Origin of the sequence: Proteus sp. FME41, from assembly GCF_014897315.1 — a bacterium.
Taxonomy (GTDB): domain Bacteria; phylum Pseudomonadota; class Gammaproteobacteria; order Enterobacterales; family Enterobacteriaceae; genus Proteus.
In genome coordinates, this window is the sequence record NZ_JABUYL010000009.1 from 1 (window position 1) to 174,340 (window position 174,340).

Annotated in this window: 141 protein-coding genes, 1 tRNA gene, 1 pseudogene and 2 riboswitches; of the genes and pseudogenes, 73 read left to right on the forward strand and 70 right to left on the reverse strand. The window is 38.5% G+C overall.

All coding sequences use genetic code 11. From position 1 onward, the window contains the following. Nucleotides 1-541: 541 nt before the first annotated feature. The 8 genes from INT04_RS09750 (at nucleotide 542) to deoD (ending at nucleotide 9,290) form a co-directional block, all read left to right on the forward strand. Entirely contained in the window at nucleotides 542-886 is a 345-nt protein-coding gene (locus INT04_RS09750; protein WP_193015951.1) for a BON domain-containing protein, read from the forward strand. A 127-nt stretch (nucleotides 887-1,013) separates the two neighbouring features. Beyond that, entirely contained in the window at nucleotides 1,014-2,075 is a 1,062-nt protein-coding gene (locus INT04_RS09755; RefSeq protein ID WP_193015952.1) for a patatin family protein, read from the forward strand. Beyond that, the gene (locus tag INT04_RS09760; protein WP_193015953.1) at nucleotides 2,072-2,860 is read left to right on the forward strand and encodes a TatD family hydrolase; all 789 of its coding nucleotides are present in this window, start codon (nucleotides 2,072-2,074) and stop codon (nucleotides 2,858-2,860) included. The genes INT04_RS09755 and INT04_RS09760 overlap by 4 nt, the downstream gene beginning before the upstream one ends. A 347-nt stretch (nucleotides 2,861-3,207) precedes the next feature. Beyond that, entirely contained in the window at nucleotides 3,208-4,509 is a 1,302-nt protein-coding gene (locus INT04_RS09765; protein WP_193015954.1) for a NupC/NupG family nucleoside CNT transporter, read from the forward strand. Nucleotides 4,510-5,030: 521 nt separating this feature from the next. Beyond that, on the forward strand, nucleotides 5,031-5,810 hold the full coding sequence (gene deoC, locus INT04_RS09770) for a deoxyribose-phosphate aldolase (RefSeq protein ID WP_193015955.1): 780 nt from the start codon (nucleotides 5,031-5,033) through the stop codon (nucleotides 5,808-5,810). A 70-nt stretch (nucleotides 5,811-5,880) separates the two neighbouring features. Beyond that, nucleotides 5,881-7,203 (forward strand): thymidine phosphorylase, encoded by a 1,323-nt coding sequence (gene deoA / locus INT04_RS09775; protein WP_193015956.1) that lies wholly within the window; start codon nucleotides 5,881-5,883, stop codon nucleotides 7,201-7,203. 66 nt (nucleotides 7,204-7,269) lie between these two features. Next, nucleotides 7,270-8,496 carry a phosphopentomutase gene (gene deoB, locus INT04_RS09780; protein WP_193016080.1) on the forward strand — a complete coding sequence of 409 codons (1,227 nt, stop codon included), beginning with the start codon at nucleotides 7,270-7,272 and terminating at the stop codon, nucleotides 8,494-8,496. Nucleotides 8,497-8,573: 77 nt separating this feature from the next. Next, nucleotides 8,574-9,290 (forward strand): purine-nucleoside phosphorylase, encoded by a 717-nt coding sequence (gene deoD / locus INT04_RS09785; RefSeq protein ID WP_193015957.1) that lies wholly within the window; start codon nucleotides 8,574-8,576, stop codon nucleotides 9,288-9,290. Between the two features lie 82 nt (nucleotides 9,291-9,372). Here the strand turns inward: deoD and INT04_RS09790 are convergent, their stop codons facing one another. Further along, on the reverse strand, nucleotides 9,373-9,822 hold the full coding sequence (locus tag INT04_RS09790) for a hypothetical protein (RefSeq protein WP_193015958.1): 450 nt from the start codon (nucleotides 9,820-9,822) through the stop codon (nucleotides 9,373-9,375). A gap of 692 nt (nucleotides 9,823-10,514) precedes the next feature. Between INT04_RS09790 and INT04_RS09795 the strand changes: the two genes are divergently transcribed. Further along, the gene (locus INT04_RS09795) at nucleotides 10,515-12,251 is read left to right on the forward strand and encodes a pyridoxal phosphate-dependent decarboxylase family protein (protein WP_193015959.1); all 1,737 of its coding nucleotides are present in this window, start codon (nucleotides 10,515-10,517) and stop codon (nucleotides 12,249-12,251) included. 97 nt (nucleotides 12,252-12,348) lie between these two features. Here the strand turns inward: INT04_RS09795 and INT04_RS09800 are convergent, their stop codons facing one another. The 4 genes from INT04_RS09800 to INT04_RS09815 all read right to left on the reverse strand — a co-directional run bounded on the left by INT04_RS09800 (nucleotide 12,349) and on the right by INT04_RS09815 (nucleotide 16,498). Then, entirely contained in the window at nucleotides 12,349-12,615 is a 267-nt protein-coding gene (locus INT04_RS09800) for a DksA/TraR family C4-type zinc finger protein (RefSeq protein ID WP_193015960.1), read from the reverse strand. A gap of 164 nt (nucleotides 12,616-12,779) precedes the next feature. Further along, nucleotides 12,780-13,940, reverse strand: coding sequence for an MFS transporter (locus INT04_RS09805; RefSeq protein ID WP_193015961.1), 1,161 nt, complete (start codon nucleotides 13,938-13,940; stop codon nucleotides 12,780-12,782). Nucleotides 13,941-13,969: 29 nt separating this feature from the next. Further along, a complete protein-coding gene (locus tag INT04_RS09810; protein ID WP_193015962.1) occupies nucleotides 13,970-15,271 on the reverse strand; it encodes a hypothetical protein in 1,302 nt (433 codons plus the stop codon). 39 nt (nucleotides 15,272-15,310) lie between these two features. Next, nucleotides 15,311-16,498 carry an ROK family transcriptional regulator gene (locus INT04_RS09815; protein WP_319022965.1) on the reverse strand — a complete coding sequence of 396 codons (1,188 nt, stop codon included), beginning with the start codon at nucleotides 16,496-16,498 and terminating at the stop codon, nucleotides 15,311-15,313. Nucleotides 16,499-16,770: 272 nt separating this feature from the next. Here INT04_RS09815 and INT04_RS09820 point away from each other — a divergent pair, with 272 nt between their 5' ends. Further along, nucleotides 16,771-17,172 carry a hypothetical protein gene (locus INT04_RS09820; protein ID WP_193015963.1) on the forward strand — a complete coding sequence of 134 codons (402 nt, stop codon included), beginning with the start codon at nucleotides 16,771-16,773 and terminating at the stop codon, nucleotides 17,170-17,172. A 105-nt stretch (nucleotides 17,173-17,277) separates the two neighbouring features. On the opposite strand, the gene pyk is transcribed toward INT04_RS09820, so the two are convergent. Together pyk and INT04_RS09830 are read right to left on the reverse strand one after the other, a co-directional pair. Then, nucleotides 17,278-18,729: a pyruvate kinase gene (pyk, locus tag INT04_RS09825; protein ID WP_193015964.1), complete on the reverse strand. Its 1,452-nt coding sequence runs from the start codon at nucleotides 18,727-18,729 to the stop codon at nucleotides 17,278-17,280. Between the two features lie 66 nt (nucleotides 18,730-18,795). After that, entirely contained in the window at nucleotides 18,796-20,130 is a 1,335-nt protein-coding gene (locus tag INT04_RS09830) for an MFS transporter (protein ID WP_193015965.1), read from the reverse strand. A 312-nt stretch (nucleotides 20,131-20,442) separates the two neighbouring features. On the opposite strand from INT04_RS09830, the gene INT04_RS09835 reads away from it, so the two are divergent. The 3 genes from INT04_RS09835 to INT04_RS09845 are packed head-to-tail and all read left to right on the forward strand — an operon-like array spanning nucleotide 20,443 to nucleotide 25,421. Further along, complete coding sequence (locus INT04_RS09835) at nucleotides 20,443-21,732, forward strand: ABC transporter substrate-binding protein (protein ID WP_193015966.1); 1,290 nt, start codon at nucleotides 20,443-20,445, stop codon at nucleotides 21,730-21,732. A gap of 58 nt (nucleotides 21,733-21,790) precedes the next feature. Beyond that, the gene (locus INT04_RS09840) at nucleotides 21,791-24,166 is read left to right on the forward strand and encodes an ATP-binding protein (RefSeq protein ID WP_193015967.1); all 2,376 of its coding nucleotides are present in this window, start codon (nucleotides 21,791-21,793) and stop codon (nucleotides 24,164-24,166) included. After that, a complete protein-coding gene (locus INT04_RS09845) occupies nucleotides 24,144-25,421 on the forward strand; it encodes a sigma-54-dependent transcriptional regulator (RefSeq protein WP_193015968.1) in 1,278 nt (425 codons plus the stop codon). The genes INT04_RS09840 and INT04_RS09845 overlap by 23 nt, the downstream gene beginning before the upstream one ends. A gap of 77 nt (nucleotides 25,422-25,498) precedes the next feature. Here the strand turns inward: INT04_RS09845 and INT04_RS09850 are convergent, their stop codons facing one another. The 6 genes from INT04_RS09850 to ecpA (INT04_RS09875) form a co-directional block, all read right to left on the reverse strand. Next, on the reverse strand, nucleotides 25,499-26,080 hold the full coding sequence (locus tag INT04_RS09850) for a common pilus major fimbrillin subunit EcpA (RefSeq protein ID WP_193015969.1): 582 nt from the start codon (nucleotides 26,078-26,080) through the stop codon (nucleotides 25,499-25,501). Between the two features lie 467 nt (nucleotides 26,081-26,547). Then, complete coding sequence (locus INT04_RS09855; RefSeq protein WP_193015970.1) at nucleotides 26,548-27,234, reverse strand: fimbrial protein; 687 nt, start codon at nucleotides 27,232-27,234, stop codon at nucleotides 26,548-26,550. 141 nt (nucleotides 27,235-27,375) lie between these two features. Then, nucleotides 27,376-28,986 carry a fimbrial protein gene (locus INT04_RS09860; RefSeq protein WP_193015971.1) on the reverse strand — a complete coding sequence of 537 codons (1,611 nt, stop codon included), beginning with the start codon at nucleotides 28,984-28,986 and terminating at the stop codon, nucleotides 27,376-27,378. 11 nt (nucleotides 28,987-28,997) lie between these two features. Beyond that, a complete protein-coding gene (locus INT04_RS09865) occupies nucleotides 28,998-31,508 on the reverse strand; it encodes a CS1-pili formation C-terminal domain-containing protein (protein WP_193015972.1) in 2,511 nt (836 codons plus the stop codon). Nucleotides 31,509-31,525: 17 nt separating this feature from the next. Further along, the gene (locus INT04_RS09870) at nucleotides 31,526-32,212 is read right to left on the reverse strand and encodes a hypothetical protein (protein WP_193015973.1); all 687 of its coding nucleotides are present in this window, start codon (nucleotides 32,210-32,212) and stop codon (nucleotides 31,526-31,528) included. 77 nt (nucleotides 32,213-32,289) lie between these two features. Continuing rightward, the gene (ecpA, locus tag INT04_RS09875; RefSeq protein WP_193015974.1) at nucleotides 32,290-32,886 is read right to left on the reverse strand and encodes a common pilus major fimbrillin subunit EcpA; all 597 of its coding nucleotides are present in this window, start codon (nucleotides 32,884-32,886) and stop codon (nucleotides 32,290-32,292) included. Nucleotides 32,887-34,671: 1,785 nt separating this feature from the next. On the opposite strand from ecpA (INT04_RS09875), the gene INT04_RS09880 reads away from it, so the two are divergent. From INT04_RS09880 to INT04_RS09910, 7 genes are all read left to right on the forward strand, one after another. Beyond that, the gene (locus INT04_RS09880) at nucleotides 34,672-35,238 is read left to right on the forward strand and encodes a fimbrial protein (protein WP_193015975.1); all 567 of its coding nucleotides are present in this window, start codon (nucleotides 34,672-34,674) and stop codon (nucleotides 35,236-35,238) included. Nucleotides 35,239-35,330: 92 nt separating this feature from the next. Further along, nucleotides 35,331-37,826, forward strand: coding sequence for a fimbria/pilus outer membrane usher protein (locus INT04_RS09885; protein ID WP_193015976.1), 2,496 nt, complete (start codon nucleotides 35,331-35,333; stop codon nucleotides 37,824-37,826). Between the two features lie 26 nt (nucleotides 37,827-37,852). Next, nucleotides 37,853-38,599 carry a molecular chaperone gene (locus INT04_RS09890; RefSeq protein WP_193015977.1) on the forward strand — a complete coding sequence of 249 codons (747 nt, stop codon included), beginning with the start codon at nucleotides 37,853-37,855 and terminating at the stop codon, nucleotides 38,597-38,599. A 4-nt stretch (nucleotides 38,600-38,603) separates the two neighbouring features. Then, a complete protein-coding gene (locus INT04_RS09895; protein WP_193015978.1) occupies nucleotides 38,604-39,089 on the forward strand; it encodes a fimbrial protein in 486 nt (161 codons plus the stop codon). Between the two features lie 16 nt (nucleotides 39,090-39,105). Continuing rightward, nucleotides 39,106-39,597, forward strand: coding sequence for a fimbrial protein (locus INT04_RS09900; protein ID WP_193015979.1), 492 nt, complete (start codon nucleotides 39,106-39,108; stop codon nucleotides 39,595-39,597). Next, on the forward strand, nucleotides 39,597-40,133 hold the full coding sequence (locus INT04_RS09905) for a fimbrial protein (protein WP_088494593.1): 537 nt from the start codon (nucleotides 39,597-39,599) through the stop codon (nucleotides 40,131-40,133). Before INT04_RS09900 ends, INT04_RS09905 begins: the two co-directional genes overlap by 1 nt. A gap of 6 nt (nucleotides 40,134-40,139) precedes the next feature. Then, a complete protein-coding gene (locus tag INT04_RS09910; RefSeq protein ID WP_193015980.1) occupies nucleotides 40,140-40,991 on the forward strand; it encodes a hypothetical protein in 852 nt (283 codons plus the stop codon). Between the two features lie 104 nt (nucleotides 40,992-41,095). On the opposite strand, the gene dhaM is transcribed toward INT04_RS09910, so the two are convergent. From dhaM to INT04_RS09930, 4 genes are all read right to left on the reverse strand, one after another. Next, nucleotides 41,096-42,544: a dihydroxyacetone kinase phosphoryl donor subunit DhaM gene (dhaM, locus tag INT04_RS09915; RefSeq protein WP_193015981.1), complete on the reverse strand. Its 1,449-nt coding sequence runs from the start codon at nucleotides 42,542-42,544 to the stop codon at nucleotides 41,096-41,098. A 28-nt stretch (nucleotides 42,545-42,572) separates the two neighbouring features. Further along, nucleotides 42,573-43,205, reverse strand: a complete 633-nt coding sequence (gene dhaL, locus INT04_RS09920) for a dihydroxyacetone kinase subunit DhaL (RefSeq protein ID WP_193015982.1) — start codon at nucleotides 43,203-43,205, stop codon at nucleotides 42,573-42,575. A 30-nt stretch (nucleotides 43,206-43,235) separates the two neighbouring features. Beyond that, nucleotides 43,236-44,300, reverse strand: coding sequence for a dihydroxyacetone kinase subunit DhaK (gene dhaK / locus INT04_RS09925; protein WP_193015983.1), 1,065 nt, complete (start codon nucleotides 44,298-44,300; stop codon nucleotides 43,236-43,238). Between the two features lie 272 nt (nucleotides 44,301-44,572). Continuing rightward, nucleotides 44,573-44,833 carry an ogr/Delta-like zinc finger family protein gene (locus INT04_RS09930; protein WP_193016082.1) on the reverse strand — a complete coding sequence of 87 codons (261 nt, stop codon included), beginning with the start codon at nucleotides 44,831-44,833 and terminating at the stop codon, nucleotides 44,573-44,575. A 529-nt stretch (nucleotides 44,834-45,362) separates the two neighbouring features. On the opposite strand from INT04_RS09930, the gene INT04_RS09935 reads away from it, so the two are divergent. Then, on the forward strand, nucleotides 45,363-45,560 hold the full coding sequence (locus INT04_RS09935; RefSeq protein ID WP_193015984.1) for a hypothetical protein: 198 nt from the start codon (nucleotides 45,363-45,365) through the stop codon (nucleotides 45,558-45,560). Nucleotides 45,561-45,586: 26 nt separating this feature from the next. Here INT04_RS09935 and INT04_RS09940 read toward each other — a convergent pair whose 3' ends face one another. The 4 genes from INT04_RS09940 to ecpA (INT04_RS09955) all read right to left on the reverse strand — a co-directional run bounded on the left by INT04_RS09940 (nucleotide 45,587) and on the right by ecpA (INT04_RS09955) (nucleotide 51,065). Next, entirely contained in the window at nucleotides 45,587-47,158 is a 1,572-nt protein-coding gene (locus tag INT04_RS09940) for a fimbrial protein (protein ID WP_193015985.1), read from the reverse strand. Between the two features lie 13 nt (nucleotides 47,159-47,171). After that, nucleotides 47,172-49,682, reverse strand: a complete 2,511-nt coding sequence (locus tag INT04_RS09945) for a CS1-pili formation C-terminal domain-containing protein (RefSeq protein WP_193015986.1) — start codon at nucleotides 49,680-49,682, stop codon at nucleotides 47,172-47,174. 24 nt (nucleotides 49,683-49,706) lie between these two features. Continuing rightward, a complete protein-coding gene (locus INT04_RS09950) occupies nucleotides 49,707-50,393 on the reverse strand; it encodes a hypothetical protein (RefSeq protein WP_193015987.1) in 687 nt (228 codons plus the stop codon). Nucleotides 50,394-50,465: 72 nt separating this feature from the next. After that, the gene (ecpA, locus tag INT04_RS09955; RefSeq protein WP_193015988.1) at nucleotides 50,466-51,065 is read right to left on the reverse strand and encodes a common pilus major fimbrillin subunit EcpA; all 600 of its coding nucleotides are present in this window, start codon (nucleotides 51,063-51,065) and stop codon (nucleotides 50,466-50,468) included. 1,629 nt (nucleotides 51,066-52,694) lie between these two features. Here ecpA (INT04_RS09955) and INT04_RS09960 point away from each other — a divergent pair. The 6 genes from INT04_RS09960 to INT04_RS09985 all read left to right on the forward strand — a co-directional run bounded on the left by INT04_RS09960 (nucleotide 52,695) and on the right by INT04_RS09985 (nucleotide 58,731). Next, on the forward strand, nucleotides 52,695-53,630 hold the full coding sequence (locus INT04_RS09960; protein ID WP_193015989.1) for an ABC transporter permease: 936 nt from the start codon (nucleotides 52,695-52,697) through the stop codon (nucleotides 53,628-53,630). Between the two features lie 5 nt (nucleotides 53,631-53,635). After that, entirely contained in the window at nucleotides 53,636-54,496 is an 861-nt protein-coding gene (locus INT04_RS09965; protein ID WP_193015990.1) for an ABC transporter permease, read from the forward strand. A gap of 1 nt (nucleotide 54,497) precedes the next feature. After that, the gene (locus tag INT04_RS09970; protein WP_193015991.1) at nucleotides 54,498-55,292 is read left to right on the forward strand and encodes an ABC transporter ATP-binding protein; all 795 of its coding nucleotides are present in this window, start codon (nucleotides 54,498-54,500) and stop codon (nucleotides 55,290-55,292) included. A 1-nt stretch (nucleotide 55,293) separates the two neighbouring features. After that, complete coding sequence (locus INT04_RS09975) at nucleotides 55,294-56,226, forward strand: ABC transporter ATP-binding protein (protein WP_193015992.1); 933 nt, start codon at nucleotides 55,294-55,296, stop codon at nucleotides 56,224-56,226. A 27-nt stretch (nucleotides 56,227-56,253) separates the two neighbouring features. Then, nucleotides 56,254-57,876 carry an ABC transporter substrate-binding protein gene (locus INT04_RS09980; RefSeq protein ID WP_193015993.1) on the forward strand — a complete coding sequence of 541 codons (1,623 nt, stop codon included), beginning with the start codon at nucleotides 56,254-56,256 and terminating at the stop codon, nucleotides 57,874-57,876. An 87-nt stretch (nucleotides 57,877-57,963) separates the two neighbouring features. Further along, the gene (locus INT04_RS09985) at nucleotides 57,964-58,731 is read left to right on the forward strand and encodes a class I SAM-dependent methyltransferase (protein ID WP_193015994.1); all 768 of its coding nucleotides are present in this window, start codon (nucleotides 57,964-57,966) and stop codon (nucleotides 58,729-58,731) included. A 76-nt stretch (nucleotides 58,732-58,807) separates the two neighbouring features. Here INT04_RS09985 and tet(H-J) read toward each other — a convergent pair whose 3' ends face one another. Next, complete coding sequence (gene tet(H-J) / locus INT04_RS09990; RefSeq protein WP_193015995.1) at nucleotides 58,808-60,010, reverse strand: Tet(H)/Tet(J) family tetracycline efflux MFS transporter; 1,203 nt, start codon at nucleotides 60,008-60,010, stop codon at nucleotides 58,808-58,810. A gap of 90 nt (nucleotides 60,011-60,100) precedes the next feature. On the opposite strand from tet(H-J), the gene tetR reads away from it, so the two are divergent. Next, nucleotides 60,101-60,721 (forward strand): tetracycline resistance transcriptional repressor TetR, encoded by a 621-nt coding sequence (tetR, locus tag INT04_RS09995; protein WP_193015996.1) that lies wholly within the window; start codon nucleotides 60,101-60,103, stop codon nucleotides 60,719-60,721. Nucleotides 60,722-60,726: 5 nt separating this feature from the next. Here tetR and INT04_RS10000 read toward each other — a convergent pair whose 3' ends face one another. Together INT04_RS10000 and INT04_RS10005 are read right to left on the reverse strand one after the other, a co-directional pair. Next, on the reverse strand, nucleotides 60,727-61,671 hold the full coding sequence (locus INT04_RS10000) for a sugar kinase (RefSeq protein ID WP_193015997.1): 945 nt from the start codon (nucleotides 61,669-61,671) through the stop codon (nucleotides 60,727-60,729). After that, on the reverse strand, nucleotides 61,671-62,690 hold the full coding sequence (locus INT04_RS10005) for an SPFH domain-containing protein (protein WP_193015998.1): 1,020 nt from the start codon (nucleotides 62,688-62,690) through the stop codon (nucleotides 61,671-61,673). The genes INT04_RS10000 and INT04_RS10005 overlap by 1 nt, the downstream gene beginning before the upstream one ends. A 153-nt stretch (nucleotides 62,691-62,843) precedes the next feature. On the opposite strand from INT04_RS10005, the gene INT04_RS10010 reads away from it, so the two are divergent. Next, nucleotides 62,844-63,557, forward strand: a complete 714-nt coding sequence (locus INT04_RS10010) for an NUDIX hydrolase (RefSeq protein ID WP_193015999.1) — start codon at nucleotides 62,844-62,846, stop codon at nucleotides 63,555-63,557. Here INT04_RS10010 and aes read toward each other — a convergent pair. Further along, nucleotides 63,554-64,522 carry an acetyl esterase gene (gene aes / locus INT04_RS10015; RefSeq protein ID WP_193016000.1) on the reverse strand — a complete coding sequence of 323 codons (969 nt, stop codon included), beginning with the start codon at nucleotides 64,520-64,522 and terminating at the stop codon, nucleotides 63,554-63,556. The two genes, INT04_RS10010 and aes, sit on opposite strands and share 4 nt — an antisense overlap. 256 nt (nucleotides 64,523-64,778) lie before the next feature. Between aes and INT04_RS10020 the strand changes: the two genes are divergently transcribed. Then, a complete protein-coding gene (locus INT04_RS10020; RefSeq protein ID WP_193016001.1) occupies nucleotides 64,779-65,204 on the forward strand; it encodes a TonB family protein in 426 nt (141 codons plus the stop codon). Between the two features lie 75 nt (nucleotides 65,205-65,279). Here the strand turns inward: INT04_RS10020 and INT04_RS10025 are convergent, their stop codons facing one another. From INT04_RS10025 to INT04_RS10080, 12 genes are all read right to left on the reverse strand, one after another. Beyond that, a complete protein-coding gene (locus INT04_RS10025; RefSeq protein ID WP_193016002.1) occupies nucleotides 65,280-66,779 on the reverse strand; it encodes a helix-hairpin-helix domain-containing protein in 1,500 nt (499 codons plus the stop codon). Nucleotides 66,780-66,808: 29 nt separating this feature from the next. Beyond that, nucleotides 66,809-68,308, reverse strand: coding sequence for a PP2C family serine/threonine-protein phosphatase (locus tag INT04_RS10030; protein WP_226894059.1), 1,500 nt, complete (start codon nucleotides 68,306-68,308; stop codon nucleotides 66,809-66,811). After that, the gene (locus INT04_RS10035; protein ID WP_193016003.1) at nucleotides 68,308-69,348 is read right to left on the reverse strand and encodes a TerY-C metal binding domain-containing protein; all 1,041 of its coding nucleotides are present in this window, start codon (nucleotides 69,346-69,348) and stop codon (nucleotides 68,308-68,310) included. The genes INT04_RS10030 and INT04_RS10035 overlap by 1 nt, the downstream gene beginning before the upstream one ends. Before the next feature lie 106 nt (nucleotides 69,349-69,454). After that, nucleotides 69,455-70,093 (reverse strand): vWA domain-containing protein, encoded by a 639-nt coding sequence (locus tag INT04_RS10040; protein ID WP_193016004.1) that lies wholly within the window; start codon nucleotides 70,091-70,093, stop codon nucleotides 69,455-69,457. After that, nucleotides 70,093-70,734, reverse strand: coding sequence for a TerD family protein (locus tag INT04_RS10045; RefSeq protein ID WP_193016005.1), 642 nt, complete (start codon nucleotides 70,732-70,734; stop codon nucleotides 70,093-70,095). Before INT04_RS10045 ends, INT04_RS10040 begins: the two co-directional genes overlap by 1 nt. 17 nt (nucleotides 70,735-70,751) lie before the next feature. Then, entirely contained in the window at nucleotides 70,752-71,390 is a 639-nt protein-coding gene (locus INT04_RS10050) for a vWA domain-containing protein (protein WP_193016006.1), read from the reverse strand. 511 nt (nucleotides 71,391-71,901) lie between these two features. After that, nucleotides 71,902-72,381 (reverse strand): tellurium resistance protein TerW, encoded by a 480-nt coding sequence (locus tag INT04_RS10055; RefSeq protein WP_193016007.1) that lies wholly within the window; start codon nucleotides 72,379-72,381, stop codon nucleotides 71,902-71,904. 282 nt (nucleotides 72,382-72,663) lie between these two features. Continuing rightward, the gene (locus INT04_RS10060; RefSeq protein WP_193016008.1) at nucleotides 72,664-73,608 is read right to left on the reverse strand and encodes an HpcH/HpaI aldolase/citrate lyase family protein; all 945 of its coding nucleotides are present in this window, start codon (nucleotides 73,606-73,608) and stop codon (nucleotides 72,664-72,666) included. After that, entirely contained in the window at nucleotides 73,608-74,684 is a 1,077-nt protein-coding gene (locus tag INT04_RS10065; RefSeq protein ID WP_193016009.1) for a cysteine protease StiP family protein, read from the reverse strand. The genes INT04_RS10060 and INT04_RS10065 overlap by 1 nt, the downstream gene beginning before the upstream one ends. A 2-nt stretch (nucleotides 74,685-74,686) precedes the next feature. Further along, complete coding sequence (locus INT04_RS10070) at nucleotides 74,687-75,457, reverse strand: hypothetical protein (protein WP_193016010.1); 771 nt, start codon at nucleotides 75,455-75,457, stop codon at nucleotides 74,687-74,689. Continuing rightward, the gene (locus tag INT04_RS10075) at nucleotides 75,450-76,586 is read right to left on the reverse strand and encodes a phosphoribosyltransferase domain-containing protein (RefSeq protein WP_193016011.1); all 1,137 of its coding nucleotides are present in this window, start codon (nucleotides 76,584-76,586) and stop codon (nucleotides 75,450-75,452) included. The genes INT04_RS10070 and INT04_RS10075 overlap by 8 nt, the downstream gene beginning before the upstream one ends. 14 nt (nucleotides 76,587-76,600) lie before the next feature. Further along, on the reverse strand, nucleotides 76,601-77,668 hold the full coding sequence (locus INT04_RS10080) for an ATP-grasp domain-containing protein (RefSeq protein WP_193016012.1): 1,068 nt from the start codon (nucleotides 77,666-77,668) through the stop codon (nucleotides 76,601-76,603). Nucleotides 77,669-77,992: 324 nt separating this feature from the next. Between INT04_RS10080 and INT04_RS10085 the strand changes: the two genes are divergently transcribed. The 6 genes from INT04_RS10085 to INT04_RS10110 all read left to right on the forward strand — a co-directional run bounded on the left by INT04_RS10085 (nucleotide 77,993) and on the right by INT04_RS10110 (nucleotide 82,604). Then, on the forward strand, nucleotides 77,993-78,577 hold the full coding sequence (locus INT04_RS10085) for a TerD family protein (RefSeq protein ID WP_193016013.1): 585 nt from the start codon (nucleotides 77,993-77,995) through the stop codon (nucleotides 78,575-78,577). Next, a complete protein-coding gene (locus INT04_RS10090) occupies nucleotides 78,578-79,762 on the forward strand; it encodes a TerD family protein (protein ID WP_193016014.1) in 1,185 nt (394 codons plus the stop codon). It begins immediately after the preceding gene. A 25-nt stretch (nucleotides 79,763-79,787) separates the two neighbouring features. Next, nucleotides 79,788-80,243 carry a tellurite resistance TerB family protein gene (locus INT04_RS10095; protein ID WP_069369672.1) on the forward strand — a complete coding sequence of 152 codons (456 nt, stop codon included), beginning with the start codon at nucleotides 79,788-79,790 and terminating at the stop codon, nucleotides 80,241-80,243. Nucleotides 80,244-80,277: 34 nt separating this feature from the next. After that, nucleotides 80,278-81,318 (forward strand): TerC/Alx family metal homeostasis membrane protein, encoded by a 1,041-nt coding sequence (locus INT04_RS10100; RefSeq protein ID WP_193016015.1) that lies wholly within the window; start codon nucleotides 80,278-80,280, stop codon nucleotides 81,316-81,318. 53 nt (nucleotides 81,319-81,371) lie between these two features. Further along, nucleotides 81,372-81,950 (forward strand): tellurium resistance membrane protein TerD, encoded by a 579-nt coding sequence (terD, locus tag INT04_RS10105; protein WP_193016016.1) that lies wholly within the window; start codon nucleotides 81,372-81,374, stop codon nucleotides 81,948-81,950. Nucleotides 81,951-82,028: 78 nt separating this feature from the next. Next, on the forward strand, nucleotides 82,029-82,604 hold the full coding sequence (locus tag INT04_RS10110) for a TerD family protein (RefSeq protein WP_193016017.1): 576 nt from the start codon (nucleotides 82,029-82,031) through the stop codon (nucleotides 82,602-82,604). A 61-nt stretch (nucleotides 82,605-82,665) separates the two neighbouring features. On the opposite strand, the gene INT04_RS10115 is transcribed toward INT04_RS10110, so the two are convergent. The 6 genes from INT04_RS10115 to INT04_RS10140 form a co-directional block, all read right to left on the reverse strand. Further along, on the reverse strand, nucleotides 82,666-83,346 hold the full coding sequence (locus tag INT04_RS10115; RefSeq protein WP_193016018.1) for an HAD family hydrolase: 681 nt from the start codon (nucleotides 83,344-83,346) through the stop codon (nucleotides 82,666-82,668). Nucleotides 83,347-83,562: 216 nt separating this feature from the next. Further along, nucleotides 83,563-84,726 carry a fimbrial protein gene (locus INT04_RS10120; protein WP_193016019.1) on the reverse strand — a complete coding sequence of 388 codons (1,164 nt, stop codon included), beginning with the start codon at nucleotides 84,724-84,726 and terminating at the stop codon, nucleotides 83,563-83,565. A 3-nt stretch (nucleotides 84,727-84,729) separates the two neighbouring features. Then, nucleotides 84,730-87,369, reverse strand: a complete 2,640-nt coding sequence (locus INT04_RS10125; protein ID WP_193016020.1) for a fimbria/pilus outer membrane usher protein — start codon at nucleotides 87,367-87,369, stop codon at nucleotides 84,730-84,732. 37 nt (nucleotides 87,370-87,406) lie between these two features. Then, nucleotides 87,407-88,126 (reverse strand): molecular chaperone, encoded by a 720-nt coding sequence (locus INT04_RS10130; protein ID WP_193016021.1) that lies wholly within the window; start codon nucleotides 88,124-88,126, stop codon nucleotides 87,407-87,409. 63 nt (nucleotides 88,127-88,189) lie between these two features. Further along, entirely contained in the window at nucleotides 88,190-88,753 is a 564-nt protein-coding gene (locus tag INT04_RS10135; protein WP_193016022.1) for a fimbrial protein, read from the reverse strand. A gap of 319 nt (nucleotides 88,754-89,072) precedes the next feature. Next, a complete protein-coding gene (locus INT04_RS10140; RefSeq protein ID WP_193016023.1) occupies nucleotides 89,073-89,372 on the reverse strand; it encodes a helix-turn-helix domain-containing protein in 300 nt (99 codons plus the stop codon). 1,119 nt (nucleotides 89,373-90,491) lie between these two features. Here INT04_RS10140 and INT04_RS10145 point away from each other — a divergent pair. Continuing rightward, nucleotides 90,492-92,021, forward strand: coding sequence for a methyl-accepting chemotaxis protein (locus INT04_RS10145; RefSeq protein ID WP_193016024.1), 1,530 nt, complete (start codon nucleotides 90,492-90,494; stop codon nucleotides 92,019-92,021). A gap of 180 nt (nucleotides 92,022-92,201) precedes the next feature. On the opposite strand, the gene INT04_RS10150 is transcribed toward INT04_RS10145, so the two are convergent. The 4 genes from INT04_RS10150 to rpsU all read right to left on the reverse strand — a co-directional run bounded on the left by INT04_RS10150 (nucleotide 92,202) and on the right by rpsU (nucleotide 96,728). Continuing rightward, nucleotides 92,202-92,278: transfer RNA gene (locus INT04_RS10150), tRNA-Ile, on the reverse strand. Nucleotides 92,279-92,615: 337 nt separating this feature from the next. Further along, entirely contained in the window at nucleotides 92,616-94,466 is a 1,851-nt protein-coding gene (gene rpoD, locus INT04_RS10155) for an RNA polymerase sigma factor RpoD (RefSeq protein WP_193016025.1), read from the reverse strand. Between the two features lie 185 nt (nucleotides 94,467-94,651). Beyond that, nucleotides 94,652-96,400 (reverse strand): DNA primase, encoded by a 1,749-nt coding sequence (gene dnaG, locus INT04_RS10160; protein ID WP_193016084.1) that lies wholly within the window; start codon nucleotides 96,398-96,400, stop codon nucleotides 94,652-94,654. Nucleotides 96,401-96,512: 112 nt separating this feature from the next. Then, the gene (gene rpsU / locus INT04_RS10165) at nucleotides 96,513-96,728 is read right to left on the reverse strand and encodes a 30S ribosomal protein S21 (RefSeq protein ID WP_001144069.1); all 216 of its coding nucleotides are present in this window, start codon (nucleotides 96,726-96,728) and stop codon (nucleotides 96,513-96,515) included. 342 nt (nucleotides 96,729-97,070) lie between these two features. Here rpsU and tsaD point away from each other — a divergent pair, with 342 nt between their 5' ends. Next, nucleotides 97,071-98,090, forward strand: a complete 1,020-nt coding sequence (tsaD, locus tag INT04_RS10170; RefSeq protein WP_193016026.1) for a tRNA (adenosine(37)-N6)-threonylcarbamoyltransferase complex transferase subunit TsaD — start codon at nucleotides 97,071-97,073, stop codon at nucleotides 98,088-98,090. A gap of 79 nt (nucleotides 98,091-98,169) precedes the next feature. Here the strand turns inward: tsaD and plsY are convergent, their stop codons facing one another. After that, nucleotides 98,170-98,826, reverse strand: a complete 657-nt coding sequence (gene plsY / locus INT04_RS10175; RefSeq protein WP_064721049.1) for a glycerol-3-phosphate 1-O-acyltransferase PlsY — start codon at nucleotides 98,824-98,826, stop codon at nucleotides 98,170-98,172. A 104-nt stretch (nucleotides 98,827-98,930) separates the two neighbouring features. Here plsY and folB point away from each other — a divergent pair, with 104 nt between their 5' ends. After that, nucleotides 98,931-99,281, forward strand: coding sequence for a bifunctional dihydroneopterin aldolase/7,8-dihydroneopterin epimerase (folB, locus tag INT04_RS10180; protein WP_193016027.1), 351 nt, complete (start codon nucleotides 98,931-98,933; stop codon nucleotides 99,279-99,281). Here folB and INT04_RS10185 read toward each other — a convergent pair whose 3' ends face one another. Next, nucleotides 99,282-100,520 carry a multifunctional CCA addition/repair protein gene (locus INT04_RS10185; RefSeq protein WP_193016028.1) on the reverse strand — a complete coding sequence of 413 codons (1,239 nt, stop codon included), beginning with the start codon at nucleotides 100,518-100,520 and terminating at the stop codon, nucleotides 99,282-99,284. A gap of 27 nt (nucleotides 100,521-100,547) precedes the next feature. Continuing rightward, nucleotides 100,548-101,171 (reverse strand): TIGR04211 family SH3 domain-containing protein, encoded by a 624-nt coding sequence (locus tag INT04_RS10190; RefSeq protein ID WP_193016029.1) that lies wholly within the window; start codon nucleotides 101,169-101,171, stop codon nucleotides 100,548-100,550. A gap of 219 nt (nucleotides 101,172-101,390) precedes the next feature. On the opposite strand from INT04_RS10190, the gene INT04_RS10195 reads away from it, so the two are divergent. The 3 genes from INT04_RS10195 (at nucleotide 101,391) to hldE (ending at nucleotide 106,702) form a co-directional block, all read left to right on the forward strand. Beyond that, entirely contained in the window at nucleotides 101,391-102,314 is a 924-nt protein-coding gene (locus INT04_RS10195) for an inorganic triphosphatase (RefSeq protein WP_193016030.1), read from the forward strand. A gap of 26 nt (nucleotides 102,315-102,340) precedes the next feature. Continuing rightward, complete coding sequence (gene glnE / locus INT04_RS10200; RefSeq protein ID WP_193016031.1) at nucleotides 102,341-105,178, forward strand: bifunctional [glutamate--ammonia ligase]-adenylyl-L-tyrosine phosphorylase/[glutamate--ammonia-ligase] adenylyltransferase; 2,838 nt, start codon at nucleotides 102,341-102,343, stop codon at nucleotides 105,176-105,178. A 99-nt stretch (nucleotides 105,179-105,277) separates the two neighbouring features. After that, entirely contained in the window at nucleotides 105,278-106,702 is a 1,425-nt protein-coding gene (hldE, locus tag INT04_RS10205; protein WP_193016032.1) for a bifunctional D-glycero-beta-D-manno-heptose-7-phosphate kinase/D-glycero-beta-D-manno-heptose 1-phosphate adenylyltransferase HldE, read from the forward strand. A 103-nt stretch (nucleotides 106,703-106,805) separates the two neighbouring features. Here the strand turns inward: hldE and INT04_RS10210 are convergent, their stop codons facing one another. Then, nucleotides 106,806-107,510 (reverse strand): GntR family transcriptional regulator, encoded by a 705-nt coding sequence (locus INT04_RS10210; protein ID WP_193016033.1) that lies wholly within the window; start codon nucleotides 107,508-107,510, stop codon nucleotides 106,806-106,808. Nucleotides 107,511-107,811: 301 nt separating this feature from the next. Here INT04_RS10210 and INT04_RS10215 point away from each other — a divergent pair, with 301 nt between their 5' ends. Both INT04_RS10215 and INT04_RS10220 read left to right on the forward strand, forming a co-directional pair. Continuing rightward, nucleotides 107,812-109,440, forward strand: a complete 1,629-nt coding sequence (locus tag INT04_RS10215) for an alpha-glucoside-specific PTS transporter subunit IIBC (RefSeq protein WP_193016034.1) — start codon at nucleotides 107,812-107,814, stop codon at nucleotides 109,438-109,440. Further along, nucleotides 109,440-110,762 (forward strand): 6-phospho-alpha-glucosidase, encoded by a 1,323-nt coding sequence (locus INT04_RS10220; protein ID WP_193016035.1) that lies wholly within the window; start codon nucleotides 109,440-109,442, stop codon nucleotides 110,760-110,762. The genes INT04_RS10215 and INT04_RS10220 overlap by 1 nt, the downstream gene beginning before the upstream one ends. Nucleotides 110,763-110,863: 101 nt before the next feature. On the opposite strand, the gene ubiK is transcribed toward INT04_RS10220, so the two are convergent. Then, entirely contained in the window at nucleotides 110,864-111,184 is a 321-nt protein-coding gene (ubiK, locus tag INT04_RS10225) for a ubiquinone biosynthesis accessory factor UbiK (RefSeq protein ID WP_193016036.1), read from the reverse strand. Nucleotides 111,185-111,385: 201 nt separating this feature from the next. Further along, nucleotides 111,386-111,545: riboswitch (FMN riboswitch) on the forward strand. Nucleotides 111,546-111,669: 124 nt separating this feature from the next. Between ubiK and ribB the strand changes: the two genes are divergently transcribed. From ribB to INT04_RS10245, 4 genes are all read left to right on the forward strand, one after another. Then, nucleotides 111,670-112,323, forward strand: coding sequence for a 3,4-dihydroxy-2-butanone-4-phosphate synthase (ribB, locus tag INT04_RS10230; protein ID WP_166539582.1), 654 nt, complete (start codon nucleotides 111,670-111,672; stop codon nucleotides 112,321-112,323). A gap of 175 nt (nucleotides 112,324-112,498) precedes the next feature. After that, nucleotides 112,499-113,284: a 4,5-DOPA dioxygenase extradiol gene (gene ygiD / locus INT04_RS10235; protein ID WP_193016037.1), complete on the forward strand. Its 786-nt coding sequence runs from the start codon at nucleotides 112,499-112,501 to the stop codon at nucleotides 113,282-113,284. 342 nt (nucleotides 113,285-113,626) lie between these two features. Further along, nucleotides 113,627-113,878 (forward strand): type II toxin-antitoxin system CcdA family antitoxin, encoded by a 252-nt coding sequence (locus INT04_RS10240; protein ID WP_193016038.1) that lies wholly within the window; start codon nucleotides 113,627-113,629, stop codon nucleotides 113,876-113,878. Continuing rightward, nucleotides 113,878-114,198, forward strand: a complete 321-nt coding sequence (locus INT04_RS10245; protein ID WP_193016039.1) for a CcdB family protein — start codon at nucleotides 113,878-113,880, stop codon at nucleotides 114,196-114,198. The genes INT04_RS10240 and INT04_RS10245 overlap by 1 nt, the downstream gene beginning before the upstream one ends. Nucleotides 114,199-114,297: 99 nt before the next feature. Here the strand turns inward: INT04_RS10245 and INT04_RS10250 are convergent, their stop codons facing one another. The 3 genes from INT04_RS10250 to tolC form a co-directional block, all read right to left on the reverse strand. Next, nucleotides 114,298-115,461 (reverse strand): glutathionylspermidine synthase family protein, encoded by a 1,164-nt coding sequence (locus INT04_RS10250; protein WP_193016040.1) that lies wholly within the window; start codon nucleotides 115,459-115,461, stop codon nucleotides 114,298-114,300. Nucleotides 115,462-115,469: 8 nt separating this feature from the next. Continuing rightward, on the reverse strand, nucleotides 115,470-116,195 hold the full coding sequence (locus INT04_RS10255) for a DUF1190 family protein (protein WP_193016041.1): 726 nt from the start codon (nucleotides 116,193-116,195) through the stop codon (nucleotides 115,470-115,472). A gap of 328 nt (nucleotides 116,196-116,523) precedes the next feature. Continuing rightward, nucleotides 116,524-117,921, reverse strand: coding sequence for an outer membrane channel protein TolC (gene tolC, locus INT04_RS10260; RefSeq protein ID WP_193016042.1), 1,398 nt, complete (start codon nucleotides 117,919-117,921; stop codon nucleotides 116,524-116,526). 213 nt (nucleotides 117,922-118,134) lie between these two features. On the opposite strand from tolC, the gene nudF reads away from it, so the two are divergent. The 10 genes and pseudogenes from nudF to INT04_RS10305 all read left to right on the forward strand — a co-directional run bounded on the left by nudF (nucleotide 118,135) and on the right by INT04_RS10305 (nucleotide 132,744). Beyond that, the gene (gene nudF / locus INT04_RS10265; RefSeq protein ID WP_193016043.1) at nucleotides 118,135-118,770 is read left to right on the forward strand and encodes an ADP-ribose diphosphatase; all 636 of its coding nucleotides are present in this window, start codon (nucleotides 118,135-118,137) and stop codon (nucleotides 118,768-118,770) included. A gap of 226 nt (nucleotides 118,771-118,996) precedes the next feature. Continuing rightward, nucleotides 118,997-119,836: a 3',5'-cyclic-AMP phosphodiesterase gene (cpdA, locus tag INT04_RS10270; protein WP_193016085.1), complete on the forward strand. Its 840-nt coding sequence runs from the start codon at nucleotides 118,997-118,999 to the stop codon at nucleotides 119,834-119,836. Between the two features lie 3 nt (nucleotides 119,837-119,839). Further along, nucleotides 119,840-120,415: an esterase YqiA gene (gene yqiA / locus INT04_RS10275; protein WP_193016044.1), complete on the forward strand. Its 576-nt coding sequence runs from the start codon at nucleotides 119,840-119,842 to the stop codon at nucleotides 120,413-120,415. A gap of 123 nt (nucleotides 120,416-120,538) precedes the next feature. Beyond that, complete coding sequence (gene parE, locus INT04_RS10280) at nucleotides 120,539-122,434, forward strand: DNA topoisomerase IV subunit B (RefSeq protein WP_193016045.1); 1,896 nt, start codon at nucleotides 120,539-120,541, stop codon at nucleotides 122,432-122,434. 32 nt (nucleotides 122,435-122,466) lie between these two features. Continuing rightward, a pseudogene (gene parC / locus INT04_RS10285) lies at nucleotides 122,467-124,647 on the forward strand (DNA topoisomerase IV subunit A); the annotation flags it as partial. 327 nt (nucleotides 124,648-124,974) lie between these two features. Beyond that, complete coding sequence (locus INT04_RS19545; protein WP_226894063.1) at nucleotides 124,975-125,424, forward strand: DNA gyrase C-terminal beta-propeller domain-containing protein; 450 nt, start codon at nucleotides 124,975-124,977, stop codon at nucleotides 125,422-125,424. Nucleotides 125,425-125,488: 64 nt separating this feature from the next. Next, nucleotides 125,489-126,238 (forward strand): 1-acylglycerol-3-phosphate O-acyltransferase, encoded by a 750-nt coding sequence (locus INT04_RS10290; RefSeq protein ID WP_193016047.1) that lies wholly within the window; start codon nucleotides 125,489-125,491, stop codon nucleotides 126,236-126,238. 232 nt (nucleotides 126,239-126,470) lie between these two features. Beyond that, a complete protein-coding gene (gene ftsP, locus INT04_RS10295; protein WP_193016048.1) occupies nucleotides 126,471-127,892 on the forward strand; it encodes a cell division protein FtsP in 1,422 nt (473 codons plus the stop codon). Between the two features lie 452 nt (nucleotides 127,893-128,344). Then, nucleotides 128,345-131,575, forward strand: coding sequence for an autotransporter Pta (pta, locus tag INT04_RS10300; protein WP_193016049.1), 3,231 nt, complete (start codon nucleotides 128,345-128,347; stop codon nucleotides 131,573-131,575). Nucleotides 131,576-131,688: 113 nt separating this feature from the next. Next, a complete protein-coding gene (locus INT04_RS10305; protein WP_193016050.1) occupies nucleotides 131,689-132,744 on the forward strand; it encodes a hypothetical protein in 1,056 nt (351 codons plus the stop codon). A gap of 35 nt (nucleotides 132,745-132,779) precedes the next feature. Here INT04_RS10305 and INT04_RS10310 read toward each other — a convergent pair whose 3' ends face one another. Continuing rightward, nucleotides 132,780-133,394, reverse strand: a complete 615-nt coding sequence (locus tag INT04_RS10310; protein WP_193016051.1) for a LysE family translocator — start codon at nucleotides 133,392-133,394, stop codon at nucleotides 132,780-132,782. Nucleotides 133,395-133,570: 176 nt separating this feature from the next. On the opposite strand from INT04_RS10310, the gene folA reads away from it, so the two are divergent. Next, nucleotides 133,571-134,056: a type 3 dihydrofolate reductase gene (gene folA / locus INT04_RS10315; protein WP_193016052.1), complete on the forward strand. Its 486-nt coding sequence runs from the start codon at nucleotides 133,571-133,573 to the stop codon at nucleotides 134,054-134,056. 421 nt (nucleotides 134,057-134,477) lie between these two features. Here the strand turns inward: folA and apaH are convergent, their stop codons facing one another. The 6 genes from apaH to lptD are packed head-to-tail and all read right to left on the reverse strand — an operon-like array spanning nucleotide 134,478 to nucleotide 141,258. Further along, nucleotides 134,478-135,299, reverse strand: coding sequence for a bis(5'-nucleosyl)-tetraphosphatase (symmetrical) ApaH (gene apaH, locus INT04_RS10320; RefSeq protein ID WP_193016053.1), 822 nt, complete (start codon nucleotides 135,297-135,299; stop codon nucleotides 134,478-134,480). 2 nt (nucleotides 135,300-135,301) lie between these two features. Further along, a complete protein-coding gene (gene apaG, locus INT04_RS10325; RefSeq protein WP_193016054.1) occupies nucleotides 135,302-135,679 on the reverse strand; it encodes a Co2+/Mg2+ efflux protein ApaG in 378 nt (125 codons plus the stop codon). 25 nt (nucleotides 135,680-135,704) lie between these two features. Next, complete coding sequence (gene rsmA, locus INT04_RS10330) at nucleotides 135,705-136,523, reverse strand: 16S rRNA (adenine(1518)-N(6)/adenine(1519)-N(6))-dimethyltransferase RsmA (RefSeq protein WP_193016055.1); 819 nt, start codon at nucleotides 136,521-136,523, stop codon at nucleotides 135,705-135,707. Further along, a complete protein-coding gene (gene pdxA / locus INT04_RS10335) occupies nucleotides 136,516-137,514 on the reverse strand; it encodes a 4-hydroxythreonine-4-phosphate dehydrogenase PdxA (RefSeq protein WP_193016056.1) in 999 nt (332 codons plus the stop codon). Before pdxA ends, rsmA begins: the two co-directional genes overlap by 8 nt. Then, entirely contained in the window at nucleotides 137,504-138,841 is a 1,338-nt protein-coding gene (gene surA / locus INT04_RS10340) for a peptidylprolyl isomerase SurA (protein ID WP_193016086.1), read from the reverse strand. Before surA ends, pdxA begins: the two co-directional genes overlap by 11 nt. Nucleotides 138,842-138,891: 50 nt before the next feature. Next, entirely contained in the window at nucleotides 138,892-141,258 is a 2,367-nt protein-coding gene (gene lptD, locus INT04_RS10345) for an LPS assembly protein LptD (protein ID WP_193016057.1), read from the reverse strand. Between the two features lie 8 nt (nucleotides 141,259-141,266). Between lptD and INT04_RS10350 the strand changes: the two genes are divergently transcribed. Then, complete coding sequence (locus tag INT04_RS10350) at nucleotides 141,267-141,416, forward strand: hypothetical protein (protein WP_193016058.1); 150 nt, start codon at nucleotides 141,267-141,269, stop codon at nucleotides 141,414-141,416. A gap of 272 nt (nucleotides 141,417-141,688) precedes the next feature. Then, nucleotides 141,689-142,489: a co-chaperone DjlA gene (gene djlA, locus INT04_RS10355; RefSeq protein ID WP_193016059.1), complete on the forward strand. Its 801-nt coding sequence runs from the start codon at nucleotides 141,689-141,691 to the stop codon at nucleotides 142,487-142,489. Nucleotides 142,490-142,732: 243 nt separating this feature from the next. Here djlA and rluA read toward each other — a convergent pair whose 3' ends face one another. The 6 genes from rluA to thiB form a co-directional block, all read right to left on the reverse strand. Continuing rightward, the gene (gene rluA, locus INT04_RS10360) at nucleotides 142,733-143,386 is read right to left on the reverse strand and encodes a bifunctional tRNA pseudouridine(32) synthase/23S rRNA pseudouridine(746) synthase RluA (RefSeq protein ID WP_193016060.1); all 654 of its coding nucleotides are present in this window, start codon (nucleotides 143,384-143,386) and stop codon (nucleotides 142,733-142,735) included. Nucleotides 143,387-143,441: 55 nt separating this feature from the next. Next, nucleotides 143,442-146,345, reverse strand: coding sequence for an RNA polymerase-associated protein RapA (rapA, locus tag INT04_RS10365; RefSeq protein WP_193016061.1), 2,904 nt, complete (start codon nucleotides 146,343-146,345; stop codon nucleotides 143,442-143,444). A gap of 184 nt (nucleotides 146,346-146,529) precedes the next feature. After that, entirely contained in the window at nucleotides 146,530-148,884 is a 2,355-nt protein-coding gene (locus INT04_RS10370) for a DNA polymerase II (RefSeq protein ID WP_193016062.1), read from the reverse strand. Nucleotides 148,885-148,972: 88 nt separating this feature from the next. Further along, the gene (gene thiQ, locus INT04_RS10375; RefSeq protein ID WP_193016063.1) at nucleotides 148,973-149,674 is read right to left on the reverse strand and encodes a thiamine ABC transporter ATP-binding protein ThiQ; all 702 of its coding nucleotides are present in this window, start codon (nucleotides 149,672-149,674) and stop codon (nucleotides 148,973-148,975) included. After that, on the reverse strand, nucleotides 149,667-151,247 hold the full coding sequence (thiP, locus tag INT04_RS10380) for a thiamine/thiamine pyrophosphate ABC transporter permease ThiP (RefSeq protein WP_413465730.1): 1,581 nt from the start codon (nucleotides 151,245-151,247) through the stop codon (nucleotides 149,667-149,669). The genes thiQ and thiP overlap by 8 nt, the downstream gene beginning before the upstream one ends. Beyond that, complete coding sequence (thiB, locus tag INT04_RS10385; protein WP_193016065.1) at nucleotides 151,247-152,260, reverse strand: thiamine ABC transporter substrate binding subunit; 1,014 nt, start codon at nucleotides 152,258-152,260, stop codon at nucleotides 151,247-151,249. The genes thiP and thiB overlap by 1 nt, the downstream gene beginning before the upstream one ends. Nucleotides 152,261-152,325: 65 nt before the next feature. Beyond that, a riboswitch (TPP riboswitch) is annotated at nucleotides 152,326-152,417 on the reverse strand. Nucleotides 152,418-152,529: 112 nt separating this feature from the next. Here thiB and rppH point away from each other — a divergent pair. From rppH to INT04_RS10420, 7 genes are all read left to right on the forward strand, one after another. After that, nucleotides 152,530-153,060, forward strand: a complete 531-nt coding sequence (rppH, locus tag INT04_RS10390) for an RNA pyrophosphohydrolase (protein ID WP_193016066.1) — start codon at nucleotides 152,530-152,532, stop codon at nucleotides 153,058-153,060. Nucleotides 153,061-153,068: 8 nt separating this feature from the next. Then, nucleotides 153,069-155,315, forward strand: a complete 2,247-nt coding sequence (ptsP, locus tag INT04_RS10395; RefSeq protein ID WP_193016067.1) for a phosphoenolpyruvate--protein phosphotransferase — start codon at nucleotides 153,069-153,071, stop codon at nucleotides 155,313-155,315. Nucleotides 155,316-155,394: 79 nt separating this feature from the next. Further along, nucleotides 155,395-156,285, forward strand: coding sequence for a prolipoprotein diacylglyceryl transferase (lgt, locus tag INT04_RS10400; protein WP_193016068.1), 891 nt, complete (start codon nucleotides 155,395-155,397; stop codon nucleotides 156,283-156,285). A 46-nt stretch (nucleotides 156,286-156,331) separates the two neighbouring features. Next, nucleotides 156,332-157,183 carry a thymidylate synthase gene (locus tag INT04_RS10405; RefSeq protein WP_193016069.1) on the forward strand — a complete coding sequence of 284 codons (852 nt, stop codon included), beginning with the start codon at nucleotides 156,332-156,334 and terminating at the stop codon, nucleotides 157,181-157,183. Nucleotides 157,184-157,410: 227 nt separating this feature from the next. Further along, a complete protein-coding gene (locus INT04_RS10410; protein ID WP_193016070.1) occupies nucleotides 157,411-157,914 on the forward strand; it encodes a prepilin-type N-terminal cleavage/methylation domain-containing protein in 504 nt (167 codons plus the stop codon). Next, nucleotides 157,908-158,552 (forward strand): prepilin peptidase-dependent protein, encoded by a 645-nt coding sequence (locus INT04_RS10415; protein ID WP_193016071.1) that lies wholly within the window; start codon nucleotides 157,908-157,910, stop codon nucleotides 158,550-158,552. The genes INT04_RS10410 and INT04_RS10415 overlap by 7 nt, the downstream gene beginning before the upstream one ends. Further along, a complete protein-coding gene (locus INT04_RS10420; RefSeq protein ID WP_193016072.1) occupies nucleotides 158,549-159,010 on the forward strand; it encodes a DUF2509 family protein in 462 nt (153 codons plus the stop codon). Before INT04_RS10415 ends, INT04_RS10420 begins: the two co-directional genes overlap by 4 nt. A gap of 87 nt (nucleotides 159,011-159,097) precedes the next feature. On the opposite strand, the gene INT04_RS10425 is transcribed toward INT04_RS10420, so the two are convergent. Further along, complete coding sequence (locus INT04_RS10425) at nucleotides 159,098-159,388, reverse strand: hypothetical protein (protein ID WP_193016073.1); 291 nt, start codon at nucleotides 159,386-159,388, stop codon at nucleotides 159,098-159,100. On the opposite strand from INT04_RS10425, the gene recC reads away from it, so the two are divergent. Genes recC through recD form a run of 4 tightly spaced genes read left to right on the forward strand, consistent with a single transcriptional unit; the run spans nucleotide 159,355 to nucleotide 171,172 of the window. Further along, entirely contained in the window at nucleotides 159,355-162,738 is a 3,384-nt protein-coding gene (recC, locus tag INT04_RS10430) for an exodeoxyribonuclease V subunit gamma (protein WP_193016074.1), read from the forward strand. The two genes, INT04_RS10425 and recC, sit on opposite strands and share 34 nt — an antisense overlap. Nucleotides 162,739-162,753: 15 nt before the next feature. Then, a complete protein-coding gene (gene ptrA / locus INT04_RS10435; RefSeq protein ID WP_193016075.1) occupies nucleotides 162,754-165,642 on the forward strand; it encodes a pitrilysin in 2,889 nt (962 codons plus the stop codon). After that, nucleotides 165,639-169,259, forward strand: a complete 3,621-nt coding sequence (gene recB / locus INT04_RS10440) for an exodeoxyribonuclease V subunit beta (RefSeq protein WP_193016076.1) — start codon at nucleotides 165,639-165,641, stop codon at nucleotides 169,257-169,259. The genes ptrA and recB overlap by 4 nt, the downstream gene beginning before the upstream one ends. A gap of 2 nt (nucleotides 169,260-169,261) precedes the next feature. Then, nucleotides 169,262-171,172 (forward strand): exodeoxyribonuclease V subunit alpha, encoded by a 1,911-nt coding sequence (gene recD, locus INT04_RS10445; protein ID WP_193016077.1) that lies wholly within the window; start codon nucleotides 169,262-169,264, stop codon nucleotides 171,170-171,172. Between the two features lie 73 nt (nucleotides 171,173-171,245). Here the strand turns inward: recD and argA are convergent, their stop codons facing one another. After that, nucleotides 171,246-172,580 (reverse strand): amino-acid N-acetyltransferase, encoded by a 1,335-nt coding sequence (gene argA, locus INT04_RS10450; protein ID WP_193016078.1) that lies wholly within the window; start codon nucleotides 172,578-172,580, stop codon nucleotides 171,246-171,248. 240 nt (nucleotides 172,581-172,820) lie between these two features. Between argA and amiC the strand changes: the two genes are divergently transcribed. Further along, the gene (gene amiC, locus INT04_RS10455) at nucleotides 172,821-174,083 is read left to right on the forward strand and encodes an N-acetylmuramoyl-L-alanine amidase AmiC (RefSeq protein ID WP_193016079.1); all 1,263 of its coding nucleotides are present in this window, start codon (nucleotides 172,821-172,823) and stop codon (nucleotides 174,081-174,083) included. Nucleotides 174,084-174,340: the final 257 nt, after the last annotated feature.

Consider the following 174,340-nt stretch of genomic DNA (forward strand, 5'->3'; position numbering starts at 1 on the left):
TACTTCAAGGTGTAGCGTTGTTGACTACGTTCATTCGCACTAGTCACATACTTGTAATTATTTAGAGTAAGAATGTAGTCATACTTTAAGGTGTACTTTGAATTATTTAGAGTATGTAATCTACTGAAAAGGCTATATTTTTTAATATAGCCTTTTTTGTTTCTTCGTTTTTCTGGGTGTTTATACTTAATAAGATTCTGTGAAATACTCGATTTTCTTTGTTAAATCTACTTTGTATATCTCTAATATCCTGCCAAAAAGCCCCTCTTAATTTGGAATTACTCTCTTTTTTTTCTGTTAACATGATGTCCGTTTTTATACTTATTTATAAATATATGTAAAATTTCTTATAGTTTTATTCGTTATTATTAGAATAAAATTACTAGGATTAGTCTTTATTTGTTATTTTTTACTTTATTTAACTATAATGTCTGATTAGTGTAATAACTTAATTTGTTAAATTTTTGTAGTACTTCATAAAAATACAGAGAGTAAAACACACCTATTTCCTATTACCATTGTTGTGATTAGGGGGAGAGCAATGAAACAATATAAAACGCTAAAATTAGCGTTAGTCATGTCCATGGGGCTTGCTTTTGTCAGTATGGGAGCATCAGCCGAAACATCGTGGTATAACGAAATTAATAGTGGAACGAATAATACGGGCTATAGCATCAGCGATACCGCTATTTCTACAAAAATAAAAGAGACACTATTACCAATTCAAAGCATTGATAGTGAATCCCTTTCTATTCGCACTGAATTTGGTCATGTTTTTGTTTCTGGTTTTGTGAAGAGTGAAGAACAAGAAGCGCAAATCTTACAAATCATTGAAAAAGTAGATGGTGTAAAAAGTGTCGATTCTTCAGTGAATGTTCGGCCTTAAATAAAGTCAGTTTGTTTTGAGTAATAGAAATACCAATATCGTTAACTTTATTTGTATGAATACGTAAAAAGAATGACGCCGAAAAAATGTGCGGGTATCCTTTGTTAAGTTGTATAAAGGAGACATTATGGGGAAGTATATACCTGTCACATTAAATAATATTACAGCACTTGAGTTTCAATCCTCACTACCGCAGGGCAAAGTGGCTTTAGTTTGTGAAGGCGGAGGCCAACGCGGGATTTTTACCGCGGGTGTACTTGATGAATTTATGCGCTCACAATTTGATCCCTTTGATATTTTACTAGGAGTATCTGCGGGCGCACAAAATTTATCCGCCTTTGCCTGTGGTCAGCGTGGTTATGCGCGTAAAATTATTAATCGTTATACAACGAATAATCAATTCTTTAACCCTATCCGTTTTGTCCGTGGCGGCAATTTATTAGATCTGGATTGGTACATGGAAACGACCGCCAAAGAAATGCCTCTTGATATGTCAACAGCACTTCGTCGCTTTGACACAGGGCGTGAATTTTATATGGTGGCGAGTCGTTCTGATAATTTTCAAGCTAATTATTTTCAACCTGATGAACCAACTTGGCTTGATATCATCAAAGCGTCCAGTGCTATTCCTGCTTTTTATCGTAATGGTGTTTTATTCCATGATGTTGTCTATCATGATGGCGGCATCAGTGACGCTATCCCAGTAAGAGAAGCCTATCGACGCGGTTGCCGTACTATTGTGGTTGTTCGTACTGTACCTTCTGAATATCAATACACAACGGAATGGGTTGATCGTATGGGTAAATGGTTCGAAAACAGCCGGTTGCAACGCTTTATGGCGATGGCACAAGTGCATGTCGAAACCTATACAGAAACCCTTAAATTTATTCAATCTCCGCCAGAAGATGTGGTCGTTATTGAAATCTACCCGCCCACTACGTTGCAATCTAGTGCATTGGGGAGCCGTTTAACTGCATTAAATCATGATTATCATGTAGGAAGACGTTGTGGTCGTTATTTTCTGGCAACAATCGGACAGCATTTTTCTAAGAAAAAATTCAAACAACACGATAAAAAATTATTTAGTGTATTTGAGCAAGAAGCAAAAACAGATAAAGCAGAAGAAGCGTCTATTATTCAACAAGGAACAAGAGGCGTGCATCCTGATGTAAGGCAGGTTCAAGAATGAATAAATTTATTGATACTCACTGCCATTTTGATTTTCCGGTATTTTATGATGATCTCGCTAATAGCTTATCTTTAGCGCATCAAGCACATGTTGAAAAAATCATTATTCCTGCTGTTGCACATTGGAATTTGGATGTTGTTGGTGAGTTAGCGAATCATCATCATCAATTATATTGTGCATTAGGATTACACCCTTTATATATTGAAGAACATACCGAGCAACATTTAATCGAATTAAAACAGCGGCTAAAAATGACTTCTCGCTGTGTTGCGGTCGGGGAAATTGGACTTGATGACTATATGGAAAACCCTCAGCCAGAAAAGCAAGAGCGATTTTTAATTGAACAACTTAAATTCGCGATTGAATGTGATTTGCCTGTTATTTTACATTCTCGTAAAACTCACGATAAGCTGAGCGCTCTTTTGCGTCGTTACGATGTTCCACGTAAAGGTGTTATACATGGTTTTGCAGGAAGCCAACAACAAGCAGAAAAATTTATTCAGCAAGGCTATTTCATTGGTGTAGGTGGCACAATCACTTATGAGCGAGCACAAAAAACACGCCGAGCAATTGCTTCATTACCCCTTGAATCTCTATTATTAGAAACCGATGCACCGGATATGCCTGTAAGTGGCTTTCAAGGTGAGCCTAATCGCCCAGAACGTATTCAATATGTTTTTTCTCAACTCTGTGAATTACGTCAAGAACCACCTGATGTAATAGCACAGCAACTCTATCTTAATAGCCTACAATTATTTCGATTAAAAAATGACACCTCGTTTTGAATTGAATTTTGTTCATTAACAGATCAAAAATACGCCTTATTTTCATCTTATTTCTATGATTAAGATGCTGGTGTATTTTTTGTTGTTTAAAATTAAGTATCCCGTTTGTTAATCGTCTGATGTTTTCTCTTTATTCACCCTATTCAATAAGTGCGTTTGTTGTTTTGTTTGTGTGATCTTAATCACATTTACGACTTTTACGTTACTTTTTTCAGCCCCTATCTGTGATGGATATTGAGGGTTATTTTTTTAGACTGGGTATAATTATCTGGCAAAAAGAGTCAATAAACTCTGGCTAGAGCATTATTGATAATCCATTAAATTTTTATATGAACAGGGATCCTTCAATGCAACTCATTATGAGCTTGGTCGGGATGGTCACATTAATATTGATAGCCATTCTATTTTCCAGCAATCGACGTGCAATTAGACTACGTACAGTTGGTGGCGCATTCCTTATTCAGATTGGCTTAGGTGCATTTGTTCTTTATTCCGACGGCGGTCGCGAGGTACTTCTTGCGGTTTCTGATGGCGTCAAGAATGTTATTGATTACGGCAATAACGGGATGAGCTTCCTATTTGCAGGCTTAGTATCAGATAAAATGTTCGAGTTATTTGGGGGTGGCGGTTTCGTATTCGCCCTACGCGTACTGCCTGTTATCGTGTTCTTCTCGTCACTCATTGCGGTGCTGTATTACCTTGGCATTATGCAAATTGTGATTAAAATTCTCGGTGGTGGCTTACAAAAAGTCCTTGGTACATCACGAACAGAATCGATGTCTGCTACTGCAAATATTTTTGTTGGACAAACAGAAGCGCCGTTAGTTGTTCGTCCTTATATTGCCAGAATGACAACCTCAGAACTCTTTGCTGTTATGTGTGGTGGTTTAGCCTCTGTTGCCGGTTCTGTCCTTGCTGGGTATGCCAGCATGGGCGTGCCGTTGGAGTATTTGATCACCGCATCCTTTATGGCGGCTCCAGGAGGGTTACTTTTCGCTAAATTACTTATTCCTGAAACAGAAACACCAGACGATCAAAAAGATGCACTTGATAAAATGACGGAAGAAGAAAAACCCGCCAATATTATCGATGCTGCCGCGGCTGGTGCATCTTCAGGTTTACAATTAGCGCTTAACGTAGGTGCCATGTTACTTGCTTTCGTTGCATTGATTGCATTAGTTAATGGTATTCTTGGGGGAATTGGTGGCTGGTTTGGCTATGAGAATTTCTCATTAGAACTAGTGCTAGGCTGGATTTTTGCACCTATTGCTTTCCTAATTGGTGTGCCTTGGAGTGAAGCAACCATTGCAGGCTCATTTATTGGTCAAAAAATTGTTATTAATGAGTTCTATGCTTACTCTGAATTTAGTAAATACTTAAAAGAAGATGCTTTAGTTGCGGGCTCGGGGCTTATGGTGTTATCAGCGCAAACGAAGGTCATTATCTCCTTTGCATTGTGTGGTTTTGCTAACCTCTCTTCGGTTGCCGTATTGCTAGGAGGGTTAGGCGGAATGGCACCTAATCGTCGTAAAGATGTGGCTCGTTTAGGGATGAAAGCGGTACTTGCTGGTACACTCTCTAACTTAATGAGTGCAACTATTGCAGGTTTCTTTTTTGCATTAACGGCTATGGCTGTTGTTGCTGCTTAATTGATTTTGAGTATTAAGAGCAGATGGGTATTTTATCTATCTGCTCTTTTATGTTTGTTTTCTGCTGTAATGTTAACTACTTTTATTGTGTGAGATATTTCGCAGTTTGTATTGAATAGGGTCAATTAACTCGTCATTTAATGTAGATCACGCTTTTTTTACGTTATAAAGACGACTTAAAGACGGTATTCAAGTAACATTAAACCAGAAAACGACTTATTTGTGATTTGTATCACACTTTAATGTCATTGATTGCAAGTTGCATTTGATTAGTGTGACGTAAAGCACATCTAATTGTTCCTTAGCGTGTTCAAATAAGATGTGCTGAAACTTCATGGAATGGCGAGGGCTCAATGTCGGGTCGCCGAAGTGAGCATAGCGCGGTGAGAAGGAACTCAGCTGTCGTTGTAGCGCAAGTTACAACAACATCTTCAAGGAACCAAGTCCGCTCGCCAACAAATTTAATCGCTAACCTTAAGCGTATGCCCAACCGGGCTTAAGAAACATCGTTGGAGAGTTTTATGACAGATTTAACCGCAGCAGCGCGCCTTGCGCTGTCTTTGATGGATTTAACTACATTAAATGATGATGACACTGATGCTAAAGTGACTGCGTTGTGTCATCAGGCTAAAAGCCCAGAAGGCAATACAGCCGCTATTTGTATCTACCCACGCTTTATTCCGTTAGCACGTAAAGTGTTACGTGAACAAGGTACACCAGAAGTCCGTATCGCAACCGTAACTAACTTCCCTCATGGTAATGATGATTTAGATATCGCATTAGCAGAAACCAATGCGGCATTAGCTTATGGCGCAGATGAGGTTGATGTTGTTTTCCCTTACCGCGCACTTATGGCAGGTAACGAGCAAATCGGTTTTGATATTGTTAAAGCATGTAAAGAAGCTTGCGCAGAAGCAGGGTCTTTACTCAAAGTCATCATTGAAACGGGTGTGTTGAAAGATCCTGCACTTATCCGTAAAGCCTCTGAAATTTCAATTAAAGCAGGCGCTGACTTTATTAAAACTTCCACAGGTAAAGTGCCTGTAAATGCAACACTGGAAAGCGCTGAGTTAATGATCCAAGTGATCCACGACATGGGTGTTGGCAAAGAAGTTGGTTTTAAACCTGCAGGCGGTGTACGTACTGCCGAAGAAGCTGCTCAATACCTTGCATTAGCTAACCGTATCATGGGTGACAACTGGGTTGATGCCCGTCACTTCCGTTTTGGTGCGTCAAGCTTGCTAGGTAATTTATTAGCCACTTTAGGTCATGGCGAGCAAAAATCGTCTAGTGGTTATTAATCCATTCGTGTAATACGCCCACCTCTTATTAGCGTGGGCGTTATCAATGCTATAAAGCCAGGAGGTTGCAGTGTTTCTTGCCCAAGAGATTATTCGTAAAAAGCGTGATGGTCATCCTTTAACTGAGGAAGAGATTCGTTTTTTCATTAATGGCGTCAGAGATAATACTGTTTCTGAAGGTCAAATTGCTGCATTAGCAATGACGATTTATTTCCACGACATGACAATGCCAGAGCGTGTGGCTCTAACATTAGCCATGCGTGATTCCGGTACTGTACTGAACTGGAAAAGCTTAAATTTAAATGGCCCTATTGTTGATAAACACTCAACCGGTGGTGTGGGTGATGTCACTTCACTGATGTTAGGGCCAATGGTTGCCGCCTGTGGTGGTTATGTTCCTATGATTTCGGGTCGTGGATTAGGTCACACAGGTGGAACATTAGATAAACTTGAAGCTATTCCAGGTTTTGACATTTTCCCTGATGATGAGAAATTCCGCGATATTATTCGCAACGTAGGTGTTGCGATTATCGGACAGACTAATTCATTAGCACCTGCTGATAAACGCTTTTATGCTACCCGTGATATTACTGCTACTGTTGATTCAATCCCTCTTATCACTGCATCAATTTTAGGTAAAAAATTAGCCGAAGGCTTAGATGCATTAGTGATGGACGTTAAAGTGGGATCGGGTGCCTTTATGCCAACTTATCAGAAATCTGAAGAGCTGGCAGAGTCAATTGTTCAAGTAGCAAATGGCGCAGGTTGTCAAACAACGGCACTGTTAACCGATATGAACGAAGTATTAGCTTCTAGTGCAGGTAATGCGGTTGAAGTTCGTGAAGCGGTTCAATTCTTAACAGGTGAATACCGTAATCCACGTCTGTTTGAAGTGACGATGGCGCTGTGTGTTGAAATGTTAGTATCAGGTCGCTTAGCGGATGATCGTCAACAAGCCCGTCAAAAACTGCAAAATGTGTTGGATAACGGCAAAGCGGCAGAAATCTTTGGTCGTATGGTTGCAGCACAGAAAGGCCCATCTGATTTTGTTGAAAACTACAATAAATACCTGCCAACTGCGGTATTAAGTAAACCTGTATTTGCTGAGAAATCAGGCTTCATCACAGAAATGGATACACGTGCATTAGGTATGTCTGTTGTGACATTAGGTGGCGGTCGTCGTAAAGCCACTGATGCAATTGATTACAGCGTGGGATTAAGCGATATCGTAGCGCTTGGTGCTGAAATTAATACAGATACGCCTTTAGCGATGATCCATGCTAACAGTGAAAAATCATGGCAAGAAGCTGCGGCTGAAGTCCGTAAAGCGATGGTGATTGGTGACAGCAAACGTGAAGCATCACCAATGGTATACCGCCAAATCAGCGAATAAGAACTCAATGATGATTTATAAGTGACATATCCGTGGTCTACGGACAATGACACAGGAGAGAGAATGATGAAACGTGTACATATTATGGTATTAGATTCCTTCGGTATCGGCGCTGCCGGTGATGCACCAAAATTTGGTGACCAAGGTTCAGATACTTTAGGGCATATCGCACAAGCGTTTGCTGACGGTAAAGCAGATAAAGAAGGCCGTAAAGGTCCACTTCATTTGCCAAATCTTTGCCGTTTAGGTCTAGGTAAAGCAGCAGAAGAATCAACAGGTAAATTCCCTATTGGTTTAGATGAAAACGCAGATATCATTGGTGCTTATGGTTACGCAAGTGAAATCTCTTCTGGTAAAGATACTCCGTCAGGCCACTGGGAAATCGCAGGTGTTCCTGTGCTTTTTGATTGGGGATACTTTAAAGAGCTGAAAAACTCATTCCCACAAGAACTGCTAGAAAACATCGTTAAACGTGCCAAATTACCGGGTTACTTAGGTAACTGTCACGCTTCTGGTACTGTCATTCTGGATGAGTTGGGTGAAGAGCACATGAAAACCGGTAAACCGATTTTCTATACCTCTGCTGACTCTGTATTCCAAATTGCTTGTCATGAAGAAACTTATGGTTTAGATGAATTATATGAGCTATGTGAAATCGCTCGTGATGAACTAAACAAAGGCGATTACAATATTGGCCGTGTTATTGCACGTCCATTTATTGGTGATAAACCAGGTAACTTCGCTCGTACTGGTAACCGTCATGACTTAGCAGTAGAGCCACCAGCACCAACCATGTTGAAAAAACTGGTTGATGAAAAACAAGGTCACGTTGTTTCTATCGGTAAAATTGCAGACATCTACGCAAACGTAGGTATCACTAAAAAAGTGAAAGCAACAGGTATTGATGCGCTGTTTGATGCGACCCTTGAAGAAATGAAACTGGCTGGCGATAACACTATTGTCTTTACCAACTTTGTTGACTTCGACTCCTCTTACGGCCACCGTCGTGATGTTGTGGGTTATGGTGAAGCACTTGAATTATTCGACCGCCGTTTACCTGAACTGATGGAACTGGTGAAAGAAGATGACATTCTTATTTTAACCGCAGACCACGGTTGCGACCCAACTTGGCCTGGTTCTGATCATACTCGTGAGCACATTCCAGTTCTCGTTTATGGTCCTAAAGTTAAACCGGGTTCATTAGGTCACCGTGAAACCTTCGCTGATATCGGCCAAACAGTTGTTAAATACTTTGGTGTATCACCTGTCGATTACGGTAAAGCAATGTTTTAATTTAACTTCGGTAGGCATAGCAATATGCCTACCGAATTATTTTTGAATAGTAAAAAGATCAATTAAAAGGAAGAATTATGGCTACCCCTCATATTAACGCAGAAATGGGCGATTTTGCTGATGTCGTTTTAATGCCGGGCGACCCGCTTCGTGCTAAATACATCGCTGAAACTTTTTTACAAGACGTCCGCCAAGTAAACAATGTTCGTGGTATGTTAGGTTTTACAGGTACGTACAAAGGCCGTAAAATTTCTGTTATGGGCCACGGTATGGGTATCCCTTCCTGCTCAATTTACGCAAAAGAATTAATTACTGATTTCGGCGTAAAAGTGATTATCCGTGTTGGTTCATGTGGTGCGGTATTACCTGATGTTGAATTACGTGATGTTGTTATCGGTATGGGTGCATGTACTGACTCTAAAGTTAACCGTCTGCGTTTTAAAGACCAAGACTTTGCAGCCATCGCAGATTACCAATTAGTTCAAAATGCAGTTGATGCGGCAAAAGCGAAAGACATTAAAGTTCGCGTTGGTAACATTTTCTCTGCTGACCTGTTCTATTCTCCAGATCCAGAAATGTTTGATGTAATGGTAAAATACGGCATCCTTGGTGTTGAAATGGAAGCTGCAGGTATCTACGGTGTTGCTGCTGAATATGGCGCAAAAGCACTGACTATCTGTACTGTATCTGACCACATCAAAAAAGGGACACAGACGACTGCTGAAGAACGTCAAACAACCTTTAACGAAATGATTGAAATTGCATTAGAATCTGTTCTGTTATTAGAAGACTAATCAACACATTTCGTTGCTTAAAAATAAAAAAAACCCAATTTTTAAATTGGGTTTTTTTATGTCTAATTAATAAAGCTAGAAACTATGGAGCATAAATATACGTTTCTAAATAAGGGTCCATTTTAATCGCGTAGTTTTTTAGATTATTCAGGCTAGGGGTTAACGGATCTTTGCACTCTTTTTTACTAATAATATTATTGTCTTTATAAACAATCACGCCGTTAAAGTTCCATCCTCTACCTTCACCGTCATAAACAACGTAGCTGTAATTTCCATTCTTAAATCGAATATAAGTCGATGCTCCAGCAACAAACATCTGATGCCCATAAAAGACATTATTATTAGGTTGCTGAGGAACTGGTAGTGTGATCTCTGTTTTAGCAAGTGTGCCATAGCGATACACAGGGGGATTCCCATGTTCAACGAATACGCTGACATACTTACCATTTTCAAGTTGGCAGGTAAATTCTTCAGCATAGACACTTGCGGATAATAATACGAATACAGCAGCAACAGTGATATGTGCTTTCATATTGTGTTCTCCGTTAATTACCTACTCTATTACTTTAAGTATCGGCAAAGAAAACAAAATATGTAGAGTAAATATTCTGATTATTTAGTCAAGTAACTAGTTTTCGTTTTAACTAATATTTTTAATTTTATTAGAATAAATGACTATTGAGGTGAGAGATTTTGCATTTGAATAAAGAAGAACCCTTTATATACACTTTTACCATACTTTATACCTAATAATAGTTAAAATTAAAGTTTATTTGCTAATTATGAAAAATATCATAGTGTTTTAGTTTGATTTTATCAGTGGTAATTAAACTTAATGTAATGTTAGCTGTATTAATTGCGGAAATAACAGATTAATACAATTAATTAAAATGAGAGTTCAATAATATCATATGGTTAGCAGGTTATTATTGTATTTTGATTATATTTCAAATAGTTAATAGTATTGCTAGTGATAGTTTCTGTTTATAGTCCTATTTTCATTGTGATCTCAGTCACATAAGTGCATCGATGAAAAGAGAATAGCTGTAAATTTAACTTTCCGAATCAATGTAATGTATTGATTTAAATATAAATACTATTTAACTCGTTATTGTTTGTGCGATGAGCGTTATCGCATGGAACACTAACTAATTTAATTAGAAAATGTATAGTATTGCTATGCAACTAAATTAAATTATTGTCGGTTTCTATTTGGAGAATATAGTGAAAAATCAAGATTTATTAGGTCTATCTTCTGCTAACATTCTGAATGCGGAATTTGAGAAGAAATACCATGACGTTATTGCTCACTTTTTCAGCAGAGATCCGAAGTATTGGCCGATATTTCAGGATAAAACAATCCAATCTATTACACAGTTTAGAAAAACAACGACTAATGATAATGACCAATTGCAACGTTATTCTAATGGACCTCAATTATTAGATCGTTTAATGGCTGATACACAAATGCAGCAGCATATTAATTATCCAGAAAATGATCCTAATGAGCTGCTGATGTTAGTGTCAACACTGTGTAAAAACTGGGAAAACCCACTTGCTGTTGAAAACGTGATTGCAATGCCAAGTGATCCTGGTGTTTATGGTTCAATCTTAGGGTTAATGGGCAACCCGAATATGGTGTATTGCGAATACTCTGGTGTTGCTGATGCGTTAGAAAAAGTGACTATCAAAAAAGTTGCTAAATTAGTGGGTTATGATCCTGAAGTTGCCTCTGGCGTGTTCACTCAAGGTGGCACCATGTGTAACTTATATGGCTATCTATTTGGTTTACGTAAATCAATGCCCAATTCTAAACATTTAGGCATGGCGGCAGATCAAGATTATCGCATCATTAACTCTCAAGGGGGTCACTATTCTAATATGACTAACCTTGCGTTATTAGGTGTAGATGTTGATAACAAAACTATCCGTATCAAAGTGTCTGAAGATAACACGATTAATTTAGAGCACCTAGAACGTGAATTAAGAGCCTGCTTTACCGTTAAATGTAAAGTCCCGACTATCATGTTAACCACAGGGACAACAGATACCTTTGGTGTTGATGATGTGAAAGGGGTTTGCGAGTTACGTGATCGTTTATGTGAAGAGTTTGAAATCCCTGTTAAGCCTCATGTTCACGTTGATGCTGCGGTAGGTTGGCCGATTATCTTCTTCTTAGATTATGACTTTAGTGGTAATCCGCTAGCGATTAACGATGTTACTTTAGAAGGCTTACGTCAGAATGTTGAGAAATTTAAACATCTAAAATATGCCGATTCTATTACTATCGATTTCCACAAATGGGGCTATGTTCCATATACCTCAAGTTTAGTGTTAGTGAAAAATGGTAATGATTTTGTTGCGCTAGAGAACGATCCAGAAAACTTCACTTATTTTGAGCATGAATTAGAAGGTCAAACTCACCTGCAATCAACGATTGAGTGTACCCGTAGTGGCGTGGGTATTTTTGGTGCTTATTCTGCGATGCATTATATGGGAATTGAAGGTTATCAAACTATCATTGCTCACTGCCTGCAAAACGCTAACTATATGCGTCATCAATTGTTAGAGATGGGTAATGCAAAGATTATTGTTCCTGAAAACCAAGGCCCAAGTGTTGGCTTTAAGCTTTATGATCCTAACTTAGTGAAAGATCCTAATGTTGCTTTTGATTTAGAGTTAACCTGCTCTACAGATAAAGAAGCGTATGATTTTATGGTTCATAATACCCAATGGCATAGAAAACTTTTCTTACAACGTGGTAGAGAAGGGTTATTTACAAACTGGGTTGATTCTATTGCTTGTTCTAAATATGCGAAAAATAACCGCTACGTTTATCTTCCAGGTGAAAAAGCCGTCTTTATGAACCCAAATACCGAGCGTGCGCATATCGATAATTTTATGAAGATTTTAACTGAAATGAGCCAAAATATGAGCTCGAAGAAAGTTGCAAAAATCTAATTAAATTATTGAGTAATTAAATAAAACAAACTGTACTTTAATAGAGAAAATTTATATTAGGGTACAGTTTTTTGTTTTATACAATATTGGTTGCGAATTATCTGAGTTGGCTATCTTTACTACCACGGCGGTTGTATCCACTAAACGCATTATTCTTTTTATCAAATGCTTCTTGGCAATTTAAACAATAGCGTACGCCAAGAATGGCTTTTTGCCGAGCAAGGGAAATAGGTTCACCGCATTCATCACAAACCTCTGCACTTTCACCTTGTGCCATTTGGTTGCGAGCTCTTGCAATGGCATCATCAATGGTGGCGTCTATCTGCTCTTGAACCGCACTATCATTAGCCCATCCACTCGCCATAATATTCTCCTATTTTAACAGCGAATATAAATACTATTATTAGGGCGATGGCGAAAAAATCAACAGTGTAAAAAAGAAAAGGGGGACCTAGTGATAATAAAGAGTAATCGAAATAAAAACCCCCTCATAAAGAGGGGGAAAATTCAGAGGCATAACGGTTGTTGTTATTGTTTTTGTTCTCTAATAAACAGAGAAATAATAAAGAAGAGGGCAACGAATACGATAATCAGATTAAACCCTACAGAAACATTATAGCTTTCTGATACCTGACCAATTAGCGAACCTGCTAGCGCACCACCTAATCCTGACGCGACATAAATAAGCCCCATAACAGAACCACTTTTGCTAGTTAATTTTGTGGCAACGGCGGCGGCGGTTGGAAACAGCACTGATAATGCAAAACCAAATACCATAAACAGATAAACGACATCTTGCACAAAAATACGGCTGACAATAATGGCAATAAGTGAAAACAGTGAGAACAGAATAAGCGTTTTGCGATCACCTAATGCAAGGTTAATAAAGCCACCGATAAAGCGACCAATAGTAAATAAGAAAGCAAAACTCGAAATAACATAAGCAGCCGTTTCAGCTTTTTGTGCGCTGCTCATATTTCCAATATCCATAGAGGAATAGAAAATAGGGAAGAAGTTTAAGAAGGCGGCTTCTGCTGCAACATACAGCGTGATAAATAAGATAACCAGTAACAGTGATTTTTGAGTCAGTAACTCTAAAAAATCACTGAATTTCATATCGACTTGTGCGCTGTTTTCTATTTTTAACGTACTTAATACAAGGAGGATCACCGCGACAATAACGGCAACACCGACATAGAAAGTACGCCATGAAATAGAGTGAGAGAATAAATATTGTAAAATAAGCGGGGTAACAATCATCCCTACGCCAAACATGGCGTTAGAGACGTTAAACATCATCCCTGCTTTTTCTTTATAGAAAGTCGGAATCACGGTCACGATAGAGACAAGCATCGAACCAATCCCTAAACCAATGACCAGATAAAAGCCAAAAAATAGCATCACGTTGAAAGCAAGGCTGGTTCCTGTTAAACCAACGGCCATCATTAATGAGCCAATAAACATCATGACTTTTAACCCTTTCTTATCGGTAAAATAGCCCGTTAATAAACTGGCAATTAAAAAACCGATTTGGAAAAAGGTAATTAATGAGCCTACTTGGCTCATATTTAATGAAATATCATGTTGAACTTGTTCGAGGATCAGTCCTTTAGTATTTTGAATGCCACCGAGTAAAAACATCGTGACAAACAGAAGGAAAAAGACTTTCCATTTTTGTTGTTTCGCCATAATTTAATCCTAGTTTTTCCCGCGGTGTATTATTCTTTAATTATGTGGTTGTTAGAGATGTTATTATTTGGTGTATTGTGTTTGCCAATCGCATCAAACAATTCTTGAGTGGCCCATCCATAGCAATAATAAAGTAAGGCATCACATGCACTTTCTTCTGCGGCAATAACCGCTTCAATTAATTGAGTAGCAGGTAAATTCCACATCTGAATACCGCTATAAATAAAGGTATTGGGTTGTGAAAGCTGGCGGACTTTATTATTTTGTTCTGCAACAAAATGAATAGGGAAACCTTGCTGTTTAAAGGATTCATATGAAATATCATAAGGTAATTCAAATAAACGTTTAAACGCAGTAAATGCGCGCTCTTGGCTTTCACTATCATGAGCAAAATGATTAATTAATCCTTGAACATCCGCACCACCCCCTAATTTGTGATAAGGGAAATGTTTAAGTGTTGATGAATAACGCGTTAATTCATGATAGTTCTGACCTAAGATCCAGCTGTAAGCAGGTGGCCACAAATCGAGCCATAGCGTAATACCACCTGCGGTTTGCTTGGCATCAGCCAGTAATTTTTCAACTAATTGGGTCACGCTTTGTTGGCGAAATGCTTGCCATGCCTTTAAAAGTGGCTCTTCTTTTAATGCTGTCACGGGTGTTTCAAAATCGCCTTGCTTTAATGTATCGGCTAAAGCGGCAAGACGTTGTTTGATTTCATTAACGGGCAAGCCTTGTTGCACCATTTTCTTTTCACAATGTGGGCAAAAACAGGTAAATAATCCTGCAGGATTCACTTCTTTTCCCGCCCAATCAGGGAAACGAATGCGGTCAATTAAAAAAGTGTCATAACCGTAGTTTTGTTTTAATGCTGTGAATGTCTTTTGCCATAATTGAGCGACATCAGGGGCATTAGGACAAAGCCAGTGCGCTTGTGGGCGACCTTTAAAGTCCACGACTTGATTATTTTCTACATCCCCTGTGAAATCGCCATTAAGAATATTTGCCCATGGTATGACTTTGTATTTTCCGCCGTCAGTTGCCTTTTTTATGGTCATTAACGGATCAGCACCCGCTAAAATTGTAGGGTCTACGCGTTGGCTAAGTTGCGGAAAATCGGTATGTGTATTGATGTGCAGTGTACCTGTCCCCATTACCACATTATGAATAGGGTTATGGGGGAGATCGCCAATAGGGTAAGGGTTTCGTTCAAAAATGGTGTTAATTTCGACAAATAGATGCTCGACATGCTTCATGCCATCAAGGCGTTGAAGTATAGCGGGCATGCCTTCGTCTAAAATATCATGTGGGTGAAGATGTATTCCTGCCATGAGTTGCTCCCATCTCGTTGAAGTACTTTTTTATTAGGGTTATCTCAGTTGGATCTCGGGCATAAATTGAATTGAAGGGTAAACCGTGGCTAAGGCTAAAATGGCAATACCATAAAGCGGGCCTTTTTCCCATAATTCAGACAGCTCGATATTCACTTTCGTGTTAGCAAATAAATGTCTATCTAAATTTGCCTGTACACGAGGTAAAAAGGTGTCAGCAGAGCGGGTGATCCCGCCTGTTAAGACGACTTTTTCCAGATTTGCAATAGCGACTAAATTCATAATGCCAATAGCAAGGTAATCCGCCATTTCTTCTACTAATGATTGAGCAAGAGGATCACCTTGTTGTGAAGCATTAATAATTTCAATGGCACTGAGGTTTTCACCGCGTAAATTTGCCATGCGCTCACTTAAGCCAGAGCCTGAGCAGAAACTTTCAAAGCACCCTTTATTACGCCAGTTACGAAAGAGATGATCGCGGGCAAACATCATATAGCCGATTTCACCTGCGGCATTATTTGCGCCACGGATCACTTTTCCATCCATTAGTAATGCAGAGCCTAAACCGGTACCAATACCAATCAGCGCACAACTATGCGTATGACGGCAACGGCCTTTCCACATTTCACCGACAAGTGCGGCACGAATATCATTTTCGAGAACAACGGGTACATTGAGTTTTTCTGTTAGGTGTTGTGCTAAAGGTAAATGATCCCACTGTGGTAAGTTAGGAGATCCTTCAAGTACAACACCATTTTTGATATCGATGATCCCTGGTGTGGCGACACCGATAACATTGATCTTTTGGCGGTCTACGCCGCTTTTTTCGATCACGTTTTCAATACTTTGTGCAAATTGCGTTAAAAAGTGTTCACGGTCGTCAGTATCAAAGGTAGGCTCTTGATATTCATACAACAATTCGGCATCTAAGTTAAAAACAGCATAAGCGATTTTAGTTCCGCCTAAGTCAATACTGACACCTAAACTGTGTTGAGGATCGAAATTAACTAAAATTCCTTTCCGACCTTGCCCCGATGGTGAACTAACGCCGCTTTCATAAACAATTTTTTCTTCAAGGAGATCGTTAATAATTTCAGACACCGTCGCTTTTGTTATCCCGCTAATTTTAGCTATCTGAGCCCGTGACAGAGGGCCTTGATGACGAATGACATTTAATACAAGCGAGGCATTCATTTGCCGTAATGTATTGGGTACGTTCGGTGTCACTTAACTACTCCATTTGTTTAGAAACAAAACTAAAAGATGTTTTTTTTATATAAAATCATCTGTGTTTGATAGTTATGCACCGTTTTATTTAATTTGTAAAGTATAAAACCGCTAATTAGTTTAGAAACCATCCTAAATGAGTTTGTGATCACAATTTGATGCGTTTAATTTTTATGGGACGACCCACTAAAAGATATTCTCTGCACATATTCTTAATGTAATAAACCGACTAAAATGAAATGAACATGCATTTAACTCAAGAGAAAATCAGAATGAAAAAAGGAATACTATTAAAAAGTATTTTAGGGGGAGTATTGCTATTTCCACTTTATTCACAGGCAGTGACACTAAGCGGTTATCTTGAGGTAAAACGACTATTAGCCTTAGAACATCCTGCGAATAAACAACTAGAGTCGGTGACACAAGCGTATCTAAACGGTATTGCGAATGGATTCAATTTTTATGCAGTATCAGTAAGATTGCATAATCAAGATAATGATTTCAAACCGCTCTATTGCCCACCACCAAAAGTTGTACAAAATGGAGATTTTATGGTGAAGCATATCGACACTTATCTTGATAAATATCCGATAGCGAAGGAAAAATATAAAGAAACATCAATAGAGCTAGTTTATATTGCTGCTCTACAAGATGCTTATCCTTGTGATAAATAGACAGAAAAATAGCCACAATCCTTGTGGCTAAAATCATTCGGTGTGCTCTTTTTCTTGTTATTTACTTCAGGTTGCCTCTCTCATAAGCTCCTTGATGGAAGACACTCAAGCAGTTGCTGTTTCAACGTGTTTTACAGGAACAAGGTGACAACAATCGCTTTCACCGGTTTTCTCAAAAGTTGATAAACGGGTGATTAAGAGTGAATTCATGTCTGTTAATAATCCTTCGGCTTGCAGTTTTTGCATGATGCTTTCATCACAATCATTATTATTGTGACGTTGATATGCAACAGGCGTTACTCCACGTAATACTGTAAGTTGACCCGCAAGTGCAGGATTATCTGTTAATGCATACACATTATTATTCGGCATAAAACGTGACAGTAAGGTCACTGATTTTCCGTTTTCTGTTAATGCGGCAACACTTAAGTGTTTGTCGTCATGGAAGGCGGTTGTGGCTGCTGCAAGTGCAATCCAACGGCCAGTTTGTGAATAGTAAGACGGTGATTGCCATGGGTTTTCGGCATTAGCGGCAAAAGAACGCTCAGCGCCTTCCGCCACACGCGCCATTGCACTAACCGCTTCTACAGGGTATTTTCCTGCTGCGGTTTCGGCAGATAGCATCACCGCATCCGTTCCATCGCCTACTGCGTTAGCGATATCCATCACTTCTGCACGAGTAGGCATTGGGCTTTCAATCATGGATTCCATCATTTGGGTTGCGGTAATAACAGGACAACCTAATGCGCGACAACGTGCAATAAGTTGTTTTTGTGCACCCGGTAAGCTGGCATCACCGATTTCAACGGCGAGATCGCCCCGTGCCACCATAATGACATCAGATGCTTTAATGATGTCATCCATATTTGCTTCACAAGAAACCACTTCAGCGCGCTCTACTTTAGCGACGATTTTGGCATGGCTTCCTGCGGCAATGACTAAATCACGTGCATATTCAATATCTGCGCCATTACGTGGGAATGAAACGGCAATATAATCTGCTTGAATAGCAGCTGCTGTGTGTATGTCTTGTTTGTCTTTTTCTGTTAAAGCGGGGGCTGATAATCCGCCACCGAGTAAGTTAATACCTTTACGGTTAGACAGTTTTCCACCAACAGTAACGTGAGTCTCTATTTTATTATTATTAACGGCACTGACTTGTAATTGAATATTACCGTCGTCCAGTAACAGAATATTCCCTGGTGTGACTTCTTGAACAAGTTGTGGGTAGTCCAAACCAACTTGTTGCTCATCGCCTAATGTGCTATCTAAATCTGCATTTAGGGTAAAGCTATCGCCTTGTTTTAATTGAACTGAATCATGTTTAAAATTGGCAATACGAATTTTCGGGCCTTGCAGGTCAGCTAAGATCCCGATGAATACACGATGTTTTTCTGCGACCTGACGGATAGTTGCGGCTGTTGTTTGATGCTGTTCGCTAGTGCCATGTGAAAAGTTTAAACGAAATACGTTAGCGCCTGCCAAAATCAGTTTTTCAATCATCTGTTCTGAGCAGCTAGCTGGGCCAAGAGTCGCAACAATTTTTGTCTTACGCATAATGACATTCTCTTTTTAAGGAGGGATGCTTTACCGCATCCCTCAGTGACAACTTAATTTATTAATTTAAATGGTAACTTTTTTCGCATTCCAGACTAGCGTTGCTAAAATCATGGAAACGATGGCAGAACCAATCCAGAAATACTGTACTGTGGTAAAGTCGTAATGAGTGACACCGGCAACTTCAGTCACTTTAATTAGTGATGCTGAAATTAATTCTTGAGCAGATGCTGCAATATAAGCAAACAGTCCAATAAAGCCTTTTACTGCACCCACTGCGTTTTTCGGCATTAAGTCACATGCGGTTAAGCCCGCTAAGAACACAACCAGACCGCCCATTGCAAAACCCACCATACTTAATGCAACAGCATCCATGACACGGCTTTGTGGACCCCAGAACATCAGTGCAAAACCTGCGATGTTGGCGATACCATAAATGAGTGTGGGAATATGACGGTTAGCGTTAAACAGTTTGTCCGAAGCCATACCCGCTAAGATTGCACCGAAGAAACCTGCGATTGGGTAAGTAGACATTGCAAAACCCGCATCAATCAGTGAGTAACCTTTTGAGCCTTGTAGGTAAAGGACGGCCCATGAGCTGATTGCGTAGCGAGAGATGTACATTGCCGCACAAGCTGCTGCGATAATCCACACGGTAGGTTGTTTTAATACGAATAGCTGAGCACGACGAGTTTCTTTAGGATCACTCGATTTAATTGCTTCTGATTCTTCGCCATACGCAGTTGCTGGGTCAGGTAAGCCATAAGTACGAGGACGGTCTTTTAAGATCATCAGTAAGATGATACCGGCAGCAATACCCGCGATACCTGCACCAATGAAACCTGCACGCCAGCCAAAGAAACTGACTATGGTTGCGGTTAAGATCCACGTAATCGCTTCACCGATGTTACGCGAACCGCCCCAGATGGAGTAAACCGTACCGCGTTGTTTTGGTGAGAACCATTGGAAAATAGAAACACAAGAAGGTGCTGAACCCACAGATTGGAACCAACCGTTAATACCCCATAACAGGATAAAGAACAGGCTCGCGGTTGACATCCCCATAAAAATACAAATGAAAGATGAGGCGATCAACGAGATGGACATAAAGCGTCCAATGTTGGCATAATCTGACAAGAACCCGTTAGAGAATTTACCAAAAGCGTAGGTAAAGAAGAACGCTGAACCCATTAAACCCAGTTCTGACGTTGTTACGATACCCGCATCCAGCATAGGTTTTTTCACCACACTGAGTGCCATACGAACCACATAAAACATGGCATAACCAAGAACAAGACCAAAGAAGACCTGCCATTGGTGCTTTTTATATATTGCGCGGATCTTTTCACTTGACGCTTGTATTAGCGGCAGATCCTTTCTGGTTTTAAAGAAACTTAGCATAGAGATGACTCCGAATATTATTCATGTCTGAAGCTGATTTTGGTTTTCAGTGCTGATGCTATTCATTTAGGTCATCTTGGTGCAAAACACGGAATTTGAGTCATCGATGACACATTCGTCTGAATCGATGAGTCAAATTTGTAACATCGCGATTAGGCGTGGATTGAAAAATGAGTGAAGATATCGGCGTATCATTGTTGTAAATGGGTCATTAAGGACTCATTAGCTAAAAATAATAAATATTGCTAAATATCAGAAGTTTGAAGTTCGACACATTTTTATGTTTATTAAAAACAAAACCAGGGGTATGTCATGAGAATAAAAATAACACTTAGCCTCGTCTGTTTATTGTTTAGTTGGCTGTTTATCACTCCTGTACGCAGTGATGAGCAGCCACTTGTTATATTGACGACGCTTTCAGATACACCAATGCGACCACTTACAGAGGCCTTTAGCTCACGCTATCCTGATACAAAGGTACAAGTGGTTTATCGCCGTGTTGCGATAGCAACGCGCATGATGAAGCAATATCCAACACAACCTGTGGATATTGTCATGTCGTCATCGGCTAACTTTTTTCATCATTTAGACAGAGAAGGGTTACTGGCACGATTACCGGTTAATTACGAAACACCGAAATGGTTAACACGCCATAGCGACATCTTAAACGATAAGATCACGACGGTGGGGTATTCTGGTATCGGCATTATGAGTAATACACAGTACTTACAAAAGCTAGGTATTCCTGCGCCGAAAAGCTGGATTGATTTAAGTGATCCTATTTACCAAGGCCATTTAACGATGACGACACCCGCTAATTCTGGCACGATGCAACTGATGGTTGAAAATGTGCTACAAGAATATGGCTGGGAGCGAGGATGGCAGATATTACTTGAAACCAGTGGCAACCTTTCTTCTATCTCAGCACGCAGTTCGCGAGTGGGTGATGCTATTGCCAGAGGTATCGTGGGTGCGGGACCTATTATTGATAACTACGCGTTTAACCACCAAAAACGTTTTGAATTTGTCGAATTTAGCTATTTTGACAAATCGATTATTTTACCCGCCTATGTTGCTATTGTTGCAGAAAGCAGTAAAAGAGAGACTGCAGCCAAATTTATTGCATTCCTTTTATCGGATGAAGGGCAAGAGATTATCTATAAAAGTGATATGGCAAAGATCCCGTTAAGCAAAGAGATCTTACGCAATAATGATGAGCTGGCTAATAACACGGAATTTATTTTAAACAGTAATGAAGCTTATCGTCGCAGTGAAGTCGTTAATGCGTTATTTGATCAAATGATCACTCACAATTTTCCCTTAATGCGTCAAGTTTGGAGTGATATTCACGAAGCAGAGAAACAGGAAAATCAAACCCCTGAGCGTATTGAGGCGATAAGTAAAGCACGAAAAATAGCAAGTTCAGTCCTTATTAGTGAAAAAGAGGCGAATTCACCGACATTACAAGCGTTATTTACGAAAGAAGCGGATCAACGCGAATATTCTGATCAAGCCTTAGCTGTACTTTATCAATGGCGTACTTTAGAGGCTGAACGGCTTGAACAAGCACGGGTTTTATTGAAAGAAACCAAATCACCCTGATGGCCTTGTGGTTCAGATATACAGTAAGAAATCGCTGTTTTTATGATAGGTATTACGGATGAAATTATTAGTGCCTAAGCAATTTGGCAAACTCGGTAGACGCCTTTATATGGCGTTTATCTTTAGTTCTTTGCTCACCTTACTGATTGGCGTGGTTATCTTTTTTATGTGGGGAAAGCTGGCGACACAAATTAATGCGTCAGTGGGAGAATCTCTGCCGATGTTAACCACCAGCTATAATATGGAAAGTTATAGCACCAATTTACAGATGTTATTAAAAGAGCGAGAGCAAACACAACGAAAATCGATTTCAGATCGCCAAAAGCAGGAGATCCACCAGCTATTAGATAATTTACGTGAATTTTCTATTGAGCAAAAGCCACAACGTGATTTTTATACTCAGCTTGTTGATGAATTATCAGCGCTTATTGATGAACAAGATGTATTACTGGATAAACGACGTGAATTGGAAAATCGTCTTGCTCAATTATTAGGGCAATTGGCATGGATGCATGATGCTGTAGGCGAAGATATTAAACCGCTACTGAATGAAATTGAGTGGCATGTTAGCCAAATGCTCAATGAAAAAAATGTACAGGAAAATAGCCTACAATTGTTATTAGAATCGACGCTATTACAAGAGCTATTCACTACAGAAAATGAGCTAATTAGCTTAGTAGAAGAGATTGCTCATCAACGCTATAGTCGTGATATTGATGTGGCATTTCATTATATTAGCGTCAAAATCGATGAAATTATTGCCTTAAATCAGAAGTTAAAAAGCTATCCATCAACCATTGCACATCGTCAGGTATTACAAGAGATTATTGCAATCACTCGCTATGACGGCGATATCTATCAAACGCTGATTGATGATGTGGAAAATGAGAAAAAGCTAAAAGCGCTAACACCTAAATTGAACGAAAAATTATCACAGTTTGATAATGCGGTAAGAGGGAATGTCTTTGCGACTAGCGAGGCGTTAAATAAGCTTAATGACAATACTCGTAAGCTAATGGCAACGGGAAAAATTGTTATTGTAGTCATTATTGTTGCTTCTTTATTACTCAGTATTATTGTGATGAAAATCTTGATTGATAGACGATTAATCGCAAGGCTTAATAAACTCAGCGATGATTTAGCGCATGTCGCTAAAGGCAATTTAACCGAGCCGGTGCTGATTGAAGGACAAGATGAAATTGGTTTGTTAAGCCGACGACTTCGCCGTTTTTGGCGTCAAATGAAAGAAGTTGAAGCCAGTAATGCGTTAAATCTTATCAATAATACCGATGCCAGCTTAATTACCTGTCACCACGATGGCAGAATGGAAACAGTTAACCCCAGTGCGGCAACGTTATTAGGAACAGGCAAAGAGCAAAGTAATAAGCCACTTTGGTTACTGTTTAGTGGTGAAGCCAGTACGATGTTAAAAGCACAATTCAGCTCAACCAGTCAGCTTTATCGTTTAGGGCAGAGTGAGTGTACCATTCGCATGGTAAAAATGGGGGAGCCTCATTTTTTACAATTTAATATTCGTGAGTATCCCCATAAAGATGAGCATAAATATATTGTTACTATTACCGATATTACTCGTCAGGAGTTAAGTCGATTAGAACTTCAACGACTTGTGGCATTAAAAACACAAGATTTACAGGATAAAAACCAGCAATTAAATGAAGAAATAGTGCGTCGTGAGCAAGCACAAAAACATTTAATTCAAACGCAAGAAGAGTTGGTGCAAGCCGCAAAAATGGCCGTTGTGGGGCAGGCAATGACAAGCCTTGCACATGAGCTTAATCAACCGCTTTCTGCCATTAACACCTATCTGTATAGTGCGAAATTAACCTTGCAGATGGAGAAATATGATCAATTACCTGATTCTATTGAACGCATTGAGAAACTTTGTGCGCGAATGAATCGAATTATTACCGCATTACGCAATTTTTCGCGTAAATCGTCGTCTGAAATTAGTTTTGTTTCAGCACCGTTAAAAGAGTTAGTAGAAAGTGCAATGGTGCTGGTGGAGTCTCGCTCTAAACGGGAACAGTGTACAATTACAAATAATATTCCTGATAAATTAACCATTTGTGCCGATCCGACACAAATAGAGCAAGTGCTAGTTAATTTATTTGTTAATGCAATGGATGCCATTGCTGGTGTGGGTGAAAGTCAGATCTCGATTGATCTTTTATCTGTTGACCCTAAACGAAAATTAGTGGGAATAGCCGATAGTGGAAAAGGATTCAACGCAGACGTTTTACCAAAACTCTTTACCCCGTTTACCACAACAAAAGATGTGGGCCTTGGGTTAGGGTTATCCATTTGCCGTTCTATTATGCAACGGTTTGGTTATGAAATTTACTTGGCCTCAGCGTTAAACGGTGGCGCTATGGTTGTTTTGGAGTTTACTGATGACACAATCACTCATGCCTGATATTGATGTTTTATTAATTGATGATGATGAAGATATTCTTGAATCTTATCGTCATTTACTTAACCTTGCGGGTAAAGTTGCCAGAGTGACTGATTCACCCGAGAAGGCGTTAAGTCTTTTAACGCCAGAGTGGCAAGGTGCGGTTGTGCTTGATATTTATATGCCAGCAATGAATGGCATGGAAGTTTTAGAGCGCATTAAACACATTGACCCTCGTATTCCCGTTATCATGATAACAGGGCATGGCGATATTCCGCTGGCAGTTGAAGCCGTCAAAAAAGGCGCCTATGACTTTATTGAAAAGCCGATTAATCCCCCTATTTTCTTAGAATTAGTGGCGAAAGCGCATAAAGAGCGTCAATCTATTCTTGCGCTTAGAAATGCTGTAATAAGCACGACACAAGAGCGTTTAGTCGGAGACAGCGCGCAAATCACGGCTATTCGGGAACAAGTACAACAAATCGCGGATATTGATAAAGACTTAATGATAGAAGGTGAAATGGGGACAGGACGCCATCTTCTTGCTCAACTTTTACATGAGTTAAGTCCACATAGTGATAAAGCTATTCAAACAGTGGATTGCCAAAATTTATCGGATATCAGGCAAGTTATTACTCAAATTGAAACCGATAACGTGGGCACCTTAATTTTACGTTCTCCTTATGATTTGTCATCAGAAGCACAACGTTGGTTAAGTTCTTATCTGTTGGATATGGAACGCCAAGGCAAGCGCCACTTTAGAACCATCGCAATTTTAGAAAATAATACGCAGCAACTGGTGACAGAAGGGCGATTAATTCCTGAATTCTATTATTATTTTTCGCAAATTACGTTTTCATTGCCGCCATTAAGTGCAAGACGTCCTGATATTATTCCGTTATTTAGAGCTTTCCTACGACAAAGTGCACAGCGGTTAGGGATTGCAGTACCGAAAATTGATCGTAATTATCTCGATATATTAAAACGTTATGATTGGCCGGGTAATATCCGTGAGTTACGAAATGTGGCGGAGTTATATGCCGTCGGGATTGTGAAAATGGTGGATAGTGAACAACACCGAGCCATTATTCCACCTGAAGGACCTTTAGATAACTTAGTGGATGAATATGAGCGTCGTTTAATTGAAGATGCGTTATATTTATTTGCGGGGCGAGTGAGTGATGTGGCGGATTATTTAGGTATTCCACGTAAAAAACTGTATTTAAGAATGAAAAAGCACGACTTAGATAAAGACAGCTATAAACCAAAGGTTTGATTTACGTTGTATTCAATAACAAAGAAGCGCCATACTGGCGCTCTTTTACGGTTTTCTTTTCGACGATAATGCTTAAATTATCTGGCTGCTAAAGTGACAAAATCACCTGACCATTTACTGGTGAATTCAATACGTAATGTGCCTTCCCATAAACCTTCTGGTAATGATGTTACCGCTTGAGATCCCTTAATAATATTAAAGAGAAATGCACTTTGAAGGTTTTTTAGTTCACTTTTTTCTGTCGCTTTATTATCAACCACTAGCCCTTTGTTTATCCCTTTTGGGTTATCAAGAATAACGATTTCTTGATGGCTTGATAGTGTTTTACCATTCCAGTCTGTTTTCACCGTTAACACTGAATTATCAGCAGAATTTCTAAGTTCATTACTGATCACTTTTGACGTTAATTTAAAATCTGTCGCGCCTTCCATATCTTTAACGGTAATATCAAATGTACCGTTTTGCTCATTAAAATGGTTATCTTCAGTAAATTCAAAATGCAGGGCATTTAAAGGGGTTACCCCTAATTCACTTTGAGGTTTTTTTACTGCGGTTGCCTGCCAACTTGCGACTGTTTGTATTGATGAGGTGTTAGCAAGGGCTGCTGTTGTCGTAAAAGCGGTCATTAATAAGCTAAGTAAGACATGATGCTTTTTCATTATATATTCCTAATAGGGTCGTTCGATGTTAAGAGTAATATCGGCTAGAAAATCTTTTTCATGAGGATTTAAATTAAATCATGACTATCCAAAAAAGATAATTCATTAGAGAAACTACCCAATAAATTTTAAAAATAGTTTATTTAAAACATCGAAAAAAAATAGGAATAAAATGTAATAAAAATAGTTTTATCATTAAAAATGTAAAATTATTTATTATCAGTTGATTACGTATGTGATTATGTCTTTTTATGATTGATATTAAAAAATTGAAAATGATAAATATGACAGAATATAAATTAATTTAATTAAGTATGTATTTATAAAAATTATATATTTAACAAAGTTACATTTTCTTTCAAATGAGAGGAAATAATAGGAAAAGTTATAAGTTAGGTGGAATTACTTATTTTATAATAAAAAGGTAGCTGATTAGGCTACCTTTATATTTTTAATCAGCATTTAGGTTAGTTTGTCGCGCAGTTATTCCCTAACCCAATATAACGGTCAAAAGCAACAATAAATTGTTTATGCTCTTTCTTTAGCCAAGGATGTTGGTAACTTTCACCGGGTAACAGTTGTAATATCTTGGCATTTTCTTCGTCAGAATCGCACTGATCATTTAACAGTAATCGGAAGTAGGTATTGCCGGTGTTTTTGATGGTGCCAGCAATATTATTATGATCATAAGCGAATTTCATTTCGCGAGGGCGGATCACCATGACAGTATTTAATCCAACGGTAGGAACAACCAAAGGCTGTTTACTGTCTTCCTGATAAGGTACTAAGTTAACTGGAGTTTCTTCAATAATAATACGGTAATAGCGCTCTTTATCGTCTTTAGCACCTTTATAAAATAATTTAAAAAACTCATGTTCATTTGGTAATAACACTTTTTGCAAAGGCGTATAAAGTATTTCACCATCATCTATGGGAAGTTGTTTTTCATCTTTTTCTTTTCCTCCCGGTTTTTCGATTTTATAGACATGAATTTTATAAAGATTGGTTCTGTCTGTATTATTAAGATAAGTGCGAGAAAAAAAGGTTTTATCCGATTCAAGGGTAAAAACTTCAGAGCCTACATAAAGGGCATGAGCTGAAAATGTCAGTGTTGAAAGTGCTAATGTACTGATGAATTTTAATATTCTTTTCATTATATCTCTTTAATGAGCTTGTTTTAATAAATGATAATAATGAAGTCTATAATATCATCAATATAAAAATCATCATGTGTTATGAATAATAAAACGGGTATAAATACTCAATTTATACCCGTAGATTGAGCAGCCTGACTTTTAGTAAATATCAGTACCAGACCATTCAGCAAACACATTGACGTAACCGCTGGCTTCAACGACACCAATCCAGTCTTCACCCTCCATCGAGAAAAGGGAAGTACCTTCATTCATTGGGAATGTGAGTTGTAAATCGGTACGATAGAAGTAACCCTCTAATTGATAAGGGTAAGGCCATGTAGTTTGTGTCCATAAGGCTTCTTTAATGGAGATAGGCACATTATCGCAAGCCGTACGAGTTTTTACTTTTGAGCCACTTTCGTTGGTATAAGTTAGATAGGCTGAAAAAGGCACATTAATTTTTTTGTCTCTAGAGCTAAATAAACAGTAAGGCTGACCTCTTAATGTAACTTGAGGTCCTTCAACGGCGGCAGTAATTTTATTCGCTTGGCGAAATGCACTGGTGGTAACGATATAGTCAAAGGTTAGCGGTGGCTCTTTATCGCCCACTTTTCCTTCTCGGTAGGGTTTATTAACCATTTCTTTAGAGACAATACTAATACCATAATCGCGAGGTTTTATAATTAAAGTATTAGAAGGCGTAAATTCATAAAAGCCAGATTGTGATAATCTTTTATTGTTAATAAGAAAAGTAAATAGTTCTTGGCTTTTTGATAAATCGATTTTTCTAGAGATAATATCTTTTAAAAAAGCTTGTCCCATAAAGAGAAAAACTTCGCCATTTCCATTATGAATAATTTTCTCCATATCCGCACCACTCTTGCCAACTTCCCAATAGTTATTACCATCGCCGATCATAAGCGCTTTATTAACTGTAGAATTTAGGTTACCCAAAATAGGATTAAGTTTTAGTTCAATATCTATATTATATCCTTTAAAGCTACCTTCAAAGTTATAAGCAACAAGAGCGCACATAATACCCTGTTGTTTATTTACTACTGTATTTTCACAAAACTGGGAACCTAACCCTAATACAGCATTACCATTACTATCAACAAAGATTTCTTGTAAAGCATTGGTGGATTTTAAGGTTAAATGACCCACTTTAGTTAAATCAATTAGATCATTTTTTATTGAATGTTTACCGCCACTGGACAAACAGGTTTGAGTATTAACATCATAATTTACTTTAGTAGAACAAGCGTTATAGTTTAATTCTGTTGTTGTTCCTATCGAGAGTTTTTTAAAGTATTGATATGCTGACATAGATAATACGCCCCGCATGTAATACGAATCACCAGCATTATTTTTAAGAAGAGGTATTTTATATGCACCATTATTTTTGATCCGCTCAGCATGAAGTGTGAAGTCGTTAGGGCAACCACTATCCCTCATACAACGATTACCAATAAAAGGAGAATCAATAGGCGAATTTTCTAACCAAATATCAACATATTGTAAGCTTCCAGCTGTTTTATCTGAGGTTGGGCCTAAATAACCTAAACTTTTTTGATCTGATGAGTATTTAGTCAGGGTATTAGCACCTGAAAAGCGGGGTTTATCTATTGTTGGTGGTGCAATAAAATATTCATTATCAATATTATTTTCGATAAAAATATAATCAGTTTGACCTGCATAACTTGGTATTGAAAATAAATTTATTGCAGCTGTAGTTAAAAAGCACAGTGTTAGAAAAGAAGACTTCATCATTATTATTCCTTTTAATCTCGACTCGCCAACGTAGTCTGCGGATCACAAATCACATCACCCACCCATAGCACACCGCGAGCTGACGACAGATCTAATTCAGCTTCACAAATTTGTTTATCATCTTGTTGCAATGAAATGACCGGATAGCGCTTATCAACATCCATCGCAAATTGCCCTTGATGGTCGGTTTGAGTGTGACCTATATGGTTACGTACTTGTGCACTGGCTAACAGCGTGCCATCAGGCGATTTCATTCGACCAAATACGGTGACCATCTGTTTTAACTCAGGCTGATGTACCGCAACGTTACCCGGATAAAGCACCACGTTTTTCACACGACCAGACGCAATATCAAAGCTATCTTCACTGTTTTTATCATTGAGCAATTCCACTTTGTAAGTACCGTAAGGAGAAAGCGGAATAAAGTTATTACCGCCCGATAATACAAAGCGCTGACCATTGACGTTGGCCGCAATTTGCCCTTGTCCATCAATACCTGTTTTGACAATTACCCCTGATGTTTCTTGTTTACCACTGGCGGAGAAATTCATATCGCTATAAGCCAATGAACCTCTCGCCGTTAATGTGGTATTTAAACGATCATTATTAGGGCGGCTCATACTTAACGTACCGGTGCTGTATTTGGTATCAAACATACTGTAACCGCTGACAGAGAAATCGCTGTCAGTGCCATCTTTATCATGTAATAGGGTGGACACGGATAAACCTGCGTTACTAATGGCTGAATTTTCAAAGCTTTTCGATGCAGATAACTCGCCACGCACATTTCCATTGCTAGAAGAAACGCCCGCACTAAGCCATGTCGCTAATGGCAATGAGAAATCCAGTGTGACGTATTTTTCGTTAGTACTATCTTGATTATCGTAGTGATAGCGTTGGATACCTGTACGTAAACTCATACTGCCGTAATGTCCGTTATAGAGCGTAGTGGAATACTCAAAGTTATTTGATTTGTTTTTATCGCGTAAATCTTTGGTGTAGGAATAGGTAAATGATCCCGCATATTCCCAAAATTGCGTTAAGTTCAGGGTAGTACCAAAAGAGTAGTTATCAGAGTCATACATCGGGAAGTCATCTTTGATATTCCCTTTCTCTTTATTTATCCAAAGTGAACCAAAGCCCTTAGGTAAAGCATAAGATGCCGTGATGATATTGCGATCACTTCCGTCATTGGCGAAAAGCGACTGCCAACTGGTCGATAGATTCTCACTTAATTGTAAGTTTGCGTTAGTCTCAATGACCGCCAAATCATCAAAAGCATAAGTCGAGGTTTGTAAATTTAATCCAGAGAAAACCCCTAAAGTGACAGTGCCCGCACCGCCGACAAGCCAAGTGTTATCTGAGTTAGACGTTTTATATTCATTATCTCTGTTTTTAATGCGTTTTTTATAATCAACATAGCCGGAGAAGATTTCCCAACGAAACTCATTAAGTGTGGCACCCCGCATATTAAAGGTTTTATTCACGGTTTGAGCTTGTTTGGCATGAACTTTACCATCAATCACCACTTCAACTTCAACTTGATAAATACCAAAAGGTAGCGGAGCGGTATCGACTTCAAAGCTTCCCATAGGGAAACTTTGAATACTTAATAACTTACCTTCACGATAAATACGGACTTCGCCCGCGCTGGGTAAAAAGACGGTAATAGGGGTGAGTGAAAGCTGTGAATGGTTAACTTTAGACGATGAGTTGTTACCGTAAGTGATGCCGTAAACTTTACTACTATTGAGTGCTGACATTGAGGCAATCGACTGTAAGTTCCATGTATTTAATAGGCCAAAAGCAAAACGATGGCCATTAAAATCACGTTCAAACATGGCTCGATAAAAATCAAAAGACTGCTCTGCGGTACCTAGACCATACGCGGTGGCACTTAGGTTCAGGTGGTTTTCGGCAAAGCTAACAATACTATCAACAGAAAAATAGCTGTTGGTATTATCTTTTTGATTTTTTAGCTGATTATTATAAATACCCAAATCATAGGTTGTGACAGCTGACATATTTCTGACAGTAGATGCGCCAAGCATTTCGCTACGGGCTTGAACTTGAGTCGCAAGACCGGATTCACTGACATCCAATGTCATAATGAAAGAGTTTAAATCAAATATCAGACTGGCATCAGGTGAAAGTGTTATTTTTCCCTGTTGTCCGATTTGAGCGTCTTTAAGTGATACCAGTGATTCAATAATTTTTTCATTAATAGAAGCAACTTGAGAATCGTCACTATCGTAAGTTGGTGTGATAGAGCTAATAACAATTTGATGGTCTTTAAGTACTACCAGCGCATCTGCAATTTTATTACGGCTTTGTTCTTCTAATACAGATTGATTAGAGAGGTTATAACGTAGATAAACAGGGATCGTCATGCCTTCTTCTAATGCGGTGGCAAAGACACTAGGAATAATATAATTACCAATCTTTAAACTGGTTGGTTGGCTATATGTATTCTCGGACAATAGGAACATAGCAATACCTAGTGCCACCACAGATTTACGCACAAGGAATCCTTATGAAATTAATTCACAATAATAAAATCATCGTTATGCCAAACGCCGACAGTTGATTTTTTACTTGAAACATCAACTTGTTTTAATTTCACACCAAGACCCGGCATAACGTAGTAACGTTCGCTACAACGATTGTTTTCATTTCTTGTTACGGCATCTGGCATACAATCGCCTGTTGCAACCGTACGAAATGAGCTATTACCGGTGTTAAAAACGACGCGTTTCTCTTTATCAAAACGGTAATCAAATTTTTCTTGGCGAGGCGCGACAACCAAAATGGTACTTATCATGGCGGATGTTGTTGCTGTTGCTGATTTCTGATTCTGAGTTGATCCTGTTTCAGTCACGGGATCATCACGCCAAACTAAACGGTAATAGCGTTCTTGATTATCGCTTGGGCCTTTATAAAAGATTTTAAAATTTTCTTTAGTTTTACCCGGTAAAATTAAGTTTGCTGGAGAGATAAGGATCTCATTTTGAGAATTAGGAAGGACTTTTCCATCTTCTAAAGGTGATGAAATACGTTCAATAGATAAACTGACTAAGCGTGCCTGATCGACATTATTTTCAATTTCTTTGGCAAGAATAGTTTGATCTGAAGCCATCATTTCCGTAATGGCACCAACATGAATAGCAGATGCAAATTGACTATAAAAAAGCAAAGGACTCAAACACACCAATATTATTTTTTTCATACAGAATCCTTTAGGGTGAGCGAATATTCGCTCATCCCTTATTTTATGAATAGAGTGCTAATTAAAACGAAAATCTATTATTGGAAGTCGCCTTCCCATGTTGCTGTGAATTGAACTTTAACGTCGCCATCCCAGTAACCATCAGCTAAATCAGAGAATTGTGCATTAGCACCCGCTTGTTTTGCTGAAGCAATATTGAAGGTAAATTGACCTTGACCGCTAACACGTTCAGTGCCGTTGTAAGCACCGCTTTGAGCTAAGAAATCTAGACCTGCAGAAGTACCGGCTGCAACGTCAACCATAGTGGTATCTGTTGAGTTAGATAATGCTACGCCATTCCATTTAACGCCGACTGTTAATTCGCTATCATCAGCAACACGCGTTAATTTGTCAGTAACGATTTTAGACGTCAGTTTGAAGTCAGTCGCTTTTTCTTGACCTTGGATAGTGATGTCGAACGCACCATCTTGAGTATTAAAGCCTTTAATACCTTCAGCATAGTTAAATACTAAAGATTTTAATGGAGTAACAACTAACATACTTTTAGTGTCTTTAATTGCTTTTGCATCCCATGAAGCAACGGCGTTTGCTTTACGAGTAGTAGTATCTGCTTGAGCAAGGGTAGTTGCACCCATAATAGCAACAGCAAGAACCGCCAATGTCAGCTTTTTCATACTATATCCTTTATTGATTATCTATATTAGTTTGCTTTATCTTTCTACTAGCGAAAGAAATTTAATGCGTTTATCCATTTTTTAAATAAAAGAGTCCTTCTGTAAAATGCATTATTTAAATAAATGACATTTTAAAGAATCAATCTTTATTTTTTATTTGAATGTTGAGGTTTTATTTTTTCTGTTTTTTACATGACTCATCCTCAATAGCTAAATTTAAATAGCTATTTAAATAATAGTTGAATGTGATTGTTAATTGTTTGTGGTGTTTTTTTTGTTAAATTAAATAACCTCTAACCCAGTGTTTTATAATTAAATACTTATTATGTGAGTTAATTTAGACAACATAACAGTATAAGTTGATAAGAATATTCTTATAGCCTTTATTGCTCAAAAAATGAAATGTAAGATATATTTATATATAATTGTGTCTTTCACTCTTATTAAGAGTATGGTGACTATTTTAATAAGATTTATTTATTGTTTTATTTTGTTATTTTTATATTTTATTTTTTATATAAACCTACTTTTACTTTTTATGTTAAAAATGGTTCAAAAAAGATTTATTTTTAGTGTTTTTGATTGTTTAATGTGTTTTTTTAGATTGAAAATCATTAATAATAAAACAACGCAATATTTACGCCTTTTGCGTGTCATAAAATTCATATGTATTTTTTTTATTTTTTGTTTTTAATAGTAGATTAAATTTTAAATATAAAAATAATCATCATTATTTGATTCTTAAAAAAAAATTGTTTTTTTGTGTGTTACTTTTTTATTTTTAAAAGGTGGTATGAATAAGGTAATTATTGCTCAAAAGTAAAAAACAGTAATTAAATGTTATTGTTTCATTATGTTATAAATTATATATTAATATCTTTTTTAGATAATCATTAAAGTTAAGTTATATAATATTGTCATTATTGGGTTATCAAAAAAAGAAGGTTGTGTTTAAATCTAATCTTTAAACTAATTTTAATTATTTATTACGGACTTCTTTTTATTTTAAATATTATCATTATTAGACTGTCTTATTTTTATATTAAATTTAATGGGAGTGTTTTATTTAATATAAAGCTTCAATTGAGATGAATCCTAAGTGTTTTTGTATATATATCGGCTTTATCGTGTCAGCTAAATATAATAATCTTATTTGTTTCAATTTATTTTTATAAAAATCTAATAAATGGTGTTTTTTTAGTTTATATCTTATGTTTACTCAATATTGGTGTTAGTTGTTGTGCTTCGAAGTTTTGCTAAGTAAAAATAGCTAATTAATAACTTAACTTAGATTAAAATACTAATTTAACTCTTTTAAGGAATTGTTTCATTGGTTAATTATCTTTTGATTTTATTATCTGCATCATTTTTAGACTTTTGACTTAATTTACGCCTTTTGCGAGTATTTAATTGCAAAATAAGTAAAGAAACATAATTTAAATTTGTTTTTTTACTTTAAGTTTTCACTCTTACTTTTTGATTAAAATTTATTACTTATTTATATGTCTAATTAAGATGTTTTTATTAATTAAGGAACTTAATTTTTATAATATTTAACGGAGACATTTAAAAAGATAATACGATTAATTTATTCAATAAATTAATTTGAATATGAATGCAAAAAGGATGCATTTGTAGGATATCCCTTATCTTGGTTTTATAAATAGATATCAATGGATCTGTCAAATTTAAATTATAGAAAGGCGGTGAGGTTTTATTACCTATCGCTTATTTAGTCCGAAGCCAAGAAATATCACTATCTTTATTGTATATAAAGGAAATTTTATGAAATTTACTAAATTAGCTTTAGGTGTTGCGTTATCTTTAGTTGTTGCTGCTCCTACTTTAGCAGCAGATCCAGCGGAAAGCCGTGAAGGTAAAGTGCGTTTTACTGGCTTTATCAATGACGTTCCATGTTCAATCGATGATAAAAGTTTAGATCAAACGGTTAAGTTTGGTGAAATCGCATTGCATGAACTGACTAGCAATAAATTCCGTTCAGATAGCGAAAACTTCGATATTATCCTGAAAAACTGCTCAACTGAAACTTACAAAACTGCAAAAGTATCATTCACTGGTGCAACTGTAAGTGGTTTTGACGGTTATACAGGCGAATTACTGGGCTTAGGTGGCAAAGTACAAAACGCAGGTATCGTTATCACTGACCGTGGTAATAATCCAATTACTTTTGGTCAAGGCTTCCCAGTAGCTGGCCACGCTTTAAATAATGGCGACGGCTCTCTCACTACATTGCAATTCTCAGCTTACGTGAAAGGTAATGAAGCAGACGATAAGAAAGCAACAACAGGTTCTTTCGACACAGTAGCTAACTTCAAGGTTATCTACGAATAATTGTTGTTTTTTAATAAGATGTGTGGCGCTTAAGCGCCATGCATCTCATCAATATTGTCTTCTGTTAATAATGCTGAGGATGGCATAGCAAAATGAAAAGCATGAAAATAAATAAGATCACAAAAGTAATGCTTTTATTCTTTGTTCCTTTTTCGTTGCCTGTTTTTGCAGAAGAAGCTGTCGATTTTAATACCGATTTCTTAACCGATAAAGGTATTGAAAATACCGATTTCACTAAATTTTCTTACGCAAACTATATTCAGCCAGGCACTCATTTACTGGCAACTGACGTTAATAGACAAAGAGTAAGAAACGAAGAGCCTACTTTATTTTTTGCCCCAGATTACAACACAGAATTATCTATTCCTTATATCACCCCAGAGGTTTATCCCATTTTAGGTTTAAAATCTGAATGGGAAAAAAAAGTTACTTGGTTAACAACAAATAATACCCAGTGTCTTGATTTTCGTTCTGTTCCTAATATGAATGCAGTGGGTGATCTCTATACCGGGATTTTAAATATCAGCATTCCTCAAGCCTTTATGGAATATCAAGATCCGAGTTGGGATCCGCCATCACGTTGGGATGATGGCATTGTAGGAGCCTTTCTTGATTACAATATGAGTAATCGCCTTATTCGATATGAAAATAATGGAAAAGGCACTGAAACGGGTACCAATATTAGTGGTGTTATGGGCATTAATATGGGTGCTTGGCGTTTTCGCTCCGATTGGCAAGCTTCTGGCGGTAATTTAAATAATAACGATAAATCATGGCGTTGGAATCAGCTTTATCTCTTCCGTGCTATTCGTTCTTTGGGTGCCAAATTAACGTTAGGTGAGCAATATCTCTCATCAGAGCTTTTTGATAGCTTCCGTTATCTTGGTGCTTCATTAGAAAGTGATAACGCGATGATCCCACCGCGTTTACAAGGTTATGCGCCTGAAATTGCGGGAGTTGCAAGAACGAATGCCACGGTTATTGTGCGTCAAGATGGTCGTATTGTTTATCAAAATGAAGTCAGTCCAGGGCCGTTTCGAATTCAAGACGTCAATACATTCGGTGGCGGTACCTTAGATGTTTCTATTGAAGAACAAGATGGTTCTGTTCAAACATTTAAAGTGGAAACATCGCGTTTAGGCACACTAACAAGGCCGGGACAGTTTTTATATAAGTTGGTGATGGGTAAACCCACTAAAAATGAACACGATACTGAAGGTCCTGCATTCTCCTTAGGCTCTTTCTCGTGGGGGGCTGCGAATAACACCACAATTTATGGTGGGTTATTAGCCTCAACAGAATATCAAAATATTGCTTTAGGTTTAGGGCAAGATTTAGCGCCATTCGGGGTGCTCTCCTTTAATATTTCAGCTTCACGGGCTGAAATGGGAAGTAACTTTGATGATAAAACCCTATCAGGAACTTCTTATAACGTTACTTATTCAAAGCAATTCGATGAAATAAATAGCCAGATCACGTTTGCGGGTTATCGCTTCTCTCAACGTGACTACTTAAGTATGACTCAGTTTTTAGATGGTCGTTATCGTGGGCTTCATATTGACAGTGGTAAAGAGCTCTATACCGCAATTTTTGGTACGGCCTTTCCTGATTACAATATTAATACGTATTTAAATTATTCCCGCCAAACCTATTGGAATCGACCTTCAACCGATAACTACAGTTTTACGATTTCCAGCTATTTTGATTGGGCTAATTTTAAAAATTTATCGGTTAACTTATCCGCCTATAAAGTGGAATCGAGCCATAATAATGATGAAGGCGTTTATGTGTCATTAGGCGTACCACTAGAGCGTAATGACGCCAATATTAGTTATTCTGGATCGTTTAATCGCCATAATACCAGTAACAGCGTTAACTATTATGAACGTATTAATGAACGCAGTACGTATAACTTATCGGCAGGAACGTGGGATAGCGATAAAGTTAATCTTTCAGGTTTCTATAACTACGACGGTAATTTAGCAAAACTGACGACAAGTGGTACTTATACCCAAAATAATCAAAGTGCATTATCAATGCAATTAATGGGTGGAATAACTGTTACTCCAGAAGGGGGGGCATTCCACCGAGTCACTTCAATGGGAAATTCACGCATATTGGTTGATACCAATAATGTTCAAGATATTCCGATTAAAACAGGTTTAACGCCAATTGAGACTAACCGCCACGGTAAAGCTATTTTAATGGGCGTGCAAAATTATTCTCGTAGCCATATTACGATCGATATTAATAACCTTCCTGAAAAAGCGGATGCTGTTCAATCATCTCAATATGCCACCTTAACCGAAGGGGCGATTGGCTATCGTAAATTTAATGTGATTGAAGGTGAGAAGGTCTTAGCCGTGATCACCATGGCTGATAAGAAACATCCTCCTTTTGGAGCCAGTGTTTATAACAAAGATAAATTAGAAGTCGGCATTATTTCAGACGAAGGCTTTGTTTATTTATCAGGTGTAAAAGCAGGTGAAACTTTAGATCTTGCTTGGAATGGCGAAACTTGCCAATTCCAATTACCTCAAGTGCTAGAAAATAATTTAAGCAACATGTTGTTGCTTCCTTGTAAGTAATTAAATTTAAGTCAACGGTGAATGAAATGAAATATATCAACATACAAACATTAAGCGCTATCGTTACACTTTGCCTTTTTTCTCAATCCGCTTATTCCGCTATCGCATTAGATAGAACACGCGTTTTATATAATGAAGGTGAGCGCTCAGTCAGTATGGTTTTAGAAAATGAAAATGAATCTAAACCTTATTTAGCACAGTCTTGGCTTGAGAATAGTAAAGATGAAAAAATTAATTCTCCTTTTGTGGTAACACCGCCAGTTCAACGTATTGAAGCGGGTAACAAAAGCCAAATTAAAATACAGGCATTACCTGCAACCAATATGTTACCGACAGACAGAGAAAGTATTTATTACCTTAATGTTCGCGAAATTCCTCCTCGTAGCGATTCTCCCAATGTTTTACAAATTGCATTACAGACAAAAATTAAAGTGTTTTATCGACCAAAAAGTATTGTCGCACCTAGCCGCTTAGAGGCTAATCCAATGGAAAAAGACATTGTGATTGAAAAACAAGGTGCTAATTACAATGTGAAAAATCCTTCACCTTATTATTTAACCATTACCAAAGTCAGAAAGAACAATGCTGAAGTAAAAGACTTTGAAGCAGTGATGATTGAGCCTTTTGGTCAACGTTCACTAGGAACAAAAGTGGGTGATTTAGGTGTAACGCCTGCCATTGAATATCTCAATGATTTCGGTGGATTAGTTGAATTAACATTCCAATGTCGTGGAGATATTTGTTCAGCAAATATCAAAGATAAGAAGGCGTAATATTATGCTTATATTCCGAGGTGTAATACTTTTTCTTTGTATGAGTTTTCTCGCTCCTTCTGTATGGGCTGTTTCTGGCTTTTTAAGAGTCACAGTGAGCGGGAGTGTGGAGTCACGTCCTTGCAAAATTAACGATGGTAAACCTATCGAAGTGAATTTTAATGATGTGATGACCACAAGAATAGAAAATGAAAATTATAAACAAAAAATGGATTACACCTTGGATTGTAAAACAACAGGTGATCCGAGTATGTCGCTGAAATTTACCGGTGATGGTGCAGGATTTGATACACGTTATTTAAAAACAAGTGTGACAGATTTAGGGGTGCTATTTAAAACCGCTGATACCAATATTTATATGACAACACCGTTTAAGTTTAACTATAAAACGAGACCTGAGCTTTATGCTGTACTCGTGAAAAAAAGTGGTGCCACGTTACCAACAGGCGCTTTTACTGCAACTGCAACTATGCAGGTTTATTACAACTAACGGAGGAATAAACAACATGCGTTATTATCCATTCCTCATTATGTTATTTTTATTTTCTGCATTTTCTTCATCCAGTTTGGCAAAAGATAATGAAACACAGGTACTGATTAAAGGCAATTTATTAACGCCACCTCCTTGTAAAGTGAATGATGGCAATATGATTGAGGTGAATTTTGGCCCCGTGGCAATAAAAACGATTAAAGGCTATGACCAAAAGCGAGAGATTAATTACCAAATTACCTGTGAAGAAAATTTAAATAACTGGAATATGTATTTATCGATAGATGGGAAAAAAAGCAGTTTCGATCCCAATGGATTGAGAACCAATATTAATGAATTAGCCGTAAAATTTATGATGGGTGACTCTATTATTGATTTAAATAAAAAGTATTCGGTTAATTTGAATAACCCTGAAAAGATTTGGGCTGTCTTGGTTAAAAAAGAAAATAGTGAACTGACGCCCGGTAATTTTACCTCAGGTGGCACTTTATTTGTGGAGTACCAATAATGAATAGATTAAGTGTGTTTCGCTCTATTATTGGTAGTTGTTTATTATTTTCCTCTTCTGTTTTTGCAGCTGAAAATCTTAATATTTTTGGTTCATTAATTATCGCACCTTGCAAAGTCTTACCTGAACACTCTCAGGTTGATGTGATATTTGATGAAATTCGCTTGGATGATATTTATAAAAGTTATTTTGAATTCGAGAAAAAGGATTTCAAAATCATTTTATCAGAGTGTGATATCTCTATTGCCAAGCAAGTAAAAATTAAGTTTGAAGGGGCAACGCATAATGAACTTGCCGGATTATTGGCCTTAGACGACAGTGCAAATAACCCTGATTTAGGAATAAAAATTACCACTAAAGAAGGTGTACCCGTGATATTAGGGGATTACACCAGTTTATATAATATTCCTAATAATGGTATTTTTGAGCTTAATTTTATTGCTTATCTGCAAGCAACAGCGGCTGCTATTGCAAATAAATCAATTAAACCGGGGCATTTTTCTGCTACTGCCGTGTTTTCTTTGAAATATGAGTAAAAGATAATGAAAAAAATACAGCAAATTTTAAAGTTATTAATTGTACTATGCAGTTTTTCACTATTTAGCGCACATGCAGGTTATTTTACTTATATTACTAAATCGGGAGTATCACCAGATAAGGATAGTGATATACGTTATAACTTTGTTATGGAATATTGGACAGAGATGGGATTTACGCCAAACCCTTGTAAAAGTTTAGGTTTTAGTGGGCGATGTTTTATTCAAATAAATCACTTCCACAGCCTACCTGATAAAGGGGGAACGGGAACAGAACGTCGAGTTCCATGGCGTTGTAATGTTGATTTACAAAAATTGACTAGTATGTCCGAGATACGCGATGTCGCAATGAATCAATGTGGTTTATCACTTCCTTTTGTTGGTTTTAGTGATCACCTTGGTGAACCTAAGGTTGATGAATGTATTGCTTTTTTTATGACCAGTAGTGCAACGGGAGGAGGCGGAAGAATGGTACCTGGTGGCGTATGTGGTATTGCCCCACCGCCTGAAGGTAAATGTGCATTTATTTCTAGCAATTTAAATATTTCACATGGCGTACTTGATGTGACACAAGTTAATGATAATGAAGCCGAAGAGCAATTTGCACTGATTTGTAATGAAACTATGCCAGTCAAAATCACCAGTTCAATGGAAGATCATTTTTTAAACTTAAAACCAGATGGTAGCATCCGTTCTTTTTTAACGTTAAATGGTTCTCCTGCATCAATCGGTGCACGAGTTGACACCATTAAAAATCAATATGTGTATGTCAATATTAAGTCCAAACTCCAAACTTATGGCACACCTTCTTTAGGCAATTTCAGTGGTACTACGACATTGGTATTATCAATACCTTAATAAAATTAGAAGAGTCAATAATGACCTAGATTGATAGCGTTTTTCGTTGACTTACCCGCACATGATTGTGCGGGTTTTTTTATGTGGTTAATGTGAAAAGAGGTTTATAGCGTTATTGGTTCAATAACTAATTCACTCTTATTTGTATCTAATTTCAGTTTTTGAGATTCAGAGACCTTTAATAACGCAGGCCCTAAATTGACTAACATCGGTAAGCGCATTTCCGCCGCGATAATCGCACTGTGAGAGCGACTATCGCCTTTTGCTAAAGCAATACCAACTAATTGGCTATCAATTAATTGAATGAGTGTAGAAGGAAAAAGCTCTTTTGCGACCAAAATAGCCGGTTGTGAAGGAGTGAAACTTGGACGCGTTTTATCTTGTAAATGATAAAGCACCTGATTACGTAGATCACGCAGATCGAGTTCACGTGCGCGTAAATAGGGATCGGTGAGAGCGCAATACAGTTGTGCTCTTTCTTGCATTTCATCCGACCAACTTTGTTGGGCGCTGATCTTCTCTTCTTTAATGCGATCAACCACACTCGTAATTAACTCATCATCATCTAACATCATGATATGGCCGTTAAAAATAGCACCAATATGCTCACCTAATGTTTGGCTCGCTTTATTGGCTGTCTGTTTTAGCGCTTTTAGTGTCTCTTTTATTGCAAAATTAAGTTTGCCAATTTGGGCATGGATATCAATTGGTTCAGATAAGTTTTCTGTCGGTGATAGCTCTATTTCATGCCAAATAAAAGCAGGGGCTTTAATTTGAGACACTGGGGCTAAAATACCTTTTAATGTTATGGTATTAGAATCAGAAGGTAGCTCTTCACCAAAGCCATTTTTGGCAAGTTCAAGAAAAGCGGCAATCGCCTCATCTTCTTGCTCACCAGAGGCAATTAGCGTTATCTCATCACCTTGGCGAATTTGTATTAATGAAAGTTGGTTTAAACTCAGAGGGTTAATACGTCTGTCCCCTTTAACCAGTTGATAATCAGCATGAAAGGTAGAAAGCACTTCCACTAAAGTAGCCGCGGGTCTTACATGCAAACCGTGAGGATTACGTACTATCCAGCTAGCTTCTTTACCGTGAATTTTGACTGGGGCATTAATATCATTTTTAGGTTGAACGAAATTTTCACCCAGCTGGATTTTCTTTGGATATAAAGAATTTGAAGCTTCTTCAATCACTTTCTCTAATGACGCTCCTGAAGATGCGGCGACAACCGCAGCAAGTGTGCCTTCAACTAACGGTGCTGAGCAGAGTGTCACTTTTTCAGCCAGTTCAGGTTCAAGTAATTCAATTGCGGTTTCGGCACTTAATATGGCGCTGCCTAAATCCATCATCACAACAATAGATTGTGCCTGCGAAAGTGATTCTATTGCAGTCATAATTTTTACGGCATCAGTACCAATCGCATGCTCTTCATCATTCACACCTGCGGCAACGGCAAGTTGGCAGTGAGCAGGGTTAATCATCTGACTTGCAAGTTCTGCAACACCATCAGCGAGATGTTTACTATGAGAAACAATAACAATATTTATCATGGTAGACCTTTATTGGTTGGTTTGTCAGTTATGCATTAATACTATTGGCGAGAGCTTGTATCATCAGCACAACAGAGGCACTTCCGGGATCTTTATGTCCGATACTACGTTCACCTAAATAGCTTGCACGCCCTTTTCTGGCTTGCATAGGGAGGGTATCTTCAGCCGCTTTTTCAGCCACAGAGAGTGCTTGAGTAATCGCCTCTTTAATGGAAAGGTTTTTTTCATTAGCATTTTTTAGTGATTCAACAACGGGCCACCAAACATCACACATCGTTTTATCATTGGGTTCTGCTTTCCCCCGACTTACAATGCCATCAACACCTTCTGTTACCATTTCAACGAGTTGATTAAGTTCTAGATTTTGCAATGAAGCCGTGGGTTTGGCGGCACGAATAAAGAAGGTGCCAAATAGAGGACCACTTGCGCCGCCAATATTAGAAAGCAGTGTCATACCTGTATTTTTAAGTATAGAGCCGATATCTTGTCCTTCAAATTCAGGTAATTTTTCCTGCACTTTTCTAAAGCCACGGTTCATATTTAAACCGTGGTCAGCATCTCCAATTTCACGATCTAAGTCGGTTAAATAATCACTATTTTGTTCAAAGAGTAATGCACATTGTTGTAACCAAACAATAATTTGAGTATCAGTTAACGCCATTTCGTGTTCCTTTTTCTTATTATTAAAGACTTATTTCATCATCGCGGGGGTATTAACAGGGGCATCCCATAAGGTGAGCATTTCATCATCAACTTTTAATAACGTAATTGAGACGCCTGACATGTCGAGTGAAGTACAATAAGAACCAATTAAAGAACGTTCGATGGTTAAGCCAAATTTTTCACAGCATTGGGTTAAATGGTGATAAACACCATAAAGCTCAGATTGTGGTGTGGCACCTAAGTTATTAACTAAAACAATGACACGATCGCCAGATTTTAAAGGCTGTTTTTCCTGATGTTCATCGATCCAAGTGCCGTTTTCACGATCCCAATTGCGGATCACACGTTGATAGTGGCCATTTTCAATTAAGGTATTAAACATGGCATCAACAGTATCATTCAGGGATGTAAATTTACGACGATCAATACCTGGTTCACCGTGAATACCGACGCCAAACTCCATTTCATTTTCAGGTAAAGTAAAAGAGGGTTTTCCCGCGGCAGGGACTGTACAAGCTTCCAAGGCAACACCGATAGAAAAACCATTGTTATTAATGTGATGACCTAATTTAACCAATGCATCAAGCGAGTCGCCTCTTTCAGCTGCCGCACCCAGTAGTTTTTCCATTAATACGGTATTAGCAACACCACGGCGTCCTGCGGTATATAAGCTATCTTTTACTGCCACATCATCATCAACTAATACCGTTGCGATTTTTACACCATCGTCATGAAGCAGTTCTGTTGCCGTTTCAAAATTCAGCACATCGCCGGTGTAGTTTTTCACGATCATTAAAACACCTTCACCACTATCAATGGCTTTGGCGCAGTCATACATTTTATCAGGTGTTGGTGACGTAAATATTTCACCCGGACATGCACCGTCAAGCATGCCTTTACCCACAAAACCAGCATGCATGGGTTCATGTCCACTCCCACCACCAGATAACAGCGCAACTTTACCTTTTATTGGAGCATCTTTTCGCGTGACATAAAAAGAGGAGGGATGAAGTTTGATTTCAGGATGGGATTTTGCAAAACCTTGTAATTGTTCAGATAACACATCATCAACTCGATTAATCAGCTTTTTCATCTTAAATGCTCCATTTGAAATTTGTGTTTAGTCTTCAAGCCAAAAATGACTTTCTGGTCTGGGGGGCTGACAAATTATTAATTAAAGGATTGGCAAACACGGCATAAATGAGCGGTGCTTGTTTTATTTAAAACATAAGAATTATTTTTATTTAGCTTAAAAATGAATCTACATCATTTATGTTTCTATAAGAATAGGTTAGTCAAATAACCTGCCAGAATGGGAGCAAGATCATAAAAATAAATGAAAAAAAGAATATCTGATAGTGATGGTTATAGGTCTTGCAAAAGGGTCAGTGCTTTCTCTCGTTGCTCAGGAGTGAGGTTTTTGATCACATCCGATAGCAATGTATCTTTGTTTTTTGCACTAGGCATAAGGGTATGGCTAAACGTGAGATTTAAAACAAAGGTATGTCCGCATTCAGGATCGCGACAAGCACAATAGAGATCGGATAACTCTTTGTGTTTACGGTTACTTTTTTTGATAAGTGCTTTTTCACCGCATTCAGGACAAAAAATAGTTAAGACACGCATGCCATTTTTCTCTTTGTTATTCACCATTTGATGTCTTCTATATTAGCTTAAAATTGTATTATAACCAGCCTATTTATTGTTTTTTGATGTAATTGTTTGTTTTAAATCTATGTAAAAGCCTTAATACAAGTTTATTTGTTTTATTTGATATGAATAATTCGGTTATTGGCGGATAAGAAGGGATAACCGACATTAACCGAACAAACTTGCTCGCCTAAAATACAAACTTTATAGATAATAGCTTCACGTTAAATCATACGGAGATGAGCAACTTATTGAATATATTATTTATTTTTTTTGTTAGTTTTCGGTGTGAATAGGAAACAATCGACAAGGATAGTGATTGTTCGCTAACAAGGATGTTAACCGTAATATGACTAGGTAGTTTGTTGTTTATCGTAAATGGATTTACGTATGTACCCATAAATAAACAGGCCAAGGATGATACCCAGTAAAAAATGCAACACATTTTCATCATAATAAAAGTCGATAAAGTCAATTTTGTCTCGAATGATTAGGGAGTTAGGTCATGTTCAACACACAAACGTTATATGCATGGATTGCACTACTGGCGTTTAGTTTGGGTTGGATTGCTCAAGGATGGCATCGAGACAATATAGCGTTAGAACAACGGATGTTAATAACGGCAATCGAAGATCAAGCAAACATGGACGCTTGTCTTGATCTTCAACTTTTTGTTTATGTATTAGAGGAAAATTATCCCTAATATAAAAGAGGAGACGCTTATTTTACTTAGTGAATGTCAGTTCCTGACCATTCTGCAAAGACATTAACATAGCCCCGAGCCTCTACTACACCAATCCAGTCTTCACCTTCCATTGAGAAAAGAGAAGCACTTTCATTCATAGGAAAGGTTAATTGTAAGTCGGTACGATAGAAATTACCTTCTAACTGATAAGGGTAAGGCCATGTGGTTTTTGTCCATAAGGCTTCTTTAATGGAGATAGGCACATTATCGCAAGCAGTACGGCTTTTTACTTTTGAGCCACCTTCATCGGTATACGTTAAATAGGCTGAAAAAGGCACATTGATTTTTTTATCTTTAGAACTAAATAAGCAGTAAGACTGACCTCGGATTGTTGTTTTAGGTCCTTCAACAGCGGCTGTAATTTTATTGGCTTGGCGAAATGCACTGGTGGTAACAATATAATCAAACGTTAATGGTGGCTCTTTATCACCCACTTTTCCTTCACGATAAGGATTGTTGACTAATTCTTTAGAAACAATACTAATGCCATAATCGCGAGGCTTGATAATAATCGTATTTGATGGCGTAAATTCATAAAATCCTGATTGAGGTACCGCAACATTGGTAAAGCTAAAGGTAAATAAATCTTGGCTTTTAGAAAGATCCACGTTGTTTTTAATTAATTTTTTAAAAAAACTTTTTGTAAAATGAACATAAACGCCACCATTACCAGGAGTGACTAAATAAGAAGCAATGGTTGGTGATGAATAATAAAAGGTTCTTGATGTAGGTGTTGCTGAAAGAAGAATATCACTCGCTGTTGGTGTAAATGATAATGTCTTTGTATCGACTTTCATCGCCAGTCTCATAACATTTAAGCTTTCGCCTTTTAGTTCATAATCGACCATTTTACAGACAACATTATCACCTACAATTTCGCAAAATTTAGATCCTAAGCCTAAAACAGCATTACCTTCGCTATCGACAAAAATCTCTTGTAACGCATTGGTTGATTTTAGCTTTATATGCCCATTTTTGGTGATCGCAAAACTTTGTTCGCTTACATTGCCATTTACAGAACGACACGTTTGGCCTAACGCTGGGTTGTAATCATTTTTGGTATAGCAGAAGAAATAACTAAAATTCTCTGTACTACCAACAGGCAAGTTTTGCATATATTGATAAAAAGAATCAGAAAATATCGCTCTAGGAATACCCGCTTCACCAAGATGAGTATTCATATAAGCACGATACATTCCATTACTTAAAACCTGTTCAGGTCTTTGTATGCCATCAGAAGGGCAATCTTTATAGGTTCGCCAGCAACGGTTACCAATAAATGGCATTTTAATTGGAGAGTTTTCTAACCAAATATCAAAGTAATTGTAGAGAGGAACAGCACCTGTATATCCCATGTAGCCTAAACTAAGTTGATTATCACTGTATTTAGTAAAAACGTTAGCACCACTAAAACGGGGGTCCGTTTTTTGTGGGGTAATAAAATATTCATTATCAATATTGTTTTCAATAAAAACAATATCATTGGTGTAGGTTGCTGCATTGCATGTAAATGTAGTAAAAAGGGCGAGTATTAATAATAGGTAATGTTTAAACATTATATGTTTTCCTTTAATTCCGGTTTACTAATGTAGTCTGCGGATCACAAATCACATCACCCACCCACAACACACCCCGAGCTGATGACAAATCTAATTCAGCTTCACAAATTTGCTTATCATCTTGTTGTAATGAAATTACTGGGTAGCGTTTATCAACATCCATCGCAAATTGGCCTTGGTGGTCAGTTTGAGTGCGACCGATATGGTTACGTACCTGCGCACTGGCTAACAGTGTGCCATCAGGCGATTTCATTCGACCAAACACGGTGACCATCTGTTTTAACTCAGGCTGATGCACCGCAACGTTACCCGGATAAAGCACTACATTTTTCACACGACCTGAGGCGATATCAAAGCTATCTTCGCTGTTTTTATCATTCAGTAATTCGACTTTATATTCGGCATAAGGGGATAGCGGAATAAAGTTATTCCCACCCGATAACACAAAACGTTGACCATTGACGTTGGCAGCAATTTGGCCTTCACCATCAATACCGGTTTTGACAATCACACCGGATGTTTCTTGTTTTCCACTGGCAGAGAAATTCATATCACTATAAGCCAATGAACCTCGCGCGGTTAATGTGGTATTTAAACGGTCATTATTAGGGCGACTCATGGTTAACGTACCCGTACTGTATTTGGTATCGAATGAGCCGTAACCGCTGACAGAGAAATCACTGTCAGTACCGTCTTTATCATGTAAAAGGCTCGACACCGATAAACCTGCGTTACGAATAGCCGAATCTTCAAAGCTTTTTGATGCAGATAACTCGCCACGCATATTCCCATTACTGGAAGAGACACCTGCACTGAGCCATGTTGCTAGTGGTAATGAGAAATCCAGTGTAATGTATTTTTCGTTAGTACTACTTTGGTTATCATAGTGATAACGTTGAACACCGGTACGCAAACTCATGCTGCCATAACGACCTGTATAAAGCGTAGTCGCATATTCAAAGTTGTTCGATTTATTTTTATCGCGTAAATCTTTGGTATAGGAATAGGTAAATGATCCGGCATATTCCCAAAATTGAGTCAAATTGAGGGTCGTACCAAAAGAGTAATTATCAGAGTCATACATCGGGAAATTATCTTTGATATTCGCTTTTTCACGGTTAACCCATAAAGCACCAATTCCTTTAGGCAAGGAGTAGTTAGCCGTAAAAATATTACGGTTACTACCATCTTTAGCAATTAATGACTGCCAACTGGTTGAGAGTGTATCTGTTAATTGTAAATTACTATTGGTTTCTAATACGGCAGTATTATCAAATGCATATGTCGAGCCTTGTAGGTTTAGACCAGAAAAAACGCCTAATGTAATGGCCCCTGCGCCCCCAACTAAGACAGTATTATCACCACTGGTTGTACGATATTCATTATTGTTATTTTTAATACGTTTTTTGTAATCTACATAGCCTGAGAATATTTCCCAACGAAATTGGTTTAAGGTTGCACCTTTCATGTTGTAAGATTTATTGACGGTTTGACGCTGTTTAGAACGGACTTTCCCATCAATCACCACTTCGACATCGACTTCATAAATACCAAAAGGGAGTGGTGCGGTATCAACTTCAAAGCTCCCCATTGGGAAATTCTGAATACTTAATAATTTTCCATCACGATAAAGACGGACTTCACCGGCACTCGGCAAAAAGACCGTAATGGGGGTTAGAGAGAGTTGAGAATGGCTTACTTTAGATGATGAGTTGTTACCGTAAGTGATGCCGTAAACTTTACTGCTATTGAGTGCAGACATCGATGCGATAGATTGTAAGTTCCACGTATTTAACAGACCAAAAGCAAAACGGCGACCATTAAAATCACGCTCAAACATAGCACGATAAAAATCGAAAGATTGCTCTGCAGTGCCTAGGCCATAAGCCGTGGCACTAAGGTTCAAATGGTTTTCAGCAAAACTCCAGATACTATCAATTGAAAAATAATTATTGGTGTTATCTTTTTGCTGTTTCATTTGATTGTTATAGACACCTAAATTATAGGTGGTAACGGAGGAAATATTATCAACCGTTGATTTTCCTAACATTTCCGAACGTGCTTTGACTTGTGTGGCAAGACCCGCTTCATTAACATCTAACGACATGATAAAGGTACTTAAATCAAAATTAAGTGTTGCATCCGGGGAAAGCGTTATCTTGTTATTTTGATCAAAAGGCTTATCTTTAAGCTTGTTTAATGATTGAACGAGCTGTTCATTGATAGAAGCCGTTTGTGTTTCACCTTCATCAAGTGTTGGGGTCACGGAATTAATGGTGATTTTATTATCTTTAAGCACTACCAACGCATCTGCAATTTTATTACGATTTTGCTCTTCTAAAACGGATTGTTCAGAAAGATCGTAGCGCAAATAGACAGGGATCGTCATGCCTTCTTCTAATGCTGTGGCAAAGACACTAGGAATAATATAGTTACCTATCTTTAAATTGGCGGGTTGGCTATATGTATTCTCGGACAATAGGAACATAGCAATGCCTAGTGCCACCACAGATTTGCGCACAATAGATCCTTTTGAAATTAAAATTTAATTTACAATAATAAAATCGTCGTTATGCCAAATGCCGACAGTTGATTTTTTACTTTGAACATCGACTTGTTTTAGCTTGACGCCAAGACCTGGCATAACGTAGTAGCGTTCACTACAGCGGTTATTTTCGTTTTTTGTCACAGCAGCTGGCATGCAGTCACCAGTGGCGACAGTGCGAAATGAACTATTCCCAGTGTTAAACACCACACGTGCTTCTTTATCAAATTGGTAATCAAATTTTTCTTGGCGAGGAGCAACTACTAAAATGGTGCTTATCATGGCTGACGTCGTTGCCGTTGCGGCTTTTGCACTTTGCGTTGATCCCGTTTCAGTCACCGGATCGTCACGCCACACCAAACGGTAATAACGTTCTTGATTATCACTAGGGCCTTTATAGAAAATTTTAAAACTTTCTTTGGTTTTTCCGGGCAAAATTAAGTTTGCTGGTGAGATCAAAATCTCGTTATTGACTAAAGGGAGCACTTTTCCATCTTCTAAAGGTGATGAAATGCGCTCAATAGATAATCCGACTAAACGAGCCTGATCGACATTATTTTCAATTTCTTTGGCAAGAATGGTTTGGTCAGATGGCATAGTTTCGGTAATAGCACCGACATGAATGGCTGCTGCAAATTGGCTATAAAAAATCAAAGGACTCAAACAGGCAAATATTATTTTTTTCATCATGGATCCTAGAAGGAAGAGCGAAAATTCGCTCATCCTTTATTATTAAAAGACAATTTTGTGGATCATAGACTATGGTGTTACAGTGAAGTCGCCTTCCCAAGTTGCAGTAAACTGAACTTTAACGTCACCATCCCAGTAACCATCAGCTAATTCAGAGAATTTAGCCTCAGTACCAGCAATTTTTGCAGATGCGATATCGAAGGCGAATTGGCTTTGGCCACTGACACGATCTTTACCGTTGTAAGCGCCATCTTGGGCTAAGAAATCAAGACCTGCTGTTGTACCCGCTTTAACATCAACCATTGTGGTTTCTGAGGTGTTATTTAATGCAGTACCATTCCATTTAACACCAACAGTTAATTCACTATCGTCAGCTGCGCGGCTTAATTTGTCAGAGATGATTTTTGAAGTCAGTTTAAAATCAGTTGCACCTTGTTGGCCTTGGATAGTGATATCGAAAGCACCGTCTTGAGTATTAAATGCTTTAATACCTTCAGCGTAATTGAATGTTAATGATTTTAATGGTGTAACTACTAACATACTTTTAGTATCTTTGTATGCTTTCGCATCCCATGAAGCAACAGCGCTTGCTTTACGAGTATCAGCTTGAGCAAGCGTAGTCGCACCCATAATAGCAACTGCAAGAACTGCTAATGTCAGTTTTTTCATATTGAAGTATCCTTTATTGATTATTTTCACAGCATAGTGTTTTTAAATAACAGAGCGCTTTTCAACTATATTCAGTTATTTAGTTATTTGATCGTTTATTAGTTAAATACTTATTTAAAATAAAATTTAAATATACTCATTTTAAACAAAACATATTTTTCTAATGGAACGTATTTTGAAGTTTGTGAATATCTATTTTCTTGATATCTACTGATTAATATGCAAAAGAAGTTACGAATCAAAAGCCAGAATATTCATTCTTTTCTTGATTACTTGTTTATTTACAAACTTGATTTGAGGTCAATTTTACAAATAAAAACATTAATTAGGATAGGATTAATCTCATAGGGTTTTATGCTAAAAAAACAAACCATAAGTGTTTTTTAACTAAACTCACGTATTTTCACTCTGAAAGCGAGTTTTTTTTGATGTTCGAAAAAGAAATTTTATATGTTAATAACCAATTAACGTTATACAAAAAAACATTTTTTTACATTTATACACTCTTTTATACTAATTCATTCGTTTATTAAGAAACAATTGAATGAAATGTATCTTTTATAGACTTGTTTTGATGGTTTATACGAAAAATTACATAATAGGAATAAAAAAATTAGAACTATTTTTATTAAATATCCAAAAAAGACTAGTCAATATTGATCTAAAACAATATATAATAGTCTTTACAAATAATTCTTATTTGAATAAAACTAAATTTAATAAAAATATTATTTTATTTTTATCAATTTAACGATAAAATAATGTAAATAAAAAGTAAACAAATAATAAATTATTTGTTTTGTCACTTGAATAAGTATAGTTAAAAAGAATTATCATAAGATAACTATGTAATCAAAATGCACTATTATGCAATTCTATACAAATTATAGTGTTTATAATGAAGATAGATTATTAACCAAAAATAGCATTTTTTAATAAAGCTAATAGCTGAGTTGATGATGTTTTTGCTTGTTATCGGCTTTCTTTATTTTGTGTTTAGTCAAAAAGAAATAAAAAGGTCTAGTAATCGAAGAATGTAGAAATAGCAAATATTGGTTTTAAATATCAATGTACTGATATCAATTTTATTTCGTCATTTAATCATGTTTAACGAAGATAAAGGGGACCATTTAGGAAAAATTCTTCTCCTTTAATTAATGACAGATTTCATAATAATAAAAATAACTTTATAATAAATTATTTTTATTGATAAGTGTTATTAATGTTTCTTTGGGTGTTCTTTATTAATATCTTTTTAGATGACTATCATCTTTTTCATTTAAATAGATGTTAGATATTAATGACTGGAATAAATAATGCTATTTTAAAATTGGTTTATACTTATTTTTCTTTGAGGTGTTTTTGTAATATATTGATTTAAAACGATATAAATAAAATCTAAATAAAGTGTTATTATTTCTAAACTTCAAAATATAATCTTGTTTATAACCTTTTTAAAAATATAAATAATTACCTTTAGATATTATCTAATATAAAAATTTTATTTTTTATTTTTCTAAGGAAATTGAATAAATAACGTGTAATATCAATAGTTCATCAATGATTATCAATTATGCTTTTACGCCATGTTGGCCGATGTTTATCACATTATTATAATAAATTATCAAAATGAACTTTAAACGCTTTATTTTTAAACGACTTATCCAAGTTATACCTATGCTTATTATTGTCAGTCTATTGGCATTTATATTAAGCCATATTTCAGCGGGCGATATTGCTGAAATTACCTTACGAAGCAAGGGGATCATTCCCACACCGGATAGCATTGCCGCAGTAAAAATAGAACTTGGTTTAGATAAGCCTCTTTATATTCAATATATCAGTTGGTTAGCACACACCTTACAAGGTGATTTTGGCACCTCTATTCAATCAGGTTTGCCAGTTAGCCAAGAAATTATGGATAGATTTCCTGCCACATTAAAACTGGCATTGGTGTCTACACTCTTTGCAATAATGTTATGTGTGCCTACCGCATTGGTTTCGGTGCGTTTTAAAGATACGCCCATTGATCACGGTATTCGGTTTCTAACCACAATTGCGGCAACATTACCTGATTTCTGTCTCGGATTATTATTACTGTATATCTTTGCAATTCAGTTACATCTTGCGCCAGTGATAGCGGGTGACAGCATGCAAAATATCCTCTTACCTGCTTTAACGCTCAGTGCAGGTTATGCCGCCATGTATACCCGTATTTTACGTAATAACTTAATCGAAGTGAGTTATACCGATTATATTCGAGCGGCAAGGGCGAGAGGATTAGGCAAAACGACGGCTCTGTTTCGTCACGGTTTAAAAAATGCGGTTCTACCTTGTATTACGCTAATTGGTGTCAATTTTGGCAAGCTGCTAGGTGGGCAATTTGCGTGTGAAACCATTTTTTCATGGAATGGTATTGGCAAATTTGCTGTAGACAGCATACGTCTTAAAGATTTGCCTGTTATTCAAGGATATATCGTTGTTGTAGCGGTAACTTATATTGTTATTAACCTTTTGATAGACGTGTTGTATGTGTTTATCGATCCTAAAATAATGATGGAGTGATCACGATGCAACTGAATTTTCTACAGCGATTCTTACAACAACGGTTAGCCATGACGGGCGTTGTGATCATTCTTTTTTTAGTTATTTTGGGGATTTTTGCACCTTATTTAGCTCCTCATGATCCTTATCTCACCAATGTTAAATTGAAACTGATGAGTGCTAGCGTTGATTATCCATTAGGAACCGACCAATTAGGACGTTGTGTCTTTACTCGCTTAATTTATGGTATTCGCACCAGCCTTTCGACGGCGGTACTTGCCACGGCATTAATGCTCAGTATTGGTATTCCATTGGGAATTTTAGCGGGCTATGTCGGTGGAAAAACCGATAACGTGATTATGCGTCTTGTTGATATTGCTTCAACATTTCCTTCTAGTTTATTAGCACTGGCAGCCATTGGGATCACGGGCCCCAGTTTAATGACGATTTTATTGGTCTTTATCACCCTTTGGTGGGCACCTTTCGCCCGTATTATTCGTGGCTCTGTTATTGCGTTAAAAGAGAAAGATTTTATTCAAGCAGCTGTGTCTGTCGGTTCATCGCATCGTCGTATTATCTTTCATCATATTATTCCGAATGCCATGTCTTCGATTATTGTTCTCGCCACATTACGTATCGCGGCGGTTATTACACACGTTGCCGCATTCTCATTTATTGGTTTAGGCTCGCAACCGCCTATTGCGGATTGGGGGGTGATGTTAAGTGATAGCCGACAATATATGACGCAATATCCGATGATGATTATCTATCCTGCACTCGCCATTATGCTGTCAGTGTGGGCGCTAAATATGATTGGTGAAGGGCTAAATGATGTCTTACAAAATAATGCTAAAGCCTTAGATTTGAAAAAACAGGAGGAGATTTAATATGTGCTCTAAACCTGTTTTATCTGTCAAAGGGCTGACGACTGTTTTCCAACAACAAAAGAGCCAATTTATCGCGGTGAATAATATCGATCTTGAGCTCTATGCGGGAAAAATAACCGCATTGATTGGAGGATCGGGAAGTGGGAAATCAGCCACAGCACTCTCTTTAATGAATTTAGTGGATAAACCTGGAAAAGTGGTTTCGGGTGAAATCACCTTATCAGGTGGCATTATTTCAAATAAAAGCGAAAGGCAGTGGCGAAATATTCGTGGACAAAAAATTGCCATGATTTTCCAAGAGCCTAGAAGTGCATTAAATCCTACCATCAAAATAGAAAAACATTTTGCTGAATCGCTATCTCCGTTATGGCGTAAAAAATCGAAAGTAGAAAAACGGCAACACTATAAAGAAATCCTTTCACGTCTTGGGTTAAGTCATGCAGATGAACTATTAAATAAGTATCCATTTGAGTTAAGTGGCGGAATGTGTCAGCGCATTATGGTGGGTATGGGGTTGTTATCTGGTGCGCAAGTCATGATTGCCGATGAACCAACGGCTTCTTTAGATCTCACTACGCAAGCGGCTATTTTATATGAAATTGATCGTTTGAAATCATTGGGGATCGCCATTTTGTTGATCACGCACGATCTCGGTATTGTGGCGCAAATGGCTGATAAGGTTTATGTGATGTATCAAGGCAATATTGTGAGTTCAGGAAGTGTGACTCAACTTTTTGATGAGCCTCAACATGAATATACCCAGCGCTTGTTTTCAACAATAAAGCAGGGGAAATAAAATGCCATTAGTCGAAGTAAAAAAACTTTCTAAATATTATCAAAAAAATGGGGTTACGACCTGTGCGGTTGCCAATGCTTCATTTTGTATTTATCGAGGAGAAACGCTGGGTGTTGTGGGGAAATCTGGGTGTGGAAAAACCACACTGGGTAAATTATTACTAAAATTAGAACAAAGTGATCATGGCTCTATTGTATTTTCACAACAAGAGATCACGCATTTTAGTTTTAAACAGATGCGTCATATTCGCCAAAATATGCAGATGATCTTTCAAGCTAGTGCGGATGCTTTTAATCCGTATTTTACCGTAGAACAAATTATTGCTGAGCCACTCATTAATTATAAGCACTTTACTCGTCAAGCGCGTCAGCAACTGATCAGTAAAACATTAGAATTAGTCGGCTTAGATAGCGCTTTTTTATCAAGATATTCTGATGCGTTGTCAGGGGGACAAAAACAACGGATTGGTATTGCAAGAGCGCTCGTGCTTGAGCCGGAATTGGTGGTGTGTGATGAAATTGTCTCTAGTATTGATTTTGCGTTAAAACAGCAAATTCTCACATTAATCAATACTCTTAAAAAAACATTACAACTGACTTATCTGTTTATTTCCCATGATATTTCAGCGGTTAACTTTGTCAGTGACCGTATTATTGTGATGTACCTCGGGTATATTGTTGAAGTTATTCCTAAAATGGATAACCGTGTTCAACATCCTTATAGCCAAACGTTATTGTCTGCGGTATTACCGACTCATCCTTCACAACGCACGCCTTTTAAACAACAAATCTACACCGATGCACCTAAAACCCTTACTGGCTGCCCTTATTACCATCGTTGTGTAAATCGACACGATATTTGTAAGCAACAAAATCCGCCTTTGATAGAAATTGCATCTGACCACTGGGTTGCATGCCATAAAATAACGCATTGATAACAATAAGATGGAAAGAGAAAAAATATGTTTAAACAATTAATACACCGAACTTTATTGGTTGGTTTTCTTTCAATAACCGCATTAACGGGCTGTAATGATGAAAAACCAACAGAAAACGCCCCTCAAGTTGAACAGAAAAAAGAAGTTGTTGTGGCTATTTATCGCGATGGTGCAATGAATATGCTGGATGCAGCCAGTTATAACGGCCCTCATTTTGTCTTTAAAATGATTTATGACGGTTTAACGGAAGATGGTGGTGAAGGTGAAATTCTTCCTACATTAGCCACAAGCTGGGATATTTCAGAGGACGGTAAAACCTATACCTTTAAACTACGCGAAAATGTAAAGTTTTCAGATGGCACTCCGTTTGATGCCGATGCGGTTATTTTTAACTTAAAACGTTGGGTGAATAACCCACGTTATAGCCAAATTACCGCCACATTAGTGGATTCAATGGAAGCCATTGATAAACATACGGTGCGTATCACGTATAAAAATCCTTCTTATCCTATTTTAATGGAAATGACTTATCCTCGCCCAGTGCGCTTTTTAAGCCCAGCTTCGTTAGGTGAAGACGGTAAAACCTTTACTAAACCTGTCGGAACGGGCCCTTGGATGCTTGAAAACTACGAAAAAGATAAAAGCTTTACGCTGGTGCCAAATCCTTACTATTGGGGCGAAAAACCAAAGCTAGACCGTATTATTTTTAAAGTTGTTCCTGACGGTCAGGCGCGTGTTTTTGCCTTGCAAAGTGGTGAGGTCGATATTATTGGCGGTGATCTGATTGGTAAAATTCCCATGGGAAATATTCAGGAACTAGAACAAGATAAGAAATTTGAAACATTTACTGCGGATACATTAAGTTCTCACTTTATTGCTTTTAACCAACGTACACCGGAATTACAAGACAAGCGTATTCGCCAAGCAATCAACTACGCCATTGATAAAAAAAGTATTGCCGACGATCTCTTTAACCATATTGGTAAAGAAGCTACAGGTATGTATCAAGCTGGTGTGCCTTATGCCACAGTAAACAATAATACCACCTTAGCGGGTGATAAAGAGAAAGCACAGGCATTATTAATTGACGCTGGTTACAGCAAAAATGCTCAAGGTATTTTTGAAAAAGAGGGCAAGCCTTTATCGTTTTCTTTATTACTCACAACAGACGAATTTCCAGAGTGGAAAACATTGGCTGAATTTATTCAAGCAGAATTAGCGCAAACGGGTATTCGCGTTAATTTAAAAATACTCGATCGTAATGGTTATACCCAATCTACATTGGAATCGAAAGATTTTGATATGGCTTTAATGCGTACCGCTTCTGATTCATGGATGCCTCATAGCTCTATGTTAGAGATTTATGATATTCAAGCGAATAATCAGCAAGCTAAAGCGTGGTATGACGAAAATCTCTCGGTGATGATTTATAAAACCTTAGCCACATTAAACGAAGAAGATCGCCAAAAAGGGTATGACGATATTATGACCTTTATTAGTGAAGAGGCGATCACCGCACCGGTTTATCACCCTGTTACTAACTTTGCGATTAACCCTAAAAAAGTGGCTAATTTTGAAGTCGGCGTGAACAACTACGCACCGGTTGTGTGGGAAAAACTCACTGTACCGAGTTTATCTGAAAAATAGCCTCTACAGCGCTCTTGGTTATCTTTATAAGATCTTCGTAGCGCCGTGATTTTATTTATTTTAGTTTACATACGAATAGGTTTTGTTATGCAGGACTCAAAAGATAAATTATTAAAAAATTGGACAGAGGGGGCTGAAAATTACAGTCATTTGATCCAACTAGAATTAAACGGTTTTCAGCGAGAAGCGTGGTTGAATATTATTCATGAATATAGTGGTCAACAGGGAAAATTAAAGGTATTGGATGTGGGAACGGGGCCTGGCTTTTTCTCCATTATTATGGCGAAAGCAGGACACAAAGTGACGGCAATAGATTGCACAGATGCGATGGTTGATGTTGCGAAGAAAAACGTTGAAGCCTACCAAGTGGATGTTGAGGTGATGCAAGGGGATAGTCACTCTTTACCTTTCCCAGATGATCACTTTGATTTGGTGATTAGCCGTAATGTGGCATGGACGTTATTAGATGCAAAACAGGGTTATAAAGAGTGGTTACGTGTCTTAAGGCCAGGGGGAAGAACCTTGATTTTTGATGCTAACTGGAATCGCTATTTATTTGATGACGCTTTAAATCAGAAAAACAGTGAAGATATTGAAGCCTATACCGCACTGTTTAATGAAAAGCCTGCAGGTTATAGCGATGCAATGCTCGATTACCGTAAAAGTATGCCAATGTGTCAAAAAATACGACCTCAATGGGATCTTGATACATTAATTACCCTTGGTTATTCAGAACTGACTTGTTTAACCAATATTAATGAGCGAGTGTATGATGAAAAACGTAAAGTCCTTTATCGCTCAACACCGATGTTTATGATCGCAGCAAGTAAACCTTGGGTAAAAGTCACGTATTAATTAAGCTAAAAAAGAAAGTCCTATTAACACTATAAAGGGGGGAATAGGACTTTTATTCTATTAATCTGATTTTACATTATGATGCTGAAATAGCATTTTTAGTCGGGGATGATTTTTGATAAAAATAAGCCACCATAAGCAATATTCCATATAATACTGCACCCACCATCCATAACAAACCATCCCAATAAGCTAGGCTGTAGCGATAAAGAAACGCAAATAAGAGCGGGCCAATAATTCCGGTGATATTGGTTAAGCTCACAAGCGTGCCTTGTAGTTTGCCTTGTGCGTTATCATCAACGGATTTTGATAAATAACCTTGTAATGCAGGTTGCCCCATTCCCCCTGCGGCTAAACAAATTAAGGCGGGTAATATTACCCATACTTGGCTTATCCATGCTAAGAATAAACAGCCCATCATATCAATTGACATGCTGATCATAATGGTGATTTTTTCACCCCATTTTTGCGCTAATTTTCCAGCAACAACGGCTTGAAAGAAAATATGCAATATACCCAGCATGGCTAGCGACAATCCGACAGAAGAGGTATTCCAATCAAAACGGTGTTGTGTAAATAACACCCAAATGGTTGCTGGAATTTGCCCGATAAGTTGGATAATAAAATAGGTAGCCAGCCAAAAATAGAGGCTTTTCTTAATAAAGCCAGTGGCTGAATTTAATGCCGTTTGGTTTTGAAGTGAGCTATTTACAACAAGCGCTTCTCTTTTTTGTGTTTCACGGAAAAAGAGCAAAGAGAATATTAACAATACAGAGTGTGAAATAGCGGCAAAGATAAATGGCGTATGAGCAGTTATTTCACCTAATAATCCACCAATCATGGGGCCAATAATCAGACCAACACCAAAAGCCCCCCCTAAAAAACCAAAATAGCGAGTTCGATTTTTTGCGAGAGTCACATCACTCATGGCTGATGCACATACGGCACCAGTTGCACCCGTAATACCCGCAATAATGCGCCCAATATAGAGCATCCAAAGCGTGGTTGAGAATGCCATTAAAAGATAGTCAAGCGCAGCGCCTAAAAGGGAAAACAGTAAAATAGGTTTTCTGCCGTATTTATCAGAAAATCGACCTAAAATAGGTGCAAAAATAACCTGCATGGTAGCATAGAGCGCTAATAACACACCGTAATGACTCGCCAGTGAGTTTTCACTGACAAATTCATTTAATAGCGCAGGGAGTACTGGCATGATAAGTCCAATGCCAATGGCATCTAATACGGTGATCAGCAGTATGATAATAATTGATTTATTCATAAATATCCTAAAATCTATCAATGATAGAGTGGGTGTAAAATATCTCTATCACTGATAGATTGTCAAGGCTATTTTATTTTGAGGTTGATAATGGCAAAACTAGATAAAGAACAAGTTATTGATAATGCATTGATTTTACTAAATGAAGTGGGCGTTGATGGCTTAACAACGCGTAAGTTGGCGCAAAAGGTAGGGGTAGAGCAACCTACGCTTTATTGGCATGTGAAAAATAAACGGGCGTTATTAGATGCGTTAGCAGAGACTATTTTACAAAAGCATCATCATCATGTTTTGCCATTACCTAATGAAACATGGCAGGATTTTTTGCGTAATAACGCGAAAAGTTTTCGCCAAGCATTATTAACCTATCGTGATGGTGGAAAAATTCATGCGGGAACGCGCCCATCTGAAAGTCAATTTGACACATCAGAACAACAGCTACAGTTTTTGTGTGATGCGGGATTTAGCTTATCGCAAGCTGTTTATGCATTAAGCTCTATTGCGCATTTTACATTGGGCTCAGTACTTGAAGCCCAAGAGCACCAAGAAAGCCAGAAAGAGCGTGAAAAAATAGACACTCGCGCTATTCACTATCCGCCATTGTTAACTCAAGCTGTTGCTATTATGGACAGTGATAATGGTGATGCTGCCTTTCTATTTGTCCTTGATGTGATGATTTCAGGGCTAGAAACAGTACTCAACAATAATTAATACGTTTAAATGCGCTGGCGTCCTTTGGGGCTAATTAATTGCCCTTGTATATCAGCGATACCAATATGCACTATACAGCCAGCATTAAACTGCAAATAGTCATCTTCGATGCCATCAGAAAAAATCACACCATTTTCTGGCATCAAAGATTCTAATTGCAAAGGAGAATCAGGCTCAATTGTGCCAAAAGTGAGTGCGACACCAGTTGTTCTACTAGGAAACGGCTCTCTGACACTAAATTGTAGTTTTCGCTCACTCCAGCTAAAACCTTGTAATAGAGGATGTGACGCTTCGCCTGTAATCGCCATAGCACCTGCGAGAATAGATTGAAACCACCCCGTCGATCCCAATCCTGTTGATACAATAATGCCGGATGAGGATTGAGCTTCTTGAGCGCCACTCCATTGTAAAATATACCGTGCGGAGGTGTGACTTTTAGGGCCAATAAATAAGTCATTAACCGCTAATAATGATTGACCATCATTGGTTGTCGCTTGTGCAAAAGTGACCGTTTTAGACGGCATTTTTTGATGAATAGTATTCATCACGGTCTCTTTTAACTGCCCTATTTCAAAGGGTAATAATTTACCATCCCATCTTGATGGATCTGGGTTTATGGCAATAATAGGCTGTCCATTAAGGTATTTTAGCGTATTGGCAACAAGTCCATCTTGACCAATCACCACCACGATATCGTGGGGTGAGAATTGATAGCTGGGTAATAAGTTTCTTTCCAATAGCTGAAAGCGTCCAAATGATTTTAAAACCAGCTCAGCTTCCGTTAATTGTTTTTGATATAAATTATGTTCGTTGAGGTAATCCTTTACCTCAACATTGTTGTGTTCTAAATAGAATTTGGCTTGTGACCATGTATTAAAGCGTTCAATTAATTCCTGTAAACGGCTTTTTCTCATCACCAGCACAAAGCGAAAATCGTCGTTACGTTGCATTATTTACCGCCTTTTTTCATAAACTGACTAAATAAATCAGGCGTGATGTTCAGCTCACCGATTTTTCCTGAATTCAGCGCTAAGGTTTCAAATGCCATTGCCATTAACTGTTGTGAGTCCATTTTTGCTAATGCCATAGCTTTTAGGTTTTCAACGGGTAATTCACGATAAGCACGCATGGTGGCTTCAATAGCATAGGCATCCGCTTCTGATTGTGTTCGCTGATTTTCAGCACTTAACGCAACTAGCTCTTTACGTTTTGCTTCAGCATTAACTTTGGCTTCAAGGCGCTCTTTTTCAATTTCAGCTTGTTCTCGTAATAATGTCCGTTCGTTTTCTAAACGGGCTTCTTCAATCTCTTGTCGTTTACGTTGAACGGATAAGTCCGTTTCTAATTCCGCTTCTTTGATGGTGCGTTCTTGTTCTACTGAGAATTTACGACGGGCATAAATGGCATCATCGGCTTCTTTCAGTAAGGATTCTCTCGCTTCGGCTTCAAGTGCTTTTAAGGTTTCTGGTGATGGTGTGATTGCTGCAATAGAGACATCTAAAATCGCAATACCTAATGTCTCTAATGATGAGTGTTCAATTAATTGCTCCATCACCAAGGTCACTAATGATTGGCTAAGTAACAGTGCTTCTTTCAGTGGAGTACTCTGGATTTTTGCTTGAATCAAGGTTTGGGCAATGCGTACAACGCGATCACTGAGTTTTAACGGATCTTCAGAGGCATAAGATTTACCGTTTTTACTCAAGTTAAAGTTAAGTACTTCTGCCGCTTTTTCAGGGGTTTTGACCTGAAAGGAAATTTGTCCTTGAATACGTAAACCTTGAAAGTCGGCTGTTTGAAAATTAAAAATAAACGGGGCTTCTTGCACATTCAGCGGCAATGCTGCAATAGACGTAGTGGCAGAGTTATACCAAAAACTCAAGCCTTTACCTTGTTGGCGAATTTTACCATTGACGGATTTAATGATGAATGTTGATGAATCAGCTTTAAAATAATTTAAGTTAAACATAGTCTTTCCTTATTAAGTGTCCTTGTGACAATAACTGAATTGTGTCTTATAGACACTATGTCTGTCAACTGATTTAGTGTCTTTATGACAAAATTTGATTTTTTGCTGTTTAACCTTAAAATAGCCTTATCGTTTTCTAATAAAGCTTCCGTCATGAATGAACAAGATTTTTTAGCCAGTTATAACCGCCGTGATTTCCTATCCCCACTGATCACCGTTGATTCTGTGCTATTCACCTATCATGAAGCACAATTAAAAGTGTTGTTGGTGAAAAGAGGGGAGCATCCTGAAAAAGGAAAATGGGGTTTACCCGGTGGATTTGTCGATGAACTGCAAGACAAATGCCTTGAAGATACGGTGCTACGAAAATTAAAAGAGAAAACAGGGGTGATCCCCCCTTATATTGAGCAACTCTGTTCCGTGGGAAATAACCAGCGTGATGCAAGAGGTTGGTCGGTGACAGTTTGTTATACGGCGTTGATTGCACATCAAGTGTGTGAAGCACATATTGATACCGTGGAGTCGGTAATGTGGTGTTCTATTGATGAGATTACACAACAAAGCTTAGCGTTTGATCATCGTGAATTAATTGCACAAGCGAGAGCGCGATTAAAGCAAAAATCACTCTATTCGATTGTGCCCGGATTTGCGTTACCGGAAGTGTTTACGCTACCTGAATTACAGCATGTTCATGAAATTTTGATTGGCAAAGAGATCCAGAAAAAATCCTTCAGACGACGCATAGAGCAAGCGGATTTATTGATTGATACGGGGGAAAAACGATCAGAAAGAGGACGCCCCGCAAGTCTGTATCGACTTAAAGAGGCCTCTGCGGATTATCGTTTTATTCGTAATCTTGAGTTTTAATTTTTGAGTTGTTTAACAAAATAATGAGCGCCATCTCGAATGGCGTCATCAGCCACTTTCATCATACGTGAGTAGTGTAAAAAGGCATGTAATGTGCCGGGATACATTTTATATTCACAAGCTAATTGATGGGCTTCTAAGGTTTTAAATAGCGTCACACTATCATCAATAAGCGGGTCATATTGTGCGCTGGCAATAAAGCAAGGTGGAATATTTTGCGTTAAATCGTTATTAAATAAGCAATAATAAGGGGCGTCACGACTACCTAATGCGGTTAGATACGCATTATCATATTCTTCTAGATCTTGCTGGCGTAATCCATCCCATTCCCCCCCATAAAGGCGACGGCTGGTGGAATCGCGTAGGCCATATAATCCATACCAAAGCAAAACTGCCCTGATATTGCCACAGTGAATTTGCTTGTCGCGTAGCCATAATACGGTAGCAAGAGACAACATGGCACCCGCAGAATCACCCGCAAAACCAATCTGTTGAGTATTAATATCATAGTGTTTTGCATGTTGATGATAATACTGACAAACCTGTGCTGATTCATCAATGGCTTGAGGATAGCGCGCTTCGGGTGACAGTGAATAATCAATACCAATAACGGCACAACCGGTATAGCAGGCAAGCAGTCGCATAATACGGTCGTGAGTATCTAAATTCCCTAAAATAAAACCCCCGCCATGCAGATAATAGAGTGTTGCGGGTGTTTTTTCTTTGGGGTGATAAAGGCGAGTTAATACATTTCCATAAGAAGTACTTACCGAAATATCTTGTACATTAAACATTTCTGGTGCGTCTGCATTCCAATAACGCCTATCTTGATTATAAGCAAGACGCATCGAGGGATAGCCATCATTGTCTGGTGCAGGTTGCGGATTATCTGCATAAAATTGCATCACTTGCTTCATCTCTGACGAAATAAGCTCTAGCACATTGATTTTATTTTTAGTTTTCATTACCCCTCCAATTATCACTGTGGGGTATTGTAAATAATGGGACTTAATAAACTGGGATCTTGATACCCAATATTGAATGTTAACGCTGAATGAAAAGGATGAGATGTGAAACTGTGATCTGACTTAGATTTAAATAGAATGGCTAAAATAGGATTAATTGCACCGTTTTTCTTAACTAAAGATTGATTTGAGAATAAAAATAATTATGAGATGTGTTATTGTATTTTTATATTTAATCTTATTTTAGAAAAGAATAATGAAAATAAAATTAGCTATTTTAAGTTTACTTTGCAGTACCATTTTATTAAGTGGATGTGCTACTCAATCAATGCAGTCAGATGAACAATCTCATTTGTTATTGAAAACAAAGTTAGTCAGTGAACCAGTGAAATTGACTCCGAGTGAAATAGATGAGTTAAATCTAGCGTTTAAAAATCACCCTAAGAATTTATCACGTCCATTACCTAATTATCCTGTAAAAGCTTGTTCTCAAGGCATTGAAGGTGAACTCAAGGCGAAATTTGATGTTGATGAAAATGGGCATGTACAAAATATTAGGATATTAGATTCACCTTTAGTGGATGTTTTTGGTTTGTCACTTATTCATGCTATGGAACAATGGCGTTATGAAACAGGAAAACCCGCCAAAGATTTAAATTTGGTTATGGTATTTAAGCTTTGATCTCAAGATTAAATTTAATGCCATCAAAAAAGAGAATAACCCGCGATAAATTAAACGGATTATTCTCTTACTTTATTAATTAGACACTAATTGCACCACAACAAGTCGTCCACCTTCTTCTGTCGATAACACAAATTGCAACCCATCGGTTAATGCAATTTTATCGCCAAGTGCTATTTGCTTTTTCTCCGGCAATATCATTAATCCATCAATACGCTCATTAACAAGCCACCATGTTGCATTGTGATAAACAAAATAACCTACACGCTTTTTCTGTTCATCGGTGGTGCGTTCATTGGGCGCAATAAGGCGATTAACATGCCAAGGAAAGAGTGATTGATTACTCCAGACCATTAAACGGTGATCGTCTGGCCTGAAACTACCTGCTTTACGTGAAGAGTAGAGATTTAAAATCGGCAACTGCCCTTTATATGGCGTATGACAATAAGGACAAACAGGCTGTGTTTTTCCTGAAAAAACATACCATTGCTGTTCACAATCTTTATTTTGACAAGGCTGAACCAAATCTACCGTTTTGACTAAAGCAGTTTCCCATTCATCAGCGGTAGGGCGCTGAGAGGGCGTATGTAACCCTGTAATAAAGGCTCTTTCAAAAAGAGGTGTCAGGTAAGGTCCCATAATGGTGTACGGGATTTCTTCAGGATCAGCCCAAGGCAACGAGGACGGTTTTACCTGATTCAATTTTACCGCATTACTACGATCGGTTGGATGCTCAATAAACAGCGCTTTTTCACCCATAGACAATGTTTCATCACGCATTTCATCGTCAAGATCGTGAATTTTACCGCCCCGTAGAGGGTGACGATAAAATAGATACATATAGATTAATACCGCAAGTGCATGTCTATCTGTCGTGATACTTGGCAAGATACGGTTAGGGTCTTCTTTCGGTAAATGGCTAGTTTTCACCACTTCTGGCGCAATAAAATCAGGTGTTCCCACGACATCAGGCGGGTATTTACCGGGAACCACTAAACCGTCAATATCAATGACACAAGCATGACCTTGTTCGGGATCGATAAGCACATTTTTATAGCTCAAATCACTGTGACATAAGCCCGCGGCATGCATTCGGCGTACTGCGCGAGACAGCAATAAACAGACTTTTAGGTAATTTAATAGATTGCCTCTTTCACGAGGATCGAGAAATTTATTTTGGTTGTTGGCGCTTGCAAACCATTTACCTTCTTTTTCTCGCCCTTTAATAGCAAGAAAGTCATTGTTTTTAGAGCCATATTTAAAGAAAAAGTGGGATTGATAAGTTGGAACGACAATACCGATTTTGCCTTGATGTTCAACCACATCCGTTGGCCAGCAAAAAAGGTTTTTCCAGTATTCACCGCCACTTTGCTCAAAGATATTATGACGATAAGAGCTGGTTATCATATCGATTCTATCTTTGGCTTGTGCGTTTTGTTTTGTCTTATAAAAGGCAACAACATAGGTTCTGTCAGGGGAAAAATAGACATCTTTCATTGAGCCAGAGCCAATAATTTCATTGACGTACTGGACTGTTTTTCCACTTTGCGTTGTACAGGTAATGATATCTGCCATGAAGATCACCCATTCTCTTTTTTAAACGATTACCAAGCCACAACCAAAGTGCGGTCATCGTGATTACCTGCTGAAAAGAAATTTAACCATTCAGCCAGTGCTTTATCAGCCGTTTCCGGCGAGGCTAAACAAGGCGATATTTCATCAATAAGCGCTGCCCATTTATCGGGATCTTGTAAGCCGTTATCTGTTTCAAACTTCGGATCAGACACGCCGTCGGTCATTAAAATCAGGTGTGAAATCTCGCGCCACTTACCAATCATAATACGCAGATTAAAGGCATTATCATTAATGGCACTATCATCAAGAAAACGAGTCTGTCCTGCGTATTCACCGCTGTCGGGTACACCTAATACACGGACTTTTCCGGCTGGCCCATAAGCGGCAATTGCCCCATCACCCATCCAAAATGCCGCGGCAAATAGCTCGTCATTAATACGTAAAGTTACGGTTGCCAGCAGTGTTGTTGAAAACGATTTTACGGGTTCATTAATACGGATGGCTTCATTTTTTAAATGATTAATCGCAAGCTGTGACGCATTGTGAAATAGCTTAGAAAAAAAGTTACCGACTTGTCTTTTCTCGTTTTCATCATCCCATTGGTGGATCGTGTTGAGATAAGGCGCTAATGCTGGATTTTTCTCAATGTTCAGTTGTTCTTCAAGATATTCACTCACGACATTGGTGACAATGCGTGAACCTTCCCGAGAATAACGCGCACTACCTGCACCGTCAGCGACAATTAAAATATTCCATTGGCTTTGGCTATTGTGATGAATATAAAAATCGTCATCACGAAATGTGCCTGCATGTTCATGAGAACGGCCTCGACGACTTGCTCCTGCAATACGAATACCGTCTTCAAGAATAAGTTTGCTATCAATATGCGCTTTAGGATAAGGGCTATCTGCGGGAGGTTCGTTAATTTGCCATAAGCTGCGAGGATCGGGATTGATGATGAATAACACTTCATTATGGTAACGAGTTGAATTTACCGACCAGTCTATTCGCAGTGTAAAATTACCGCTTTTTGTTGGCATACCGGTTAAGCAACGGTTTTCAACATCAAATGTGATACCAAGGCTTTCAGGGAAATTAACAGATTCAATTTCTACGATATCTTGCGTATCTAATTCAATATTAATCGCAGAGTTAAATTCAGTACCTACTTTGGCATTTAAAAGCGTAATTTTAGCTGTAGGGCGGCGAATAGTGGGTTTTTCTGTTGTCATTGGTGATGAGTGTGTTGGAATTTGTCCCGGTTTTAATGGGCTCTCTTGTGGTAATGATGTTTCTTCAGAGGCTAAATCGCGAGCGGGTGGTAATAACAGAAGAATAGGTTGTGCTGTATTTTGTGGTGTTATTTTTTCTGCCGTTTTAGCCTTGATTTTATCAATAATTAAATCAATGTGTTGAGCAATGTCCGCATCTTCATACAGCGCAATAACTAGCTCTTCATGTACAGGAATACGATGTTGTGTCAGCGTGTCATCAATAATCAGTTTTGTGAGTAGGGCTTTTTTATCCATTAGCCTTTACCTCGTGTGACATCAAAGTCAGATTGGTTGCTGTTATCGCCAAAGGTAATATTGTTATCACACCAAGGGCAAATCACGGTTTCAGGGCCATTAACACAAAGTAGTTTGCCACATTGGCAAACCGCAAAAGCAGTGGCATTGCCACAATAAGGGCAACCCGGTGTGCCATGAAGTTCACTGGTGTTAACTTGATAGGCGGTAGCGCTGAGATCACTCCATACAAAGTAATCTTCATTTAAGGTGTAGCAGCCCGTTAAGTTAAAGCCGTTGAGGTTAAGATTAAAATCCAATCCAGAGGCTTTCATTGGTGGGCGTTCATATTTCATTAAATATGGTGAGCGTGTCTGGCTACAACGGCCAACAAAAGTGACACAAGATTCATCATAAGCACGAGCAACATCGTCTTTGGCAAGACGAACAATGTGTTCTGTTTTGCTTAACAGCGGAGGAGACTCTTCACCGACACTGCGACTATGAGAAACCACAGACATCGTTATCCATTTAATAAAACGGGTAAAATCGCCTTCTTGTGTTTCGGTAAATAACAGCACATTTTCTGTTAATTGTGACAGTACATGTAAGTCAGCGCTTAAGCCTAAACCAATCGCAATTAAGTTGACTTTATTGGCATAGTGTTCTTTCCAGCGTTTAACTTCTTGCGCATAATCATCCGTTGGTCTGCCGTCAGTCAGAAGATAAACAACGGGTTTCCAATCCCCTTTTTGCTCAAGGGTGGTTTTTCTGACTTGGGTATCGATTTGATAAGCGAGTTCTCGTAGTGCACCGCCTAATGAGGTGCCTCCACCAAGAGGAAGTTGAGGAGGGTAGAAAGAGACAACTTCCGTTAATGGCACGATAGTTTTTGTAACACCGGCAAAGGCGATAACAGAAACACACGCCGTTTCAAGAGCATGGGGATCTCGTCGGAGATCGCTAATAATAGTCGTTAGACCGTCATTCATCTTTTTTAGGTTTTCACCTATCATCGATTCTGAGCAATCTAAAACAAAGAAAATAGGTAACCTTCTCATTGTTATACCTTATTGCTTTATAGTGGCTGTTATATCGTTGTGATGGATAAATCAAAGCCCAAATAAAATAAAAGCAAAGCCTGTTTTAGCGCTTTGCTTTTAGGGATCACAGTACCAACTGAATTTCAGGCGGTGGCGGCGGAAGGGTGTCTTTATCGGTATTCACTCCCGCACTCGAACTGCCCGACGCGACACTGGCAGAAACCCATTTGAAAAAGCCTGAGAAGGCATTGGAATCTAATGTTTCTAAAGCAACCACTTGAGAGGTAAGTTCTTTAAGATGATCATGCTTGGCTTTTGGGCCAACTGCACAGGCAATAATCGAACCGAATGAACGTTTTTTTACTTCTTTAATGGCTTCGCCATACGCGTAAGCATCAGAAGGCGTACCGTCTGTCATTAAAAAGACCAGTGGTCGCCAGTCCCCTTTTTGGTCACCATCAGAGCGTTTAATATCGCGATCAACACATTTGATTAAGCATTCCAGTGCTGCACCTGTAAATGTGCCCCCAGAGCTAGGCACCGTGATATCCGTGAATTGAAAATCTTCTAATGCAGTGAGTGGGATAAATTCACGCGCTTCGTTATCATAAGTGATAATAGAGATATGTACGCTTTCTAACGCATAGGGATCTTGTCTCAATGCATTAAGCATTGTTTGGATCCCAACGTTAACTGCATGAATAGATTCACCTCTCATTGATCCTGATGTGTCAATAAGCAGGTAAACAGGCAATCTTCTCATTAGGTAAAGTCCTTTAAGTAAGAGACAAAAGTATCTGAACTTGAAGGTTCACCAATAGCATTAAGTTTCCAGCCATTCTCTTCTCTGACTAATTCAGCAAACAACATAGAGCGTTGATTATTGAAGGCTTCGCCTCCCGATAAATCAAAACGCGCCATTTCTATATTTTTGGCATCAACCGCACGAATAAAGGCATTTTGTACTTTACCAAAGTGTTGCTGTAGCTCTCGACCATTGTAAATCTGAACAATAAAGACAATTTTGGTAAATTTAGGATCGAGTGTGTTTAATTTCACGATGATTTGCTCATCATCACCGTCCCCTGCACCTGTACGGTTATCTCCCGTTAACCAAATTTGGCCTGATTTATGTTTTAGGCTATTAAAGAAAATAATGTCGCCATTAACAAGGGAAGGTTGTCCCCCTTCGATTTGACCCAAATCGTGTACTTTGCCGTTTTCACCACATAAGAAAGCGATAACGTCTAAATCATATTCTTCGTTTTTTTTACCAAAAAGCCCGCCAAGGAATCCACGTTTTTCTTCGTTGATATCCCAACCTAAGCCAATCGTGACAGATGAAAGGTCATATTCATTTTTCTTTAAACTAACACCTTGTCCTTTTTTTAAACTAACTGACATGTTTATTCCTTTTTTATTTAAAGTACAACGTTAACCTCAGGAGGGGGAGGTGGTAAGTCATCAAGATCACTAATATCTTTCTTGGTTAAATCGACCTTTTGACTACCAACAGAAATACTGGCTGAAACCCACTTAAAAAATGACTTTATCGTATTAGAGTCCGCCGTATCTAGTCGCAATACAATTTCAGTAATATTTTTGAGCACATCCGTTTGTGCGGATTGCCCTGCTGCACACGCAATAACAACGCCCGTGCGTGCCGCTTTAAATTTCTCAACGCCTTTTTTCCAATCGTCTGTTGGGGCGCCATCTGTCATCACAAAAACCAATGGGCGCCAATCGCCTTTTGTTTCAGCCGTAGTTTTTTGTACTTCTTTTTCAATACGACTAGAAACTAAAGTAAGCGCTGAACCTAATGCAGTTGTCCCACTTGCGACTAAATCAGGTACATTAAAATTAATTAAATCCGTAAGTGGAACAATTTGTTGTGCAGTTGAATTAAAGGTGATGATAGAAATATAGGCAGTTTCTAACGCGTAAGGATCTTGGCGTAATGTTGATAAGAGCATTTCAACGCCATTTTTTACTGCGGCAATAGGTTCACCATACATAGAACCTGAGGTATCGAGTAAAAGGTAAACTGGCAATCTTCTCATGCATTTATCCTGTTAGTGAGATAGGAATAAGTGATTAATAGACTAACCGACTCATCATTGTGTTCAATTGAGATTACGCTTAGTTTAATTAAATTAGGAAAAAAACGCAGTGATGATTGTCCGATATTATTAATCTGAAAGAAGATAGCATGAAAAGTAAAATAAAAGAGGGATTAAGCTATTTTTACCCTTATTTTGAAGGCTAAGCCGATAATTTATTATTAATGAATCATAATATGAAGAGTGTAAAAGGAGAGGCATATAAAGATTAGGTATAAGTACAGTTTTTGTGCTTGTGGTTCTTGTTGTTAAAAATAAATAAATTCAATGTGTTACGTTTTCATTTATCTTATTTAATAAGATGTATATTTCTCTTTTTTTAATAAATTACATTATATTAATAGTGTTTAATAATTATGGTTTTTTATATATTTTTGTTTTTTTGTTTATCTTTAAAATAACTTGATGCCTAAGCACCAAGTTATTTTTATTATTTATCTATAGTGGTTTATTATTTTTCTTTTTCAGATAGTTCAGCTAGAGTTGATTGAATTAAGTTTTCAATATAGTGATCAACTAATAATTCAACCGCCTCGCTACGAGTAGAATTATTTAAATAAGATAATCTATCAATTTTGCGTAATGCAGACATTTTTAATGAAAGTGAAACTGATTTTTTCTTATCTTTATCAAGGTAAACTCGGCTTGCCATTCCATTATGGCGAAGATCTTCACTGGCTGATAAGGCTTCTTTCATACGACGTAACGCTTTATTATCTAGCTGACCTCGCTCAGTCATCTGATAAGCGCGAGAGGCTTTACTGTACTTTATTTCAGCGTCATAAGAATCTCTTATCTCTTTTAAAACGCGAGTTAACGTTGGCTCTGAGCATTCAAGAGCAGAAATAATCTTAATGGTTGGAACCTTTTTTCCTGAACTTAAAAGGGTTGCCAGTGTAAAGACTCTGACCTGACGAGTGCTTAATTGCATGCTTAGTTACCACTTATTCTGTTATTCGTGTGTTAAAATAGTCGGCATTAAATTTCTATTATTCTTGTTCTGTGTTTACAAGGATAAATAAAATAAGCTTTCTATTAAATGTAGTATAAATTAAGAGTTAAAATAAAAAAAAACACTTTTTTAAATAAAAAATCATTTTATTCTTATAAGTTCTCGTTAAAGATAACATGCTTCAACGAGAAACTTATAAATCCAAATCAAGATAAAATAATTATTTTACCTTATAGAGTGCACAGCTCGTTATAGCGTATTTTATGTTGCATTAAAACGTTGAGCATTATTTTGTTGGTTAGGAATAATGCCATAAATTTTAGCTCGGGTTAAAATACTCAATGCCCAACGACGATGCGTTGCAGGCTCACACATTGCCCCTTGTGATTTAAAGACCGCTTGTGTCGAATTTAAAATACGCAAGGCATCTGAGTGATCGGATTGTGATACCCTAAGTGCTTGTTCAATCTTATGAATTTGTTTTGGATGTATCGCTGTTTTACCCACAAGGCCATTAGCAATATCAAGTGCAAGCTCTTTATCCATAATGTGGTGATCATCAATATGCTCACAAACCGGGGCGGTGAGGGCAAACTGACGTGCACCAAATACAGCAACCAGCATTTTTATGACATAACCCATTGGGCCATCATAAAGTGTTAAGTGGCGATTACGTCTAAGAGAAATAACATTCATTAAATCATTACCGCCAATACGTAATGCGATAATTCTGTTATGGCAAGGGTGAGTCAGTAAGTGGTTTGCAAGCGCTGTCATTTGAATAACATCAAACACTTCTTCTGTTTCAAGTGTTGGCATCATACATAAATGCGTGTTTTCAATGATATTCCACCAAACAGGCAAAGAAGCTTGTGTGAATTTGGGTAACACAAACCCATCAATAGCACTGACATCAAGATTTTCAGTGATCCATTGACCCATTTTAGTGTGACGAGGGCGAATAAACAGCAGTGGCCAATGGAGGCAATCACTGTTCTTTTTATGCTCTGCCAAGGTATTTAATAACGTAGCCAAGTTTTCTAATGCAACAGGAATATCGGCATCACTAACTGCATCTTCTAAGCAGATAATTAAAGAGCGCAATCCTTCAATTTTCTGGTCGATGATCGTTGTTGCAATATCTGTCCGTGTCGCAGGCATATATAGCGTTGCCCCTAAATTCCACGGGGATAATCGTTCAATCATTATTTCACCTTTTTAATGATAGTCACTGCACGATATTGACCAAGCGCTTGCCCTGCTTCAATAACAGCAATATTTTTTTCCTGTGCAAGATAAACCAGTAATGCGACATCAGGATCGGTTATCTCTCTCACAAGAACATGGTCGGGCACACGGCGTAAAACAGCGCGTGTGGCTTCGGCAATACCGGGTTTTATACGATTGATATTTGAAATATCATATTTGTTTGCAAGTGAACTAACGACGTTTTCGCTCAGCTTTTTTAAGTCTGATTGTTGTTCTTTAAATGTAGCCTGAGGAATATTGTTGTCGATTAATTGATCAACCACTTTTCCTACAGTATCAACAAGGTAACGACTGCATTCATACTGTTTTAAATGCTGGCAATCAACAAAACCATGAAAGCCTTTTTCGGTCCAAATTGAACGTGAAATTAATCCTGAAACAGGCGCACCCATGATCCCAAATGGGATAAGCCAATCTTCATCACTGGCGCTTAACCATGCACAGCCACAAGGATCAGCAAGCACGACAAGACGAGGTTGAACTGGATAGCCTTTTCGCCCTGATAATGAACGAATAAGTTCACCCGTAATAGCGCCTTTTCCTGTCCACCCATCAACAAAAACAATCCCTTCTGTACCGTGGCGTTGCTCTATCCATGAAAGTGCTTCGTTATCGATGCCTCTGTCTCGAATAATACTAATGCCGTAGTGGTAGGATATTTTTCCCATTTTACGCAATGTTTGTTGCAACATGACGCCTAAAGGAACCCCTGCACGAACCAGGCTTGTCAGAATAATGGGGGTATCACCGAAACGTGCAATAAGGGATTGTGCCAGCATGATGACTTCAGTTGCTAAACGTGTTGCACCCATTTCAAGTGCTTTTTCAAAGAGATCAAGGTGCCATGTTGTAGGCTCTGGCTCTTGACTTAGCATATCTGAATAGTGGCGTTTGCCAGATTGTATTAGCGCTTCTTTTAACTCAACCGGTGTCATTTCAATATTGACGGGTTGAAGTAGAAAATCGACATCCTCTGATGCATACGAGCCTGAAAATGGCTTATGATCCATCATGTTTATTCTCCAAAAATTTTTGTGTTAATCGCATCAGCAAATTGGCTTTGTCGGGGAAGCCCATACCAACTGCATAATTTCATAAAGCGATGATCACTCAGGCTGTCGCCAAGTCCAATCACAGGGAAAACACCTCGCTCAGCCTTTAATTTATTGAGCAAATAGGTGACAGCTTTGCCTTTTTCAATTGGCTCAGGTAACCACGCAATATTGTTACTGTTGCGATGAATATAAAAACCGTCGGTTGAGAATGTTTTTTCTATCTCGTCACCTATGGCGTATAGCTCGTCTAATCGCGTACTGTCGTTATGTTTCATCACTAAATAAATAGGTAAATCACCGTATTCATAGTTAATACGTGCCCAACCATCAATATGTTGTTCTGCCATTAATTGCGTAATTGATTGTTGCAGCGTCAACAAACGCTGTGTATAGGGCGCTAAGCTTTGAGTGATATGGTGTTGCCATTGTGCATCTGCTGTACCTTCAGGGGTTAATATCACCGCACCGTGTGTGGTGATAGCCCAAGAATGAAATGCAATAGTGACTCGGCTAATTTCTTCCGTTCCGCGCGCAGTGACAGGGATTAAATCAGCATGTTCTAACATCCAATCGACAAGCATAGCTTGTTCTTGAGTCATAAAACTGCGTGGTTCTAGGCTTCTATCCAGCGCACCCGTTTGATAGGGCTCAAGTGCTAATTCATCCACCATTTTGCGACGAGTTTGAAATAAGGTATCGTCAAGATCCGTTAAAATCACCGGCTTAGTCATAGCTAATTACCTCAACGATAGGGGCAACTTTATTCAGTGCTTCAATCAGTTGGTGATCAATACTGTCTGCAGGTGTTTCACAACAAAGCAAAATACGATCAAATTGTTGATGAGCCACGTTATAGACGAAGTTAGGAATACCTAAACCATAATTATCAGTAAATGTAATCGCTGATTGAATGGCAAAGTTAGTTGAAATAGGTGAGCGGGTTGTCGAGCTGTATTTTACCATAGCCCCTTTTTTTTCAAGACGTTCCGCTAACAAAAAGGGTTCCCAGACAAATTCTCCCGATCCTAAAACAAGGATCTTTTCACCCAAAGAAGCATTGATGGATAAACCTAGATCACTTGCAGGCGTTGTCATCCCTAATCGACCCCAGCTCTGTTTACCTGTGATCGCAATTTGTCCTGATGCAGTGATATTAACATTAGGCATAACAGGTAAAGGCGCGTTTGGATCGGCATCCCATTGCCACTTCCCTTGAACTAAAGAGATGGTTTTAATCGGTAATGGAGCGCGCGCTGCGATAGCGTCTCCGCTCCAATCCGTTAATGTGACAGCAATGACATGTTCAATCTGTGTTAATCCACCTTCTTCTCGTAATGCAGAAAGTAGATTGATAAACGTATTGCCCGTTGTTGCCTCATCATCAATCAATACAACTGTTTTTGCTTGTTGTACCCACTGGCGCTGTTCTGCTGTTTTAGGCAAATAGAGTAAGTGATCAGTCGCGTGGCTGTGGTTTTCTTTAAATTCACACAATAGGTCGCCATTATTAACAGGATGACGTGTTGAGGTTAAATAAATGGCTTGTTGATAGCGCTTTCTTACTTCATCAAAAACGCCAGCACCTAAACCCACTGCGGTTTCTGCCATACCAATAAACAGGATTGGGCCTTCAAGTGAAGTCGGAAATTGTTCAGCAAGTTTTTGATAGATTTCACGCATTTTTTTGGGTGAAACAGGGATATGGCGACCTAATACTTTACTGACAAATAAAAACGCACGCTTAGGGTTGCGTCTTTCTGCAATATCAAATAATTCATCAAGTAACTCAATAGGGCAATTAGGCGTCACGCTTAATGTACCACCGCTAAGACGGCGACGATAAACTAAAGAGTCACTCATACTGTTCTTCATTATTAATTATTATCCGTACTTATTAAGTTTGTTAACGTTGAATCGAAAACAATAGAATCGGTGATTGAGCGTATTGTTGTTGGTGTAAAATGGTCATTTTGGGCTTGAGCTTCTTCCATATTCATCAATCCCAATTGGCGTAAAGCAAAAATACCTGCAAGGTTAATACCACAATGTTGGGTATAACCTATACCGCCAGAAGGGCGCATATTAATTTCAAGTAATAAGGGGCGACCTTGATGATTGTTGCGTGTTTGCACATTAACAAGGCCATCTGCTTTCATCGCTTTTGCACACGCTTTGCCTAATTCATAGGCTTCACCTGAAATTTCCAAATGTTGGATTGCTCCCTCTTTACGACGCGCAACAGCGGCTATGACATTGCCTTTCTCAACTACCATATCAACAGAGTATTCAGGGCCAGGTAAATAAGGCATGAGTACTAATGGTTCAAAGTGCTCAACCGCTTTTAATGCATCAACATATTGTTGTGGATTAACTTGGCGATTTTCTGGGTGATTAAACAGTGCCATGGGAGAGGCTTGGCTATCAAAGCGCCAAAAACCCATACCATAAATACCTTTCACAGGCTTGATACATAAAGGTAATTCACCAAAAGGTGGGTTTTTTAAGTGTTTTTCTAATTCATTGATTGAGTCAATGTAAATAGAAGGCACAGCAGGAAGACCGAGATGTTCCATGGCTTGTGCAAAAGCAACTTTATTGTCAGCTAATTGAAGCTGTTCACATTGTGTTGCACCCGTGGTTAATTTAACCCCTAATTGTTCAATTTCATTTCGGTGTGATTCAAACCACAGGCTATTACGCCCTGTATGAATGACGTTGACGTGATGTTTTTTTATGACATCAGCCATAAATGCCAAGCGTAATGTCTCTTTAGTTGGTTCATAAAAAGCCCCATCTGCAAGTGATAAAATCTCATTTCGAGTATGACGATGAGAAGCCAGCACAAAGATATTTTGTCGTTGTTGTTTTGCAAAGTGTTTAACACTTTGAATAATATCACGTTGTGATGATAAGCCTTCCATAAACCAAATCGAATTGTTCATTACGCTGTATACCATGAAATAAAAGTGTAGGGATCAAGTCTTATAATCATGAAGATTTAGAAGAACGGTGTCAATCATAATATGATTTATTTAACTTAGGCCTAAATTAGACTAACCAATAACGTTATTATTATGATTTATGTGTGTTTTAAATATTTTATTACAATAAAAATATTATTAATATCAATGAATTGACAAAACTTTAAATTAGGGTTAAAAAAATAGTCTTGCCGAACTACTTCATCATGATATGATGATTTTCATAATGTTAATTTAGTCACAAATGGCGTGATTGTTTCACTCTACCTCTGAAGGAATTTAATTATGGTTTCATTAAGCAAGAATCAAACAGTTTCTCTCAGTAAACAAGCACCTACACTGAGTCATTTAATGTTTGGTTTGGGCTGGGATCCGATTAAGAAAAAAGGATTGTTAGGTGGTCTTTTTGGTGGTGGTGGTTCTATTGATTTAGATGCAAGTTGCGTTTTACTTGACGCAAGTGGCAATCAAATCGATACCATTTGGTTTCGCAAATTAAAATCAAGTTGTCAGTCAGTAATTCACTCGGGTGATAACTTAACGGGGGACGGCGATGGCGATGATGAAACTATTTTCGTTGAATTGAACCGTTTACCAACAAATGTTGAATATTTAGTGTTCACCGTAAACAGTTTCCGTGGACAAACATTTAATGAAGTTGAAAACGCATTTTGTCGTGTTGTTGATAAAACAACAAATAAAGAACTGGTGCGTTATACCTTAGCTGAGCAAGGCTCTCATACGGGTGTCGTGATTGCGTCTTTACAACGTAATCAGGGCCAATGGGATTTCACCGCGTTTGGTGCGCCTTGTAAAGGTCGAGTCATCAACGACATGATGCCTGATATTGTTGCGACAGTGGTGAGATAAATGAATATGACCCCAGGTGGGAACTTACCTGTTCCTAATCAAACATTAATCGTTAGAATTCAATCAGGTGCGCCTGTTGATGTGTCTGCTTTTAGACTTTATGCCTCAGGTAAAGTTAATGGCGATGCTGATATGGTGTTTTATGGGCAAACTGCAAGCGATGATCGTACTGTTATTTATGCCACGGCAGGTAACAGCACTTCATTTACTGTAGATTTAACCCGTTTACGTCCAGATGTCGAAAAAATTGCGTTTACAGCAACTTGCGATGGTCAGCAAACAATTGCAAATTTACAACGATTGTCGATTCAAGTTGATGCTAATAGTGAAGTGCTGGCAAACGGCAATGTGGATATTAATGGACGTACTGAAGCGGCATTAATCTTGGGTGAATTGTATCGTCGTAATGGGAGTTGGAAGTTCCGTTTTATTGCTCAAGGGTTTAACGGAGGCTTAAAACCGCTCGCTGAACATTTTGGTGTTGATATCGCGGATCCTCAACCAACACCCGCACCTGTTTCGACTCCAAAACCAGCGCCAGCCCCAGCCCCTACACCAACGCCAAATTCAGTAAATTTAAGCAAGGTTTCTTTAACCAAAGAGAAACCAGCAATCAGCCTCACGAAGAAAGATGACTTTGGTAAAATTCGAATCAACCTTGATTGGCATCGTGAAAGCAAAAGCGGGGGGTCTGGGTTATTAGGTGGATTGTTTGGTGGCAATAAAGGTATCGACTTAGATATCGGTGCATTCGTTGAACTTCAACAAGGGCATAAGTCTGTTATTCAAGCATTAGGAAACGGATTTGGCGATTTTAATCGTATTCCTTATGTTGAATTGCAAGGCGATGACCGCACCGGCGATGTTGCTGGTGGTGAATGGATCTTTGTGAATGGGCGTGAATGGAAAAATATTAAGCAAGTGCTGATTTTCGCGTTTATTTATGAAGGTGTACCGAATTGGAGCAAGACTGATGGTGTGGTTACTATTCATGTGCCAGATCAACCCCCTATCGAAACACGCTTAACTGATGGTAATAATGGTCGAGGCATGTGTGCAATTGCCCGACTAGTTAATGAGAACGGATCAATCAAAGTTGAACGTCTCAATGAGTTTTTTAAAGGCCACCGTGATATGGATAATGCGTACGGGTGGGGATTTCGCTGGACAGCGGGCTCTAAGTGATCAAATTGATATAAGGAAAAATAACATGAGTTTTTTTAACAAATTAAAAGAAGGTTTTAATACAGGCCGTTCTGAGTTAGCCAAGCAAGTGGGGCGCTTTAAAAATAAAAAATTTATGCAAGGTACTGTTGCAGTTTGTGCGCGTATCGCCATTGCCAGTGACGGTGTGAGTTCTGAAGAAAAACAGAAGATGCTCGGTTTTTTAAAAGCATCAGATGAACTTAAAGTATTTGATACTTCTGAAGTTATCGAATTCTTTAATAAGCTAATCCTGAGTTTCGAGTTCGATACTGAAGTCGGTAAAGGCGAAACCATGAAGTATATTCTGGCAATGAAAGATCAGCCAGAAGCTGCACAATTAGCTATTCGTGTCGGTATTGCTGTTGCGAAAAGCGATGGTGATTTTGACAATGATGAAAAAGAAGCGGTGCGTGCTATTGCCATTGCATTAGGCTTTGAGCCCGCAGAATTTGGTTTGTAATTAATTTATTATAGGGAACCGTTCAGGAATTATTATGGTATCCACACATATTGGTTTTCCGACAGAAACTGTCATTGTCTTTGTAGTACTTGCGATTGGCGCTATTTTTATCGACTTATTTATGCATCGTGCAGATAAGCCGATAACGTTAAAGAATGCCATATTTTGGTCTATATTCTGGGTTGCTATTGCAATGGCATTCGCAGGATTCCTTTATATTCATCATGGTGCAGAAGTTGCGAGCTTATTCGTAACAGGTTATGCATTAGAGAAAGTGCTTTCTATTGATAACTTGTTTGTCATGATGGCGATTTTCTCTTGGTTTGCCGTACCTGACCGCTTCCGTCACCGCGTTCTTTATTGGGGTATTATTGGTGCTATCGTTTTCCGTGGGATCTTTGTTGCCATCGGTACAGGACTGTTAAGTTTAGGACCATATGTTGAGATAGTATTTGCCTTAATCGTTGCTTGGACGGCAGTTATGATGCTGAAAAGCGGTGATGATAGTGAAGAAATTGAAGACTATTCACAGCATCTTGCTTATCGCTTAGTAAAACGATTTTTCCCTATATGGCCAAAAATCACAGGACACGCGTTTTTATTAACACAAAAAGAAGTGGATGTTGAATTAGCGAAACCTGAAAACAAAGATGTCACGATTGGTCGTGGTACAAAAGCCGCGTTATATGCGACACCACTGATGCTCTGTGTGGCAGTGGTAGAGCTTTCAGATGTGATGTTTGCTTTCGACTCGGTTCCCGCTATTATCGCTGTAAGCCGTGAACCCCTTATTGTCTATAGTGCAATGATGTTCGCAATCTTAGGCTTACGTACGCTTTACTTTGTGTTAGAAGCGTTAAAACAGTATCTCGTTTACCTTGAAAAAGCGGTTATTGTGTTGCTGTTCTTTATTGCTGCAAAATTGGGTTTAAATGCAACAGATCATATCTGGCAACATGGATACAGCATCTCCGCGACAGCCAGCTTATTAGTGGTGCTGGGTGTTCTTGCTCTGGGTGTTATTGCAAGCTTTGTATTCCCAGAGAAAAAAGATGATCAAGATAAGACAAATTAATACATATTCTTGAAAAATAAGAATATCAAAAACTAAATTAAAGAGGTTATAAAATGAGCGTTTCTCTTTCTAAAGGTGGTAATGTCTCTCTGAGCAAAGCAGCCCCAACGATGAAAAACGTCCTTGTCGGACTAGGTTGGGATGCCCGCTCTACAGATGGTCAAGATTTTGACTTAGATGCATCTGTATTTCTGTTAGCTGCAAATGGAAAAGTGCGTAGCGATGCCGATTTCATTTTTTATAACAACTTAAGATCTGCTGACGGTTCAGTTGTTCACACGGGTGACAACCGCACTGGTGAAGGCGATGGTGATGATGAAGCGCTGAAAATTAAATTAGATGCCATCCCAACGGATGTGGATAAAATTATTTTCGTCGTGACCATCCATGATGCGCAAGCACGTCGTCAAAGCTTTGGCCAAGTATCAGGCGCATTTATTCGTTTAGTTAATGATGACAATCAAATCGAAGTTGCTCGTTATGACTTAACCGAAGATGCATCAACGGAAACTGCAATGTTGTTTGGTGAATTATATCGCCATGGTGCAGAGTGGAAATTCCGTGCAGTAGGTCAGGGTTATGCAGGTGGCTTAGGTTCTGTCTGTGCTCAATATGGCATTAACGCCTCTTGATAGCAGGTTATAAGATACTTACCGCTGGCAGTTATCAAATGTAATTGCCAGTTTATTCAATAAAGTAGGAGCTTTGATATGGCAGTTTCCCTTGTTAAAGGTGGTAATGTTTCTCTGACTAAAGAAGCACCAACAATGTCGGTTGCTATGGTTGGTCTAGGATGGGATGCCCGCGTGACGGATGGCGCAGAGTTCGATTTAGATGCGTCAGTGTTCATGGTTGGTGAAGATGGAAAAGTACTTTCAGACGCCAGTTTTATCTTCTTTAATAATAAAGTGAGTCAATGCGGAAGCGTTGAACACCAAGGAGATAACCGCACTGGGGAAGGCGATGGCGACGATGAGCAAGTGAAAATCAGCTTATCAAAAATCCCTGCTGATGTGAAAAAACTGGTGTTCGCAGTCACTATTTATGATGCTGAAAACCGTAAACAAAACTTTGGTATGGTAAGCAACAGTTTTATGCGCGTTTATAATAACGACAATAATACTGAAATTGCTCGCTTTGATCTTTCTGAAGATGCCTCTACAGAAACCGCAATGGTGTTTGGTGAGTTATATCGCCATGGCGCAGAGTGGAAATTCAAAGCCGTTGGTCAAGGTTTTGCGGGTGGTTTAGGTGCATTAGCAGCACAGCACGGCGTAAATATCTAACGCTTTATTTAGCCCTCGCTTATGCGGGGGCTATTTTTATCACGAAGAAATTAATGGGCGATTAAGACTCTTTTTTTACTGTCACTTTAATGGGCGAGTTTTTAGTTTTACGGCTACCCGAATGAAAATGACGCCAATGAGGAGTTTGAGAGGCCAGTAGCAATTCATGGTCACCCCGAGAATCTCCCCATGCTTTCATGTGATATTGCGTTAAATCCCCGTAAATTCCTTCTAAACGTTTAATTTTTTCACCACAACGGCAGTTATTGCCAATAATTTTGCCTGTTAATTTGCCATCAACAACTTCAAGTGTGGTGCCTATCAATTTAATCCCTAATCTATCTGCAAAAGGTTGTAGTACCATTGCGGGAGAGGCTGAACAGATGGTGACTTCAGCGTTGCTATTCACTTCTTCTGCTACCGCTAATAAGCCAGTAGGGCGCATCAATTTAGCCCAGTAAAGTTTGCAAAATTCTTCTGCTTTTTCCTTTAACCATTGTTCATCAATATTGGTTAGAAAGGTTTTGATAAGCACTTCTTTTAGTTCATCACGCGTGAGTTTGCGTCTAAAGCAACGCAATGTTGGTAATACCATTTTAATTAAACGGCGTGAGAATTTACGTTTGCCAAAGGCGAATTTTAGAAAAGGAATAAAACTGTCGTGATAGGTTAACGTGCCATCAAAATCAAACACTGATAACGTTTTTACGGTGTTTTTCGCGTTTTCAAATTGGGGTTGCATACAGGGTAAGGCTCCGTAAATCATCAGAGTTTGAGAAATATATTTTACTTATTATATCATTGTTCTAAAAATGAGATAGAGGTGGTCTTATTTATTGATAAATAATGATTTTTATTATTAATAATGAAAATTAGAATGATGAACCATAAAAAAACACCTCTTAGTGATTTAGACTAAGAGGTGTGATTTTATGCTGTTGGCAAACAGAATAAGGGATTAATAGTATTCAATCATAAAGGTTGCTGCCCCATTGGCGGAACCAGCAGATAAGCGGTCATCAACACGAATATAACGTGCACGCAGTGGAACACTGACCGTTCCTGCTTTTTCAGTAATGGGTTGTGCAAAGGTAGTTGGTGTATTAAATTTAACAAAATCTTCGCCTACATTACCAAAGGCAAGTTGTATGCCGACACCTTTTGCTGCACCAGGTACATCATTTACTTCAAAAGTGCCTGGGTACTCAATAATTGGTGGGTTTACAGGCTTAATGGTCACTCTTAGTTCATTAGGATCACGATCTGGGAATGTTTGTCCTTTTTCAGTGGTATATACATCTCCTTTACCACCAGAATAGTAACCTCGAAATGCAGGACAATTGTATAAATTAATATCAGAATTTATCCATTTGGTTGAACTACCTTTTGTAGGTAAGGTAGATGTTTCATGTTTGCCTAATTCCACTGTGTAGTCTTGTGTTTTACAGCTTGAAGCAGTAACACTAACCGAACCCGTAATATTCATATATGCGGCTACAAAAGGAAATCCTTCGGTTAGAACCTTATTTTTTTCGGGGTAATTTACATCAAGTTGCATTCTTGCAATATTGCTTAAATTAAACGTACCCGGCTGAATAGGACCTAATTTAATTAAAGAATAATTTAATACTGGGTGTGCCCAATATGTTATAGATTCTCTTTCATTTTCAATAAGTTCACGATTTCCTTCCCAAGAGAGTTTAGGAATATTAGGCATTAGTGAATTATTTCTATCTCTATTTGTATAAAATATAATACCAAGACCTGGGTTATTGGTTTTATAGACATTAGGAGGAATACCTGCGCCAACAGCGGGTGTTCCTGCCATACTTAATAGTTTTATCTCCTGCCTTTCTAAAAAGTAATAGTATCCTAATCCTGCCGAAGGCACATTAAATCTACATTCATAGTTGTATGTATAACTAGTAATATCAATTTTACCTTGGTAAACAACAGAACCTACTGGCATATCAGCACCAACATGAATTACGCCACCAATGGACATGGTATGATTCACTGGAGGACCAATAACATTACATTTGACTGTTTGTTGTGCCATTACTTCCGCAACAGGGAAAAGTAGAAGCATTAAGGCTAATGAGTTTTTAATAATAGGCTTCATACTTTATTCTCCACAGACACTGGTAAGTTGAACAAAACTACTTTGGTTATCTTTATCTTGTGCTGGCACATTATAATTAATCGTACATTGCTGTATTTCACCTGGTCCCCACTTAACGGTTAATTTACCTGAGTTACCATTAACACGAGCGTAGAGAAGTCCTCCCTGACCTATACTACCCACTTCATTGTTCTGTTCATCATAAGCAACACTACCAAATGGAATTGCGCCGTTATTACGCTGAATGGTGATCAGTAATGGAATACCTGCATTCGTTTCAAATTTTATTTTCGCAATAGCCCCTTCAAATGGTGCAACACGCCCTTGAGTATTTTGTAACTCGACGTTAGTCGACATGCCTCTTGGGTTAATCGTAATGTCATTCATTTGATATGGTGTTAAATAAGGGACTGCTGCATGACCAAAGCCATCAATTTCAATACCAGAATAACCACTAACTTTTGCACCTTTAGCACCATCGGCTTCAACAATCGCAAAGGTATTGCCTTGATAAGGCGTCGCAACAACCCCACCAGACCAACCAATCAATGAACCACTCGCACCAACGGAGGCATTTTGATAATGTTTACCCACACCATAGTTAGCCGCTAAGTTGGTATAATTAGTTCTTGCGTTACCATTAATGGTCATACTTGAACCGCCACCATTATTAGTATTCATTGCAGTTACACCATAGTTGTAACGGTTATCTTCACCTGCAGATCCTGAAATACCAACACGTTCACCCACATAACCTTGACCATCACGAGTTAATGCCGCTGTTAAGGTTGGCATATGATCAACACTTAAGTCGTACAGCGGTAAGTTGAAGTTTATTTCAGCTGTTGTTTCTTTCTTACCATCAACATTACGGGCTTGACCTACGTTAATACCATAAGATAAACGCTTCCAACGGTTGTTATAGCCCATTTGGTATTGCAAATCGGTGGTGTCATTATTCCAATAGTTTTGCGTGAAACCACTGATATAAAAGTTACCCCAACCTTCTGGTAAACCTTGGTCTATGGTGACGTTAAATCGACTTTTTGGACGCCAAATGTTATTGATATTTCTGCCATGGCGCTCTTCGTTAATAGCTTGAACCGCTGACATATAGTCATAAAAATGTTCAGAGTTAAATTTATAGGCTGCAATGGTCAGGTTACTGTTGGTATCTTGAATATATTTGCTGTAACTGATCTGATAGCTTTGTCCGCTATTCACATTAGATTCAGTTGTATTTAAATGCACACGAGCTTGAGTAACGTCGGCAGAGAATGCACCTAAAGGTGTACTTAATGCTAAACCAACTTGAATTGCGTAATAATCAGCCCCTGTGCCCTGAGCACCCGCATAACCCGTTAAAAGGTTCGTCAGTCCTCGGCGATAAGTTGCTTGATATAATGTGGGATCATAATCCACGGTGTTTGAATTTAAATGACCTGCTGCAACAGTATAATTATGTTGACCTGGGCGTAATAACTGCACTAATGAAGCATAATAGACTTTAAAATTTTGCTCAGAGCCATCAGCTTCTTGAATGGTGACATCTAAGTTCCCCCCATAACCAGAAGGGTAGAGGTCATCAATTTCGAAGGCACCCGGTGGGACAACGGCTTCATGGATCACACGTCCGTCTTGTCGAATGATTACCCGTGCATTCGTTCTCGCTACACCACGAATGGTTGGTGCGAAACCGCGCTGTGAGTCAGGCAACATTTTATCATCACTAAAGAGTTGAATACCCCTTAATGGTTGAGAATCAAAAAGTTGACCAGTGGTCAGTACATCACCAATTTGCACGACACCTTGAATAGTGGTGATAATACGTTCTAGGTAATTATACGTTGAGGTGTAATCATGGCCTGTTTGTTCATTCCATGAATAATTACCAGTATGGTGATAACTCCATGTTCCTAGGTTAACAGTACCTGTGATACCCGAAAAAGCAGATTTATATTCAGTACCATTGTTGCGGGACATAAAATAGTTGGCATTATAGCTAACTAAAATGGCATTTATACCTCGTTCCCATAATGATGGACTAACATAACCTCTTGGTTTGTAGCCCACTAAGGCTTGTGGCACATTGATGTTTAAACGCTGTATGGAGTGATCATATTTAATGTCACTGGATGGAACGAATTTTGAAAATTCGACACACTCATAAAGTTCAAGGGCACTTTTTAATAATGGCGGTGTTTTCTCATCCTTGAGACCGACTAAACCAATGATGTCTTTGGTTAAACAGGCTTCGACTTCACGATTTGCCATTTCCTTAAAAGTGATAGGCTCTAATGCAACAAAGTGGTTATTAACATAGATTTCGACATTCCAAGTCCCTGGTAATATGGCATCCGCTTTATCAAAACGGCTGATATCAATGTCACCACCTTGAGTGGTGTTCATAAAAATAGGGTTAAATGATGTTGAACCATTACCATTAGAAGGTGCGTTGTTTCCATTTGACGGCACACTACTTGTATTAGGTAATAAAGAGCTTGTATTTGTAGATAATGAGCTATTACCGTTAGACAGCCATTTATTATCGGTTACTGTTATATTTTCTGCATAAGTATAAGGGGCTACTAAAAAAGTAACACCCGCAGATATTATAATAGTTTTTAAAATATAACTGCTCATTTTAATATTCCCGTATTTTTAGAAAACACCTAGAGAACTAAAGTGTGGTTTCAACCATTTTCATTGCACCCCAATCATTTACATATCGGTAAACAATTTTGCTTCCAGAAGATGCACTGACTCCATTTGGAATTGAAAAATCATAGCTGCCAAAAGGGGGCACTAATTCCCCGTCAATCGATTTTTTATCATTATTTGATAATGTAATTGAGACGAGAGACACATAATAAGGTGAGTTATTTATTACTTTTAACTTACTGTTAGAAATTGAAAATTTGAGATTTTCAGCACCTTTTATGACATCAGCTTTATCACGTAATGAAAAAGGGCGATAAAATAGTTTTATTCTAGAGCGATAAGCAATTTGTAATTTATTATCTATTTCAGAGCTTGCATTAGGCGGTATTTCTAATACGTTTAACCAATAAACAGATTCTCTGTCTTTCGGTAATTGAACACTACCTGTGTAGTTAATTCTTAATGTTTGTGCTTTTGTTGGCTCAACTCTAAATACGGGCGGGCTTAAAACAAAAGGCACTTGAATAGTTTCAGGCGCAGCATCTACATTCCCAGTATCAATCCAATTTTGAATTAAGACAGGAACATTACCTTCATTTGATATTTTAACGGTAACTTCTTTTTCATTTTCATTATAAATAACACGAGTGCCACTAATTACAACACCGGCATTAACCCATGCTGAAGCAATTAATAATAAACTTATAAAAAAGCTTTTAATTAACTTAGGGATTATCATCTTTATCTTTATTCCATTAATAAAAAGCAAACAGGGAGGAGGGCTCCCCCCTGCTAATTTCAATTATTTATACTGAAGAGTATAAACAACGCTACTTGTGACTTTACCCGCCTCAGTTTTACCAATTGCGTAGTATTCTACAGCGTATGGCAGAGTGGCTTTTTCATCAGTGATTTGATAGTAAGTTGTATCGTTTACTTGAGAAGTATTACCTACTTTAATTGCGTTAAAGTTAGCACCATCTAACAGTTGTAATTGAACTTGTTTAGCACCAGTTGCTGCTACGTCCATGTTTTTCAGGCGACCAGATGCTTGGTCTACAGTCATACCAGTTTCAAAGAATGCAGAAACAGTAGAATGACCAGCAACACCTACTTTACAATCAGACAGGTTCATATTGAATGAAGTACGACCTGTAACTTCACCTGCATTTTGTAAAACGTTAGTACTCACTGTTGGTAAAGTAATAATTGCATCTGGGCCTTGACCTTCGATGTCAACTTTACAAGTTGTATCTGTTAATTCACCATTAAAAGTAATTGTACCAGTATTATCAGCAGCAAATGCATTACCAGCCATTAGACCAAATGCCATCGCTAAAGATGCACCAATAATAGATTTTTTCATTCTAAAGTCCTTTGTTTTATATTAGATAACTACGTTTTAATAAATTTATAAATATAATTCTTAATATTTATTAATTTATTTTATGACGCACTATTCGAGTAAAAATAAATAAAAGCCGTCCGTGGCGAATAAAAACACATTATTGGTGTTTTTTATTTTCCTAATAATTATCTATTATTACAAAGTATAGATTGTCAGTTGTTAACACCCCTACCTTCATAAAGCTAATAGCTCATGAAAATAAAACATAATTAAATATTTTATTTTCATGGTTAATTAGTTGTAGGAATACTTGATAGTTATGTTAAAATTTCATTGTTTAATTTAGCTGGCTAATAGTATTAGTACTAAATTCATGGCCTCTTTTTTTTGGCTGCGTATTTGGCACCTTTTCATTATAGGTACTGATTACTTCACGATTTAAATCATCCCATGATTTATCAAAAATAATAAGTAACTTATTTATCAAGCTAAGTGACATACTATTTTTCCCATTTTCATAACGGGATATTTGTTGCTGGCTAACAGAGATTATTTTTGCCAGTTCACGACCTGATAATTTCTTCTCTTTTCTTACCTTTTTAAAAAAAAGGCCTACTTTAGTGTCTAGATCGTTCATAAAATTAATTCCAATAACATGAGGTCTAATAATAGAAGTTATCACATATTAAAATTAGTCATTTCGGTTTGAATAACTATATTACACATAAATTATTGCGTAAAAACGGTTTGCCCTATGCGATATCACTTGGTGATAGTTAATACCTATCAAGAGAGTAATTATTGTAAGGTTATACTTAAGTTTTAGTAAGTGATAGACATATCAATACGTTAAGCAATTTAATGAAAATTCAAACTAATCGTGATACTCGTAATATGAGTTTTAATTGGGTGGTAAATGTTGTTTGATAAGTGATATGTTATTTTATGTTTCATTTTGTATCTTTATAAGATGAATAGTGCAGGAGAGATAGTAACGGCAATAAATCGTAAATTACACTTATTTTGAGTATTTGGTTGGAGGGGGAGATGTAAGAATCCTCTGAATAAGTTTGGATTTTGCGGTGTATGATGAAAATAGGTTATCTGTTTTTTTAAAATAGGCACCAAATATAAATTTTTGATAAATTAAATAAAAGTTACAAATTGATCTAAAGCAATAATTACATTGGAAAATGAATGTTTTGGTGGAAAGTTATTGCGTTTTGGCAGGAATGTTTCTGCGTTTAAAAATATTAGAAGGTATGATGATTATTTTTTAATTTCCATCTAAAAAAGATTATTTATTTTTGATGGTAAACTCTTTTTTTAAATAGAAACTATCTTTATTAGATTACTTTTTATTAATTATATCCTACGTAATTATACTCTCACTCTTGTTTTCTTAGTAGTGTTATATCCATAACATATGAAGTCCGTTGTAAAAATACTTAAGAATTTTTAATTTTTATTGTGCTTTTAGCATTGAGTGCGAAAGATGCCTATTTTACCTGTATTACGTTTCAACAAAGAAAATATGTTAGTTAATAAGTAATTAATAACACTAAAATATTATTTCATTACGGTATATGATCTAGAATAAGATATAAAAAATAGAATAAAAAACCACTTTCAATCATTGATTGAGAACCTGATGAATCATTTATATTGATAATTCTGATTAATTAGTAAATAAAATCTATCTTGTGCCGATATATGAGTACATTTGTGTCATTTAATTGCCGAGGTGGATAATTTCATGAGTATTGAAAGATCAGCTAAAGTAGGTTCAATCATACTGTTAGCTATTTTCTTATTATCATCAGTATTGTCGTCATTTTTTATTTATAGAATGCAAGAAAACTTTGCTTCATTGGATTCTTTAAATATGAGATTGAATAGCGTTCAGGAAGCGAGGTATGAATTAGCCACTATTCGTTCTCATGTAAACTACCTGATGTTGTTAAAAACCATGACTGAAGAAAACAAGGAAGAAACGATTAAGTCAGTCGTCGCTGAAGCAAAAGCGCTGGCGGAAAAATCAAAAGCGACCATTACACATTGGGTCGGTGTGAAGAAAATTAGTCCTGATGCCCAACGGAATTCAGAGCAACTTTCAGTCTTATTTTATTATCTCCTTGATGAGCTTATCGCACCTATTGATACGCTAAGTTATACAGAAACAAACCTTTCTGATGATTTTACTCGCTTATCCTCTCTCTTTGATGAATACCTTGTTATCACAAAAGGGGTAAATGATAATATTAAAGCGCAGCAAGCTTGGATGGTGCAGTTGTCACTCTATACCACGCTTATTGCACTTGGGATTATTCTTGCGCTTCTTTATATAGTCATTCGTTGGGTAAATAAAACGTTTATCTTTAATCTGAATACACTATCTGCGATTTTGCGGAAAGTGGGTGAAGGTGATTTAAGCTTTACGTTACCAAAGAAAAGAAATGATGAATTTGGAACCTTATTCTCTAATGTTGGGAATATGCAAACTTCACTAACATCTACGATCCAACTTGTTAAAGAAGAAGCGCTTGAGATTAAAAAAGGTTCTGCTGAAATTGCATCAGGCAACCAAGATCTCTCTTCTCGTACTGAAGAGCAAGCGAGTGCATTACAACAAACTGCCGCCAGTATGGAAGAGATAAAAATTGCAGTGGTCAATAATACCGATAATGCAGTTTTAGCTAACTCGATTACCGCACAAACACGAGATTTAGCGATTGATGGCTCTAATATCATGAGCGATGCAATTAGTTCAATGAAGAAAATTGAAGTCGGTACGTTAAAAGTTTCTGAAATTAATGATGTTGTTAATAATATTGCAAGCCAAACCAATATTCTGGCGTTAAATGCAGCTGTTGAAGCCGCTCGTGCGGGTGAACAAGGGCGAGGATTTACGGTTGTTGCAACAGAAGTGAGAAATTTGGCGGCAAGAAGTGCAGATGCCGCTCGTGAAATTAATCAAATTATCAGAGAGTCTGTTGCTGATGTTGCACGAGGCAGAGAGTTAGTCAATAAAACTGGCGAGCATATGCAAGATATTGTTTCTTCTATTACTAAAGTCAGCGATATTATGCAGGGAATTAGTATTGCATCAGAAGAGCAAAAAGTGGGTATTGAGCAGATTGCGGTAGCTATTAATCAGATGGATTCGGTTGTACAGCAAAATGCGGCTTTAGTTGAACAAGGCGCAACATCAACCATGATCTTAGATGAAAAAGCACAAAATTTAACAGATAAAGTGTCAGTTTTTCAAATCAAAGAGCCGTATTGATTATTGAAATAACACGTTAACACTTGTATTAAAGACAAGCTCACTTCGATAGCAATATTGGGTGAGCTTTTATTTTAATATGACAAAAATAATGCAACATTTTTGTCGCCATTTACCGACAGAAACAAAAAAGCCACTTTTTGCAAAGTGGCTTAATGTGCTGATTTAACAGCTAAAATTTGGTGGCCCCTACTGGACTTGAACCAGTGACCAAGCGATTATGAGTCGCGTGCTCTAACCAACTGAGCTAAGGGGCCTAATGGAGTGAGATTATACGTGCCATTTTGCACTAGGTCTAGCCTTTGAATGACTGTATGCGCAATTAATGCTCAATCTGAACAAGAAAAAAATAAAAGAGAGAATAACTGAGATATCAACAACCTAGTGGTGGTATTGGGAAGTATGCAAATAGGTAAGTATAAAACTATAAATAAAAGGGCTATTTCTTATAAAGATAAATTGTTTGAAATGTATCTTGAGAGGAGTTGGGCTGCGGTTGTAAAAAGAGAAGTAAGTGTAAGGTTAACCATAAAAAAACGCCTGTGGGTATGTATCACAGGCGTTTGTTGTAACGTTTATTAAAAGCTCTATTAGTTACTCATCAAGGAAGCTACGTAACACTTCAGAACGGCTTGGGTGGCGTAATTTACGCAGTGCCTTCGCTTCAATCTGACGAATACGTTCACGGGTAACATCAAACTGTTTACCCACTTCTTCCAAGGTATGGTCAGTATTCATATCGATACCAAAACGCATACGCAGGACTTTCGCTTCACGCAGTGTTAAGCCTGCTAACACTTCGTGAGTGGCAGAACGTAAACTTTCTGAAGTTGCAGAATCCAGTGGTAGTTCGAGAGTAGTGTCCTCGATAAAATCACCTAAATGTGAATCTTCATCGTCACCGATTGGGGTTTCCATGGAGATTGGTTCTTTAGCGATTTTCAGTACCTTACGGATTTTATCTTCAGGCATTAGCATGCGTTCTGCTAGCTCTTCTGGTGAAGGCTCACGTCCCATCTCTTGCAACATTTGACGAGAGATACGGTTTAGTTTATTAATCGTTTCAATCATATGAACAGGAATACGGATAGTGCGCGCCTGATCTGCAATTGAACGAGTAATAGCCTGACGGATCCACCATGTTGCGTAAGTTGAGAATTTATAACCACGACGATATTCAAATTTATCAACCGCTTTCATTAGGCCGATATTCCCTTCCTGAATAAGATCAAGGAATTGTAAGCCACGGTTGGTATATTTTTTCGCGATAGAGATAACGAGACGTAAGTTCGCTTCGACCATCTCTTTTTTCGCACGACGTGCTTTTGCTTCACCGATAGACATACGACGGTTAATATCTTTAACCTGTTCGATTGTCAGTCCGGTTTCAACTTCAATTTGTTGCAGTTTTTGCAAGCTGCGTTGTACTTCTTCTTCAATACCCGCCAGTTTTTCAGACCAAGGTTTATTCATTGCACGAGCAGCAGTGAACCATGTGTCGTTGGTTTCGTTACCAGTAAATAGGGTAATGAAGTTTTTCTTAGGCATCTTAACTTGATCAACACAAAGGCGCATGATGTGGCGCTCTTGAGTACGAACTCGGTCCATCATGTCACGCATGTTGTTAACCAGATAATCAAACTGTTTCGGTACTAAACGGAACTGTTTGAAAATCTCAGATAACAGAAGGATTTCAAGCTCTGTATCCTTGTGATTACGGCCTTTTGCTTTGATCGTTTGGCGCGTTTTTTCGTATTGCTCACGAAGTTCAGTAAATTTCTGGCGAGCTAATTCAGGATCGATGCTGTTATCATCATCATCGCTATCACTGTCGCTATCACCATCTTCATCTTCGTCTTCATCTTCGTCTTCAGCAACTTCATCAGTAGCCTTGCCTAAATTGACAACTTCATTCTCTGCCACTTCTTCGGCATTCGGGTCAATAAAGGCAGTAATTAAGTCAGAAAGACGTGCTTCGCCTGCTTCAACACGATCGTATTGGTCAAGAAGATAAGTAATTGCTTCTGGATATTCAGCAACAGAGCATTGAACTTGGTTAATACCATCTTCAATACGCTTTGCGATATCAATTTCACCTTCCCGGGTAAGCAGTTCAACCGTCCCCATTTCGCGCATATACATACGCACAGGATCGGTTGTACGGCCAATCTCAGATTCTACACTAGAAAGTACCTGAGCCGCGGCTTCAGCCGCATCATCATCAGTGTCATTTGAATTTTCTGCCAGCATCAGATCATCGGCATCAGGTGCTTCTTCCATAACCTGAATGCCCATGTCGTTAATCATCTGGATGATGTCTTCGATTTGATCTGAATCGACGATATCTTCCGGCAGATGGTCATTGACCTCAGCATAGGTCAGGTAGCCTTGCTCCTTACCTTTAGTAACAAGTAGCTTCAGCTGTGACTGCGGGTTTTGCTCCATAAGACGGTATCCACACTTCAAAGTAATTTGGGTTGGTGTCGGTCGGCGATAACTGTTCAGCCAACAATAACTACGGAGGGGCATTTCATTGTCGATTGCTACGATCCCCTCAGCGTAGCAAATGTAGGTTTTTAGTACCTACCGATAGCGGCAATTAAGCCGTGTTTTTAATCTTAATTCTGTGTTTACTTTTTAACGCGTGCCTGTATTATCAATTGGACTTCTTCGCGTTCATTTTGCGTTAGGCCTTCTGTTCTCTCTTTTGCAATAAGCGCGTTTAAACGTTCGTCCATTGCGGTTAGAAAAAGATGATCTAACGTATCTGTAAAGGTTTTCTCTGCAATCTCATCTATATCTATATCGTTCCACATTGCCAATTTTTCAAGCTGCTTACCGAATTTATTCTCTCTGTAGAGTTCGATAATTTGTCCTGTATTAAGGCCAGGTTGTGCTTGGCAAACGGAAACAAGTTCAATAAAGAGCGATAAACCTGCAATTTTTTCTGTATTTAATCCCCCTAGAGGCGGGACTAATTTAGAGAATTCCGGATTTTGTATCAATAAGGCAATCAATATACGCATTGGTGTTGTGCGCAATGTTGTCGGTTGATACGTTAATTCATGATTCACCGGACTTCTACCAAATAAACGATCCATTTGCTCAATATCGGGATTTCCCGTCAAGCTTCCAAGCTCTCTTAATAAATATAGACGTAAAGTTTCACTTGGGATCTTATCTATTAATGGCCGAGCTAAACTATATAGCTTGCCATTACCTTCTTGAGTACTCAAATCCACCTGAGGTACGAGTGAATCAAATAAAAATTCTGATAATGAATGTGCTTGTTCCATACGTTTTTCAAAGGCTTCTTTGCCTTCACGACGTACCAACGAATCTGGATCATCGCCTTCAGGTAAAAACATAAAACGTAAAGAACGGCCATCATTTAAAAAAGGAAGTGCGGTTTCTAATGCTCGCCATGCGGCATCACGTCCAGCTCTATCTCCATCATAGCAGCAAACAATGTTATCCGTTGTCCTAAAGAGCAACTGAATATGTTCTGCTGTTGTGGAGGTTCCTAATGAGGCAACGGCATAATCAATACCAAATTGCGCTAATGCCACAACATCCATATAACCTTCAACAACTAATAATTTTGTGACGTTATTATTAGATTGTTGTGCTTCATAAAGGCCGTAAAGTTGTCGGCCTTTATGGAATATCTCGGTTTCTGGTGAGTTCAAATATTTAGGTAAATCATCACCTAATACACGTCCACCAAAGGCAATAACACGACCACGTCTATCTCTAATGGGAAACATGACACGTTGGCGAAAACGGTCGTAAGTGCGACCATTGTCGTTGGTTATTACCATGCCTGCTTCAAGAAGTAGGGCTTTATTATCGTCATTCTGACCAAACCGCTTTAGGGCATTATCCCAACCGGCAGGAACAAAACCGATAGAAAAACGAGTAATAATATCTTCGCTAAGCCCACGATGAGCAAGGTATTTTCTGGCTTCTTGAGCATCGGGTTTATTTAGCGCGCTACTATAGTATTGATTTAGTTTCTCCATCACTTGATAGAGATTTTGCCTTATATGACGTTCAATAGGGCTACTGCCTGTTCCTGATTCATAAGGAACTTCCAACCCATGCATTGCTGCTAACTCTTCAATGGTTTCGACAAAATCGAGTCTGTCGTAATTCATTAAAAAATCAATAGCATTGCCATGCGCACCGCAACCAAAACAGTGATAAAACTGCTTGTCGCTATTTACTGTAAATGAGGGCGTTTTTTCATTATGAAACGGACAACACGCTGAATGATTTTTGCCTTGTTTTTTTAACGGCACACGAACGTCGATAAGATCGATGATATCAGTTCGCGCTAGCAAATCATTAATAAATGAACGTGGAATTCGTCCAGCCATAAGCCCTTTTACGCCTGTTGTTGAACGAGAATAAGCCGCGCTCTCATAAGAAAGCACGGCCTTTAACTGCGACTACAGTGTCTGCATATGTTGCGGGATAAGCCGCAAAATACTAGTACAGACGAGTACGACGTGCGTTTTCGCGAGCTAATTTTTTAGCGTGACGTTTTACTGCTGATGCTTTAGCGCGTTTACGTTCAGTCGTTGGTTTTTCATAAAACTCACGACGACGAACTTCTGCTAATACGCCTGCTTTTTCACAAGAGCGTTTGAAACGACGAAGAGCAACGTCAAATGGCTCGTTTTCACGTACTTTGATTACCGGCATGTGCCTCTCACCTCAATAGAAATCGGTTTGCGCTGGCATTATTTAAGCCAGCCGACATTTAAAATGGTGCGGAATTTTACTTCAAAGCAGGGCACTTTGTAAAGAGATGCACAAAATTGAAACGCAAACTCTCACTTTTGTGTCTTTTTAGTGAGTACACAAAAAGCAAAAGTCGCTAACCACACATTTAAATCACTTAAAATAGGTGAATAATTATAGACCAGAAAAAGGAATTTGTCACATGCTGGTATGTAAAAGATGTTGCGAAGGCGTATAAAATCACCGAAATAATGGTACAATTGGTTTATTACGCGAGTCTGCGAAGAATAATTTGGAAGCGTTATGCGAGTTTTAGGTATTGAAACATCTTGTGATGAAACCGGTATCGCAATTTATGATGATAAAGCCGGTCTATTAGCAAATCAACTTTATAGTCAAATTAAACTCCATGCCGATTATGGTGGTGTGGTGCCAGAGCTTGCTTCACGGGATCATATCCGTAAAACAGTGCCTCTTATTCAAGCTGCACTTAAAGAAGCGAATTTAACGGCAAAAGAGATTGATGCCGTTGCTTATACTGCGGGTCCAGGTCTTGTCGGGGCACTACTTGTTGGGGCGACGATTGGACGCTCATTAGCGTTTGCGTGGGATGTTCCCGCTATTCCAGTCCATCATATGGAAGGCCACTTATTAGCCCCAATGCTTGAAGAAAAAAAACCAGATTTCCCTTTTGTGGCTCTATTGGTTTCTGGTGGTCATACGCAATTAATTAGTGTCACAGGTATCGGTGAGTATACTTTATTAGGTGAGTCTATTGATGATGCCGCAGGTGAAGCTTTTGACAAAACGGCTAAGTTATTGGGATTAGACTACCCCGGTGGCCCAGTATTATCGAAAATGGCACAGCAAGGGACTAAAGGGCGCTTTATTTTTCCTCGCCCAATGACAGATAGACCTGGCCTTGATTTTAGTTTCTCGGGTTTAAAGACCTCGGCAGCTAATACAATTCGTCAAAATGATGATTCAGACCAAACTCGTGCAGATATAGCACGCGCATTTGAAGATGCTGTTGTTGATACTTTAGCGATAAAATGTCGTAGAGCATTAGAACAAACAGGGTTTAAACGTTTGGTGATGGCGGGTGGCGTGAGCGCAAATCGTACATTACGAGCCAAAATGGAAACGGTAATGAAACAACTGGGGGGAGACGTTTTCTATGCTCGTCCCGAATTGTGTACAGATAATGGCGCAATGATCGCGCTAGCAGGGATGATCCGCTTTAAAGGCGGTACAGAAGGCCCACTAAGTGTGACAGTAAGACCTCGTTGGCCATTAGCAGAACTGCCACCGCTAGTCGGTTAGATTAAGTATCAATAAAATTAAGCTCTTTGTTTTTTTAATCAAAGAGCTTTTTTACATTATGGTCATAAGTAAAAAGGAATTAATCTTCTTTTTCTTGCTCTTTAGCTTCTTGAATAATCTCTTTTTCTGTTTTTTCGGTTTTCTTCTTTAACTTATGCCAGATCCGGCTCTCTTGACCACGCCATAAACGTTGAATATTGTCGTGATGACGGTAAAGTACAAGACAAGATAATAATGCGACGGGATAGGTAAATTCAGGTTTAAACCACCAAACGTAAAAAGGGGCGAGCAGTGCGCTGATAATGGCGCCAAGCGATGAATAGCCACTGAGTAATACGGTGAGTAACCAGGTTCCAGCAATTAGGCCACTTAAATCCCAGCCAATAGCAGCGATAGCACCAAATGCCGTGGCAACACCTTTTCCACCTTTGAAGTGGAAGAAAACGGGATAGATATGTCCAAGACAAGCTGCGATGGCCACAATACCTAGATAAAAAGGAGGCACATTTAAATAGTAGGCTATCCAAACAGGGATCATCCCTTTTAGGACGTCACAGATAAGAACTGCCGCTGCGGCTGCTTTTCCGCCAATACGTAAGACGTTGGTCGCTCCGGGATTGCCAGAGCCAAATTTTCTTGGATCAGGTAATCTTGCCAGTCGGCAAATCAATATCGCGCTGGAGATTGAGCCGCACAAGTAGGCGAAGATGATCATTCCAAGTGCGTTAGCACTCATTTGCATTCTCCAATGTTTATGTAAGTTCGTTAGACATGTATGGATAATACGCATATTTCATCGGAAGTGGTATCCGATGAGCAGAAAAAATAAGAGATGACGTGATGGATATCGTATTTATTGAGCAATTATCAGTAATAACCACAATCGGTGTTTATGATTGGGAAAAAACCATAAAACAAAAATTAGTGTTCGATATCGAAATGGAATGGGATAACAAACGCGCATCCCAAACCGATGATGTTGCTCATTGTTTAGATTATGCCAGTGTCAGTAATGCAATTATTGATTATGTTGAGACGCGACGTTTTGAGTTGGTTGAACGTGTTGCAGAAGAAGTGGCACAGCTTTTAATCACTCAATTTACAGTACCTAGAGTAAAAATTAAACTCGCTAAACCGGGCGCGGTAGCACAAGCGGCGAGTGTAGGAGTGATTATTGAGCGTAAGGCTTAATTATTCGTTATCCTGATTAAGTCGTGATTTCCATTTTATAATCGCGACTTCTCGTTGTTTTGTTAACGCTTCTCGTATTGCACTGCCTTTTAATCCACTTTCAATTATTGGCTTTATATCCACATCACTTGCCATTGTAAAAGCGTGGCAAAAAAACGCGCGTTGTGGATAAACAAGGCTTTCTGATCCTTTGCGACCTCTGGCGTCAGCTTCACTTACCATTGCTAATTGTTCAACGCGTTCAGGTTTTCGCCATGCATCAATGGCATCAAATAAACGAATTATTTTAGAAGGGCGCATTCTATCAATACGATGGAGGTGATCGTGAAATCTTGCCGTTAAGCGAGCCAAATCACGGATATGATTAGGGATACGATAGCGTAAGCATAGCGCTTCAACTAAAGGAACTCCCGCAGGGCCATGCCCGTGATGATGTGGCCATTTTTCAGGAGGCGTTAATCCTTTTCCAAGATCATGACACAAGGCGCTAAAACGGACAGCGATATCGTCGGTTAATTGGCTGGCGATATTGAGCACCATCATGGTATGAATGCCTGTATCAATTTCAGGGTGCCATTTTTCAGGGGCAGGTACGCCAAATAAGGCATCAATTTCAGGGAAAAGAACTTTTAATGCACCACATTGACGTAAAACGTCGAAATAGACTTGAGGCGCTGGGCTTTCAAGGGCTTTTTCGGTCTCTTTCCAAACACGTTCAGCCGTCAATGCGTTTAGCTCACCACTTTGCACCATTGCCTTCATTAACTGTTGCGTTTCTGGAGCAACACTAAAACCCAAAGGTGCAAATCGAGCCGCAAATCGCGCAACACGTAAAACTCTTAAGGGATCTTCTGAAAAAGCATCAGAAACATGGCGAAGTAATCTTGCATTGATGTCATCTATACCATGGTAAGGATCAACATATTTGCTATCGTCAGAATAAGCAATCGCATTAATGGTAAGATCACGACGAGCTAAATCATCTTCTAAAGTAACATCGGGTGCGGCGTAGCAGGTAAATCCCGTGTAACCTGAGCCTGATTTTCGCTCTGTTCGTGCAAGTGCGTATTCTTCATGGGTCTCTGGATGCAAGAACACAGGAAAATCTTTGCCAACTTGTTGGTAGCCTTGCTGTAAAAGTTCCTCAGGTGTTGCGCCAACAACGACCCAATCTCTATCTTTTACGGGCATCTGTAATAATTGGTCACGTACAGCGCCACCAACAAGGTATGTTTTCACGGGATCATGATTCCTTTAGGTTGAATATTAGTTCATCCAACGATCATTACGTTTACGACGACGAGGAATGATATGCGGAAGGATCAGACCAAATACAAGGCCAGCACCTGCAACACCACCACCATACATAAACCACTGCAAGATGATATCGCGTTGTCTGTCATCTAATTGTTGATTAGCAAAGTCGAGTTTTTTCTCCGCGATAGCAAGTTTTGTTCTCATCTGCTCATTCTCTTTTTTCAAGCCATTGATGATGTCATCACTGTTTGAAACTTTATTTTGCATATCAGTAGTGCGTTGGTTCCAGCTCTGGTCAATATTTGCCAGTTTATCGCGCAGTGTTTGGATCTCTTTTTCCATCGCAGGAATACGGGTACGCATACTTGGTTGAGTACTAAGTTGGTTTTCTGGCAACCAAACAGTACGATCTTTATCGTCTTTAATTTGGACATAACCCGTTGCTGCATTACGAGAAAGAACAGTCACTGTTGAGCCTGAATTTAAAGAGCCTAGAATTCGATACTGATTTCCTGGTCCACTGTGTACATAAGTGGATAATTCATCGGAAACATAGCGAGTTTCATTTGCGTGTGAGCTCAGAGAAACACCTAAGCCAAGTAAGGAAATAAAAAGTAAGGGTAATTTTCGCATTATGTTTTCAACTTTTTTATCTATACAAGAGAATATTTTTACTGATACTAAAGAGTAAAGTTTGCGTAAGCAAATAGTAAACCAGAATGAGAACAGTCTTAACTGGTAGAATATAGGGATAATCTGCCTTTTATTCATTATTGTTATTAGGCTATCACTTGCTAAATAAAAATGCGTCAAATATTTTACTAATCAATTGATTTACTTAAGGGAAATAGAATGAGCCAATTAGAGATCGAACTCAAAATGAGTGCCATACCTGCCGCTATTCCTCATATTATTCAGCGCATTCTGACACTACCTCATCAGCATACCGCACCTAAAAAGCTGACTAATCTTTACTTTGAGACGGCTGATAATCAAATTCGTCGTTGGGATATGGGGCTGCGTATTCGTGGTGTTGATGACCTTTATGAGATGACAATCAAAACAGCAGGCAAAGTAATAGCTGGCTTACATCAACGCCCAGAATATAACGTTGAATTAGCACAACCTAAATTAGATTTAGCGCGCTTTCCTACTGAAATTTGGCCTGAAAATACAGATCTGATTTTATTAGAAACTCAGCTTGATGTGCTGTTTAATACGGACTTTTATCGAGAAGTTTGGCTGGTGGATTATCAAGATAGTCAAATTGAGGTGGTATTAGATAAAGGTGCAATTCGTACTCATCAATATGAGTTACCGATTGAAGAGTTTGAATTAGAACTTAAAAAAGGGAATGTCTTTGATGTGATTGCATTAGCGTCGTATTTGGGTGAAAAAGGCGGATTACGTCTTGCTTCTCGCAGTAAAGCGGCTCGAGGTTATTATTTAGCAAAAGACAAACCTGCTTTATCATTAAGTGTGGTTAATCTCTTACCTAGTGATACAACGGCGGAACAACTTACTAAATGGCTGAGTGCAATACAGGCACTAGAAGAAGCGATTTTTGCTAATCCAATACCACCGACAATTACCCTGCCTGCAATATTGGCGTTATTTTCAGATTGGTGCAAAAAGCAGCCTGATTTGCCTAGCTCTATGCAATATTCACTTAATGCAATTTCACCATTAACATTTACTACAGCAACCGACTATTATCATGTTTTATGGTTGAACTTTAAGTTATCTTCTATGGCGTGGTTGCTGTCTATTGCTTAATTTCCTGACAACGTGAGAGTTTATTTATGTCTGTTATCGATGTATTTCAATCATTGTGGGATAAAGCACAGTGCGGGTTCTCTTCTCAATTGACTGCGTTAGCGCCTTTTAATAAACAAGAACAGCATTTTCTTACTTTTAGCCCCTTTGCAACAGAACATTTACGGGTTAATCCTCAATGGTTGATGGAGATCAGGCAAAATCCACCCACAAGTGTGGAATGGCAGACTTATGAGCCTCAATTAACAGCAGCATTAACTCATATCGATAACGAAGATGATGTTATGCGAGTTTTACGTCAATTTCGTCACCAGCAATTGGTCCGTATCGCATGGCGACAATTTTTCCAGCTAAGTGATATGCCTTGTATCTTAAAGCATCTTAGTGTACTTGCAGAAACACTCATTTGTGTTGCAAGAGACACGTTGTATCAGCAGTGTTGCCAACAATGGGGAACACCTTGTGATAGCGAGGGTAAGTCTCAGCCGTTACTTATTTTAGGTATGGGTAAATTAGGCGGATTTGAGCTTAATTTTTCCTCTGATATAGATTTGATTTTTACGTATCCTGAAAATGGATTTACGCAAGGTGGGCGCCGAGAATTAGATAATGCGCAGTTTTTTACGCGTTTAGGACAAAAACTGATTAAAGCGCTCGATCAACATACGATTGATGGGTTTGTGTATCGTGTTGATATGCGATTACGTCCTTTTGGTGAAAGTGGGCCATTGGTGATGAGTTTTGCAGCATTGGAAGATTATTACCAAGAACAAGGTCGTGATTGGGAACGTTATGCCATGATCAAAGCGCGCGTGTTAGGTGCAGAAAAAAAAGCGTATTGCCAAGTTTTACGTCAAATGCTGCGCCCTTTTGTTTATCGTCGTTACATTGATTTTAGTGTGATCCAATCGCTAAGAAATATGAAATCGATGATAAGCCGTGAGGTACGCCGTCGAGGCATGATTGATAATATAAAATTAGGTGCAGGCGGTATTCGTGAAATCGAATTTATTACACAAGTTTTCCAGCTTATTCGTGGTGGACGAGAGCCAGATCTACAAAGTAATTCATTATTAACCGTTCTCAAGGCGATCGCGAAACTTGAACTGCTAACGGCGAAAGAAACCGCTCAACTGACGGAAAGTTATCTTTTTCTTCGTCGGTTAGAAAATCTATTGCAATCTATTGGTGATCAACAAACACAAACCTTACCAGACAGTGAAGAAGATAAAATACGACTTACTTTTGCCATGGGGTTTGATGATTGGGCAATACTTTATCAAGAAATTAGCCATAAAATGCAGGCCGTTTCTGTTATTTTTACGCAATTAATTGGTGAAGAAGATGAAAATGATGATGAAGAAGATATCTCTGAATTTAAACGCCTGTGGTTACTTGGGCATTTACCTGAAACGTCACCACTATTTCATGAATCGCTAACAATTGCTGCTCTTGAAGGAATACATCAAACCCTACAGATATTTCGTCAAGATATAGGTAAACGAACTATTGGGCCAAGAGGGCGTGATGTTCTAGATACTCTTATGCCTAAATTGTTGGCCAAAATTTGTCAGCAGCCTCAAGCTTTAGCCACGTTACAACGAGTGACGCCTTTATTATTGAGCATTGTTAGTCGTACAACCTATTTAGAATTGATGCAAGAATCTGATGAAGTATTAACGCATGTCATCCGATTATGTGCCGCCTCACCCATGATTGCGGAGCAATTAGCCCTTCACCCATTATTATTAGATGAATTGCTTGATCCTAATTCATTGTATCAACCCCTACCTTTAGACGCTTATCGTGATGAATTGCGCCAATATTTATTGCGTGTGCCAGAAGAGGATGAAGAGCAACGATTAGAAGCATTACGCCAGTTTAAGCAAGCTCAATTATTGCGTATTGCCGCTGAAGATATTACGGGGGTGTTGCCTGTAATGAAAGTTAGCGATCACTTAACGTATTTAGCGGAAGCCATCATTCATGCAGTTGTCCATCAAGCTTGGTCTTATATGGTGAAACGTTATGGTGAACCTGAACATTTAGTACACCGCGATGGGCTGGGTTTTGCGGTGATTGGCTATGGTAAATTAGGGGGATGGGAATTAGGCTATAGCTCTGATTTAGATTTAGTATTTTTATTAGATTGCCCGATAAATACCGTGACAACGGGGGCAAAACAGATCGATGCTCGTCAGTTTTATCTGCGTCTTGCACAGCGTATTATCCATTTATTTAGTACACGAACCTCCTCTGGCGTGTTGTACGAAGTGGATGCGCGTTTACGTCCTTCTGGTGAGTCAGGGATGTTAGTCAGTACCATTCAAGCTTTTGATGAATATCAGAAAAATGAAGCATGGACATGGGAGCATCAAGCGCTGATCCGTGCCAGAGTGATTTATGGTGATGATGAGCTACAACAGATGTTTTCACATATTCGTCATGAAACGCTGTGTCTTTCTCGTGATACGGATGTGTTACAACATGAAGTGCGCGACATGCGTAAAAAAATGGTGCAACACCTTGCCCCCCCACAAGCCGATAAATTTGATCTAAAAACGTCGTCAGGCGGTATTACAGACATTGAGTTTATTGCACAATATTTAGTGTTACGTTTTTCACATCAATACCCTGCGTTAACACGGTGGTCTGATAATGTGCGTATTTTTGAGTTAATGGCAAAACATCACGTTATGGATGAAGAAGAAGCTCAGGCTTTAACGCATGCTTATGTCACATTACGCAATGAGTTACATCATCTTGCATTACAGGCGTTACCTGCCATTGTGGATAATCATTGTTTTATTGCACTGCGAGAAAGCGTATTAAAAAGTAAGTTAAAGTGGCTTGGTGAGCAATAATAAAGGGTTGTTAGCACGAACTCTTATACGTGTCTCTTTTTGCATAACAAGTTATGGTATTATTTCGGCTTATTTTTGAAAATAAATGTGGAGTATGGGATGAAAGTAACGCTGCCGGATTTTAATAAGGCCAATGTGTTGGTTGTCGGTGACGTCATGTTAGACCGCTATTGGTACGGCCCAACAAGTCGCATTTCACCAGAAGCCCCAGTGCCTGTGGTAAAAGTAGATACTACTGAAGAGCGCCCTGGTGGTGCGGCGAACGTTGCAATGAATATTGCCTCTTTAGGTGCTAATTCACGCTTAGTGGGATTAACAGGTATAGATGAAGCCGCAAAAGCATTGAGTAATACATTAAATCAGGTCAATGTGCGTTGTGATTTTGTCTCTGTTGCGACACACCCAACGATTACAAAATTACGTGTTCTTTCACGTAATCAGCAATTAATCCGTCTTGATTTTGAAGAAGGATTTAGCAATGTTGATCCTCAACCTATCTATGAGCGTATTCAACAAGCGTTGCCTTCTATTGGCGCACTGATTTTATCCGATTATGCCAAAGGCGCACTTTCTCATGTTCAAGAGATGATCCAACTTGCTAAAAAAGCGGGCGTACCTGTATTAATCGACCCTAAAGGGTGTGATTTTGAACGTTATCGTGGTGCGACGTTATTAACACCTAACATGTCTGAATTTGAACAAGTTGTTGGTGTTTGTAAAGATGATGATGAGCTGGTGGAAAAGGGCGCTCAATTAGTTCGAGATTTAGATCTTGAAGCCTTATTGATCACACGTTCAGAGCGTGGAATGAGCCTGATCCGCGCTAATGAAGCCCCATTGCATTTACCAACACAAGCCCAAGAAGTTTATGACGTTACGGGGGCGGGTGATACAGTAATCGGTGTCTTAGCAACCTCTTTAGCCGCAGGAAAACCTTTAGGTGAAGCCTGTTTCCTTGCAAATGCAGCCGCGGGTGTTGTGGTGGGTAAATTAGGGACATCAACGGTGTCACCGATTGAACTTGAAAATGCCATTCGGGGTCGTGCCGACAACGGCTTTGGTATGATGGAAGAAGAACAATTAAAACAAGCGGTTGAATTAGCACGTCAGCGCGGTGAGCGCATTGTGATGACGAATGGTTGTTTTGATATTCTTCATGCAGGTCACGTTAGCTATTTAGCCAATGCGCGTAAATTAGGTGATCGCTTAATTGTTGCTGTTAATAGTGATGCATCCACTAAGCGCTTAAAAGGCGAGTCTCGTCCCGTTAATCCATTAGAGCAGCGTATGACGGTGTTAGGTGCATTAGGTGCGGTAGATTGGGTTGTTGCATTTGAAGAAGATACCCCACAACGTTTAATTGCCTCTGTATTGCCAGATATTTTAGTGAAAGGTGGCGATTATAAACCTGAAGATATTGCGGGTAGCAAAGAGGTTTGGGCGGCAGGTGGTGAAGTAAAAGTGCTAAATTTTGAAGACGGCATTTCTACAACAAATATTATTAATGCAATTAAAAAGAAATAAAGGCATTAATTAAATATAAAAAGCACTCTTAGGAGTGCTTTTTTAATAATATGAATATATCTCATTATTAATAATAAAACTACGTACTTATTTACATTAAGTATTATTGTTCTCGTTTTAAATGATACTCAACAATATAATCTTGAGTGTTTCTATACATAATTGAATAATTAATATAGTCGCCATGAGTGCTATAGGATAGTGTGCTAAGTCTTAATATGGGAATATTATTTTCTATTTTTAATAATTGGCAGATATTGTTATCAGGCATAATGGGATGAAATGTTTCATAACTTCCTGATATTTTTATTTTGCAGACATTTTCAATAAAATCAAATTTAGAACCTTCTAAATGTGTTAAGGTTAAATTGCTAAAATATTTGACTGGCATATAACTATCTTCAACAATAAGCGGTTTATTATCAACATAACGGATACGCCTTGAGTAAAAGACACGATCATTTGAATTAATTCGTAATTTACTGGCAATAGATAAAGGACAAGAGATAACACTAAATTCGATTACATCACTTCTTACGTTATGACCTGTATTTGCCATTAATTCGACAAAACCTTTTAAGCTAGCATTTTCATGATGAACATCTTTTTCTTTAATATAAGTGCCTGAACCTTGTTTTCGTTCTAATAATCCAGCACTGACTAATAAATCGGTTGCTTTGCGTATTGTCATTCTGGATACATGATGTTGCTGCGCTAATGTTTTTTCAGCGGGAAGTGAGTCACCAATTTGATATCCAGCCGAATTTATTTGAATTCTTAGACTTTTTGCAATGTCTTTATAGATCACTTTTATACCTCTTTTTATTCTAAAAATCGGTTTATATAATTCAATTTATATCAATCTAATATTTTGATACATAAGATAATCATCTATATCCTAAAAATGTGAACGTTATCAAAAAAGAGAAAATGATCTGTTTTTTAGAGAAAATTTAGATCACTTTATGTAAAAGATTAGTATGAATCAGATCACGAATAGTAATATTAAGATGAGAGATTAAAGTGAAAAGAATCTAATCTGAATGCATAGAATAAAAATGAATCAAATAGTAAGTCATTTCAGTAGCAGTAAATTAGAGGATATTTTTATGCTCAGTCAAATACAAAGATTTGGTGGAGCCATGTTTACCCCTGTCCTGCTATTTCCGTTTGCAGGTATTGTTGTAGGCATTGCCATTCTATTACAGAACCCATTATTTATTAGTGAAGATTTATTAAAACCCGATAGTTTATTTGCTCAAATTGTTCATATTATTGAAGAGGGGGGATGGACTGTTTTTCGTAATATGCCTCTTATTTTCGCAATTGGTTTACCAATAGGTTTAGCTAAAACCGCGCAAGCAAGAGCCTGCCTTGCGGTAATGGTGAGCTTTCTTACTTGGAATTATTTTATTAATGCGATGGGGATCGTTTGGGGAAGTTATTTTGGCGTAGATTTTACAAATGAAGTCGGTGGAAATAGTGGCTTAACAATGATTGCAGGAATTAAAACGTTAGACACTAGTATTATTGGTGCCATTATTATTGCAGGTATTGTTACGGGTATTCATAATCGTTATTTTGATAAACAACTTCCTGTGTTTTTAGGTATATTTCAAGGAACTTCGTATGTTGTATTAATTAGTTTCTTTGTCATGTTGCCTTTAGCATGGATAACACTGTTCTTCTGGCCAAAAGTACAAATTGGTATTCAATCTTTGCAAGTATTTATGGTTGAATCAGGCTCTTTAGGTGTTTGGATATATACTTTTCTTGAACGTATTTTAATTCCTACTGGTTTGCATCATTTTATTTATGGGCCTTTTATTTTTGGTCCTGCGGTGACTGAAAATGGTATTCAAGTTGATTGGGCACAGAATATGCAATATTTCAGCCAAAGCACGCAATCTTTAAAAGAACTCTTCCCAGAAGGTGGATTTGCATTGCACGGCAATAGCAAAGTGTTTGGTTCTATTGGCATTGCACTCGCGCTTTACTTTACAGCAGCACCTAAAAATAGAGCTAAAATTGCGGGTTTACTTATTCCTTCAGCATTAACCGCTGTATTTGTGGGAATAACAGAACCCTTAGAATTTACATTTTTATTTATCTCACCACTATTATTCGCCATTCATGCCGTGTTAGCCGCCACATTAGCCACAACGCTTTACCATTTTGGTGTTGTTGGGAATATGGGGGGAGGGATCATTGATAATTTTCTTCCTATGAATTGGATCCCCATGTTTCATAACCATTATGGAATGATTATTACGCAGATAGTGATTGGCCTTATTTTTACCGTAATTTGGTTTGTGGTGTTTAGAACTTTAATTATCAAATTAAATTTAAAAACACCCGGTCGTGAAGAAGATGATGAAGAGATCAAACTCTATAGCAAACAAGATTATAAAAATAAGAAATCACAGGCTTCAGATAGTTCAAAAATAGCAAAAGAAGACCGCAAACTCGCACTTCCTAAAGGCATTCTTGAAGGCTTAGGGGGAAGTGCAAATATCAAATCTTTAAATAACTGTGCAACCCGTTTACGTATTGAAGTCATAGATAACGAAGTAGTTGAAACAGACGCCTATTTTAAAGCGCTCGGTGTACATGGTGTGGTGCGTAAAGGTCATGCATTGCAAATTATTATCGGGCTACATGTTTCTCAAGTGAGAGACAAAATAGAACAACTTATGAAAGAAGATACACAAAATATCACCTTGTCGGAGGCTATATAATGAAGAAGTTCTCAGTCGTAATTGCAGGTGGCGGCAGTACATTTACACCCGGTATTATTTTGATGCTACTGGAAAATTTAAAGCGTTTTCCGTTAAGAGCCATTAAGTTTTATGACAATGATGCTGAACGGCAAGAAACTATTGCTAAAGCGTGTGAAATTATTCTTACTGAAAAAGCACCTGAAATTGAATTTTGTTATACCACGGATCCTAAAACCGCTTTTACAGATGTTGATTTTGTGATGGCACATATCCGTGTTGGTAAATATCCAATGCGCGAGAAAGATGAAAAAATCCCTTTACGTCATGGTGTGTTAGGGCAAGAGACCTGTGGTCCTGGCGGTATTGCTTATGGCATGCGTTCTATTGGTGGTGTTTTAGAATTGGTTGAGTATATGGAAAAATATTCGCCAAATGCATGGATGTTAAATTATTCTAATCCGGCTGCCATTGTGGCTGAAGCGACTCGCCGCGTAAAACCAAATGCAAAAATCTTAAATATTTGTGATATGCCAATTGGTATTGAATCACGTATGGCGCAAATTGCAGGATTAAAGTCACGTAAAGAGATGCGTGTACGTTATTACGGCTTGAATCACTTTGGTTGGTGGACACAAGTTGAAGATTTACAAGGTAATGATTTATTACCTATTATTCGTAAACATGTTGCTGAACATGGCTATATTCCAAAGGTTGAAGGAGAGCCTGTTGAAGCAAGTTGGAATGATACCTTTGGTAAAGCAAAAGATGTTTGGGCATTAGATCCATCAACGATGCCAAATACTTACTTAAAGTATTATTTATTTCCTGATTATGTTGTTGAACATTCTGATCCTCATCATACTCGCGCAAATGAAGTGATGGAGCACAGAGAGAAGAATGTATTTAGTGCGTGTCGTGCTATTACCGCTGCGGGAAAATCGTCGGCAGGTCATCTTGAGATAGATGAACATGCTTCTTATATTGTCGATCTTGCAACTGCCATTGCGTTTAATACTCAAGAAAGAATGTTGTTGATCGTGCCTAATAATGGCGCAATTATTAATTTTGATCCTGAAGCAATGGTTGAGATCCCTTGTATTGTGGGTAGTCATGGGCCTGAGCCTTTAGTGATGGGTAAAATTCCACTCTTCCAAAAAGGGATGATGAGCCAGCAAGTTGCGGTTGAAAAATTAGTGGTAGAAGCGTGGATTGAAAAATCGTATTTGAAGCTTTGGCAGGCAATTACAATGTCTAAAACAGTACCAAGTGCTACTGTTGCAAAAGCGATTTTAGATGATTTAATTGAAGTCAATAAAGAGTATTGGCCAGAGCTAAAATAGCGATTAATGACTTATTCAATTTATAAAAATAACCCTGTGTCTTTGTTAGATACAGGGTTTTACTTTATAACTAAATTAAAATCAGCAATAAAGTGAATGAGTTAAGCTTTATTTTCAGCTTGAGTGTCTACCACAATGTCAATTTCTTCAACTTGGACAATTTCAGCTTGAGGCTTTGCCAACAGGCCAGCTTCTAGCTCATTTAAACGGTGTTCTAAGCGAGTTAGCTTTTCACGAGTGCGCAGTAAAACTTGAGTTTGCACATCAAATTCTTCGCGATTAACTAAATCCAACTTGTTTAATTGAGATTGCAGAACAGTGCGGATTTTTTTATCAATATCATCACCAAAATCTTTGATGCCTTGTGGCAGAACGTTTTGAATTTGGCGCGCGACTTGTTCAAGTTTTTTCGGGTCCAACATGGGAAGTCCTCACAATAAAATAGAAAGCTGGGGCTAAGTGTAATATGAGGGCTGAGGGAATAAAACCAGATATCAGGATAATTGTTACTTTTTTATTATAAATCGTTAAATAACCGTATGTCATAAAGTGATTATGTGATTAAACAAGTATTGTCACGGATTGGCGATTGCCTCTTATAATTTTAAAGCGTATAGTTTCACCGTTAATCTCAGGGCGGGGTGTAAGTCCCCACCGGCGGTAGATACTTGAATATTCAGGTAAAGCCCGCGAGCGCTTTGTGTTGCCATTGTAATACAAAGGTCAGCAGATCCAGTGTGATTCTGGAGCCGACAGTTAAAGTCTGGATGGGAGAGAATAAAATAGCATCAGTAGGATCACTGTATCCATTCCTGTTGTTTCTGCTTTTATTTTTATTAAGCAGAGATCCACTCCTAAGACTGCCCTGGTTCTGGTAACTTTCATTAATTATTGAGGTTTTTTTACCATGAATCAGACGCTACTTTCCGAATTCGGTAATCCATTTGAGCGTGTTGAACTTGCTCTAGAAGCCCTTCGTGCCGGTAAAGGCGTGATGGTGCTCGACGACGAGAACCGTGAAAATGAAGGCGATATGATTTTCGCAGCAGAAACAATGACGACAGAACAAATGGCGATGTCTATTCGTCATGGTAGTGGCATTGTTTGTTTATGCATAACAGAAGAACGCCGTCAGCAACTTGATTTGCCTATGATGGTGGAAAATAACACCAGTCATTTTCACACCGCATTTACGGTAACAATTGAAGCAGCACAAGGTGTTACAACGGGTGTTTCAGCATCAGATCGTTTAACAACAGTACGTGCAGCCGCGGCAGATAATGCAAAACCGAGTGATTTAAATCGCCCTGGTCATGTTTTTCCATTACGTGGTCAACCCGGTGGTGTATTGACGCGTGGTGGACATACAGAAGCATCAATTGATTTAGCCACACTAGCCGGTTTTAAACCCGTTGCTGTGTTATGCGAACTCACGAATGACGATGGCACAATGGCAAGAGCACCAGAAGTGATTACTTTTGCTAAAAAGCACAATATGCCGGTACTGACGATTGAAGATTTAGTGGCTTATCGCCTTCGTGAGGAGAAAAAAGCTGGCTGAAATTAACATGTTATAAACGACACTGAACACACACACTTATTCAAGCCACTTAAGAAAACCTTAGGTGGCTTTTTTTTCATATTTTTTGAATAACTACTTCATACTTCTTTGACTATATTTCAAGTAAGAAGGCGCTATGCTAACGCCATAAGATCACAAGCCATAAGAGGTGATTATGGACACAAAAATGATGCCAGCGCTGTTTATTGGACATGGTAGCCCAATGAATGTATTAGAAGATAATACATATACTCGCCTCTGGTCAAAATTAGGGGAAACACTTCCTCAACCTAAAGCAATTTTAGTGATTTCAGCCCATTGGTATACAGATGGAACGTATGTCACTGCAATGTCAGAGCCAAAGACAATTCATGATTTTTATGGCTTTCCGCCTGAATTATATGCAATAGAATACCCAGCAAGAGGCTCTATAAGTTTAGCCGCACTGATTGAAGATCTGATTGATCCAATTAAATTAAAACTCGATATGGATCAATGGGGATTGGATCATGGCAGTTGGGGAATTCTAGAAAAAATGTACCCCAATGCGAATATTCCTGTTGTTCAATTAAGTATCGATGCACACCAATCAGCGCAATGGCATTATGAGTTGGGACAAAAGTTGGTTGAGCTACGCAAAGAAGGCGTGTTAATTATTGGTAGCGGTAATATCGTTCACAATTTAAGAATGATGGACTGGCAAAATAGCGATGCAACACCTTATCCTTGGGCATTAGCCTTTAATGAGACAGTCGAAAACAGCTTACGAAGTGATAATGTACCAGAAACATTATTTACGATTTTATCAACAGAAGAAGGGCGGTTGGCACATCCTACACCCGACCATTTTTTACCTGCGTTGTATTTATTAGGCTTAAAACAAGCGGGTGAAAAGGTAACAGTGCTGAATAATGATATTGTGAATAAATCACTAAGCATGATGACGTTTCAAATTGGATAAAACCATCCAATAAAACCTATTGATATAAATAAAAGGCCAAATTCATTTTATAGAATTTGGCCTTTTTTATATTAAATATAATCTATCGACCCATTATATTTCCCTCGTTATTGATCTTTCCAATTTTCTATATAGATATAATAAATACATTTAACCTTTTGTTTGTATTGGTTTTATTTTTATTTGGTGAAAGATTTGATAAACTTCATAGCTATTAGATGAATGCTTTTTATATTTCTCTAAATAAGTTGATTATGTTTTTTGAATATTTTCCAGTTTGATGTTGATAATTATCTGCTCTACACTTATGCACATAAATGATACACATAAATGGAGCTTATAATGAAGACATTGGCAATGAGTAAAAAAGATAAACGAGGAGTTAATGTGTATCTAACCGTAAAATTGGTGGATGAAGCGCGAGAGCTTGGAATTAATTTATCAGCAACACTCGATCAAATGTTATCTGATGCCATTCGCGAAAAAAAGCGGGAGCTGTGGAAAGCGGAAAACAAAAACGGTATTCAAGCTCTTAATGAATTCGACCAGGAAATGGGGTTGTTTACTGATGACGATGAATATGGGGTTATTTAATGTCTCAATACACAATATATCGTAATAAATCCCTTAAATCGAAAGAGCAGTACCCTTATTTTATTGATATTCAAAATGAACTATTAAGTGATATTGATTCTCGGGTCATTATTCCGATTACTCAGCTATCACATAAAAACTCTCAAATAGAGATATTGGTACCCGTTATTGAAATAGATAATCAGAAATATGTTGTTATGACGAAATCTATAACAGTCGTAGCAAAGAGTAAGCTAAGAACAGTTGATATTGTGTGTGTTAGACCTGAGATCCATACAGCAATAGTGTCTGCTATGGATATGATCATCTCTGGAATATAGTCTTATATTGAAATCATCAAAATAGAAAGCTATTTTGAATAAAAAAACACCTTACCACTAACAAGCAATAAGGTGCTCAATATAATTTTAAGATTTCTATCAATCTAAAATAATATGTGGATAGAAGCGTGAGAGATCTTGCGTGATAAGCTCTCTATCTTCTCTAATGCAAATACCTGCGGATTGATCGTTAACCAGCCAGCTACCAATTAATGTATAACTATCACCAAATTTTGGCAGTGGATGGAAATCTTGAACAATAAAGCCTTCTTCACCGTAAGGGCCATCTGCGACAGCAATATCCTTGCCGTTTTCAACAATACGAATATTTGCACCTTCACGTGAAAACAGTGGCTTGATAACATAACGCGATAATGAATCAGGCGCTTTACCATCATAGAAATAAGCAGGGAGCAGATTAGGGTGATTAGGGAACATCTCCCAAAGCATTGGCAGTAATGCTTTATTTGAGATAATGCTCTTCCAAGAAGGCTCTAACCAACGAATACCTGCATCAGCCAGCTTGGTTGAGAAGTCTTCACGGAACATAAATTCCCAAGGATAAAGCTTAAACATATTGCTGATTATCTGATCTTGCAGATCAGTTAACTCACCACGCTCACCTAAACCCAGATCTTCAATAAAGACAAAATCAGTTGTGACTTGCGCTTCTTCAGCACAATCTTGTAAATATTGAACGGTGCCACGATCTTCTTCAGTATCTTGGCAGCAAGACATATGGAGATAACGCATTCCGTATTGATCACGAAGCTCAGCAAAACGATCAATCAGCTTTTCTTGAATGCTATTAAACTGATCGGCATTTTGCGGTAAACGGCCTGCATTAACTTGATCTTCAAGCCAAATCCATTGAAAAAAAGCAGACTCATACAGTGATGTAGGAGTGTCCGCATTATTTTCTAATAGTTTGGCTGGGCTTTTACCGTCATACGCTAAATCAAGACGTGAATAGAGTGAAGGCTGAGATGATTTCCATGAGTCACGTACAAAATCCCAGCAATGGCGAGGAATTTGAAAGCGCGTCAGCAACTCTTCACTGTTTGCCACTTTATCAGCGACTTGTAAACACATCTGATGAAGTTCTTCCGTAGTTTCTTCTAGGGTTTCAACTTCTTCCATTGAGAATTGATAATAAGCATCTTCAGACCAATAAGGCTCGCCATACATTGTATGGAAGTTAAAGCCGAATTCGGAGGCCTTTTCACGCCAATCTGGGCGTTCAATAATTTGTTCACGTTTCATGGTGTTGATTAACCACCTGAACGATAAGAAGATGAACCGGTTGAGCTGCGGTTATTATTAGTTGCACTGGTACGTTGTGCAGCTGCTTGGCGTGAAACCGTATTACCAAAGCCACCACGTGTTACTGTTGATGTTGTCGATGGTTTCGGTGTCATTGCCGTTTTTGGCACGTTCATCTGACGACCGCCCACGGCTGGGCCATAGTTACGACCTGTCGCATCCACAAATTTACCATTTGCTGGGCTTGTTGGGTTACGAGAACTAAACAGAGGCTGAGAAGCACCACCGCCCATCATTCTACCCATCATATAGCCTGCCATTAATGGCATAAAGAAGCTACCACCGGAGTTAGCTTGTGCCATTTGTGAGCTGTCTGGGTTGAGGTTATTGGCATTTTCAGTACTCACTGGTTGCCCATCAATAGAGGCAGTTTGTGTACACTGTGCATCACCAAATTCGGCAACGCAGTCTTCTAAGGTGGCATATTTAGGTGCGGTACGTTGTGCTTCTTGCAATGCGGTGCGATAAGAGTCTTCACATTGCGCGGCTTGTGAAGGATTCGCTTGAGCACATTCTTGTGCGTTCATATACAGTGAAACTGTTTCATCGCTCTCTTCACAACCTGAAAGCGCGAATACAGCAGTGATGGCGATTGCAACAGGCGCCAGACGATAAGGGCGGAATGCTTTACGAAAAGCATCACGATTAATCGCTTTGGTACGTTTCATTGGCATATTGGTAAGATCCATTAAAAGTAAAACGTTCAAAATAAAAGCTAGGATAGGTTAAATAGTTTAGAAAATAAATAAGAAACGCCTAATCATCAGGGATAACCAGAAATTTGTGATCTTTATAAGGTTAACGGTAATGAAACTAGGGAAATTCTCTCTTTTTAACCTAATTGTAATTAAGGTATTTGTTAATACAAGAATATAGAGATGGTGAGATCTTAATTTAATCCATAACACTATATCTTATGTGAAGAGAAAGCATAAAAAAAACCGCTTATCAGTGTATTGCTGAAAGCGGCTTTTTATCAGTGATTAATCTCTTAACCCACGATTAAGGTGCGACGTTAATTGCTGGGCTTGTTAAGGGGCGAATAATGTTATCTGGAGATGTTGAAACCTCTTCACCCAGCGTATTATTCAGCTGAATTAAGTCATTTTCGTTTAATGTGCCACGAGCATATTCAATATTGAGTTGGTTAATTAAATAGTCGTAACGTGCATTTGATAACTTCTGTTTTGCATCATAAAGTGTAGTGGTTGCATTCAATACATCAACGATAGTACGAGTACCAACTTGGTAGCCCGCTTCTGTTGCATCTAATGAACTTTGTGCAGAAACAACAACTTGTTGATAGGCTTTAATGCTACTGATTGATGCAGAAATATTGTTGTAAGAAGAACGTGCGATTTGGACAATAGAACGATAGACCGATTCGAGTTGTTCGCTTGCGCTAGTAAAGCCATATTGTGCTTGCTCAACTTGAGAGCTTGTTCTGCCACCAGTGTATAATGGAATGCTGACTGACAGGCCAATACTATTTTGGCCACTGTAACTATTACGGCTATTACCGACTGTTGCAGGAGGTAATGCGCTACCATGACTGTGGCTATTAGAGACCCCTGTTGAGGCATTTAAGTCTACAGTAGGTAAATGGCCTGATTGCGCTAAACGAATATTTTCGCGCGCTAAATCTTGGCCTAAACGTGCGCTTAATAAACTTAAGTTACGCTCTTCTGCGTCTTTTAGCAGTTTTTCAATGGAATCGGGTGATGTTGTTGAAAAACGGTCGATTTTTAGTGACGCAAGATTAATGTAATAGATACCACTGACTTGGCGCAGTTTTTCTAAAGCATTATCTAATTGGTTACGACCCGCCACTTCTTGTGCCAGCACGCTATCATAATTTGCACGCGCATTTTGTACGTCAGTGATCGCCACTAAACCCACGTTAAAACGTTGAGTTGTTTGATCTAACTGACGATAAACTTGCTCTTTTTGCGCTTCAATAAATGACAGTGAATCAATAGCACGTAAAACATCAAAATAAGCCGTTGCTGTATCTAAAATCAGCTTTTGCTGACTTGTTTGATAAGTCACATCGCTCATGCCCGCTGTTTTTTCTTGCATGTTTAATTGGCGCCATAAAGACATATTAAACACACTTTGCGTCAGTGTTAAACTTGCACCAATAGAATTAGACTCGGTGTCTCTCGCATCGCGATAGCCACTTTTATAATCAGCAGATGCACCTAATCCTAATTGAGGTAATAATGAGCCACGGGCCTCATTGATTTTTTCAAAAGCTTGATTTCGTTCAGCTAATGACTTACGTAACTCAGGGTTACTGTCTTTTGCTTTTTGATAAACTTGAAGCAGATCCTCAGCCTGACTTGCAGTGCTGAATCCTGCCAAACTCATCGTGACCAAAAGAGAGAGCAGTTTTTTCATTTTAATTCCTTGTTGCAACAGTTTCGCTGAGTTGCCTCTGTTAATCTTGATTGGGGATAATTCTAGCAGATTGTTTCCCTAAGTAGGGGTAGCCATTTGTGCCATATCCTTTTATTTTAGATTAACTTTACATGAATTGTTGGCAAAATTCTTTAAATCTGTATTAAACGTAAGCAATAAAAAGACTCTTAAATATAACTTAAGGAACATTGTATGAAGAAAAGGGAAAATATACCATTTTTATATGGTCAGAATGCGGTGGAATTGCTAGGTAAACGAGATTTATACAAAGGCTTTTTCCGCATGACGGAATACCGCTTTAAACACCGCTTATTTGAAGGGGGATGGAGTGAAGAGGTCAAAAGAGAAGTTTTTGAACGTGGTCATGCTGGCGTTTTACTGGCTTATGATCCCAAACGTGATGAAGTCGTCTTAATTGAGCAAATTCGTATTCCTGCGTATGAAACCAGTGAGACACCTTGGTTACTTGAAGTCGTTGCTGGCATGGTTGAGCCGGGTGAAAGCCCAGAAGAGGTTGTCAGACGTGAAGCGCAAGAAGAAGCGGGTGTTGATGTTGGACGATGTGAGCCTATTATTAGTTACCTTTCAAGCCCTGGAGGCACAACAGAACGAATGCATGTGTATGTGGGGGAAGTGGATGCGACAACAGCAAAAGGTATTCATGGCTTAGCGTGTGAAAATGAAGATATTCGCGTTCATGTGGTCAGTAGAGAGCAGGCCTATCAGTGGGTTGAAGAGGGGACTATTGATAATGCCGCGTCTGTCATCGCTCTACAATGGTTACAGCTTCACCATGTCGCATTAAGAAAGCGTTGGTCGGTAATTTAATGCATGAATAAACGGTTAAAGGGTGTTTTTAACGATATTATCAAGTAGAGTAACTATCTCTAAGTCTACGATATCAAATGAATTAAACTGTAAAATGAAGTGGAAAAAACGTGATTGAAAGCGAGAATATTTCTCACTAATCTTTTGAAATGTGTATTGGTTGGCAGATCTTTACTACGAAAATACGTTAATATAACGGCTAATGAGAGTGAAACAAGGAAACCTTTTGGAAAGCCAGCTTGAATTATCGGTGGAACACAAAAACACCGTAAGAATATTACAAATCACAGACACCCACCTCTTTGCGAATGTGGAAGATACTCTGCTGGGCATTAATACCTATTCTAGCTATCACGCTGTATTAAATGCGATTAAACAGCAGGGACTTGAAGTTGACTTGATTGTTGCGACAGGTGATTTAGTTCAAGACCAAACCTTTGAAGCTTATCAGCATTTTGCTGAGGGCATTGCGACGTTAACACCGCCTTGTGTTTGGTTGCCGGGTAATCATGACTATCAACCTGCAATGATTGATGCTTTAAATCAAGCAGGTATTTTGTCAGCAAAACAAGTGTTGATTGGTGATAATTGGCAAATGCTATTGTTAGATAGCCAAATTCAAGGCGTTCCTCATGGTGAGTTATCGGACTGTCAGCTTGATTGGCTAACACGTTGCCTTGAAAGTCAAAAACACAGAGATACGATTATCTTGTTGCATCACCATCCTATGGCATCGGGTTGCACTTGGCTAGATCAACACAGCTTAAGAAATTCTCAAGAACTGGCTGAGCGTTTAAAAGGCCATTCTCAGGTGAAAATGATGTTGTGTGGTCATATTCATCAAGAAATGGATGAAATGTGGAATGGTATCCGTTTACTGGCAACCCCCTCAACGTGCATTCAGTTTCGCCCTCATTGTACTAATTTTACGTTAGATGATGTTTCTCCCGGCTGGCGTTATTTAGAAATGTCGCTTTCTTCTGATAAAAAAGGCAATGTTGAAACACAAGTGTATCGTTTAGCTGGCACTGAATTTTGCCCAGATCTTAATGCAGAAGGCTATTAAGTTATGCCTCGTATTCTTTATTTGCATGGTTTCAATAGCTCACCTAAATCAGCTAAAGCGCAAGCTTTTCGTCAATGGCTTGAAATTGCCCATCCAGAAATTGAGTTACTCGTGCCTCAATTACCGCCTTATCCTCAAGAAGCCGCTCTGCTGATTGGCAAATTAGTTAAAGAAAGTGCGGGTGATAAATGTGGGCTGGTGGGGTCGTCTCTCGGCGGCTATTTATCTATTTGGTTATCTCAACGTTTTGGTTTACCTGCGGTAGTTGTTAATCCCGCGATTCGTCCTTTTGATTTACTTCAAAATTTTCTTGGCGAAAATGAAAATCCTTATACACATCAAAAATATAGATTAGAATCTCATCATATAGATGAATTACTCGCCTTGCGTATTCCCTCAATTACCTCACCTGAACTTATTTGGTTGCTTCAACAAACTGGAGATGAAATACTTGATTATCGTCAAGCTGTCTCATATCTTGGCGCGTGTAGGCAAACCGTAGAAGCAAATGGAAACCATGCTTTTGTTGGTTTCGAGCGTTTTTTTCCAGAAATTATTCAGTTTTTAAAGGTAATTTAGCCTTTCGGCCGATTAACCTGTAAAACGTAGGTTGATGTATTTACCCGAAAATTAATATCATATTACCGCTAACACCTGTTATTATAAACAGTATTCTCTAACAGTGAACCGCAGATTAAAACAATGACTCAATCAAGTTATAATGCAAAGGATATTGAGGTTCTTAATGGTCTAGAGCCAGTACGTCGTCGTCCTGGCATGTACACTGATACCTCTAGACCGAACCATTTGGCACAGGAAGTGATAGACAATAGCGTGGACGAGGCACTTGCGGGGCACGCATCGAAGGTCGATGTCATTTTATATGAAGACCAATCTATCGAAGTTATCGATAACGGGCGAGGAATGCCTGTCGATATTCATCCTGAACTTAACGTTTCTGCTATCGAGTTGATCCTCGCCCATCTTCATGCCGGAGGAAAATTCTCTAATAAAAATTACCAATTTTCTGGCGGATTACATGGTGTTGGGATCTCCGTCGTTAATGCCCTGTCTAAGCGCATTGAAGTCACCGTTCGTCGTGATGGCAAAATCTATCAAATTGCCTTTGAAAATGGTGAAAAAGTTGAAGAACTTCACGAAATAGGAACTTGCGCTAAACGTGATACAGGAACAAGTGTCCATTTTTGGCCTGATGTCTCGTATTTTGATGTTCCTCGCTTTTCGTCCAAAAGCTTGTCGCATGTACTAAAAGCGAAAGCTGTATTGTGTCCCGGCGTGAATGTCTCTTTTGTTGATAAAGTGAATAACACTCAAGAAAATTGGTGTTATGCAGATGGTTTAACGGATTATTTAAGTGAAGCAGTAGCAGAGTTTATTCGCCTTCCAGAAGAGCCCTTTACGGGAAAATTTGTCGGTGATAATGAAGCCGTCGAGTGGGCGATGTTATGGCTACCTGAAGGCGGTGATTTACTCACAGAAAGTTATGTTAACTTAATACCAACTGTTCAAGGTGGTACGCACGTAAATGGTTTACGCCAAGGCGTGTTAGATGCAATGCGTGAATTTTGTGAATTCCGTAATTTGCTACCAAGAGGGATTAAATTAACTGCAGATGATACATGGGAACGTTGTGCTTATGTATTGTCAGTGAAAATGCAAGATCCCCAATTTGCAGGGCAAACCAAAGAGCGTTTGTCATCAAGACAAACCAGTGCGTTTGTGGCGAGTGCAGTAAAAAATGCCTTTAGCTTATGGCTGAACCAAAATGTTCAAGTGGGTGAATTACTCGCTGATATGGCCATCAGTAGCGCGCAACGCCGTATGCGTGCAGCAAAAAAAGTGGTAAGGAAGAAACTCACTTCAGGGCCTGCATTACCAGGGAAATTAGCGGATTGCTCATCTCAAGATTTACGCTATACCGAACTGTTTTTAGTTGAAGGGGACTCCGCAGGGGGCTCGGCTAAGCAAGCACGAGATCGCGAGTATCAGGCAATTATGCCGCTACGAGGTAAAATCCTAAATACATGGGAAGTCTCTTCTGATGAAGTGTTAGCATCACAAGAGGTACATGATATTTCTGTAGCCATTGGTATGGACCCTGATAGCGACGATTTAAGCCAATTACGTTACGGTAAAGTGTGTATTCTTGCGGATGCGGACTCTGATGGCTTACATATTGCCACTTTATTGTGTGCGTTATTTGTTCGCCATTTCCCTGCACTTGTTAAGCAAGGACATGTTTATATGGCAATGCCGCCACTTTACCGTATTGATTTAGGTAAAGAAGTTCATTATGCCCTTGATGAATCAGAAAAAAATGCCATTTTACAATGCTTAAGCCGTAAGAAAGGGAAACCTAATGTACAGCGTTTTAAAGGGTTGGGAGAGATGAATCCACTTCAACTGCGCGAAACGACACTTGATCCTAATACACGTCGTTTAGTGCAATTGGTGATTGATGACGAAAATTATCAAGAAACCTTAGGCATGATGGATATGTTATTAGCAAAAAAACGCTCTGAAGATCGCCGAAATTGGTTACAAGAAAAAGGCGATGAAGTTGACATCGAAGTGTAATGGATACCATAAGAGTCTGAGGAAAATATTTAATGAGTGAATTGACTCATGATGGTGTAGAGCGCCAACCGCTCCACTTATTTACAGAAAATGCCTATCTCAACTATTCCATGTACGTCATTATGGATCGCGCATTGCCTTTTATCGGCGATGGGCTAAAACCTGTACAACGTCGTATTGTTTATGCGATGTCAGAGCTGGGCTTAAGTAATAACGCAAAATTTAAAAAATCAGCCCGTACTGTCGGTGACGTGTTAGGTAAATATCACCCCCATGGTGATAGTGCTTGTTATGAAGCGATGGTGCTGATGGCTCAACCTTTCTCTTATCGTTATCCGTTGATTGACGGGCAAGGTAACTGGGGGGCACCTGATGATCCAAAATCTTTCGCTGCGATGCGTTATACCGAATCACGTCTTTCTAAATATTCACAAATATTATTAAGTGAGTTAGGGCATGGTACGGTTGATTGGATCCCTAACTTTGACGGCACAATGCAAGAGCCGAAAATGTTACCTGCGCGTTTGCCTAATATTGTTCTTAATGGCACAACGGGCATTGCAGTTGGGATGGCAACAGATATTCCGCCCCATAATGCGCGCGAAATAGGGCAAGCCTTAGTCATGCTTTTAGATAATCCTGATGCGGGGTTATCTGATGTAATGCAATATGTCCAAGGCCCAGATTATCCGACTGAAGCCGAAATTATTACGGCTCAAGAGGATATCAAAAAGATTTATAAAACAGGACGTGGCTCTGTCCGAATGAGGGCCGTTTGGCAAAAAGAAGAGGGATGTGCGGTTATTACTGCGTTGCCTCATCAAGTTTCGGGTGCCAAAGTATTAGAGCAAATTGCGGCATTAATGCGCGCTAAAAAACTGCCATTAGTGGAAGATTTACGTGATGAATCCAATCATGAAAATCCCACAAGACTTGTGATTGTTCCTCGTAGTAATCGTGTCGATTTAGAACAAGTGATGTATTACTTGTTTGTGAATACTGATTTAGAGAAAAGTTATCGCGTTAACCTAAATATGATTGGGTTAGATAACCGTCCTGCGGTAAAAGGGTTGTTGACGATTTTAAATGAGTGGTTAGTGTATCGTCGTCAAACCGTGACAAATCGTTTAAATCATCGCTTAGAAAAAGTATTACGTCGCTTAGAAATTCTCAAAGGTTTATTAATTGCTTATCTTAATATTGATGAAGTGATTGACATTATTCGTCATGAAGATGAGCCGAAAGCAGAATTAATGCGTCGCTTTGAGTTATCTGAGATCCAAGCTGAAGCTATTTTAGAGTTACGTTTACGCCAATTAGCCAAGCTTGAAGAGATAAAACTTAAAGGTGAAAGTGATGAGCTTGAAAAAGAGCGTATTTCTCTTGAAAAATTACTGAGTTCACCAAAGCATTTAAATAAATTACTCAGAAAAGAGATTGAAGCTGATGCGAAAGAATTTGGTGACGACCGACGTTCGCCTATTCGTCCTCAAGAAGAGGCCAAAGTCGTTAATGAATTAGATATGTTGCCATCAGAGCCGGTGACTATCGTGCTTTCTGAAATGGGTTGGGTGCGTAATGCGAAAGGACATGATATTGATCCTAGCGCAATGAGTTATCGTGCTGGAGATAGCTATCACAGTGCTATACGAGGCATGAGTAATCAACCCGTCCTCTTCCTCGATTCAACAGGGAGAAGCTATACTTTAAGTCCAAATGATATGCCTTCAGGGCGGAGTCAAGGCGAGCCATTAACAGGGAAATTAACTTTCCCACCTGATGCTAGCGTGAAATATATGTTAGCAGGCAACGCAGGACAAGAATACCTACTGGCAACGAAAGAAGGTTACGGGTCTGTTCTCTCTTATGATGAAATGGAAACGAAGAATAAAACGGGTAAAGGACTGCTGACAGTATCTGAAGAGACTGAATTATTCGCACCATTCTTAGTTGATCCACAGAAAAAAAATGATCAGCATTGGCTTATTATTATCACTGATAAAACACGTATTTTAGCCATTTCAGCAGAACAACTGAATGAAATGAACAAAAAAGGGCGTGGTACTCGTCTTGTTGCGTTAGGAAAAGAGCAAGGTGATGTGATTGAACAAATACTGTTAGCACCTAAAAATGAGGCCTTAATTTTTACAGTTGATGGTCAGCATGAAGTGCTTAAAGCTGAAGAAATTAGCTATTTTAGCGGTAATGCAGGTGATGAGCCTATTCCGTTAAAACATCTGCATCCTGAAGCCGTCACGGTGATTATGTCTGAAAAAGGGCTGATTCGTTGCCAAAAAGGACATAATATCGATGCTCAAGCTGTTGGTTTTAAAGCAGGAGACGATTATTTTGATGCTGTTGAAGGTATGAGTAATCAGCCTGTGCATTTGATAGACACTACGGGGCAAAGTTATACCGTTGATGTTGATGCATTACCGTCGGGTCGTAGTAAAGGTGATGCGCTGACTGAACGATTAAAAGTTCAAAAAGGTGCACAATTACGCCATGTGGTTATGGGAGAATGCACAGATAAGATCTTAATGGCATCTGATGCAGGTTATGGGTTTATTTGTCAGGTTGATGATTTAACCTCTAAGAATAAAGCAGGAAAATCACTACTCACATTGCCTGAAAATGCATTACCATTACCGCCACAACGTTTGAATAATGAGCTGAGTGACCTCATCATGATCATTACTCAAGGCGGTAGAATGCTAATTTTTGAAGCATCTGAATTACCCACTATGGTGAAAGGAAAAGGAAATCAGATGGTTTCTATTCCAGCGTCACAAGCAGCAAGTGGTGAAGATAAAGTCGTTTGGTTACGTGTATTACCTGAAAATGCCTCAGTCACGCTGCATTTTGGTAAACGTAAACTGACGTTGTCGGCGACTGAGCTGACTAGCTTCAAAGCAAAACGAGGACGCAGAGGGACTTCTTTACCTCGTGGTGCTCAAACAATTGATAAAATTGATATTGAATCAAATTAAACTTAATACTTAATTTATATTTAGTGGGTCGATAGGCCCACTTCTATTTAGGACGCTAAAACTTATGTTAGCTATTATCCGAGGCATCATTGTCATTCTTTATACCATTCTTGTGGTGACGTTTGGGATGATTTATTGCATGTTTTCACCAAGAAACCCAAAACATGTCATGACGTACGGACGCTTATTCGGCAAATTATCTCATGTATTTGGTATCAAGTTAGTTGAGCGATTTCCCAAAGAAACAAAAAGTTATGGTCCTAGTGTCTATATTGCTAATCATCAAAATAATTTTGATATGGTTACCATGTCGAATGCAGTTCAGCCAAACACGGTTACGGTAGGTAAAAAAAGCCTTATTTTTATTCCTTTTTTTGGTTTGCTTTATTGGATAACGGGCAATATCTTAATTGATAGAGGAAACCGTTCTAAAGCACATGGCACTATTTCTCAGGTTGCTGATCAAATTAAATCAAAGAAAATTTCAGTGTGGATGTTCCCTGAGGGAACACGTAGCCGTGGTCGCGGTCTTTTGCCTTTTAAAACAGGGGCTTTTCATGCCGCAATCCAAGCAGGAGTACCTATTATTCCTGTTTGTGTCTCGACTACACAAGGTAAAGTAAAGGTAAATCGCTGGAATAATGGTCATGTTATTGTTGAAATGCTACCGCCTATTGATGTTTCAAAATACACAAAAGATCAAGTGCGCGAATTAGCGGAAGATTGTCGCCAAATTATGAAAGCAAAAATTGAAGCATTAGATAAAGAAGTTGAAGAAATGAATAAACGTGATTTTCCGGGTAAATTTGATTAACGTTTATCCTTCTGCATAACATGAATATAAGCCTGGTTTTCAGGCTTATATTGTTTTTACTTGATGAAAACACACTCTATTATCAACTATTTTTAGGATATATGTCACATCCGCGCTATTATGCTCCCGTAATTTCATTTAAGTCCTTTGTCTTTAAAATCACAGCAGCTTTTTCCTATGATGATGTTTTTATTATGCGATAGGAATATTTGTATTTTGTTGCGGAGAAAGTATGTCATTTAGTCGTCGCCAGTTTATTCAGGCTTCAGGCTTAGCGGTATGTCTGGGCTCAATATCTTCTTCTGTTCGTGCTGAATCAGCCAGTGATAAACAATTACCCATACCGCCATTGCTTGAATCTCGTCGTGGCCAGCCTATTTTTTTGACCCTACAAAATGTTCATTGGGCATTTAATGGCTCACAAAAAGCAGAGGTTTGGGGGATCAATGGTTCAACACCTGGGCCCACAATCAAAGTCAAAAGCGGTGATGATATAAAACTCATTTATAGTAATCGTCTAAATGAGCCTGTATCAATGACGGTGAGTGGCTTATTAGTGCCAGGCACTCAAGTGGGTGGTGCTGCAAGATTAATGTCACCTGGTGCTTATTGGTCGCCAGTTTTACCTATTCGTCAAAAAGCAACCACATGTTGGTATCACGCGAATACCCCCTTTAAAATGGCACCCCATGTTTATAATGGATTGGTTGGAATGTGGATAGTAGAAGATGAAGAAAGTCAGTCACTTCCATTACCAAAGCATTATGGTGTGAATGATTTTCCTATTATCATTCAAGATAAGAGAATCGATAATTTTGGTGCGCCACAGTACGACAAAGAAGCCGCAAGTGAAGGTTTTTTCGGAGATACGTTGTTAGTGAATGGACGTGAAGATCCTTACATTGAAGTCTCTAGAGGCTGGATACGTTTACGTTTAGTTAACGCATCTAATGCTCGCCGTTATGAGTTAACGGCAAGTGATGGTCGTTCACTTTACCTTATTGCGTCGGATCAAGGCTTATTAACATCCCCCGTTGAGTTAAAATCAATACCGATGGCGCCCGGTGAGCGGCGTGAAATACTCGTGGATATGTCAGAAGGGGGGGAAGTTATCATAACTGCAGGCCAAAGTGCCGGTTTTATGGATAAACTTCGTGGTATTTTTGAGCCATCAGATCTATTACGTAATGCAAATATTTTAACGATTAAGCCAACAGGCTTGATGTCCTTAGTGACTGATAAGGCACCTCAGCAATTGGCTGTCGATGACACACAAATTACCACGTCTATTCAGCCTAGGACTATTCAGTTACATAATAGCCCACCGGGAATTAACAATGCTCGCTGGGAATTATCAAGAATAGATTTAGTTGGTAAACAAAATGGATGGGAGCGGTGGCTTGTCACTGTACCGACACCACAATCTTTTCATATTGAAGGTGCTCGTTTTAAAGTGATCAACCATCATGGGCAAAAACCATCACCTGCTGATTTTGGATGGAAAGATACTGTTTGGATAGAGAGCCAAAGTGAGCTATTGGTAGAATTAAAACAGCCTTCTTACTCACACTTTCCTTTCCTGTATTACAGTCAGTTATTAGAAAATGCAGATAAAGGCATGGTTGGGCAAATGGAAATCACACCCATAGAATAATTACTTAGACGATATTAAATTAAAAGAAAAACAGTATTTTTAAAATAAAAATACTGTTTTTTTTATATTAAAAATAAGGTGGATTATATTTTTTAGACTAAAGTTAAATAGAGAATAATATTCTCATAATTAAATTGTTAATCAATTTGGTGTTTTTGTTTATTTATTTATGTTCTCTTTATTAAGTTGATTTAAATATGATGATTAATAAAGGCAATATCGAAAAAAGTTAATTTTGATTGTTTGTAATATAATATTAAGTGATCTAAATTTGTTTAATTTATCTGTTAATTTGTGATTGTACGGTCAATCTATCTATTTTTATGGTATGAAATCATATTTTTGAGATGTTCTTCAAGTAATTATTTCTCTAGAAACTAGAGAATCTTTGCGTCTTTAATTTTTTGATCCTTAATAAATGTTATTAATTTAAATATAACTGAAGGTACAGAATGAACAAAGAAATAGCTTTACGTCAACATCACAAAATGAATAAAAAAAACATAATAAATAAAAATATATTTCAACTTTCTCTTGTTGCCTCCGCACTTCTTTTTTCTGGGTATTCCGTTGCGTATTCAGAAGCAGGGCAATTAGGTGATGTGAAAAGTTGGGAAAGCCAAGAGTACCAAAAAGACTGGGGACTGGCTGCGATGAATGCCTCTAGTGCCTATGCACTTGGTTTTCATGGGCAAGGTGCCAAAATTGGTGTGATGGACTCTGGTGCATTATTATCTCACTCTGAATTAAATAGCCCGCGTTTTCATGCCGTTAAGGCTAAAGGTGAGTATGGCACAACGGGCATGCGCTACCCTCAAGAAATGGGGGGGAATTATGAGAAAGGGCAAGCCTTTGATGTTGATGGAGGCTGGATTAAAGGCGTAAATGACACTCACGGTACTCACGTAACAGGTACTGTGGGAGCAAACCGTGATGGCAATGGTATGCACGGTGTTGCATGGGGTGCTGATGTTTATTTAGGAAATACTGGCGCAACAGACAGCAATAACTACGGCCCTTATCAAGATTACACTTATTTTTATACTGGCTGGAAAGCCATGGTCGATGCAGGGGCACAGGTGATTAATAATAGTTGGGGGACAAACCCTCGTATTATTAATGCAGATAAAACGGTAGGCCCTGATGGCGGTAATACAACAGTTCATATGCCAGTAGATACTACGGCACAAACAGAATACGAATATTTCTACTTTAAAACAGTGTATGGCGATAAACCGTCCTTCGTTGATGCCGCTTATGATGCAGTAAAAGGCACTAATGTTGTCCAAGTCTTTACAACGGGTAACCGCGACTTTGCTCAACCGTATTATCGTCCTCTCTATCCTTATTTTAATCCTGAAGCAGAAAAACATTGGATCGCCGTTGCGGGTTTGAAACAGAATGCCGATGAGTCTGGTTATGAGCTGATTAAAGTTTTTAATGAAGCGGGTAATGCGAAATGGTGGACAGTCGTTGCTCCAGGATGGGGGGTTTATTCATCTATTGTTAATGATGATGGCAGTGCTGATTGGGCTTCATTTAGTGGTACATCAATGGCGGCACCTCACGTGACGGGGGCTATGGGTGTATTAATGTCTCGTTATGAGTCAATGAACGCGATGCAAGTGCGTGATGTCATGTTTACAACGGCTAACCATCGTAATCCAAATGGCGATTTGTATGATAGCTGGACAGCGGCTGAAGGTACGCCAGATGTACGTTATGGTTGGGGGACTCCTGATTTAGATAAAGGAATGTATGGCCCAGGTCAATTCTTAGGTAAATTTGAATATAACCTAAGCATGACCCCACTTGATGTTTGGACAAATGATATTTCACAAACGGCATTAGATCTACGTGAACAAGAAGATTTGGCATGGCTGAAGGATTACAAAGAGAAGGGGATTGCGGCTGGTGGTGATTATAATCTAGGTACTGATTTTGTTATCAATGATGGTAATCCAGATCCAACTTCTCATATTGTTAGCAAAGAAGATGCTGAAAAATGGCGTAAAGAGTATTACCAAAAACGAGCAGATGCGATTCAAGCTAAAATTGATGCGGGTTTATATGATGGTACTTTAGTTAAAAAAGGCGAAGGTACATTAGTGATGACTGGTGATAATACGTATCGTGGTGGTACAACAGTCGAACAAGGTACCGTATATGGCTTTACAGAGTCATTTGGCACTGAAGCTGTTAATGTTAATGGCGGTAAATTAAGTGTTATTGACCGCTATAACGATACTTTTACCCAAAAAGGTCAATTAGTATCAAATGAAAATCACAAAGCAAATATTAATATTAATGATAAAGGCACGTACTTAGTGACGGTAGGGCATGATGTTAATGTCGGTGATATGGCCTTAAATAAAGGGGCGAATTTAGATGTTGGTGCTGATAATGAAGGCCAATTAAAAGATATCTACCTGAATAATACGGTCGCAACAGGAACGGTTAATGCGGACAATTTAGTGGATAATCGAGTTAAAACTAAAATGTTAGCGAATAACAATGTTACTTCAAACAGTGACTATGCATTATTTGATAAAAATGTTTCTGTCAAAGACAACACAATTACAGGGACATTAAGTAAGAAAGAAAATACTTCTTTAGCCACATTTGCGAATAATGAAAATGGCCGTTCTATTGCTAATACTTTAGATAGCACAGGTCGTGGCGATTTATTCAATGCGGTATTACCAATGAATGAAAGCGATCTGAATAAGACTTATGGATCCTTGGGCAGTGATATGTACCTTAACGCTAACAGTGCAAGCGTAGTGAATGTGTTAGGCTTAACTCGCACAGTGAAAGATCAAGCAATGGGTATTGGTCAAGGCCGTTATGCTAAATTGGATAATAGCAATGCACGTATTTGGATGACAGGTATTGGTCAATGGGGTAATGCTGATTATGGTCATAGCAATATGGATGTTGATTTCTATGTCGGCTTATTAGGTGCAGAAATTGATGTGACCGAAAATACCAAAGCAGGCCTCTTCTTTGGTGCGGGTTCAACCAAATATAAAGGGAATGAACACGGTAAAATAGACAGTAACGATATTCATATTGGTGCTTATGGTGTGTCTAATCTGTTTAATGTGGCTTCATTAAACTACGGTTTCACACATACTAACCAAGATAGAGAGGCAAAAAGAACACTTTGGGTAGGACAAAATGCAGGTTATAACTCTACTAGTTATGATGCAAAAATTACTCAAATTTTCTTAGAAGGTGCTTACACTCAATTTAATACTAATCAGTACTCTATTGAGCCTTATGCTGGGTTTAGCTGGTTGCGTGTATCAACGGATGATATTAATGAAAATGTCGGTAATATGAAATTTACCACTAAGACGGATTCACAAGATATTCAAGTCGGCACCATTGGTTTACGTGGTGGATATCCATTTATGGCAGGCAACGTTAATATGGCATTAAAAGGCGATATTTCTGCCAGTCATCTATTTGGTGATAACCGTCCTGAATCACGCCTTTTCTTATCAAACTCGGGTGATGCAACATTACGTGGTGGCAAACTGGATAATCTATTTGGTGTTGGTTTAGGTGTTGATGCACAATTAAGTAAATCAACCACTTTCGGATTGTCTTACCAAGGCCAATATAATAGTGATGTCAGTTCAAGTGGTATTAATGCAACACTGAAAATTAACTTCTAAATTTCACTTGTTATTTCTTTATATTAAAAGTCCTTAGTGATAGGGACTTTTTTTTGTATTTATTTTCATTATTTTGAATTATAAATTTAATTACTTTAAAGTGGAGATGAATAATGGTTTTAAAATTAATTAACGGTGTTTCATCTAATGTGTATATTGAAAATAAAATAACTGTTGAGTTTGATGCAGTGAAAAATAGGCTTAATAAAATAGAGAACACGCATCTTTCTTTATTTCTGCCCACTAAAAATAGAGGTCTAGTTTATAAAGTAATTGAAAAAATAAAATCTATTTTTAATGTAGAAAAGAAAATAGGCGCTATTAATACAGTGGGTAAGTTTAAAAATGCTATAATTTTAACTGATGATATACGTGAAAAAAAAGTAAAGGATTTTGATAAAATAACGGTTACAAAAAAACAATTACATGATTTTATTATTGATTATCATAGTAATGATAAATCAATATCATTTAATTGGTTTGTTGAGCAATATGTTAAAACTAAAGGCGATTTATTGTTAGTTACAAAGGTAGCGTATTTTTTAGAAAGTGATAAATATAAATTTAACCCATTGAAATTAATTGCTAATTCTGTTTGTTTATCAAGTTTTCCATCTTTATTCAATTTAATAATTACAGAAACAAACAATAAAATTAAAAAAGAAATTTTATTTGATATTATTGATGATTATTTTAATGAAAACAAAGCTAGTTTCGAATCTAATGAAGAAGTAAAACGGTTAGACTTTTATTTTGAAAATAGTTATCTCATTGAATGGTCAGATGAATTAAAAAATGCATTTAAAAATATAGTGGGAAATATGATCAATAGAAATATCGATCTTGACTCTTTTCTTAATGGGATTGTTGATTTTAAACTTATTGATGTGGAAAAATATTTTAATCATTATGGAACGGCTGAAAATTATGTAAAAACATTGAGTAACACAATACAAAAATATATATTGGATTACCCAAGAAAAGAAGAATGTAATAAAATTATAAATTATATTATTAATAATAAAGAGAGTGTTAATGTCTTCTTTGAGTCGTATTTACATAAAATTGATGATGATTTATTTATGGGAATAAATAAAGAACAGTATTTAATTAGAGTTGGGCAAATTTTAGATTTTTTTAATACATATAACGAGAACAGTGAAAAATAAAGCACCTTGATAGGTGCTTTACTTCAAGTGTGTAATTAACTCAATGCCACTTTAATACCTAAACCAATCAGTACGACACCTAACACTTTATCAATACTTTTTTGGACTCTATTAAGCACTTTTCTTACTGGTGCACTTTGGATTAACAAAACCAGTGAAGGCCAGTAAATAATGGCTAAAGCCCAAATAATAAAAGCATACCAAAGTTTTTCGCCAATACTTGAATCGACACTTAGCACTTGTGTGAAAACAGCAAGAAAGAAGAGTGTGGCTTTGGGATTCAATAAATTACATAAAAATCCCTGCATAAAGGCTTTCTTAAAGCTGATTTGTGAATGTGTACCTGCTTTTTCATCAATCGTATGATTAGATTTTGAACGTAAGCTTTGAAATCCTACCCACAATAAATACGCGGCACCCGCATATTTTAAAATGGAAAAAAGCCAAGGTGTTGTGGTGATAAGAACAGCAATACCTGCAACACAATAAGACATATGGACAAGTAAAGCCGCTACAATTCCCATTGCTGTCATCATTGCAGCAGATCGTTGATAACGTGCCGCATTTTTTACAACGAGAAAAAAGTCGGGGCCTGGTGAAATCATACCAAGTAAAGCAATTGTAAAAACAACTAAAGAAGTTTCAAGCATAATAGCGCCCTGTATATAACAATATTATAATGATTGAATCTTATATGATTAAGTTAACACTTCGAGTATAAAGCAATTATTTATTATCAAGGAAGCATAATTTGTATCGACTCAGGTTTTAGCTTTACGTATAGTGTGAACAGTTTTTTTCCCCATCTTTACCCGTAGGTGTGTAAATGAATATTAGTTTAATCGCAGCATTAGCGATGGATCGCATTATTGGTATGGAAAAGGCAATGCCTTGGACATTACCAGGTGACCTCGCATGGTTTAAAAAAAATACGTTAAATAAACCCGTTATTATGGGTAGGGTGACTTATGAGTCTATTGGGCGTCCTTTACCGAATCGTCTCAATATTGTTTTAAGTAGCCAACCAGGAACAGATAGCGATGTTGTTTGGGTTAAATCTGTAGAAGAAGCATTACAAGCAGCTGAAAATCATGAAGAAATTATGATTATTGGCGGTGGTAAAGTCTATGAGCAATTTCTTCCTATGGCAAATTTACTCTATCTGACACACATTGATGCTGAAGTGATTGGTGATACAACATTCCCTGATTATGAGCCTGATGAGTGGGATTCTACCTTTATGGAATACCACGAAGCAGATGAAAATAACTCACATAACTACTGCTTCGAAATATTGAAAAGAAGAAAATAACAAGAATTAAATAAAAGGGGAGATTAAATATCTCCCTTTTTATTATTTCTATTTTATAAATATAAGAATAATTAAAAATAAGATTTATAATTCTAATTAAGTAGTTATTTTTATAAAATGTATTATTTCAAAACAAACATTATTTATATTTTAATAAACTCACTTTATAAGAATAATATATGAGTTATTAATCAATATAGAGATTTTTTATTCTCAGTATCATGATTTTCTCCGCTTATTTCATATCACGAAAAAATAACATATTGATTATTAATGATTATTTTTTATTTTATTTTGGAGTGTTCGTTTTTAAAGATAAAACGTTCTCTTTAGTATAAAAAAGTATCATTTAAGTAAAATCAGCATAGCGCAAAAATACAGTATCTCTTTTTTGCGCTTGAAATGGTGCTAATGAAGGGGATTATTTAGGTGCAGAGAGGCTAGATTGCGTAAAGTATTGCTTGTCTTCCCAGCGTAGGCAAGTAAGGTTTCCTCCCCAACAACACCCTGTATCAAGGGCATAAATATTATCGGGTGTTCCTTTACCTTCAAGAGAAGCCCAATGACCAAAAATAGTACTATAACCTTCAGGAAGCTGACTTGGTAAGTCGAACCAAGGTTTTAATGGCGCAGGGGCTTCTAAAGGCTTATCTTTGCAAATCATATCAAGTTGACCATTAGGGAAGCAGTAGCGCATTCGCGTTAATGCATTGGTGCTAAAGCGTAATCGTGCTAAACCAGAAAGCGCGGGTGACCAATTATTTGGCAGATCGCCATACATTGAATTAATAAATAATGGGTAACTATCACTACTTAATATAGCTTCTACTTCACGGGCACACATTTTAGCGGTTTCTAAATCCCATTGTGGCGTAATACCCGCATGAGCCATGATAATTTTCTTTTCTTCGTCAACCTGTAAGACGGGCTGGCGTCTTAACCAATTAATTAATTCATCTGCATCTGGCGCATTGAGTAATTCATTAAGCTTATCTCTTGGTTTGTTACGGCTAATTTTTGCAAATACACCTAAAAGATGAAGGTCATGATTACCCAAAACAAGTTTCAGTGAAGAGCCTAGGTTTTTAACAAAGCGCAGTACTTCAAGTGAGTCTGGGCCTCGTGCAACGAGATCACCCGTTAACCATAGAGTATCTTGTTGTGGATCGAAACTCACTTTATCAAGAAGATGGCGTAATTCATGATAACAGCCATGAATATCACCAATTAAATAAGTTGCCATAATTAGTTTATCAATGTCGGAATTGCAAGGCGGAAAACTGGGATCTCTATTTGAAATAACCGACCCTCAGTATCTATCATTTCATAATGACCTTCCATCGTTCCCATCGGGGTTTCAAGAACTGCGCCACTGGTATAACGATAGTGTGTACCGGGTTCAATAAGGGGCTGTTCACCAACAACACCTTCACCTCGAACCTCAGTCGTATTGCCTTGAGCATTGGTGATTATCCAGTAGCGGCGCAGGAGGCGAATTGCACATTTATTCAAATTATGAATTGATACAGTATAAGCAAAAACATAACGTTCATCTTCGGGGGAAGACTGACTCTCAATGTAAACACTCTGTACCTGTATCGCCACTTTTGATGAGGTGAACATATTGCCTCCTGTCTCTGGTTTTATCTTAAGCTTGTGTCTCTTGCTTTTGTGATAACCAGTTTGCCACTTTACAGTATTGCTCAACAGAAATATTTTCTGCACGAGCAGTAGGATCAATACCAAGCGAAATCATATCTTCCGCAGTAAGTAATCCACCTAAGCTATTACGCAGGGTTTTGCGACGTTGATTGAATGCTTGTGAGGTGATACGGCTTAGCATTGCAATATCCGTTACAGGGTACGGCTTTTCTTTATAAGGAATTAAGCGAACAACCGCTGAATCTACTTTTGGTGCGGGTTTAAATGAAGTTGGTGGAACTTCAAGTACAGGGATGATTTGGCAATAGTATTGCGCCATCACACTTAAACGGCCATAAGTTTTGCTACCATGACCTGCTACTAGGCGATTAACAACCTCTTTTTGCAACATAAATGTCATGTCAGAAATTGCGTCAGCAAAACTGAACAAATGGAACATAAGCGGGGTGGAAATATTATAAGGTAAGTTACCAAAGACACGCAGAGGCTGCTGACGTTCTTTTGCTAATTGTGCAAAATCAATCGTCATTGCATCTTGCTGAATAATGGTCAGCTTGTCTTTTAATGTAGGGTGAACGGCTAAACGTGCTGCTAAATCGCGGTCGATTTCGACAACTGTCATTTTATCCATTCTTGCGCCAACAGGTTCTGTGATAGCGCCTAAACCGGGGCCAATTTCTACAATGGCCTCACCGTGTTGTGGATAAATAGATTCAACAATACTTTCAATAATATAGCTGTCTGTTAAAAAATTCTGCCCGAAGCGTTTGCGGGCAAAGTGACCCTGATGGACTCTATTATTCATTACAATTTTGTATCATATTAATGGCTAAATTTAATGCGGTGCAAAAACTGCCAGCATCTGCGCTTTTTGTACCTGCAAGCTCAAGGGCGGTGCCATGATCAACAGAGGTACGAATAAAAGGAAGACCGAGTGTTATATTCACTGCACGACCGAAACCTTCATATTTTAGCACAGGTAATCCCTGATCGTGATACATCGCTAATACAGCATCAGCATGCGTTAAATATTTAGGCTGAAATAAAGTATCAGCAGGATAAGGCCCATGAAGATGAATACCTTGCTGACGTAATTGTGTTAATGCGGGCTCAATAATATCGATTTCTTCACGTCCCATATGACCGCTTTCCCCAGCATGAGGATTCAGCCCACAAACATAAATTTGAGGTGACGCTATACCAAATTTGGTTTTTAAATCATGATTTAAAATGGTGATAATTTCATGTAAGAGCTCACCAGTAATAGCATCAGCGACCTCTCTTAAAGGTAAATGCGTCGTGGCTAATGCGACTCTTAATGTGTCTGTTGCCAGCATCATCACAACGCGTTCACAATGACTACGATCGGCAAAAAATTCTGTGTGTCCTGTAAAATGAACACCTGCATCATTAATAATGCCTTTATGAACTGGCCCAGTCACAAGTGCTGAAAATTCACCATTAAGACAGCCATCGCAAGCACGAGCTAATGTTTCTACAACATATAACCCATTGCGAGCATCTAATGTACTTGGGGTGACATTAGTATGAAGCGCGATAGGGAGAACACAAATTTGGCTGGGCGTATGTGACAGCGGAGGCGATGTCGGATCGTATTCAACAAGTGAAAGAGGCAGATTTAATTGTTCTGCTCTTATTTTAAGTAATTGAGGATCAGCACAAACAACCCAAGGTAAATCCCAACTCATTTGTGCTAATGAGATAATAAGATCAGGACCCACCCCGGCAGGTTCACCGGGGGTAATCACAAGAGGTTTTATTTGCTTAGTTTGCATTATTCTCGTTCATTATTTTTACATAAGCCCCTACACGTAGCTCTTGCATCCAGTTTTGAACTTCTTCATTAAACTTACGATTAAAGAGTAAACGGTATGCTTGTTCTTTGTTAGCGGCATCGGTTTTATCAACACTGCGAGTGTCTTCTAATTCAATTAAATGCCAGCCAAAGTTTGAACGAACAGGTTGGCTTAATTCATTTTTATTTAAGCGCATTAACGCATCACGGAATGCTGGATCGTAAACGTCAGGCATTGACCATCCTAACTCACCGCCACGCAATGCTGAACCTGGATCTTCAGAGAACTCTTTTGCTGCGTCAGCAAAGCTCATTTTACCACTACGAATGTCGGCAGAAATCTGCTGTAGTTTGGCATACGCTTGTTCATCGTTCATGATAGGCGAGCTTTTTAGCAGAATATGGCGGCTTTTTACTTCAGTGACAGAAAGGGTATTTGAACCACCACGAATATCGTTCACTTTGATAATGTGCAAGCCTACACCAGAGTGAAGAGGGCCTACAATTTGACCTTTTTGGGCATTCGCTAACTCTTTCGCAAACAGTGAAGGTAACTCATCGATAGATGCCCATCCCATATTACCGCCGTTTAATGCTTGTGGATCGGCAGAATAAGTTGCAGCTAATTTACCAAAGTCAGCACCATTTTTGAGTTGATTCATAATACGAGCAATGACTTGCTTCGCTTTTTCTATCTCTGCAGGTGCTGGATTTTCTGATAAAGGAATTAAGATGTGGCTAAGATTGAGGTCAATACTTTGGCTTGCTTGGTTTTCAATTTGCTTCGCTAAAGAATCAACTTCTTGAGGTAAAATAGTGACGCGGCGACGTACTTCATTATTACGTACTTCAGCTAGCATCATTTCTTTACGAATATCTTGGCGATAATCGTTGTAAGAAATGCCATCTGCAGCAAGGCGTTTTTTTAGTTGATCAAGTGAAACTTTATTTTCTGCTGCAATCCCTTGAATAGTGGACTCTACTGCAACTTCTGGAATATCAATTTGCATTTGTTGTGCCATTTGCAAAATGATGTTATCCATAACCAAACGCTCTAGAATTTGTTGGCGAAGAACTTGCTCATCAGGCATTTCCTGACCTGCATTTTTTGCGTTCATTTTGACTGTCTGTAGCATTCTATTGACGTCACTTTCTAGAACGACACCGTTATTGACGATAGCCGATACACGGTTTAATTCTTGTGCTGCAAACGTTGTTGAGCTGGTAGCTGCACCGACCGTGATCATTAAGCCGATAAACAGCGTTTTCCAATTTTTCATAAGTTTCCCATTATGTGTTTTCCGCATCTTGTTGCGGGATGACATATTTATTCAGCCAATTCCGTAGTCTGATTAAATCAGAATGCTCTTTGATAAGGTAAGATACCGCGTTCAAGCATTTTCTGGCTACCCAAACTATGATTGTTACTTAGGCCTCTGAGTTCCACATTGATTGACCATTTATTATCAATATCGCTGTGGTCAACTTTCCAGCCAACAATTTTTCGTTCATAACCCACATTCACAGCCCAGCAACAGGTGTTGTATTGTAGACCAACCATTTGGCTAACTGGTTCGGATTCTTTGGTATCAAAATAATAAGCACCGACAAGACCCCAACGTTCTGCCAATGGCCAACTGCCTACGACACCCACTTGCGAAATACCTTTTTGATATTCAGGAAGTTGATTAATACCTCCGTCATAAGGGCGAACCCGTGTTGCTTGGATATAATCGCGGTCAACATAACGATAGCTCAACTGTAGAAGATGATCGCTATCTGCGCGATATTCCATAATGGCATCGCCCATAGAGACGCTACCTAAGCGACGGTCATATTGTAAACCACCCCGCATACCGACGGTATCAGTGATCCGCCAATAAGCATCACCTGCCCATACCATGGAACCCGTTTCATCTTTACTGTTGATAATTTCATTAGATGAACCTGTCTTAGGGCGTTCAAAGAAGTAGATTTGACCTACAGAAACGTTAAAACGTTCAACTAATTCGCTATCATAAAAACGCGAAGTGACACCCGTGGTTAATTGGTTTGCAGAAGCAATACGATCTAGACCACCATACATTCTATCGCGGAACAGCCCACCATAGTTTGACTGCAATAACGCAGAGTCAAAGTTATTGATATTGGATTGATCTTTATAAGGAACATAGAGGTACTGCACACGAGGCTCAAGAGTTTGTGTAATATCATTTGTTTGATATTGACGCTCAAAAACGACTTTCATATCAGACTTAAACTGTGGCAATACACGATTAACACTGTCGTCTAATTTTTGATTAGCGCTCTTTTGTTTATACGCATCAGGAATATCTTGATCGTAATGGGTTGCCATCACTTTCAATTCATTATTAAAGCTTGCCCAACCCGTTGATGCAGGTAAAGAAATGGTAGGCTCAATATGGAAACGATTTGCTTCTGGCGTATTATCGCCTACGCTGGTAAAACGAACAAATTGAGCGTATGTCCTGAAATCAAATGGCCCTATATCATTCTTATAATAATTGAGATCAAGCTGTGGCTCTGCACGATAAGCTCTCGCATCTTTATTATCAGAGAAAATTTGGAACTGTTTAGTGGTTAATGTGGCATTCCAATTTTGTTGTGCATAACCTGTACTGAATTTTTGAGTGGCGTAGCCATCCGTGGTATTACCGTATTGAGAGGTAAAATCTGTGAAGTATTTATTGTCACTGACTTTGGTGTAATCGACGTTAAAACGCCACACATTGCTCATTACACCACTATGACCCCAGTAGAATAACCAACGTGTTGCCGTATCACGCGGAAGATAGCCCGCTTTATTTTCTTCTTTATCTTTGTTGTATTGGCTATCGTGATTAATCCAATCGACGGCGATAGTACCGCGTCCTGGTGTGGTTAAATAACGAAATTCATTATCTAATTTTAAACCACGGCGGCTGATATAGTTTGTGGTGATGGTTGCATCATAATTAGGGGCAATGTTCCAGTAATAAGGTAATAAAAAGTCAAAACCAGAACTACGAGAATAGCTCCCGTTAGGAATTAAGAAACCGGAACGACGTTTATCACCGATTGGTAATTGTAGGTAAGGGCTATAGAAAATAGGCACATTGGCAACACGGAAACGTGCATTCCAGATTTCAGCAACTTGTTCTTCGCGGTCTAAAATAACCTCAGAGCCAACAACACTCCAACTATCATCACCGGGTAAACAGGAAGTGAACATCCCTTTGTCCATAATGGTATAACGGTTCTCACCACGCAGTTGCATTTTATCTGCGTAACCACGGCCTTGACGGCCAACCATTTGGTAATCACCTTGTTCGATATCCGTATCTTTATTATTAAGATTAGACCAAGCACGAGGGCCTTTTAAGATGATTTGAGGATCATCATAAGAGACATTACCTGTTGCTGTGACCATTCTTAATGGTGTTTCTCCTTCAGTCTGTGTCAATTCAACACTGTCTGCACTTAGGGTTTGGTTTCCCTGTTTAATATCAACATCACCTTTATATTTAACCATGCGAGGATATTCACCTTGCATGTCATTTGCAGTGATAGTGACGGGCAAACTATTAGGATCACCTTGTACTAACGGTTTGTTATAAACAGGAACCCCCAATAAACATTGGGAGGCAAGATCAGCGTAAGCGGGCTGACCGTATATTGTGGCCCAAACCAAGGTGGCCAGCAGTGTGGGATAACTTTTTTTCATAAGTATTTATGTGCTTCCGTCATCAGTGGCTTCGTGCTGATAAACAGCCAGAAACTAACGCAGGGAGTTATGCGACACCAGCCCAACGCTCTGAACATTGTTCTAACGGTAACCGAAAAACAGGCATAAGCCTCATTTTTTCGATGTTTCTGTGTTGAAATAGGGTTATAGCCTTATTAGAAACAAAAAAACACCGCGCTGATGCGGTATTTCGTGCTGTGTAACAACGCTAAAATTATTCGTTTGGTCACTCATTTTACTTTAACACAATTTAAACGAAAACAGCATTACCTCTGTCCAAAGAGAAACAGTAAATCCCTTCATTTTAAGAAAAAGTCTATTTAGAGGTCGCTTGGTGTTAGGTGTGAAAGCAAATGGATAGTATGATAATGCAAAATTACAAGCAGAGCATTGATGATTTGAGGAGTCTATGCGCTATTGGGGAAAATTATTAGGCCTTATCATCGGTAGTTTTGCGGGGATAGGTTTTTGGGGCATTGTTATTGGTGTTTTTCTCGGTCACCTCTACGATATGCAACGAAGTAAATTAGGAAGTGGTGGGCGCTATACTCGTGATAGACAAGCTTTTTTCTTTGCTGCAACCTTTCAAGTTTTAGGGCACCTAACCAAAGCCAAAGGGCGAGTGACTCAAACGGATATCACGCTTGCAACTGAGTTGATGGACAGGATGAATTTGCATGGGGTTGGTCGCCAAGCCGCGCAACAAGCTTTTAGAGAAGGTAAATCACCGGATTTTCCCTTAAGAGCAACATTGCAGCGTGTTCGACAGATTTGTGCAGGTCGTCGTGACTTGCTTCAGATGTTTCTGGAAATTCAGTTACAAGCGGCTTTTGCTGATGGTCAATTGCACCCAAACGAAAGAAAAATGTTGTTTATCATTATTGATGAGCTGGGTTTTTCTCGCGCACATTTCGAACATATATTAGCAATGATGCAGGCGGGGCAAAATTTTCATTATCAAAATGGAGCAGGGTATCAGCCTCAACATCAAGGCCCTACACTTTCTGACGCGTGTAAGGTGCTGGGGATTAATGAGAATGATGATGTTAAAACTATAAAGAGAGCTTATAGAAAATTAATGGGAGAACATCATCCTGATAAGTTGGTGGCAAAAGGTTTACCACCAGAAATGATGGAAATTGCAAAACAAAAAGCACAGTCTATACAAGTTGCTTACGATTTGATTAAAAAAGAAAAAGGATTTCGTTAACATCTTGTAAAAGAAGATGAGAAAAGAGAGAATTATTCCGTGATAGAGATAACTTAGCTTGAGTTGAGTTTATTATTTATCACGGTAAAATATAAGTGAAATTTAATTATTTCATTCTCTCTTCTCTTAAAAAAGGAACTCTATCCATGTCAAACGTCCGTGTTCTTGTTGGGGTTATAGGATTAGCGCTTTGCCTGCTCCTCGCTTCATTGAGTTCGGTGACTGTTTTAGCGTCATAAGGCACTAAAAATCGGCAAGGCATTCAAAATGTATCGGGGATCGGAAAGCAGGATGCGTAATAAATAATTCCTGAGCATGTAACTGCAGGCGAGGCGCCATCGCTCTTGCCTGTGGATGTGCATAAAAGCGATCCCCTAAAATAGGATGCCCCAACGCTAACATATGTACCCGTAATTGATGTGAACGTCCCGTAATGGGTGAGAGTTTCACTCTTGTTGCATTTTCTTCATATTCCAACACTTCATAAAAAGTTTGTGCCGCTTTCCCCGTTTCATGGCAGACCTTTTGTTTTGGTCGATTAGGCCAATCACAAATCAAAGGCAAATCTACCAATCCTTCTTCTTTCTCGATATGCCCCCATACTCGTGCAATATAGGTTTTTTTGGGTTCACGCTCACGAAATTGACGCTTTAGTTCACGCTCGGCATCTTTGTTTAGTGCAACAACCATGACGCCACTGGTTGCCATATCTAAACGATGAACACATTCGGCATGAGGAAAATCAGTTTTAATACGCGACATAATGCTGTCGTTATGCTCTGGTGCTTTACCCGGTACAGACAGTAACCCACTGGGTTTATTGACGGCAATAATATGCTCATCTTGATACAAAACATGTAACCAAGGATCAGTAGGCGGGTTATAAACTTCCATCATGGTGGATATCTCATCAAAACAACGGGGAGTAAAAAACTCCCCGCTTTAAAAGTGTTTATTGGTGGGTAACAACAATTAAACGAATTGAATCTAAACGCCATGTTGCTTCATCTAAATGATTCAGAATATGGGTACGTTCATTTTCAATCGCTTCAACTTCATCATCACGAATATTTGGGTTAACCGCTCGTAAGGCTTCTAAACGCGATAATTCATGCGTTAATACGCGATCCGCTTCTTCTTTCGCTTTTTGAATAAGGCCTTTTGCTTCAACTTCCATTAAAGGCTCAGATGATTTTAGTACGTGGTGTACTTCACTTTGAACCGCATTAACAAGCTTACTAGACGTATGGCGATTAACCGCGTTTAATTGGCGGTTGAAACTTTCAAATTCAACTTGAGAAGCGAGGTTATTGCCTTTTAAATCAAGTAATAAACGCACAGGTGTTGCAGGTAAGAAACGGCTTAAGTGGAGATGTTTAGGCGCTTGAGCTTCTACCACATAAATCAGTTCAACAAGTAGAGTACCAACAGGTAATGCTTTATTTTTTAATAAAGAAACGGCACAACTACCTGTATCGCCTGAAAGGATTAAATCTAAGCCATTACGGATAATGGGGTGTTCCCAACTAATAAATTGGGTATCTTCACGAGAGAGCGCTTGCTCTCTATCAAATGTAATAGTGCAACCATCTTGTGGTAAACCCGGAAAATCAGGGACTAACATATGATCTGATGGTGTTAAGATAATTAAACTATCACTACGATCTTCTTGATTAATTCCTACGATATCGAATAAATTTAGCGCAAAGTTAACCAATTCAGGATCATTATCTTGAGCGGCGATTTGTCCTGCTAATTCAACCCCTTCTTCGCCACCGTTAGAATGCATTTCTAATAGGCGGTCACGGCCTTGTTCAAGTTTACTTTTCATTTCATCATGCTGTTTACGGCAATCAGTAATAAACTCATCAAAGTCTGCTAATTCGTTAGGTTGAGCAAGATAATTAACTAATGCATTATATTTATTGTCATAAATCGTACGCCCTGTTGGGCAAGTATGCTCAAATGCATCTAAGCCTTCATGATACCAACGCAACAATACTGATTGTGCAGTGCCTTCAAGATAAGGAATGCTGATATCAATATCACGGTTTTGGCCAATACGATCAAGACGACCAATACGTTGTTCTAATAAATCAGGGTTAAACGGCAAATCAAACATAACCAGTTGGTTTGCAAACTGGAAGTTACGTCCTTCTGAGCCGATTTCAGAACACAATAGAACTTGTGCGCCTTCTTCTTCGGACGCGAAATAAGCGGCAGCGCGATCGCGTTCAAGTAAAGACATTCCTTCATGGAAGACCGCCGCACGAATCGCTTCACGCTCGCGTAAAACTTGCTCTAATTGCAATGCAGTTGCCGCTTGTGCACAAATAACCAGAACTTTTTCATTGCGATTTGCAGTTAAGAAACCGAGCAACCATTCAACACGAGGATCAAAGTTCCACCATGTGGCGTTTTCGCCTTCAAACTCTTGGTAAATACGTTCTGGATAGAGCATCTCTTTAGCACGAACTTCGAGACTCTTTTTCGCTGCCATAATTTCGGCAACTTTAATCGCTGTTTGATATTGTGTTGGCAGGGGCATTTTAATCGCATGAAGTAAGCGATTAGGGAAACCTTTGACGCCAGAGCGCGTATTACGGAATAACAAACGGCCTGTACCGTGTCTATCCATCAACATATGGATAAGTTCTTGACGAGACTTAGTGCGTTCATCACCTTGAGTATTTGCCGCTTTCAGTAATGGTTCAACATCTTGCTCGCTGATCATTTCGCTGATGATATTTTGTTGTTCGGTATTTAAATCATCTTCTGATAGCAAAATAGTGACGGCATCCGCAACAGGGCGGTATTTTTGTTGCTCATTGATAAATTCGTTGTAGTCATGGAAACGACTCGGATCAAGCAGACGTAAACGCGCAAAGTGGCTTTCTTGGCCAAGTTGTTCAGGGGTTGCTGTTAAGAGCAATACAGAGGGAACTGATTCTGCTAACTCTTCAATAACTTGATATTCACGGCTTGGTGCATCTTCACTCCACACAAGGTGGTGAGCTTCATCGACAACTAACATGTCCCATGTTGCTTCAACAAGATGTTCAAAACGTTGCTTATTTTTACGCACAAAATCTAAAGAGCAGATGATCATTTGTTCTGTTTCAAATGGGTTATCGCTATCTAATGATGATTCGCTATAACGGCTATCATCAAACAGTGAAAAACGCAGATTGAAACGGCGTAACATTTCAACTAACCATTGATGTTGTAAGCTTTCAGGTACGATAATTAAGACTCGTTCAGCACGACCATCCATTAACTGCTGGTGGATAATCATACCCGCTTCAATGGTTTTACCTAATCCCACTTCATCAGCTAATAAAACGCGAGGGTTATGACGTTTACCCACTTCATTGGCGATGTAAAGCTGATGAGGAATAAGGCTTGCTCTAATACCACGCAAACCGCTTTGTGCCTGTTTAAATTGCTCGCTCATAAATTTACGCGCGCGATAACGCAGAGCAAAACGATCCATCCGATCTATTTGACCAGCAAAAAGACGATCTTGGGGTTTATTGAAAGTGAGTTTGTTATCTAAGAACACTTCACGCAATAGTGCAGGTTCTTCGGTATCTAAACGGACACCATGGTAAATCAATAAGCCATTATCTTCTTCAACGTTATCGATGGCGAGTTTCCAGCCTTCGTGACTGGTGACGGTATCTCCAGCATTGAACATCACCCGCGTTATTGGTGCATCATGACGGGAGTAAAGGCGGTTTTCGCCACAGGCAGGAAAAAGTAAGGTAACCATGCGGACATCAACTGCCACGACAGTACCCAGTCCAAGCTCGCTTTCAGTATCGCTAATCCAACGTTGACCAAGAGTAAAAGGCATATATATAAACTCAGCTCTCAAATATATAATTAGGAATTATTAATGAATGCAGTATTGCGGTGTTGTCATTAAAATCGACGGGATAAGAAGTGTCTTTTCTTGAAATAAAGAAAAGCTAATTATCACCAAAGGGGCGTTATGTTAATAGATGCAAAGCAAACCGTCACCTGCAAAATGACACATCTTAAAATGAAAGCGTCATTTGCCCATTTAACAAGGTCGAAAAATCATCTTGTATAAAGGGTAGGATAGCATCTGCAATCGGCATTAACTGCTTATTGATATAGTGTTCGTAATCAGGTGCAGTGGTAATGTGCTCTAATGGTTCAGGCCCCAAGAGGGTAATTATATAACTAATCCAACCGCCTTGCTGATATTGTTGAGGTCTATTTTGGGATAAATTATATTCATCTGCCTTACGTGCTGCTTTGACATGAGGGGGGACATGGTGCTGATATTCAGATAATTTTCGGCGTAATCGCTTACGATAGACTAATCTGTCATCATATTTTCCAGTCAGAGTATTGGCAACATAATCACGAATAAATTGTTGATAAGGTTGTTGATGAAAAATACGGGTATAGAGCTCTTGCTGGAATTTTTGAGCGAGGGGTGTCCAATCTGTTCTAACGGTTTCTAATCCTTTAAATACCATTTTATCGTTACTTAATCCGGCATAACGTTTTTTGCTGCCTGTTTCCATACCTCGGATAGTTGGCATTAAAAAACGGCGATAATGTGTTTCATATTCCAGTTCTAATTTACAATCAAGTTGATAAGTTTCAAGAAGGTACGCTTTCCACCATTGGTTAACTTCTTGTACTAATTGATGCCCAATATTTTGTGCTTGTTGCTCTGTGTGGGGTGATTTCAGCCAAACAAAGGTAGAATCTGTATCGCCATAAATAACTTGGTAGCCTTTAGCTTCAATTAATGTTCGTGTTCTTTTCATAATTTCATGACCCCGTAAGGTAATTGAAGAGGCAAGGCGAGGATCAAAAAAGCGACAGCCCACAGAGCCTAAAACACCATAAAAAGCGTTCATAATAATTTTGAGAGCTTGAGAGAGTGGGGCATTTTTATGTAATTTTGCGTTATCTCTTTCATGCCAAATTTGCGACACAATAGCGGGTAAGCAGTGCAGTTCCCGTGAAAATCGAGCTTGGCGAAACCCAGGGATCGCAAGTTTTTCATCAGGCTGATGTGTTCCTTCAATCATGCCTACGGGATCAATTAAAAAAGTACGAATAATAGAGGGATAAAGGCTTTTGTAATCAAGCACTATGACTGAGTCATATAAACCAGGTGCAGAATCCATAACAAAGCCGCCAGGACTATGCTCTTCTGGTTTTTCGCCTTGATTAGGTGCAACGTAGCCAATGCGGTGCATTGATGGAAGGTAAAGGTGCGTAAAAGCAGCCACAGAACCTCCGCTTCTATCAACAGAAAGCCCCGTTACACAGGCTCTTTCTAATAAGAATGCCATAAGAGATGTCGTATCAAAAATACGGTTTACTAAGACACAATCTTGCCAGTTATAATAGGCCAATGCAGGCTTATCTTCTTTAAAACGTCGATTAATTTCATCCATTCTAGCATAAGGTGTATCAATAGCTTTACCTTCACCTAACAGTGTTTGCGCGACTGACTCTAGGCTAAATGAGGGAAAGTTCCATGTTGCCATTTTCAGGGCATCAATACCGTCAATTATTAAACGGCCTTGTGCTGAGGCAAAAAAGTGGCCTTTTTTAAATCCATGTTCTCGCCACTCTAACGGACTGTTTTGGCGACCTAACAATAAGCTAATGCCATAACGTTGGGCATGAGTATGTAAAATCCGTAAATCAAATTGAATTAAATTCCAGCCGATAATGGCGTCAGGATCGTAATGTTGTATCCACTCATTCAGTTTTTCAATTAGACGTGAGCGGCTGCTGACATAACATAGTCGATAGCCTTCGGGCTGTTGGCTTTCATTTTCTGCGGGTAAATCATCAGTGAGCATAAACACGACATTATCGCCACACCCCGCAAGACCTATAGAGTAGAGCTCACCAAATTCGCTGGTTTCGATATCTAAAGATACTGCTCGGAGTGTCGGGCGATAATCGGGTGCGGGTTTTAACGTAACGGTATTATTTTGTTGATAACGAAACCAAATAGGCGCTGTGATAAAACGCTCCATCATATAACGTTCATGAGGGCGGATATCCGCTTCATAAAGGCGAATGTGATGTTCTTTAAGTTGCTGTTCAAGTTGGACTAGTTGGCGATACTGTTTACAGTAAATCCCAAAAACGGGTTGCCGTTCAAAGTCTTTTAAATCCAGAGGGCGAATTTCAATATCACGATTTTTGCTTACGAGTGAACGTAAAATAGTTTCATGCTGACGAGCAACAAAACCAATAGCCTGTTGCAAAGGAACCGTGATTTTACGAGGGCCATTTTCTGTAGCCAACCAATAAGAGACGACAATTCCTTTCGGTGTATCGCTCCAGTGGCGGGTAAGAATAAAGCCTTGTTCTGTATGACCCATCATGAATGCCTAATAAACATCAAAAATTCGCTAAAGATGTTTTTATTATAGTCAAAATAGTGGTTATTTATACAGTTAATTTTGGTCGTAATTAATTAAAAGGAATACCCAAAATAAGTGATTGATCCACTTCACCCTTTATTAAAGATTGAGTATTTCCATCGTACACAATCGTACCGTTATCAATCACAATCGCTCTTGATGCAATTTTGACAGCATCTTCCAAGCTATGTGAAACCATCAGTAAGGTCAGTTCTTTTTCATCACAAAGTTGTTCTAGTAATGCCAACATTTCAATTCGTAAAGCGGGATCAAGAGCCGAAAAAGGCTCATCAAGTAAGAGAATGGGCTGTTCTCGTACAAGGCAGCGAGCAATTGCAACACGTTGGCGTTGTCCCCCTGATAATTGAGAGGGCAAGCGTTCAAGATATTCACTTAAAGAGACTTGCTTGGCTCGATTTTCTAATAATGTTTTTTGCGTATCCGTCAATTTTAAGCCGGGATCTAACCCTAAACCTATATTTTGCCGAACTGTTAAATGAGGGAAAAGATTATTATCTTGAAATAACATGGAGATAGGTCGTTTAGCAGGGACGGTTTTAGTATGGTTACGCCCATTGAGAAAAAGTGTTCCTTTTTCTGAAGGTAAAAAGCCAGCAATTAAACTGAGTAATGTGCTTTTTCCTGCTCCACTGGGGCCTAATACCGCGATTCGTTCACCCGCCGTGATTGTTAAATTAAACACAAGGTGTTGGTGCTCATAGGTGTAAGCAAGATGCTCTAATTTAATCATGAGATTTTCCTGCCAAACGTTCTATTAGGCTAAAAAGAGAGAAACAAAGTAGCAATAAGATCATGGCTGTCACAGCACCGTCTTGTGTGTGATAAGCCCCAATTTGTTGATAAAGATAGAAAGGTAATGTTCTAAAGGTTTCATTACCAAACAGCGCAACAATACCAAAGTCACCAATAGAAATAACACAAGCAAAGGCAAGCGCTTGTGAAATGGGTTTTCTTAATGCACGCAGCTCTATCCAACGGAGTCGATTAAAGCCTTGTACATTAAGAGACTGACATAAAAGACCATAACGTGAAGCAATATCATTCATTGGATTTTCGAGTACTTTTAATGCATAAGGAATGGCAATTAATGCGTTGGTTAAAATGACTAAGATATACGGTGATTCGGGTAATCCAATCGTATTATTTAATAACAAGAAAAAACCCGTTGCCAACACAATGCCCGGCATTGCTAAAATAATCAAACCACTCATTTCCATGGCGTGTCCTGCTTTTTTAAAATGGCGTAAGCGAAGTTCTCGACTACTCCAGAGCAGCATCATGGTTAAGACAACACAAACAACGCCCGCCCCCACGGCAATAATCAGCGACGTTGTAAAAGCTTGCCAAAGTATGGGTTGTTGTATAACACGTATAAATTGGCTATTAAGCCCATCGGTTATTACCGCTAAAATCGGAGGAACTAAAAAGAGGATCGCAAGAATAATCGCCAGAATATCAGTAATTTTACTGTGTAAGGGGTCATTAGGATCACGCCAATAGGATTGTTGGTTATCACCAACAAACAGGGTGCCTTTAAGTTTTTGACTGATGAGTACCAAACCTAAACAACAAAAAAGCTGAATAAGTGCCAAAAGGGCTGCGCGATGTAAATCGTAGTCATAACTTAATGCTTGATAAATCGCGAGCTCAACCGTTGTTGCCGCAGGGCCTCCACCTAATGCCAGTACAGTGGCAAAACTTGCAAAGCAGAGCATAAAAATCAGTGATGCTGTGGGAAGCATTTGTCGCCATAGATAGGGAAACTCAAGAAAGCGAAAACGTTGCCAGCCATTCATGCCTAATTGTGAGGCTAATTGACGTTGTTCAGATGAAATACTTTCAAGTGCTTGCAATAACATTCGGGTTGCCAATGGCATATTAAAAAAGATATGCGCTAATAAAATGCCTTGCAAACCGTAAGGGGTAAATTGGTAATCAATGCCTAACCACTCACAAATTTGAGCAATCCAACCTACTCTTCCATAAACCGTTAAAATACCAAAAAGTGCCACTAAAACCGGTAATACAAGGCTCATAGCACATAAACGTAAGAAGAGTGTTCGCCCTTTAAATTGACGTCGATAAAGCGCTTTTGCGAGCCAAATAGCAGGTAATATTGAAAATAGTGCAGATAAAAAAGCTTGCCAAAATGTAAAGCGAACAACATGCCATAAATATTCATCAGCAAAAATAGAAGATAGCTCACCACTTGGCGCATTAAACCACAATGCGCCAAATGACAATAACGCCACAATAAGCAGTAAACCCGAGGCACATAGCCCCGGAATAAGCCATCTTCCCATTAGCGACTTACCGCAGATTGCCAATTACGCGTCCATGTTTGGCGCTCTTTAGCAACAATATCGGCATCAAATTGTAATGATTTTTCTGGTTTTGGCATCACCGAATAGACTTCGGGTAATGGCATATTTATTACAGGATACATCCAATTGGTTGTAGGAATAGTTTCTTGAAAAGCCGGGGTCAGCATAAATTGCATAAACTGCTGGGCTAATTCAGGTTGTTTGCTTGATTTGAGTTTTGCAGCTACTTCGACTTGTAGATAGTGCCCTTCTGTGAAAATAGCGGCGGCGTAGTTATCTTTTTTATCCGCTAAAATATGATAACCCGGTGATGAGGTATAACTGAGTACAAAATCACCTTCACCTTTTAAGAATAACCCATAAGACTCACTCCAACCTTTGGTCACGGTCAGGGTTTTTTCAGACAGTTTCTTCCATTGTGTTGCGGTATTTTCAGGATAAAGCGATTGCATCCATAACATTAAACCTAGGCCCGGTGTGCTGGTACGAGGATCTTGATACAGAATTTTCCATTTTTCTTGACTATTTAGCAGTTCATCCATGCTTTTGGGCGGATTTGCAATACGGTTTTTATCATAAATAAAAGCGAAATAACCGTAGTCATAAGGAACAAAGGTATCGTCAGTCCATTTTTCAGGTAAAGCGAGTGTTGATGTATCAATGTTACTGGGTGCAAACAGCCCCGTATCCTTAGCTGCATGAATAAGATTATTATCTAATCCTAAAATTATATCCGCTTTACTTTTATTCCCTTCCATACGTAAGCGATTAAGCAAAGAAACACCATCAGAAAGCGCAACAAGTTTTAATTCACAATCACACTGTTGTTCAAATGCATTTTTAATTGCAGGTCCTGGGCCCCAATCTGCAGTAAAAGAGTCATAAGTATAAATAGTCAGTGTGGGTTTTTGTGTTTCGGCTTGTGCTGAAAAAGTGCTGATAACACCCAAAGCACCCAAAAGGAAAGTAAATCGAAATGATTGAATTAACACGGTTAGTTCCTCAGTAAGAAGTCAAGAAGGATCTGAGGAGTGAGGTGCGCAAATCATGAAATATTGCGACATCCTGACTCAAATCCCTACGCCAGTATTAGCTGGATCAGGTTCCACGAGTTTTTCTCAGCCTAAAAAGGCACCCCGTTGAGACTTTCCCATTGTAGATAAATCTATGCGTTGTGCAAAGTCTGTTGATAGAGGTTTACCGTCTGTGAGTAGTATGAAACAATAAGTTATCTTTCAAATTTGGTTATTGAGGTAGTCTAGTGATCGATGATGATGGCTACCGCCCGAATGTAGGGATTGTAATTTGTAATCGGCAAGGGCAAGTGCTTTGGGCTCGTCGCTATGGGCAACATTCATGGCAGTTTCCTCAAGGAGGAATTAACCCTGGAGAATCGCCAGAGCAGGCAATGTACCGAGAGTTGTTCGAAGAAGTTGGGTTAAGTCGCAAGGATGTTAAAATTCTTGCCTCCACACGTAACTGGTTACGTTACAAGTTACCTAAGCGTTTGGTGCGTTGGGACACAAAACCTGTTTGTATTGGACAAAAACAGCGTTGGTTCCTTTTGCAGTTAACAAGTCATGATAAGGACATTAACGTTCAACAAAGCAAAACGCCAGAATTTGATGGTTGGCGTTGGGTGAGTTATTGGTATCCCGTTCGACAAGTCGTCTCTTTTAAACGTGATGTTTATCGGCGTGTAATGAAAGAGTTCGCACCAGTAGTCATGCCATTGCAAGAACAAGTGTCTTTACCTCGTCCATCGTATGGATATCGGCGTAAAAGGTATTAGATAACACTATGCTGACACGTTTGCGAGAAATTGTAGAAAAAGTGGCTATGGCAGCAGGGCTTCCAGAAGCACTTGAACTCTTAGTCAAGGAAACGTGTCAGGCAATGCACACGGATGTGTGTTCTATTTATCTTGCCGATAAACAGCGTAGTTGCTTTTATCTTATGGCGACAAAAGGGCTGAAAAAACCGAGAGGACGCGCCGTTAGCCTTTCATTTGATGAAGGCGTTGTTGGTGAAGTGGGGCGTCTTTCAGAGCTTATCAACTTAGCTGATATTCGTGAACACCCTAGTTTTAAATACCTCCCTCAAGTCAAAGAAGATGATCTTCGTGCGTTTCTTGGTGTCCCTATTGTTTATCGTCGCCAACTTCTTGGTGTCTTAGTTGTTCAACAAAAAGAACGTCGCTTATTTAACGAAAGCGAAGAATCTTTTATGGTGACGCTGGCGACACAATTAGGCGCTACATTATCGCAGGTACAAACTAAAGGGCTTTTTGGACAATATCGGCAAAGTCGTATTAAAGCACTTTCAGTTTCTACTGGTGTAGTAATGGCTTATGGCTGGCAGGAAGTCTCTCAGCCTATTCTTGAAAATGTGTTTAAAGCCAGTGCGCTTGATATTAAGGCGGAATTAAATCGGCTTACTATCGCGTTAGAAGACGCCACCGCAGAATGCCGTCGTTTTAGTAAACGTTTTATGGCGAATGCACAAAAAGAGAGTGCAGCCATTTTTGATCTCTATTCCCATTTACTCAATGATCCACAGCTCAAACATAAAATGACAGCAATTATCACGCAAGGTTATGTTGCTGAATGGGCGATAAAAGTGGTAGTTGAGAAGGTCTCTGCACAGTTTTTGAGTCTTAAAGACGGTTATATGCGAGAAAGAGCATCCGACCTTAAGGCATTAGGGCGGCGCTTATTATTTCATTTAGATAATGATATAAGCTCAACTAATATTTGGCCTGAGCGCTTTATTTTGGTCGCAGATGAATTAAGTGCAAGTCTATTAGCAGAATTACCTGAACAACAACTTGCAGGTGTGATTGTTCGAGACGGCGCAACTCACTCACATTCTGCCATTCTTGTTAGAGCGATGGGAATTCCTGCGATTATGGGGGCGGATATTCAACCTGAGCTTTTACATAATCGTATGCTTATTCTTGATGGTTACCGCGGTGAAATATTTATTGAACCAGAGCCATTCATTACTCAAGAATATAAACAGATCATTGATGAAGAAAGTGTATTAAGCCAGATCGCAGAAGAGCAACTTGAACAACAAGCGGTTTTAAAAAATGGCGAAGCAGTTAGCGTTCAGCTAAATGCGGGATTAAATATTAAATATGAACAACGCATTAGCGTCGGTATTGACGGTGTGGGTTTATATCGAACAGAAATCCCTTTTATGCTACAAAGCGGTTTTCCATCAGAAGATGAACAAAAAAATCGCTACCGTGAAATTCTCTCTTTTTTTCCTAATAAACCAGTTGTGTTGCGTGCTTTAGATATTGGTGCAGATAAACAACTTCCTTATATGCCAATTAATGAGGAAAATCCTTGCTTAGGATGGCGAGGAATAAGAATATTGCTTGATCAACCTGAAATATTCCTTATTCAGCTACGCGCAATGCTAAAAGCAAATCTCGAATTTAAAAATTTGAAAATATTGTTGCCGATGGTGACAAGTATTGATGAAATTGATGAAGCGAGAATATTGCTATTACGTGCATGTGATGAAGTGAGTCGAGAGTTAACATGTGAATGTGTTCCTCCACCGCTAGGGATTATGCTTGAAGTCCCTTCGTTGGTGTTTATGCTGTCACAATTAGCCAATCGGGTTGATTTTATCTCTATTGGAACAAACGATTTAACTCAATATTTGCTTGCAGTCGATCGTAATAATACCCATGTCGCATCACTCTATGATAATTTGCATCCTGCGTTATTGCGTGCACTGAGTTTGATTGCGACACAATGCCAATATTATCAGTTACCCATCAGTGTTTGTGGCGAAATGGCGGGAACACCTATAGGGGCATTGCTGTTAATAGGGCTCGGTTTTAGGCAGTTAAGCATGAGTGGACGTAGTTTACCTAGGGTAAAATACTTATTACGCCATCTTGATCCTGTGGTGTTACAGCCTTTTATGCAACACGTGTTGCAAGCTGAAACAGCAACAGAAATCAAAAAATTGTCTTCTGAATTTATGGAACGGCAAGGATTAGGTGGATTAATTCGCGGAGGTATCTAGCATACTTACGTATAAGCCTTTTTTGTGTTGGTGATAAATAACAAACACAGAAATTATTGATTAAATGAAGTAGGGAATAATGAGTATAAGCTACCTTAAATTTCCAGAGATTGATCCCGTTATGTTCTCTATCGGGCCAGTGTCATTACACTGGTACGGTATGATGTATTTAGTTGGGTTTGTCTTTGCCTTATGGCTGGCAAATCGACGCGCCGCAAAGCCGAATAGTGGTTGGAATAAAAATGAAGTTGAAACATTACTTTATGTTGGCTTTGTTGGTGTATTTATCGGTGGTCGCTTAGGTTATGTTTTATTCTATAATCTGCCTGTCTTTTTAAATGATCCTCTTTACCTCTTTAAAGTGTGGGATGGTGGCATGTCATTCCATGGTGGTTTAATTGGGGTTATTTGTGCCATGATTTGGTTTGCGAAACGCACTAAACGTAAATTTTTCCAAGTGGCTGATTTTGTGGCTCCGTTAATTCCATTTGGTTTAGGTTTAGGTCGTATTGGTAACTTTATTAATGGCGAATTATGGGGGCGCGTCACGTTAGATACACCTTGGGCCTTCTTATTTCCAAACTCTCGTTCTGAAGATCTTCAACTTGTTGCTCAAGATCCATCGACATTATTGCCTATTATTCAAGAGTATGGGGTTTTACCTCGTCACCCCTCACAGCTCTATGAAATGCTGTTAGAAGGTGTGGTGTTATTTATTATCCTCAATATTTTTGTACGCAAAAATCGCCCAGTAGGGAGTGTTTCGGGGCTTTTCCTTATTGGTTATGGTGCTTTCCGTATTATTGTTGAATTCTTCCGTCAACCTGATGCGCAATTAGGGTTGTTTAGTGGTGTCAGTATGGGACAATTATTATCAGTTCCGATGATTTTGTTAGGTGTTATTTTTATGGTCTGGGCTTATCGTCAAGACAAAAAAACACCACAAAACCCAACACCTGCTCACAAATAGTGTGAGATAAATTTTTTACGATTAGTTAATTAACAAGAGAGACAACATGAAGCAGTATCTGGCATTGTGTCAACGCATTATCGATAAAGGGGAATGGATTGATAATAAACGGACAGGAACCCGTTGTTTAACGGTCATTAATGCTGATCTGGAATATGATGTTGCTAATAACCAATTTCCGCTGATCACAACACGAAAAAGCTTCTATAAAGCTGCCATTGCAGAATTGCTAGGGTATTTGCGAGGCTATGATAATGCTGAACAATTTCGTGAAATTGGTTGTAATACATGGAATGCCAATGCAAATGAAAATAGTGCATGGCTAAACAATCCTCATCGTAAAGGTGAAGACGATATGGGGCGTGTTTATGGTGTTCAAGGACGCCAATGGCAACGCCCTGACGGTTCTCATTTTGATCAACTGCGTAAAGTGGTGGATAACCTGACTAAAGGTCTTGATGATCGTGGTGAAATCGTCACGTTTTACAATCCAGGCGAAACGGAGCTAGGTTGTTTACGCCCTTGTATGCATACACACACATTTTCACTTGTTGGCGATACGCTGTATTTAACCTCTTATCAGCGCAGTTGTGATGTGCCATTAGGTTTGAATTTTAATCAAATTCAGTGTTTTGTTTTATTAGCGCTGGTGGCTCAAATTACAGGGCATAAGCCAGGTAAAGCATTTCATAAGATAATCAATGCGCATATCTATGAAAATCAATTACCTTTGATGCGAGATGTACAGTTAAAAAGAGAGCCATTACCGTTACCCACATTGCATATCAATCCAAAAATAAAAACATTGGAAGATATTGAAACATGGGTAACAACAGATGATTTTACTGTTGAAGGCTATCAATGCCATGAAGCGATAAAATATCCATTTACAGTGTAATTTTTCCTTTGCTTTTAAAGCCCCTGTTTAGTCATAAACAGGGGCTTTTTATTGATTTTTAATTTTAAATTTAAAGTGTTATCGGTATTTATTAATCATAAATACGCTTTATTTTGTATTTGCTCTGAAAATATTGTTATTGCGTAATTGTTCGAGAAAAACGCTTATCTTTGTTTACCTTTAAGGTTGTAGTCTGCATGCTCAGTGCAGGATAAAAGGAGAAACAAATGAACAATAATAGGGAATTAAGCTTAAATAAGGCATTTCAGAAAAAAAGTGAACAAGGTGTTAGCTTACTCGAAATACTTATTGTGATGCTGATAGTATCTATTGTAAGTTATCTATCAATCTCTTCTTATCAACAGATTATCAAGCAACGCTATTTAATACAGAGTGTGCGAGAAACCATCGCCTTTCTTTCTTATCAGCGGCAGCAAGCGTTACTGTTTAATGTCAAAATTAAAATGGTATTTTTGCTATCACCTCATAATAAAATAATGGCAACGCCTCTTCATCCTTTGTCCATACAACAAGAAACTTTCTCATTAGTCTCAGGTATTCAACTTAAGCAATCGACGGTCTCAAATTTTACATTTGGTGGAATTCGCCAAACATTAAAACCCATGAATTTCATCCTTCAAAGTGAAGAAGGGGAAGTGAAAATTATTATTTCATCCTTAGGCAGAATAAGGGCATGTAGCCAGAAAATAAAGGTGTTTTCATCATGTTAAAACAATCTGTATTTTCTTTTTCATCAGGAATGATGTTGATGGAATGCCTTTTCGCTATCGTGATAAGTGGAATTTTATTTCTTTGTATCGGTCGAGCGTATCCCCAAATAACGAATACACTGATCCATTCCTATCAACAATATCAATTAGATATTTTTTTAAGAGAACGGCTATTGGTGCTAGAAACACAATTGAGGCGTATAGGCTATTGTTATGGTGATTGTGTTAATACGTTGAAGCCAAACGGCATGCAAGAGTCACCTCTAAAGATAGGGCAGTATCCTCATCAAGAAAAAAGCACCTGCATTATTTTTGCATACGATATAAACAGTAATGGTCGATGGGATTCACCTTCGTCAAAAGAGAGTGATTATTTTGGATATCGCCTTAAAAAGGGGCAATTAGAGCAATTAAGAGGTGTAAAAGATTGCGCCTCTTCAGGATGGCAACAATTTTTTGAAAATAACGAGATAGAGGTAACTGAATTTATTTTACAGCCTTATTCTAAAACGTATTTTGTAAAAAAAAATCCATATTTCTATCTTTCTATTTCGTTAAAATTCCATTTAAAACAAAAACCTGAAATAAAATCATATTATCAGAATATTATTCGTCTAAGGAATGTGACTGCATTATGAACAGTTATTTCACTCACCGGAACAGCGAACAAGGATTAGCGAGTATATTTGTGGTGGTAGGGTTTATCGGCATGAGTTTATCTGTGCTTGGACATTTTTCTTACTCTTACAGGCAATCTCAACAAATAGTGATGCAAGAATTACAGGCTAGGCAGGCTTTTTTATTTGCTGAATCTGCATTGCAATGGGGAATGACATTAAATTGGGATCTCTCTTCGATGCAATTAAATCAGTGGCAGTGTCGTACATTTATGGCTCAGCCAAGAATAAAAAGTTGTTTGTATGTGATATCGCAAGAAAAGGCTTTACTTCAGGGGCAAGGAAATAGCTTAAATGGACATAAAATATACCATTACCAATGGGTTCATTTTTCAAAAGATAAAAATAAAACAATAACAGCGTATCCCAACGGATGGATAGATTATTGTCCCTTAATACATAAGGAGTGTGCGCTATAGTAAATAATAAAAATAAATCAGAAACGGGTTCAATCTTACTTAATACAATGTTTGTATTACTATTTTTTAATATTAGTTTTGTCGCTATTATAGGGTATAGTCAATCATTAAAAGCTGACTTTCAGCGGTTAATTCAAATTCAACAAGCGGGACAGGAAATTTTTGTTCTATTTGAACAATTACCAGATAGATTATCTTCTCATTTTGCCGATAACCGGAAAATAATAACACATTTACGGCTGCAATCAGAAAAGTGTCAGCAAATAGAAGGTTATGTTGCGAATAATCTACTCCCAGCAATAAGCTTAGATTACTGGTCATGCTATCAATAAAATGAGGATCTGATGTTTCATATATATCACTCAAATCAATTGTCATTATTAAAGTCACTAATGGTGCACTTTATGCAGACCAGACCCCTTTCTTCACCTTTTGAACAAGAAGTCATTCTGGTTCAAAGCCCCGGAATGTCCCAATGGTTACAAATTCAACTGGCTGAAAATTTAGGGATTGCGGCTAATATTCGTTATCCATTACCAGCAACATTTATTTGGGAAATGTTTACTCGAGTGTTATCGGGCATACCTAAAGAAAGTGCCTTTTCTAAAGATGCGATGACATGGAAATTAATGGCATTGCTTCCTGAATTTTTATCTCATGAAGAATTTAAACCTTTATTACACTACCTTGATGATGATGACGATAAACGTAAATTACACCAATTAGCTGGGCGTGTTGCTGACTTATTCGACCAATATTTAGTGTATCGTTCAGATTGGCTGGCTTTATGGGAAAAAGATGAGCTAATTGAAGGGTTAAGTGAAAATCAACGTTGGCAAAAAATATTGTGGGTTGCATTGCAACAATACACCCAAGATCTCAACCAACCTCAATGGCATCGTTCTAATCTTTATCAACAATTTATTTCAACATTAAATGATGCAAAAGAAGGCGAGCTTCAGCACTGTTTTCCTCCTCGTATTTTTATTTGTGGTATTTCAGCGTTACCTCAAGTTTATTTGCAGGCGCTGCAAGCGATAGGGCGGCACACCGAGATCTATTTATTATTTACCAACCCTTGCCGTTACTATTGGGGAGATATTCAAGATCCTAAATTTCTTGCTCGCCTCAATAGCAGAAAACCGCGTCACTATAAGCAACTGCATGAGTCTCCTTGGTTTAAAGATGAAAAAAATGCCTCTTTGTTGTTTGATGAGGAAGGAGTGCAAAATATTGGTAATCCATTATTGGGATCATGGGGGAAGCTAGGTAAAGATAACCTTTATTTTCTATCAGAACTTGAATATATCGATGTGCTTGATGCCTTTGTTGATATTCCAAGAGATAACCTACTTCATCAACTGCAAGCTGATATTCTTGATTTAGAGGATTTTTCACAATTAGGTGCAACGTTCGAAACGTACAAAAACAGTGAAAATAAACGAATTATTTCACTTGATGATCATTCTCTGACTTTTCATGCAAGCCACAGTCCACAACGTGAAGTGGAAGTGTTACAAGATCAATTACTGCATTTATTAGAACAAGATCCTGAGCTATTACCACGCGATATTATTGTGATGGTTGCGGATATTGATAGCTACACACCTTATATCCAAGCTGTTTTTGGTAATGCTCCTTATGAACGTTATCTCCCTTTTGCTATTTCAGATAGAAAGGCACGTCAAGCACACCCAGTATTACAAGCTTTTATTACGTTACTCGATCTTCCACAAAGTCGTTTTACGGCTGAACAAGTTCTCGCTTTACTTGAAGTTCCTGCGTTAGCGGGGCATTTTTCTATTTTTGAAAATGAATTAAAACTGCTACGTCGCTGGGTTGATGAGTCGGGTATACGTTGGGGTTTAGATGATGAAAATGTGGCGTCATTTTTACTCCCCATCACAGGTAAAAATACATGGGAGTTTGGTTTACTTCGTATGTTACTGGGTTATGCAATGGAAAGTGAAAATGGCCCATGGAAAGGCGTACTTCCTTACGATGAATCCAGTGGTTTAGTCGCAGAGCTTGCTGGGCATTTAGCTGATTTTCTTTATACGTTAAGTGAATGGCGTACACGATTAAGTGAAACGCGCTCATTAGAAGCGTGGCTAGATGTTGGTCAACAATTAGTGGATGCCTTTTTTGAATCGGATGAAGAAACGGAACTTGTTTTAGCGCTGATTACCCAGCAATGGCAAAAAGTGATTGAAAATGGCTTAAAGGCACAGTATCAAAATGAAATTCCGTTAGTGCTTATTCGTGATGAACTCACAGTACGGTTTGATGATGAGAAAATCAGTCAGCGCTTTTTAGCAGGAAGCCTTAACTTTTGTACATTAATGCCTATGCGTTCAATCCCATTTAAAGCAGTATGCCTGCTAGGAATGAATGATGGTATTTACCCTCGTAATATTCAGCCTTTAGGTTTTGATTTAATGGCAGAAAAACGCCGGCGTGGTGATAGAAAACGTCGGGATGATGATCGCTATTTATTCCTTGAGGCACTCAGTTCGGCAGAAAAATACCTTTATATCAGTTATATCGGTAAATCAATACGAGATGATCGTGAATGTAACCCTTCTGTTTTGATCAAAGAGTTACAAGATTATATTGGGCAAAATTTCCGTTTACCCAATGACGAGCAACTCAATGTGGATGATAGTGCAATTCGTGTTAATCAGCATTTGTTAACACAACATAGCCGCGTTCCTTTTGCTCAAGAAAATTTCCAAGCTGAAGCCTCTTCTCGCTCTTATGCCTCAGAATGGCTACCTGCCGCGAGTGGTCAAGGCCAGGCACATCAACGTTTTACTGAATCACTGGATGATGATGAATCGGTAAAAAATGTCACTGTTGAGGCACTTTCACGATTTTATCGGCATCCTATTCGTGCTTTTTTCCAACAAAGATTAAAAACAAACTTTGTTATTGAAGAAACGGAATTACCAGAAGAAGAACCGTTTGTGATAAATGCGCTTCAGCGCTATCTATTGAATCAATGGTTATTAAAAGCATTGATTGAGCAAACATCAACAGAATCACTCTTCGAACGTATTAAAGCCGCAGGCCAACTTCCAGCAAGCGCATTTGGTCAAATTTATTGGGAACAACAAATAGAAGAGTTACTTCCTTTAGCTGAAAAGGTAAGAAGTGAACGATTAGCCACACATTCTGTCACATTAGAGCAAAGCTTTAGTGCAATGCCATTGATTGGTCGTTTAAATGAGGTACAAGCTGATGGTTTATTACGTTGGCGCCCTGCCAGTTTAACCGCAAATGACTTACTGCAACTTTGGATTGAGCATTTGGTTTATTGCTTAAAAGAAGGAACGGGTGAAAGTCGGTTTTATGGTAGAAAAGAGACTCAATGGTGCTTACTACCGGTTGATCCTGAGTTTGCTTATTCAACCTTAGATAACTTAATTAGCGATTATAAACAAGGGCTAAACAGCCCATTAGCGCTGTTTGCGAAAAGTGGCTGGGCTTGGTTGCAAGCTTGCTATGATAAAAAGACACAAACATTTTTACTTGATGACGAAGATACGCTTGAAAAAGCAGAGCTAGTGCTGATGCAACATTTAACAGATAGCTATAACCGAGATGGTGAAATGAGTGATATGTATGTTCAGCGTGCTTTCTCTCAATTAGACGAGCATTTTTTACAAACTGTAAAACAGACTGCATTAACAATATTTAAACCCATAATTCCATTTCTGAAAAAATAAGGGAGCTCATATCAGATGAGAAAGTACTTATCGCAACTATGGATCATGTTGCTATTGATGCTAGTGAGTATCAACAGTATTGCTGCTGATCCACTTTGGCAAGTATTGCCAGATAGCATTGAAAAAAGTGAAAGCGATCCACGGCAATATCAAGCGATTAAATTGCCTAATGATATGACTGTATTATTGGTTTCTGACGAAAAAGCGGTTAAATCATTAACGGCGGTTGCGCTACCTGTTGGCGCATTAGAAGATCCAGATAGTCAGCAAGGGCTTGCGCACTATTTAGAACATATGGTGTTAATGGGATCGGCGAAATACCCTCAATCTGGCAGTATGTCAGAGTTCTTACAAAAGAACGGGGGATCTCATAATGCAAGCACCACGACGTATCGTACAGCTTTTTACTTAGAAGTAGAAAATAGCGCCATTAATGAAGCGGTCGATCGCCTTGCAGATGCCTTAGCCGAACCTTTACTTGATCCTAAAAATGCAGATCGTGAACGTAATGCAGTTAATGCTGAATTAACCATGGCGCGTGCGCGTGATGGTATGCGTTTTTGGCAAGTTAGGGCAGAAACCTTAAATCCAGCACACCCTAGTTCTCGTTTTATGGGGGGAAATTTAGAGACGCTAAGTGATAAACCTAATAGCAAACTTCAAGATGAATTAATCAAATTCTATCAAACTCACTATTCTGGCAATTTAATGAATGGGGTGATTTATAGTAATAAATCGCTTGATGAGCTATCTAAGTTAGCCGCAGAAACCTTTGCGCGTATCCCGAATAAAAAAGCAGATGTCCCTGTCACTACCGTATCGGCCATGACGGACAAAGAAAAAGGATTAATGATCCATCTAGTGCCAGCTTTACCACAAAAAACATTACAAATTGAATTTGGTATTGATAACAATATTGCCGATTTTCGTAGCAAATCAGATGAATATATTGGCTATTTAATCGGTAACCGTAGCGCGGGTACATTGGCAACATGGTTACAAGATCAAGGCTTGGCTGAAAGTATTAGTGCATTTTCTGAGCCGTATATCGACCGTAACCAAGGCTCATTTACGATTTATGTTGCGTTGACAGATAAAGGTTTAGCGCAGAAAGATAAAGTGATTTCTGCTATCTTTTCGTATATTCGTTTAATTCAAACAGAAGGTATTAGCCAGCGGTACTTTGATGAAATTGCGAATGTATTAGATCTTTCATTTCGTTATGGCTCTATTGTAAGAGATATGAATTACATAGAAGGCATTTCAGATATGATGCTACGTTATCCAATAAAGAATATTCTTAACGCAGATTATCTTGCTGATAACTATGAACCTTCAGCGATCCTTTCTCGCCTTGAATCACTTACACCAGAGAAAGCGCGTATTTGGGTTATAAGTCCTAATGAACCCTCAAACAAGCAAGCCTATTTTGTTAATGCACCTTATCAGGTTGATAAAATTACAGATAAGCAATTTAAAATATGGCAAACATTGTCCGATGATATTTCCTTATCATTACCCGCGCTTAACCCTTATATCCCCAATAATCTGTCGTTAATAGATACAGACAATAAAATCACTAAACCGCAATTATTGTGGCAAGATAAAAGCGCTCGTTTGTTCTACATGCCATCACACTATTTTTCTGATGAACCTAAGGCCAGTGTGACCTTAAGTTTAGTCAATAAAAGATCAGACATCACAGTTAAACAGCAAGTGACACAAACATTAACAGACTATCTTGCAGGCTTAGCATTAAGTGAATTAGCTTACCAAGCTTCTGTTGCAGGAATGAATATCTCATCCTCATCAGGACAAGGTATTGATTTTTCAATGAATGGTTATACGCAACATTTGCCTGAATTAGTGAATGCGACACTAAAAAGCTATATGAGTTTTAAATCGACCCAAGAAGAGCTAGATCAAGCAAAATCTTGGTATCGTGAGCAACTTGAAGTGACTCATAACCTAAAAGCGTTTGAAGCAGCAATGTTGCCTGCTCGTCGATTAAATTCTATTCCGTATTATGAAGAAGCAGACAAACTTAAGGCGTTAGAGTCAATTACGCTGCAAGATATTATTGATAATCGTCGTGAAGTAATTAAAAACGCAGCGCTTCAAGCACTGATCGTGGGTAATTTAACGCCAGAGCAAAGCCGTGATATTGCTAAATCTGCACACGAGTTATTAGGTAACCAAGGCACTGAATACTGGATTGGTGAAACTTTAGTTTTCAATAAATTAGATGCAGTTGAGTTCCAAAGTAAATCGAACAGTACGGATAATGCGTTAGGCGAGCTTTATATTCCTACGGGGTATAATCGCCTTGAAGGTCAGGCAATTTCTTCGGTGTTAGCATCCGTTATTAAACCTTGGTTCTATGATCAATTAAGAACAGAAGAGCAACTCGGTTATGCCGTATTTGCTTATCAAGGCACAATGGGTGAGCAGTCAGGTTTAGGCTTCTTACTGCAAAGTAATGCTAAACCACCTGTTTACTTAAATCAGCGCTATAACGCATTTTACCAACAAGCTTATGAGCGCTTGAAAAAAATGACTGATGCTGATTTTAATCAGTATAAACAAGCGATTATTACGGAAGTTAAACAACCTCCTCAAACATTCTATGAAGAAGTTTCTCTTTATCGAAATGACTTCCATCGTAATAATTTAAACTATGATGGACGTGATAAATTTTTGTCTGAACTTAATAAAGTAACGTTAAAACAAGCTATTGAGTTTTATGAAAAAGCAATCATAAAACCTAATGGGTTTATTTTTGTTTCTCAAGTGATTGGTAAAGAGGGTAAAGAGGCTGATTACGCACAAAATAAACAATGGAAACGTTACACAACGGTAAGTGAATTACAAAAAACCTTGCCAGTTGAGGAAATTAAAGAGTGAGTGAAGTGATACAGGCACAGCCATTAAACCCGTATACACTTCCTTTGTACCAACGACGCCTCATTGAGGCGTCTGCGGGAACAGGGAAAACATATACAATAGGGTTGTTGTATTTACGGTTGCTTCTTGGATTAGGCGGCGAATCTGCGTTTCATCGCCCTTTAAGTGTGGAAGAAATTTTAGTTGTGACATTTACAGATGCGGCTACAGATGAATTACGGGCCCGTATTCGTAAAAATATTCACGAACTAAGACTTGCCTGTATTCGTTATGATGTTGAAAGTGGCGACAAAACATACCAAGAGTTACTCAAACAAATTCCTAATAAAGAGCTAGCTGCGCAATGGTTATTAGAAGCTGAGCGTCAAATGGATGAAGCCGCTATTTATACCATTCATGGATTTTGCCAACGGATGTTAGCAAACAATGCTTTTGAATCTGGGGTATTGTTTGAACAAGTCTTGATCCAAGATGAATATGAGCTGAAAAAACGTGTTTGTGCTGATTTTTGGCGTCGCCACTGTTATCCCCTTTCTTATGATGTTGCTAATGCTGTCAGTCAGATTTGGTCTGGCCCTGAGCAACTGCTTTATGAAATACAGCCCTATTTACAAGGCGAAATGCCTGAAATTGAAGGTGTAGCATTAGACAGCGAAATTGAATCGGTAAAAGAACGACATCAAGCGGTTATTGAAGCTATCAATAACGTAAAAGCGCGTTGGAATGAACATCACCATGAAGTTGAAGCGTGGATAACGGCCTCGGGTGTGGATAAGCGCAGTTATAGCAGCCGTTTTTTACCAAAATGGATCGAAGAAATCACATTATGGGCGGCAGAATTTGAAACAAAAAGCTATCAGTTGCCAGATTGTTTAGTTCGTTTTTCTCAAGAAACATTAAACGAGAAAGCCACGAAAGGCCCTGCACCAGAGCATATTCTATTTGTTGAGATTGAGCGACTAACAAAGCAGAGCCTAACACTGCGTGATGTTATTTTAGTGAATGCGATCCCTGAAATACGTCAAGGTATCGAGAATGAAAAAATACGCCGTGGTGAAATGGGATTCGATGATTTATTAACACGCTTAGACCGAGCATTAAAGCGTGAAGGAGGCGACACTTTAGGGCAAGCTATTCGTGAACGCTATCCTGTGGCGATGATTGATGAATTTCAAGACACTGATCCTCAACAATACCGTATTTTTGATGCCATTTATGGTGGATCTGAAAACAGTGGTTTGCTATTTATTGGTGATCCTAAACAGGCAATTTATGCCTTCCGTGGCGCGGATATTTTCACCTATATTCAAGCGCGAAAACAAGCTATTCATCACTATACATTAAATACTAACTGGCGTTCAGCTCCGGGTATGGTGAATGCGGTTAATAAGCTGTTTATGCGCTCTAAAGCACCGTTTTTATTTGAGCATATTCCCTTTATTGAAGTAAGCTCAGCTGAAAAAAATCAAGATATGGCCTTTGTGTATCATGATAAGCCAATTTCACCGTTTAATTTTTGGCTTGCTGAAGGTGAAAGTATATCAACGGGAAATTATGAGCAGATTATGGCATCGCAATGCGCGGCTCAAATTCGTGATTGGCTATCAGCAGGAGATCAGCAACAAGCGTGGCTTATTGAACAAGGTGATAAAAAAGCAGTGACATCCGCAGATATTATGGTGTTGGTGCGTAGCCGTAGAGAAGCAATTCTTGTTCGTGATGCGTTAAATTTGCTCTCAATACAATCTGTATTCTTATCAAATCGAGAAAGTGTATTTGATACGAATGAAGCTAAAGATCTACTTTGGTTGTTACAAGCCGTTGTTACACCAGAAAAAGAACGTATTTTAAGAGCTTCTTTAGCTAGTCGCTTATTTGGTTTTAGTGCAAAGCAAATTGATAACCTAAATCATGACGAACAGCGTTGGAATCATTATGTAGAGCAATTTGCCGATTACTATGCATTATGGCAAAAACGTGGCGTTTTACCGATGTTACGTAAGATCATGATGGATAACCAAATCGCAGAAAATTTGCTTGCTAGTATTGAGGGCGAACGAAGGCTCACAGATATTATGCATATAGGTGAATTGTTACAAGAAACAGCACTACAACTTGATAGCGAACATGGTCTTATTCGTTGGTTAGCACAGCAAATTTCTCATCCTGATGCGCAATCTGAAAGCCAACAAATGCGCTTAGAGAGCGACCGAAATCTTGTCCGAATTTGTACTATTCACAAATCTAAGGGGCTTGAATATCCTATTGTTTGCTTACCTTTTGCTTGTAATTACCAAGAGCAAAAAGGTGCGCTTTATCATGACAGAGAAAATTTTTACGCTAAATTAGATATTTTTAGCCGACCAGAAAGTTTACGTTTAGCTGATGAAGAACGTTTAGCGGAAGACTTACGCTTACTTTATGTGGCATTAACACGTTCTAAATTCTGTTGCTGTGTCGGTGTTGCGCCTCTGGTGAAAGGAAATAAACGTAAATCAGGTCTGACGGACCTGCATAAAAATGCGTTAGGGTATTTACTGCAGCAAGGTGAAGAAGGGGATAGTGAATTACTTCACCAATCAATCCATGCTTTGCTTGATGAAAATATCAGTGTAATAACGCTTGAAGATATTTCAGCACATCGCTATGAGTCTCAAGTAACCACTGAAGCAAAATTAGAAGCGGCAGTATTTAAACGTAAAATACATGATAATTGGCGTATAACCAGTTATTCAGGGCTGACTTATCAGCATTCAAATCGTGGATATCATTTTGATTTAGGAGATATTGAAGCCTTGGTGCAGTCGATTGCTCCTGGACTTGATACCGATGCGAAAGGTGAAAAACAACAAGGAGAAGTTAATGAAGACTCAATTCATCATTTCCCTCGTGGTGCCATGGCCGGAACTTTCTTACATGGTTTACTTGAAGCGTTAGATTTTTCCCAGCCCATTGATGAACAATGGATGCAAGAGCAACTCAAAACTCAAGGATTTGATGAAAAATGGGCACCATTATTAGTAACATGGATGGAAACCTTATTTCATACCCCACTTAATGCCCAAGGATTATGTCTTGCTGATATTCCCAAATCGCAACAACTCGATGAATTACAATTTTATTTGCCTATTGAACAAGAGATATCCGCATCTCAACTGACTCAATTAATTAGCCAATTTGATCCCTTATCAAAACAGGGTGCTGCTTTGCAATTTCAGCAAGTAGAAGGCATGTTAAAAGGCTTTATCGACTTAGTATTCTATTGGGAAGGAAAATATTATGTGGTGGATTATAAATCGAATTGGCTAGGTGATTCGAGTGAGGATTACACCCAAGAAGCGATGATACATGCAATGATAGATCATCGCTACGATTTGCAATATCAACTCTATACCTTAGCGTTACATCGTTTTTTACGGCAACGCATTCCTGATTATGATTACCAACATCATTTTGGTGGAATTTATTATCTTTTCTTACGGGGGATCGATAAACAGTATCCTGGTAATGGCGTTTATGCACATCGACCAGATGAAGCGTTTGTTTTAGCGCTAGATGCTTTGTTTACGGGTGAAAAAATTAAAAATAGTGCTTCAAATGTAGTAGGTGAAAAATAAAAATGATCAAATTATTAGAAACCGCGATAACACAAAACCTATTACGACCGTTAGATCTTCGATTTGCTCAAATGTTGGTGGAAGATGAAAACCCTATCTTACTGTTTGTCTTTGCCTATTTAAGCGCTCAAACAGGTGCGGGACATGTTTGTTTACCCTTAAACCTCATTCAAAAAAATCAATTATTTGAAGGTAGGCAAGACGAGTTAGCACAAGAAATTTGGCAAAAAATGGGTGCGCCTTCTGCTAATAAAATAGTTGAGGCATTAAATGATAGCCTTTGTGTGAATCAAGCAAATAATGATTCACCATCCCCGATTATTTTAGATAACGGACTTCTCTATTTACAACGAATGTGGAGCTATGAAGAGAAAGTCGCTCAATTTTTTAGGCAAACACACCCTATTGTTGATATTGATGAAAAAGCCGTAATCAACGTGCTAGAAACGCTGTTTCCTATCACAAACGAGAGTCACGAAACCAATTGGCAAAAAGTGGCAGCAAGTGTGGCTATCACAAGTCCTATTTCTATTATTTCAGGCGGACCAGGAACAGGGAAAACCACCACAGTCGCTAAAATTTTAGCCGCTTTTGTTATGCTAACGGTGAAAGAAAAACCTATTATTCAGTTAGCAGCGCCAACAGGAAAAGCAGCAGCAAGATTAACTGAATCATTAGGTAAAGCTTTAGCACAGCTCGCGTTAAGTGAAGAAGAAGATAAGTGGATGCCTAAACAGGCACAAACTATTCATCGTTTATTAGGTGCTCAGCCTGAAAGCCAGCAAGTGCGTTACCATAAAGATAATCCGTTACAGCTTGATATTTTAGTGATTGATGAAGCTTCAATGGTTGATTTACCGATGATGGCACGATTAATTGATGCACTTCCAAAGCAATGTCATGTTATTTTTTTAGGTGATAAAGATCAGCTTGCTTCTGTTGAGGCGGGAGCGGTATTAGGTGATATCTGTCGCTTTGCGGATGATGGTTTTAGTCGCTCCCGATTTGATAAAATTAACGCTTTAACACAAGGTGAATTGGCAAAATCAGCAGATATTATCCCCATTTCTAGTACACCGGTTTCAGTTGTTAGTGATTCGCTTTGTTTATTACGTAAAAGCTATCGATTTGGCTCAGATTCTGGCATTGGTCAACTTGCTTTTGCAGTAAATCAAGGACAGATAAAAACAGCGCTTACATTACTGAAAAAATCAGAAATGACACCTCAACAGCTTGAAATAGCATTAGAGCCTCAAGATGTAAATTTTATTTCATTAGAGAGTGATGAAAATTATTTACTGATGATACAAGATGCGGCTCATGCTTATCGTCAGTATCTCTCATTGGTTGCAGAAAAAGCATCACCTGACATTATTCTTCATGCATTTAATCAATACCGTCTATTGTGTGCATTAAGAGAAGGGCCTTTTGGCGTTAGTGGGCTAAATGAGCGTATTGAAATGTTATTACACCGCCAACGATTAATTCGCCGTCCTACCAATAGCTATCAGAGTGACTATGTTGGACGTCCAATTATGATCCAACGAAATGACAGTACGCTTGGGTTATTTAATGGTGATATCGGCATTATGCTTAATAATGACGAAGGTGAAATGAAAGCATTTTTCCAATTACCTAATGGTACATTGAAAGCGATTCAGCCTAGCCGATTGCCCCAACATGAAACAGCGTATGTGATGACAGTACATAAATCGCAAGGATCTGAATTTACGCACACAGCCTTAGTGCTACCTGAAAAGTTCTCACCTGTTGTCAGCCGCGAATTATTATATACCGCATTAACACGGGCTAAACAGAAACTTTCTCTTTATGCCTCTGATTATATGGTGAAAATGGCAATCCAAACACGAATTCAGCGGCGAAGTGGGCTAGTCGATAAATTACGTTACTAGTCTGCGTCTAAGAATATAAAAATAAGAAAAGACAGGTATTGAGAGGGATACCTGTCTTTTTTATATTGTGTAATTACTCTTTGTGCAAATTTAAAATTAGAATTTTAGAGCGTCGCTGATAATTGTAGAGTGCTTGTTTCTCAATCGGTAATTTATCAATTTCAGCAGGTTCAAACCCTTTTTCTTGGAACCAATGAATGCTTCGAGTGGTTAAAACAAACAGCTTTTCTAATCCTAATTGTTTGGCATGCGCAGATACTCGTTGTAGCAATACTTCACCACGACAAGAACTACGATAATCTGGATGTACGGCAACACAGGCCATTTCACCTATTTTTTCTGATTGATAAGGGTAAAGTGCGGCACAAGCAATCGTCATATTATCGCGCTCAATAATGGTGAACTGATCAATTTCCACTTCTAATTGTTCTCTGGAGCGTCTGACTAAAATACCTTGTTGCTCTAACGGGCGAATAAGTTCGAGTATGCCACCAATATCATTGATATTCGCTCTACGTACTTTTTCAGCACTTTCCATCACGATTTGAGTACCAATACCATCACGAGAGAATAGCTCTTGGATCAATGCGCCATCTGATTGATAACTTAATAAGTGACTGCGTTCTACACCGCGACGACAGGCTTTAACTGCACCTCGTAAGAATCTCACTGTGCCTGAGTGATAATCACCTTCTGTTTGTAACTCTTGGATTTTATCTTCGGCTTGGTTTGGCAGTAATTCAGAAACAATATGGCCTTCTTCATCCACAACACCTTGGAATGAGCAAAAGCCAATGATTTTTTGAGCTTTAAGTTTTATCGCAAGTTGGGTAGCGACTTCTTCTGATGTGAGATTGAAACTTTCACCAGTAACGGACACGGCAACAGGGCCAATTAATACAATGGCGTTACTGTCTAATTGACGGTGAATCGCTTCTTCATCAATACGACGAATTTTTCCGCTGTGACAATAATCCACGCCATCATCAACCCCCAACGGTTGTGCAATGACAAAGTTGCCACTGACCACATTAATATGTGCACCTTGTAATGGTGTATTACTTAAACTCATAGATAAACGTGCTGTGATATCAAGTTGCAATGTGCCGGCGGCTTGTTTAACAACTTCTAACGTTTTGCTATCAGTAATCCGAGTGTATTTGTGATAAATCGGAGACACTTTTTGCACTTCAAGCGCAGTATCAATTTGAGGTCTTGCACCATAAACAACCACTAAACGGATACCTAGGCTGTGTAATAATCCGATATCGTTAATGATGGATGGGAAATTTTCATGTGCAATAGCTTCGCCACCCAGCATAATGACAAATGTTTTGCCTCTATGTGCATTAATATACGGAACCGAGTGGCGGAATCCATCGACCAATTCGGTGCTGCGCTCTTTCATAAAACCCTCTCAAGTGAATTTTTATTCGCATTTAATGTATTTTTATTCTTTTTGGAGAGGAATGGCAAGTAAAATCCTATCTTATTGTTTTCCCTGAAGGCAGAATATTCGTGTAAATGTGAGTAATTGTGCTGTTTTTAAGTGACAGTGAAGTGTGGATTGGGTAAAGTTTTTCGTTCTTAACTTTTTTTATCTCTTTTTTAAGTTTATTGACGTTAATCGCTTTTTTGGAATATTTTCATGAGTCATTCTGAACACAATCAAACTCGTCGTCGTCTTGTTAAAGGAATTGGCGCGTTATTATTGTTAAGTGTTAGTCCTATTGGCCTAGCTGCAACAGCATCTATTGTTGCTGTTAGGGTTTGGCCTGCCTCGACTTATACTCGCGTGACTATAGAATCCAGTACGCCACTTAAATATCGTCAGTTTGCATTATCAAACCCCGAACGTATTGTGGTGGATTTAGAAGGTATTCAACTTAATAGTGTATTGAAAGGCGTTGCTAATCAGGTTCAGACTAGCGATCCTTATTTAAAGCTTATTCGTGCCGGTCAAAATACACCCAAAACAGTACGATTGGTGTTTGAAGTCAAAACACCAGTTCAGCCGCAAATGTTTACACTAAAACCTGTTGCTGAGTTTAAAAATCGTTTGGTGTTAGATTTTTATCCAAGCCATGGTGCTGACACAGAAGATGATCCATTATTAGCACTGTTACGCGAATATAATGATGGTGATTTACAACAAGCAGTTCCCGCACAAACCGATACACGTAAACCTGGTCGAGCAGGGCGAGACAGACCTATTATTATCATGCTCGATCCGGGGCATGGTGGGGAAGATCCTGGCGCAATTGGTAAATACAAAACGCGAGAAAAAGATGTGGTGCTGCAAATTGCACGTCGCTTAAAAACGCTTATTGATAGAGACGCTAAAATGAAGGCGTATATGACACGTAATGAAGATGTGTTTATTCCATTAACAGTACGTGTTGCGAAAGCACGGAAAATGCAGGCTGACTTATTCGTTTCTATTCATGCGGATGCGTTTACTAATCGTTCAGCTAGGGGCTCATCTGTTTTTGCATTGTCAAAAACAGGTGCAACTAGTAATACTGCTCGCTATCTTGCACAAACACAGAATGAGTCTGACTTAATTGGTGGTGTGAGTAAAAGTGGTGACCGTTATGTTGACCATGCGATGCTTGATCTTGTGCAAACAGCAACGATTAACGATAGTCTGAAATTTGGTAGTGAAGTGCTTAAGCTATTAGGTGGTATTAATAAGCTGCATAAAAATAAAGTCGATCAGGCAGGATTTGCGGTATTAAAAGCCCCTGAAATTCCGTCTATTTTAGTAGAAACCGCCTTTATCAGTAATATCGAAGAAGAGAAAAAATTGAAGACAGCTAAATTTCAGCAGCAGATTGCAGAATCTATCTTTAAAGGGATCAAGGCTTACTTTGCTAATGGTGGTGAATTAACCTTAGCTGATCGCAACTAATTTCTTTTTATGTTTTTTTACATTCCAGTAGAAAGTCAAATGCTTCTGCTTTCTATTGGAATATCTTACTGTTTTTCAACAGAATAAAAGAATCTAATACAGAAGTTTGATTAAAATAAAACAGAACTAGCAGAATAAATTTCTATGAGAGATGACATTGAGTTAATAAAAGGAAGTAATAAAAATAAGGGAGATCTTGAAAAGAATTGGTTGCGGGAGCTGGATTTGAACCAACGACCTTCGGGTTATGAGCCCGA

Excerpts from the sequence above, each read along its gene's own strand:
- INT04_RS09970 (WP_193015991.1), top strand. The coding sequence starts at position 54,498 with ATGTGCTCTAAACCTGTTTTATCTGTCAAAGGGCTGACGACTGTTTTC.
- INT04_RS09885 (WP_193015976.1), top strand. The coding sequence starts at position 35,331 with ATGAAAAGCATGAAAATAAATAAGATCACAAAAGTAATGCTTTTATTC.
- tolC (WP_193016042.1), bottom strand. The coding sequence starts at position 117,921 with ATGAAAAAACTGCTCTCTCTTTTGGTCACGATGAGTTTGGCAGGATTC.
- INT04_RS09840 (WP_193015967.1), top strand. The coding sequence starts at position 21,791 with ATGAAATTATTAGTGCCTAAGCAATTTGGCAAACTCGGTAGACGCCTT.
- INT04_RS09940 (WP_193015985.1), bottom strand. The coding sequence starts at position 47,158 with ATGTTTAAACATTACCTATTATTAATACTCGCCCTTTTTACTACATTT.
- INT04_RS09930 (WP_193016082.1), bottom strand. The coding sequence starts at position 44,833 with ATGCGTGTCTTAACTATTTTTTGTCCTGAATGCGGTGAAAAAGCACTT.
- pdxA (WP_193016056.1), bottom strand. The coding sequence starts at position 137,514 with ATGCAAACTAAGCAAATAAAACCTCTTGTGATTACCCCCGGTGAACCT.
- INT04_RS10415 (WP_193016071.1), top strand. The coding sequence starts at position 157,908 with ATGTTAAAACAATCTGTATTTTCTTTTTCATCAGGAATGATGTTGATG.
- INT04_RS10110 (WP_193016017.1), top strand. The coding sequence starts at position 82,029 with ATGGCAGTTTCCCTTGTTAAAGGTGGTAATGTTTCTCTGACTAAAGAA.
- djlA (WP_193016059.1), top strand. The coding sequence starts at position 141,689 with ATGCGCTATTGGGGAAAATTATTAGGCCTTATCATCGGTAGTTTTGCG.
- aes (WP_193016000.1), bottom strand. The coding sequence starts at position 64,522 with ATGAAAACTAAAAATAAAATCAATGTGCTAGAGCTTATTTCGTCAGAG.
- ecpA (WP_193015974.1), bottom strand. The coding sequence starts at position 32,886 with ATGAAAAAGCTGACATTGGCGGTTCTTGCTGTTGCTATTATGGGTGCA.
- INT04_RS09965 (WP_193015990.1), top strand. The coding sequence starts at position 53,636 with ATGCAACTGAATTTTCTACAGCGATTCTTACAACAACGGTTAGCCATG.
- pyk (WP_193015964.1), bottom strand. The coding sequence starts at position 18,729 with ATGCGTAAGACAAAAATTGTTGCGACTCTTGGCCCAGCTAGCTGCTCA.
- INT04_RS10075 (WP_193016011.1), bottom strand. The coding sequence starts at position 76,586 with ATGAGTGACTCTTTAGTTTATCGTCGCCGTCTTAGCGGTGGTACATTA.
- INT04_RS09860 (WP_193015971.1), bottom strand. The coding sequence starts at position 28,986 with ATGATGAAGTCTTCTTTTCTAACACTGTGCTTTTTAACTACAGCTGCA.
- INT04_RS09975 (WP_193015992.1), top strand. The coding sequence starts at position 55,294 with ATGCCATTAGTCGAAGTAAAAAAACTTTCTAAATATTATCAAAAAAAT.
- deoB (WP_193016080.1), top strand. The coding sequence starts at position 7,270 with ATGAAACGTGTACATATTATGGTATTAGATTCCTTCGGTATCGGCGCT.
- terD (WP_193016016.1), top strand. The coding sequence starts at position 81,372 with ATGAGCGTTTCTCTTTCTAAAGGTGGTAATGTCTCTCTGAGCAAAGCA.
- ftsP (WP_193016048.1), top strand. The coding sequence starts at position 126,471 with ATGTCATTTAGTCGTCGCCAGTTTATTCAGGCTTCAGGCTTAGCGGTA.
- INT04_RS10010 (WP_193015999.1), top strand. The coding sequence starts at position 62,844 with ATGAATGAACAAGATTTTTTAGCCAGTTATAACCGCCGTGATTTCCTA.
- dhaK (WP_193015983.1), bottom strand. The coding sequence starts at position 44,300 with ATGAAAAAGCTGATTAATCGAGTTGATGATGTGTTATCTGAACAATTA.
- ygiD (WP_193016037.1), top strand. The coding sequence starts at position 112,499 with ATGGACACAAAAATGATGCCAGCGCTGTTTATTGGACATGGTAGCCCA.
- INT04_RS10035 (WP_193016003.1), bottom strand. The coding sequence starts at position 69,348 with ATGAGAAGGTTACCTATTTTCTTTGTTTTAGATTGCTCAGAATCGATG.
- apaH (WP_193016053.1), bottom strand. The coding sequence starts at position 135,299 with ATGGCAACTTATTTAATTGGTGATATTCATGGCTGTTATCATGAATTA.
- INT04_RS10130 (WP_193016021.1), bottom strand. The coding sequence starts at position 88,126 with ATGATAATCCCTAAGTTAATTAAAAGCTTTTTTATAAGTTTATTATTA.
- INT04_RS09985 (WP_193015994.1), top strand. The coding sequence starts at position 57,964 with ATGCAGGACTCAAAAGATAAATTATTAAAAAATTGGACAGAGGGGGCT.
- thiP (WP_413465730.1), bottom strand. The coding sequence starts at position 151,247 with ATGGGAAGATGGCTTATTCCGGGGCTATGTGCCTCGGGTTTACTGCTT.
- INT04_RS10030 (WP_226894059.1), bottom strand. The coding sequence starts at position 68,308 with ATGGATAAAAAAGCCCTACTCACAAAACTGATTATTGATGACACGCTG.
- recC (WP_193016074.1), top strand. The coding sequence starts at position 159,355 with ATGTTTCATATATATCACTCAAATCAATTGTCATTATTAAAGTCACTA.
- INT04_RS10305 (WP_193016050.1), top strand. The coding sequence starts at position 131,689 with ATGGTTTTAAAATTAATTAACGGTGTTTCATCTAATGTGTATATTGAA.
- INT04_RS10125 (WP_193016020.1), bottom strand. The coding sequence starts at position 87,369 with ATGAGCAGTTATATTTTAAAAACTATTATAATATCTGCGGGTGTTACT.
- recD (WP_193016077.1), top strand. The coding sequence starts at position 169,262 with ATGATCAAATTATTAGAAACCGCGATAACACAAAACCTATTACGACCG.
- INT04_RS10095 (WP_069369672.1), top strand. The coding sequence starts at position 79,788 with ATGAGTTTTTTTAACAAATTAAAAGAAGGTTTTAATACAGGCCGTTCT.
- rapA (WP_193016061.1), bottom strand. The coding sequence starts at position 146,345 with ATGCCTTTTACTCTTGGTCAACGTTGGATTAGCGATACTGAAAGCGAG.
- INT04_RS10055 (WP_193016007.1), bottom strand. The coding sequence starts at position 72,381 with ATGCAATTAAGCACTCGTCAGGTCAGAGTCTTTACACTGGCAACCCTT.
- rsmA (WP_193016055.1), bottom strand. The coding sequence starts at position 136,523 with ATGAATAATAGAGTCCATCAGGGTCACTTTGCCCGCAAACGCTTCGGG.
- INT04_RS10040 (WP_193016004.1), bottom strand. The coding sequence starts at position 70,093 with ATGAGAAGATTGCCTGTTTACCTGCTTATTGACACATCAGGATCAATG.
- ecpA (WP_193015988.1), bottom strand. The coding sequence starts at position 51,065 with ATGAAAAAACTGACATTAGCAGTTCTTGCAGTTGCTATTATGGGTGCG.
- INT04_RS10000 (WP_193015997.1), bottom strand. The coding sequence starts at position 61,671 with ATGCAACGTAACGACGATTTTCGCTTTGTGCTGGTGATGAGAAAAAGC.
- INT04_RS10245 (WP_193016039.1), top strand. The coding sequence starts at position 113,878 with ATGTCTCAATACACAATATATCGTAATAAATCCCTTAAATCGAAAGAG.
- folB (WP_193016027.1), top strand. The coding sequence starts at position 98,931 with ATGGATATCGTATTTATTGAGCAATTATCAGTAATAACCACAATCGGT.
- INT04_RS09950 (WP_193015987.1), bottom strand. The coding sequence starts at position 50,393 with ATGAAAAAAATAATATTTGCCTGTTTGAGTCCTTTGATTTTTTATAGC.
- INT04_RS10080 (WP_193016012.1), bottom strand. The coding sequence starts at position 77,668 with ATGAACAATTCGATTTGGTTTATGGAAGGCTTATCATCACAACGTGAT.
- INT04_RS10045 (WP_193016005.1), bottom strand. The coding sequence starts at position 70,734 with ATGTCAGTTAGTTTAAAAAAAGGACAAGGTGTTAGTTTAAAGAAAAAT.
- INT04_RS19545 (WP_226894063.1), top strand. The coding sequence starts at position 124,975 with ATGGCATCTGATGCAGGTTATGGGTTTATTTGTCAGGTTGATGATTTA.
- INT04_RS09800 (WP_193015960.1), bottom strand. The coding sequence starts at position 12,615 with ATGGCGAGTGGATGGGCTAATGATAGTGCGGTTCAAGAGCAGATAGAC.
- INT04_RS09750 (WP_193015951.1), top strand. The coding sequence starts at position 542 with ATGAAACAATATAAAACGCTAAAATTAGCGTTAGTCATGTCCATGGGG.
- INT04_RS09835 (WP_193015966.1), top strand. The coding sequence starts at position 20,443 with ATGAGAATAAAAATAACACTTAGCCTCGTCTGTTTATTGTTTAGTTGG.
- INT04_RS10050 (WP_193016006.1), bottom strand. The coding sequence starts at position 71,390 with ATGAGAAGATTGCCAGTTTACCTTTTACTCGATACCTCAGGTTCTATG.
- INT04_RS09880 (WP_193015975.1), top strand. The coding sequence starts at position 34,672 with ATGAAATTTACTAAATTAGCTTTAGGTGTTGCGTTATCTTTAGTTGTT.
- INT04_RS10140 (WP_193016023.1), bottom strand. The coding sequence starts at position 89,372 with ATGAACGATCTAGACACTAAAGTAGGCCTTTTTTTTAAAAAGGTAAGA.
- argA (WP_193016078.1), bottom strand. The coding sequence starts at position 172,580 with ATGAAAGAGCGCAGCACCGAATTGGTCGATGGATTCCGCCACTCGGTT.
- INT04_RS10240 (WP_193016038.1), top strand. The coding sequence starts at position 113,627 with ATGAAGACATTGGCAATGAGTAAAAAAGATAAACGAGGAGTTAATGTG.
- INT04_RS10420 (WP_193016072.1), top strand. The coding sequence starts at position 158,549 with ATGAACAGTTATTTCACTCACCGGAACAGCGAACAAGGATTAGCGAGT.
- plsY (WP_064721049.1), bottom strand. The coding sequence starts at position 98,826 with ATGAGTGCTAACGCACTTGGAATGATCATCTTCGCCTACTTGTGCGGC.
- deoD (WP_193015957.1), top strand. The coding sequence starts at position 8,574 with ATGGCTACCCCTCATATTAACGCAGAAATGGGCGATTTTGCTGATGTC.
- surA (WP_193016086.1), bottom strand. The coding sequence starts at position 138,841 with ATGCGGAAAACACATAATGGGAAACTTATGAAAAATTGGAAAACGCTG.
- INT04_RS09805 (WP_193015961.1), bottom strand. The coding sequence starts at position 13,940 with ATGGCGAAACAACAAAAATGGAAAGTCTTTTTCCTTCTGTTTGTCACG.
- INT04_RS10195 (WP_193016030.1), top strand. The coding sequence starts at position 101,391 with ATGAGCCAATTAGAGATCGAACTCAAAATGAGTGCCATACCTGCCGCT.
- dhaM (WP_193015981.1), bottom strand. The coding sequence starts at position 42,544 with ATGATAAATATTGTTATTGTTTCTCATAGTAAACATCTCGCTGATGGT.
- thiQ (WP_193016063.1), bottom strand. The coding sequence starts at position 149,674 with ATGATTAAATTAGAGCATCTTGCTTACACCTATGAGCACCAACACCTT.
- INT04_RS10190 (WP_193016029.1), bottom strand. The coding sequence starts at position 101,171 with ATGCGAAAATTACCCTTACTTTTTATTTCCTTACTTGGCTTAGGTGTT.
- ptrA (WP_193016075.1), top strand. The coding sequence starts at position 162,754 with ATGAGAAAGTACTTATCGCAACTATGGATCATGTTGCTATTGATGCTA.
- yqiA (WP_193016044.1), top strand. The coding sequence starts at position 119,840 with ATGCCTCGTATTCTTTATTTGCATGGTTTCAATAGCTCACCTAAATCA.
- INT04_RS10070 (WP_193016010.1), bottom strand. The coding sequence starts at position 75,457 with ATGACTAAGCCGGTGATTTTAACGGATCTTGACGATACCTTATTTCAA.
- INT04_RS10255 (WP_193016041.1), bottom strand. The coding sequence starts at position 116,195 with ATGCCAATGAAACGTACCAAAGCGATTAATCGTGATGCTTTTCGTAAA.
- INT04_RS10410 (WP_193016070.1), top strand. The coding sequence starts at position 157,411 with ATGAACAATAATAGGGAATTAAGCTTAAATAAGGCATTTCAGAAAAAA.
- INT04_RS10005 (WP_193015998.1), bottom strand. The coding sequence starts at position 62,690 with ATGTTTAACTTAAATTATTTTAAAGCTGATTCATCAACATTCATCATT.
- INT04_RS09830 (WP_193015965.1), bottom strand. The coding sequence starts at position 20,130 with ATGCTAAGTTTCTTTAAAACCAGAAAGGATCTGCCGCTAATACAAGCG.
- INT04_RS10370 (WP_193016062.1), bottom strand. The coding sequence starts at position 148,884 with ATGATGGGTCATACAGAACAAGGCTTTATTCTTACCCGCCACTGGAGC.
- INT04_RS09905 (WP_088494593.1), top strand. The coding sequence starts at position 39,597 with ATGAATAGATTAAGTGTGTTTCGCTCTATTATTGGTAGTTGTTTATTA.
- ptsP (WP_193016067.1), top strand. The coding sequence starts at position 153,069 with ATGCTGACACGTTTGCGAGAAATTGTAGAAAAAGTGGCTATGGCAGCA.
- INT04_RS10060 (WP_193016008.1), bottom strand. The coding sequence starts at position 73,608 with ATGATTGAACGATTATCCCCGTGGAATTTAGGGGCAACGCTATATATG.
- apaG (WP_193016054.1), bottom strand. The coding sequence starts at position 135,679 with ATGTTCACCTCATCAAAAGTGGCGATACAGGTACAGAGTGTTTACATT.
- INT04_RS09870 (WP_193015973.1), bottom strand. The coding sequence starts at position 32,212 with ATGAAAAAAATAATATTGGTGTGTTTGAGTCCTTTGCTTTTTTATAGT.
- INT04_RS09895 (WP_193015978.1), top strand. The coding sequence starts at position 38,604 with ATGCTTATATTCCGAGGTGTAATACTTTTTCTTTGTATGAGTTTTCTC.
- INT04_RS09935 (WP_193015984.1), top strand. The coding sequence starts at position 45,363 with ATGTTCAACACACAAACGTTATATGCATGGATTGCACTACTGGCGTTT.
- amiC (WP_193016079.1), top strand. The coding sequence starts at position 172,821 with ATGAGTCATTCTGAACACAATCAAACTCGTCGTCGTCTTGTTAAAGGA.
- INT04_RS10215 (WP_193016034.1), top strand. The coding sequence starts at position 107,812 with ATGCTCAGTCAAATACAAAGATTTGGTGGAGCCATGTTTACCCCTGTC.
- deoC (WP_193015955.1), top strand. The coding sequence starts at position 5,031 with ATGACAGATTTAACCGCAGCAGCGCGCCTTGCGCTGTCTTTGATGGAT.
- glnE (WP_193016031.1), top strand. The coding sequence starts at position 102,341 with ATGTCTGTTATCGATGTATTTCAATCATTGTGGGATAAAGCACAGTGC.
- INT04_RS09910 (WP_193015980.1), top strand. The coding sequence starts at position 40,140 with ATGAAAAAAATACAGCAAATTTTAAAGTTATTAATTGTACTATGCAGT.
- INT04_RS10100 (WP_193016015.1), top strand. The coding sequence starts at position 80,278 with ATGGTATCCACACATATTGGTTTTCCGACAGAAACTGTCATTGTCTTT.
- dnaG (WP_193016084.1), bottom strand. The coding sequence starts at position 96,400 with ATGGCTGGACGAATTCCACGTTCATTTATTAATGATTTGCTAGCGCGA.
- INT04_RS09855 (WP_193015970.1), bottom strand. The coding sequence starts at position 27,234 with ATGAAAAGAATATTAAAATTCATCAGTACATTAGCACTTTCAACACTG.
- INT04_RS10145 (WP_193016024.1), top strand. The coding sequence starts at position 90,492 with ATGAGTATTGAAAGATCAGCTAAAGTAGGTTCAATCATACTGTTAGCT.
- parE (WP_193016045.1), top strand. The coding sequence starts at position 120,539 with ATGACTCAATCAAGTTATAATGCAAAGGATATTGAGGTTCTTAATGGT.
- INT04_RS09790 (WP_193015958.1), bottom strand. The coding sequence starts at position 9,822 with ATGAAAGCACATATCACTGTTGCTGCTGTATTCGTATTATTATCCGCA.
- INT04_RS09845 (WP_193015968.1), top strand. The coding sequence starts at position 24,144 with ATGACACAATCACTCATGCCTGATATTGATGTTTTATTAATTGATGAT.
- tsaD (WP_193016026.1), top strand. The coding sequence starts at position 97,071 with ATGCGAGTTTTAGGTATTGAAACATCTTGTGATGAAACCGGTATCGCA.
- INT04_RS09850 (WP_193015969.1), bottom strand. The coding sequence starts at position 26,080 with ATGAAAAAGCATCATGTCTTACTTAGCTTATTAATGACCGCTTTTACG.
- lptD (WP_193016057.1), bottom strand. The coding sequence starts at position 141,258 with ATGAAAAAAAGTTATCCCACACTGCTGGCCACCTTGGTTTGGGCCACA.
- INT04_RS09960 (WP_193015989.1), top strand. The coding sequence starts at position 52,695 with ATGAACTTTAAACGCTTTATTTTTAAACGACTTATCCAAGTTATACCT.
- INT04_RS10020 (WP_193016001.1), top strand. The coding sequence starts at position 64,779 with ATGAAAATAAAATTAGCTATTTTAAGTTTACTTTGCAGTACCATTTTA.
- INT04_RS10290 (WP_193016047.1), top strand. The coding sequence starts at position 125,489 with ATGTTAGCTATTATCCGAGGCATCATTGTCATTCTTTATACCATTCTT.
- tetR (WP_193015996.1), top strand. The coding sequence starts at position 60,101 with ATGGCAAAACTAGATAAAGAACAAGTTATTGATAATGCATTGATTTTA.
- INT04_RS09810 (WP_193015962.1), bottom strand. The coding sequence starts at position 15,271 with ATGGCAGGAATACATCTTCACCCACATGATATTTTAGACGAAGGCATG.
- INT04_RS10405 (WP_193016069.1), top strand. The coding sequence starts at position 156,332 with ATGAAGCAGTATCTGGCATTGTGTCAACGCATTATCGATAAAGGGGAA.
- INT04_RS10310 (WP_193016051.1), bottom strand. The coding sequence starts at position 133,394 with ATGCTTGAAACTTCTTTAGTTGTTTTTACAATTGCTTTACTTGGTATG.
- lgt (WP_193016068.1), top strand. The coding sequence starts at position 155,395 with ATGAGTATAAGCTACCTTAAATTTCCAGAGATTGATCCCGTTATGTTC.
- INT04_RS09765 (WP_193015954.1), top strand. The coding sequence starts at position 3,208 with ATGCAACTCATTATGAGCTTGGTCGGGATGGTCACATTAATATTGATA.
- hldE (WP_193016032.1), top strand. The coding sequence starts at position 105,278 with ATGAAAGTAACGCTGCCGGATTTTAATAAGGCCAATGTGTTGGTTGTC.
- INT04_RS10220 (WP_193016035.1), top strand. The coding sequence starts at position 109,440 with ATGAAGAAGTTCTCAGTCGTAATTGCAGGTGGCGGCAGTACATTTACA.
- INT04_RS09820 (WP_193015963.1), top strand. The coding sequence starts at position 16,771 with ATGAAAAAAGGAATACTATTAAAAAGTATTTTAGGGGGAGTATTGCTA.
- INT04_RS10025 (WP_193016002.1), bottom strand. The coding sequence starts at position 66,779 with ATGGCAGATATCATTACCTGTACAACGCAAAGTGGAAAAACAGTCCAG.
- rluA (WP_193016060.1), bottom strand. The coding sequence starts at position 143,386 with ATGATGGAAGTTTATAACCCGCCTACTGATCCTTGGTTACATGTTTTG.
- INT04_RS10120 (WP_193016019.1), bottom strand. The coding sequence starts at position 84,726 with ATGAAGCCTATTATTAAAAACTCATTAGCCTTAATGCTTCTACTTTTC.
- INT04_RS10250 (WP_193016040.1), bottom strand. The coding sequence starts at position 115,461 with ATGAAACGTGAACAAATTATTGAACGCCCAGATTGGCGTGAAAAGGCC.
- INT04_RS09900 (WP_193015979.1), top strand. The coding sequence starts at position 39,106 with ATGCGTTATTATCCATTCCTCATTATGTTATTTTTATTTTCTGCATTT.
- INT04_RS09980 (WP_193015993.1), top strand. The coding sequence starts at position 56,254 with ATGTTTAAACAATTAATACACCGAACTTTATTGGTTGGTTTTCTTTCA.
- INT04_RS09760 (WP_193015953.1), top strand. The coding sequence starts at position 2,072 with ATGAATAAATTTATTGATACTCACTGCCATTTTGATTTTCCGGTATTT.
- INT04_RS10350 (WP_193016058.1), top strand. The coding sequence starts at position 141,267 with ATGTGCTTCCGTCATCAGTGGCTTCGTGCTGATAAACAGCCAGAAACT.
- INT04_RS10065 (WP_193016009.1), bottom strand. The coding sequence starts at position 74,684 with ATGATGGATCATAAGCCATTTTCAGGCTCGTATGCATCAGAGGATGTC.
- ubiK (WP_193016036.1), bottom strand. The coding sequence starts at position 111,184 with ATGTTGGACCCGAAAAAACTTGAACAAGTCGCGCGCCAAATTCAAAAC.
- dhaL (WP_193015982.1), bottom strand. The coding sequence starts at position 43,205 with ATGGCGTTAACTGATACTCAAATTATTGTTTGGTTACAACAATGTGCA.
- INT04_RS10115 (WP_193016018.1), bottom strand. The coding sequence starts at position 83,346 with ATGCAACCCCAATTTGAAAACGCGAAAAACACCGTAAAAACGTTATCA.
- INT04_RS10090 (WP_193016014.1), top strand. The coding sequence starts at position 78,578 with ATGAATATGACCCCAGGTGGGAACTTACCTGTTCCTAATCAAACATTA.
- INT04_RS09890 (WP_193015977.1), top strand. The coding sequence starts at position 37,853 with ATGAAATATATCAACATACAAACATTAAGCGCTATCGTTACACTTTGC.
- INT04_RS10085 (WP_193016013.1), top strand. The coding sequence starts at position 77,993 with ATGGTTTCATTAAGCAAGAATCAAACAGTTTCTCTCAGTAAACAAGCA.
- rpoD (WP_193016025.1), bottom strand. The coding sequence starts at position 94,466 with ATGGAGCAAAACCCGCAGTCACAGCTGAAGCTACTTGTTACTAAAGGT.
- pta (WP_193016049.1), top strand. The coding sequence starts at position 128,345 with ATGAACAAAGAAATAGCTTTACGTCAACATCACAAAATGAATAAAAAA.
- nudF (WP_193016043.1), top strand. The coding sequence starts at position 118,135 with ATGAAGAAAAGGGAAAATATACCATTTTTATATGGTCAGAATGCGGTG.
- INT04_RS09755 (WP_193015952.1), top strand. The coding sequence starts at position 1,014 with ATGGGGAAGTATATACCTGTCACATTAAATAATATTACAGCACTTGAG.
- folA (WP_193016052.1), top strand. The coding sequence starts at position 133,571 with ATGAATATTAGTTTAATCGCAGCATTAGCGATGGATCGCATTATTGGT.
- INT04_RS10135 (WP_193016022.1), bottom strand. The coding sequence starts at position 88,753 with ATGAAAAAATCTATTATTGGTGCATCTTTAGCGATGGCATTTGGTCTA.
- INT04_RS10425 (WP_193016073.1), bottom strand. The coding sequence starts at position 159,388 with ATGACAATTGATTTGAGTGATATATATGAAACATCAGATCCTCATTTT.
- ribB (WP_166539582.1), top strand. The coding sequence starts at position 111,670 with ATGAATCAGACGCTACTTTCCGAATTCGGTAATCCATTTGAGCGTGTT.
- rpsU (WP_001144069.1), bottom strand. The coding sequence starts at position 96,728 with ATGCCGGTAATCAAAGTACGTGAAAACGAGCCATTTGACGTTGCTCTT.